Genomic DNA, 224721 nt, shown 5'->3' on the forward strand with positions numbered 1-224721 from the left:
GTAGTCCGGATCGTAGTCTGCAACTCGACTACGTGAAGTCGGAATCGCTAGTAATCGCAGATCAGCATGCTGCGGTGAATACGTTCCCGGGTCTTGTACACACCGCCCGTCACACCATGGGAGTGGGTTTCACCAGAAGTAGGTAGCTTAACCTTCGGGAGGGCGCTTACCACGGTGAGATTCATGACTGGGGTGAAGTCGTAACAAGGTAGCCGTATCGGAAGGTGCGGCTGGATCACCTCCTTTCAAGAGACAGGCCGTGTTGGCCGAGTATCCACAACTTATCGGTTGTTCAGGCAAGAGCCTCGAGTTTGACGAGAGGGTCTGTAGCTCAGCTGGTTAGAGCACCGTCTTGATAAGGCGGGGGTCGTTGGTTCGAACCCAACCAGACCCACCACCGAGACGAGAGGGGGATTAGCTCAGCTGGGAGAGCACCTGCTTTGCAAGCAGGGGGTCGTCGGTTCGATCCCGTCATCCTCCACCACCCGTTGGATGGGCTCGGCTAGGTGGCTCGACGAAGGGTTAAGCCGTGTGCACGGGATGTGTGCAGGGCTTAGGCCTTGGTGCCAGTGTTCTTTAACAAAGTGGAAGAAGTAAAGTGTGCGGCAGCCGGTCGAAAGGCGGGTTGCTGCATGGGTTGGTGTGATTGCATTTTTGCGTTCATCGGCGCTTTGAACCAGCGGCCGGTGGATGCGCACAAGCGTGAGTTCGTCTGTAGCGGTTGAACCCTGGCGACAGGGTCCAGCGTTATAGGATCAAGCGACTAAGTGCATGTGGTGGATGCCTTGGCGATCACAGGCGATGAAGGACGTGCAAGCCTGCGAAAAGCGGGGGGGAGCTGGCAATGGAGCTTTGATCCCCCGATGTCCGAATGGGGAAACCCACTCCTTCGGGAGTATCCCGCGCTGAATACATAGGCGTGTGGAAGCGAACGCGGCGAACTGAAACATCTAAGTAGCCGCAGGAACAGAAATCAACCGAGATTCCCCAAGTAGTGGCGAGCGAACGGGGAAGAGCCTGCACGACTAAACCATCGATTTAGCAGAACGGTCTGGAAAGTCCGACAATACAGGGTGATAGTCCCGTATGCGAAAAATGGGTGGCGGGTCTGAGCGTGCGACAAGTAGGGCGGGACACGTGTAATCCTGTCTGAAGATGGGGGGACCATCCTCCAAGGCTAAATACTCGTGATCGACCGATAGTGAACCAGTACCGTGAGGGAAAGGCGAAAAGAACCCCGGGAGGGGAGTGAAATAGATCCTGAAACCGCATGCATACAAACAGTGGGAGCCTCGCAAGGGGTGACTGCGTACCTTTTGTATAATGGGTCAGCGACTTACGTTCAGTAGCGAGCTTAACCGAATAGGGGAGGCGTAGGGAAACCGAGTCTGATAAGGGCGACATAGTTGCTGGGCGTAGACCCGAAACCGGATGATCTATCCATGGCCAGGATGAAGGTGCCGTAACAGGTACTGGAGGTCCGAACCCACTAATGTTGAAAAATTAGGGGATGAGCTGTGGATAGGGGTGAAAGGCTAAACAAATCCGGAAATAGCTGGTTCTCCCCGAAAACTATTTAGGTAGTGCGTCGTACGGACACTTGCGGGGGTAGAGCACTGTAATCGTTGGGGGGGTCACTGCGATCTACCCCGCGATAGCAAACTCCGAATACCGCAAAGTGATATACGGCAGACAGTCCTGGGGTGCTAACGTCCTGGGACAAGAGGGAAACAACCCAGACCGCCAGCTAAGGTCCCAAATACATGGCTAAGTGGGAAACGAAGTGGGAAGGCATAGACAGCTAGGAGGTTGGCTTAGAAGCAGCCACCCTTTAAAGAAAGCGTAATAGCTCACTAGTCGAGTCGTCCTGCGCGGAAGATGTAACGGGGCTCAAGCCATGAACCGAAGCTGCGGATCTCGCAAGAGATGGTAGGGGAGCGTTCCGTAAGCCTGCGAAGGTGTCTCGAGAGGGATGCTGGAGGTATCGGAAGTGCGAATGCTGACATGAGTAGCGATAAAGGGTGTGAAAAGCACCCTCGCCGAAAGCCCAAGGTTTCCTGCGCAACGTTCATCGACGCAGGGTGAGTCGGCCCCTAAGGCGAGGCAGAAATGCGTAGTCGATGGGAAACAGGTCAATATTCCTGTACCGATTTTAGATGCGATGGGGGGACGGAGAAGGTTAGGTCAGCCGGGTGTTGGACGTCCCGGTTTAAGCGTGTAGGCGTGCCCCGTAGGCAAATCCGCGGGGCTGAGCCAAGGCGTGATGACGAGGTCTCTTTGAGACCGAAGTGATTGATACCATGCTTCCAGGAAAAGCCTCTAAGCTTCAGTCTAAGATCGACCGTACCGCAAACCGACACAGGTGGGCAGGATGAAAATTCTAAGGCGCTTGAGAGAACTCAGGAGAAGGAACTCGGCAAATTGATACCGTAACTTCGGGAGAAGGTATGCCCCAGTAGCTTGTAGGAGTACATCCGAAGGGCGAAGGGGCCGCAGAGAATCGGTGGCTGCGACTGTTTATTAAAAACACAGCACTCTGCAAACACGAAAGTGGACGTATAGGGTGTGACGCCTGCCCGGTGCCGGAAGGTTAAGTGATGGGGTGCAAGCTCTTGATCGAAGCCCCGGTAAACGGCGGCCGTAACTATAACGGTCCTAAGGTAGCGAAATTCCTTGTCGGGTAAGTTCCGACCTGCACGAATGGCGTAACGATGGCCACACTGTCTCCTCCTGAGACTCAGCGAAGTTGAAATGTTTGTGAAGATGCAATCTCCCCGCGGCTAGACGGAAAGACCCCATGAACCTTTACTGTAGCTTTGCATTGGACTTTGACGGGACTTGTGTAGGATAGGTGGGAGGCTTTGAAGCGGTGACGCCAGTCGCCGTGGAGCCAACCTTGAAATACCACCCTGGTGTCGTTGAGGTTCTAACCTGGGCCCGTGAATCCGGGTCGGGGACCGTGCATGGCAGGCAGTTTGACTGGGGCGGTCTCCTCCCAAAAGGTAACGGAGGAGTACGAAGGTCGCCTAGGTACGGTCGGACATCGTACTGATAGTGCAATGGCAAAAGGCGGCTTGACTGCGAGACCAACATGTCGAGCAGGTGCGAAAGCAGGTCATAGTGATCCGGTGGTTCTGTATGGAAGGGCCATCGCTCAACGGATAAAAGGTACTCTGGGGATAACAGGCTGATTCCGCCCAAGAGTTCACATCGACGGCGGAGTTTGGCACCTCGATGTCGGCTCATCACATCCTGGGGCTGTAGCCGGTCCCAAGGGTATGGCTGTTCGCCATTTAAAGTGGTACGTGAGCTGGGTTTAAAACGTCGTGAGACAGTTTGGTCCCTATCTGCCGTGGGCGCTGGAAGTTTGAGAGGACCTGCTCCTAGTACGAGAGGACCGGAGTGGACGTACCCCTGGTGTACCGGTTGTGACGCCAGTCGCATCGCCGGGTAGCTAAGTACGGAAGAGATAACCGCTGAAAGCATCTAAGCGGGAAACTCGCCTCAAGATGAGACTTCCCCGGGGCCTCGAGCCCCCTGAAGGGTCGTTGAAGACCACAACGTTGATAGGTCGGGTGTGGAAGCGCAGTAATGCGTTAAGCTAACCGATACTAATTGCCCGTGAGGCTTGATCCTATAACCCTGGATCGCTCAACAAACTCACACACAACGCATCACACCAACAAACCAACACTTTACTTCCCCCCTTTGTTACCCCTTACAGTCTGACGACCATAGCGTCCCGGAACCACTCCTTCCCATCCCGAACAGGACAGTGAAACAGGATCGCGCCGATGATAGTGCTCTACGTGAGTGCGAAAGTAGGTCATCGTCAGACTACCCCAATCAAAAAAGCCGCTCTCCTAAACCAGGATGAGCGGCTTTTTTACGTCAACGCGCCGCTCGTTCATCTGCGGCGGGAGATCGCGTGAAATCTTTACCCGAGGTGTGCTGAGCGTGGACTTTAGTCCGTTGGCAGCCGGATGGGGTCTTCGTTCGGGGGCGCCGGCAAACTGTCACATGATCGACATGGCTGGAAAGCGGTTGAAGGTTTATAACGTAGATCGGGTGATCGGAATGCGGGGCGGAATGGCGGTTGCGTGAAGAACGCTTGCGGGGGAAGTGATTTACGGGCAGACCACGGCTGCGTGCCCGAGACCCGAGACCCGAGACCCGCGACCAAGGAGGATGGCCATGCGAGTGCAACCCTATCTGTTTTTCGAAGGTCGTTGCGAGGAGGCGCTGGAGTTCTATCGTGAAGTGCTCGGTGCGGAGGTGACCATGCTGGCGCGGTTCGGCGAGAGCCCCGAGCCTGTCCAGGGAATGCCGGCGGGATTCGAGAAGAAGGTGATGCATGCGAACCTGCGTATCGGGGACGCTGAAGTGATGGCTTCCGATGGCCGGTGTTCGGGGCGGTCGGGTTTCCAGGGATTCTCGCTGACGGCATCGGTAGCGAGCGTGCCCGAGGCTGAGCGGGTGTTTGCCGCACTCGCGGATCGCGGGCAGGTGCAGATGCCGCTCGCCAAGACCTTCTGGGCACCCTGTTTTGGCATGGTCGTGGACCGATTCGGGGTGTCGTGGATGGTGATGGCGATGCCGGAGGCGTAGGGCGCGACAACGCCTATCACCTCAGGTGCGAGGCGAGTGTCCGAGCAAGTTCCCGCAGTTGTTCGGCATGTTCGAGGCCAGCGATGAAGCGGCCGGGTATGCCGGAAAGTCCGCATTGGGCGCCGACGAGGGCGCCGGTGAGCATGGCGCGCGCTTGGTTCTGGCCTCCGCCGTTGATGGCGTGCAGAACGGCGGACTCGAAGTCGTCGGAGAAGCGTGCCGCGAGGTAATAGACTGCTGGGAGCACGTGGTACACCGCGCATGGCATGCCGTACACGAGCGATACCTTCCACGCGGGCTCGATGCGGATGTCGGGGTCGGCGGCCGCCCGCGCGATGAATGAGGGCGTGAGCAAGGCATCGGGCGAGGCGAATCGACCGATATGTGAGGGTTCCGCCTCTCCGCGCCGCGGGGCCTGGAGTTCTCCCGTCGTCACTGCGTGGAATGGAAGCTCATCGGATTTGACCTGGTGCATGAGCTTGCCGGAAAGGTGGGCATCGAGTTTCTCCCCCTGCACAAGGAGCGCGAGGACGGCGCCGTATGCGACGGTCAGCGAGATGACCAGCTCGTCGCTCTGGGTCAGGAACGTATTGCGGGCAATCGATTCGGCGAGATGGCGAGGTTCGCGTGCGTAGCGCACGGCGAGGGCCAGCGTGCGCTCGATGGCCTCAGTGGTGTCGGCATGTCCGCCTGTCTGCGACCAGGGCAGGCCCTGCCGAACCCGGCGGCGCCATGCTTCGCGGATCGACTGGCTCGTGTAGCCGCCGGGGCCGTGCATCGGGGTGCCGTCGAGCTGGGGGAAGAGGTCTTCGTCGAGGCGCCGGCAGAAATCCGCTTCGTCGTACGCGCCGCGTTCCGTGAGGGACTGCAAGAGCATCTGCAGGATCAGTCCTGCCTGGGAGAGTTGTCCTGCCGCCATTCCGCCGTGATAGCGGTCCGGCCTCGGGGTGGTGTAGCCGGTGATCCAGTCCCCGTAGTCGCGCCGCAGTTCGTCGAGGTTGTAGTACCAGTGCGGGCCGAGGCCCAGGGCGTCACCGATGAAGGCGCCGAGGATGGCGCCGGCGGCACGATCTCGCAGTGCGGTGTCGGTCATTGTCCATGGCTCCGTTTGAAGGAACTGCAGTTGGACGGAGGTGGAGAGCAAGCGTTCCCGCGACGGGCTTTGTAAGGGGAGATCTTGTCGATCGAATGCCTGATTGGGCGATCTCATCGCGGGGCACGACGGTGCCGTGCACGGCCTGCTTGTGCGGGCTGGTGAGTCAGGCCCCTTCGCCGCGGTAGCTCGCAAGGTGGATGCTGGTTTCCGTTTGCTGGATGCTGCGGATCAGGCGGATGCGTTCGAGCACGTTGGAGAGCTCCGTGAGGTTCTCGGCGCGCAGCTCGGCGAGCAGGTCCCAGCGGCCGTTGGTGTCGTGCAGCGAGGCGACGCCGGGTTCGCCGAGCAGGCTGGCGATCACCGAGCGGGTCTCGTTGCCGGCGACGACGATGCTCATCCATGCGCGGATCTCGTTGGGCTGCGAATCCGGCCTGAGCTTGACCGTGTAGCCGACGATGATTCCGTCGTTCTCGAGCTTGGCGATGCGGTTCGTGACGGTGCCGCGCGACACCTTGAGCTTGTGCGCGAGGTTGGCGACGCTCATGCGTGCGTTGTTGCGCAGGAGGCTGATCAGTTGGTGGTCCAGGTTGTCCATTTTGCCGTTCTGGCAGAGATACTCTTCAGAATGATCAAGTTTTTATCAAAATAGCACAGTTGTTGATATTTTGATTGGCACGAAACGGGTCGATCATGTCCTCATCGAATCGCGCGACCATAGGCGAGGAGCGAGACCATGAAGACCGGCAACCGTATCTCCACCCGCTTCCTGAGCGCCGAGCGCGCCGCCGAGTTGGTCGCGGCAAAGGGCATTGCAGTCTGTCTTGCGGGCATGGCGGAGTACATCCGTGCGGATTTCTTGCGCTGGCACGAGTTTGAGAAGACGGCTCGTGTCGCCAACCATTCGGACGACGGCGTGATCGAGCTGATGCCGATCGCGGACGACTCGCTGTACTCGTTCAAGTACGTGAATGGTCATCCGAAAAACCACCGCTTCGGCCTGAGCACCGTGATGGCCTTCGGCGTGCTCGCCGACGTCGATACCGGCGCGCCGACCCTGGTCAGCGAGCTGACGCTGACGACCGCGCTGCGCACCGCCGCGACGTCGGCGGTCGCGGCCCGCGCGCTGGCACGTCCGGACAGCAGGCGCATGGCGCTGATCGGCAACGGCGCACAGAGCGAATTCCAGGCGCTGGCCTTCCATCACTTGCTGGGCATTACCGAGTTCCATCTGTTCGACGTCGATCCCGCGGCGACCGACAAGCTGATGCGCAACCTCGAACGGATGGGCCTCGCTGCGAGGCGCTTCGCCAGCGCGAAGGAAGCCGTGAAGGGCTGCGATATCGTCACGACCGTGACCGCCGACAAGACCAATGCGACGATCCTGACGCCCGACATGATCGAGCCGGGCATGCACATCAACGCGGTGGGCGGTGACTGCCCGGGCAAGACCGAACTGCACGCCGACGTGCTGCGCATGGGTCGCGTGTTCTGCGAGTTCGAGCCGCAGTCGCGCATCGAAGGGGACATGCAGCAGATGCCGGCCGACTTCGCGGTGACGGAGCTGTGGAACGTGCTCGCGGGCAAGGTGCCGGGCCGTCAGGCTGCTGACGAAGTCACGGTGTTCGACTCGGTCGGTTTTGCGCTGGAGGACTTCTCCGCGCTGCGCTTCATGCGCGATCTGGCGATCGAACTGGGTGTCGAGGAAGAGATCTCGCTGATCCCCGATCTCGCCGATCCGAAGAATCTGTTCGGCAGCGTGCCGGTCGGTGCAGCGCTGCGCACGGCGGTTCGCGAGCTGCAGGTCGCCTGAGCCACGTCGGGCCCGCTGGCAGCGGGGCCGGGCATTCGGGCGTTCGGCGGCATTGTGCTGCGATGCCGCTACTTCGTGCGGTCCGCGGCGGGCTTCGGGGCGCCCCGGTAGGCCGCTGCCTCGGCCAGTAGCCATTCGGTGAAACGTCGCAGGGCCGGGTTCGTGCTCGGTGGGTCGGGATAGACGAGGTGATAGCCCATCTCGGAGCGCAGCGGCCGGTCGAAGGGGATGATCAGCTGGCCCGATTCGAGCTCGCTCAGCGCGAGGAAACGGGGCACCAGCGCGACCCCGAGGCCGGTGCACGCTGCTTCGACGAGCATCGAGAAGAGGTCGAAGCGCGGCCCGCCCATCGCGTCCACGTCCTTGACGCCGGCCGCCAGGAACCAGCGCTGCCACGCCGCATGCCGGTTCGACTGATGCAGTAGCGGCAGGTCGGCGAGATCGCGTGGCACCCGGCAGGGGTGGGCCGCGAGCAATTCGGGGCTGCATACCGGGACCATTTCCTCGCCGAATAGCGGATGCGAAATCGCGCCTGGCCACGCTGGCGAGCCGAAATGAATCGCCGCGTCGAAGGACGTCTCGGTAAATACGAACGGGTCCGAGCGCGTCGTCAGATTCACGGTAATTCCCTGATTGGCGGCATGGAATTGCGCGAGACGCGGAATCAGCCAGCGCGAGCCGAACGTCGGAATGACCGCGAGCTCGAGGACGTTGCGTTCGCCGCGGTGCGACATCAGCGAGATCGTATTGCGTTCGAGGCGGTCCAGGTCTTCGGAGACGCGCTTCGCGTAAATTGCGCCGGCCTCGGTCAGCGAAATGCGTTTCTTGATCCGGTTGAAGAGGGGAACGCCGAGATAATCCTCGAGTGCGGCGATCTGCTTGCACACTGCGCTTTGCGTCAGCGACAGCGAATCGGCCGCGCGCGTGAAGTTCAGGTGGCGGGCCGCAGCCTCGAAGGCAACCAGGGCTTCGATACTGGGAATGCGCCGACGCATGGATACTTCCTCCGATTCATGATCTTCGTAGTTTATTTCGTTTGAGCCGGTTTTTCGCGTGGTTGAAAATCGGCGCTGGCAAATCGGCATTCACGACGATAAGACGCGAAATGGCGCACAGGGGTGACGGAATTTGTTTCGGTGATGCCGGTTTTGTTTCCCTTTCTTTCGAGCCATTTAATCTCAGGAGACGGCAAGATGATTACCCAGCAGCAGGTCGGAGCACGAAAAAGCGAAATCGTCGGCGGGCAATTCGGCAGCGCGCGGAACGAGGGCGCCGAGGTGGTGAACCTGCGCAAGCGTTGTGTCGATCCGCGCAACCAGATGTACGGCTATCAGGTGGAAGTGGAGCGACGTGACATCGTTCCCGTCGCAGTGCTCGGTTACAACTGAGAGTCGCATCGCTGGTGTGCGTCGCGCATAGTGGCGTCGTTTCAATTGCGCCTCTGATGGCTTCTTGCCGATGAATCTAGCCAATACCCTGAATCATCCCCTGCGTCTCGCGCTCGCCAGCGAAATCCACTCCCGGCCGTTCATGGTAATCGATGCGCCCGCGCGCATCTCGCACCTCGCGGTGCACTGGGATGGCCAGCCGGAGCGGCACGACGAGCTGCTTGAATCGTTGTGCAACCGCTTCGGCATTGCTCCGCCCAAATCCGGGGCGCAGCATTTCTTTCACGATGTGGGCCATTTCCGCATCAAGTGGGAGCGCCACAGCGAGTTCTCCACCTTCACGTTTGTCGAACCAGAGCCGCTAGGTGACGCCGACTTCGACCAGCCGGCGATACGCCATGTGCCGGCCGACTGGCTCGAGTCGCTGGACGGCGCGGTGATCGTCGCGTCGCACATCCACACCGAGCGGGGCGAACCGCTCGACATCGCCGACGAGCGGTTGCAGGCGCTGCTCCCGAAATCGCCGCGGGTCGGCAGCCGGGTCCTGTCCGGCGGGGAGATCTGGACCGACTTCCAGGTCGGGCCGGATGGCTTCTCGCGCTTCCTGATCCGCGACACCGGGCTGCGCGAAGCCCAGATGGGCCGGCTCGTGCAGCGCATCTGCGAGATCGAGACCTACCTGATGATGGCTTTGCTCGCGTTGCCGCTCGCGCGCCAGTGCAACGCACGGCTCGATCGCATCGAGGAGGACCTCGGCGGCTTCGGCGCGCAGATGCGTGCGCTCGACATCGACGCCGACGCCGAAGAGCTCCTGCGCGAGATCTCCAACCTCGACGGCCAGACGCGTGCGATGTCGCTCAGTACCGGATACCGCTTCAGTGCGTCGCAGGCTTATTACCACATCGTGCAGGCCCGTATCGGCGAGTTGCGCGAGCGGCGCATCGAAGGGGTGCCGACGATCGGCGAGTTCATGGAGCGTCGCCTCGCGCCGGCGATGGACACCTGCATGTCGGTTGCGGAGCGCCAGGAGGCGCTGGCGAGCAACGTCAGCCGCGCCAACGACATGCTGCGCACGCGCGTCAGCCTCGCGCAGGAGCGGCAGAACCAGAACGTGCTCGAAAGCCTGAGCCGCAATGCGCGCCTGCAGCTGAAATTGCAGCAGGCGGTCGAAGGCTTGTCCGTCGTTGCGCTCTCCTATTACGGTATCGGTCTGGCTTCCTATGCGCTCAAGGCGTTGAATGGCTGGGGGATCGACATTCCGGTTGATCGCGCGGTCGGGCTGGCGCTGCCGCTCGTGGCGGGCGTGGCTTGGTTCGGCCTGCGGCGCATGCACGAGCGCCTGCACCAGGGCGGCAAGCGCCCCGTTCCTGTTCCTTCACCTCTGGGCCGTCTGGCTGTCATCGAGCGCCGCTGAGCGCTCGCGAAAGGCGCTCGGCGATTCTCCCGTCCACTGCCGGAACGCGCGCGCGAAGCTCTTCTCGTTGCGAAAACCGACCGACAGTGCGATCTGCTTGACGGTGCGGTTCGTCCGCCGCAGCAACTCGATCGCCCGCTCGCGCCGCGCCTCGTCCTTCAATTCTTGCAGCGACGCGCCTTCCTCGTCGAGCTGACGATGCAGCGTGCGCGGCGACAGGTGCAGGCGCTCGGCGAGCGTCTCAGCGGTCGCGCCTTCGTCCAGCCGTTCGCGCAGCAGGTGACGTACGCGCTGCACCAGCAGGCGGTCGCGGCGGTATTGCAGTACCGTGAGCGGCAGCGCGCGGCGCAGCATCTGCTGCAGGGCCGCTTCGTCGCGCCGCAGCGACAGGCGCAGGTATTGCGCATCGAAACGGATCTCGGCGCGTTCGGCGTCGAACTGCACCGGCCCCTGGAACAGCAGCGGATAGACGCTCTTGTGCGGTGGGGCGGGAAAGGGGAAACAGGCCGCGAGCAGGGGGATGCGCGAGTCGATCGCCCAGCACGCATAGCCCAACACGTAGCGCAGCAGCGTCACGAGGCAGAACTCGTGCATCTCGCCGAGATAGCGGCGCACTTCGATACGCAGCGTCGCGACCGCGCCGTCGTCGTCGAGGTGCAGCAGGATGTCGTCGGTGAGCAGGCGATGGTGGCGGCACCAGCGCTTGAGCGCGACCCTGAGGTCGGGCGCCGTGATCGACGCGCGGCACAGCATGCCGTAGCTGCCCCACGGCAGACGGCGCGAAAACCACCCCAGCGCCTCGTCGTCCAGTTCCTGCATCGCGACCGCCGACATGATCTCCATCTGCCCGGCGGTGACGCGTGCGGCGGGGTTTTCGAGCGCAGCCGGTGGAATCTGTGCCTCGCGCAAGGCGTTGGCAGGATTGATTCCGTAACGGCGATAGGCCGCGACGATTGCGCGGATGAAAGCGACCGGCGTCGCCGCGGGGCCGCGCGTAGGGTCGCCGACCGAAGGGATCACCGTTGCCATTGGCGCATCATAAGTTGCTTGGCAGGATTTGCAACCATATTGGCGCCCGATGCGTCGCCTGCCGACCTACTCTTACGCGGTCACGACGTTTTGCCGACGCGCGTCTACGCTTTACCGGTACACGTCCCGGAAACCAACGATCAAAGGAACGAGGAGACCGACCATGAACATCCCCAGCCTGAACTTCCACCACGGCGAAACCATCGAGGCACTGCGCGACGCGGTGCGCCAGTTCGCCGAGACCGAAATTGCGTCGCGCGCCGCCGCGATCGACCGCGAGAACGAATTCCCCGCCGACCTGTGGAAGAAGTTCGGCGACATGGGGCTGCTGGGCATGACCGTCGAGGAGGAATACGGCGGCACGCAGATGGGCTACCTCGCGCACATCATCGCGATGGAAGAAATCTCGCGTGCGTCGGCGTCGGTCGGCCTCTCCTACGGCGCGCACTCCAACCTGTGTGTGAACCAGATCCGCCGCAACGGCAACGCCGCCCAGAAGGACAAGTACCTGCCGAAGCTGATCTCGGGCGACCACGTCGGCGCGCTGGCGATGAGCGAGCCGAACGCCGGCTCGGACGTCGTGTCGATGAAGCTGCGCGCCGACAAGAAAGGCGATCGCTACGTGCTCAACGGCTCGAAGATGTGGATCACCAACGGCGGTGACGCGGACACGCTGGTCGTGTACGCGAAGACCGACATCAACGCCGGTCCGAAGGGCATCACCGCCTTCATCGTCGAGAAGGGCATGAAGGGTTTCAGCCACGGCACCCACCTCGACAAGCTCGGCATGCGCGGCTCGAACACCTTCCCGCTGTTCTTCGACGACGTCGAAGTCCCGGAAGAGAACGTGCTGGGCGGCGTCGGCAACGGCGTCAAGGTGCTGATGAGCGGTCTCGACTACGAGCGCACCGTGCTTTGCGGCGGCCCGCTCGGCATCATGGCCGCGTGCATGGACGTCGTCGTGCCCTACCTGCACGAGCGCAAGCAGTTCGGCCAGTCGATCGGCGAATTCCAGCTGATGCAGGGCAAGATCGCCGACATGTACTCGGTGTGGAGCGCGACGCGCGCCTATGTGTATGCCGTCGGCCAGGCCTGCGACCGCGCCGACCACGCGCGCACGCTGCGCAAGGACGCGGCCGGCGCGATCCTGTATTCGGCCGAAAAGGCGACCTGGATGGCGGGCGAGGCTATCCAGACCCTGGGTGGCGTCGGCTACACCAACGAATACGCAACCGGCCGCCTGTGGCGCGACGCGAAACTCTACGAGATCGGCGCCGGCACGAGCGAGATCCGCCGCATGCTGATCGGTCGTGAGCTGTTTGCGGAGACCCTGTGATGAGCGTGATCAAGTCTTCCATCAACACGCGCAGCCCGGACTTCGCGGGCAACGCCGAGGCGATGCGCAAGCTCGTCGGCGACCTGCGCGACAAGGCGGCGGAAGTCGCGCTCGGCGGCGGCGAATCGGCGCGCGCGAAGCACACCGCGCGCGGCAAGCTGCTGCCGCGTGACCGGGTGAACCACCTGCTCGACCCGGGCACACCTTTCCTCGAGATCGGTCAGATGGCGGCCTACGGCATGTACGACGGCGATGCGCCCTCGGCGGGCGTGATCGCCGGCATCGGCCGCGTGAAGGGCGTCGAATGCATGATCGTCGCCAACGACGCGACGGTGAAGGGCGGCAGCTACTTCCCGATGACGGTGAAGAAGCACCTGCGCGCGCAGGAAATCGCGCAGATGAACAACCTGACCTGCGTCTATCTCGTCGACTCAGGCGGCGCGAACCTGCCGACGCAGGACGAAGTCTTCCCCGACCGCGATCACTTCGGCCGCATCTTCTTCAACCAGGCCAACATGAGCGCGCAGGGCATCCCGCAGATTGCGGTCGTGATGGGCTCCTGCACCGCCGGCGGTGCCTACGTGCCGGCGATGAGCGACGAGGCGGTGATCGTCAAGAACCAGGGCACGATCTTCCTCGGCGGTCCTCCGCTGGTGAAGGCCGCGACCGGTGAAGTCGTCAGCGCCGAAGACCTCGGCGGCGGCGACGTGCATACCCGCATCTCGGGCGTCGCGGACCACCTCGCGGAGAACGACGCGCACGCGCTCTACATCGCGCGCAGCATCGTGTCGAACCTCAATCGCCAGAAACCCGTGTCGCTGAAGGTCGGCGCCGGCGAGGAGCCGCTGTACGACCCCGAGGAGATCTACGGCATCATCCCCGCCGACCCGCGCAAACCCTACGACGTACGCGAAGTGATCGCCCGCGTCGTCGACGGCTCGCGTTTCGACGAGTTCAAGTCGCGCTACGGCACGACCCTCGTCACCGGCTTCGCGCAGCTCTATGGCTACCCGGTGGGCATCGTCGCGAACAACGGCATCCTGTTCGGCGAATCGGCGCAGAAGGGCGCGCACTTCGTCGAGCTGTGCGCGCAGCGCGGCATCCCGCTGCTCTTCCTGCAGAACATCACCGGCTTCATGGTCGGGCGCAAGTACGAGAACGGCGGCATCGCCAAGGACGGCGCGAAGATGGTGACGGCCGTCGCGACCGCGCAGGTGCCCAAGCTGACGATGATCATGGGGGGCTCCTTCGGCGCCGGCAACTACGGCATGTGCGGCCGCGCCTACTCGCCGCGTTTCCTGTGGATGTGGCCCAACGCGCGCGTTTCCGTGATGGGCGGCGAGCAGGCGGCGAGCGTGCTGTCGACCGTGCGCCGCGACGGCATCGAAGCCAAGGGCGGCACCTGGAGCAAGGAAGACGAGGAGGCGTTCAAGGCGCCGATCCGCGAACAATACGAAGTGCAGGGCCACCCCTACTACGCGACCGCGCGCCTGTGGGACGACGGCGTGATCGACCCGGCGCAGAGCCGCCGCGTGCTGGGCCTGTCGCTGTCCGCGACGCTCAACGCGCCGATCCCGCAGACGAAGTTCGGCGTGTTCCGGATGTAAGGGGGAGATGACAATGTTCGAAAAGATCCTGATCGCGAACCGCGGGGAAATCGCTTGTAGAGTGATCAAGACCGCGCGCCGCATGGGCATCAAGACCGTCGCCGTCTACTCCGAGGCCGACGCCAACGCCCGCCACGTGCGCCTCGCCGACGAGGCCGTGCTGATCGGCCCGGCCGCGGCGAAGGAAAGCTATCTCGTCATCGACCGTATCATCGCCGCTGCGAAGCGGACCGGCGCGCAGGCGATCCACCCCGGCTACGGCTTCCTGTCCGAGAACGAGGACTTCTGCGACGCCTGCGAGCGCGAAGGTATCGTCTTCATCGGGCCACCGGTGTCAGCGATCCATGCGATGGGCTCGAAGTCCGAAGCGAAGAAGTTGATGGAAGCGGCCCGCGTGCCGCTCACGCCCGGCTATCACGGCGACAACCAGGAGCCGGATTACCTGCACCAGCAGGCCGACCAGATCGGTTACCCGGTGCTGATCAAGGCCGCAGCGGGCGGCGGCGGCAAGGGCATGCGTCTGGTCGAGAAGTCGGACGACTTCATCGCCGCGCTCGCCTCGTGCAAGAGGGAAGCGGCATCGTCCTTCGGCGACGAGCACGTGCTGGTCGAGAAGTACATCACCCGCCCACGCCACATCGAGATCCAGGTCTTCGGCGACACGCACGGAAACTGCGTGTACCTCTTCGAGCGCGACTGTTCGGTGCAGCGCCGCCACCAGAAAGTGCTGGAAGAAGCGCCCGCGCCCGGCATGACGCCCGAGCGCCGCGCGGAGATGGGCAAGGCCGCGGTCGAGGCCGCGAAGGCCGTCGGTTACGTGGGTGCCGGCACCGTCGAGTTCATCGCCAACCAGGACGGCTCCTTCTACTTCATGGAGATGAACACGCGCCTGCAGGTCGAGCACCCGGTCACCGAGATGATCACCGGGCTGGACCTCGTCGAATGGCAATTGCGCGTCGCCTCGGGCGAGCCGCTGCCGCTCGCGCAGGAGCAGCTGCAGATCCGCGGCCATGCGCTCGAAGCGCGGATTTACGCCGAAGACCCCGCGAAGGGCTTCCTGCCCTCGACTGGTAAATTGCTGCACTTGGCACCCCCGGCCGAAGGCCTGCACGTCCGCGTCGACACCGGCGTCGAGGAGGGCGACGAGATCAGCCCCTTCTACGATCCGATGATCGCGAAGCTGATCGTGTGGGACGAGAACCGCGATCAGGCGCTCGCCCGCATGCTGCAGGCGCTGGCGGACTACCGCGTGGTGGGTGTCGCGAACAACATCGAGTTCCTGTCGCGCCTGACGAACTGCCCGGCCTTCGCCGGCGCGGACCTCGACACGGGCCTGATCGAGCGCGAAAAGGCCTATCTGTTCCCCGAAGGCGAGGAGCCAGCGGCCGAGGCCTGGTTCGTCGCGGCCCTCGGCGAGCTGCGTCGCGAAGCCGCATGCGCCGAGGACGAGGCGGAGGGCGGCTCCGATCCGAGCTCGCCGTGGCATGCCCGCGATGGCTGGCGCCTGAACGCCACCGCCAAGCGCGAACTGATCTTCCGCTTCGGCGAGATGCAGAAGAGCGTGCAGGTCGCCTACCGCGGCGGCAACCGCTACACGCTCGGCGTCGATGGCCGCAGCACCGAAGCGCGCGGCCGGCTCGACGACCGTGGCCACATGCGTGTCGAGTTCGACGGTACGCGCATGGACGCGACCCTGATCACCGCGGGCCGCATGCGCCACGTGTTCCTGCACGGCCGCAGCTGGCAGTTCGCCAACGTCGACCCGCTGCACTACACGGGCGAGGGCGGCGGTGCTGAAGGCGGATTGCTTGCGCCGATGCCGGGCAAGGTCATCGCGCTGCTCGCGGAAGCTGGTACCCAGGTCGAGAAGGGCGCGCCGCTGCTGATCCTCGAAGCGATGAAGATGGAGCACACCATCACCGCACCGGCGGCTGGTACGCTCAAGGCGTTCCGCTTCGCCGTCGGCGACCAGGTCGGCGACGGCGTGGAACTCGTCGAGTTCGAACCCGCGAAGGGCTGAACGACCCTTGTTTTCACACCGACCGGCGCCCCGTGCGCCGGTCGGTGTGCGCTTCCTCATGTCCCGCGTTCCCGGCCCGGCCGTGAAACGCACAAGAAGACATCGAATCGAATAAAGTGGAGAGAGACACCATGACGCAGTTGAGCTATGTCCACGGCGCGTCCGAAAAGCGCCTGATCGGCCAGACCATCGGCCGCTTTTTCGACGAGGCCTGCGCCCGCCACGCCGCGCGCGAAGCGCTCGTTGTGCGCCACCAGAACGTGCGCCTCACCTACGCCGCACTCAAGCAGCGCGTCGACGCGCTGGCGTGCAGCCTGATGCGCCTCGGCCTCAAGCGCGGCGAACGTGTCGGCATCTGGTCGCAGAACAACACCGAATGGGCGCTGACCCAGTTCGCGACCGCCAAGGCGGGCCTCGTGCTGGTGAATATCAACCCCGCCTACCGCCGCGCCGAGCTCGAATACGCGCTGAACAAGGTCGGCTGCCGTGCGCTGGTGATGTCGCCCGCGTTCAAGACCAGCAACTACCTCGAGATGCTCGGCGACCTCGCGCCCGAGCTCGCGCAGTCCGAAGCCGGCCAACTGAAATCGGCGAAGCTCCCGACGCTTGAAATCGTCATCCGCATGGGTGCCGACAAGACGCACGGCATGCTGAACTTCGACGACCTGCTGCATGCCCCCGCCGGCGACGAACTCGACGCCCTCGAAACCCTCGGCGACGCGCTGCAGTTCGACGACCCGATCAACATCCAGTTCACCTCCGGCACCACCGGCCAGCCCAAGGGCGCGACGCTGTCGCACCACAACATCCTCAACAACGGCTTCTTCGTCGGCGAAGCGATCCGCCTCGTCGAAGGCGACCGCCTGTGCATCCCGGTGCCGCTCTACCACTGCTTCGGCATGGTGATGGGCAACCTCGGCTGCCTCACGCACGGCGCGACGATGATCTACCCGGCCGAAGCCTTCGAGCCGCTCGCCGTGCTCGAAACCCTCGCCGAGGAACGCTGCACGGCGAGCTACGGCGTGCCGACGATGTTCATCGCGATGCTCGACCACCCGCGCTTTGCCGAATTCGACCTGTCGCGTCTGCGCACCGGCATCATGGCCGGCAGCCCGTGCCCGATCGAAGTGATGAAGCGCGTCATCGACAAGATGAACATGCGCGAAGTCACGATCGCCTACGGCATGACCGAGACCTCGCCGGTCAGCTTCCAGAGCGGCACCGACGACCCGCTCGACCGCCGCGTCTCCACCGTCGGTCGCGTTCAGCCGCACCTCGAAGTGAAGATCGTCGACAGCGAAGGCCGCATCGTCCCGCGCGGCACGCCGGGCGAATTGTGCACGCGTGGCTACTCGGTGATGCTCGGCTACTGGGAAGACGAAGCGAAGACGCGCGAAGCGATCGACGCCGGCGGCTGGATGCACACCGGCGACCTCGCGACGATCGACGACGAGGGCTTCTGCAACATCGTCGGCCGCATCAAGGACATGGTCATCCGCGGCGGCGAAAACCTCTACCCGCGCGAGATCGAGGAATTCCTCTACCGCCATCCGAAGATCCTCGACGTGCAGGTCGTCGGCGTGCCGGACCAGAAGTACGGCGAGGAACTGTGCGCCTGGGTCATCGTGCGCGAAGGCCAGACGCTCAGCGAGGACGAGGTGCGCGAGTTCTGCAAAGGCCAGATCGCGCACTACAAGGTGCCGCGCTACATCCGCTTCGTCGACACCTTCCCGATGACGGTCACGGGCAAGATCCAGAAGTTCCAGATCCGCGAGCAGATGAAGCGCGAACTGGGTCTGGCCGAAGCGAAGACGGCCTGAGCGAAGGGGAGGGGCTCATGATCACGCTGTACCATTGCGTCAGCGCGCGCTCGTTCCGGCCGCTATGGATGCTCGAAGAGCTCGGTCTGCCCTACGAGCTGAAGATGCTGCCGTTTCCGCCGCGGCGCGATGCCGAGTCCTACCTCGAGGTCAATCCGCTCGGCACGATCCCGGCGTTCTTCGACGGTGCGACGCGCATGACCGAGTCGGCGGCGATCTGCCACTACCTCGCCGCCCGGCACTCGCCTCGCGCGCTCAACGTCGAGACCGACGAGCCGGACTTCGGCCCCTACCTCAACTTCCTGCACTTCGGTGAGGCGACGCTGACCTTCCCTCAGACGCTGGTGCTGCGCTACAGCCGCTTCGAGGCCGAGGAACGGCGGCTGCCGCAAGCTGCCGAAGACTACACGCGCTGGTTCCTGTCGCGCCTGCGCACGCTCGAACCGCTGCTCGCGCAGCAGGATTTCCTGTGTGCGGGGCGCTTCACGGCCGCGGACATCTCGGTCGGTTACGCGCTGATGCTTGCCGACGACATCTGGCTCAAGGAGCGCTTCAAGCCGGCGGTGCTCGCCTATTGGCAACGCCTGCAGGCCCGCGAAGGCTATCAACGGGCGCTCGCCGCGCAACAGCGCGCCGCGGTCGAGCAGGGCGTACCGCCTCACTCGGTCGCGCAGGCGACCGGCCCGTTCTGAACGAGGAGACACACAAAAAATGACGAACAAGGAATTCGACGATCGCCCGTTGTGGGCCCCGCGCCCCGAACAGATCGCCGCAACCGGCATCGCCGCCTTCACTGAACGCGTCCGTATCGCCACCGGACTCGAGCTCGCGGACTACGATGCACTGCACGATTGGTCGGTGCGCCATGCGACCGATTTCTGGCGCGAAGTCTGGGACTTCGGTGGCGTGATCGGCGAGCGCGGCGCACGCGATCTCATCGACGGCGATCGCATGCCTGGCGCCGCCTGGTTCCCCGACGCGCGCCTGAACTTCGCCGAGAACCTGCTGCGCGACGGTTCCAACGAACAGGCGCTGGTGTTCCGGGGCGAGGACAAGGTCAAGCGTGCGATGACGCGCAGGGAACTGCGCGCCGAGGTCGCCCGCTTCGCCGCCGCCCTGCGCGCGGCCGGCGTCTGCGAGCACGACCGCGTCGCCGCCTGGATGCCCAACCTCCCCGAGACCCTCGTCGCGATGCTGGCGACGGCCAGCCTTGGCGCGACGTTCACGTCCGCCTCGCCGGACTTCGGCGTGCAGGGCGTGCTCGACCGCTTCGGCCAGACCGAGCCCAAGGTGCTGATCGCCTGCGACGGCTACTGGTACAACGGCAAGGCCATCGACATCCGCGGCAAGCTCGCCGAACTCGCGCCGCAGCTCCCGAGCGTCGAACGCTTCGTCGTCGTCCCCTATCTGGCGGGCGACGCCGCGCCTGATCTCGCGGGCATCCGCGACGCCGTCACGTACCGCGACTTCCTTGCCCCACACGCGGCCGAGACCGTGCCGCGCTACGAGCGCCTGCCGTTCAACCACCCGCTCTACGTGATGTATTCGTCGGGCACCACCGGCGTGCCCAAATGCATCGTGCACGGCGCCGGCGGCACGCTGCTGCAGCACCTCAAGGAACACAAGCTGCACGCCGATGTCCGCGAAGGCGACCGCCTGTTCTACTTCACGACCTGCGGCTGGATGATGTGGAACTGGCTCGTCTCCGGCCTCGCCGCCGGCGCCACGCTGATGCTCTACGACGGCAACCCCTTCGTGAGCGACGGCAAGGTGCTGTGGGACTACGCCGAGAAGGAACGCATCACGCATTTCGGTACGTCAGCGAAGTACATCGAGACGCTCGGCAAGAGCGAGCTCCGGCCGGCGCAGTCCTATGACCTCTCCGCGCTACGCGCCGTGCTCTCCACCGGCAGCCCGCTCGCGCCGCAGGGCTTCGATTTCGTCTACGAGGCGATCAAGGCAGACGTGCAGCTCGCGTCGATCTCGGGCGGCACCGACATCGTCTCCTGCTTCGTCCTCGGCAGTCCGACCTTGCCGGTGTGGCGGGGCGAAATCCAGTGCCGTGGCCTCGGCATGGCGGTCGAGGTGTGGGACGACGAAGGCCGCCCGGTCACCGGCGAGAAGGGCGAGTTGGTCTGCACAAAACCCTTCCCCTGCATGCCGATCGGCTTCTGGAACGATCCCGACGGTGCCAAGTACCACGCGGCCTACTTCGAACGCTTCCCCAATGTGTGGTGCCACGGCGACTTCTGCGAGATCACCGAACACGGTGGCCTGATCATCCATGGAAGGTCGGATGCGACGCTCAACCCCGGCGGCGTGCGCATCGGCACCGCCGAGATCTACCGCCAGGTGGAGAAACTGCCGGAAGTCGTCGAGTCCATCGTGATCGGCCAGGACTGGCCGCCGCAGGACCCCACCGACGTGCGCGTCGTGCTGTTCGTGCGTCTGCGCGAAGGTCTCGTGCTCGACGACGCGCTCGTCGCGCGCATCAAGCAGGCCATCCGCGACAACGCCACGCCGCGCCACGTGCCCGCGAGGATCGTGCAGGTCGGCGACATCCCGCGCACCAAGAGCGGCAAGCTCGTCGAACTCGCGGTGCGCAATGTCGTGCATCACCGGCCGGTGAAGAACATCGAGGCGCTGGCGAACCCCGAGGCGCTGGCGCTGTTCGACAACCGCCCGGAACTCGCCTCGTGACCTCGTCGTGGGGCGGGATCTCATCCCGCCCCACGACGGCATCGCATCACCGCTGGCGCCAGGCCGGCTCGCCCATCACCCAGGTCTCGGCGACGGCACGATCGTCGCCCAGCATCATCAGCACGAACATCCGTTCCGCGAGCGTCCCGCACGCGGCGCTGCGCCGTTCGAGCAGGGGCGTCGCCGTCGGGTCGAGGACGACGAAATCCGCCTCCCGACCGGGCGCAAAGCTGCCGATCCGGTCGTCGAGATACAGGCTGCGCGCCCCGCCCAAGGTCGCTAGATAGAAGGCCCGCTCGGCCGACAACGATTGGCCGTTGAGCTGCAGCACCTTGTAGGCCTCGGCCAGCGTTCGCAGCATCGAAAAGCTCGTCCCCGCCCCCACGTCCGTGCCGATGCCGACACGCACCCCGGCCGCATCGGCCTGCGCAAGGTCGAACAGCCCCGAGCCGAGGAACAGGTTCGACGTCGGGCAGAAGCTCATCGCCGCCCCGGCAGCCGCCATGCGCTGGCGGTCGGTGTCGTCGAGCCACACGCAGTGCGCGAACACGCTGCGCGGACCGAGCTGCCCGTAGCGCTCATATACGTCCAGATAGCTGCGCGCCTCGGGATACAGCTCGCGAATCCACGCGACCTCGGCGCGGTTCTCCGCGAGGTGCGACTGCAGGTAGATCCCGGCGTGATTGGCGAACAACTGCCCCGCGAGTTGCATCTGCTGCGGTGTCGACGTTGCCGCGAAGCGCGGCGTCACGGCGTACAGCAGGCGGCCGCGCCCGTGCCAGCGCTCGATCAGCGCTACCGATTCGGCGTGGCCGCCTTCGCAGGTCTCGCACAGGAAGTCCGGGCAGTTGCGGTCCATCAGCACCTTGCCGGAGATGACGCGCATGCGCCGCCGCAATGCCGCCTCGAACAGCGCCTCGACCGACGCGCGGTGCACGGTCGGATACACCGCGGCCGTGGTCGTCCCGTTCCGCAGCAGCTCGTCGCAGAAGAATTCCGCGACTTCCGTCGCATGGGCGGGATCGGCGAAGCGCCGCTCGACCGGCCAGGTATAGCGGTCGAGCCATTCGAGCAGCTGTCCGCCCGGGCTCGCGATGATGTCCGTCTGCGCGCAATGGATGTGCGTATCGACGAAGCCCGGCAGGATCAGCCGGCCGCGGCGGTCGTCGATGCGTGCGTCGGCGGGCAGCTTCGCGCGCAGCGCCGCGGCGGGGCCGGCCTCTGCGACCAACCCGTCGCGCACGATCAGCAATCCGTCGGGGAAGTGTTCCACCGCATCGGCGCCGCGGTCGGCCGGGTCGCCGAGAAAGTGCAGAAGCTCGCCGCGGATCGCACGCATCGCGTCGCCCTCAGGGAATCGTCACGGTCGGCGGCGCCGCGATGCTCGCGTTGTGGGTGCCGAAGCTGCCGCGGCGCCGGTCCTCGAAATAGTGGCGCAGCGTCAGCGAGATCGTGCGGAACGCGATATCGTCCCAGGGGATGTCCCGCTCCTCGAACAGCGCCACTTCCAGCGACTCCTCGCCGGGGCCGAAATCCAGATCCAGCAGGCGCGCGCGGTACACGATATGCACCTGGTTGATGTGCGGCACGCTGATCAGCGTGAAGAGCGCGCCCACCTCGATGCGTGCGCACGCCTCTTCCAGCGTCTCGCGCGCGGCGGCCTCGGCCGTGCTCTCGGCGTTCTCCATGAAGCCTGCCGGCAGCGTCCAGTACCCGTGGCGCGGTTCGATCGCGCGGCGGCACAGCAGGATGCGGTCGCCCCATTCGGGAATCGCGCCGACGACGATCTTCGGGTTCTGGTAATGGATCGTCCCGCAACTCACGCACACGTGGCGCGGCAGGGTGTCACCGGGCGGTATGCGCAGCGTGACGTTCGCGCCGCAGTCTGAGCAGTATTTCATCATGTTCGCCGACCTGTTCGTAAGGTCAGATTTTATCCCGTAACACCCCGTCGCGATGCGTTCGCGGTTCGTGGCCCGTGACAGCGTGCCGTCCCGCGGGGTACAGTTCGCCCGAACCGAAACGCCGTTTTGGCCGCCGCATCGCGGCCTGTTCCCCAGACTCCCCAGATACTGCGCCGATGTCTCCGCCGCTGGATTCGACCCGCTTCGAGCAGCTTCGCGCCTCGGGCGACCTCCCCTCCCCGAAGGGGGTTGCGCTTGCGGTGATCCGGCTCACGCGCCAGCAGGACGTCACCATTGCCGAACTGGCGCGGGTGATCAGTGCCGACCCGGCATTCGTCGGGCGCGTCATCAAGGCCGCGAACGGTCTGGTCGCATTCGAGCGCCGACCGGTCGCCTCGGTGCACGAGGCGCTCATGGTGCTGGGACTGCCCGCCGTGCGGACCATGGTGCTGGGCTTCTCGCTGCTCTCGCATTACCGGCGCGGGGCCTGTCGTGCTTTCGACTACAACCGGTTCTGGAGTTCCTCGCTCGTGCGTGCGCTGGCGGCCCAGATCCTGGCGGAGCGCACCCGCGCCGCGGCCGCGGACGAGCTCTTCGCCGTGGGGCTGCTCTCCCATGTCGGCGAGCTCGCCCTCGCGACGCTGTACCCCGCCGAATACGACCGCGTGCTCGAATCCGCGCGCCAGCCCGACGCCGCACCGCTGCTCGACCTGGAAGATGCACAGTTCGCGATGAATCACCGCGAGCTGACCATCGCGATGCTCGAAGACTGGAGACTGCCCAAAGTCTTTCTCGATGTGGTCGCCCAGGTCGATGCGCCCGCCGATGCGCCCGTGCCGGAAGGGGCGCGGGCGAGCCGGCTGCTCCAGACGCTCGCTGCGGCGAGCCGCGTTGCCGAGATCTGCGTCGCCGAAGAATCCGCCCGCGCCCCGCTCGCTGCGGTGCTCTTCGCCGAAAGCGCAGCGCTGGGAGTCGAACGCGAATGCCTCGTTGCGGACTGCCAGCGCGTCGCCGGCCTGTGGGGGGAATGGGGCGGCATGTTGCAGCTCGAACAACCCGCTCCGCCGAATTTCGCCGATCTTGCCGGCGCCGGGGCCATCACTGGTGTGGCCGGAAATCCCGGTCCTGCGGTGCAAGCCGGGAGCAAGGGGCGAGTCCCCGCGACGCTGCCGGCGCACACGGAGCCGGACGACCCGGGGCGCGACGAGGCGCCGGCGCACACGCCGCGCGCCCTGATCGTCGACGACGAGCCGCGCACGCGTGGCAGCCTGCGTACCGTGCTCGAGCAGGCGCATTATGAAGTTCATGAAGCCGGCAACGGCCGCGAAGGCATGGAGCGCGCCCTCGAACTGCAGCCGCAGATCATGCTCCTCGACTGGAACATGCCCGAGCTCGGCGGCCCGGACCTCGTGCGCGCGCTCCGCCAGACGCGCATCGGCCAGACGATCTACATGATCCTGCTGACGCACAGCTACGACGACGAGCATCTCGTCGAGGCGTTCGAGGCCGGTGCCGACGACTTCATCGCCAAGCCCTTGCGCCCCCGCGTCCTGGCCGCCCGCTTGCGCGCCGGCCAGCGCGTGGTGCGCCTGCAGCAGGAAGTCGAGCGCGAGCACGACGAGATCCGGCATTTCGCTGCGCAGCTGGCGGTGACCAACCGGCGCCTGCATGAAGCCGCGCTGACCGACGCGCTGACGGGCTTTCCCAACCGCCGCTACGCCATCGACCGCATCCAGCAGGAGTGGTCCGCGGCGCAGCGTTGGGGGCGGCCCGTGTCGTGCATGATCATCGACCTCGACAACTTCAAGCAGATCAACGACACCCGCGGCCACGACGTCGGCGACGAAGTCCTGCGCGCCGCCGCCGATGCGCTGCGCAATGCGTTGCGTGGCCAGGACGTGATCTGCCGCACCGGGGGCGATGAATTCCTCGCGATCTGCCCGGAAACCGACCTCCCGCGCGCGCTCATGTGCGCCGAGCGCCTGCGCAGCGCGCTCGACGCCCTTGCGCTGCAGGTGGACGGTGCGAAGGTGGTGATCAGCGCGAGCATCGGTGTCGCGATGCGCGAGAGCTGGATGCCGGATGTCGACGCGCTCATCAAGCAGGCCGATCTGGGGGCCTATCTAGCCAAGCAGAAAGGCCGCAACTGCGTCGCGACCGTGCAGCAGACCGGCGAGCCCGGCAGTGGGGCGGCGGCCGCGGAGTGAGCCTGCGCCCCTTGGGGCGACTTGCGCGGCGTGACGCGCGATTCCTGTTCTTCCCCTTTGAATACAAGACCTTGGTGATATTGCGGTTATTACGTGTGGCGTAACCGCAACAGGGAATTCATGGTATGCGCTTGCAATTGCTCACAATTCACTTTAACTTTGAGGTGCTTGCCCCTGATAGGGAGCGGAAATGAAACGTCCTGATTTTCAGGCGGAAATCAAGGAACTGAATCTCGCGTACCTGATGCTCGCCCAGCAGATGCTGCGCAGCGATCGGGAGACCGCGATGTTCCGCCTCGGCATCGACATGGACGTGGCAGATCTCATCGAGGGGCTCTCCAGCGCGAAGCTGGTGAAGATGGCCAGCAGCCAGATGCTGCTGTTCCGGTTCGACGATGCCCTGCTTGCCGGTCTGCTGGCGGGCAAGGGACGGGATGAGACGAGTTCCAGCCTGCACGCGGCGATTCTCGCAGCGGGCAAGCCGGTGAAGCGGTTGGCGGGATAGCGCCCACAAAGCGCTGGGCGGCCGCAGGGGCGAACGGGCGGAGGGGATACCGCCCACCCTGCCGCGCCGCGGCGAAGCGCCCCGGGGTCGGGGCGTCAAGGAGAGCAACATGAAGAACAAGAGCATTATCGAGGAAGCCGAAGACATCCAGCGTGCTGCCGAAATGGTGCGCCTCGGCGCGCGCATGCAAATGCTGGAAGCCGAAACCAAGCTCAGCCGCGAGCGCCTGCTCAAGATCTACAAGGAAATCCGCGGCATGTCCCCCCCGAAGGGCATGCTGCCGTTCTCGACCGACTGGTTCATGACCTGGCAGCCGAACGTGCATGCCTCGCTGTTCATGAACTTCTTCAATTTCTTCCAGCAGCACGCCGGTCTCAAGGGGCTGGATGCGATCCTGAAGGCCTACCATCTCTACCTCGACCACATCGAAGCCGAAGTGATCGAGCCGGCGCTGAGCCTGACGCGCGCGTGGACCCTGGTGCGCTTCTTCGACGCCGACCTGCTGCACATGGCCGCCTGCACCACCTGCGGCGGCCACTTCGTCGCGCACGCCTACGATCCGACACACGAGTTCGTGTGCGGCCTGTGCAACATGCCGTCGCGCGCCGGCAAGACCCGGCGTGTCACCGAGGCCGCGCGTGCGACCGGCACGAAACGCGCTGCGACCGCGAAGCGCGGCAAGGCCAAGGCGCTCGCCACCGTCGCCTGATCCGCTTCGCGCGCCGTCGCAAGGCCGCCGCAGATGCCGGCGGCCTTTTCATTTCCGCGTTCAAGTTTCGCTTCCGAGTGACGTTAAAATTGCGGTAAATCCCGCGCGCGGCCATGCCGCCGTGCATCCCGAATCGACGGGGGCTTCCCGGTGTTCCTGATTATTGGTTATCTGATCGTCCTTGCCGCGTCCGTCGGCACATACGCCGTCCACGGCAGCCTGATGGCGCTATGGATGCCGATGGAGTATCTCGCCATCCTCGGGCTGATGATCGGCGGCTTTCTCGGCAGCAACGGATCGAAGGCGCTCAAGGCGGTGCTGGGCGGGATTCCCGGTGTGTTCAAGGGCTCGCCCTACACCAAGGCTCTCTACCTCGATCTCCTCGGACTGCTCTACGAGGTGCTGGCCAAGGTGCGCAAGGAAGGGCTGATGTCGATCGAGAACGACGTCGACAATCCCGACTCCAGCCCGATCTTCGGCAAGTACCCGACCATCATGGCGCACCATCATGCGATGGAGTTCCTCACCGATTACCTGCGCATGATGGTCGGCGGCAACCTCAACGCCTTCGAGATCGAAGGGCTGATGGACAAGGAGATCGACACGCACCACCAGGAAGCCCACATCGCGCCGCACGTCATGGCCAAGCTCGGTGACGCGCTGCCGGCTTTCGGTATCGTCGTCGCGGTGATGGGCGTCGTGAACGTGATGGGCTCGGTCGGCCAGCCGCCGGCGGTGCTCGGCAAGATGATCGGCGGCGCGCTGGTCGGCACCTTCCTCGGTATCCTGTTGTCCTACGGTTTCGTGCAGCCGATCGCGAGCCAGCTCGAGCAGCGCGTCGAGGAAAGCGGCAAGATGTTCGAGTGCATCAAGCTGGTCCTGCTCGCCAGCATGAACGGCTATGCTCCCCAGGTTGCCGTCGAGTTCGGACGCAAGGCGCTGTACTCGGGCGAGCGCCCGACCTTCGCCGAGCTCGAGCAGGACATCAAGAGCCGCAAGGGTTGAGGCCGCGATGAATTGCGCCGCCACACAAGCGCCTGGTGCTGACCGGAAGGGGAGGGCGAGGCGTCCATGAGCGACGACAGCCAGCAGCCGATCGTCGTCAAGCGCATCAACAAGGTCGCCGCCGCAGCACACGGCGGTGCCTGGAAGATCGCCTATGCGGATTTCGTCACCGCGATGATGGCGTTCTTCCTCTTGATGTGGCTGCTGGGCTCCACGGCCCAGGGCGATCTCGAAGGGATCGCCAACTATTTCCAGAATCCGCTCAAGGTGTCGATGCAAGGCGGGTCGGGTTCCGGCGACAGCTCGAGCGTCATCCAGGGCGGCGGCGAGGATCTCACCCGTTCGCTCGGCCAGCGCAAGCGCGGCGAGGTCGAAGGACGCCGCTCGATCAACCTCGACGCGGCGAAGGGGCGGGAAGTGTATCGCGTCGAAGGCAAGGACGAAGGCGTCGAGGCGACGCGCGAGCGTGCGCGCCTCGAGGACCTGAAGGGGCGCATCGAGGCGCTCGTCGAGGCCGATCCCAAGCTGCGGCCCTTCCGCAGCCAGATCCTGCTCGACATCACCTCGGAAGGCCTGCGCATCCAGATCGTGGATGCGCAGAACCGCCCGATGTTCAACATCGCGAGCGACGAACTGCTGCCGCACACGCGCGAGTTGTTGCGCGCGATCGGGCGTGCGCTCAACGACGTCTCCAACCGGCTGAGCCTGTCCGGCCACACCGATGCGGCGCAATATGCCGGTGGCGAACGCGGTTTCTCGAACTGGGAGCTGTCGAGCAACCGCGCCAACGCCTCGCGCCGCGAACTCGTCGCCGGCGGGCTGGAGGCGGGCAAGGTGATCCGTGTCGTGGGACTCGCGGACATGGTGCCGCTGCGCAAGGACGACCTGTTCCATCCGATGAACCGGCGCATCAGCATCATCGTGATGAACAAGAAGACCGAAGAGGCCGTGCGCAACCAGGCGGGTGCGCTGGATATCGGCTCGGGCGCGCCGCTCGACGGCGACGGGCTGCGCGAAAGCATCGAAAACAAGACCCCGGCGCCGGCTGTGCCGGGCGCGGTGCGCCGCCCGCCGCCTGCGCCGGCTCGAAATCCGTCCTGATGCGATGCGCCGGGCAAGGATGCGCCGCGTGGAAACGGCCGTCGAGGTGGCTTGAAGATGCCCTTCGATGATCCCCCTTCGCGCAAGCCCGCGGCGAGCCTCGCGGCGATGGCCGCCGCCGCGGCCGCGTCGGCCCTGTCGATGGCCGGCGGGCGCGAATTCGAGCTCACGCCGGCCGACTTCGAACGCATCCGCAAGCTGATCTACGACCACGCGGGAATCGTCCTGTCGCCGGCCAAGCAGGACATGGTGTACAGCAGGCTCGCCCGGCGCCTGCGCGCGTGCGGCGACCGCAGCTTCGCGCAGTACCTCGGCCGTCTCGAGCGCGATCGCGGCGAATGGGAGGCCTTCGTCAATTCGCTGACGACCAACCTCACCTCGTTCTTCCGCGAGGCGCATCATTTCGACATCCTGTCCGAACGCCTGCGCCGCATCGCCGAACGACGCACGCTACGCATCTGGTGCAATGCCGCTTCCACGGGCGAGGAGCCGTATTCACTGGCGATCACGGTCTGCGAGGCTTTCAATACGCTCACCCCCCCCGTCCAGATCTTCGCCAGCGACATCGACACCAGCGTCCTCGCGCACGCCGAGCGCGGCGTCTATCGGGACGACCGGGTCGCGCGCGTGTCGCCGGACCTGCAGCGGCGCTATTTCGAACGCGGGGCCGGACTGGCACCGGACGAGGTGCGCGTGCGGCCGGAGCTCAAGCGCCTGCTGACCTTCCGGCGCATCAACCTGCTCGACCCGATGTGGCCGGTGCAGGGGCCGCTGGATGCGATCTTCTGTCGCAACGTCATGATCTATTTCGACAAGACGACGCAATACGGCATCCTCCGGCGCTTCGCCCCCCTGCTGCGCAAGGACGGCGCCCTGTTCGCCGGCCACTCGGAGAGCTTCATGCATGCGGGCGACCTGTTCCGCTCGCTGGGGCGGACGGTGTATCAGCGCGTCGATGCAGACAGCCGCTAGACCGTACCCGGCCGGCGGCCGCGTCATCTTCATCGGCGCCTCCACCGGCGGAACCGACGCGATCAAGCAGGTGCTGCTGGGCATGCCGGAGAACGCGCCGCCGATCCTGATCGTCCAGCACATGCCGGAGATGTTCACCGGCGCGTTCGCACGCCGCCTCGACGGACTCTGCGCGCTGCGGGTGAAGGAGGCGGAGCATGGCGAGGCGGTGGTGCCCGGCACGGCCTATATCGCGCCGGGTCATTCGCATCTGCTGATCCGGCGTGCCGCCGCGGGCGGTTACACCTGCGCGCTGTCGCGCGAGGAGCCGGTCAATCGCCACCGCCCCTCGGTGGATGTCCTCTTCGCGTCGGCCGCGGAGCTGGCGGGGCCGGCCGCGGTCGGCGTCCTGCTCACCGGCATGGGCAAGGATGGCGCGCGGGGCTTGCTCGGGATGCGCCAAGCCGGGGCGTGGACCATCGCCCAGGATGCGCGCTCGTGCGTCGTGTACGGGATGCCGCGCGAGGCGGCCGTCATCGGTGCGGCGTGCGAGGTCGTGCCGCTCGATGGTATTGCGCAGCAGGTGCTGCGTCAGGTCGTGTCCGGGGGCGGGCGTGGTTCACCCGGTTCGCCGTCATAGTGCGAAAATCCGGTTCCCGTGCGACGCCGGGCAAATTCTCCTGCGCGGCGCCTCAAGTATTTCAGGGCACTGACGTTATCTTGAGTGAAATCACGGCGCGGGGATGCCGCGTCGGTCATATTGCCGCGAATCGCGGAGAGTGAAATGTCCGAACTGTTCAAGAATATCGAGGCCCGCTCGCGGCTGGCCGGCACGAACAAGCTGGAGATCCTGCTGTTCACGCTCGGCGTCGATCAGCGCACCGGCCGCCGGGAGACCTTCGGCATCAACGTGTTCAAGGTGCGCGAGGTGATGCGCACGCCGGAGATCACCGCGGCGCCGGAAATGCCGTCGTCGGTGCAAGGCATGGTCAGCCTGCGCGGCGTGCTGGTGCCGGTCGTGGATCTCGGCCGCTATGTCGGCGTCGGGGGCGACGCCAGGCGCGACATCATGATCGTGACCGAGTACAACGGCCACACGCAGGGCTTCCTGGTCGAGGCCGTCGATACCATCCTGCGCCTCGACTGGTCGCAGATGCGCGTGCCGCCCGAGATGCTCACGGCCAACATGGGCGGGCTCGTCACCGCGGTCACCGAGCTGAAGGACAACAAGCTTGTGATGATGCTCGACGTCGAGAAGGTGCTGGCGGAGACGACCAGCCAGGATGACCAGTATCTCTTCAAGGGCATCGAGCCGATCGAGGACAGCAAGCACACGGTGTATTTCGCCGACGACTCCTCGGTCGCGCGCCGCCAGATCGAACGCACGCTGGAGGTGCTCGGCGTGCCCTTCGTCGGTGCGGTCAACGGCCGCATGGCGTGGGACGAACTGCAGAAGGCGGCGCGCTTTGCCGAAGCCACCGGGCGCAAGACCAGTGACGTGGTGAGTCTCGTGCTCACCGACGTCGAGATGCCGGAGATGGACGGCTACATGCTGACCAAGTCGATCAAGTCCGACCCGCGTTTCGCGGGCATCCCGGTGATCATGCATTCGTCGCTGTCCGGCATGTCCAACCAGCAGCTCGGCGCCTCGGTCGGCGTCGACGAGTACGTCCCCAAGTTCGAACCTCAGCGTCTCGCCGAGACGCTGCGTCGCCTGCTCCATCGGGTAGAGCAGCAGATCCGCGCGTCCTGAGGAATTCCAGTCATGTCCAGCTACCAGCCCGAAGAGAACGGCTTGCTCAACGTCGTCGATGGCCGCACCAGCCTCGCCGGTTCGAACCGCATGGAGATCCTGCTGTTCTCCCTCGGCACCACGGAGACCTTCGGCATCAACGTGTTCAAGGTCCGCGAGGTGTCGGCCGCCCCGTTCATCACGCGCGCGCCCAACATGCCGGCGGGCGTGGAGGGGCTGATCTCGCTGCGCGGCAATGTCATCCCGGTGCTGTCGCTGGCGAAGATCCTCGGGCTCGCGCAACCGGGCGAGCCGCTCGGCGCGTCGATGATGGTCACCGAATACAGCAAGCGCACGCTGGGATTCCTCGTGTCCGGCGTCGATCGCATCATCCGCGTCGAGTGGGACAAGGTGCGTGCGCCGGACAACGTGGCGAGCTCGGTGCACAACTACATCACCGCGATCACCGAGCTGCCCGACGGCAAGCTCGTTTCCATCGTGGACGTCGAGACGGTGCTCGCGACCACCTTCGGCGACGCGGTGGTCGGCAACATCACGCCGATCCCGGACGGCCAGAACTACGAGGTCTTCTATGTCGACGACTCGGGCGTCGCACGGCGCAAGATCGCCGAGGTGCTCGACAAGCTCGGGGTCAAGCACAAGCACGCCGTCAATGGCCTGGAGGCCTGGACGCGCCTGCAGGGCATGGCCAGCCACGCGCAGCAGACGGGCCGCCTGCTGAGCGACGAACTCGATCTGATCCTCGTCGATGCGGAGATGCCGGAGATGGACGGCTACGTGCTGACGCGCAACATCAAGGCCGATAGCCGCTTCGACGGCATCCCGGTGGTGATGCATTCCTCGCTGTCGTCCGAGGCGAACCGGGCGATGGGAAAGCGGGTCGGCGTAGATGCGTACGTGGCAAAATTCGACGCCGACGCGCTCGCAGACACCCTGCGGCCGCTGCTGACCCGGGGTCACCAAGGCTGACCCGGGCCGCAAGATTACGGAGATACAAGAATGTCCGACCCCAAGATGAAGTTTCTCGTCGTCGACGATTTCTCGACCATGCGCCGCATCGTGCGCAACCTGCTCAAGGAGCTGGGTTTCACGAACGTCGACGAGGCCGAGGATGGCGCCGTCGCTCTGCAGAAGCTCAACAGCGCGCCGTTCGACTTCGTCGTGACGGACTGGAACATGCCCAACATGGATGGGCTGACGCTGCTGCAGACGATCCGCCAGACCCCGCACCTGCGGCACCTGCCGGTGCTGATGGTGACGGCCGAGGCGAAGAAGGAAAACATCATCGCTGCGGCGCAGGCCGGGGCCAGCGGCTACATCGTCAAGCCATTCACCGCGGCGACGATGTCGGAAAAGCTGGAAAAGATCTTCGAGAAAATGGGCAAGAAGGCCACCGCCTGACGGGCGGGACGAGATACGATCAGGGAGTCCGATAATGGCGAAGAAGCTGAAACAGGACGAGCTCGGCGATTCGGACGAGCTTCAGGCCTTGTTCGACAGCATCGCGAACAGTCAGGCGCAGCCGGCGCCTGCCGCGGCGCCCGCCCGCGCGGCTGCGCCGGCGCGCGATTCCGGCGGCGACGATGACGAACTGCAGGCCTTGTTCGATTCCGTCGCGGCCGAGTTCGATGCGGGTTTCGCCGCGGCCGGCGCGGCAGAGACGCCGGTAGCCGGCGCGGAGGGGGGCGCGCAGCCCGAGCGCAGTTGCGACGCGGTGTTCACGCGGATCGGGCAGATGACACGACAAGTCCATGACACGCTGCGCGAGCTCGGTTCCGGCGACGGCCTGCAGGATGCGGTGCAGGCCATCCCGGACGCCCGCCAGCGGCTCACCTACATCGCACAGATGACCGAGCAGGCGGCGAGCCGCGTGCTCAACGCCACCGACATCGCCCAGCCGATCCAGGGGCGGCTCCAGTCGGGCGCCACCGGCCTGCAGGCGCGCTGGGACAAGCTGTTCGCCAACCAGCTCTCCGTCGAGGAGTTCAAGGTCCTGTCGGGCGACACGCGTGCCTTCCTGGGTGAAGTTTCCGAGGGCAGCCGGGCGACGAATGCGCAGCTGATGGAAATCATGATGGCGCAGGACTTTCAGGACCTCACCGGGCAGGTGATCAAGAAGGTCGTCGAGCTCGCGCAGAAACTGGAGACCGAACTGCTGCAGGTGCTGCTGGAGGTGACGCCGGCGGACAAGCGCGGCGAGCGGCACAGCGGCCTGCTGAACGGCCCGGTGGTCAGCGCCGAAGGGCGCGACGACGTGGTCACGACGCAGGAGCAGGTCGACGACCTGCTCGACAGCCTCGGCTTCTGAGCGGCCAGGGTCCGGCCCCCGAGGCCGGGCCGTGCGGATGAGAAGGCAGCGCGGATGCAGGGCATCGCCTGCCGGTAACGACAAAGCGAGAACGTGATGAGTGACTTCGCCGGAATGGAAGATCTCCTTCAGGATTTCCTGATCGAGGCGGGAGACCTGCTCTCCGGGGTCGACAACAAGCTGGTGGATCTGGAGCGCGCGCCCGACGATCGCAGCCTCCTCAATGAAATCTTTCGCGGCTTCCACACGATCAAGGGCGGCGCCGGTTTCCTCAACGCGACCGAGCTGGTCACGCTGTGCCACCTGACCGAGAACCTGTTCGACAACCTGCGCAACGGCGAGATCGCGGTCACGCCGGAGATCATGGATGTGATCCTCGAGGCGACCGGGACGGTGCGCGACATGTTCGCGAGCCTGGAGCAGGGCATGCAGCCGGGGGCGGCCGACGCCAGCCTGATCGTGCGCCTCAGGCAGGCCATTGCCGGTGAGCTGATCGGTGGCAGCGGGGCTGCATCCGAGCCGCCGGCGGTGGCAGCGCCGGCTGGCGCGGCGTCGCGCGGGCAGGCCGGCGGCGCCCCCGATTGGGAACTGCTGCACGGCATCGTGACGGGGGTCGCGCGCGTGATCCCGCCCGTGCGCGAAGCGCCCTCGATGGCCGCCGTCGTGCCCGCCGCCGCGCCGGCGCGGCCGGCCGAGGAGGTCATCCGGAATGCGGTGGGGCGGCGTGCGACCGACAAACCCGGTTCGCAAGTCAGCACCGGACGGCGCGAAGGCGAAAAGCAGCGCGACAACTCGATCCGGGTCGACACGACGCGCCTCGACCAGGTGCTCAACCTGTCGGGCGAGATCGGCCTCACCAAGAACCGCCTGAACGCGCTGCGCAGCGACATCCTGAGCGGACGCAACGACACCGAGACGCTGCACTCGCTGGATCTCGCCGTCAGCCAGCTCGACCTGCTCGTGTCCGACCTGCAGAACGCGGTCATGAAGACGCGCATGCAGCCGATCGGCCGGCTGTTCCAGAAGTATCCGCGCATCGCCCGCGACCTCGCGCGCAACCTGGGCAAGGACGTCGAGCTGGTGCTCGCGGGCGAGGAAACCGAGATCGACAAGACGATGATCGAGGATCTCGCCGATCCGATCATCCACCTGATCCGCAACGCGGTCGATCACGGCGTCGAGGATGCGGCAGAGCGGATCGCCAACGGCAAGCCGGAAAAATCCATCGTGCGCCTCGAGGCGCGCCAGGAAGGCGACCACATCGTGATCCTCGTCGCCGACGACGGACGCGGCATGAATGCCGAGCGCCTGCGCGCGAAGGCGGTCGAGAAGGGGCTCATCACCGACGAAGAGTCCAACGCGATGGACGAGCGCCAGAGCTTCAACCTGGTGTTCCTGCCGGGCTTCTCGATGGCGGCGCAGGTGTCGGACGTGTCGGGCCGCGGCGTCGGCATGGACGTCGTGCGCACCAACATCCAGAAGCTCAACGGCAACATCGAGATCCAGTCGCAGCTCGGCAAGGGCACGACCTTCGTGATCAGCCTGCCGCTGACGCTGGCGATCCTGCCGGTGCTGCTGGTGCGCCTGGGTGATCAGCCGTTCGCGGTGCCGCTGTCGATGGTGCGCGAGATCCTGCCGATCGAGGCGAAGGAGGTGCAGGAGGTCGGCGGGCGCGCGACGATGGTCGTGCGCGGCGAGGTGCTGCCGATCCTGCCGCTGGCGGGGCTGCTGGGCTGGCCGCTGGAGCGCGCGCCGTGCTACGGCGTGCTGATGCAGACCGCGGAGATGTCCTTCATCCTCGGCATCGATACGTTCGCGGGCCGCGAGGACGCGGTGATCAAGTCGCTCGACGACTTCCGTCCGAAGGGCGTGGCCGGAGTGACGACCCTGTCGAACGGCCAGATCGTGCTGATCCTCGACATGAAGGAGCTGCTCGGCAGCGCCGGCGACCAGCGCTGGCTGAGCCGCATGACGATGATGGCGAAGCAGGTCGCGACCGCCTGAGCGCGGGCCGGTCCGGCAAACGAAAAGCCCGGCGGGAGGGGAAGCCTCCGCCGGGCTTTGTCTTGTGTCGCGCGCGCGTCAGGCGGTGAGCTGCAGGAGCTGTGCGAAGGCGTCCTCGAACTGCGCCAGGCCTTCGCGCTGCAGGCGTTCGCCGGCCGCCGTCATGTCGATGCCCAGCGCCGCAAGCGCGTCGAAGGCCGACCGGGCGGCGGCCGCGTTGGCGGCGAGCGTCGCGCCGACCTTGCCGTGGTCGCGCAGTGCCGCGAGGGTCGCGTCGGGCAGGGTATTCACGGTTTCCGCGCCGATCAGCGGCTCGACATAGAGCAGGTCGCTGTAGGCGGTGTTCTTCGTGCCGGTGCTTGCCCACAGCATGTACTGCGGGCGGGCGCCCAGCGCGCGCAGTTCCGCGAACGCTGCGCCGTGGAAGCGCTCCCGGTATTGCTGGTAGGCGAGCTTCGCCATCGCCACGGCGGCCTGGCCGCGCAGCGCCAGCGCGCCGCCGCCGAGTTCTTCGAGTTGCTTGTCGATGAGGGTATCGACGCGCGACAGGAACAGACTCGCGACCGACATCACCGCCCGCACGTTGCCGCCCGCCTGACGAAGCCGCTGCAGGCCGCGCAGGTAGGCGTCGGCCACCGCGTCGACGTGGGCGAGCGAGAACATCAGCGTCACGTTGACGCTCACGCCGCGCCCGATCAGCTGTTCGATCGCTTCGAGCCCTGCCGGCGTCGCGGGCACCTTGATCAGCAGGTTGTCGCGGGCGACGGCCTGCTTCAGCCGGACACCCGCAGCCACCGTGCCTGCGGCGTCGTGCGCGAGGGCGGGCGATACCTCCAGGCTGACGTAGCCCGCATTGCCGCCGCTGCGCTCCCAGGTCGGCCGCAGCAGGTCGCAGGCGCGCTGCACGTCGGGGATGACCAGGCCTTCGTAGCGCGCTTCGGCGTCGAGCGCCTGCTGCTTGAGTGCCGCCAGGTCGCCCTCGTAATAGCGCCCGCCCGCGATGGCCTTGTGGAAGATCGCGGGGTTCGTCGTGACGCCGTCGACGCCGTCCTCGGCGATCATCTTCGCGAGCTGGCCTTCGTTGATGAGGGTGCGGGAGAGGTTGTCGAGCCAGACTTGCTGGCCCCGGGCGCGGACCTGGAGCAGGGGATTCATGAGCTGGAGCCGGTGTCGTGTTTGTACGGATGAAAGTCCATTGTGCAACGAATCGGTGACCGCAGAAAGACGCCGGTCACGCGAGGATGTTGCCGGGCGTGTCGGGCTACGGTGTCGTGGCGGCGGCTTGCGTCCAGTCGAGTGCGGCGAGGACCTGCGCGAAGTCGTCCGCCGGCGGCGCGTTCAGATCCAGGGGCGCGCCGGTATGCGGATGCGCGAGCTGCATGCGGGTACAGGCGAGGAGCAGCCGCGAGACGCCGAAGAGCTGCGTGAACAGCCGGTTGTGCCGCCCCTTGCCGAACGTGGCGTCGCCGATGATGGGATGGGAGAGGTGCTTGAGGTGGCGGCGGATCTGGTGGCGGCGGCCCGTTTCGGGCGCGAGTTCGACGAGCGCGTAACGGCTCGTCGGATAGCGGTCGACCTGGTACGGCAGTTCGGTCGTCGCCAGTCGGCGGAAACGGGTGACGGCGTCCTGCGCGGGGGCCTTCGCGGCAGTGTCGGGGCGGCGCTCGGCGTCGTCGAAACGGCGCGTCACTGGATGGTCGATGACGCCTTCGAGCGGCGGGTGGCCGCGTACGACGGCGAGGTAGGTCTTGCGCACCGCCTGCCGCTCGAAGGCGGCGGAGACCCGCGCCGCAGTTTCGCGGTCGAGCGCGAACAACAGCACCCCCGAGGTGCCCTTGTCGAGGCGATGCACCGGGTGCACGTGGCGGCCGATCTGGTTGCGCAGGATCTGTACCGCGAAGCGTTCCTCGTGCACGTCGAGGACCGAGCGATGCACGAGCAGCCCCGAGGGCTTGTGCACGGCGACGAGGCAGTCGTCGCGGTACAGGATGGGCAGGGTTTCCGGCGCAAGTGCCGCAGGGGCGGCTGCCCCCGCGTCGGCCGTCCGGATCGCGTCGCTCAAATCGCCGTGCCGTTCGCGTCGAAGAGGCTGTCGAACAGGATCGTGCTGAGGTAGCGTTCGCCCGAGTCCGGCAGGATCGCAACGATCGTCTTGCCCGCGTTCTCGGGCCGCTGCGCGAGGCGCGCCGCCACGGCTACGGCCGCCCCGCAGGAGATGCCCGACAGGATGCCTTCCTCGCGCGCGAGCCGGCGGGCGTAGAGGATGGCGTCCTCGTTGGTGACCGTCTCGACCGCGTCGATCAGCGACAGGTCCAGCACCTTGGGGATGAAACCCGCGCCGAGGCCCTGGATCTTGTGCGGCGAAGGCTTCAGCGGTTCGCCTGCGCGCGTCTGCGTGATCACCGGGCTCGCGGCCGGTTCGACGGCGACCGACAGGATCGCCTTGCCCCGGGTGTGCTTGATGTAGCGCGACACGCCGGTGATGGTGCCGCCGGTGCCGACGCCCGACACGAGGATGTCGATCTTGCCGTCGGTGTCGTTCCAGATCTCGGGGCCGGTCGTCGCCTCGTGGATCGCGGGGTTCGCGGGGTTGGTGAATTGCTGCAGCAGCACGTACTTGTCCGGCGCCGACGCGGCGATCTCCTCCGCTTTCGCGATCGCGCCGTTCATGCCCTTCGCGCCTTCGGTGAGGACGAGCTTGGCGCCGTAGGCGACCAGCAGCTTGCGCCGCTCGACGCTCATCGTGTCGGGCATCGTCAACGTGATGGGGATGCCGCGGGCGGCGGCGACGAAGGCCAGCGCGATGCCGGTGTTGCCGCTGGTCGGTTCGACGATCTCCTTGCCGGGGCCCAGCAGGCCGCGCTTCTCGGCGTCCCAGATCATCGCGGCGCCGATGCGGCACTTCACGGAATAGGCGGGGTTGCGGCCTTCGATCTTGCCCAGCACCGTGGCGGCGGCGCCGTCGGTGATGCGGTTGAGTCTCACCAGCGGCGTCTTGCCGATGGATTCTGCATTATCTTTGTACCAGTTCGACATGGAATGGCTCCTTGGTGCGGGAATTGGAGAATAGCAGGCGGCGGGGCCCGGCGCGCTGCCTCATTCTTCGCCGGGGCCGTTGCCGGCCGGGATGATGCAGTTGCGCAGCGCCGCTTCGGTGAGGGTGGGTGAGCACATCTCGATGAAGCGGTAGGCGAAGCCGCGCAGGTAGTGCCCGCGCCGCACCGCGATGCGCGTGGTGTTGGCGGGGAAGAGGTGGCGGCTGTCGAGCTGGCGCAGTTCGCCCTCGCGCCCGGGCTGGAAGGCCATCGACGCGACGATGCCGATGCCCAGCCCGAGTTCGACGTAGGTCTTGATGACGTCCGCGTCCATCGCCGACATCGCGACGTCGGGCGCGAGGCCCGCAGCGGCGAAGGCGCGGTCGATGATGGAGCGCCCGGTGAAGCCTTCGTGGTAGGTGATCAACGGGTATTCGGCGATGGCCTCCAGCGTGAGCGGCTGCACCGCTTCCAGCGGATGGCCGGCCGGCACGATCACCGAGTGGTGCCACGAGTAGTAGGGGAAGGACGCGAGCTCGGCGACGTCCGCGAGCGCTTCGGTGGCGATGCCGAGGTCGGCCTGGCCGTCGAGCAGCATCGACACGATCTCCTCCGGGCTGCCCTGGTGCAGCTTGAGGTGTACTTTCGGATACAGCTTCTTGAACTCGGTCACGACCTTGGGCAGCGCGTAACGCGCCTGCGTGTGCGTGGTCACGACGGTCAGGCGGCCCTCGTCGCGGTTGCTGTACTGCTCGGCCAGGCGCTTGATGTTGCCCGCGTCGAGCAGCATGCGCTCGACCATCACGACGAGTTCGCGGCCCGGGTCGGTGAGGCCCAGCAGGCGCTTGCCCTTGCGCACGAAGAGCTCGACGCCGAGCTCGTCCTCGAGGTCCTTGATGTGCTTGGAGACGCCCGACTGCGACGTGAACAGGGCGTTGGCGACCTCGGTGAGGTTGAAGTTGCGCCGCACCGTCTCGCGGATGATGCGTAGCTGCTGGAAGTTCATGCGCGTGCTCCGATGGCGTCGTTGCGCTGGAAGACTTTGAGGCGCGAGGGTAGCAGACGCACGGTCTGCCCTTCGGCGAGGGCGAGTTCGGCGACGCGCTGGCGCGTCAGTTCGACTTCGAAATGCTGGCCCGTGGCGGCGTTGAGGCCGTCGAGCTCGACGCGCGCGGTGACGCCGAAGGCGAGGATGCGCGTGATGCGCGCGGCGACGCCGGCGTCCGCGTACTCCTCGGGCACCAGGTCGAGCTCGTGCGGGCGCGCGAAGGCGATCACTTCCGCGCCGGCCTCGAACTCCCGCTGCGCATGCGGGAGCAGGTCCTCACCCACCAGCAGGTGGGCGCCGTCGACGCGCCCGTGGAAGAAGTTCACCGCGCCGAGGAAGCCGTACACGAAGGGGGTAGCGGGGTGGCGATACACCTCTTCGGGGGTGCCGACCTGTTCGACCCGGCCGCGATCCATCAGCACGACGCGATCGGCCACCTCCAGCGCCTCCTCCTGGTCGTGCGTGACGAAGATCGACGTGATGTGCAGCTCGTCGTGCAGCTTGCGCAGCCAGCGGCGCAGTTCCTTGCGCACCTTGGCGTCGAGCGCGCCGAAGGGTTCGTCGAGGAGCAGCACGCGCGGCTCGACCGCGAGCGCGCGGGCGAGCGCGATGCGCTGGCGCTGGCCGCCGGAAAGCTGCGCGGGGAAGCGGTCGGCGAGCCAATCGAGCTGCACGAGGGCGAGCAGTTCCTCGACCTTGGCGCGGATCGCCTTTTCCGACGGGCGCTGGCTGCGCGGCTTCATGCGCATGCCGAAGGCGACGTTGTCGAACACGCTCATGTGGCGGAACAGCGCGTAGTGCTGGAATACGAAGCCGACCTGGCGTTCGCGCACGTGGGTGCCCGAGGCGTCCTCGCCGTCGAGCAGCACCTCGCCCGAATCGGCCTGTTCGAGGCCGGCGATGATGCGCAGCAGCGTCGTCTTGCCGCAACCCGAGGGGCCCAGCAGGGCGACGAGTTCGCCGGTGGGGAAGTCGAGCGAGACGTTGTCGAGCGCGACGAAGTTGCCGAAAGCCTTGCGGATGTCCCTGACCTGAATGCTCATGATGCGTTGTCCCGTGGAGCTTCGATTGCGATGTCGTCTTGGCCAACGTGGGCGGCGCGGTGCTCGACCCAGGTCTTGATCGCGAGGGTCGCGAGCGCCAGCAGGGCGAGCAGCGAGGCCACGGCGAAGGCGGCGGCGAACTGGTATTCGTTGTAGAGAATCTCGACGTGCAGCGGCAGCGTGTTGGTCTCGCCGCGAATGTGGCCGGACACGACGGACACGGCACCGAACTCGCCCATCGCGCGGGCGTTGCACAGGATCACGCCATACAGCAGGCCCCACTTGATGTTCGGCAGCGTCACGTGCCAGAAGGTCTGCCAGCCGTTGGCGCCGAGCACGATCGCAGCTTCCTCTTCCTCGCGCCCCTGCGCCTGCATCAGCGGGATCAGTTCGCGGGCGACGAAGGGGAAGGTCACGAACACCGTTGCGAGCACGATGCCGGGGACGGCGAAGATGATCTTGACGTCGTGCTCGGCGAGCCACGGCCCGAACCAGCCCTGGGCGCCGAAGATCAGCACGTAGATCAGGCCCGCGATCACGGGCGATACCGAGAAGGGCAGGTCGATCAGCGTGATGAGGAAGTGCTTGCCGCGGAACTCGAACTTCCCGATCGCCCACGCGGCGGCGACGCCGAACACCAGGTTGAGCGGCACGGAGATGATCGCCGCGATCAGTGTCAGCCGGACCGCGGACAGGGCGTCCTCGTGCGTGAGTGCGGTCAGGTAGGTGTCCCAGCCCTTGCGCAGCGCTTCGACGAAGACGGCCACCAGCGGCAGCAGCAGGAAGATCGCGAAGAAGGTCAGCGAGATGCCGAGGATGGTCCATTTGACGACCCTCGTCTCGCGCGTGGCGGCCTTCGATTCGAATCGGGCGGCGGCATCGACCGGCCCCGCCCAGCTCATGGTGGTTGCGCCGGCCATCAGTGGTTCCTCCCGGTACGTTTGGCCGTCCAGGCCTGCAGGCTGTTGATGAGAAGCAGCAGCGAGAACGAGAGCAGCAGCATCACGACGGCGATCGCGGTGGCGCCGGTGTAGTCGTATTGTTCGAGCTTGGTGATGATCATCAGCGGCGTGATCTCGGAGACCATCGGGATGTTGCCGGCGATGAAGATCACCGAGCCGTATTCGCCGACGGCGCGGGCGAAGGCCAGTGCGAAACCGGTCATCAGCGCCGGCAGGATCACCGGCAGGATCACGTGGCGGAAGGTCTGCCAGCGTTGGGCGCCGAGGCTCGCGGCGGCTTCCTCGATCTCGGTGTCGAGGTCTTCGAGGATCGGCTGCACCGTGCGCACCACGAAGGGCAGGCCGATGAACACCAGTGCGACCAGCACGCCCAAGGGCTTGAACGCCACCTGGATCCCCAGCGGATCGAGGTACTGCCCGATCCAGCCGTTCTTCGCGTAGAGGGCGGTCAGCGCGATGCCGGCGACTGCGGTGGGCAGGGCAAAGGGCAGGTCGACCAGCGCATCGATCAGGCGCTTGCCGGGAAAGCTGTAGCGCACGAGCGACCAGGCCAGCAGCAGACCGAAGACGGAATTGATCGCCGCAGCCGCGAGCGACATGCCGAAGGAGAGCTTGTAGGAGGCGACCACGCGCGGTGCGCTGATCACGTCCCAGAACTCGGCGAGGCTGAGGCTCGCGGTCTTCAGGAATACCGCACCCAGCGGCAGCAGCACGATCAGCGAAAGGTAGGCGATCGTGTAGCCGAGCGTGAGGCGAAAGCCCGGCAGTACGCGGGAGGTTTGCGTTGCTGCCATCACGTTTGCTCCGCACTCATGTTTTGCTCCATATGCATTTCTTGAAAGAAGTCTAAGTGGGCTGGCTTGTGCTCCGTAAATAATAAAAAACGGGCTGGTTATTCGAAATTCTGCTAAGCGGGATAGGAGCGGGATTTCGAGCGGGTGGATTGTTCTGCAGGATTTCTTGGTTTGGTTCGTCTCCGCGGCGTCCTAGAGTTTCTTCAAAGATTCTTTTCAGTGAAGAACCCGCAGGAGCAGCACATGAGCTACCCGACATTGCAGTCACCGGATCGCGCCCGCGATTTTCTCGAGCGTCTGCCGCTGGAACGGTTGGCGGGCAAGCAGTTGCGCCGTCTGCCCGATGGCGGTGTGGTCGGAGACTGGTTCGGATGCGAGCTGTCGAGCGTGTTTCAGCCAGTCGTCGATCCCTTGCAACATCAGGCGATCGGGTACGAGGCCTTCCTGCGCATCCTCGGGGGCGGGCAGCGCGACCTATCGCCCTGGATGTTGTTCTCGGCAAACGCCGACGATGACCGCCTGGTCGCGCTCGATCGGCTTGCGCGCACCGTGCATGCGCTGAATTTCATCGCCTCGAAAGAGGAGGGGCTGCTGTTCCTCAACGTCCATGGTCGCCTGCTGGCCGCCGTGGCGGCCGATCACGGCGCGGCCTTCCGCCGGGTCGTGGATGCGCTGGGATTGCCGCCCGACCGGATCGTGATCGAGGCGCCGGTGGTTGCGAGCCGGCAGGCGGATCTGCTGTCCTTCGTGCTGCGCAACTACCGTCACAACGGTTTTCGGGTCGGGGTGAATGTCGAGTCGGTGGCGCAATGGCGGACGCTGGCGGGCGTCGTGCGGGCCGATTTCATCAAGATCGACTCGTCGGCGTTGTTGGCGGACGAGCAGGGCGGCGCAGCGCTCGATGAGTTGCTGGCGGTCGCCGGGTCGGGGAGGGTGGTCGTGAAGCGCGTCGAGGCGGCTCCGGCCGAGCCGTGGCCTGCGGGCGTGCTGGCGCAGGGGTATGCGTACGGCGCTCCGGCAATCGCCGGGCATCAGGGCAGGCCGGGATGACTGCCGTCATCGTCGGCGGAGATCGCGTCGCGAGCTACCGCGATTGCCTCAGCAATCACGGTTATGCGCCGGTGCGTCACTGGGACGGGCGGCGCGGCAGCGACAGCCACCGGCCGATTCCCGCGGACACGCGTCTGGTGGTGATCATCATCGACCAGGTCAATCACGGGCTCGCGTCGAAGATGCGCCGGCTCGCGAAGGAGCGTGGGGTGCCTGTGATCTATTGTCGGCGCTGCCTGCCGCAGCTGGACGAGGCGGTCAGCGGGCTGGCCGGACGGTGAGAGAGGCCGCCCGCGGCCGCCTCCAGGATCAAAGCACGCGGAAACCGTGGGTGCCGTCGCGCTCGAGCTGAGCGACGAGCCCGAATTCCCAGTCGAGGTAGCCCTGCATCGCTTCGCGCGGATTGTCGGTGCCCTCGTAGGGGCGGCGGTAGCGATCCAGAGGAGGTGAGAGCAGGCGTGTGGGCCCGGTTTCGACCGGCCGGCCGTCGGCAATCCATGCTGCGGTCTCGCCTGCGAGCACCTCGATCCGGGCCTCCCTTAGGGCGGCAAGGTCCGAGGCGGCGAGCCGCGCCAGATTTCCGTCGGTCGAGTGACGATGAAGTGTTGCAGCTCCGGCACGGCGGCCAGCGCGTCGGCAAGGCGCGAGCGCAGCACGAAGGCGGCGCCCGGGATGTGGCCGCGCAGGTACTCGGCGCTGGTTCCGACGTCGAGCACGAGCGCGCCCGAAAACGCGGCGAGCGCGCGCGCGCTTTCGGCCAGGGCGCCGAAGCTCAGGCTGTGGCTGGTTTCGGGCGCGATGCAGTAGACGCCGTCTTGATTCTCCGCCGCGCGGGCTTCGAGCAGGGCGCGGACGTTGGCAAAGTGCGCAGTCCTCATCGCCCGTATCGCTCCCAATAGGCGCCCAGCAGCAATGCCTCGCTCGGCACCCGCTCCGGGATCGGCCGCACGATGCGCGTGATGTTGAGGAAGTGGCGGTAGTTGAGGTTGTCCGAGAAGCCGTTGCCGCCCCAGGTGCCGCAGCCCATCGACAGCGAGAAGGGCAGGCCGTTGTCGAAGGAGCCGCCGACGGCGTAGCAATGGATCTGGTCCTGGATCACGCGCGCGACCGGCAGCTCCCGCCCGAGGCGCAGAGCCTCCGCCGCCGTCGCACCGTGCACGCCGACCGAGTGGCCCTTGCCCTGGTAGTCGTAGAGGCGGCGGACCAGCGCGATCGCAGCATCGAGATCCGGTACGCGATAGACGGTGAGCACCGGCGAGAGCTTTTCTCCGGAGAAGGGGTGTTCCGGCCCGACGCCGTCCTCTTCGACGAGGAGGATGCGCGCATCGCGGAAAATGGGGCGATGCAGGCCAGCGATCTGCGCGATCTTCGTGGCCGACTGTGCGATGACCTGCGGTGCGAGCTTGCCGTCGGGGAACATCGCGGCGGCAAGGGCGGCCTTTTCCTCGGCATCGAGGAGCATGGCACTCTCGGCGGCAAGCGCCGCGAGCACGCCGTCGGCTGCGTCGCCGACGAGGATCAGGCTGTTCTCGGACGAGCAGCTCGTCGCGTTGTCGAAGGTCTTCGATTGTGCGATGCGTGCGCCCGTCGCATATGGATCTGCTCCCGGCAGCACGATTGCCGCGACGTTGCCCACGCCGACGCCCAAGGCTGGGGTGCCGCTTTCGTAGGCGGCGCGCACGTTCGCGCGCGAACCCGTCGCGACCACGAGGTCCGCCTGCCGCATCAGTTCGTGCAGCGTGTCCTTGCCGGACCCGGTGGGCAACTGCTGCACGAGGTCCGCTGGCGCGCCGATTTTTGCAAGTTCGGCATGGACGAATTCCACGAGGCGTGCGCAGGTCGCAGCGCCTTTGGGCGACGGCGCGAGGATGACCGCGATCGGCGCCAAGGTCGGCCGGCCCGACCGCCCCTCGATCGCCTACGTCGGCGAGTTTGCTGGAGAAGTACGCGGCGTTCAGTGCGCAGTCCGAGTGATGCCGACTCTCGGGGAGAACGAGCCGCGCCGGCGGTCAGATCTCCCCGAGATAATCGCGCTTGCCGAGCTCGATGCCGTTGTGGCGCAGGATGTCGTATGCCGTCACGACATGGAAGTAGAAGTTCGGCAGGGCGAAGCTGAGCAGGTATTGCAAGCCCTTGAAGTGCAGTTCTTGCGGGCCGGCCTTGAGCAGGATGTCCCTGTCCTCGGAACCGTCGATCTGGTTCGCTGCGACCGACGCGATGAAGTCGATCGTCCTGGTGATCCGCGCCTGCAGGTCGGCGAAGCTCTGCTCGGTGTCTTCGTGCTTCGGCGGCTCCAGCCCCGCCAGCCGTGCCACCGGGCCCTTGGCGTTGTCGCAGGCGATCTGGACCTGGCGCACCAGCGGGAACATGTCCGGATAGAGCCGTACCGCCAGCAGGACCGCGGGGTCGAACTTGCGCGCGGCCGCCTGCTCCTCCGCCTTGCGCAGGATCGTCGCGAGACTGCCGAGCATGTGGACGAAGCGGGGTGCGCTGGCCTGGTACATCGAAATCGTCATGGCTGTTCTCCTTCGGACTCTTGTGCGTTGTTCGGGAACTGCTCGACTGTCGATCGTCGCGCGTCGCCAAAGTTTCCGCAGGTGCGCAGTGGATATGCCGCCGGGCGACGTCGTCCGCGCGTCCGGACCGACCCGCCGCGATTGCCGGTCCGGACTTCCGCCGATCAACCCGCCTTGTAGAACACCGGCGAGGTCCACGCCCGTTCCTGGATCGTGGCCGGCACCTTGGTGGACAGCGGCAGCTTGTTCTTCACCGCCCAGTAGGTGCTCCAGCGCGGCGTCGGGATTTCGAGGACGCGCGCGTAGTAGGTGGCGGAGGCTTTCGCGTCGAATTCCGGGTCTTCCCACACGGTCGCGAGCTCGGTGGCGCCGATGCTGTTCCGGTAGGTTGCGGTCTTCACGTCGACGGTGTTGCCGACTTCCTTGAGCTTGCCGGTTCCTGCGTCGATCGAACGCTTGCCGCTCCATGCGACGTCGAAGACCTTCTCGCCGGACTTGCCGTCCTTGTGCCAGACCTTGACGATCTGGATGCGGTCGAGGTTCGCGGCGTTCGGGTCCTTGATCGCCTGGACGGCGAAGCGCGGCGTCTTGCCGGCGGTCGATTCGGGCAGGTCGGCTCCCATCGGCACGCCCTTGTCGTAGGCGACGCGCGCCCAGTCCTTCTGCTTCGTCAGGTCCTTCGGCAGATCCCAGCCGGCGAACAGGCGCACGCGCGTGCGGTTGCCGGAGGTGGCGAAGACTTCCTTGCGCTTGAGCGCGTCGAAGATCGCCTCGCGGGTGTTCTTCTCGGCCCAGACGCCGGTGAGGCCGGCCGCGCTGAACACCACCGGCGAGTCGCCGACGAAGGATTCGGTGCCGCCTAGCACCTGCTTCGGGTTGTTGTCGGCGCCGCCGAAGGCGCCGGCGAAGCGGTCTTCCTCGGTGGAGCTGATACCGGAGTGGAAGTCGGTCGCGCCGACGAGGCCGAATTTGTAGGGGTTGGCGCCGGTTTTCGCCGCGATCTCGAGGCCGCGCGCATAGGCCTGGCGGGCGTAGCTGCCGTCGATCTTGCCCTGGCGGGTGGTGGCGAGCAGCTTCTCGTAGTTTTCGTAGCCGGCGAACTCGTCGTTCGGCGACAGGCTGGGGTGCGTCTCGCTGGTGCCCTTGTGCTGCGTGACCTCGGTGAGCGGCTCGTTGCGCACGCGCGATTCGGCGTATTCGCGGCTGATCGGCTTGCCGTCCGAATCCTTGTAGTCGAACATCAGGCCGTTGCTGACGTTGGCGTTGTGGTTGATCGCCAGCGCGTCGATGCCTTCCTTGCGGTTCTTGTCGAGGTAGGCCCACAGGTCTTCCGGGCGTTCGGAATCGACGGACGAGAACGGCCGCTGCGGCGGCTTGCCGCGGAAGATGATGTTGCGGTGGAGGTTCTGGCTGTCGGGCATCGAAGTCCATTCGTAGGCGACGAAGGTCGTGAACTTGCCCGGCTGGTTGTGCTTCTCGGCCGCGTCGACGACGACCTGCCAGTTGCTCCGGATCGTGCTGTCGGAGAGGTGCTCGGAGTCCTTCTTCTTGCCCTTTCCTTCGATGAAGAATTCGTGCAGCAGCTTCCATCCCGGTTCGAGGCTCGGGTCGTTGAGGGCCTTGAAGGCGTCGCTGCCGACATGCGTGCCCTTCGGGTCGGCGAGCTTGCGGAACACGCCGAGGAATTCGGAGTGGTCGGTGACGGCGAGGAAGTCGAGAGGCGCCTTGCGCTTGAACTTCTGGCCGAAATATTCGATTTCCTCGCCCTTCGCGTAGCGGTAGGAGTCGTCGGGGAGCGTGCGCGTCTTCATCGTGAAGGCGTCGAAAGACAGGCTGGTGTGCAGGTGCAGGTCGCCGAAATAGGCGTTGCGGTCGGGCGCTGCTGCCGTGGCGGCCGTGGCGCCGCCGGCCAGCGCGAGGGCGACGGCGAAGGCGAGGGGATGGGCTCGAAGATGGGGCATGACGTCGGGACTCCTTGCGGGTGAAAAGATGGTTCGAGGGGGCGTTCAGTACGCGCCGGCGGGCTGGATGCGCGGATGCTCCTCGGCGTAGCGGTTGGGGCCGTCGGGCAGGATCACTCCGTTGGCACGGACGTAGGCGTCCCATCCGGCGACCAGTTCGGCGAGGCGTGCCGGTTCCGCGGCGGCGAGATCGCGCGTCTCGCCCGGATCGCGCCCGACGTCGTAGAGTTGCCAGCGGCCTTCGCCGACCGGGGGTGCGATCCATACCGATTTCCAGTTGTCCTTGCGCACGTAGCGGTGGCCGAAGAGCTCGTCGGCGAATACGGTGCCGGCGGGATGCACGGTCGGGGCGGTGCCCTTGAGGTAGGGCAGGATCGAGCGGCCGGTGATCGGCAGCACGTCGCGGCCCTTGTAGCGCGTGCCAGGATCGGCGATGCCGGCGAGGTCGAGGAAGGTCGGTGCGAGATCGGAGACGGTCACGATCGCATCGGCGTTGTCGTGCCGCTCGCGCGTCAGGGTCGGGTGGCGGATGATGCCGGGCGAGCGGACGCCGCCTTCGGTGCTGTAGCCCTTCACGAGGCGGAAAGGCGTTGCGCCGACTTCGGCCCAGCGCTGGCCGTAGGCGACGAAGGAGTTCGGTTTGCCGAGGTTCGCGTGGCTCTGGTCGCTGCCTGGCGGCACGAAGGCGGGAACGGTGTGGCCCTCGGCGCCGTTGTCGGATGCGAAGACGACGATGGTGTTGTCGTACTGTCCGATGTCCTTCAGGTGCTGCAACAGGCGTCCGACATTGCGGTCGAGGTTGTCGACCATCGCGGCGTAGATTTCCATGCGGCGCGTCTCGTAGCGCCGCGCCTCGTCGTCGAGGCCCTTCCATGCGGGCAGGTCGGTGGTCGGGGCCAGTGTGGGGCTGATCTGCTGCCCGTCCGTCAGCAGGCCGAGCGATTTCTGGCGGGCGATCCGCCGCGTGCGGATGGCCTCGTATCCGGCGTCGTATTTGCCGCGGTACTTGTCGATCGTGGCCGCGGGCGCTTGCAGCGGCCAGTGCGGCGAGGTGTAGGCGGCGAACGCGAAGAAGGGTTTGCCGTCGTCGCGATGGCGGTCGATGAAGGAGATCAGCTTGTCGGTGTGATAGTCGGTCGAGTAGAAGTCCTCGGGCACCTCGACCTGCGCGTCGTTCTCGCGATAGTCGGCCTTCATCACCTTGGGGTCCTTGAAGTGCGAGCCCGCGCCGCCGAGCAGCACGAAGGATTCCTCGAAGCCGCGCGCCTGCGGGCGGTGCGCCGCGTCGAGGCCGAGGTGCCACTTGCCGGCGATGTAGGTGTGATAGCCGCCGTCGCGCAGCAGCTGTGCGACCGACAGCGCGCGGTCGTTGAGCTGACCTTCGTAGCCGGGCTTGTCGACCTGGCCCGGTGTCTGCATGCCCTCCATGGTGCCGAGGCCGGCGAGGTGGTGGTCCGTGCCCGAGAAGAGCGAGGCACGCGTCGGCGAGCAGGTGGGATTGACCCGCAGATTCGTCAGCCGACGGCCTTCGCCGGCGAGCTGATCGAGGTTCGGCGTGTCGATCTCGCCGCCCCAGGCTCCGAGGTCGGAATAGCCGAGGTCGTAGGCGAGGATCAGCAGGATGTTGGGGCGCGTCGCGGGTTCGCTCGCGGCCCGGGCGCCCGGCGCGAGGGCGGCGAGCGACGCGGCGGTGGCCGCCGCGAGCAGGGTTCGGCGGAAGTGATGACGATGGCGGTGGTCGGGCATGATTCGGATGTCTCCTCAGAAGATGTGCACGGCGCGCTCGATGCACCAGAAGGACGCGAGCGAGCCGATGACCCAGGGGGTGAGGCGTGCGACGGCCTGCTCGATCCACGGCACGATCCGCCGCAGGCCCGCGATGGCGCCGAGCACGGCGAACACGAAGGCGAGCTGGCCGGCTTCGATGCCGACGTTGAAGAGCAGCAGCGCGGCGGGGATCGCGTCGGGCGGCAGGCCCACGTCGGCGAGCGCGCCGGCGAAGCCGAAGCCGTGCAGCAGGCCGAAGCTGAAGGCGACGATCCACGGCGCGCGGCTCGCGAGGCCGGGCCGGCCCTGGCGCAGGTACTGCAGCTCGACGGCGACGTAGACAATGCTGAGCGCGATCACGAACTCGACGACCGCCGGGCGCACTTCGACGAGCTTCAGCGCGGTGGCGGCGAGCGTGATGCTGTGCGCGAGCGTGAAGGCGGTGATCGTGCGCACCAGCGGGCGCGCGCCGCGCACGAGCAGCAGCAGGCCGAAGACGTAGAGCAGGTGGTCGACGCCTTGCCAGATGTGCGTCACGCCGAGCTGGAAGTACTCCGCGGCGGGGAGCGTGGAGCGGCCGGGCTGCAGCACTTCCATGCCGGCGTTGTCGGGCTTGAGTACCCGGCTGACGGTTTCGCCGTTGGCGAAGGTGATGCGCACGAGGACGTCGGTGATCGACCGGTCGAGCCCTTCGATTGCGAGGTGCTGTCCGTGCAGCGGTTCGGCCGGGGTGTCGAGGTGCCACTGCTGGATGACGAAGCTGTCGGTGACGGTCTGCCGCGCCGTGTCCGCAGCGAGCCAGCCCGCCGACAGTTTCGGCGCGAGCGGCAGCGACATCCGTCCGGCGGCGGGCTGCTTCCACAGCGCGTCGATGTTGTGCGCGGCGTCTTCGCGGATCTCGAGGTAGGCCGGGCGCACTTCGTGGGCGGAGGCGGTCGGCGCGGACAGCAAGGCGGCGAAGAGCAGCGCGAAGCGCAGCAGGCGGGCGAGGATGGCCGTGCCCACCGGACTGCCCTCCGGTCGCTGCGCGAGCACCTTCCTGCGGGAGGAAGCGCCGCCTGCGGGCGGCCGGGCGGCGGCGCTCATGACTTCGGCTCCGTGCTCGTGCGCACGACCTGGTAGTTCGCTTTCAGCGTGTCGAAGTTGCGGGCATTCGCCTCGTTGCGCGTCTGCTGCAGCCACGCCGTCCGCGCGCGGTCGCGCACCCGGTCGAAGGCGAGCGGCGTCGCCTCCGTTCTGCGGCTCACGCGCACCAGATGCCAGCCGTAACCGGACTGGAAGGGGCCGCTCCATTCCTGCTGCGCGGCCGCGAAGACGCCGTCGACGATGGGCGTCTGGCCGAAGAGCTGCACCGCGTCCTCGTGGTTGAGCGCCACATAGTCGTCTTGCAGCGGGAAGGCGTCGCCGAGCTTGCGGGCGTGGTCGCCGTCCTTGCCCGCGACCCGGACGAGCGCGGCTTGGGCGCGTTTGTGCGCCGCGTCGCTGCCGCCCTGATCAGGGCTGAAATAGACATGCGTGAAGCTGACCGTCGCCGGCTCGGTGAAATCGGCGATGTGGTCCCGGTAGTAGGCCTGCAGTTGCGTATCGTCGGGTTCGGCGACGACGGAGAGGTCGCGTTGCAGGAAGTCGAGTTTCTGCGTCAGGCGGCGGCGGACGATCTCGTCGTTCTGGTCGAGCCCGAGCTTGAGGGCTTCGCGATACAGCACTTCCTCGCGCACGTGCTCGTCGACGAGGGCGTTGAGCCGCTCGGTCGAGGGCAGCGTGCCGGTCTGCGATTCGTACTGGTTGGCGAGGCGCTGCGTCAGCGCCGGGTCGACGACGATCTGGCGCGCGACGTTGTCGCGATGCTCGGCGAAGCCGTGGGCGGTGACGAAGAGCAGCCCGCCGAGGGCGAGGAATTGCAACAGCGGTTCGCGCAGGATGCGGCGGATCGGGGAGGTCGATGAATCTCGGGTTCGAGTCGAGGCAGGCATGGTGTTCCGGCTCCGTTGGTTTGTGCGGTGCGTCGCTGTGGGGCGAGCATGTGCTGCACTGTTGCAACGGGCGTGCCTGCTACGGTTGTTATTCTTAAATCATTGAAGATGAATAATAAAATCGCGATAAGTGGGAGGTTTTCAGGGCGGGAAGAACGGCTCGTTGCTGCGGGGGCAGCAGTGCGTGTTTGCGGTGCAGCACGTTGTGTCGGAGTGTGGAGGCGTTGGCCGGCGTGCGGCGCTCGGAGGCGCGCGCGTCGAACGTCAGCGGGGCGCGCCGGTGAGTTCCGCGGTGTGGCGGGCGGCGTCGGCAAGGCGGCCCGCGCGGCGCTCGATGGCGATCTGCGTCTGGCGCAGGAAGACGTCGTCGGGGGCACGTTCGCGCGCGGCGGCCAGTTCGGAGAGGGCACGCGGCACGTCGCCCGTCGCTTCGAGCGCGAGTGCGTAGACGCCTGCGTGGCGCGGGTTGGCGGGGTCGCGTTCGGCGGCTTCGCGCAGCAGCGGTAGCGCTTGCGCGCGGCGGCCCTGGCGGACGTAAAGCAGGCCGAGGGCGTGGGCGAGCGCGCCGGAGTCGGGGGCTGCCTTGCGGCCGTCGCGCAATGCGGCTTCGCTGTCCGCGTCACGGCCGAGTTCGTGGTACAGGTCGGCGAGATTGATCCACCCCGGCGCGAAAGCCGGGCCGAGGCGCAGTGCCGTCCGCAGCGCGGCGATGGCCGCATCCGGCCGGCCCTGCACGGCGTGCAGCCGGGCGAGATTGACGTGGGATTCGGGCCGGTCGCTGGCGGCGAGTTCGGCGTCGACGAGTTCCGCGAGGGCTGACGCGAACGCCGGTGCGTGGGCCGCGGGGAATTGCTGCGGCGGGACTGCGGCCAGCACGCGCGCGGCCTCGATGCGCACGGCGCGCAGCGGATCGGCCAGCAGCGGGGCGCCGATGTCGATCTGCGTGGCGGGCGGCAGGGCGGCGAGCGCGCGGGCGGCGCCGGCGCGCACCAGCGGATCGGCGTCGCGGGCGGCGTTTGCCACGGTGGCAGGCGTGTTCGCACCGGGCGGCAGCACGGCCAGCGCCGAGGCGCGCACGAAGCCCGCCTGCCGGGTGTCGGCGGTGACGGCGGCGAGGGCGGGCGCCGCACCCGGTGCATTGCGCCACGCGGCGAGCAGGGCGGGGGCGGCAGGTGTCGTGGTGGTCGCAGCGCCAGTGTTTCCGGCCCAGTCGGCGAGCGCCTGCGCGAGCCGGCCGGCGGGGAGGTCCGCGTGGCACTGGCTGCACGCGACGGGGGTAGCGTCGGCCGACGTACCGGCAGCGCTGCGCGGCACGCGGAAGGCGTGGTCGCGGCGGCGGTCGACGCCCATGTAGGTCTTGGCCGGCATGTGGCAGCTCACGCATTGCGCGGCTTCGCTCGCTTCGGCATGGTGATGGTGGGCCGGTGTATCGAAGGCTTCGGGCCGGTGGCATTGTGCGCACAGCGCATTGCCGGGCAGCTTCAACTTGAGCGTGTGCGGATCGTGGCAGTTCGTGCACGCCACGCCGGCCTGCTGCATGCGGCTCTGCATGAAGGAGCCGTACTCGAACACCTCGCCGTCGATGTGCCCGTCCGCGAGGTAGCTGCCGGGCTCGATCAGCGTCGGGAGGTAGTCGTCGAGGAAAGGGCGGCCGGGCGCCGGATCGCGCACGAGTTCCTGCCGCCGCGCGTGACACGCGAAGCACACGTCGTTCTGGCGGCGCGCTCCGGCCGCATCGCCGCGCGGCGTCGCGATGCGTTGCCCGGCCGTGGTCCAGCTGAATTCGCGGCCGTTCGCGAGCTGCAGCGCGAAGCCGTGGCCCGGATCGGCGGCCCGGCCACTGTCGTCGCGCTGCGTCCACGCGACATGGTCCGCGCCGGGGCCGTGGCAGGCTTCGCAGGCGACGTCGATGTCGGACCAGGTGCTGCGGAAACTGTCGGTCGCGACGTCGTGGTTCTTGCGCAGGCGTGTCGAATGGCAGCTCGCGCACATGAAGTTCCAGTTCTGTTCGCGGCCGCTCCAGTGCAGCGGTTCGCCCGCTTTCGGCGGCGCGTCGGCGTAGAGGTGGAACCAGCGTTGCCCGCCGGCGTCGCGCGGACGGCTGTCCCACGCGACGGGCAGCGCCTGCAGCCGGCCGCCGGGCAGGGCGACGAGGTATTGCTGCAGCGGGTAATGGCCGAAGGTGTAGCGCACGTCGAAGTCCGCCCGCGTGCCGTCCGGCCCTTCGGTGTTCACGACGAAGCGTTCGCCGCGGCGCAGGAAACGCGTCGTGCTGCCCGGCAGCGTCAGCGTCGCGTTGCCGAAGTCGCCGAGGACGCTCGTCGCGTCCGCAGGCAGCATGGATTTCGCATGGTCCGAGCCCTGCCAGCGGCCCGCCTGTTCGCGGTGGCAGCCGAGGCAGGCGGCGGCGCCGACGTAGCCGGCGGACTGCGCCGCGACCGGATCGGCGGCGGGCCCGGCACCGGCCGCACCCGCGCCGGCCGCAACGAGAGCGGCTATCCACGCCAGGCCACGGCACAGCAGACGGGCGTATGCGCTACGGGTAGGCCGCATCATGCGCATCGGCGAATTCGGCCACGCCGCCATCGAGCAGGCCGAAGCGCTTGAGCTGCGCACGCAGGATGTTGCGCGAGATGCCGAGCCGCTTCGCGCTGCGCACCTGGTTGTCGTCGCAATGGTGGAAGGCGCTCGTCACCAGCAGGCGCTCGACGGTTTCATAGACCGGCTCGTGCTCGCTCGCGAGCAGGCGTCCGAGGGCCTCCTGCAGCCCCTGCAGGGGATCGTCGGCGACGCCGGCGTCACGCCCGGCGGCCTTGCGCGCAAATCCCGGCAGGCGCAGGTCGCCGACGTCGAGCACGCCGTCGTGGCACATGATCAGGCCGAAATGGACGACGTTCTCGAGTTCGCGGATGTTGCCCGGCCAGTCGTAGGCGGTCAGCGCCTGCGCCGCCGCGGGCGTGACGCGCGCATCGTCGAGGTGAAGCTTGGCGCGGTAGCGCTCGATGAAGTGATGCGCCAGCGGCAGGATGTCGCCGCGCCGCTCGCGCAGCGGCGGCAGGCGCAACTGCGCGACGTTCAGCCGGTAGTAGAGGTCGAGCCGGAAGTGGCCGGCATTGACGGCCTTTTCGAGTTCGATGTTGGTCGCCGCGACGAGGCGCACGTCGAGCGGGACAGGCTTGCGCGAGCCGATGCGCACGACCTGCCGTTCCTGCAGCACGCGCAGCAGGCGGACCTGCAGGGACAGCGGCAGGTCGCCGATCTCGTCGAGGAACAGCGTGCCGCCGTTGGCCGCCTCGAACCAGCCCGCGCGCGCCTGCTGCGCGCCGGTGAAGGCGCCGCTCTCGTGGCCGAACAGTTCCGCTTCGACCAGGGTTTCGTTGAAGGCGCCACAATTCACGGCGACGAAGGGCCCCTTGCGGCCGCTGTGTTCGTGGATGTGGCGCGCGACGAGTTCCTTGCCGGTGCCCGTCTCGCCGATGATCAGCACGGTGGCCTCGGTGGCGGCGACCCGCTCGATGCGTTCGAGCAGGTGCTGCGAGCGCGGATCGCTGAACACCAGCGCCTTGGCCCGGATCGACAGCGTCAGGTGATCCGGATCGGGAAATGCCAGCAGTCTGCCTGGATTGTGGCTCATTGCTCTACGTCCTGGCGGGCCGCCCGTGCGGGCGGCTTCGTTGTAGTTTGTAGAGCCGATTGTGCGGGGCGCAACCTGTTTGGACCACCAAGAAATCCCGCATTGCTTATGACGATCAATGCAAAGGGGGAAATTCCGGCCGGACCTGGAAAGGGCCCGGCCGGCGGGGGCGTCAGAGTTTCGCGATCGACACCTCCGTCGATTTCACCAGCGCGAGCACCTCGGAGCCGATCTCCAGGCCCAGGTCGCGCACCGAGCGCGTCGTGATGACCGAGGTGACGATGCCGAACGGCGTTACGACGTCGATTTCGGAAACGACGTCGCCGAGGATGATCTCCTTCACTTTGCCCTTGAACTGGTTGCGTACGTTGATAGATTGAATTGGCATGACGGGTTCTCCTTGTGTGTCGGGATGCGGTTTCGGGTGTGTGCTCAGTTCGGCAGGCGGCGCGCGAAGCCGGCGGCGCGGGCGCTCAGGAGGCTGCGACGCTCGGCGCTGCCGACCTTCGCGGTGTCGGGGGGCAGTGCGGAGCCCAACTCGGCGAGCTTGACGACGCGGGCATCGCGCACAGCACCGTCTGTCGATGCGACACCCTCGGGGAAAGCCTGCCAGCGGATCAGGAAGCTGCCGCTGTGCAGTCCGTCGGTGTCGAGCCAGTTGTGCACGCCCGGGTCCCTTGCCGCGATGACATAGGTGTAGCTGCCGTCGGCGTTGGGTTTCGCCTGGGTGTTGTTGAGGCTGCCGCTGCGGGTGATGTAGTTGCGCGAGCGTGCCCACGGGTCGGTGAGCTGGAAGCCGACGTAGCGGGCACTCTGCGGATGGACGGTGATGACGAGCGCTTCGTCCGCGGCGAGGCGGAACTTGCCGCCCGTCGCGAAGCCCCATCCACCGCCGCGTGCGAAGGGCTGCGGCACCTGGTTGATGCCGGCCGCCGAGGTGCCCCATTCGCGGTTGAATTTGAGCCAGAACGGCACCGCCGTCTTGAGCCGCTCGGCAGCGCGCTGCGCGAGCAGCCTGTCGTCGGCGGGTGAGGCCGCCGGACCGCTCACGCGCTTGACTTCCACCGCGTCGGGGGTCTGCACGGTCCAGTCGGAGAAGGTGTTGCGCACGAGCAGCGACTTTGTGTCCGGAGTGCTGCGGATGTGGTTCGGCCGGCCGTTTGCCGGTTCGCTGTCGATCGTGATCGTATAGCTGCCGTCGGGCTGCACTTCGATTTGGCGGTCGATGAGGCCGCCGAGTGGCGCGTCGAGCTTGCTGCGGTTTTCCTCCGTGGCGTCGGTATAGAGCTGGAAGGAGACCTGCACAGGGCCGTCCTTGCTGCGCCGTCCCTTGATTTCGTAACGCCCGGTGGCGTCGATCGGGATCGAGCGGTAGGCGTTGTCGGGATTGTCGATACCGTAGCGGGCGCCGGGAACAGTCTTGCCGAACCAGTTGTGTTGCGGCGTCTCGATCCACAGTACCTTGGGATTTGCGGCGTCGTCATTGACGACCTCGTAGATCGTCGCCAGCACCAGTTCGTCGAGTGCAGGGTCAAGCGTGACCCGGCCGTCGGGTGTGGCGGCGGTCGCCTCGGCAGCGAAGAGTTTTCTCGCGAGCGCCTTCTGCGCGGCGACTTCTGGGCTTGCCAGAACGCGCAGCGCCCGCTCCTCCAACTCCCGCTGCTGTGCGGTGGCGAGCGGATGGCCGGCGGTCGGGGATCGCGCTGCAGGTGCCGGGTTGCTGGCCGCGACCGCGGGGCTGCCCAAGGGGGCCAGCAGGGCGACGGCTACTGCGAGGTGGGTAGGGCGCAGGCGAACGACTTTCATGGAGTGGCTCCTTGGGGATGGGCGGTTGCGGAGGGGCTTACCAGGCGAAGTTGTACGAGGCCGGCAGCGGGGGCGGCGCGGTGACGAGCTCGTCGTCGCGCAGCACCTCGAAGTCGCGCAGCACGTCCTCGCGGATCTTGGTGAAGGCGAAGCTGTTGCGCTCGCGCGGGCGGGGCAGGGGCACGTCGATCACGCGCTTGATGCGGCCGGGGCGCGGCTGCATGACGACGACGCGGTCGCCGAGGAAGACGGCTTCCTCGACGTCGTGCGTGACGAGGATCATCGTGATGCCTTCCTGCTCCCAGATGCGCTGCAGCTCGTGCTGCAGGTTCGTGCGCGTGAGGGCGTCGAGCGCGCCGAAGGGTTCGTCGAGCAGCAGCACCCTGGGCCGGTTCACGAGGCCGCGCGCGATCGCGACGCGCTGCGACATGCCGCCCGAGAGCTGCGACGGCCAGGCCGCGGCGAAGGGCGTGAGGCCGACGAGCTCGATGTGCTCGGCGACGAGGCGGCGCTTTTCGCGCGCAGACAGGCTGCGGTTGTTCTCGAGGCCGAGGGCGACGTTCTGTTCGACCGTCAGCCACGGGAAGAGGCGATGCTCCTGGAAGACGATGCCGCGCGCGAGGCTCGTGCCGCGCACGCGCTCGCCGTCGTGCAGGATGTCTCCGCGGTAGTCGTCGTCGAGGCCGAGGACGAGCCGCAGCAGCGTCGATTTGCCGCAACCGCTGGCGCCGACGATGCTGACGAACTCGCCGGGGCGCACGTCGAGGCTGATGTCCTCGAGCACGTCGAGCGTCGCGCCGTGCGAGTGGTAGCGTTTGCCGACATGGTGAAAGTTGAGCGTTCCGGACTGGGACATGGGCGAGCCTCCTTAGGCGGTGAGCGGGCGCCAGCGCAGCAGGCGGCGTTCGGCGAGCGCGACGATGCGGTTGAGCAGGTAGCCGGTGAGGCCGATCACGAACACGCCGAACAGCACCAGATCCATGCGCGAGGCATTGCGCCCGTCGATGATCGTGTTGCCGACGCCGGCACCGGCGGCGAAGAAATATTCCGCGCCGACCGTGCCGAGCCACGCGAAGAACACGCCCATGTGCAGGCCGGTGAAGATCGACGGCGCCGCGGCGGGCAGGATCACGCGCCACAGCAGGCGCAGCGGTCCGAAGCGGCAGGCGCGGCCGACCTCGAGGTATTCGGCCGGCACGCTGCGCACCCCCTCGTAGGTGTTCACGAGGATCGGGAACACGCAGGTGATGACGATGAAGGCGACCTTGGCCGGCTCTCGCAGGCCGAACCAGAACGACAGCAGCGGGATCAGCGCGAAGGGCGAGATCTGCTTGAGCGCGGACAGGGTCGGCAGCACGGCGCGGTCGGCGATGCGGGAGACGCCGAGCACGATGCCCAGCGCGACGCCGAGCAGGCTGCCGACCGCGAGCCCGGCGAGATTGCGGCCGAGGCTGGCGGCCAGGCCGACCCACAGCTCGCCGTTGCTCACGAGCTGCGCGCCCGCATCGACGACCGCCTGCACCGGCGGCAGGAACTGCGGATTCGCGAGGCCGGCGCGGACGGCCAGCTCCCACACGGCGACGAGCAACAGCGGCAGCGCCAGTCCGCGCCAGGGCAGGATGGCGGAGACACGTTCGGCTTGAGCGGACATCGGAAACCTCCTAGAGCCCCTGCCGGCGCCAGCGCAGCAGGCGGGCTTCGATCAGGGAGAACAGCTTGTCGAGCGCGAGTCCGCCGATCCCGAGGACCAGGATCGCGACCAGCACCACGTCGATCTGCATCAGGTTGCGCGCCTGCACGATCAGCCCGCCGAGGCCTTCCTCGGCACCGATCAGTTCGGCGATCACGAGCGTCAGCCAGGCCTGCGTGAGGCCGTAGCGCAGGCCGACGAAGATCTGCGGCAGCGCGGCCGGCGCGATCACGCGGCGTGCGGTCTGCAGCGGCGTGAAGCGGTACACGCGCGCCAGCTCGAAGAATGGCGGCGGGATGTAGCGCACGCCCTTGAAGGTGTTGAGCGTCACCGGCACCACGGCGGCGATGGCGATCAGCGCGACCGCAAGGCGGTCGCTGATGCCGAACAGCATCAGCCCGACCGGCACCCAGGCGATTACGGGCGTCTGCGCGTAGGCCTCGAAGAGCGGCGCGATGAAGGCCTCGGCGCGCCGCGACACGCCGAGCAGGGCGCCGAGCGCGATCCCGGCGACGGCGGCGATCGCGTAGGCCTGCCCGACGCGCGCGAGGCTCGCAGCGAGGTGCGCCACAAGTTCCCCGCTCGCGGCGAGATCGCGGAAGGCATCGAAGACGACGCCAGGCGCCGGCAGGATCTGTTCGGCAATCCACGCTTCGCGTGCGGCGACATGCCACAGCAGGAGCAGGGCCGCGGGCAGCAGCAGCGGGAGGGTAGCGCCCCACAGTGCGGGCAGCAGCGCACGCAGAGGTTTCAGGAGGTGCGGCGACAGGGGCGGATGCTGCCGCATGGCGGTGCCCGCCGGCCGGGGCAGGGCGGTCTGGATCAGTTCGGTCATGGCGTGAATGTCTCGGTGGGGGCGGACGCGAGCGCCTGGCGGGGGCTGCCCGTCGGCGCACGCGCGGCGCTCAGTTGCTGGCGAGGCCCTTCACCGGCTTGCCGTCATAGGCATAGCGGACCCAGTGCTTCTCGAGCTGCAGCTCCTTCAGCGCGGCATTCAGAAAGGACGGTTCGAGCCACGCGGCGATGTCGATGTCCTTGCGGATGAGCCTGAACCGCAGCGCGTCGGCGATGCCGTCCTTGAAGCGGCCGGTCCAGTAGTCGTCGAGCAGGGGTGTCTGGTGCTCGGCGAGCGTGTCCTTGCCGTATTGCTCCTTGTAGTAGCCGAAGCCGGTACCGTCCTGCCCCCACAGCTTGAACAGCGCCGTGCGGTTGGCCTCGTCCGAGCTGTGCTGCGCGGCCTTCACGAGCACCTTGACGACGCGCTTGGTGATCTCCGGGTATTTGTTGATGAAGTGCTCGGTGGCCACGAAACCGCCCGAGATCAGCAGCTCGGGCGTGTTTGATTCGTAGATGATGCGGGCCACGCCGCGGTCGCGCAGCGGGTAGAAGGAACTCGGCGTCGACACCACCGCGTCGATGTCCTTGGTGGCCAGCGCGTCCGTCGCGTTGGCGCCGAGGACGTTCACCGCGCGCACGTCCTTCTCTTCGAGGCCGACCGTGGCGAGGATGCGCGAGCTCGCGAGCTGGATCGCCGTGCCCTTGGCGATTGCCAGCCGCTTGCCCTTCAGGTCGGCGAGCGTGCGGATCTGCGACTCCGACGGTACCGCGACCGCCACCGGCAGACGCATGCCGCCGCCGGCCAGCACCTTCACCTTCAGGCCGGCGGCCTTGCCGATGATCATCGCGAGGTCGCCCTCGTACGAGAAGTCGAGCAGGTCGTTGGCGAAGGCCTCGTTGATCGCCGGCCCCGCGAACTTGAAGTGGTTCCACTCGATCTTGATGTTGTCCTGTTTGAATTCCTCCTCGAGCAGGCCTTGCAGGTGGGCCGTGGCGAGCGGGTTGCCGCCCAGCACCGGGCGGTTGCCGGTGCCGGTGCCGGGAAAGCCGAGGCGGATGACCTGCGGCTTGCCCTCGTCGGCCGCCGCCGACAGCGGCAGGACGAAGGAGGCGGCGGTCACGACCGCCGCGAACAGGGATGCGATGCGTTTCATGATGGAGGTCTCTCGCGTAGGGGGTCAGAAGCCGAACTGGAACTGGCCGATCAGCTGCCGGTCGGTGTCGCGGTCCGGCTGTTTGCTGTCGACAACGTTGTAGTTGAGCTGGAACTTGGTGGTCTGGGCGAAGAAGACGTTGAAGCCGAGCGTCTTGATGTCCTGACGGAAACCGTGGCGGGCGTCGTTCCTGCCCACGGCCGGGTCGAACTTGTCGTAGCGCAGGAAGAACTGGTAGCTCTTCGGCCACCAGTCGTCGAAACGCCCGGTGGACACCGGCACCGTGCCGAGCGCGCTGTTGGCGTAGAGGAACTGCTGGCCGATGTTGTAGTAGGCGGTGTAGACCTGTCCGCGGCTCTCGACCTCCTCGTCGCTGCGCACGCCGTTGGCGCCGCCGAAAGTCCGGTCGTCCTTGCCCTTCACGTATTCGTAGGTGAAGCCGAAGGGATCGTGGTTGTAGTACAGGTCGAAGCCGTAGCGGTCCTTGCGTCCGGTGCCGGCAAGGGCGCCCGCCGCGCTGCCGCCCGTGACCGTGACGTTCTGGGTGCCCTTGTAGGCGCTCACCCCGAGCGCGAGCTGGCGCAGCCACGAGTTGTATTCCGCCGGCACCGTGAACACCGCGCGGCCGAACCAGTCCTTGTTGTTGTTGTTGTCGGTGGTATTGGCGCCGGTGCCGTTGACCAGGCCGGCGTACCAGGTCAGCGTCGGGCTGCGGTAGCTGTAGCCGTAGTCGTATTCGACTCCGGCCTCGCCGCGCGCGATCAGGCCGATGTCCAGCCCGAGCCCCAGCGCATTGACGAACTGCGCGCTGTTGATGGTGGGCTTCAATTCGTCCGGCGCCGCGGCGTCGAGGCCGAAGGGCAGCAGCTGCTGGCCCAGCGTCGCGGTGAGGCGCGGATTCTCCGGGCTCAGCGTGGGCAGGAAGTTGTACGTGAGGTTGGCGAACTGCACATAGACGTTCGCATTCGCGTTCGCCCCGGTCGCCTGCGATGGGTTGGCCGCGAGGCGCAGCGTGTAGGCGAGGTTGCGGCCGTCCTCGTAGTCGCGGTACAGCAGGCCCGACAGCTGGATCGCCGCCGCGCCGTTGTTGAACGAACTGTGGCGTTTGTTGCTATTGACGGTGTTGGGCGCGAGATTGTTGCCGTTGGCGACCGAATTGGAGCCGAAGCGCGCCTGCGCGATGCCCGACAGGTTGACCGGTCGGTTGGTCAATGCCGTGTTGTATTCGCGGTTGCGGTTGTACAGGTACTTGAAGTTCTCGAGGTCGGAGCGCAGGCCGTTGAGGTCGTCCTTCGTGACTTCCGGCTCAGGCGCTGCGGCGGGTGTCGCCGCAGCCGTAGCCGGTTTGGCGGCGCCCTCGGATTCGAGCTTGTCGAGCTTGCCCTGCAGCGCGCGCACGGCCTCCTGCAGCTGCCGCAGTTGCTGTTGCGTCGCCTCCAGTTCCGGATTGCCGGCGGCGAAGGCGATGCTGCCGCCGCCGCCCAGAACCAGCGCGACCAGCGCGGCGATGGGTGTCAGTCTTGTTTTCAATTCGATGCTCCCTTATGACGCGTTCAGGTGGAATCCCGTTGGCATGACGTGTGTCGGCGCCCTGGTTCATATAACAGCAAGGCTTGTGTCAACGGTTCTGTTAGAAAATCTGGGTCTAAAGGAATCGGTTTGTTTGCGGTGCAGCAAAATCGCTGGTGGAACTGTTCCTGTCGCAACACCGGGGCCGCGCCCGCGCAGGGCGGCCTTGCCGGCCCGTGCGCGGGGTGTCGCGGGTGGAGCGCTTACAGCAGGTCCACCCGCACGGTGTCGAGCGTGCCGCTGAAGCGGTACGGCGTGGCGTAGGCCTGGCTCACCGGCGAGCCGGTCTCTTCGCCGATGTCGAGCGTCTCGGTGTCCGAGCCGCGGAAGCCGCCGAAGCTCGCGAAGTGCGTCTCGCCGGCGGGTTGTCCGTTGATCGTGAGCCGGCCGGTGCCGCCGCCGAGAGGCTTGCGGCCGTCGGCGAGGAACTCGAAGCCGAGCTCGACCTTGCCGTGCGGCAGGGCGATCGACGAGACCAGCCGGTCGGTGCGCTTGCTGACGAAGTTGTTCTCGTAGACGAGCCGGCCGTCCTTCACGTACAGCGAGAAGCCGCCATGCCGCCCGCCCTGGGCGATCAGCACGCCTTCGGCACCCGATTCCGGGATGTCAACCGTGGCGGTGATGCGGTGCGAGCGGTTTCCGAGATCCGGCGCAGATCCTTGGGGAACGCGCGTGACGCCGGCGCGATAAGTGAAGGAGGTCTTGCCGAGCGATGCATAGGGCCGCGATGTGTCGTCGAGCGAGACGATCGGCGACAAGGGATAGACCTGGTTGCGCGTCGCCTCGCGGTCGAACTCGCGCTGCAAGGCCTTGAGCCTGTCCGGGTACTTCGCCGCCAGGTCGTGCGCCTCGCTGAAGTCCTCGGCCACGTGGTACAGCTCCCAGCGCGCATCCTCGGGACGGCCGGGCTTGTTGAACAGCTCCCACGGCACGCCGTAGCGTGCCCCGGCGACCCAGCCGTCCTGGTAGATCGCGCGGTTGCCGCCGAGCTCGAAGTACTGACGCGTGTGGCGCGTCGGGGCGTCGGCGTGCTCGAAGGTGTAGGCGAGGCTCCTGCCTTCGAGCGGCTTCTGTTTCACGCCATCGACGACCTCGGGAAACTTCACGCCCGCCAGCTCGTAGATCGTCGGCGCGATGTCATTGACGTGGCTGAACTGGCTGCGGATCTCGCCCCGCGCCTTGATCTTCGCCGGCCACGAGACGATCAGCGGGTTGCGCGTGCCGCCGAAGTGCGAGGCGACCTGCTTGGTCCACTGGAAAGGTGTCGTGGTCGCCCATGCCCACGCCGAGGCGTAGTGGTTGTCGTGCCGCGGTCCGCCGATCTCGTCGAGCGTGCGCAGTTGTTCGTCGAGCGTGTCCTTCACCTGCGCGAAGAAGCCGGCGAAGTTGGCGATCGAGCCGTCGAGCGAGCCTTCCGCGCTGCCGCCGTTGTCGCCGACGACGTAGAGCACGAGCGTGTTGTCGCTCTTCGGGCCCTTGCGCACCTCGTCGAGCAGGCGCCCGACCTCGTGGTCGGTTTGTTCGAGGAAGGCCGCATACACTTCCATCTGGCGTGCATAGACCTTCTTCTGCTCCGTGGAGAGGCTGTCCCAGGCGGGCAGTTCGGCGGGGCGCGGCGTCAGTTCGGCGTTCTGCGGGATCACGCCGAGGCGCTTCTGCCGGGCGAAGGTTTCCTCGCGCAGCTTGTCCCAGCCCTGGTCGAACTTGCCGCGGTACTTCGCGATCCATTCGGGCGGCACGTGGTGCGGGGCGTGCGTCGCGCCCGGGGCGAAGTACAGGAACCAGGGTTTCTCGGCCGCGACCGCTTCATGCTGGCGCACCCAGTGCACGGCGTCGTCGACGAGGTCGGTGGTCAGGTGGTAGCCCTGGTCGGGCTTGCGGTTCGGTTCGACGGCGACCGTGTTGCGGTAGAGCTGCGGTTCCCACTGGCTCGTTTCGCCGAGCTGGAAGCCGTAGAAGTATTCGAAGCCGAGGCCGGTGGGCCAGCGGTCGAAGGGTCCGACCGCATTGATCTCCCAGTCCGGCGTGTTGTGCCATTTGCCGAAGGCCGCCGTGCTGTAGCCGCCCTTGCGTAGCACCTCGGCCACCGAGACGAACTCGCGTCCCCACGTGGCGTGGTAGCCGGGATTCGGCGAAGCGCCCTCGACCACCGTGCCGAAACCGACCTGGTGGGCGTTGCGGCCGGTGAGCAGCGCGGCGCGGGTCGGCGAGCACAGGGCGGTGGTGTGGAACTGGTTGAACGACAGGCCGCTCGCGGCGAGCTGGTCGAGGTTCGGGGTTGCCGCGGCGCCGCCGAAGGTCGAGGTGGCGCCGAAGCCGACGTCGTCGAGCAGCACCAGCACGATGTTCGGTGCGTCCGGCTGCGCCTTGACCGCTTTCGGCCACCCGGCCGCCGGGGCCGGCTGTGTCGCCGGTGCGGTGGCGGGGCCTTGCGCCTCCTTCGCGTACGCGACCTGCGCCGCGAGGACTGCAAGCGCGCCGCCGATCAGCAGCGTGGTTTTCCTGATTTGCATGTCGTTACTCCCTTGTCGTTGTGGTGTTGGACGAGCAGACGGCTCAGCGCCACTGCTGGAAATCGAATGGCGCCATCCCGGGCGGCATGACCGGCAGCGGCTCTTGCTGCACGGCAGGGGCGTTGGCGGCACGCGCCGCTTCGAGCAGCGCGGCCGTGAGCGCCCCGATCAGTCCGGCGAGGCCGAGCGCGAGCACGACGGCGCGCAGGCGGTGCAGGCACGCCCGCAGCGCCGGAAGGTCGGCGGTTGTGCGCGGCCGTCGCGCCCGGATGGCGGCGGGGCTGTTGCCGCCGTGGTTGGCAGTCTGGAAGTGCATCGAGAGACCTCCGCACGGGATGATGCGTGCTGCGTCGCACAATGCGTGCCACATTAACTTGTGACGTATAAACAGTGGGTTAAGTGTTCATTCCGGCGTGGATGGGTGCCGCGCTGCTGCGTGCGGAACAGCCCGCTGCTGGCGGTGTTGCCGACGCAGCAGCCTGCTCGAGCCGGGGCCTTTTTCAGTGCGCCGGCAGGCCCCGGTCGGCAGGGCGTGTCGGTCGCGGCGCCAGCCACACTGCGCAGGCCGCGACGAAGAACGCAACGGCGACCAGGGACATGACCTCGTTGGTCGCGAGCATCACGCTCTGGGCGTCGAGCAGTCGGTCGAGCGCGAGGCGTGCGCCGTCGCCGTCCAGCCCCGCAGCCTGAAGCTGACGCACGACGCTGCGCTCCGGGTCGACGTAGCCCGCCAGTTCGGCATGATTGGCGCGCCGGAGGTCGTCCCACGCCGTCGTCGCGAGCGAGGTCGCGAACGCGCCGGAGACCGTGCGCAGGAAATTCATCAGACCGGCGGCGGACGCCGTCTCGTGCGTGTCGACGCAGCCGAGCGCGAGACCCGTCAGCGGGATGAAGAAGAAGGGCAGGGCCGCACCCGTCACCATCAGCGGATACGAGATCTGCCAGTAGTCCATGTCGGTGCTGGCGCCGGTGCGCCACAGCGTGACGAGCGCGAGCGCCAGCACGCCGCCGAACACCACCTTGCGCGGATCGACGCGCGCCGACAGCATCGCCGCGACGGGCGCGAAGCACACCGCGACGAGACCGGTCCACGCCGTCGCCGTGCCCGCGTCGCTCGCGCTGTAGCCCATCCAGGTCTGCAGCCACAGCGGCGTCAGCACATTGGCGGCGAACAGTGCCGCAATCGCGAGGCTGTTCGTCACCACGCCCGCCGTGAAGCCGCGATGGCGGAACACGCGCAGGTCGACGGCCGGGTGCTCGGCCGTCAGCTCCCAGATCAGGAAGGCCGCGAAGCCGGTTGCGGCGACCGACGCGAGGGCGATGATCTTCGGCGACGCGAACCAGTCGAGATCCTTGCCCTCGTCGAGCATCAACTGCAGCGCGCCGACCCACACGACCAGCAGCACGAGCCCGATGCGGTCGACCGGATCGCGCGTCACCGGCTGCTCGTAGCGCTTCAGCAGCCGCCACGAGCCCGCGGCGCAGGCGAGCGCGAGCGGCAGGTTGAGGTGGAAGATCCACGGCCACGACCAGTTGTCGCAGATCCAGCCGCCGATGATCGGCCCCAGCACCGGTGCGACCAGCGTCGTCATCGCCCACAGCCCGACCGCGGCGGACGCCTTCGACGGCGGGAAGACGCGCATCAGCAGCGTCTGCGACAGCGGCATCAGCGGGCCGCCGGCGAGCCCCTGCAGGACGCGCGCCGCGACCAGCATCCCGAGCGAACCGGCGAGCCCGCACAGCGCCGAGAACAGCCCGAACAGCGCCATCGCGGTGACGAACACGCGCACCGCGCCGAAACGCGCGGCGAGCCAGCCGGTGAGCGGCACGGTGATGGCCTCGGCGACCGCGTAGGAGGTGATCACCCAGGTCGCCTGGCTGCTCGTCGCGGCCAACCCGCCGGCGATGTTGGGCACCGACACGTTGGCGATCGTCATGTCCAGCACGGCGACGAAGTTCGCCGTTGCGAGCACGATCGCGGCCAGCCACAACATGCCGCCCTCGAGCGGCCGCGTCGCCTGTGCGTCGTCTTGCGTCATGGCGCGGACCCGGCCGCGGCGGTGTCGATGCGCACCGACATCGACAGGCCGACGTTGAGCGGCCGGTCGGCGAGCTCCTGCGGGTCGAGCCGGATGCGCACCGGCAGCCGCTGCACGACCTTGATCCAGTTGCCCGTCGCGTTCTGCGCCGGGATCACCGCGAAGGCCGCCCCGGTGCCGCCGGAAAAGCCCTCGACGAAGCCGTGATAGCTCGCATCGCTGCCATAGCGGTCGGCCTTCACCTCGACCGGCTGGCCGACGCGCACCTTGTCGAGCTGCACCTCCTTGAAGTTCGCGTCGACGTGGATCTCGTCGAGCGGCACGACCGCGAGCAGCGGCGCGCCGGCGTCGACCCGCTGGCCGACCTGCACCTGGCGGCGTGCCACGACGCCACCGACGGGCGCACGGATTACGGTCCGTTCCAGATCGATCCTCGCGCGGTCGCGGCGCGCACGGGCAAGCGCGACCTCCGGGTGGTCGCCGGGCGTGGTGCCGTCGATCAGCACGGCGTTCGCCTGCCGGACACCCTTCGCGGAGTGGTGGTTGGCGCGCGCCGAGTCGACGGCCGAGCGCGCAGCGAGGAGGTTTGCCCGCGCACCGGCGAACGCATTCTGCGCGCGCGTCAGATCGTCGCCCGACACGGCGCCCGAGTCCGCGAGCGCCTCGCGCCGCGCGAGGTCGACCCGCGCGCGCTCGAAATCCGCCTCCGCCGCCGTCACCCGAGCCAGCGCCGCCTGCGTCTCCGCCTCGCGTGCGCGCACCTGTGCGCCCAGCCCGTCGTCGTTGGCGACATAACCGCGCACTTGGCGGATGGCGCGCGCGAGTTCCGCCTCGGCCTCCGCCAGCGCGAGGCGGGCGTCGGTGTCGTCGATGACGGCGAGCACATCGCCCGCCTTGACCGCCTGGGTGTCGATGACGCGCACTTCGCGCACCGTCCCCGCGACCGCCGGCGTCACCTGCGCGATTTCGACCGCAGTGTAGGCATTGTCGGTGGACACGAAGCGCGCACCGTAGAGCGACCACCACGCGCCCGAAGCGAGCGCGATGACGCCGACCGCGCCTGCCAGCGCGAGCAGCAGCGGTTTGCGGCGCGCATGGCGGCGGTCGGGAATGGCTTCGGTGACGGAAGCGGGCAAGGCAGCAGACATGGGGATTCCCTTTTGGTCACGCCGCCGCAGGCGCCGACCGCTGCGGCCAGCGGTGATGGCGGAAGCGCTCGCGCAGCGCGAGCTTGTTGATCTTGCCGGTGGCGGTGTGTGGAATCTCGTCGACCACCACGAGATCGTCGGGTAGCCACCAGTGCGCGATCCTGCCGCTGAAGTAGCGGCGCATCGCGTCGCGCTCCAGCGTCTTCCCCGGCTTCAGCACCACCGCCATCAAGGGGCGCTCGTCCCACCGCGGATGCGGCACCGCCACCGCCGCCGCTTCGGCCACGGCCGGATGCGCGGCGAGGATGTTCTCCAGCTCGATCGAACTGATCCACTCTCCGCCGGACTTGATCACGTCCTTGGCGCGGTCGGTGATCTGCATGAAACCGCCGGCGTCGATGGTTGCGACGTCGCCGGTGCGGAACCAGCCGTCGGCGGTGAAGCCGTCGCCTTCCTCGCGGCCGTAATACTGGCGCAGCGCCCACGGTGCGCGCACCACCAGTTCGCCGAAGGATTCGCCGTCGTGCGGCAGCGGCTGGCCGTCGTCGTCGAGGATCGCCAGTTCCACCCCCGGCAGCGGCCGCCCCTGCGTCAGCCTTTGCGCTTCGCGTCGGTCCGGGGCAAGCGTTGCGTCGTCGGCGTGCGGCACATTCACGGTGCCGATCGGCGACAGCTCGGTCATGCCCCAGGTGCGTAGCACCTCGACGTCGTGATGCGCGAAGGATTCGGCCATGGCCGGCGGACACGCCGACCCGCCGATCGCCAGGCGGCGCAGGCGCCCGAGCCCGCCGCCATGCTGCGCGAGATGCTGCAGCAGGCCGGTCCACACGGTCGGCACGCCGTTCGAGAAGCTCACGCCCTCATCGACGATCAACTGGTGCAGCGACGCGCCGTCGAGCAGCGGGCCCGGCAGCACGAGGCGCGCGCCGGTGAGCGCTGCGATGTAGGGCAGGCCCCAGGCATTGACGTGGTACATCGGCACGACCGGCATCACCGTGTCACGCGCCGAAACGCCGAAACTGTCGGGCAGGGCGCAGGCATAGGCGTGCAGCACCGTCGAGCGATGGCTGTACAGCACGCCCTTCGGGTTGCCGGTCGTGCCCGACGTGTAGCACAGGCTCGACGCCGCGTTCTCGTCGAGCTGCGGCCACGTGTAGTGCTCCGAGTGGCGATGCACCAGATCCTCATAGGCGAGCAGCTCGCGCGGGAAGTTCGCCGGCAGGTGTTCGCGGCCCGTCATCTGCACGAAGTGCGTCACCTGCGGCAGCTTGTGCGCGATGCGCGCGACGAGGTCCGCGAAGGTCGAATCGAAGAACAGCACCTGCGAATCCGCATGCGCCAGGATCCACGCGATCTGCTCGTCGAAGAGGCGCGGGTTTACCGTATGGCAGACGGCGCCGCTGCCCGCGATGGCGTAGTACAGCTCGACATGGCGGTGCGTGTTCCACGCCAGCGTCGCGACGCGGTCGCCGCGGCGAACGCCCAGGTGCGCGAGCGCGTTGGCGAGTTGGCGTGCGCGGCGATGGGTTTCGTGCCAGGTCGTGCGGTGCAGCGGGCCATGCGGGTTTTCGGGAAGACGGCTGACAATCCCGGTATCGCCGTGATTACGATCGGCATGGGCGATCAGGCCGGAAATCAGCAGCGGCAGCTGCATCATCAATCCCTGCATCGGGGAAATCTCCTGTGGGCATCGAATGGGAAATGCGCGCACGCGGGCAGCGAGCCCGCGGCGCAGTGCGGTTTACGGGGAAGCTCGGGCGAACGCCGATCAGCGTTCGATCGAGGCCTTCCTGGGCTGGAAGGGCGCGTTCTCATAGCCGCCATCGCGCACGTAGCGCGCCAGCCGCAGCCACTCCGCGGCCGGCCAGCGGCTGCCGGGCTGGCGCGCCACGGCGACGCCGTCGAGGTCGTAGAACACCACCGTCGGCAGCGCGAACACGCGCTGCGCGTTGGCGAACGCCGCCTGCGTCGTCGCGCCGCCGTCGAAGTCGCGCAGCGCGGCCGGCTCGTCCGCGCGCAGGCTCACCGGCACGAAGTGGGCGCGCAGCTCGCGCTGCAAGGCGGGGTCCCGGAAGGTCGAAGCCTTGGCACGCGCGCATTCGCCGCAGCCTTCCATCTCGTACAGCACCGCGACGCCCTTGCGCCCCGCGCGGCGCGCATCCGCGAGCGCCGTGGCAAGATCGGCGGTCGGCGCGAAGAGCGGCGCATCCGCTGCGGAACGTGCCCCCGCCGCCTGCGCGCCGCCCCAGCCGAACAGCAGCGTCAGCGCGAACAGCAGCAGGCCGGCGAGGGCCCACCGCAGCTGGCGCGAAACGTAGCGTTCCTTTTCTTCCTCGTCGTCAGGGCGTGGCGCTTCGGGCATCACGGTGGTCCCCGGAAAATCGTGCTTGCGCAGAAAGGTGCTCATCGCCGTCCCCTCAGCGCAGCCAGAACAGCGCGCGAGCGCGCACCCGTTCGAGCACGCTCATCGCTGCCCAGGTGACGCCGCCGGTGTACAGGATGCCCGCCACCATGCGCGGGTAGTCGGCGAAGTCCGCGTAGTATTGGACGAAGCGACCCAGCCCCGCGTTCGCGCCGAAGAGCTCCGCGACCGTCAGCAGGATGAAGCCGAAGCCCAGCCCCACGGCCATCCCCGAGAAGATGTGCGGCAGGCTTGCCGGGAAGACCACCTTGCGCAGGTATTCGAGTCGGGAAAAGCCGAGCACGGCGGCGTTGTCGCGATGCCGCCCCTCGACCGCGTGCGCACCCGCGACCGTGTTCTGGAACACCGGCCAGAACGCCCCGACGAACACGACGAAGGTCGCCGACAGGTGGAAGGTGGGCAGCACCGCGATCGCGTACGGGATGTAGACGGTCGGCGGCACCGGCGCCGCGACCTTCGCGAAGGGGAAGAGCGCCCGTCCCAGCCGCGGCGAGGTGCCCGCGACGAGGCCCAGGGTGACGCCGGCGACCACCGCCAGTGCGAAGCCGGGCATGAGGATCAGCAGCGACGACCACGTCCCCGCGAACAGCTCCGGCAGCGACTGCCACAGCGCGTCGAGGACCACCGCGGGAGGCGGCAGCAGCGGATTGCCCTGCCCGGCGATCGCGCCGGCGATGCCTTGCCACGCCGCGATCAGCGCCCCCCACAGCAGCCACGGTTCCCACGCGAAGGCGAGCCGGGCGGACCGCGGGGACGCTGCATCGGCAGCGTCCGGCTGCTGCGCCGACAGCGAAACGGCGTCGAGCGTCGAAGTTTCGGAAATCATGAACAGCACTCCAGATGTCGGTTCAGGCCGCCGCGAGGCGGGCCAGCGTGTCGGCGTCGAGCGCCTCGGCGATCGATTCGCGCAGCGCGTGGAAGCGGTGCTCGGCGAACAGCGCCGCCCGCGAGCGTGGCCGCGCGAAGGGCACCGCGAAGTCCGCGATCACCCGCCCCGGCGAGGCCCCCAGCACCGCGACGCGGTCGGCGAGCAGCAGCGCCTCGTCGACGTCGTGCGTCACGAACACCACCGTCGGCCGCGGCGCGCGCCCCTGCCACTGCTCGACGAGAAGATCCTGCAGGCGCGCGCGGTTGACCGGGTCCAGCGCCCCGAAAGGCTCGTCCATCAGCAGGAAGGGCGATTCCAGCGCCAGCGCGCGGGCGATCGCCGCCCGCTGCTGCATCCCCCCGGACAGCTCGAACGGGTAGCGTTCCGCGACGTCGGGCAGCCCCACCCGTTGGAGGTAGTCGACCGCCCGCGTACGCGCATCGACGCGCGAGATGCCGGGTGCCGCCTTGCGCACGCCCTCGGCGACGTTGTCGACCACGCGCATCCACGGAAACAGTGCATAGTTCTGGAACACCACCGCACGCTCGATGCCCGGCCCACTGACCTGCCGGTTGCCCGCGAGGACTCGCCCACGTCCCGGCTTTTCCAGGCCTGCGATCAGGCGCAGCAGCGTGCTTTTGCCCGAACCGCTGGGGCCGAGCAGGGCGAGGAAGCTGCCTTCCGCCACCGTGAGGTCGATGTCGTCGAGCACCGTCGTCCCGCTATAGCCGAAGCGCAGCCGCTCCACGCGCAAGGCCGCAGTCGTCGCGCCGCTCACAGCCGGTTCCTCGTCGGTTCGCTCTTCAGGCGGGTCTGCCAGAAGGCCTCGCGCGGGTTCTCCTGCGCCAGGCTTTCGAGTGCCTTGCGGTAGGGCGTCAGTTCGAAGATCGGCGCGAGCGGCCGCGCGCCCTCGACCACCTCTGAGCTCACCAGCGTCGTCCAGAACTTCTGCGTTCCCTGCACGTTCGGATCCGAGCTCTGGTCGAGGAAGGGCGAGTAGAAGCCCTGCTCCAGGATGTCGCGGTCGAGCTTCACGTACTTCTGGATCGCGTCGATCGTCTCCTTCTTCTTCTCCGCGGTGAATTTCTCCGCCTTCAGGATCGCCCGCAGGAAGCGCACATGCGTGTCGCCCTGCTTGAGCTTGTCCGAAGTCACGACGATGCGGCAGCACGGATGCCCCGGCTGCAGTTCCGACGAACGTACCACGATCTTCAGCCCCTGCCGCTCGGCGCGGATGTCGTGCGGCCCCCACACCACCCCGGCATCGACCTGGCCGGATTTCACCGCCTCGATCACCGCCGGCGGATTCTTTAGCTCGAAGATCTTCAGATCGTTCTTCCAGTCGATCTTCTCGTCCTTCAGCGCGCCGCGCAGCACCGCGTCGCCGGTCGCCAGCCGCACCGTCGCGACCTTCCTGCCGCGCAGGTCGCTGATGCTGCGGATCGACGCCGCCTTCTCCGGCGTCACCACCAGTGCCGCGTCTAGCCCCATGATCCCGCCGATCACCTTCAGGTCGGCCCCTTTCGCGTAGTGCGCGAGCGGCGCGGTGGTGCCGAAGGCGCCGACGTCGAGCTTGCCCGCGGTGACCGCATTGAGCCCGTCGGCCGAGTTCTGGAACTCGACCAGCTCGACGTCCAGCCCCTCCTGCTTGAACAGGCCGTATTCCTTCGCGACGAAGAACTTGGCGTGGCCGGTGACCGGCAGGTAGCCCACCTTCAGGCTTTCCGCCTGCGCGAGGCCGGTTGCGGCAAAGAGCGACAGCGCGAGGATGCCGGCGCGCGCGATTCGGGATGGATGCATTGGAATTCTCCTCGGGGATGACATGACGTCCGCGGCACACGCCCCGTGTGTTGCCGCCGTCCTATGCTCAAAATCTACGCGGCCGCCGATCGGCGACGAACCAAGAAAAATTCCGATGTATTGCAGCGCAAAGAAATACGATGCTTATCAGCGCATGTGATAAGCGCACACGGCATGGCGCCCGCCGACGGCCGGACCGAAGTCCGTCCGCGGGCGGGCGCGGCTGTTGCCGGTGGAGCGGGGAGGGGGGTGGGAGGATCTAGTCCGGGTCGCCGGGTCGCAGTTCGAGCGAGTTGCGGGTGTGGTGGCGCAGGCGTGCCAGCGCACTGCGTCGCCCCTTGTGCGATTCGCGCCGGCCGGAGATCGACCCCAGCGGCAGGTCCTCGTGCGCCTGCTGCATGCCGGCGAGCAGGTCGTGGCAGAAGGGCCAGGCGCCGAAGCCGGAGTCGACGTTGATGTGGCCCGCAGCGCCGATATTGATGAAGCGCGCACCCCAGCGGTCCGCCCAATAGGCCGCGACCGTCAGCCGCACCCACGGGTCGTTGGTGCTGGCGATCACCGCACAGGGAAAGCCGAGCTGTCCCTGCGGCAGCCAGGGGCCGAGGTCGTCGATCGGCCCCGGCGTCTCTTCCTGCAGTCCGAGCGGGCCGAAGCGTGCCGGATCGGCCGGCGCGACCAGCAGCGCCCCGGCCACCCGTTCGGGCCGGTCGGCCGCCGCGACCACGCTCGCCAGGCAGCCGAAGCTGTGCGCGACCAGCCACACCGAGTGCGGCGACTCGTCGATCTCGCGCCGCACCGCCGCCGCCCAGCGCGCCAGCACCGGCGCCTCCCAGTCGATCCCGCGCACGCGCCGCGCGTCCGGCAGGCGCTGTTCCAGCCACGTCTGCCAGTGCTCCGGCCCGCTGCCGTGGAATCCCGGCACGATCAGCGTCGTGTGTCGCATGCGCGGCTCTCCGTGTGTCGTGAAGCGCGGCTCAGCGCGTGAATATCTGGTCGAACACGCCGCCGTCGTCGAAGTGCGCCTTCTGCGTCTTCGCCCAGCCGCCGAACAGGCCGTCGATCGTGAAGGTCTTCAGCTTCGGAAAGCGCGCCACGTCCTTCGGGTCGGCCAGTTCCGGCTTCACCGGACGGTAGTAGTGCTGTGCCGCGATCTTCTGTCCCACCGGCGAGTACAGGTATTCCACATAGGCCTTCGCGACGTCCGCCGTGCCGCGCTTGGCCGCGACGCCGTCGACCACGGTGACCGGCGGCTCCGCCAGGATCGACACCGACGGCACCACGATCTCGAACTTGTCCGGGCCCAGCTCGTTCACCGACAGGAAGGCCTCGTTCTCCCAGGCCAGCAGCACGTCGCCGATCCCGCGCTGCACGAAGGTGTTGGTCGCACCGCGCGCGCCCGAATCGAGCACCGGCACATGCTTGAACAGCTCGGTCACGAACTCCTTGGCCTTCGCCTCGCTGCCGCCCGGCTGCTGCAGCGCGTAGCCCCACGCCGCAAGGTAATTCCAGCGCGCGCCGCCCGACGTCTTCGGATTCGGCGTGATCACCTCGACGCCCGGCTTCACGAGGTCGCCCCAGTCCTTGATGCCCTTCGGGTTGCCCTTGCGCACCAGGAACACGATCGTCGAGGTGTAGGGCGAGCTGTTGTTCGCGAGGCGTTTCTGCCAGTCGGCCGGAAATTTGCCCGTCTTCGCGGCGATCGCGTCGACATCGTAGGCCAGCGCCAGCGTCACGACGTCCGCCTCCAGGCCGTCGATCACCGCGCGCGCCTGCTTGCCCGAGCCGCCGTGCGACTGCCTGATGGTCACGTCCTGGCCAGTCTTGTCCTTCCAGTACTTCGCGAACTTCGGGTTGAAATCCTGGTAGAGCTCGCGCGTCGGATCGTAGGACACGTTGAGCAGGGTCGTTTCGGCGTAAGCGCCGCCCGCCAGGCCGGCGCTCAGGGAGAGGGCGATCAGGCTGCGGCGCAGGAAACTGGTTTTCATGATGAATCTCTCCGTTGAATGGCATTCGATGGAGAGAATCTACCGGCTCGCGCTTATTGCCTGAACGAAGAAAAAATGGAATGCATATTCAGAAACGACGTGGCCTCCGCCCGCCGAGCGGGGGAGGCCACGCGCACGGCTCATGCCGGGCCGATCGAACAACAGGCCGGGATCAGGCGAAGTTCTTCGCGGCGAAATCCCAGTTCGCGAGGCTGCTCAGGAAGGCCGCGACGAAGTCCGGGCGACGGTTGCGGTAGTCGATGTAGTAGGCGTGTTCCCACACGTCGATACAGAGCAGTGCCTTGTCGCCGGTCGTCAGCGGGGTGCCGGCGGCGCCCATGTTGACGATGTCGACGCTGCCGTCGGCCTTCTTCACCAGCCAGGTCCAGCCGGACCCGAAGTTGCCCACGGCCGAAGTCGTGAAGGCCTTCTTGAAGTCCTCGAACGAACCCCACTTGGCTTTGATCGCATCGGCCAGCGCGCCCGTCGGCTCGCCGCCGCCGCTCGGCTTCATGCCATTCCAGAAGAAGGTGTGGTTCCACACCTGGGCGGAGTTGTTATACACGCCGCCAGCCGGGGCCTTCTTCACGATCGACTCGAGGTCGAGGTTCTCGTACTCGGTGCCCTTGATCAGGTTGTTCAGGTTGGTGACGTAGGCCTGGTGGTGCTTGCCGTAGTGGAACTCCATGGTCTCGGCCGAGATGTGCGGAGCCAGGGCGTCCTTGGCGTAGGGCAGGGGGGGCAGGGTATGTTCCATTTGTTCTCCTTCCTGTTCGGTTTCAGGGTTGTCGGGGGTTAAAGCCTGACTATTCTAGTCGGGCTTTGCGTGCGCTTGCAAACCTGCGGGCGCGAAGCCTGCCGCGGACTGGTCCCGATGCGGGGGCCGCAGCCTCGCTCGTCATGCTTCTGTGCTATTCACGATAGCACGCAACCGGCCGATTGCGAGCTCCACCGAAACTTCGCCGCCGACCGTCGCGTCGCCGGCGGCACGCAGGATGCGGCCGTCCGCGTCGCGTGTGATGCTGTAACCGCGCGCGAGCACCGCCTGCGGCGCGAGGTGCTGCAGATGGGCGGCGATCGTCGCCAGCCGCTCGGCCCGGCGCTGCACGATCTGCTCTCCTGCCTGCGCGAGCCGCCGGCCGGCGCGTACGCAGCGCTCCATCTCGCGTTGCAGATCCGGCCGGCGCGCAACGAGGCGCAGCTGGAGGACCTGCTGTGACGCGCGCAGCCGTTCGAGCCGCCGCGACATCGCTGCATGCAGGCGCGCGCCGAGGCGCTCGCTGCGCTCGCGTGCGAGCCCCAGCCGCTCGCGCGGATGCACCAGCCGCAGCGCCGCGCGATCGAGACGCTGTGCGAGGCCGTGCACGCGCCGGTCCATGCCGGCCGAGAGGCTGCGGCCGAGTTCGCCGAGCCGCGCGCGGGCCACGTGGTAGCCGGCGCTGGCGAGTTCGGCCGCTCCGGTCGGCGTCGCCGCGCGCACGTCCGCGGCGAAATCGGCGATCGTGAAGTCCGTTTCATGACCGACGCCGCTCACGACGGGTACCGGGCAGGCGCGGAGCGCACGCGCCAGCGACTCGTCATTGAAGGCCCACAGGTCCTCGATGCTGCCGCCGCCGCGCACCAGCAGCAGCAGGTCGATGCCGTCCGCGGCGGCGCGGGCACCCGCCGTCCGCACCGCTTCGGCGAGCCGGGCGCCGGCATCCGCGCCCTGCACCGGGGCCGGGTACAGCACGACTTCCAGGTGCGGCGCGCGCCGCTGCACGGTCGCCAGCACATCCCTCCACGCCGCGGCGGCGGGTGAGGTCACGACGCCGATGCGGCGCGGATAATGCGGCAACTCGCGCTTTGCCGCCGGATCAAAGAGCCCCTCCGCGGCCAGCTTCTCCTTGAGGCGCAGGAAGGCCTCGAACAGGTCTCCCTGTCCCGTCTGCCGCAGGGCCTCCACGTTGAGCTGGAAGTCACCCCGCGCCTCGTATAGCGTCACGAGCGCGCGCGCGTCCACGCGCATGCCGTTCTCGGGGCGAAACGGCAGCAACTGGGCGCGATTGCGCCACATCGTGCAGCGAACCTGCGCCTGCGAATCCTTCAGCGTGAAATACAGGTGGCCCGACGGCGCGCGCGTGAGGTTGGAGATTTCGCCGCTCACCCACAGCAGCGGGATGCGCGATTCGAGCGCCTCGCGCGCCATCCGGTTGAGTTCTGAGACGCTGACGGCGCGGCCCGCGCCACGGGGGGGGCCGGAATCGTCGTAGGGGAGGGACATGGAGTTCTGCATGGGGCGGATTGTATCGGAATCCACAAGCAGACCGTTCTGTCAATGGTGTCTGGGTGAAATCCACAATCAGATCAGCTAATTTTTAACCAGTTGTTTTCAAACGATAAATTTGTTGCACAATTTTTCAGCGGAGCAAGGAAACACTTGTCCGGACAGCGATTTGGAGCGTAATTCGCGAAGAATCCACAAACTTATCCACAGGTTTTGTGGATTCTTGCTGCGGTCATGACAACCGCGTGCGCCTTGCCCTGTGCGCAAGTCGAGTTTAGAGTTCTTTTTTTTCGCAATTCCGGAGTTCCCTGCGTGTTCGCGCTCATCCAGTCCGCGGGCTGGCCCGTCTGGCCCCTCCTGCTGGTTTCCATTGTCGCCGTCGCCCTGATCATCGAACGCGGCGTCACCCTGCGCCGCTCCCGCATCGTGCCGGACGGCCTGCTCGACAAGGTGCTCGCCGACCTGCGCCAGAAGGGCGCCTCGAACGAGATGGTCAACCACGTCGCCGCCCATTCCCCGCTCGGCCGCGTCCTCGCCGCGGGACTGCGCAACGTCGGCAGTACGCGCGAGGTCATGAAGGAATCGATCGAAGAAACCGGCCGTGCCGTCGCCCATGAGCTCGAGCGTTTCCTCAACACGCTCGGCACCATCGCCTCGATCGCCCCGCTGATGGGCCTGTTCGGCACCATCGTCGGCATGATCGAGATCTTCGCCGCCCAGGGCGCCGCCACGACCAACCCGCAACAGCTCGCGCAGGGCATCTCCACGGCCCTCTATGCGACTGGCATGGGTCTGATCATCGCGATCCCTTCGATCATCTTCTGGCGTCACTACCGCGCCGCAGTCGACGGCTTCGTCGTCGACATGGAACAGCAGGCGATCAAGCTGGTCGAGGTGGTCCACGGCGAGCGCCGCCACTGAGCCGGAATGCAGCGGATGAATTTTCAGCGCGGACGCAAGCACGAAGCCCCGGACATCAATCTGATCCCACTGATCGATGTCCTGCTGGTGCTCATCATCTTCCTGGTCCTGACGACGACCTATTCCAAGGTCTCGGGGTTGGAGATCAATCTCCCGACCGCGGAAACCTCGTCCGCGGAAGTGACGCCGAACGAGATCGTCGTCGCGGTGAGTGCGGCCGGCGACGTGCTGGTCAATCGCCAGCCGGTCGGCGACAAGGACATCAACGCCATCGCAGCGGCGCTCGGCAAGGCCGCGCCCTCGGGCGGCAAGGAGCCGGTCGTCGTCATCACCGCCGACGCCAAGGCCGCGCACCAGCGCGTCATCGATGTGATGCAGGCGGCGCAGCGCGCGGGCCTGCCGCACATCACCTTCGCCACCCAGTCCGCCCCGTGAGGCGCCGCTCCGCCGCGGCGTCCGGGGTGCCGCAGCCGCGCACCTGAACGATGGCGCGCGGCAGTCCCGCGTGGTGGCGGAGCCGCTCGCTCGCGGCGCGCCTGCTCCTGCCAGTGGCGGCGCTCTTCGGCGCGCTCGTGGCGGTGCGTCGCAAGCGGTACCGCCGTGACCCGGGTCGGGTCGAACGCCTCTCCGTTCCCGTCATCGTCGTCGGCAACATCGCGGTCGGCGGGAGCGGCAAGACGCCGGTCGTCGACTGGCTCGTGCGCCAACTGCGCGTGGCGGGATGGACGCCGGGCGTCGTCAGCCGCGGCTACGGCGGGCAGATCGACGGCGTCGCCCTCGTGCCTGCGGATGGCGATCCCGCGGTCTTCGGCGACGAGCCGGTCCTGCTCGCACGCCTCACGGGCTGCCCGGTCGCGGTCGGCGCCGACCGCCCGGCCGCCGCGCGCGCACTGCTCGCCGCGCATCCCGCGTGCAACGTGCTGGTGTCGGACGACGGCCTGCAGCATTACCGCCTGGCGCGCGATGTCGAACTCGCCGTCGTCGACGAGCGCGCGCTCGGCAACCGCTGGCTCCTGCCGGCCGGGCCGCTGCGCGAAGCGGTTTCGCGCCTGCGCGAGGTGGACGCGGTGATTGCGCACGGGCCGCTGTCGGCCAATGTGAAAGGGGCGCTCGGCGATACGCCGGTGTTTCCGATGCGCCTCGAGGGCGACGCCCTGGTTTCCCTCCACGACGCCCGCGAACGTTGCCTCCTCGACGCGTTCCGAGGGCGTCGCGTGCACGCGATCGCGGGCATCGGCCGCCCCGAGCGCCTCTTCGAGCAGCTGCGCGCGATGGGGCTCGACGTCGTGCCGCATCCCTTCCCCGATCATCACCCCTTCACCGCCGCCGACCTGGCGTTCGCGCCCGGCGAGCCGAAAATCCTGACCAGCAAGGATGCGGTAAAATGCTCCGCTTTCGCGCCCGCCAATACTTGGGAGTTCCCGGTCAGGGCACAGATCCCGGCGGGCGCCGCCGAACATATCCTGGAGAAACTGTCGCATGGACGCCCGACTGCTTGAAATCCTCGTGTGCCCGATCTGCAAGGGCCCCCTCGACTTCGTCAAGGAGAAGCAGGAGCTGGTGTGCAAGGCCGACCGTCTCGGCTTCCCGATCCGCGACGGCATCCCGGTGATGCTCGAGGAAGAGGCGCGCCAGCTGTCCGCAGAAGAAGTCGACGCGCTGCGCCGCTGAGCATGGCGGGCTTCCACGTCGTCATCCCGGCGCGCTACGCATCGACGCGCCTGCCGGGCAAGCCGCTCGCCGACATCGGCGGCCGGCCGATGGTCGTGCGCGTGCTCGAACAGGCGCGCAAGGCGGCGCCGCTGTCCGCGTGGGTCGCGACCGACGACGCGCGCGTCGTCGAGGCTGTGAAGGCGGCTGGCGGCGACGTGCTCATGACGCGCGCCGACCACCCCAGCGGCACCGACCGCCTGGCCGAAGTGGTCGCCGCGCTCGGCTGGGGCGACGACGAGATCGTCGTCAACGTGCAGGGCGACGAGCCGCTGATCGACCCGGCCCTGATCGCCGACGTCGCCCGTGCGCTGGCCGATTCCCCCGACGCCGCGATCGCCACGGCGGCGCATCCGCTGCACGATGCCGCCGAGCTCTTCAATCCGAACGTCGTCAAGGTCGTGTGCGATGCGCGCGATTTGGCGCTGTATTTTTCGCGCGCACCGATTCCCTGGGCGCGCGACGATTTCGCGAAATCCCGCGATTGCGTCCCCGCGGGGTTGCCCGTGCAGCGTCACGTCGGCATCTACGCCTACCGCGTCGAGTTCCTGCGCCGCTACGCGGGCCTTGCCCCATCGTCGCTGGAAACTTGGGAAGCGCTCGAACAGTTGCGCGCGCTGTGGCACGGCTACCGCATCCGGGTGCTTGCGGTCGAACGCGCGCCGGCAGCGGGCGTCGATACCCCCGAGGACCTCGAACGGGTCAGGGCGGTGTTTGACCGCGCGAGTCGAGTCGAGTAAGTTTCAGGGTTCATTTTTTTGGGAACCATGCGGCCCGACGGACGCCGCATGACAGGGAGGAGAGGATTCATGCGTTTGATTCTGTTGGGGCCCCCGGGCGCAGGCAAGGGTACTCAGGCGAACTTCATCAAGGAAAAGTTCGGCATTCCGCAGATTTCCACCGGCGACATGCTGCGTGCCGCGGTCAAGGCCGGCACCCCGCTGGGTATCGAGGCGAAGAAGGTGATGGATGCGGGCGGCCTGGTTTCCGACGACATCATCATCGGCCTGGTGAAGGATCGCCTGCAGCAGGACGACTGCAAGTCCGGCTACATGTTCGACGGCTTCCCGCGCACGATCCCGCAGGCTGACGCGATGAAGGATGCCGGCGTGCCGATCGACTTCGTCCTCGAGATCGACGTCCCTGACAGCGAGATCGTCGAGCGCATGAGCGGTCGCCGCGTGCACGTCGCCTCGGGCCGCACCTACCACGTCAAGTACAACCCGCCCAAGGTCGCTGGCAAGGATGACGTGACCGGCGAGGACCTGATCCAGCGCGACGACGACCGCGAGGAGACGGTGAAGAAGCGCCTCGAGGTCTATCATGCCCAGACCAAGCCGTTGGTCGACTACTACACCAAGTGGGCCGCGTCCGGTGCGGCGACGGCTCCGAAGGTCCGCAAGATCGGCGGACTCGGTGCGGTCGACGCGATCACCGCACGCGCCTTCGAAGCGCTGAAGTAAGCAGCATCTCCGGCACAGGCGCGGCGAGCGGCGGGTTCATCCCGTTCCTCGCCGCGTTTGCTTTTGCATTTCACGGGAGCGTGATGGCCAGGACCAATCTTCTCTACGCCCAGTCGGGTGGTGTCACCGCGGTCATCAACGCCACGGCGGCAGCGGTCATCGGCGCGGCGCGCGAACGTGACGACGCTGTCGGGACGCTGTTCGCGGCGCGCAACGGCATCCTCGGCGTGCTCGGCGAGGACCTGATCGACACCGCCGTGCTCGGCGCCGAGGAGGTCGGCGCGCTCGCGCACATGCCGGGCGGCGCCTTCGGCTCGTGCCGCTTCGACCTCGATCCGCCCGAGCGGAACCCGGCCCAGTACGACCGCCTGTTCGCGGTCTTCGCGGCCCACGGCATCGGCGGTTTCCTCTACAACGGCGGAAACGGCTCGATGGACGCCGTGGCCAAGCTCTCGGCCGCTGCGCGTGCGCGAGGCTATCCGCTGGCGTGCGTGGGCGTGCCGAAGACGGTCGACAACGATCTCGAAGGCACCGACTGCTCGCCCGGCTTCGGCTCCGCCGCCAAGTATGCGGCGGTGGCGATGCTGGAGGCCGGCATCGACGTCGCTTCGATGGCCAGTCGCTCCGGGCGCGTCTTCGTGCTCGAGGTGATGGGGCGCAACGCCGGCTGGATCGCTGCCGCAACGGCGCTCGCGGCGCGGACGGCGGACGAGCCGCCGCACATCATCCTGATGCCCGAAATCCCGTTCGACGAGGAGGTCTTCCTCGCCGCGGTCGACGCCACCGTGAAGCGCCTCGGCTACTGTGCCGTGACCGTCTCGGAGGGGGTCCGGCGTGCCGACGGCACGCTCGTGATGGAGCAGGACCACGACCGCAAGGGGCACGTGCAACTCGGCGGCGCCGGCCAGTGCATCGCGCGGCTGATTCACGCGCGTCTCGGTCACAAGCACCACTGTGCCATTCCCGATTACCTGCAACGTGCCGCGGGGCACCTCGTTTCCGCCGTGGATCACGCCCAGGCGAGCGCCGTGGGGCGCGCCGCCGTCGAGGCGGCCATCGCCGGGCGCGACTGCGTGATGCCGGCAATCCGCCGCCTGTCCGACGATCCCTATCACTGGGATGTCGAATTCGCCGACGCCGCGGCGATCGCCAACCTCGAACGCCGGGTCCCTGTCCATTTCATCCGGGCCGACGGCCTCCACGTCACCGACGCGGCAAGGCGTTACCTGCGGCCCCTGATCGAAGGCGAAATCTATCCCGCGTTTGCCCGTGGCGTGCCGGACTACCGGCGGCTGAACCTGCCCTCGGTTCCGCGCAAGCTCGCGCCGTACGTCCCCTGAAACGGGGCGCTACAGCCATATTCAGGCGGCGCGGCGGGCCGACGCGTATCGTTTCCCACTTCCAGGCCGCGGGCCGGCGGCATGCGGAGGGTGTCATGCACGTATTGCGAACGGCGTTTGCGCTGCTCTTGTCCGGGGGGCTCTGGGGGCTGTCGGCGCCGCAGGCGGTGCTTGCCCAGGTGCCGGCACAACCGGAGGCGGCCTCCGGGTTCAGCCTCAAGCCGGCTGTCACGGCATCGAAAGCGATGGTCGTCACCGTCAACCCGCATGCGACCGCGGCAGCGCTGGAAATCCTGCGCGCGGGCGGCAGCGCCGTCGACGCCGCGATCGCCGCGGCGCTGGTGCTCAACGTCGTCGAGCCGCAGTCCTCCGGCATCGGCGGTGGCGGGTTCCTCGTCCAGCATGACGCGCGACGGGGCAGGACGAGCGCGTGGGACGGGCGCGAGACGGCGCCTGCGGGCGTGGACGAGCGCCTCTTCCTCACGCCGGGCGGCGACAAAATGGCCTTCTACGACGCCGTCGTGGGCGGGCGTTCGGTCGGTGTCCCCGGGCTGTTGCGCATGTTCGCCGACGTCCATGCCCGACATGGCCGGCTGCCGTGGAAACGCCTGTTCGAACCCGCGATCCGCCTCGCCTCCGACGGTTTTCCCGTCTCGTCACGCCTGCACGCGCTGATCGCGAAGGATCGCTTCCTGAGTCGCGACCCGGCCGCGCGGCAGCTCTTCTTCGACGCGGAAGGCCGTCCGCTGGCGGAGGGCGCCACGCTGCGCAATCCTTCGCTCGCCGAGGTGTTGCGTACGGTCGCGGAGCGGGGCGCCGACGCGTTCTACGAAGGCCCGATCGCGCGGGACATCGTCGCCGCGGTCGCTTCCGCCCCGAATCCGGGCGTGCTGTCCCTGCGCGATCTTGCCGGCTACCGTGCCATCGAGCGACCCCCTCTGTGTGGCGCCTACCGCAGCTATCGCGTCTGCGGCATGCCGCCGCCCAGTTCGGGGGGTGCCACCGTGCTGGCGCTGCTCGGCATCCTGGAACGCTTCCGCCTGTCCGAAATCGCACCCGATTCGGCATTTTCCGCCCACCTGTTCAGCGAGGCGGGGCGGCTTGCGTTCGCCGATCGCGATGCGTGGTACGGCGACCCCGCGGCCATGACGGTCGGCCCGGCGCGGCTGCTCGCGCGGGACTACCTCGCCGGCCGCGCGCAGCAGATCCGCTTCGACGACAGCCTCCACCACGCCCTGCCGGGCAACCCCGGCAAGGGCGCGACGCCGCGCGCGGTGAGCGTCGAGCAGCCGGCGACTTCCCACATCTCCATCGTCGACGCAGCGGGCAGCGCCGTGTCGCTCACCGCCTCCATCGAAGATGCGTTCGGCAGCCGGCGGATGGTGCGCGGTTTCCTGCTCAACAACCAGCTCACGGATTTCTCCTTCGCGCCCGCCGACGAGCGCGGTCCCCATCCCAACCGCGTCGGGCCCGGCAAGCGCCCGCGCAGCTCGATGTCGCCGACCCTCGTGTTCGACGCCAACGGGCGGCTCTTCGCAGTCACCGGCTCTCCGGGCGGCAGCCAGATCATCAACTACGTCGCGGAAAACCTCGTCGGCCTGATCGACTGGAAGCTGCCGCCCGACACCTTGCTCGCGCGGCCGCACGTCGGAAGCCGCAACGGCCCCACCGAGGTCGAGGACCGCCCGGACGCATGGGCGCTGGCGGCAGGCCTTGCCGCCTTCGGAGACGAAACCGTGATGCGCGACCTCACCAGCGGGCTCGGCGTGATCGTCAGGCAGGACGGTAAATGGATCGGGGCAGCGGACCCGCGCAGGGAAGGGGTCGCCGCCGGTTATTGAAGTCCGCCGGGCCGCGCGCAGCGCTCAGCCCAAAAGTGCCGGGTTCAGCGTATAGGTCCCGGTCAGCTTCGCCTCGGCCAGCACGTGCCCCGCGATTGCGTTGCGCACCTGGGCGCCGCTGAACTGGCTGTCCAGCCCGCAGCATTCGACGTTCAGCGCATACAGCGTGAACACGTAGCGATGCACCAGTTCGTCATTCCACGGCGGGCAGGGGCCGTCGTAGCCGTGGTAGTTGCCGCGCATCGCGTCGTCGCTCGCAAACCACCCGGTGTAGTCGTTGATCCCCTGATGGGAGCCCAGGGGGCCTGCCGGCCCGGGCTTGCCGCGCGGCGTCACCTCGCTGGAAAAGCTTCCGGCGGCGATTTCCCGCAGGTCTGCCGGCAGGTCGACGACGACCCAGTGGAAGAAATCGACGCGCGGCAGACTCGCCGGCACGACGCGTCCTTCGACATTGACGTCGTCACCCTTGCCCGGCACGTCGGGATCATGGCAGATCAGCGCCAGGGAGCGCGTTCCGGCCGGCACGCCGCTCCACGCCAGGTGCGGATTGCGGTTGCCACCCAGGCGTACATGCCCTTCTGCGGCAGGGACGCAGAACGAGAACTCGCCGGGGATCCGTGCGCCGTCAGCAAAGCTTTGGCTGGAGAGTTTCATGCCAATGGACTCCATTCAGGTCGATAGGGATAGCTCAGTCGGCATTGTAGGCCGATGGCGGACGCCCCGTCCCGTCCGGGTGCTCGCCTCAACTCGCGGCCCGGCGGCGGAAGTCCCGTAGCCGGATCCCGAGAGTGAACAGCGTGAGGAAATAGGCCGCAATGCCTCCCAGCACGACGGCGGACAGCCGCAGCAGGCGCATCGTCGCGGTCTGGCTGAACCACCATGCCTCGTCGCCCGCGCCGAACCACAGAACGACCCCCAGCACCACCAGCGCGACCAGCAGGCGCAGCGCCAACAGGCCCCAGTGCGGCTGCGGGCGATAGACGCCGCGTCGGCGCAGCCCCCGGTACAGCAGCGCCGCATTGAGCAGCGACGCAAGCCCGATCGACAGTGCAAGGCCGGCGTGCCTGAGCGGCACGATGAAGGCGAGGTTCATCAGTTGCGTCGCGACGAGCGTGATCAGCGCGATCTTCACCGGCGTGCGGATGTCCTGCCGCGCATAGAAGCCCGGTGCGAGGATCTTCACGAGGATCAGGCCGCTCAGGCCGACGCTGTAGGCGACCAGTGCGAGGCGCGTCTGCTGGACATCCGCGGCCGTGAATGCGCCGTGCTGGAAGAGCGTCGACAGCAGCGGCACTGCCAGCAGGGCGAGCGCCAGGGCGGCCGGGAGCGTGAGCATCAGGGTCAGGCGCAGGCCCCAGTCGAGCAGTGACGAGAACGCGTCCGGCTGTTCGTCGGCGTGCAGCTTCGACAGGCTCGGCAGCAGGATCGTCCCGAGCGCCGCACCGAGCAGGCCCGAGGGGAACTCCATCAGCCGGTCGGCGTAGTACAGCCATGACACGCTGCCGCTTGCCAGGAAGGACGCAAAGATGGTGTTGATGATCAGCGAGACCTGGCTCACCGAGACGCCCAGCATCGCCGGCAGCATCAGTTTCGCGATGCGGCGCACGCCGGGATCGGACAGCTTGAGCTCGAATCGCGGTAGCAGCCCGATCCGTGCGAGCGGTCGAAGCTGCAGCGCCAGTTGCAGGATGCCGCCGAGGAAGACTGCCCAGGCCAGTGCGAGGACCGGTGGATCGAACCACGGCGCGGCGAACAGCGCCATGCCGATGAAGGAAAGGTTCAGCAGCACCGGTGTGAAGGCCGGGATCGCGAAGCGGCTCCAGGTATTCAGCACGCCGCCGGCGAGCGCCACCAGCGCCATGAACAGGATGTAGGGAAAGGTGATGCGGGTCAGTTGCACCGTCAGCGCGAACTTGTCGGGCTCGGCAGCAAAACCGGGTGCCGAAACCCATATGATCAGCGGCGCGGCGACGATGCCCAGCGCGGTCACCGCGGTCACCGCCAGCGAAAGTAGCGTTGCGACGCGATTGACCAGCCGGTGCGTTTCCTCAGGTCCCTGGCGGTTCTTGTATTCGGCCAGGATCGGCACGAAGGCCTGTGAGAATGCGCCCTCGGCGAACATGCGGCGCAGCAGGTTGGGCAGGCGGAAGGCGACGAAGAACGCATCGGTCGCCATCCCGGCACCGAATGCGCGCGCGATGACGAAATCGCGGACGAAACCGAGGATCCGCGACAGCAGGGTCATGCTGCTGACAGTGGCGAGTGCGCGCAACAGGTTCATCGGGTGGGAGCGTGGCAAAAGACGCGATGATAGCTGCTGGCGGGCGCCAATGCACTTGCGCGGTGTGAGGTAACGCGGTAGACTCGCGCGTTTTCTAGAACCACTTCAACGGAAGAACATACATATGGCCAATTCGGCACAAGCCCGCAAGCGCGCCCGTCAGGCGGTCGTGGCCCGCGCTCACAATGGCAGCCTCCGTTCTCGTCTGCGTACCGCGATCAAGGCTGTGCAAAAGGCCGTCGTCGGTGGCGACAAGGCTGCGGCTCAGGCGGTGTTCCGCACCTCGATGAGCACCATCGACAGCATCGCCGACAAGAAGATCATCCACAAGAACAAGGCCGCTCGCCACAAGAGCCGCCTGTCGGCCGCGATCAAGGCGATGGCTGCCTGATCTCCCGGTTCTCGTGGAAACAAAAACGGCGACTTCGGTCGCCGTTTTTGTTTCCGCTTCGTGCGCGGTGCCCTGCGCTTTCCGGATCAGATTTTCATGTGTTCGTCGTCGATCCTGTCGAGGATGAGATCGTTGTCCTTCGCAAAGTTGATCAGGAATTTGTAGGCGAGCGGTTCGACCTCATACAGCCTGGCATCCACCAGCACCACCTTATGCCCCTTGAGCGAGCATCCCGGGCGTACGTAGGGCGAGTACATCATGCGGTTGTCGGAGCCGAAGGCCGACATGATTCCGCACAGCCGATCGGCCCAGTCGCTCGGGCGGAAGGTTTTCCCTTCGCGCGTGACTCCGACGATGACGAAGCTTTCGATCGATTGGCTCATAAGGCGAGGTTCGGCGGCTGCGGAAAATTCCCGAGGATGGTGCGCCGGCTGGAGCCGGAACTGCTGGCACCACGAAAGACGGGGCGCATTCTAGCAGAAATTCGCCCCCTTTTTCCCGTCATGCGGCGGGCGATTTCGGAATGCGGATGCCGGTTGGTGCCGCCCACGCTGCGCGGCGGCGGCTGCCGCCACCCCTCCTGCGGCCCTGGAACCTATACAATGCCTGCAGTTTTCGCTTAACATCACTCTTCAACCTTTCACGGCGGCATGTGCCGCCGTGCGCGTTTTAGCCATATCCTGAACGGGGTCGCCCATGTCGCATCTCATGAATACCTACGCCAGACTGCCCGCCGCTTTCACGCATGGGGAGGGCGTCTGGCTCTTTGATGAGACCGGCAAGCGCTATCTCGATGCGCTCTCGGGCATTGCGGTGTCCACGCTCGGCCACAACCATCCGCGCCTCGTCCGCACCATTGCGGAGCAGGCTGCGAGCGTGCTCCACACGTCCAATCTCTACCGCATCCCGCGCCAGGAAGAACTGGGCGACCGGATCGCCGCCCTGTCCGGCATGGATGAGGTGTTCTTCTGCAATTCGGGTTGCGAAGCCAACGAGGCGGCGATCAAGCTGGCGCGTTTCTACGGTCACAAGAAGCACGTCGAGCACCCCGAAATCATCGTCATGGAAAACGCCTTCCATGGACGCACCCTGGCCACCCTCTCCGCCACCGGCAACCGCAAGACGCAGGCGGGATTCGAGCCGCTCGTGACCGGTTTCGTGCGCGTGCCGTACAGGGACATCGGCGCGATCCGCGCGGTGGGCGAGCACAACCACAACGTCGTCGCCGTGATGCTGGAAATGGTCCAGGGCGAGGGCGGCATCAACATCGCCGACGACGCCTTCCAGCGCGAGCTGCGCGCGTTGTGCGACGAGCGCGGCTGGCTGCTGATCTGCGACGAGGTGCAATGCGGTATCGGCCGCACCGGGCACTGGTTCGGTTTCCAGCAGTCGGGCATCAAGCCCGACGTGATGACCTTGGCCAAAGGCCTCGGTTCGGGTGTGCCGATCGGTGCCTGCGTGACGTCGGGGCGCGCGGCGGGCCTGTTCGGGCCGGGGAACCACGGCTCCACCTTCGGCGGCAACCCGCTCGCCTGCGCCGCCGGCCTCACGACCCTCGCCGAGATCGAGGAAAAGGGGTTGATGGAGAGCGCAGTCCGCGTCGGTGACGCGATCCGCGCCGGCATGCGCGAAGCCCTCGCCGGCGTGAACGGCGTCGTCGACATCCGTGGCCGCGGCCTGATGATCGGCATCGAACTCGACCGTCCCTGCGGCGACCTCGTGCGCCAGGCGCTCGACGCCGGCCTGCTGATCAACGTCACCGCCGAGCGCGTCATCCGCCTGCTTCCGGCGCTGGTGTTCACCGAGCAGGACGCCCAGACGCTCGTGTCGCAGCTGGCGCCGCTCGTGCGCAAGTTCCTCTCCCAATAAGGAGGAGCCCGGCATGACCAAACCGCGGCACTACCTGCAGTTCAAGGATTTCACGCGCGAGGAGTACGAGTACCTGTTCGGCCGCGTGCGCTGGATCAAGGACAAGTTCAAGCGCTACGAACCGTATCACCCGATGTTCGACCGCACGCTGGTGATGATCTTCGAAAAGGCCAGCACGCGCACCCGACTGTCCTTCGAGGCCGGGATGCAGCAGCTGGGCGGTTCGGCGATCTACCTGAACACGCGCGATTCGCAGCTCGGTCGCGGCGAGCCGGTCGAGGACGCCGCGCAGGTCATCTCGCGCATGAGCGACGTCGTGATGATCCGCACCTTCCAGCAGGACATCATCGAGCGTTTCGCCGCCAATTCGCGCGTGCCGGTGATCAACGGGCTGACCAACGAGTATCACCCCTGTCAGATCCTCGCCGACATCTACACCTTCATCGAGCATCGCGGTTCGATCCAGGGCAAGACGGTCGCGTGGGTCGGCGATGCGAACAACATGTCCTACACCTGGCTGCAGGCGGCCGAGGGGCTCGATTTCACGGTTCGCGTGTCGACACCCCCGGGTTACGCGATCGACCCCGCGAGCGCCGGCCTCGCCGGAAGCGGACACTTCGAACTGTTCGACGATCCGATGGAAGCGTGCCGCGGTGCCGATCTCGTGACCACGGACGTGTGGACCTCGATGGGGTACGAAGCCGAGAACGAGGCGCGCATGAAGGCCTTCGCCGACTGGTGCGTGGATGCCGACATGATGGCGGCCGCCAATCCCGGTGCGCTGTTCATGCACTGCCTGCCCGCGCATCGTGGCGAGGAGGTTACGGCAGAGGTGATCGACGGACCGCAGTCCGTGGTGTGGGACGAGGCCGAGAACCGGCTGCATGCGCAGAAGGCCCTGATGGAATACCTCTTGTTCGGCAAGGTCGAGCAGTAGCCGGCGAGGTCGAAGGATTGCGGTGTCCGGCACGCAAGGCCTGCCGGCCCGCAGTAGCGGAAAAGCGGCCGTGGCAGCACGGCCTTCAGTCAAGCGGTAAGGAAAAGCGGAAATCCACATGAGCGACGTCAAGAAAGTTGTCCTCGCCTATTCGGGCGGACTCGATACCTCAGTCATCCTCAAGTGGCTGCAGGACACCTACAAGTGCGAAGTGGTCACCTTCACGGCCGATCTCGGCCAGGGCGAGGAACTCGAGCCCGCGCGCCAGAAGGCACTGAAGTTCGGCATCAAGCCGGAGAACATCTTCATCGACGACCTGCGCGAAGAGTTCGTGCGCGACTTCGTCTTCCCGATGTTCCGCTGCAACACCGTCTACGAAGGCGAATACCTGCTGGGTACGTCGATCGCCCGTCCGCTGATCGCCAAGCGCCAGATCGAGATCGCGCGCGCCAGCGGCGCCGACGCCGTGTCGCATGGCGCAACCGGCAAGGGCAACGACCAGGTGCGCTTCGAACTCGGCTACTACGCGCTGATGCCCGGCGTGAAGGTCATCGCCCCGTGGCGCGAGTGGGATCTCCTGTCGCGCGAGAAGCTCCTCGCCTACGCCGAAAAGCATGGCATTCCCATCGAGATGAAGCACAAGCAGGGCGGCTCGCCGTACTCGATGGACGCGAACCTGCTGCACATCTCCTTCGAGGGGCGCCACCTCGAGAATCCGGCGGCCGAAGCGGAAGAGTCGATGTGGCGCTGGACCGTGTCGCCGGAAGCCGCGCCGGACGCTGCCGAATATGTCGACCTCGAGTTCGAGAAGGGTGACCTCGTCGCGATCAACGGCAAGCGCATGAAGGCGCACGAACTGCTGGCCGAACTCAACACGCTCGGCGGCAAGCACGGCATCGGCCGTCTGGACCTCGTGGAAAACCGCTACGTCGGCATGAAGTCGCGCGGCTGCTATGAAACCCCGGGGGGGACGATCCTGCTGCGCGGGCACCGCGCCATCGAATCGATCACGCTCGACCGCGAAGTCGCCCACCTCAAGGACGATCTGCTCGCCCGCTACGCCAGCCTGATCTACAACGGCTACTGGTGGAGCCCCGAGCGTCAGGCCATGCAGGCACTGATCGACCACACGCAGCAGACCGTCAACGGCTGGGTGCGCCTCAAGCTGTACAAGGGCAATGTCATCGTCGTCGCACGCGACTCGAAGACCGATTCGCTCTTCGACCCGACGATCGCGACCTTCGAGGACGATCAGGGGGCCTACAACCAGAAGGACGCGCACGGCTTCATCCGCCTCAACGCGCTGCGCATGCGCATCGCCGCGAACGCCAGGAACAAGCGCGGTTAAGGAGCAGCCGGGATGGAGGGTGACCCGATCATTTTCGGGCTGACGGTAGCGGAATTCGAGGATTGGTCGCTCAAGATCCTCGTCACCGCGCTGATCGTGTACATGCTGTTCATCATCGGCAACCTCGCGAAACAGTCCAAGGCCGGCCGTTATGGCACGATCTGGCTGTTCGTCGCCCTCGGACTCGGTTTCGTCGGCTTCGTGGCCAAGAGCTTGATCCAGAAATTCATGGGTATCGAATAAGGGAACACCATTTCATGAGCGTTACCGAGAAGATCGACGGCGTTGCCGTGAACACCAAGGCGAGCGTCTATTTCGACGGCAAGTGCGTCAGCCACGCCATCACTTTTGCCGACGGCACGCGCAAGTCGGTCGGCGTCATCCTGCCCGCCACGCTGACTTTCAATACCGGCGCGCCTGAAATCATGGAAGGCGTTGCCGGCAGCTGCCGTGTGCGCCTGAAGGGTGAGACCGAGTGGAAGACGTGGGGGGCGGGGCAGTCCTTCAAGGTGCCCGGCAACTCCAGCTTCGACATCGAGGTCGCCGGCGAGCCCTACCACTACGTCTGCCACTTCGGCTGATTTGTTGCGCGGGGAGCCGTAGATGCCGTCTTTCGACATCATGTCCGAGGTCGATCAGCCGTCGCTGAAGAACGCCGTCGACGTCGCCAACACCAAGATCGCGGGGCGCCACGACTTCAAGGGCACCAGCGCCAAGCTCGAACTCGGTGAAAAGCTGATCACGCTGTTCGGGGATACCGACTTCCAGCTCGACCAGATGAAAACCATCCTGCTGCCCGAGATGACCAAGAAGAAGGTGGACGTGCGCTGCCTCGATTACGGCGACGTGCAGAAGATCTCGGGCAACAAGGTCAAGCAGGAAGTGAAGGTCCGGGTCGGCGTGGAGCAGGATCTCGCGAAGAAGATCGTCAAGCTGCTCAAGGACAGCAAGATGAAAGTCCAGGCGGCGATCCAGGGTGACGTCGTGCGTGTCTCCGGTGCCAAGCGCGACGTCCTGCAGGATGCGATTGCGCTGGTGAAGAAGGACATCACCGATTTCCCCCTGCAGTTCGGCAACTTCCGCGACTGAAGATCCCCGGAGGAGGCCGCCGATTCCGGGACTTGACGCGACATGAGCAAGCCTGCGATTGCTGCGGCGTCCGCTACCGTTACCATCGACGGCAATCGACTGCGTCTGAGCGGCGACTGGATCGTCGCCAATTACACCATCCTGCGTTCCGGCGTCACGCGTCTGCACGGGCAGGTGGACGACGCGACGGAGGTCGATCTCGAGCGCCTCGGGGCGCTTGATACGGCCGGCGTCAGCCTGCTGCATGAGCTGCTCGGCGGCGAGCGGCTGGCTAGGCTGGCGTCCGATGCGAGCCCGCTTCCGCCTGCACGGCGGGCGCTGCTGAAGGCGGTGTCGGCCATCCTCGATGCATCGGCGGCGCCCGCCGCCGGCAAGCGGGGCTACGCCTTCGGCGACATCACCGAGCATGCCGGCATTGCCATGCTCGCGTTCTACCGGCACGTCATCGACATTGCCGGTTTCATCGGCATCACGCTGGAGACCGCGTTCTTCGTGTTGTTCCGGCCCCGACGCTGGCGCATCACGTCGCTCGCCGCGCACGTCGAAAGCACGGCGGTCGATGCCGTTCCGATCGTCGCCCTGCTCACCTTCCTCGTCGGCGCGGTAGTGGCCTTTCTCGGTGCAACGGTGCTGGCCGAGTTCGGCGCGAGCATCTTCACGGTGGACCTGATCGCCTTTTCCTTCCTGCGCGAATTCGGCCCGCTGCTTACGGCGATCATCGTCGCCGGCCGCACGGCCAGCGCCTTCACGGCCCAGATCGGCTCGATGCGCGCGAACGAGGAGATCGATGCGATCCGCGTGGGCGGACTCAATCCCGTGGAATTGCTCGTGGTCCCGCGCGTTGCAGCGCTGCTGCTGGCGTTGCCGATGTTGAGCTTCGTCGCGATGATCGCCGGCATTGCCGGCGGCATGCTCGTGTGCGCCGCGGCGCTCGACATCTCGCCGACGATGTTCCTGTCGATCCTCGAAAGCCACGTGGGTGTGCGGCACTTCGTCATCGGCATGGTGAAGGCGCCGGTCTTCGCCTACCTGATCGCGGTGATCGGCTGCCTGGAAGGCTTCAAGGTTTCCGGCAGCGCGCAGTCGGTGGGCGAACACACGACCTCCGCCGTCGTCCAGTCGATCTTCATCGTGATCGTCGTGGATGCCGTGGCAGCCATGTTCTGCATGGAGATGGGGTGGTGACGAACATCATCGAAGTCCGCGGTGTGCGCAACCAGTTCGGCCCACAGGTCGTGCATGACGGTCTTGATCTCGATGTGCGCCAGGGCGAAATCCTGAGCGTCGTCGGCGGCTCGGGGACCGGCAAGTCGGTCCTGTTGCGCACGATCGTCGGGCTGAACAAGCCGGCAGCCGGAAGAGTGAGCGTCTTCGGCGAGGATCTGCTCGCCTTGCCCGCGGCGCGGCGCGCCCGGATCGAGCGGCGCTTCGGCGTACTCTTTCAGAAAGGCGCCCTTTTCTCGTCGCTGACCGTGACGGAGAACGTCGCATTGCCGTTGATCGAGCATGCCGGACTGGGCGCCGCCGATGCTGCGCGGTTGGCGGCGCTCAAGATCGCACTCGCAGGCCTGCCCGCCAACGCCGGCGGCAAGTATCCGGCGGATCTGTCGGGTGGCATGGTCAAGCGCGCCGCCCTGGCCCGTGCGCTGGCGCTCGACCCTGATATCCTGTTCCTCGACGAGCCGACGGCGGGGCTCGATCCGATCGGTGCGGCCGCCTTCGACCAGCTGATCCTGACTCTGCGCGATGCGTTGGGGCTGACCGTGTTCCTGGTCACGCATGACCTCGATACGATCCATACGATTACCGACCGGGTCGCCGTGCTCGCGCAGAAGCGGGTCCTCGCCAATGACCGGCTCGAGGTCGTGGCCGGCATCGACGACAGCTGGATCCGCGAATATTTCCACGGCCCGCGCGGGCGCGCCGCGGCGCAAGCTGTTCCACCGTATCCGGGCGCGTCCCGGAGCCTTGGCAAACGGGAGCAATCCTGAATGGAAACACGTGCCCATCACGTCCTGATCGGCTTCTTCACCTTCCTCGTGGTCGGGGCGGTGTTGATGTTCGCGCTGTGGCTCGGCAAGAGCGACGACAAGCAGTTCCGGACCTACGACGTCGTCTTCCAGGAGGCGGTCACGGGTCTGTCCAAGGGCAGCACCGTGGAGTTCAACGGTATCAAGATTGGCGACGTGTCGAGCCTCCGGCTCGATCCGCAGGATCCGCGGCGGGTGTTCGCCCGCGTGCGTGTCGACGCCCAGGCGCCGGTGCGCAGCGACACCCGTGCGCGCCTCGTGCCCGCCGGCATCACCGGCATGTCGATCATCCGCCTGAGCAGCGGCAACGAGGCGGGGAGTGCCCCGCTCGAGGGCAAGGACGGCCAGGTGCCGGTCATTGTCGCGACGCCTTCGCCGCTCAGCAAGATGCTGGCCGACGGCGAGGACGTGATGCTCAACGTCAACCAGATATCGATGCAGGCGCGCGATCTGTTTTCGGCCGAGAATGTCGCCAGCTTCGGCCGGATGCTGCGCAACCTCGAAGAGGCAACCGGCGCGGTCGCGGCCCAGCGCGAAGACATGGGGCGGGCGCTCAAGGAGCTCGCGCGGGCGAGCGCGCAGGCCGACATGGCCTTGGGCGAGGCGGCGAAAGTCGCGAAGGCGACCAGCCGCGTGATCGACGAGCGCGGCGCGCAAACGCTGCAGAGCGCGCAAGGGGCCATGGACGCCTTCGAGCGCGCGATGCAGAAGGTCGATACCCTGATCAGCGAGAACCGCGGGCAGCTGGCGACCGGCGTGCGCGGCACGGCCGAGATCGGCCCGACGCTGGTCGAGCTGCAGGACACCCTCGCGTCCCTGCGCGCGATTAGCCGCCAGCTCGAAAACCGGCCCGCAGACTATCTGCTGGGCAACGAACCCGTCAGGGAGTTCAAGCCATGAGACCTATCCGCGCCGTAGCCGCACGGCAGGCGTGCATTCTTGCCGCGCTGCTGCTCGCATCGGCCTGCTCGATCCTGCCCAAGCCCGATCCGGTCGATACCTACCTGCTGCCGTCCTCGCCTGTCTCCGCCAGGGCTGCGGCCGATGGCGCGAGGCCGCCGGTGTCGCTCCGGGTGCTCCGGCCGTCGAGCGGACAGCATCTCGCCGGGCAGCGCATCGTGGTGGTGCCGCAGGATAATCTCGTGAGCGTCTATAAGGGCGCCAGCTGGAGCGAGCCCGCGCCGGTCCTCTTGCGCGATCGGCTGCTCGACGCACTCCGTGGCGACGGACGGATCGCGGCGTTGAGCAACGACGAGACGCGTGTTCAGGCCGATTTCGAGATCGTCAGCGACTTGCGTGCGTTCCAGAGCGAGTACCGCAACGGGGTGCCGGAGGTGGTCATCCGACTCGATGCGCGCCTCGTCCAGCGTGACGAACGCCGCATCGTCGCCAGCCGGCTGTTCGAAACCCGCGAACCCGCGCCGGGAACGGATGTGCCGCAGGTGGTGACCGCGTTCGGTGCTGCCTCGACCAGGTTGGCGGGCGAGGTGAGCGCATGGGCGGCGGACGAAATCGGACGGGCACGGCGGTCGAACTGAGACTGTCACCCAGGCCAGGGGGGCGCATCGCCAGTCGCTCGGCCGGCCTGGATGGTATGTTGCCGCCGGTCCTGCGGCGGAAGTCCTTCAGGTCGGCAGGCGCAGGATACGAGCGGATACAGATGCGGCGTGCCTCAGGGTGAATAATCGCCCGGTGACGCCATCGAGGCGGATGTGCTGCGGGCGCGAACTCAGCGGCCGGAATCGGAAAATACCAGGATGTGGATGAACATGCGGAGCGTGTTGCTCGCTGCGGCGATGATGGTGATGCTGAACGGGTGTGCGGTGTTTGCCGTGGCCGATGCGGCGGTGACGGTCGTGGCGACGACGGTCAAGGTCGGTGCGAAGGTGGTCGGTGCCGGCGTCGACGCGGTGATCCCCGACGGTGACGAGGAAGGCAAAAAGTAGGGCGGAACATTCCGGCCGGGATGATGGCCGTCCAGCGGCGCCGGGGAGCAAGCTTCGGCGGCCCCGGAACGAAAAAACGGGCCCCGCGGGGCCCGTTCCATTTGTTGCTGGCTGAATCGCGCGATCAGTCCTGCTTTGCGGCGGCCTTGTAGTTGAGCTTTTCCTTGATCCGCGCGGACTTGCCGGAACGCTCGCGCAGGTAGTAGAGCTTGGCACGACGCACGTCACCACGACGCTTGACTTCGATGCTGTCGACCAGCGGGGAGTAGGTCTGGAACGTACGCTCCACGCCTTCGCCCGACGAAATCTTGCGCACGATGAAGTTGGAGTTCAGACCACGGTTGCGCTTGGCGATCACCACACCTTCGTAGGCCTGGAGACGCTCGCGCGAGCCTTCCTTGACCTTCACCTGCACCACGACCGTGTCGCCAGGGGCGAACTCGGGGATGGTCTTGTTCAGGCGGGCGATTTCTTCCTGTTCGAGCTGCTGAATCAGGTTCATTGTGCGACTCCTGTCGATTCAATGGCACTTGGCCTTGCGGCAGAGCAGGACATGCCTGATGCGCGCGGTTTGTATTCGGGCCTCAGGCTTTGCCGTCGGCCCCGGCTTGCTCCTGCCTGATTGCCTCAAGCAGTGACAATTCTTCCTTCGTCATCGTGCGCCCGTCCAGCAAGTCCGGGCGCCGGCGCCAGGTCGTGCCCAGCGCCTGCTTCAGCCGCCAGCGACGGATCGCGGCGTGATTGCCGGAGAGCAGTACCGCCGGTACCGGCTCCCCTTCATATACTTCCGGCCTCGTGTAGTGCGGGCAGTCCAGCAGCCCGTCCACGAACGAGTCCTCGATCGCCGAGACGGCGTCGTTCAGCGCACCGGGCAACTGGCGCACGATCGCATCGAGCAGCACCATCGCCGGCAGTTCGCCGCCCGACAGCACGAAGTCGCCGAGCGAGATTTCCTCGTCGACGCAGCGCTCGATGAGCCGCTGATCGACCCCCTCATAGCGCCCGCACAGCAGGGTGAGCGCGGGCAGCTCCTTCAATTCCAGCACCTTCGCGTGATCCAGCGGCCGGCCTTGCGGCGACAGGTAGATCACGCGTCCTGCGGCGCCCAGCAGCGCCTGTTGCGCCGCCTTCGCGCGGCCGATCGCCTTTTCGAGCGGCTCGGCCATCATCACCATGCCGGGGCCGCCGCCGTAGGGGCGGTCGTCCACGGTGCGGTGCGGATCGTCCACGAAATCCCGCGGGCTGTGGAACGCGATGTCGTAGAGACCGCGATCCAGCGCGCGCCGCGTGATGCCGCTGGCGGTCAGCGCCGCGAACATCTCGGGAAACAGGGTGATCACGTCGAAGCGCCTTGCGGCGGCTGGTGCGCTCACCCTGTCTTCACCAATCCTTCTGCCAGTCGACCCGGATCGTCCGCGTCGGCAGATCCACGTCCAGCACGTAGGCGGCAACGAAGGGAATCAGCCGCTCCTCGTCGCCGTCGCGAACCTGCAATACGTCGTGGGCGCCCGTGGACATCATCGCTTCGACCGTGCCGAGCGCATCGCCCGATTGGTTCACGACCGCGAGACCCACGAGATCGCCCCAGTAATACTCGTTTTCTTCGGTGCCGGGCATCGCCTCGCGCGGCGCGGCGATGTAGCGCCCCTGCAGCGCTTCCGCGCCGTTGCGGTCCGTCACGCCTTCGAACGAGGCGATGAGGCCCGCGCCGTGCTCGCGGAAACCGGCAAGCTTCACCGGCTGCCATGCCTCTTCAGCGGCGTCGGCCGTGTCGGCGAGCCACCACTGAGGCATTTTACGCCAGGAGAGCGGGTCGTCCCCGAAGGGATGCACCTTGACCCAGCCCTTGACGCCAAAAGGGGCGACAATGCGCCCCAGTACCATCATGACTGCGAAGAGTCGGGCGGGATCAGGCGGCGGCTTTCGCAGCCTGCTTGGCCAGGCGCTCGACCGTCGGCGACAGCTGGGCACCGTTCTGCGCCCAGTAGGCCAGACGCTCGGCGTTGATCACGAGGCCCTTCTCGGACTCGGCGGCCATCGGGTTGTAGAAACCAACGCGCTCGATGAAGCGGCCATCGCGGCGGTTGCGCGAATCGGCGGCGACGATGTTGTAGAACGGGCGCTTCTTGGCGCCACCACGGGCAAGGCGAATGACGACCATTTGGGTGTCCTGATAAGTGGATGCGAAAAGCAGGCGATTGTAAGGCAAGCGCCCATTTGCGACAAGTACTGATTCAGATTTGGCGCGAATGGCGACCACGGGGATGCAGCCGCGAGCGCCGCGCAGCGCGACTCTCCGCTCAAGAGGGTGAATCTTGAATAGAATGGGTGCAAGTACCCAAGCGGAAGTTTTCCCGATGCCTGCCCCCGAAACGGTCTCCGAGCAACTGGCCCCCGTGATGGCGTGGCTGGCGAGCGAGCCGGCCGACGATCTGCACGCCGAGTTGAGCGCGCTGCGGGCGCATGTGGGCCGGCTGCCCGAGCCGGTCGCGGGCGGGGCGCCGCTTGCGCAATGCATCGACGAACTGGAAATGCGGGTGCTCGATGTGTGCGGGCGCCTGAAGCCGCGGCTGCTCACTGCGGCGTTGCCGCTGTCGCACGAGCTGCATGCGGTGGCGGGGGAGCTCGTCGAGGCGCTCCTCGAGCTTGCGGGCAAGCTGCGCGAGGTTGCGGAGGCGACGCGCGAGCGCTGGCGCCCGGCTCGCCGCGCAGACCCGTTTGTACTGTCGGCACGCGGGCTGAGTCTGGTGCGCGAGGCATTTGTCGTCGCGGCAATGGGCGGTTCGGTCACCCCGCCCGGTCTGTGGCTGGCGGCATACGGCGCCGTGGAGGCAGGGGGCGGGTTCGATGCGCTGACAGCGGCGCGTCCGGATACGCCGGCGTTCGATGCGCTGCACGGCCTGAAGCGCCTGCTCGCGTTGTCGGTGCTGCAGCCGGAGAGTCTGACGGCGCGGGAGCTGGCCTGGGCGAACGATTTCCTTGAAGGCATCGCGGACGAAGCGACCTTGTCGTGCGAGGCGCTGCAGCCCGCGGCCTCGTCGTTCTGGATCGACCCGTCGGAGGATGTACCGCCGATCGCGACGATTCGTAGCGCGCCGCCAGCGGTTGCCGGCCTCGTGTATTTTTCCGGCTATGGTGCCTCGCGCGCGCTGGTGGGGCAGCTCGACTGGCTCAAGGAGCGTATCGCCGCGGCTGAGGCGGTGGGGCTGGAGCGCGACGGCGAACTGATCGAGCCGGATGCTTCCGGGCTGCCGGTGGGCCTGACGTCGGTGGAGGCGGCTTCATTGCTTCAGCGCATGCGTGACCGCTGGGCCTTGCCGCCGAATCGGGGACAGTCGCGCCGCGCTTACCAGTATCCGGTGCAGGTGTGTGTCGGCCTGCGTGCGATCTGGGAAGTTGCCCGTTCGGATGACGCGTCGGCGCGCATTTCCGAGTGGATGGTGTACAACGAAAGCCCCGGTGGATATGCGTTGATGTCGGTGGAGGGCGCCGTGGGCGGCCTGAGCGCCGGCATGGCGGTGGCGTTGCGGCGGGACGCGGGGCATCCGTGGTCGATCTGCATCGTGCGCTGGATCCGCAGTGGAAGTCCGGGGCGGGTCGAACTCGGCCTGCAGCTGGTGGCGCAGACCTGTACGCCGGTGACGATCGGATTTCGCGGTGGGGAGGAGCGTTCGGTCACGCACGCGCTCGTCCTTCCGCCGCTGCCGGCCTTGCGGCGCAACCAGGCGATGCTGGCGCCGGCGGGTAGCTATGCGTCGCGCCGTTTCGTGCTCGTGCATGAAGGCGAGCACCTGTATGTGGCGCAGGCGCGCGTGTTGAGCCTGGACATGCAGACGGCGAACGTCGAGCTGTTCCAGTACGAGATCGATCCCTACCCGATCTAGGTTTTTCTTTCAGCCAGTGCCGCGATCGAGATGTCCGCGGCGCGCAGGGCGTTCTCGATGCGATCAGCGGTGTCGTGCGACAGCTCGTTGCGGCCGGCCTTGCGCCATTCGCCCGGCGAAAGCGCCAGCCGGCAGACAACGTCGGCGATCCCGATGCTTGCGGCGTCGCGGGTGAGCAGCCAGCTGCCGTCATCGGTGCGTGCGGCCCAGCCGGCTTCACACAGATCGCCGAGCAGGCTTTCGCCCTCGTTGGCGTTGAGGCGGGCCGCCTCGATGAGCGGTTCGAACGCGACGCCGCGACCTTCCATCTGGGCGCGTGCCAGCATCGTGAGCACCGTTGTGGCGGCCCAGGCGCGGTCGCCGGCAAAGGGGGCGAGCACGCGCGTGCGCTCGAAGAAGCCCGGCAGCGATGCCGCCAGGATCGCCCCGATCAGGATCACGACCCATGACAGGTAGAGCCACAGCAGGAAGATCGGTACTGTCGCGAAGGTGCCGTAGATCAGCGTGTAGGTCGGGATGCGGGCGAGGAAGAGGCCGAAGAGCTGCTGCATCAGCAGGAAGGCGAGCGCAGCGGTGGTGCCGCCCGCGAGCGCGTGGGTGGGGCGTACCTTGTGGTTGGGGACGGCGTAGTACAGGAAGGTGAAGACCACGCACAGCAGGCCCGCCGACGCCAGTGCCGAGAAGAAACCGACGATCCACGATCCCCGGCCGGCGAGGGTGACGGAGCCGGCGACGAGCTGGCCGGTTGCGAACGCGCTGGCGCCGAGGGCGACCGGGCCCAGCGTGAGGGTCGACCAGTACACCGTGAGGCGCGTCAGCAGCGGGCGCGGGCGTCGTATGCCCCAGATCTGGTTGAACACGCGGTCTATCGTCATGAGCAGCATCAGCGCGGTGACGACGAGCGCGGCGGTGCCGATCAGCGTGAGCTTCGCGGCCTTCTGCGAGAACTGGAACGCGTAGGTGGCGATGATCTTGCCGGCGCGGTCGGGCAGCAGGTTGGCCAGCAGGAAGGTCTTCAGCGAGGTGCCGAGCTCGGCGAAGGCGGGGAAGTTGCTGAAGAGCGCGATGACGACGGTGACGAGGGGGACGAGGGCGAGCAGCGTCGTGAAAGCGAGGCTGCCTGCAACCTGCGGGCAGCGCGTCGCGACAAAGCGCTGCGCGACGAAGCGCAGGAAGTCGCGGGCGGAGTTCAATGGCATGGCGGGCATGCTGGGAAGGCGGGTCGGGCGGGGCAGGAGGGGCGGCTATAATGCCGCAATTCGATCCAGACCGTTCAGATGAAAGAAATTCTCGTACTTTATTACAGCCACCGCGGCTCGGTGAGGGCGCTCGCGGAGCAGATCGCGCTGGGAATCCATCAGGTGCCGGGCGTGGCCGCGCGGGTGCGCACGGTGCCGAAGGTGTCGACGGTGTGCGAGGCGGTCGAGGGCGACATCCCCGCGTCGGGACCTCCGTACGTGGAGCCGCGCGACCTGGAGGAGTGCATCGGCCTTGCGGTCGGCAGTCCGACGCGTTTCGGCAACATGGCAGCGCCGATGAAATACTTTCTCGACGGGCTCGCCGGGCCATGGGTGAACGGGACGCTGGCGGGCAAGCCCGCGTCGGTGTTCACGTCGACCGCGAGCCAGCACGGGGGGCAGGAATCGACGCTGCTGTCGATGATGCTCCCGCTGCTCCATCACGGCATGCTGATCATGGGGCTGCCCTACACCGAGCCGGCGCTGAACCGCACGCGCAGCGGCGGAACACCCTACGGTGCGAGCCACGTCGCCGGGGCGGACGGCAGCCCGGCCCTGAGCGCGGAGGAGGTCGAACTCGCGATCGCGCAGGGCCGCCGGCTTGCGCAGGTTTCGCTGACGCTCGCGGGAGGCCGGGCATGAGCGTGCGCACGCTGAATCTCGTGGCGACCGTGCTGCTGGTGGCGCTGATCGCGTTGTGCGTGCTGTGGGAAGCGTGGCTCGCGCCGCTGCGCCCGGGCGGTTCGTGGATGATCCTGAAGGCCTTGCCCTTGATGGGCGCCTTCCTCGGTGTCCTGAAGGGGCGGCGTTATACCTACCAGTGGCTGACCATGCTGGTGCTGCTGTATTTGGTGGAGGGCGTTGTGCGCGCGATGGACGCGGGGCTCGCGGGAAGGCTGGCGGTCGCGGAGGCGGTGCTGGCGGCGCTGCTTTTCGCCTGCGCGGTGTGGTATGCGCGGGTTTCCGCGCCGTCGCGTCAGGCTCGCTTGGGGGCCTGACGCGTTTCGGGCGGCGGCCGCGGGCGTGAGTCCGCGGCCGCCGCCCGATCACAGCTGCGGGTTGAGCTTCTCGAACTTGCTGTGCAGCTTGTTGAGCGCGTTGAGATAGGCCTTGGCCGACGCGACGATGATGTCGGTGTCGGCGCCCTGGCCATTCACGACTTTGCCGTCCTGCGACAGGCGCACCGTGACCTCGCCCTGCGCGTCGGTGCCGGTGGTGATCGCGTTCACCGAGTACAGCAGCAGCTCGGTGCCGCTCCGGGCGACTGCCTCGATGGCCTTGAAGGCCGCGTCGACCGGGCCCGACCCCTGGGCGGTGGTGCGCGTCTCCTTGCCGCCGACGGCGATCGTGAGCTCGGCCTGCGGCGTCTCGCCGGTCTCCGAGTGGAAGCGCGACGCGAGCAGGCGGAAGTGCTCGTGTTCGGGCGTGACGACCTCGTCGCTCATCAGCGCGTGGAGGTCCTCGTCGAAGATCTCGTGCTTCTTGTCCGCGAGTTCCTTGAAGCGCGCGAAGGCGTGGTTGAGCTGGTCCTCGGACGCGACGACGATGCCGATCTCCTGCAGGCGGCTGCGGAAGGCATTGCGGCCGGAGTGCTTGCCGAGCACGAGTTTGTTGGTGCCCCAGCCGACGTCCTCGGCACGCATGATCTCGTAGGTTTCGCGGTGCTTGAGCACGCCGTCCTGGTGGATGCCGGATTCGTGCGAGAAGGCATTGGCGCCGACGATGGCCTTGTTCGGCTGCACCGGGAAACCGGTGACGCCCGAGACGAGCTTGGAGGCGGGTACGATCTGCGTCGTGTCGATGCGCGTGTCGCAGGGGAAGACGTCCTGGCGGGTGCGCACGGCCATCACGACTTCTTCGAGCGCGGCGTTGCCGGCACGCTCACCGAGGCCGTTGATTGTGCATTCGACCTGGCGGGCGCCGGCGATGACCGCGGCGAGCGAGTTGGCGACCGCGAGGCCGAGGTCGTTGTGGCAATGCACCGACCAGATCACCTGGTCCGAATTGGGCACGCGCTCGATCAGCGTGCGGATGGTGTTCGCATACTGCGTCGGCACATTGTAGCCGACCGTGTCGGGCACGTTGATGGTCTTCGCGCCCGCCGCGATGACCGCGGTGAAGATGCGCACGAGGAAATCGATCTCCGAGCGGCCGGCGTCCTCGGCCGAGAATTCGATGTCGTCGGTGTATTCCCTGGCCCAGCCGATCGCCTTCACCGCCTGCTCGACGACCTGGTCGGGCGTCATGCGCAGCTTCTTCTCCATGTGGATCGGGCTGGTCGCGATGAAGGTGTGGATGCGGCCGCGTGCGGCCGGGCGGATGGCCTCGCCCGAGCGCCGGATGTCGTTCTCGTTGGCGCGGGCGAGCGCACAGACGGTCGATTCCTTGATCGTCTCGGTAATTGCGCGCACCGATTCGAAGTCGCCGTTCGACGCCGCCGGGAAGCCTGCCTCGATCACGTCGACGCGCATGCGTTCGAGCTGGCGGGCGATGCGCAGCTTCTCTTCCTGCGTCATCGAGGCGCCCGGGCTTTGCTCGCCGTCGCGCAAGGTGGTATCGAAAATGATCAACTGGTCTTTCATCGTCGGCTCCTGCTGGAAAGTTGGAAAACCGGATATGACAAGCAGCCGGCGCTGGGACGCTGGCGGCAGACGGGCAACACGAGGGGGATGGGTATATTTAGCGCGCGGGGCGCAGCAGCGGGCCGAGCAGCAGCAGGCCCGCCGGGAGAAGGCGTAGCGACAGGAGGAAGTGGTCGCTGGCGGAATTCATGCAGCGACTATAAACCGCCGATTTGGCCGAATGCAAGGACGGCGGGGCGTCCGCGCGGATATCCGGGTGATTGCTGCGGGCTATCGCGGACCCCGGGCAAAATAAAGGGCCGTCCGGCAGGCTTGCCAGGGCGGCCTCGCAAGGGCGGGCGCGCTGTCCGCCTGCTAGTCGTCGTGATGCCGGTCCGCCCGCTCGCTGGCGGCCGCGGCCGGTTGCGGCAGCCACGCGCCGGCCGCGCCGCTCTGGTAGGCCCACCAGAAACCGAGGACCGCGACGAGGAGTGCGGCGCCGACGACCCGGTGCGTATGGCGGATGCCGTCGGACGGGGCGCCGAGCTTGCTGCCCGTGATCATCGAGCGTACGAGGTTCTCACGGTGCAGCAGGCTGCTGACGATGACCCCGACGATGTGCGCGAAGACGACGGCGAGCATCGTGCTGGCGGTCACTTCGTGGACCTCCTCCAGCCATTTGCCGCCGATGTCCTGATAGGTCGCGAAGCCGCTCAGGACGACCAGTACGCCCAGTCCCAGCATCGCGAAGATCGCGATCGCGCCGGCAGGGTTGTGGCCCAGATGGTGTTCGGGCTTCCGGGCGATGAGCGATTTCACATAGGACGCGAGTCTGCGCGGCGAGAAGAGGAAGCTCGTGAAACGGGCATAACGCGTGCCGACGAGGCCCCACAGCACGCGGAACACGATGAGGCCGGCGAAGGTGTAGCCCAGCATCACGTGCAGGTCGCGCAGCCGTTCGGAGTCGGACGTGAGCCACGCGCCGGCGAAGCATAGCGCGAGGCTCCAGTGGAACACACGTGTCGGAACGTCCCAGACGCGCACCGTGGCAGCCGCGTCGGTGCTCTGCGACGTGCGGCCGGCGGCGGAAGCGAGGCTCGTGCTCATGATCGCGCTCCGTTCCTGGGGATGCGGATATTGCGTTCGCTGTAGTCACCCTGGCCGGCGTCGCGGTGGCAGGCAGCGCAGTTGGCGGCGCTCTTGACCGCTTCGCTGCGGAAGATGCCTTGCGCGATGCCGTCGTGGCCGTCGCGGTGCTCCTTGCGGAACCAGGAGGTGTCGCTGATGCGCAGCTGTGGGCGGCCGTCGGTGCCGGTGGTGTCCCGGCTGCCGGCGTTGGCAACGAGGAATTTCGTGATGGTGGCAGCCGTCTCGGCGTCGAGGCTGGCGTCCGAGCCGAAGTGCTTATCGAGGCCGGCCATCATCGCGCGCCAGGAATTGGCGCCCAGCAGGGCGGGCGGGAAGGCGATGTGACAGCTGCCGCATTCGCTGCGATAGGCCGGGTGGTCGATGTTCATCTGCCTGTTTTCGTCGTCGGCCATGGCGGTGGCGGCTGCGCTGGTGGTCACGGCGAGCGCGAGGGTGCGCAGGGCGCGGGCGGGAAAGCGTGAGTTCATTTCTTCGTGCTCCTTTGCGGGTCAGCGGGGGGAAGTCATCAGCCAGGCGACGACGTCGGCTTTCTCGCCGGGCGTGCAGGCGCGGCCGAGCACGTCCTTGCAGTTGCGCCCGAACCATTTCTCGACCGAGCGCGTGCTGGCGAGGCGCTCCGGATTGGCTGCGGGTGCCATCGGCTCGATCGCCTTGCCGGTGTTGGCGTGCTTGCCGCGCGCCGCGGGATTCTTGGTATGGCAGGTCGAGCAGCTCCATTCGCCGCCGTGGGGGCTCGTGAAGAATTTCTCGCCGCGCTCGGCCGAGGCGCTGAAGCCCGGCGAGGACTGGCGCGCTTCGGTTTCGTAACGGGTGAGGAAGTCGGCGGGCGTCTCGGCACTGGCGAATCCGCTCGCGATCAGTGCGGCGGCGGTGAGCAGCCTCTGCAGGGGGTGGTTTCTCATGTTTGCTCCTGTCGCTGAAGGTGGAACAATGTCTATGGAATCGATCCGCCGGGGCGTTTGCGCCGGCTTCGGGACGTACTTTGCGCGGCCGAGCCTGAACGAGAGGTGAAGGCGGCATTCAGCCGCCGTTCAGCCCGGCGGCCCTAAAACGGGTTCCGAGATCCGCGCAAGGTGCGCGTGCATTCAGGAGAGGTGTCGATGCGCAGGCTGTTCGCGTCGGGAGCCGTGGTGATCGCTCTCGCGAGTCTTTCGATCTGCCCCGCCGCAGCGGGCGACGACGACCACGATCGCGCCCGCGCGGCGCTCGAACGCGGCGAGGTGTTGCCGCTGCGCACGATTCTCGACAAGGTCGGGCGCGACTATCCGGGCAAGGTCGTGGAAGTCGAACTGGAGCGCGAGCGCGGTCGCTGGATCTACGAGATCCGCCTGTTGCGCGGCGGAGGGGCGCTCGTGCGGCTGGATGTGGATGCGCGCGACGGCACCGTGATCGGCGTGAAGTCGAGCGAGAACCGGAACGGGAGGCCCTGATGCACATCCTGGTCGTGGAGGACGAGCCGACACTGGCGGCGCAGCTGTCGCAGGCGCTGCGTGAAGCCGGCTATGCCGTCGATAACGTCGCCAATGGCCGCGACGCGTATTTCGTCGGCGAGGTCGAATCGCTCGATGCGGTGGTGCTGGATCTCGGTCTGCCGCTGATGGATGGGCTCACCGTGCTGAAGAAGTGGCGCGCTGCCGGACGGGCGATGCCGGTGCTGATCCTCACCGCGCGCGACAACTGGCACGAAAAAGTCGCCGGAATCGATGCGGGGGCCGACGACTACCTCACCAAACCCTTCCACATGGAAGAGCTGCTTGCGCGCGTGCGGGCGCTGATCCGCCGCAGCGCCGGGCTCGCGAGCGCCGAGCTCGCGTGCGGCACGGTGCGGCTCGACACCCGCGGCGGTCGCGTCACGGTCGACGGGCAGGCGGTGACGCTGACGAGCCACGAACTGCGCGTGCTGAGCTACCTGATGCACCGCAAGGGGCAGGTCGTCTCGCGCGCCGAACTCACCGAGCACATCTACGCCCAGGACTTCGAGCGCGATTCGAACACGATCGAAGTCTTCATCGGACGCCTGCGCAAGAAGCTGCCTGTGGGGCTGATCGAAACGGTGCGCGGCCTCGGGTACCGCCTCGCATGTCCGGAATGAGCGCGCGGGGCTCGCTGCGTGCGCGGCTGCTCGCCGGCAGCCTGGTGTGGATCCTGGCCGCGCTGACTGCGACGGGCTTCGTGCTGGTCGACCTGTTTCGCGAACATGTCACGGAGCGATTCGAGGCGGAACTGCGCATCCACCTCGACCAGCTCACCGCCAACGTCGAATTCGGCGCCGACGCCGTCCCGCGGCTGCGCGCGGAACTCAGTGATCCGCGCCTGCGCAAGCCGCTGTCCGGACTCTACTGGCAGATCGATCGCGAGGGGGCCGATGCGGAGCGCGGCGTGCTGCGCTCGCGCTCGCTGTGGGACACCACGCTCGAAGTGCCCCCCGACGGCCCCCGGGACGGCGAAGTGCATGTGCATGTCGTCGCCGGGCCCGATCGCGAACGGCTGGTGATGATGGAGCGCATCGTCCGGCTGGAAGACGGTGCCGCCGTGCCGTTGCGCCTGATCGTCGCGGCCGACGAGCGCGGCATGACGCATCCGGTGCGCGAATTCGTCGGCCTGCTCGTGATCGCGTTGGGCGTGCTGGCGGCGGGCCTGGTCACCGCGGTGATGCTGCAGGTGTCGATCGGTCTCGCCCCGCTGAAGCGCCTGAGTGCGCAGCTCGCGGAAATTCGTGACGGGCGCAGTCGCCGCCTCGAAGGGGTTTTCCCGAACGAGGTGCAGCCGCTGGTCGACGAACTCAATGCCGTGCTCTCGCACGACGCGGAAGTGGTGGCGCGCGCGCGGACGCAGGCCGGCAACCTCGCGCATGCGATCAAGACGCCGCTCGCCGTGCTCGGCAACGCGGCCATGCGTGAGGAGGGCGCGCTCGCGCGCCTCGTGACCGATCAGGTGGCAACCGCTCAACGGCAGGTCGACTACCACCTCGCGCGTGCGCGTGCGGCCGCGGCGACGCAGGTGCCGGGGCTGCGCACGGCGCTGCGGCCGGTCGTCGAGGGGCTCGTGCGCGTGATGCAGCGTGTGCATGTGGAACGCAAGCTGCGGATCACGATCGTAGCGGTGCCCGACGAGGCGGCGTTCCGCGGCGAGGAGCAGGATCTGCAGGAGATGCTCGGCAACCTCATCGACAACGCCTGCAAGTGGGCCCGGCATGCGGTCGGTGTGTCGGCCGTGGTGCGTGACGGCGCAGTCGAGATCGTGATCGACGACGACGGTCCGGGCCTTCCCGCGGATGCGCGCGATGCGATGTTCGCCCGCGGCGCGCGTGCCGACGAGGAGGTACCGGGCGCCGGCCTCGGTCTCGGCATCGTGCGCGACCTCGCCCAGCTCTATGGCGGTCGCATCGAACTCGGGCAGGCGCCGGCCGGCGGGCTGCGCGCCTCGCTGATCCTGCCTGCCGCCTGAAACCCCGCGCCGGGCGTTCAGTTCTCGCCGCTGTTGTCGGGCGTGTCGGCAGGCGGCGTGACCGCCGCCGGGGCGGACGCCAGGCGCCGCTTCCGCAGTTTGCGCATCGCGTAGATCACGTAGCCCGATGCGGCGTAGAGCAGGAATAACCCGAAGAGCACGCCCGGCGGGTAGCTCGACACCAATGCGAAAGCCATCACCAGCGCGATCACGACGATGAAGGGGACGCTCTTCCGCAGGTTGATGTCCTTGCCGCTCCAGAACAGCACGTTGCTGACCATCGACACGCCGGCAAAGATCGTCAGGATGCCGGCGAGCCAGCGCACGTCCTGGCCGACGAGGCCCACATCGGTGACGACCCACACCAGGCCCGCGACGAGCGCCGCCGCGGCGGGACTGGGCAGTCCCTGGAAATAGCGCTTGTCGACGACGTCGATGTTGGTGTTGAAACGGGCGAGGCGGAGTGCGGCGCCAGCGCAGTAGATGAAGGCGGCGATCCAGCCGAACTTGCCGGTGTCCTTGAGCGCCCATTCATACACGACCAGGGCCGGCGCGGCGCCGAAGGACACCATGTCGGACAGCGAGTCATACTCGGCGCCGAAGGCGCTCTGCGTGCGCGTCAGGCGTGCAACCCGGCCGTCGAGGCCGTCGAGCACCATCGCGACAAAGATCGCCACGGCAGCGAATTCGAAGCGCTGGTTCATGGCCTGCACAATCGCGTAAAAACCCGCGAACAGTGCGGCGGTGGTAAATAGGTTGGGAAGGATGTAGATGCCGCGGCGGCGTTTTTCGTTGGAGATCAGTGGCATGGAATATGACGTTCCTGCGCAGGGCCGGTGCGCGTGATGGCCGGTTGCCGATTCTAACGCAGCAAGAGGTGGCCGCGATGACCACCCCTTCCGGTGCCAGAGATCAGGGCAGCTCCGCGAGGATGGTGCTGGAGGCCGAGACCTTGTCGCCGATCGTCACGCGTGCGCGCGTGCCCGGCGGCAGGTACAGATCGACGCGCGAACCGAAGCGGATGAAGCCGTAGCGCTGACCGCGCGCAACCTTTGCACCCGGATCCACGTAGCACAGGATGCGGCGGGCGACCAGGCCGGCGACCTGCACGCAGGTCACGTCCAGGCCGTCCTGCGTGCGCAGGTGCAGCGCGTTGCGCTCGTTCTCCACGGAGGCCTTGTCGAGGGCGGCATTCACGAAGCGCCCGGCGTTGTACCAGCGGCTGACAACTTCGCCATCGACCGGGATGCGGTTCGAATGGACGTTGAACACGTTCATGAACACGCTGATCTTGACGCAGTCGCGGTCGAGATAGGGGTCGCGGACCGGCTCGATCGCGACGATGCGCCCGTCGGCGGGCGACAGCACGTCCTTGGCGCCCTGCGGGATCGGGCGTGCCGGGTCGCGGAAGAACTGCACGACGAATGCGAGCACGATCCAGAAGGGCAGGGCCCAGCCGAAGCCTGCGGAGGTGTTGATCACCAGCGCGACGACCAGCGTCATGGCGATGAAGGGCCAGCCTTCGCGTGCCAGGATGGGGTGAGGATAGTTGTTGTTGGCCATTGCGTACCCGATATGAAAAAGGCCGGGCCCGCGCGCATGGCGGAGCCCGGCCCGGCGTGCCGATGCGTCTCAGTTCTTCGACTGGTCGACCAGTTTGTTCTTCCTGATCCACGGCATCATCTCGCGCAGCTGGCCGCCGACCTGCTCGATCGGGTGGACGGCGTTCAGGCGGCGACGCGCGGTCATCGAAGGATAGTTGGTCTTGCCTTCCTGGATGAACATCTTCGCATACTCGCCGCTCTGGATGCGCTTGAGGGCGGTGCGCATCGCTTCGCGCGACGCGGCGTTGATGACTTCCGGCCCGGTCACGTACTCGCCGTATTCGGCGTTGTTCGAGATCGAGTAGTTCATGTTCGCGATGCCGCCCTCGTACATCAGGTCGACGATCAGCTTCAGCTCGTGCAGGCACTCGAAGTAGGCCATCTCCGGCGCGTAGCCGGCTTCGGTCAGGGTCTCGAAGCCCATCTTCACGAGTTCGACGGCACCGCCGCACAGCACGGCCTGCTCGCCGAAGAGGTCGGTCTCGGTCTCTTCGCGGAAGTTGGTCTCGATCACGCCACCCTTGGTGCCGCCGTTGGCGGCGGCATACGACAGCGCGATGTCCTTGGCCTTGCCCGAACGGTCCTGATGCACGGCGATCAGCGACGGCACGCCGCCGCCCTTCAGATACTCGGAGCGCACGGTGTGGCCGGGGCCCTTCGGCGCGACCATGATCACGTCGAGGTCCTCACGCGGCACGACCTGGTTGTAATGCACATTGAAGCCGTGCGCGAAGGCGAGCGTCGCGCCCTTCTTGATGTTCGGCTCGACGTCGTTGTAATACACCGACGGGATGTTCTCGTCCGGCAGCAGGATCATCACGACATCGGCGCCCTTGACGGCCTTGGCGACTTCCTCGACCTTCAGGCCGGCCGCTTCGGCCTTCTTCCACGACGCGCCGTCCTTGCGCAGGCCGACGGTGACCTTGCACCCCGAATCCTTCAGGTTCTGCGCGTGGGCGTGACCCTGGGAGCCGTAGCCGATGATGGAGATCTTCTTGCCCTTGATGAGGGAAAGATCGGCGTCCTTGTCGTAATAGACTTTCATGCTTTTCCTTATTTGCTTTCGGTGGGGATGTTGTCCGGCGGCCGCCATGATAACGGCGGCGGCGCCGGTCGCAAACGGTTGGGCGCTGCTCCCCCGGGGGGAGCATCCTGCGGGGTCGGGCCTCAGACCTTCAGGATGCGGTCGCCGCGGCCGACGCCGCAGACGCCGGAGCGTACCGATTCCAGGATCAGTGTCGGATCGATGGCGCTGATGAACGCGTCGAGCTTCGACTGGTTGCCGGTCAGCTCGATGACGTAGGACGTGTCGGTGACGTCGATGATGCGCGCGCGGAAGATCTCCGCCATGCGCTTCATCTCCTCGCGGTCCTTGCCGGTTGCGCGGACCTTGGTGAGCATCAGCTCGCGCTCGATGTGCGCGGCCTCAGAGATATCGACGACCTTGACCACTTCGACCAGCTTGTTCAGCTGCTTGGTGATCTGTTCGATGATGTCGTCCGATCCGGTGGTGACGATGGTCATGCGCGACATCGAGGCATCCTCGGTCGGCGCCACGGTCAGCGATTCGATGTTGTAGCCGCGGGCGGAAAACAGGCCCGAAACGCGCGACAGGGCGCCCGATTCGTTCTCGATCAGCAGGGAGATGACGTGTCTCATGGTGTGTCTCTGGTCGATGCTTACAGGTCTTCGGCGGACAGGATCATCTCGGTGAGCCCCTTGCCGCCCTGAACCATGGGGTACACGTTTTCGGTCTGATCGATCTGGAAGTCGAGGAACACCAGGTCGTTCTTGCGTGCGAAGGCTTCGCGCAGCGCGCCCTCGACATCCGCGGGCCGTTCGATGCGCAGGCCGACGTGGCCGTAGGCTTCGGCGAGCTTCGCGAAGTCGGGCAAGGAGTCCATGTAGGACTCGGAGTAGCGCTCGCCGTGGAAGAGCTGCTGCCACTGGCGCACCATGCCGAGATAGCGGTTGTTGAGGTTGCAGATCTTGATCGGCAGGCGGAACTGCTTGCAGGTCGACAATTCCTGGATGTTCATCTGGATCGAGGCTTCGCCGGTCACGCAGGCGACCTGCGCGCCGGGGTTGGCGAGCTGGGCGCCCATTGCGTAGGGCAGGCCGACGCCCATCGTGCCGAGGCCGCCGGAGTTGAGCCAGCGGCGCGGCTTGTCGAAGCGGTAGTACTGCGAGGCCCACATCTGGTGCTGGCCGACGTCGGAGGTCACGATCGCGTCGCCGCCGGTGACTTCCCACAGCTTCTGGATCACGAACTGCGGCTTGATGATCTCGTCCGAGTTCTTGTACTTCATGCACTCGCGGCTGCGCCATTCGTCGACCTGCTTCCACCACGCGCCGAGCGCGTCGGGGTTCGGGCGCGCAGCACCGGCCTCGAGCTGGCGGATCATCTCCTCGAGCACTTCCTTGAGGTCGCCGACGATGGGCACGTCGACGCGCACGCGCTTCGAGATCGACGACGGGTCGATGTCGACGTGGATGATCTTGCGCGGCTCTTCGGCGAAGTGGTCCGGATTGCCGATCACGCGGTCGTCGAAGCGGGCGCCGACGGCGAGCAGCACGTCGCTGTAGTGCATCGCCATGTTGGCTTCGTAGGTGCCGTGCATGCCGGGCATGCCGAGGTACTGGCGGTCGCTGGCGGGATAGCCGCCCAGGCCCATCAGCGTGTTGGTGATCGGGAAGCCCAGCAGGCGCGTGAGCTTGGTGAGCTGCTCGGCCGCGTTGGCCAGCACGACGCCGCCGCCGGTGTAGATCATCGGGCGCTTGGCTTCGAGCAGCAGCTGCACCGCCTTGCGGATCTGGCCCTGGTGCCCCTTGATGACCGGGTTGTAGGAGCGCATCGAGATCTCTTTCGGATACTCGAACTCGCACTTGTGTGCGCTCACATCCTTGGGGATGTCGACCAGCACCGGGCCGGGGCGGCCGGTCTTCGCGAGGTAGAAGGCCTTCTTGATGGTGTTCGCGATGTCGCGCACGTCCTTCACGAGGAAGTTGTGCTTCACGCAGGGGCGGGTGATGCCGACGGTGTCGACTTCCTGGAAGGCGTCCTGGCCGATCGCGGCGGTCGGAACCTGGCCGCTGATGATGACCACCGGGATCGAGTCGGTATAGGCGGTCGCGATGCCGGTGACGGCGTTGGTGGCGCCGGGGCCGGAGGTCACGAGAGCGACGCCGACCTTCTCCGTGCTGCGGGCGTAGCCGTCGGCGGCATGCACCGCGGCCTGTTCGTGGCGCACGAGGACGTGGCGGACCTTGTCCTGGTTGAACAGCGCGTCATAGATGTAGAGTACCGCGCCGCCCGGGTAGCCGAAGACGTAATCGACCTTTTCTTCCTGCAGACACCTGATTACAATTTCCGCTCCAGTCAGCACCATCGCAAACTCGCTATTCTTACGTTCCGAAACGTTGAACGTTACCGGTCGGGCGCAGTTTGGTCAAGGCTGCTGCGGCGTCGCACAAATGGCCTGAATAACCGGTTTTCATAAGGATCCAGAACTGGCTAACCGGGCAGAACTCTCCGCGTTTCTCCAGGGCGTCGAAAAGCGTGCGTTCAAGCAGGCGGCTTACGCGCTGCGCAACGACGACGCGGCGCTGGATGCGGTGCAGGACGCGATGCTCAAGCTCTCCGTCAGCTACGGCGAGCGCCCCGCGAGCGAGTTTCCGATGCTGTTCCAGCGCATCCTGCAGAACGTCATCTACGACGCGCTGCGGCGGCAGAAGGTGCGCAATACCTGGACGACGCTGCTGTCGTCCTTCGTCGGCGACGACGAGCAGGACGGCGACAACGATCCGCTCGACACCCTCGCGGGGGAGCCCGACGACGCGCGGGCCGATACCCCGCACGCGCAATACGAGCGCGCACGCACGCTGGCTGCGATCGAGCGCGAGATAGAGCGCTTGCCCCCCCGTCAACGGGAAGCCTTTCTCATGCGTTATTGGGAAGAGATGGATATTGCCGAGACGGCCGCGGCGATGGGCTGCTCGGAGGGGAGCGTGAAGACACACTGTTCGCGCGCCACGCAAACGCTGGCGGCTGCCTTGAAAGCGAAGGGAATCGAGTTATGAGCGAGGAGGCTTTTGCCCGGAAGGTCGCGGCCCGGCTGACATCGGGCGCGCGCAGCGTTGACGATGACGTCGCGGAGCGCCTGCGGCGTGCGCGGGAGCGCGCGCTCGCCGGGCATCACCCCGAGCGGCGGACCTTCGTCGGTGCGATCGGCAGCGCGTTGCGGCGCGTGTTTCCACCGATGCTGCGTCCGGCCGCGGTCGCGGCGGTCGTTCTGGTTGCCGTGCTGGCAGGCGACTACTGGATGACGTGGCTGCGCGTGAGCGAGATGGAGGAGGTCGATACCGCGCTGCTGATCGACGACCTCCCGATCGACGCGTACCTCGACGCGGATTTCAAGGCATGGCTGCAGCAAGACTCGTGATCCTGACGCTTGCGGCCGTGCTGAGCGGCCCGGTCGCAGCGGTCGCACCGATCGGCGCCCCCTCGTGGTCGGGCCTGACGTCCGCACAGCGCGCGGTGCTTGCGCCCCTGTCGGATGACTGGAATACGATGAACGAAGTGCAGCGCCAGCGGTGGGTGGGGGTTGCCGATCGCTATTCGCGCCTCACGCCGGAGGAGCAGGCGCGCATTCGTGCGCGCATGCGGGACTGGGCGGATCTCAGGCCGGACCAGCGCGAGCGCGCGCGTGACCAGTATCGGGCGCTGCGGAGCATTCCACCCTACCGCCGCGAATCCCTGCAGGAGCAGTGGCAGCGTTATCTCAGCATTCCTCCCGAAGAACGTCAGATCAAATCCGGTCCGCGCATCACGCGTCCGTTACAGCGACCGCCCGTGCGCGGCATGCAGGAATGAAGAAGCACACAGTCAAGCGCAACACCCCCCAATCGTCCCGCAACGTTGAACCTGGAGCCACTGCCGGCACCCAGGTCGTCGAACTCGCCGGCTTGCGCCGGCGCCTGGCGAGCCTGCTGTACGAGGCCCTGCTGCTCCTCGGCGTGCTGGCGCTCACCTTCATGGTTCCGTACCTGCTGCTGGGCGTCTTCTTCGGTTTCGCCCCGGCCGGGTGGGTGGCGTGGCTGCATATTTATGTCGTGCTCGGTGCGTATTTCATGTGGTACTGGCGCCGTCGCGGCCAGACGCTGGCGATGCAGACCTGGAAGCTGCGCGTCGTGACCGCCGACGGGCGTGCGCCGAGCCTCGCGACGGACTGGCTGCGCTACACGCTCGCGTGGCCCTCGCTGCTGTGCTTCGGGTTTGGGTTGGCGTGGGCGCTGGTCGATCGCGACCGCCAGTTCCTGCACGACCGCCTCGCAGGCACGCGCATCGTGTTGCTGCCCTGACGCGGGCACCCGGCCCTGCGGGGGGCGTGGCGTATACTCGCAGTTTGTCCCCTTTGCGGCCGGACTGCCGGAGAATCAATGAAAACAGAACACGCCCCGACCATTCAACGATCCGACTACACGCCGCTGGCGTGGGCCATCGACGAAGTCGAGCTGCACTTCGCACTCGATCCCGAGGCCACCCTCGTGACGAGCCGCCTGCGTTGCGTGCGCCGGTCGTCGGATGCGGCGCCACTGCGCCTGCTGGGTGACGAGCTCGAACTCGTGAGCCTGAGCGTCGACGGTGTCCCGGCGGCGCCGGGCCAGGTCACGCAGGGCGAGGGCTGGATCGACGTTGCGCTCGACGCCGCACGGGCCGAGATCGCGATCGTCACGCGCATCAATCCGCAGGCCAACACGGCGCTCTCGGGCCTCTACGTGTCGCGTGGCGGCTTCTTCACGCAGTGCGAGGCCGAGGGGTTTCGCCGCATCACGTATTTTCCCGACCGGCCCGATGCGATGACGCGCTTCACCGTGACGCTGGAGGCCGATGCCGCGGCGTACCCGGTGCTGCTGTCGAACGGGAACCTGGTCGAGGAGGGCATGCTGGAAGGCGGGCGCCATTTCGCGAAATGGGTCGATCCCTTCCCCAAGCCGTCCTATCTCTTCGCGCTGGTCGCGGCGAAGCTCGTCGCGTTGGAGCGCCGCGTCGAAACGGCCTCGGGGCGCGAGGTGCTGCTGCAGGTGTGGGTCGAGGAGGGCAATCTCGACCGCACGCCGCATGCGATGGATTCGCTGGTGCATGCGATGCGCTGGGACGAGGAGGTGTTCGGGCTGGAACTCGACCTCGAGCGCTTCATGATCGTCGCGGTGAGCGACTTCAACATGGGCGCGATGGAGAACAAGGGCCTCAACATCTTCAACGCCAAGTACGTGCTGGCGAAGCCGGACACCGCGACCGACGTCGATTACGAGAACATCGAGAGCGTCGTCGCGCACGAGTACTTCCACAACTGGACCGGCAACCGCGTGACCTGCCGCGACTGGTTCCAGCTCACGCTCAAGGAAGGCCTGACGGTGTTCCGCGACCAGCAGTTCTCCGCGGACATGCTCGCTCTGGCCGCGGGCGACGCCGGCGCCGCGTCGGCGCGCGCGGTCAAGCGTATCGACGATGTGCGCGTGCTGCGTGCGGCGCAGTTCCCCGAGGACGCGGGGCCGATGGCGCATCCGATCCGGCCGGAGCGCTACCAGGAGATCAACAACTTCTACACCGCGACGGTGTACGAGAAGGGCGCGGAAGTCATCCGCATGCTGCATACCCTGCTGGGGGCGGAGGGTTTCCGCAACGGCATGGACCTCTACTTCAGCTATCACGACGGCCAGGCGGTGACCTGCGACGATTTCGTCGATTGCATGGCCGAAGCCAACGGCTACGATCTCGACCAGTTCATGCTGTGGTACAGCCAGGCGGGTACGCCGCGCGTGAAGGCGACCGGCGCATGGGATGCGCAGACCGGCAGCTACACCCTGACGCTGTCGCAGCACACGCCGCCGACGGCGGGGCAGCCGGACAAGCAGCCGCTGGTGATTCCGGTGGCCGTGGGCCTGATCGGGCCGGACGGGCAGGATCTGGCGCTGAGCCTGGAAGGGGAAAACCACGCCGGCGCGACGACGCGCGTGCTGGTGCTTTCCGAGGCGGAGCAGGTCTTCCGCTTCGTCGGGCTGGCCGCCGAACCGGTGCCTTCGGTGCTGCGCGGCTTCTCGGCGCCGGTGATCCTCGAATTGGACGAGAGCGACGAGCGGCTTGCGTTCCGCATGGCACACGATTCCGACGCGTTCAACCGCTGGGACGCGGCACAGCGCTATGCGGAGCGGGTGATCCTCGCGCTCGCCGCGGATGCCGCTGCCGGGCGCGCGCTCGTCCTGCCGGCGGCTTTCGTGCAGGCTTTCCGTGCGCTCCTCGGCGATGCGGCGCTGGATCCGGCCTTCCGCGCGCAGGCCGCGGCGCTACCGTCCGAGACCTATCTGCTGGAAAGGATGGCGCCCGCCGATCCGGCATCCTTGCGTGCGGCGCAGATGTTCATGATGCGCGAGCTGGGCGAGGTGCTTGCGGCGGAGTGGCTCGCGATCTGCGCCGAGATGGCGGTTCCGGGGGCGTATCGCTACCACCCGGCGGACGCGGGCAGGCGCGCGCTCGCCAATCTCGCCCTGAAATACCTCGCGGCGGCCGGCGTGTCCGAGGGAATGGCGCGGGCGGAGGCGCAGTTCGCGCGCTTCGACAACATGACCGAGGGTTTCGGTGCGCTGGCCGCACTGGTGCAGAGCGCGAGCCCGGCGCGCGAGGCGGCGCTGTCGCGCTTCCACGAGCGTTACCGCGACGACGCGCTGGTGCTCGACAAATGGTTCGCGCTGCAGGCGTCGGCCTGGCGCTGGGACGCCGCGGCGGCGCCGGTGCTCGAACGCGTGCGCGCGCTGCTGGGGGATCCCGCGTTCAGCCTCTCCAACCCGAACAAGGTATATGCGCTGCTGGGGAGCTTCTTCCGCGCCAACCCGGCCGAGTTCCACGCGGCCGACGGCAGCGGGCATGCGTTCTGGGCCGATCAGGTGATCGCGCTGGATGCGCGCAATCCGCAGGTGGCGGCGCGCATGGCCCGCGCGCTGGAGAACTGGCGGCGCTTCACGCCGGCGCTGCGGCAGAGCATCCGCGCGCAGATCGAGCGGGTCGCCGCAACGCCGGGGCTGTCGCCCGACGTCGCGGAAATCGTCGGCAAGGCGCTGGCGGACTGAGCGTCGCGGCGCCGGCGGGACAGACGGGTCGCGGTGTCCGCGGCCCGTCGGGTGTTCAGGTGGTCAGCTCGCCGGAGATGTAGTTCGACAGGTGGTTGATCGTCTTTTCCTGCTGGTCGATGATGGTCTTGACGACGTCGCCGATCGTGACGATGCCGACGATCTGGCCGTGTTCGACGACCGGGAGGTGACGGAAGCGGTTTTCCGTCATGATGTTCATCACCGAGTCGATCGCCAGTGAGGGCGTGATCGTGCACACGTTCGGCGTCATCACGTCGCCCACGGTGGCTTCGCGCGAATTGAGGCCTTTGAGCACGATTTTCCGCGCGTAGTCGCGTTCCGTGAAGATGCCGACGAGGCGGTCGTTCTCGATCACCAGCACGGAGCCGATGTCGTGCCTGGCCATCGTCGTCAGGGCGTCGAGGACGCTGACGCCGGGTGTCACCGAGTGCGTCGTCGAGCCCTTCTGTTCAAGAATCTGTCGCACTGTCACAGTCGTCGCAAGCATCGTGTCCCTCCGTTCGAGTTAGGCATTCACGCGGCTCTCCCGTCGATCGGGAGCATGCTGGCATAGCTTGAAACGAACCGGGCGCGGATGCAAGTGCGCAGTGCCGCGGCGGGGCCGCCGGGGCCCCGCGTGCGTCAGATTTCGATGTTGTCGATGAGGCGGGTACGCCCGAGCTTGGCTGCGGCGAGCACGACGAGCGGATTGTCGGCCTGGACCGGGGGCTGCAGGTCGGCGCGGCGGCGCACGGCGATGTAATCGGGTTTCCAGCCGTGCGCGGCGAGCTCGGCGACGGCTTCCGTCTCGAGCTTGAGGAAATCGTGGTCGCCGCGGCGCACCGCTTCGCAGATGCGCAGGAGCTGGCGATAAAGGCGCGGCGCCTCGGCACGCTCTTCCGGCGAGAGGTAGCCGTTGCGCGAGGACAGCGCGAGGCCGTCGTCGGCGCGCACGGTCTCGCCCGGCATCACTTCGACGGGGATGCCGAGCTGGTGCACCATGTTGCGCAGGACCATCAGCTGTTGGTAGTCCTTCTTGCCGAACAGCGCGAGGTCGGGCTGGACGATGTTGAGCAGCTTCAGCACGACCGTGGCGACGCCGCGGAAATGGCCGGGGCGGAACTCGCCTTCGAGGATGCTGATCTGCGCCGGCGCCGGATCGACGTGGTAGTGCTGCGGTTCCGGGTACATCACGCCCTCGTCGGGAGCGAAGAGGTGGGCGACGCCGGCGGCCTCGAGCTTTTCGCAGTCCGCGGCGAGCGTGCGCGGATAGCTGTTGAAGTCCTCGCGCGGGCCGAACTGCAGGCGATTGACGAAGATGCTGGCGATGACGGCATCGGCCTTCTCGCCGGCCTGGCGCATCAGCGTGATGTGGCCGTCGTGCAGGTTGCCCATCGTCGGGACGAAGGCCACCCGGCCGGCGGTCTTGCGCGCGGCGCGCAGGCTCTCGATTGTCGTATGGATCTGCATGGGCGTTCTCGGGGGACTGCGTTTCAGTAGCAATGTTCGGCAGCGGGGAAGCTGCCATCCTTGACCGCGCGGACGTAGCTGGCGACCGCGTCCTCGATGCTGGCCGCGCCGGGCATGAAATTCCTGACGAAGCGCGCCTTCTTGCCGGGGTAGACGCCGATCATGTCGTGCAGCACCAGGACCTGGCCGTCGCAGGCCGGGCCGGCGCCGATGCCTATCGTCGCCATCGACGTGAGGCTGGCGGTGACTTCGCCGGCCACGGCGGCGGGGACCATCTCCATGACCATGAGGGCGGCGCCGGCCTGCTCCAGCGCGAGCGCGTCCGCCTTGAGCTGCGCGGCACCGGCTTCGGTACGGCCCTGCACCCGGTAGCCGCCGAGCTGGTTCACCGATTGCGGCGTGAGGCCGATGTGGGCGCACACGGGGACGCCGCGCTCGACGAGGAAGCGCACGGTCCCGGCCATGAAGGTGCCGCCTTCGAGCTTGACCATGTGGGCCCCGGCCGCCATGAGGCGCGCGGCGTTGCGCAGGGCCTGCTCGGGGCTTTCCTGATAGCTGCCGAAGGGCATGTCCGCGACGACGAAGAGGCGGGTGTTCGCGCGGGCGACGCATTCGGTGTGGTACACCATCTGGTCGAGCGTCACCGGCAGGGTCGACTTCTGGCCCTGCACGACGTTGCCCAGCGAATCGCCGACCAGCGCGACATCCACGCCGGCGCGCTCGAGCAGCGCGGCGAAGCTCGCGTCATAGCAGGTAAGCATGGCGATCTTGCGCCCTTCGGCGCGCATCTTGCCCAGCTCGGACAGGGTGACCGGTTTTTCGTCCTGAAGGTAGCTCATCGGGGGTTCCTCGGAAGAGGCGCGAGTTTTGACTAAATTCCGTGGCGGCACAAGCCGTTTCGCATGTCGCCCGACCCGAGGTCAGGCCGCGTAGCCGAAGAATTCGCGATAGCTGCGCATGTTGCGCAGGCGCTCCAGGAGCAGCTCGAAGTCGTCGTCATGGTCGACCGGATTGAGGATTTCGGCATCGACGATGAACAGCGGCGCGGCGTCGTACTGGTAGAAGAAGCGTGCGTAGCGTTCGGCGACGCGTTCGAGGTACTGCTCGGTGATGCGCCGCTCGGTGTCGAGACCCCGGCGCCGGACCCTGTCGATGAGGGTTTCGGGCTTGGCCTGCAGGTAGATGATGAGGTCGGGCTTGGGCGGCGAGGCCGGTTTCATCGCGTCGAACACGCGCTGGTACAGCGCGAGCTCGTCCGGCGCGAGGTTCAGCGCGGCGAACAGCGGATCCTTGTCCAGTACGAAGTCGGACACGACGCGCTGCTGCTTTTCCACGGCTTCGGCGACGATCCCGAGCTGGTCGAAGCGCTGGAACAGGAAGTGCAGCTGGGTCGACATCGCCCAGCGCTCGGCGTCCTGGTAGAAGCGCCCGAGGAAGGGGTTCAGTTCGGGCTGCTCGAAGAGGGGGCGGGCGTCGAGGCGTTCGGCCAGCCGCCGTGCGAGCGAGGTCTTGCCCGCGCCGATGGGCCCCTCGACCACGATGTAGCTTGCCTTGTCGAGCATGCAGGACATTCGTTTCTAGTTTCGAAAGATGAAATATACCGCGCCAAGCATACACAAGGCGGCCCAAAGATAGTCAAGCTTGACGGGCTGCTTCATGTACAGCACGGCGAAAGGGACGAAGACCAGCAGGGTGATGACCTCCTGCATGATCTTGAGCTGGGCAAGGTTCAGTTCGGTCGCGCCGATGCGGTTCGCCGGCACCTGCAGCAGGTATTCGAACAGGGCGATGCCCCAGCTCGCGACGGCGGCGACGAACCATGCCTGCGACTGCATGTTCTTCAGGTGGCCATACCACGCGAAGGTCATGAAGACGTTGGACGCGGTGAGCAGCATTGCGGTCTGCATCCACGCGGGCAGGGGCTGCATCCAGGCGGTCATGCGCAGTGTTCGGCGGGTCAGGCGGTTCCGGGCAGGCGCTCGATGCGCTGGTCGCGGATGCCGTCGAGCAGCTCGGCGACGATGCCGCGGCCGGGGATTACGGTGCCGGGGGCGATCTCCGCGAGCGGCACGAGCACGAAGGCGCGCAGGTGCATGCGCGGGTGGGGGATCTCTAGGCCGGGCTGGCTGATCGACGCGTCGCCGTACAGGAGGAGGTCGAGATCGAGTGTGCGTGGGGCAAGTTCGGTTTCGCGCGTGCGGCCGTGCTGCGTTTCGAGCGCGAGCAGGGTGTCGAGGAGCTGTTTTGCATCGAGCGTCGTGTCGACGGCGGCGACGGCGTTGAGGTAGTCGGGATGCCCGGTGACGCCGATCGGGGCGGTCCGGTAGAGGCTGGAACGGGCGACGAGGCGCGTGTCGGCGAGCGCATCGAGCGCCGCGAACGCGCTTTCGAGCGCGGCGGCGGCGTCACCGAGGTTGGCGCCGAGTGCAATGAATGCGCGCACCGCGCCCGGGCCCGGCGGCGGGCGGTGGGTGGTCATGATGCGTCGCTGGTGGCGGCTTCGGCCGCAGCCGGCTTGCGGCGGCGACGGCGGCGCTTGCGCTCGGGGGCCTCGGCGGCGGGGGCTTCGGCGAGCAGGGCATCACGGGCGTCGTGGCCGGCGTGGGCGAAGCGGTCCCACCAGTCGGGCAGCGCGGCATCGATCTCGCCGGACTGCGCGCGCAGGCGCAGGAAGTCCCACGCGGCGCGGTAGCGCGGCTGCTCGATGAGGCGGTAGGGCGCCTTGCCGCTGCACTTTTCGAAGCGCGGCTGCAGCGCCCAGATTTCCTTGATGTCGCCGACGATGCGCTTGGTGATCGCGAGCTTGCCGGCCTGCAGGTCGAGCACTTCGTCCATCGCGACGAAGAGCGCGGGCTGGTTGTGCTCGCCGTTCTTCTTGCGCGCTTCCCAGTTGGCGAGCACTTCGTGCCACAGCAGGGTCGCGAACAGGAAGCCGGGGGAGACGGGCTTGTCGGCGCGCACGCGCTCGTCGGTGTTTTCCAGCGACAGCGTGACGAAGCGTGCTCCCAGCGGCTGCTCGAGGATCACGTCGAGGAGCGGCAGCAGGCCGTGATGCAGGCCTTCCTCGCGCAGCTGCTTGAGGCAGCGCAGGGCGTAGCCCGAGAACAGCAGCTTGAGCATCTCGTCGAAGAGGCGCGCCGCGGGGACGTTCTCGAGGAGTTCCGCCATCTCGCGGATGGGGTTGCGCGCGGCCGGATCGAGCGTGAGGCCGAGCTTCGCGCCGAGGCGCACGCCGCGCAGCATGCGCACCGGGTCTTCGCGGTAGCGCGCGCGCGGGTCGCCGATGATGCGCAGGGTCTTGTGCTTGAGGTCGGCGACGCCGTGGTGGTAGTCGAGAATCTGCTCGGTGGTCGGGTCGTAGTACAGCGCGTTGACGGTGAAGTCGCGGCGCGTGGCGTCCTCGGCCTGCGAGCCGTACACGTTGTCGCGCAGCACGCGGCCGTGTTCGTCGGTTTCGGCGTCCTCGGCGGTCTGGCTGGCGCGGAAGGTCGAGACCTCGATCGTTTCCGGGCCGCTCATGACGTGCACGATCTTGAAGCGGCGGCCGATGATGCGCGAGCGGCGGAACAGCGCACGCACCTCCTCGGGCGTCGCGCTCGTGGCGACGTCGTAGTCCTTGGGCGGATGGCCGACCAGCAGGTCGCGCACGGCGCCGCCGACGACGAAGGCCTTGTGGCCGGATTCCTGCAGCACCGAGCACACCTTGCGGGCGGCGGGCGAGATCTGTTCGCGGCGGATGCCGTGCTGGGTGACGGGGACCAGCGCCGGTTCGGTGTTGATGGGCGACGCAGCGCGGCGGAAGACTTTACGCAGCAGCTTGCGGATCATTGGAAGGAGAGACTGGCAGTCAACATAAGCGGTGAATCATAACCGATGCGACACTGCGGTAGGGATCGCATCTCGGGGTGGGGCCGTTCGTGACGGCGGTCAGCGCAGCGAGATGATCGGCCAGTCGGCCGCCTGCGCGTGGGTGCGCAGTTTGTCGTCGGGGTCGACGGCGACCGGGTCGGTGACGCGCGCCATCAGCGGCAGGTCGTTGTGCGAGTCGCTGTAGAACCACGAGCGCGCGAAGCTGCCCGTGTACAGGCCGAGCGATTCGAGCCAGGCGTCGACGCGTTCGATCTTGCCGGCCTTGAACGCGGGCATACCGCGCGGCTTGCCGGTGAAGGCGCCGTTCTCCTGTGCCGGGATCGTCGCGACGAGGTGCGGGATGCCGAATTCGCGCACGATGGGGCCGGTGACGAAGCTGTTGGTGGCGGTGACGACGGCGACCAGGGCGCCACTGTCGAGGTGCCGGCGCACCAGCGCGCGCGCCTGGTCGGTGATCATCGGCGCGACCGCGGTCGCCATGAACTCGCGGTGCCAGGCGTCGAGCTGTTCGCGCGGATGGCGCGCGAGCGGGGCGAGCTGGAAGTCGAGAAACTCGAAGATGTCGAGCGTGCCGTCCTTGTACTGCTCGTAGAACCGGACGTTCTTCGCTTCCTGCACCTCGCGGTCGAGGACGCCCTTGGCGATGAGGAACTGGGCCCACTCGAAGTCGGAGTCGCCGGCGAGGAGGGTGTTGTCGAGGTCGAAGAGGACGAGATCCACGGTGTTTCCTTGGGGTTGGGGCGGCCGGCTCAGATGTCGAGGCCGGCCTGCATCATTTCGCGCAGCAGCGGCAGCGTGACGGCACGCTTGCGTTCGAGCGAGGCGGTGTCGAGGGCGTCGAGCACCGCGAGCAGGCTGGGCAGGTCGCGGCGGCCGTGGCGCATGAGGAAGTCGATCACGTCGTCTGCCAGCCGCAGGCCGCGGCGCGCGGCGAGCGTCGCGAGGATGGCCGCGCGCGATGCGTCGTCGAGCGGGCGCACCTCGTAGATCAGGCACTGGCCGATGCGGGTGCGCAGGTCTTCGCGCAGGGCGAGCCGGCGCGGCGCTTCGCTGCCCGCGAGGAGCAGCGTCTGGCCGAGGCCGCGCGAGCGGTTGAAGGCGTTGAAGAGCGCGATCTGGGCGTCGTCTTCTAGGCGGTCGACATCGTCGATGGCGAGGAGCAGGCCCGGTGTCTGCGGCAATTCGTCGCCGACTTCGTGCGCGGCGATGCAGGCCGTGGGCCGTCCCGTCGCGGCGGCGAGCGCGCCGCGCAGGAGATGGCTGCGGCCGCTGCCGGCGGGCCCCCAGAGGTAGAGGTGGCCGAGCGGGGGCGCCGACGGATTGGCGATGGTGCGCAGCGCGGCGGCGAGCTCTTCGTTGCCGCCGACGACGAAGTTGTCGAGGGTCGGGGGGGCGTCGGGGCGGATGTCGAGGACGAGCTGTTTCATTGCGGTTCGTCCGCGGACGGGGCGCCGAGATAGACGCGGCTCGCGAGCCAGGCCGTGCGCACTTCGCGCAGCCCGACGAGGATGGCGGCGCTGGCCGGCAGGGCGACGAGGATGCCGACGAAGCCGAAGAGCTGGCCGAAGGCCATCAGCGCGAAGATGACCGCGAGCGGATGCAGGCCGATGCGTTCGCCGACGAGGTAAGGGGTGAGGAGGAAGCTTTCGATGAGCTGGCCGAGGCCGAACACGATGGCGACGCCGATGAGCGGCGACCAGCCTTCGGCCTGCAGCAGGGCGGTGAGGATCGCGAGCAGCAGGCCGCCGCCGAAGCCGACGTAGGGGATGAACACCAGCAGGCCGGTGATGACGCCGACCGGCAGCGCGAACTTGAGGCCGGCGATCCACAGGCCGACGCTGTAGTAGACGGCGAGCAGCAGCATCACCGAGAGCTGGCCGCGCAGGAATTCGGAGAGAACGCGGTCGATGTCGCCGATGATGCGCATCGTGCGTTCCAGCATCGGGCGCGGGATCACGGTCTGCAGGCCGCCGAGGATGTGCGGCCAGTCCTGCAGCAGGTAGAACATCACGACCGGCACGAGGAAGATGCTCGCGGCGACGCCGAGGAGCGCCGTGCCGCCTTGGCGCAGGTGGTTCAGCACGACGGGGATGAGATCCTGGGCGCTGCTCCAGTGTTCGGCGATCCAGCTGCGGATGAAGGCCGCGTCGAGCTGGAACTCGACGTCGAAATGGGTCAGCAGCAACGGGGCGAGGCGCGCATTGAGGAGTTCGACGAGGTCGGGCAGGCGGCGCAGCAGGGCGACCGCTTCGCGGTACACCATCGGCACGAGGATCAGCGAGAGCAGCAGCAGGAGCAGGCCGGCGCCGAGGATCACGACCAGTACCGCGAGGGCGCGCGGGATGCGGCGCGCGGCCATCCCGTTGACCGCCGGATCGCAGATATAGGCGAACACCGCGGCGATCGCGAAGGGGGCGAGGATCGGCGACAGGGCGTAGAAAAGTCCGCCCAGCGCGAGCGCGACGCCGGCCCAGGCGGCGGTTTGCAGACGGTCGGCGCGGGAAGGGTTCATTTCGAGTAAAATCGCGGATTTGGCGCGGGCGCTCGGCGACCCGCGAAACCCGTAAATGTAGCCACTTGGCGTTGCGGCCTCAAGTTCCGCTGCCCGCCGGGTCGGCCGGAACGTGCATCCCGCAAGCCTGAGGAACGATCTTGAGCGCCCCGAAAACTTCGCTTTCCTACCGTGATGCCGGCGTCGATATCGATGCCGGCGACGCCCTCGTCGACCGCATCAAGCCGCTGGCGAAACGCACCATGCGCCCCGAAGTGCTGGGCGGCATCGGCGGCTTCGGCGCGCTGTTCGAACTGTCGAAGAAGTACCGCGAGCCGGTGCTGGTGTCCGGCACCGACGGCGTCGGCACGAAGCTGAAGCTGGCGTTCCAGCTGAACAAGCACGACACGGTGGGCCAGGATCTGGTCGCGATGAGCGTGAACGACATCCTCGTGCAGGGCGCCGAACCGCTGTTTTTCCTCGACTACTTCGCCTGCGGCAAGCTCGATGTGGAGACCGCCGCGGCGGTCGTCGGCGGCATCGCGCGCGGCTGCGAGCTGTCGGGCTGCGCGCTGATCGGCGGCGAGACCGCCGAGATGCCGGGGATGTACCCGGACGGCGAGTACGACCTCGCAGGTTTCGCGGTCGGCGCGGTCGAGAAGTCGGAGATCATCGACGGTTCGACGATCCAGCCGGGCGACGTGGTGCTGGGCCTCGCGTCGAGCGGCGCGCATTCGAACGGCTATTCGCTGATCCGCAAGATCATCGAGCGCGCGAAGCCGGACCTGGATGCCGATTTCCACGGCCGGCCCTTCCGCGACGTCGTGCTCGAGCCGACTCGCCTGTATGTGAAGCCGATGCTGGGCCTGATGCGCGCGATCCCGGGTGTCGTGAAGGGCATGGCGCACATCACCGGCGGCGGCCTGACGGAGAATGTGCCGCGCATCCTCGCCGACAACCTGACCGCGAAGATCGACGCATCGTCGTGGACGCTGCCGCCGCTCTTCCAGTGGCTGAAGCGGGAAGGCAACGTCGATGCGCAGGAGATGTACCGCGTGTTCAACTGCGGCGTCGGCATGGTCGTGATCGTGGCGCCCGGGCAGGCCGATGCGGCGATCGCGAATCTGCGGGCCGCCGGTGAGACGGTGTATCGCCTGGGCTGCATCGAGGCGCGCGCCGAAGGCGTGGCGCAGACGACGGTCGCCTGAGGTTTTCCGCCTTGCCGAGGGGGTGCGGAAAGGCGCTCCCGCTGTCCGTGCAACTCGCTGCCGGACGGGTTGTCTGCAGTAGTCAGGGAGCGCACCACTGCGGGGTGCGCTCGTTTTTTTCTCCGGATCCTTCCTTGAGTGCTCGTCCAAGATGCCCGCCCGCCGTCGCCTGATCGCCGCCGTCAGCCTTGCCGGAACCGCCGCCCTCGCAGGCTATGCGTATCACGCGAACCGCAGTGCCGGGCCGGCCCCGTTGGTGCCCGGTGCGACATCGCCGGCGGCCGCCAGTGCAGCGGCCGTGCAGGGGCCCGCGGACGTCGAGACGGCCGCCGTCGTGGCCGAGGCGATGGCGGACGACGTGACCGCGGTGGGAACGCTGCGTTCGAACGAGTCGGTGGTCCTGCGCCCCGAGGTCGCCGGGCGCATCGCGGCGATCCGCTTCCGCGAAGGCAGCCCGGTCCGGCACGGTGACGTGCTCGTCGACTTCGATGCCGCCGTGCAGCAGGCCGAGGTGCAGCAGGCGCGGGCGAACCTCGCGCTGGCACAGGCCAACTTCGGCCGCACCGAGGACCTCTTCAACCGCAAGTTCCTGAGCCAGAGCGCGCGCGACGAGGCGGCTTCGCGGCTGGAAGTGGCGCGCGCGAACATGGCGCTGGCCGAGGCGCGCCTCGGCAAGATGAGTGTCCGCGCACCCTTCGCGGGGATCGTCGGCATCCGCAACGTGAGCGTCGGCGATTACGTCAAGGAAGGCGCGGAGCTCGTCAATCTGGAGGACATCGCGACGCTCAAGGTCGATTTCCGGCTGCCGGAGATCTACCTCGCGCAGATCCGGCCGGGGCAGAAGCTGGAGCTCGCGTCCGATGCGGTGGAGGGCAGGCGCTTCGCTGCGGTGGTCAGCGCGATCGATCCGCTCGTCGACGAGCAGGGGCGGGCGGTGGTGATGCGCGCGACGCTGCAGAACGACGGGCTGCGCCTGCGCCCGGGGATGTTCGCGCGCGTGCGGCTGATCCTGCAGGAGCGCGCGAACGTCGCGGTGGTGCCCGAGGAGGCGCTGGTGCCGGCGCCGGGCGACGTGCAGTTCGTGTATCGCGTCGTGGATGGCAAGGCGCAGCGCGTCGAGGTGAAGACGGGCGCGCGGCGCGGCACGCGGGTGGAGATCGTCAGGGGCGTGCAGGCGGGCGACCTGGTCGTGACCGCCGGGCAGCTGAAGCTGCGCGACGGGGCGGCGGTGCGGGTCGTGGGCGCCGGTGACGCGCCGGTCGCGCCCGAAGCGGGCACCGCCAAGCCGGCGAGCTGAGGGGGGCGGCCATGGTCCTGTCGGAGATCTGCATCAAGCGCCCGGTGTTCGCGACGGTGCTGTCGCTGCTGGTGCTGCTGATCGGGCTGATGTCGTACTTGCGCCTGACGGTGCGTGAGTACCCGAACATCGACGAGCCGGTCGTGACCGTCGATACGACGTACAAAGGGGCGAGCGCGGAGATCGTCGAGTCGCAGGTGACGAAACCGCTGGAGGATTCGCTCGCCGGCATCGAGGGCGTCGACGTGCTGCAGTCGATCAGCCGCCAGGAGCGCAGCCAGATCACCGTGCGTTTCCGCATCGAGCGCAGCGCCGACAGCGCCGCCGCGGACGTGCGCGACCGTGTGTCGCGCGTGCGCCGGCGCCTGCCCGACGACATCGACGAACCGGTGATCTCGAAAGTGGAGGCCGACGCCAACCCGATCATCTGGATCGCGTTCTCGTCGGATCGCCATTCGCCGCTGGAGCTTTCCGATTTCGCCAGCCGCGTCGTCAAGCCGCGCCTGCAGACATTGTCGGGGGCGGCGGATGCGCGCATGTTCGGCGAGCGCCGCTATTCGATGCGCGTGTGGCTGGACCGCGACCGGCTGGCGGCTTTCCGGCTCACGCCGCAGGACGTCGAGGACGCGATCCGCCGGCAGAACGTGGAGCTGCCCGCGGGGCGCATCGAGAGCCGCGAACGCGAGTTCGCGGTGGTGGCGCAGACCGATCTGGCGACGCCGCGCGAATTCGAGTCCATCGTCGTGCGCCAGCCGCAGGCGCCCGGCGGCTACGCGGTGCGCATCCGCGACGTCGGCCGTGTCGAGGTCGCGGCGCAGGACGAGCGCACGCTGGTGCGCTTCATGGGCAAGCCGGCGGTGTCGATCGGCCTCATCAAGCAGTCGGTGGCGAATCCGCTGGATCTCAAGCGCGGCCTCATGCAGATGCTGCCGGTGCTGCAGGCGGAGCTGCCGCAGGGCATGAAGATGGACATCGCCAACGACACGACGGTGTTCATCGACCGGTCGATCGCGTCGGTGTTCAGCACGATCTGGGAGGCGGTGCTGCTGGTCGCGGTGATCTGCTTCTTCTTCCTGCGCAACTGGCGCGCGATGCTGATCCCGCTGGTGACGATCCCGGTGTCGCTGGTCGGGGCGTTCGCGCTGATGTTCCTGTTGGGCTTCTCGATCAACACGCTGACGCTGCTCGCACTGGTGCTGGCGATCGGCCTCGTCGTCGATGACGCGATCGTCGTGCTGGAGAACATCTACCGCCACGTCGAGGAAGGGATGGCGCCGCTCGCGGCGGCCTTCCGCGGGGCGAAGGAGATCGGCTTCGCGGTGGTCGCGATGACGATCACGCTGGCGGCGGTGTATGCGCCGGTGGCGTTCATGACCGGGCGCACCGGCAAGCTGTTCACGGAGTTCGCGCTGACGCTCGCGGGCGCGGTGATCGTGTCGGGCTTCGTCGCGCTGACGCTGTCGCCGATGATGTGTTCGAAGCTGCTGCGCCACGAGAAGAGGCACGGACGGCTGTACAACGCGATCGAGGGCTTCCTGGCGTGGCTGACGGCGGGCTACCGCCGCGCGTTGGGGGTGGCGCTGAACCTGCGCTGGGTGGTGATGCTGGCGTTCGCGCTGGTGGCGGGGACTTCGGCGCTGCTGTTGAAGACGCTGAAGACCGAGCTCGCGCCGGTCGAAGACCGCGGCCGCGTCGTGGGCATCTTCTCCGGGCCGGAAGGCGCGACGATCGACTTCATGGCGCGCTACGCGGCACAGCTCGAGGGGATCTATTCGAAGGTGCCCGAGGTGGATCGCTACCTCGTGATCTCGGGCAACCCGACCGTGTCGCAGGGCATCTCCTTCGCCGGCTTCACCGACTGGAAGGCGCGCGAACGCAGCGCGACCGCGATCGCCGGCGAGATGCGGCCGAAGCTCGCCGCGATCCCCGGCCTGCAGGTGTTCCCGGTGCTGCCGGCGTCCTTCGGGCAGAGTCCGCGCACGCGGCCGATCAGCTTCGTCGTCACGACGTCCGAGTCCTACGACGAGCTGGCGCGCTACACGGAGCAGATCCTCGACGCGATGCGCCAGCAGCCGGGCTTCGTGTCGCCCGACACGGACCTGAAGCTGACCAAGCCGGAACTCGCGGTCGACGTCGATCGCGACAAGGCGGCCGACCTCGGTATTCCGGTCGATGTGATCGGGCGCACGCTGGAGACGATGCTGGGCGGGCGGCAGGTGACGCGCTACAAGCAGGACGCCGAGCAATACGACGTGATCGTGCAGGTGGATGCGCCGAGCCGCGCGGTCGCGCGCGACATCCGCGAGATCTACGTGCGCGCGAAGAACGGCGGGATGGTGCCGCTGGCGAACCTCGTGAAGGTGCAGGACCGCGTGAGTCCGCGCGAGCTCAATCACTTCGGGCAGCGGCGCTCGGTGACGATCTCGGCGAACCTCGCGCCCGGCTTCGCGATGGGCGAGGCGCTGGCGTGGATGGAAGGCACGGCGGCGCGCATCCTGCCGGCCGGCTATGCGGTCGACTACGACGGCCAGTCGCGCGAGTTCAAGACCAGTTCGGCAAGCCTGGCGCTGACCTTCGTGCTCGCGCTGGCCTTCATCTACCTCGTGCTGGCGGCGCAGTTCGAGAGCTTCCGCGACCCCTTCATCATCATGCTGACGGTGCCGCTGTCGATGACCGGCGCGCTTGCGGCGCTGTACTTCGCAGGTGGCACGCTCAACGTGTATAGCCAGATCGGGCTGGTGACGCTGGTCGGCCTCATCACCAAGCACGGCATCCTGATCGTCGAATTCGCGAACCAGCTGCGCGACCAGGGGGCGGCGCTGCGCGATGCGGTCGTCGAGGCGTCGGTGCTGCGCCTGCGACCCATCCTGATGACCACCGGCGCGATGGTGCTGGGCTCGATCCCGCTCGCGCTCGCGACCGGCGCGGGGGCGGAGAGCCGCCAGCAGATCGGCTGGGTGATCGTCGGCGGGCTGCTGCTGGGGACCTTCTTCACGCTCTTCGTCGTGCCGACGGTCTATACCTTGCTCGCGCGGCGCGAACGCAACCTGCTCGCGGCGGAGCACGGCACGCCGGTGTCGGCCTGAGCGGGCGCGGCGTGTCCGACGCGCAGATACATACGCCATCGCGCCCGCGCAGCGTCCTCGCAGCCTGGCTGATGGCGGGACTGGTGCTGCTCGCCTTCGCGCACGGCGCGCGCACCGGGCTGCCTGCGTGGCCGGCGGGTGTTGCCGCGTGGGGCGCGGGCGTTGCGCTGTGGCCGCGGCTCGACGGCAAGCAGCGGCGCTTTGCGCTGATCCTGTGCGGACTGGGGGCGCTCGCGCTGGCCGCGGCCGTGTGGCGCGGCGCGCGGCCCGCGTGGGGCGGGCTGCTGACGCAGAACACCGCGCTCCTGGGGATGCTCGCGGCGGTGAGTTTCCTGCAGCTCGTCGGCTTCGGCAAGGACGGGGAGCGGCCGCTGCCGCGCGGGCGGCGCGCGCTGTGGCAGACGCTCGCGGGCGTGCATGTGCTCGGGGCGGTGATCAACATGTCGGTGGTCTTCATCCTTGCCGAGCGCATCGCGCAGAACGGGCGGCTGAGTGCGGCGCAGGCGGCGCTGCTGTCCCGCGGATTTCTGCTCGCGGCGCTGTGGTCGCCCTTCTTCGGCGCGATGGCGGTGGCGCTCACCTACGCGCCGGGCGCGCGGCTGGAGGATCTGGAGCTGGCCGGGCTGCCGCTCGCCGTGGTGTTGCTGTGGCTGATCACGCGCACGTTGCCGCTGTCGGCGGGCGAGGCGGAGGGCGGATTCGTCGGCTTCCCGATGCGGGTGTCGTCGCTGTGGCTGCCGCTGGTCCTGACGGCGATGGTGTCGGCGGGACTCGTGTGGCTGCCGGGCTGGTCATCGCTGGCGGTGATCAGCGGGTCGGCGCTCGCGATCAGCGCCGTGGCGGTGCTGGTCGCGAACGGACCGGCGGACGGCGTCGAGCGCATCGCCGCGCACGCGCTGCGCCGGCTGCCGGCGATGTCCGGCGAGCTGATGCTGTTCCTCGCCGCGGGCGTGTTCGCGACTGGGCTGCAGGCGTTGATGCAGGGCGACGTCGGCTGGACGCCCTTCGACCGCTTCGGCCCGGTGCAGGCGGCGCTGGTGCTGGGGGCGATGGTGGCGCTCGCGGCCATCGGCGTGCATACGGTGATCACGATCGTGATCGCCTCGACCTGGCTCGCGCCGCTGTCGCCCGATCCGATGCTGCTGGCGCAGATCTTCCTGATGGCATGGAGCATCGGCCTCGCGCTGAATCCGATGGCGGGCGTACATCTGTCGCTGCAGGGGCGCTTCGGTCTGTCGGCGGTCGGGCTCGCCCGTGGCAATCTTCGCTACTGCCTCGCGAGCTATGTGCTGGCGTCGCTGTGGCTGATTACCGTGGGGGCGTGGCGCGGGCTGCTATGAGGCGGCAAGCAGGCGCCGGGCCGTCGCGGCGACCGCGTCGGTGAGGTCCGCACGCAGGCAGTCGAGTTCGACCAGCTCCGGCCAGGTCTCGCGGAACTGGCGCTGCCAGGTGAGCTGGCGCTTGGCGAGTTGGCGTGTCGCGGCGATGCCCTTGAAGCGCATCGTGTCGTAGTCGTCCACCCCGTCGAGGTATTCCCACGCCTGGCGGTAGCCGACGCAGCGCATCGACGGCATCGTCAGCTCCAGGCGGTAGCGGTCGCGCAGCTTGCGGACCTCGTCGAGGAGGCCGCCGGCGAGCATCGCATCGAAGCGCTGTTCGATGCGCGCATGCAGCACCGCGCGGTCGGACGGTGCGAGCGCGATCGGCAGCAGGCGGAAGGGTGGCGGCGCCATCTCGCGCTTCGCGTAGCTGTCGGCGAGGGGCTGGCCGGTGAGGCGGACGATCTCCAGTGCGCGCTGGATGCGTTGGGAATCGCCCGGTTCGAGCCGCGCGGCGGCCTCCGGGTCGAGGCGCGCAAGCTCCGCGTGCAGCGCCGGCCAGCCGTGCTGTGCCGCTTCGGCGTCGATCTCGGCACGCAGCGCCGCGTCCGCGGCAGGCAGGTCGGACAGCCCCTCGCGCAGCGCCTTGAAGTACAGCATCGTGCCGCCGGCGAGCAGCGGGACGCGGCCGCGCGCGGTGATCTCGTCCATCAGGCGCAGCGCGTCGGTGCGGAACTGCGCGGCCGAGTAGTTCTCCTCCGGCGTGACGATGTCGATCAGGTGATGCGGGCAGGCGGCGAGCTCCTCCGCCGTCGGCTTGGCCGTGCCGATGTCCATGTCGTGATAGACGAGCGCCGAATCGACGCTGACGATCTCGATCGGCAGCTCACGGGCGAGCGCCAGCGCGGAGGCGGTCTTGCCGCTGGCGGTGGGGCCGAGGAGGAGCAGGGCGGGGGGAAGCATCGCGGCGGGCGGACGGGCAGGAAGTCAGGCCGCGATTGTAGCGACGAACGGCCCGGCAGGGTTCGCCGGGATCCGGGCCGTGGTTTCAGTGCGTTCGCACGAGCACGGCGAGCAGCGTTGCGCCCGCGAGCGCAGCGCCCGCGACGAAGGTCCAGGCCGCGCCGAACTGTTCCCACAGCAGCCCGGCCAGCGCGCTGGCGAGCAGCAGGCCGACGCCGCTGACGAGGTTGAAGACGCCGTACGCGGTGCCGCGCAGCGGGGCCGGCGCGGTGTCGGCGATCATCGTCGCGAGCAGCCCCTGGCTCATGCCCATGTGCAGGCCCCACAGCGCGATGCCGGCAGCGAGCCACGGCCAGTCGGCGCCGCGCGCCAGCGCGAGGTCAGCGGCGATCAGCACGACGAGCCCGAGCGCGAGCAGGCGCGCGTGGCTCATGCCGTCGGCCAGCCGCCCGAAGGGGTAGGCGGTCAGCGAGTAGACGACGTTCATGCCGACCAGCACCAGCGGCGTCCACGCGACGGGCAGGCCGGCGTCGAGCGCGCGCAGCACGAGGAAGGCTTCGGAGAAGCGCGCCAGCGCGAACAGCGCGCCGATCCCCACGACCCGCCAGTAGGCGTGCGGCAGCAGGCGCAGGTTCTCGCGCCGGATCGGGTTGAGCACCGGCGTGCCGGCCGGGCGTTCGGGTTCGCGCACGCCGAACAGGAGCAGCGCGACCGACAGGAAGCCGGGGATGATCGCGACCCAGAACACCGCGCGGAAATCGTTCGCCCACAGCAGCATCAGCCCCATCGCGAGCAGCGGGCCGAGGAAGGCGCCGATGGTGTCGAGCGACTGCCGCAGCCCGAAAGCCGCGCCGCGCATCTCGGGCGGGGCGATGTCCGCGACCAGCGCGTCGCGCGGCGCGCCGCGGATGCCCTTGCCGACGCGGTCGATGAGGCGCGCGGCGAGCACCAGGCCGGAACTCGTCGCCAGCGCGAACAGCGGTTTCGACAGCGCGCCGAGCCCGTAGCCGAACACCGCGAGCGGCTTGCGCTTGCCCCAGTAATCCGACAGCGCGCCCGAGAACACCTTGACGATCAGCGCGGTCGCCTCGGCGGCGCCTTCGATGAGGCCGACCGCGAGCGCGCCGGCGCCGAGCGAGGTGACGAGGAAGACCGGCAGCAGGCTGTGGATCAACTCGGACGAGACGTCCATCAGCAGGCTGACGAAGCCGAGCATCCAGATTGCGACCGGCAGATTCGGGCGGGCCGAAGCCCGGGGCAGTACGGACGATGCGTCTTTCATGGTCCTGGCGTGGCGAATCGGTTGCGGCATTGTGGCATGCGGACGTGGACCGAGAAATGACGGGACTGCGAAATGTCGCAGATCAAGGACCCGTGCGCGAACCTTGCCCAGAATCGGCCGCGGTCCAATCCGGACATCCGTTTCAGCTCGTGTTCACCATCGCATGAAGTTCCTCGCCCATCCCCTCTGGCTCGTCGGTTTTCGCCCCTTCTTCAGCCTCGCATGCCTGGCGGGACTGAGCCTGCCGCTCCTCTGGGCGCTCATGTTCAGCGGGGCGCTGCCGGCGCCGGCCGGGCGCTTCACGCCCGTGCAATGGCATGCGCACGAAATGTTCTTTGGCTTCGGCTGGGCGGTGATGGGCGGCTTCCTGCTGACGGCGTCGAAGAACTGGGTGCAGATCCGCGGCTACCACGGCGTGGCGCTGATGTGGCTCGCCGCCGCGTGGGGCTTCGAGCGCATCGGCATGGCGTGGGGTGGAACGTGGCCGGCAGCGCTGTTCTGGCTGTCGAACCTGGTCTTTCTCGGCTCCATCGTCGCGATGCTGTTGTGGACGCTGATCCGCTACCGCAGCCGGGACAGCTTCCGCGACAATTACTTCTTCCTCGTCGCGCTGCCGCTTTTCATCGCCGCGAAGCTGCTGCTCCTCGACGGCGCGCATTTCCACGCCGGCGTCGCGATGGTGATCGGGCTCTTCCGCGTCGCCTTCCTCGTGATGCTCGAGCGCACGCTGACACAGTTCATGAAGGGCGTGTTCCAGGCCGAGATCGTGCGCCACCCGGTGCTCGACAACCCGATCAAGCTGATGGCGCTGTCGCTGGTGTTCGTCGCCTGGATGCCGAAGGCGATGGCGGGGGCACTGCTGGTCGTGCTCGCCTTCCTGCTCGTCGCGCGATTCATGCTGTGGAAGCCGCAGCTCGCGATGCGCCGGATCGAGCTCGCGGTGATGTACCTCGGTTACGCGGCGATCGTCGCCCAGCTGCTGCTCGAATTCGCTGTGCTGCACGCGTCGCCGGGCTGGGTCGGCAGCGTGTCGGTGCACGTGTTCACGTTCGGCGTGATGGGGCTGATCATCCCGGCGATGTTGGTGCGCATCTCCAAGGGGCATACGGGGCGCAAGGTGGTCTTCGACGCCGGCGACAAGCTGCTGCTGTGGATCATGATGGCCGGATTCGTCGTGCGCGTCGTGCTGCCGCAGCTCGCGCCGGGGGCCTACACCGCGTGGGTCCATCTGGCCGCCACGGCGTGGTTCGCGTGCTTCGCGATCCTCGGCTGGCGCTACATCCCCTTCCTGTTCGCGCCGCGCGTCGACGGCAAGGAGCACTGAGGGCGGATCAGTCGGGCCGCAGGTCCGCGCCCGTCGCGGGCAAGCGTCGCAACACGGCCGGCGTGCGCGGCGCAACGACGCGCGCGCGCAACTGGCCGCAGCCGCCGTCGACGTCCTGCCCGGCCGACTGGCGCAGCTTGGTGAGCACGCCGCGCTCGTGCAGGCGGCGCGCGATCGCCTCGGCGTGCCCGCGTTCGGGGCGCGCGAAGCCGAAGCCATCCACGCTGTTCCACGGAATCATGTTCATGATCGCGTACTTGCCGGCGAGCAGGCGCACGATGCCGTCGATCTCCTCGTCGGTATCGTTGATGCCGGCGAGCAGCGTCCACTGGTACTGGATCGGGTAACCGGTCGCACGCGCGTAGTCTTCGCCCCGCTCGACGAGTTCCTCGGGGGCGATGCGCGGCGCGCGCGGCAGCAGCTGCTCACGCAGCTCCGCGCGCGTCGTGTGCAGCGACAGCGCCAGCGCGGGCTTGACGCGCCCCTGCGGCAGGCGCTCGAACACGCGCGCGTCGCCGACCGTCGAGAACACCAGGTTCTTGTGCCCGATGCCGCCCTCGGTGCCGAGGAAGTCGATCGCTTCGAGCACGTTGTCGAGGTTGTGCGCCGGCTCGCCCATGCCCATGAACACGACCTTCTTCACGAAGCGGCGGGCGCGCGCGAGCACGACCTGGGCGACGATCTCGGCGCTGCCGAGCTGGCGGATGAGGCCGTCGCGACCGGTCATGCAGAAGGTGCAGCCGACTGCGCAGCCGACCTGGGACGACACGCACAGGCCGTCGCGCAGCAGCAACACGCTTTCCACCGACTGGCGGTCGGCGAGCTGCACCAGCAGGCGCGCGGAACCGTCCTCGCCGGGATGCTCGGAGAGCACGCGGGCGAGATTGCCGAGCTCCTCGCCGAGCGCCGGCAGCGCGCCGAGGATGCGCGGCGAGAGGAAGCCGTCGGCGCGCTTGCGCCCGCTGTCGAGCGGCCGCGCCTGCGCCCATGCGCGCAGGATCGCCTGTTCGTGGCAGGGCTTGGCGCCAAGGTCTCGCAGGCGCTGGCGGAGGTGTTCGATACGCATCGGGGCGGATGCTAGCACGGCGGCCGCGCCGCGGAGCGCGCCGGAACCTTTACACGTCGCTGTCGTTCGTGCCGCGCTTGCGGCCGCGCCGCAGCAGGCCGCCGAGCAGCCTGCCGACCCGCTCGGGGAAGTGGCTGGACGTCCAGGCGAAGGCGCTGTACTTGATCAGCTTGCCGGCCAGCATCGCCGCGAACACGCCGGCGTAATCCGGGCGCAGCGCGCCGAAGAACATCAGCGCCGGCGTCTGCGGCAGCGGCGACAGGGCGACCAGGAACAGCGCGGCGGTGCCGTAGCGGGCCCCCCAATCGACGACCCGGGTCCAGGACGCATCGGTCGCCAGCTCGGGATAGCGCTCATAGAGCTGGGTCCAGCCGAGATGGTGAAAAACCAGCATCAGCACCGTCGCGCCGATCGCGCTGCCCAGTGCGGACACCCCGCTGATGGCGCGCCAGCGCCCCGCGGCCATCAGGGTCGCCGGCACGACCACCGCCGTGACGGGCCAGGCGGCCGTCACGGTGCCGACGAAGGACAGCGCGGCGCAGGCGAGCACCAGCCGGTTCCCTGCCGCTGCGAAGCGCAGGATACGGTAGAGCAGGGCTTCGATGCGGGCGGCGAGCATGCCTGGGCGTCTTTCCGTAAGTGGCAAGGGCATGGCGGGAAAGGGGTACTTTACCCTTGAGACGGGGCACGGGGGATGGGGCTGGCGTCGGCAGGATCGTCTGCCGCGCCCGTTCCTGGCTTGATTGCGGGGGCAATCCGGGCAGGCGCCAAGGGGCGGCGGCGTCTGCCCGGTTGTCCGTGAGGTGCCCCGCCGGCCGTGACCCGTCGTCCCTGGGGGCGGCGGTCGGCTCTCGTTGCGTCAGCCCAGCTCGATCGGCACGAAGATGCGTGCGTCGCCGCGCTGGATCAGCAGTGCGACGTGCTTGCCCGCATCGGCGAGCTGCTTGCGCAGCTCATCCACGCGACGCACCTGCTTGCCGTTCACCGCGAGGATCACGTCGCCTTCCTCGATCCCGGCGCGGGAGGCCGGCCCGGACGAATCGAGCACCAGCAGCCCGCCGTGCGTTTCGGTGGCTTTCTGCTCGTCGGGGGTCAGCGGGCGCACCGAGACGCCGAGGCGCCCGCTGTCGTCGGGTTGGGCCGCCTCGTCGGCCGCCGCAACCTTGTCGGGCTGCTGTTCGCCCACCGTGACGGTGACTTCCTGTGTCTTGCCCTTGCGCCAGATCTCGAGTTTCACCGGTTTCCCGGGCGCCACGACCGCAACCTTGGGCGGCAGCTCCGCGGACGATGAGATCGCGTCCCCGTTGAACTTCAGCACCACGTCGCCGGCTTCCAGCCCGGCGGCGGCGGCGGGGCTGCCGGCTTCGACATGGCTCACCAGGGCGCCGCGCGCGACGGACAGCCCGAACGAATCGGCAAGCCCCTGGTTGAGATCCTGGATCGCGATGCCGAGCCGTCCGCGCGTGACCTTGCCCTGCGCGAGGAGTTGGTCCTTCACGTGCGCGGCGACGTTGATCGGGATCGCGAACGAGAGGCCCTGGTAGCCGCCCGACTGGCTGTAGATCTGCGAATTGATGCCGACGACCTCGCCTTTCAGGTTGAGCAGCGGCCCGCCGGAGTTGCCCGGGTTGATCGCCACGTCGGTCTGGATGAAGGGAACGTAACCTTCGTCCGGCAGCGAGCGCGACTTGGCCGACACGATGCCGGCGGTGACGCTGTTCTCGAAGCCGAAGGGCGAGCCGATCGCGAGCACCCAGTCGCCGACGCGCAGATCCGCCGGGTCGCCGAGCGGCACGGTGGGGAGGCCCTGCGCGTCGATGCGCAGCACGGCGATATCGGTCTGCTTGTCGATCCCCACCACCTTCGCGGTGAATTCGCGCTTGTCGGTGAGCTTGACCGTGACGTTGTCGGCGTTCGCGACGACGTGTGCGTTGGTGAGCACGATCCCGTCGGAACTCACGATGAAGCCCGAGCCCTGTCCATGCGTGATCTGCTCGCTCGGCTTGCCCTTGCCGCGCGGCGCGAAGCGGCGGAAGAAGTCGGAGAAGGGGTCGTCGGGGTCCAACTGGCCGAACGGGTTGCGTCCGCGCGCGGTGGTCTTCACCGTGCCCTCGACGCTGATGTTGACGACCGCCGGACCATACGACTCGACGATGCTGCCGAAGTCCGGCAACGCCGCGGCGGCAAGCGGCTGTCCCGCGCGCACGGCGGCCGGGGCGGTGACGGTAGCCAGCGGGGTCACCGAGTGGCCGATTTCGTAACCGCCCCACATCGTGGCGGCGATGGTCGCTGCTGCGACACCGGCAAGCTTGAGTGTTTGTGAAGTCATGATTCGATTCCTCCCGTCCCGGATGTTCCGGTATCGGATGCATTCCCGGAGGCGATGGTGGCACTCTACGGGCCGTTGACTTAAATCAAGCTTAAGAAAGCACTGATTTGCCCGAGGCGTCAAGCCGCAGGGCTGAATCCGACGGCGATGCGCAGACCGCCGAGCGGCGAGGCGTTCAGCACGACCGACGCCTCGTGGCGCTGGGCGATGCTGCTGACGATGGCCAGCCCGAGTCCGCTGCCGGATTCGACCTGGCCGGCCGGCCGGTAGAAACGGTCGAGCACACGCTCGCGCTCTTCGGGCGGGATGCCCGGCCCGCTGTCATCGACACGCAGCCAGCACCGTCCTTCGTCCCGGCCGACCGACACATCCACGCGGCCGCCGCGCGGCGTGTAGCGGACGGCATTGTCGATCAGGTTGCCGGCGAGCGTGCGCAGCGCGGCCGGCTCGCCCATCGTCGCGAGGCCGTCGTCGAGCGACTCGGCCCCGAGATCGATGCCCCGTTCGCGCGCCAGTGCGGCGTGGTCGGCGAGCGACTTGCGCGCCAGCTCGGCGAGCTGGACGCGCTCGCGCCGTGCCGCAATGCCTTCTCCCGGCTCCTCGCGCGCGAGTGTCAGCAGTTGCTGCACCAGATGGGTCGCGCGGCCCAGTCCCGTGCGCAGCTCGCCCAGCGCGGCGGCGCGTGTCGTTTCATCGCGGGCGCGTTCGCACAGCTGGAGCTGGATCTGCAGCGCCGCGAGCGGGGTGCGCAGTTCGTGGGCAGCGTCGGCGACGAAGGCGCGCTGCACGCTCATCGCATGCCGCAGCTGCTCGAGCAGTTCGTTCAGTGCGCGCGCCAGCGGCCGCGCCTCGTCCGGGATGCCCGTGAGCGGCAAGGCGTCGAGCGAATCGGCGCGGCGCGTGGCGACCTCCCGCGCGAGCCGCTCCAGCGGGCGCAGGCCGCGGCCGACCAGGTACCAGATCAGCGCCCCCAGCAGCGGGGTCAGGGCAATCAGCGGAATCAGGGTGCGCAGCGCCGCATCGGCGGCAAGGCGGCTGCGCACCGCCATCGGCTGGGCGATCTGGATCACGTGGTCGAGCAGCGGGATCGAATACACGCGCCATTCGCCTTCGGACGTGGTGACTGTCGTGTAGCCCAACTGCGCGCGCGCCGGCAGCGCGGTGTGCGGGTGCGAGAGATACAGGCGAACCCCGGTGTCGTCCCAGATCTGGATCACCATGTCGAGCGACTCGTCCGGCGGCGCGACGTTGGGGCCCGCGAAGCGCCGGTCACGCAGCGACAGCGCGAACTGGCGCAGGTTGTAATCCATCAGCGCATCGATCTCGCCGTGCGCCATGCGATAGGTCGCGGCACCGCCGAGCGCGAACACCAGCACCAGGGCGCCGAGCAGCGACAGCACGAGTGTGCGGCGCAGGGAGTTCATGGCTGTTCCGGCACGTAGTAACCGACGCCGCGCAGGTTGCGGATCCATTCGGCGCCCAGCTTGCGGCGCAGCGAGTGGATATGCACCTCCACGGCATTGCTTTCGACTTCCTCGTCCCAGCCGTAGATCCTTTCCTCGATCTGGGCACGCGACAAGGGGCGGCCCGGATGTTCCAGCAAGGCCGACAGCAGCGCGAATTCGCGCGCGGACAGCCGCACCGGTTCGCCCGCCAGCGTCACGGCACGGTTCGCGGGGTCGACCTGGAGGTCCCCCAGCGTCATCAGGGGGCTGGCCTGGCCGCGTTGGCGGCGCAGCAGCGCCCGCACGCGCGCCGACAGTTCGTCGAGGTCGAAGGGCTTGACGAGGTAGTCGTCGGCGCCCGCATCGAGCCCGCGGATGCGGTCGGCGACCGCGTCCCGCGCCGTCAGCACCAGCACCGGCAGCGCGTGGCCGGCCGTGCGCAGGCGCTGCAGCAGCTCGATGCCGTTGCGGCGCGGCAGGCCGACGTCGAGCAGCACGAGGTCGTAAGGGTTGTCGCTGATCGCGAGTTCGCCGGCGATGCCGTCGCGCACCCAGTCGACGGCATAACCGTCCTGGCGCAGCGCCTGTTGCACGCCGGCACCGATCATCGGATCGTCTTCGATCAGCAGCAGTCTCATGGTGGCGAAGTTCGCGGGAGCGGAATCCGGAATGATGCATATTATGCGAGCCGCGGGCACGCATTGCTGCATTGCGCTACGCTGCGTGACGTCCCGCCGGGGCCCCGCGACGCCCGGCTCCGCCCAACCGAGAGGATATCCCGCCATGCCCTGCGCCCTGGTCCGCCGCGGCCTCCTGCTCCTGGCGCTGCTGCCTGCCGTGCAGGCCGGCGCCACCGAAGCGCCGCCCGCGGTGGTGGCCGACGACGTGCGCGTCGTGCGGACGGCCCGCGGTTTCACCATCGACATGGCGGCCCATGCGCCGGTCGGCGCGGAACTGGCGTGGGAGGTCCTGACCGACTTCGATCACATGGCGAGCTTCGTCCCCAACCTGAAAACGAGCCAGGTGACGGAGCGAAGCAGCGACCTGCTCCGTGTGCGCCAGACGGGCACGGCGCGCTACGGCGTGTTCTGGACGGATTTCGAGTCGGAGCGCGAGATCCGGCTGCGCTTTCCGCGCGAGATCCGGTCGCTGGGGATCCGGGGCAACGTCGGGCACATGGAAAGCCTGATGCGCCTCGAGCCGGAACCGGGCGGGACGCTGCTCCGCTATCACGCGCAGATCCAGCCCGATTTCTGGCTGCCCCCGCTGCTCGGCCCGGCTTTCGTGCAGCATGAAACGGCCGAGCAGTTCTCCGCGATGATCCGCGAAATGGTGCGAAGGCGCTGAGCGCGGGCGCATGAAATCTGATTTTTTTTTAATGTTGCGGGTGAGGGCGGCTTAATCCCGGCGGGCACAGACTCCTCCTCACGACGAAACCGTCGTCAATCAATGCACAGGAGAGTCACCATGCAATCGAAGTACATCAAGGCCCTTATCGCTGCCACCGCTGCCGCTTTCGCCCTGTCCGCCTCGGCTGCTGCCCCGGCTGCTGCCGCCCCGGCCGACGCCGCTCCCGCCGCTGCCGCTGCTGCGGACCAGGCCCCGAGCGCCAAGGCCCCCGCCAAGAAGGCCGCGAAGCACGCCAAGAAGGCTTCCCACAAGAAGGCGGCCGACAAGAAGGCGGCTCCTGCTGCGGCTCCGGCTCCGGCGGCCAACTAAGCGTTTCCAAGATGACCGGGTCGGACCCGTGGGGGTGTCCGACCGGTTGCATCCGGCCGCACTCGCATGGGTCCGCTCCGTTTCCCGATGCGCTTGCGGCTTCGTAAGGCCGCGATCGAGCGCCTGCTGCTGCTGCTGTGCCTGGCGACCCTGCCCGCGATCGGGCTGGTGTGGGCATCCGAGCTTCCGCAGGCAGCGACGCTGGTTGCGGGCGGGGCAAACCCGCCGCGGGCCGTGCGCGTGTTCCGCGTCTACGGCTGGCATTCCCTCGATGCCGGTACCGGGCTTATCTGGCTCGGCGTCGACGAACCCTACGTGATCCGTGTGAGCGCGAACTGCGGCGCCGCCGGCGATGAAGTCCCCTCCGTGCTCGTGCTGCGCGACAACCACCTCGTTCCCGGCCGCGACCGCCTCGTGTTTCCGGCGGGCGAGTGCGTGATCGATAGCCTGTTGCGTGCCGACCGGAATAAACTGCGCGCGAGTGAGATAACCCCGGACGGCAATGTCGTCGTCCGCCTGATCCACGATGCCGGACCGCGCAGGAAGAAATGAAGATACTCCTCGTCGAAGACGATCCCCAGCAAGCAGCCTACATCCGCAAGGGCATCCAGGAAGCGGGACACGTCGTCGACGTGGCGGCAGACGGCCGCGACGGGCTGTTCCTGGCCACCACCGAAAGCTATGACGTGCTGGTCCTCGACCGCATGCTGCCACGCGTCGACGGTCTGACGGTATTGCGCACGCTGCGCGCGTCGAACGTCGCGACGCCGGTCGTGATCCTCAGCGCGCTGGGCGAAGTCGACGACCGCGTTGCGGGGTTGCGCGCCGGCGGCGACGATTACCTCGTCAAGCCCTTCTCCCTGATCGAACTCGTCGCGCGCCTCGAAGCGCTGGCGCGACGCGGTGTGGCGGCCTCGGGGGATGCGGCGCCGCGCACGCGCCTGGCCGTGGCAGACCTCGAGATGGACCTGCTGCGGCGCAGTGTCGCGCGCGCCGGCCGGAAGCTCGATCTCAAGCCGAAGGAGTTCCAGCTGCTCGAGTTCCTGCTGCGGCACTCCGACCAGGTCGTCACGCGCGCGATGCTGCTCGAGGCGGTGTGGAACTACCATTTCGATCCGCAGACCAATGTCATCGACGTGCATATCTCCAACCTGCGTGCGAAGATCGACCTGCCGGGCCTGCCGCCGCTGATCCACACCGTGCGCGGCGCCGGCTACCGGTTGAGCGCGGATGTCGTGTGATGCGCCGCAGCGCGGGCTGCGCGCTTGGTTCGCCAGCCCCTTCCACCGCTTTGCCGTCGCGCTGCCCGCAGCGATCGCGCTGATCGTCGGCGCGCTCTTTTACCCGCTTTTCCTGGAGGCGGAGGGCAACATCAGCGACGAGGTGCGCGCGGCGATCACGCTGGAGATCACCGGTCTCGACGAGCATTTCCACGAGCGCGGCCTCAAGGGGCTGCGCGAAGTCCTGCAGCGCCGGGTCGATGATGCGGCCGACAGCGACGCGGTGTATCTGCTCACCGACCGTGACGGGCGTCCCACGGTCGGCAACCTGAGTGAATGGCCGGCCGGGGTCCCCGTCTCCGACGAGGCATGGTTCAGCGTCCGGGAGGCCGACGGCAGTACGCTGGAAGGCCAGGTGTTCATGCTCTTCGGCGGCGACCGCCTGCTCGTCGGCCGTCATTCCCCGCTCCAATCTTTCCAGCGGCACATGTCGATGCGCCTGTGGGGGTCGGCGGTGCTGATCATCGTCGTTGCCGCGGCGATCGGCTGGTTCTTCATGCAGCACCTGCACCGCCGGCTCGAGACGTTGGCGCGCGAAGCGGCCCGCATCCAGGAAGGCCACCTCGCGCAGCGCCTGAGCCTGAGTGCGCGCGGCGACGAACTCGATGCGCTGGCGCGCCGCTTCAACCGCGCCTTCGACGAAATCGAGCGCCTCGTCGACGCGTCGCGGCACGTGTCCAGCGCGATCGCCCACGACATGCGCAGGCCCCTGATCTCGCTGCGGCGAGCCATCGACGAGGCCCGCGAGGCGGCCGTCGCGGATGCGGTGCTGCGCGAACGGCTGGAAGGGCTGGGCGCGCAGACCGATGCCTTGCTGCGCACCTTCGCGGCGCTGCTGAGCCTGGCACGGATCGAGGCGGGCGCGCTCGGGCCCAAGTGGCAGGCGGTGGACCTCGCCGCGCTGGCCGCCGATGCGATCGAACTGTACGAGCCGCTCGCGGCCGCGGAGGGGCGCGAACTCGTCGGCACGCTGGCGCCCGCGACCGTGCGCGGCGATCCGGATCTCCTGTTCCAGGTGCTGCAAAATCTCATCGAGAACGCGCTGAAGTACGGCGCGGGCAGGATGGAACTGAGCGTGGCGGTGCAGGAGGAGAGCGTCGTCGCGTGCGTGCGCGATCACGGTCCCGGGGCACCCGAGGCGGCGCTGCCGAAGCTGTTCGAGCGCTTCTTCCGCCTCGACGAGAGCCGCAGCGCGCCCGACGGCGCGGGGGTCGGCCTCGCGCTCGTCAAGGGCATTGTCGAGGCGCACGGCGGGCGCGTCGCGGCGCGCGATGCGCAGCCCGGCCTGGCGGTGGAACTGGTGCTGCCGGCGTCGCGCGGCGGCGGGGTTGACGCCGACCTTGTCTGATTCCGCCCGCGGCTGCACGGCTGCGTGTAAGCTGAATGCATGATGAGCGGGCGGGGAGCATCGAGGTATGGCGGGCGGGGATGGCGGGGCGAGTAGCGTTCGTGCCGGTTGCGGGCGTCCCGGCGGTAGTGGCGGAGCGCAGCGGTGAGCGGGGCCGCGGCGGCGCTCAAGGCCCGCGAGCTGGCGAAAATGAAGCGCATCGCGCTGGCGCTACTCGCGACCGTGACGCTGCTGTTCGTGCTGGCGCGGCTGCAGCACGGTGCCGGGCCGTGGGCCTGGGTCGCGGCCTTCGCCGAGGCGGCGATGATCGGCGCGCTCGCCGACTGGTTCGCGGTGGTCGCGCTGTTCCGGCATCCCCTCGGCCTGCCGATCCCGCATACCGCGATCATCCCGGCGAACAAGGACCGCATCGCGGGCAACCTCGCGGCGTTCATCCGCGACAAGTTCCTCGCCACCGATACCATCGTCCGCAAGATGCGCGCCTTCGACCCCGCCGGCCGCATGGCGGTGTGGCTGCAACAGCCGGACAATGCGCGGCTCCTCGCCGACAAGCTCGCGTCGGCGCTGGCGGGCTGGCTGGATTTCATCGACGACGCGCGCGTGCGCCGGTTTCTGGCGGCGGCGATCCGCGGCCGGCTGCGGCAGGTCGACCTTTCCGCGATGTCGGGGAAGATCCTCGACGCGCTGACCGCCGATGCCCGCCATCAGGAGGTGCTGGATGCGGCACTCGCGCGCCTGGCGCGCTGGCTCGACGATCCCGACGTGCAGTCGGCGTTCGCGGGGATGATCGTGGAGGTCGCCGGCAAGGAGTATCCGAAGGTGCTGCGGGCGGTCGGCCTCGTCACCGACACGGACGAATTCTCGCGCCGCATCGCCGCGAGCATCGTGCGCGGCATCAACGGCTGGCTGCACGACATCGGCGACGATCCGCAGCATCCGCGCCGAGAGGCGTTCGACGAGTCGGTGGCGGAGTTCATCGGGCGCCTGAAGACGGATGAAACCCTAACGGTGCGCATCGAGGCGGCCAAGCGCGACCTGCTCGCCCATCCGGCGACGGCCGAATACCTGAACGGCCTGTGGGACGACTTGAAGGCGTGGCTGCGCAGCGACCTGCAGCGGCCGGATTCGCACCTCGCGACCCGGCTCCGCGGCGCGGCGGCGGCGTTCGGCAAGGCGCTCACGGAGAACCGCGCTTTGCGCGATTCGCTCGACGATCACCTCGAATCCGCGGTCACCGCGCTGGCGGACGACTTCCGCGACGGGCTGGCGGACCACATCGCATCGACGGTCAGGGGCTGGAAGGACGCGGATCTCGTGCGCGAACTCGAACTGAGCGTCGGCCGCGACCTGCAGTTCATCCGCCTGAACGGCACGCTCGTGGGCGGGGCGATCGGCCTGCTGCTGCACGCGGCGACCTTGCTGGTGCCCGGCGTGGGATAGGGTGCCGTGGTCATGGGGGCGGTTCCGCGCCCGCTCTTCACTTCTCCGCGAAGCAATACAGCAGCCCGTCGCCGCCGGTGCTCTGCAACGCCGCCTGGCTGCAGCCGCCGTGCGTCGTGTGCGCGGAGTTCCAGGACGTGGCCCAGGGGTGCGTCACCGGGCCGGACCGGTCGTGGTGGCCCAGCATCGCCGCGCCCTCGTCGCCGCCCTTCGTCCAGTTCCCGCAGGTCATGTCGCTGAACGGCGGGCTGGGCGGGAAGGCCGTTCCGTCCGGCCGCGAGCCGGTGAGGATGTCGTGGCGATTGGGCTTGTCGGTGCGGCCGTTGACGATCTGCCCTTTCTCGTCCAGCAGGGTTTCCTTGGTCAGGTTCGCCTGTGGCGAATGCAGGTCTTCCACGTCGCGCGCGATCCGCACGCCCTTGGCATTGAACCAGGGGCCGCTGCCGATACGGTCGCGCGCATGGACCGCATTCGCGTCGGCGAGCGCCGCCGCCTGCGTGCTGAGGTAGGCCCGCCAGGTGCGCTTTCCCGCGCCGACCGCGGCGGCAAGCGATTGGCAGTGCCGGTCGGCGCCTTCCAGCCCGCCAAGGTTCGCCCCGTTGCCCACCCCGACGCTGGTGACGAAGAAGGACATCTCGTCCGCCGCCGCCGGCGGCGAGATCCCGGACAACAACCAGGAGCCCGCCAGAATGCCCACCGTCTTCGCTGCGTTGTGCATGAAGTTCTCCTTCCTTGGGGTTGGTGGACTGGGTTAGATGAAATCGGTCCCCTTCGGTTCGTGCGGCATCGGTATGAGCACGGCCCTCAGCGTCCGGGGCAAAGTGCGATACGCTTCCGTTCTACGTCCGAATTCGAAGAATCCGACCCATGACAGTCTCCAGCAAGTGGAGCAGGCTCCCAGGGCTGCTCCGTGAAGAACTGCGTCAGCTCGTCACGATCAAGCCGAGCGACCGCCCCTGGCAGATGCCTTTCGGCGCTGCGCTGGCTTCCGGCCTGCCGCTGATGGTCGGCGCGTATTTCGACCACATGGACTACGGCCTGATCTCCTCGCTCGGCGGGCTGGTTTTCCTGTATCTCCCAGAGACTCCCCTGCATCACCGCATGGTGGCGCTGATGGCATGCGCGTTCGCAATGACCGCCAGTTATGCGTTGGGCGTGATGAGCCACCTCGTGCCGCCGCTCATGATGCTGGTGCTGACCTTCACCGCGATCCTCGTCACGATGGTGTGCCGCTTCTACCGCGTCGGCCCGCCCGGCAGCCTCTTCTTCATCATGGCGGCATCGATCGGCGCCTATTCGCCCGGCGACGTCCTGGCCGTGCCGCTCAAGGTGGGGCTGATCGCGATGGGCTGCCTGCTGGCGAGCCTGATCGCGTTCTTCTACAGCGTCTATATCCTGCGCCAACGCGACCCCAAGCCGGCGCTGCCGCTGCCCCCGCCGACCTTCGACTTCGTGGTGTTCGATTCGGTCGTGATCGGCCTGTGCGTGGGCGCATCCCTCGCGCTCGCGCAACTGCTGCAGCTCGAGCGCGCTTACTGGGTGCCCGTGAGCTGTCTCGCGGTGATGCAGGGCATGAACCTGCGCGCGGTGTGGAACAAGCAGTTGCACCGCCTGCTCGGCACCGCGATCGGCATGCTCGTGTCGTGGGGGCTGCTGAGCCTGCCGCTGGGCAACTGGTCCATCTCCGTCGTCATGATCGCGCTGACCTTCGTCGTCGAGACCGCCGTAGTGCGCCACTACGGCTTCGCGGCGATCTTCATCACCCCGCTGACGATCCTCCTCGCGGAGGCGGCCACCCTCGGGCATGGCTCGGCCACCGAACTGATCCAGGCACGTTTCCTCGATACCCTGCTCGGCTGCCTTGTGGGCTTCGCGGGCGGCATCTGCCTGCACAGTCCGCGCTTCCGCACCGCCGTCGGCACGCAGATGCGGCGGTTGGTTCCGGCACGCCTCTTCGGCTAGGAGTCTGCGCGGCAGAACTCCAGAGAGTGGGGTTTTAGCAGAAGGATCGGCGAAGCGAGAGGTGCGGGAAGAGACTGCGGCCGTGGTTGAATTGCTTCGCGACGGTGCTGCGCCCGTGCCGGACGGGAACGGGGACAGATTTGCGCCCCTTTTTCCCGTTATGCCGTCCTCAGTGTGCTCATCCTGCGCAGGTTCAGGGCCATACAGACGAGCTTCCACTCCGCTTTGACGCGCTCCAGGCCCCGCAGGCTGAACTGCCGGAATCCCAATACGTTCTTGATCCAGCCGTTGGGCGGTTCGGCGATCCATTTCCGTTTTCGGTAAGCCGTCTTGCCCGCCTCGCTATCGAGCTTGTCGGCCATCTGCGCGGTGTGCGGACTGCGTTCACGGTCGAAACCGAGTCGGCGCTTGCCTTCCCGGCCCAGCGCCACCACCAGTTCGGTCCCGCAGCCGTCGAGCTCCCGGAACGTCTGCTCCGAGCGGTAGCCGGTGTCGGCCAGCGCCTGGCGCGGGCGCTGCGCGAGGGTGTCGCGCACGACCTGCAACATCCCCGGCAGTAGCCCGGCGTCGCTGGCGTTGTTGGTCAGTTCGGCCGCCACGATGATGTGGGCGGTCTCGTCGACCGCCGTCTGGGCGTTGTAGCCCGGATCGAACCCGCCGCCGGCGCGCTTCATGATGCGGCTGTCTGGATCCGTGAAGTTCTCCTGTGCCTTGTCCTCGGGCACCCCGAAGTCGCGCTTGTAGCGCCCACCCTTCGGTTTGCCGTCACCGCCGCGCGGACGGCGGTCGTCATCGTCGCTGCGCCCGCGCGCCTGATCGGCCTCGCGCTGGCGCTGCTCGAGCCGCGCCCGGGCTTCGGCAATCGCCGTCAGCCGCGCCTCGCGCCGCGCGATCTCGGCCGGCACATCCAGCTCGGGCTCGTTCCTCTCGGCGTCGTCGGCGGCCTTGGCCCGATTGAGCAGCGCCTCGATCTGCCGTTTCAATTCGGCCTCCGCCTTCACCATGTGGCCGTAACTCATCGCCTTGTGGCGGCTGGCGTTCGCCTTGACCTTGGTGCCGTCGATGGCCACCGTCCCGAGCTTCACCAGCCCCATCTCGCGAGCCAGTCGCACCACCTGCACGAACAACTCGCTCAGCTCCTTCAAGTGGACAGCGCGAAAGTCGCTGAGCGTGCGGTGGGCCGGGAAGTTGCCTGCCGCCAGCACCCGGAACGCCACATCCTCGTGCAGCTTGCGCGCGATCTTGCGCGAGCTGAACACGCCCGTGGCGTACGCATACAGCAGCACCTTGACCATCATGGCCGGATGAAACGGCTGGTTGCGCGGTCCGCCCCCGGCATACCGGGTGTGGAACGCGCTCAGGTCCAATCCGTCGACCGCGTCGCTAATGAAGTACGCCAGGTGGCCTTCGCGTAGCCACTCCTGCAGCGCCTGGGGCAGCAGCATCTGCTGCTGCGGGCAATAGGGCAGATAGCTCGTCATCTCGACAGTCTACCGGCCCCGACACGCCAGGGAGGGCTTACCTCACCGACGCTTGGCTTCTGCCGCGCAGACTCCTAGGCGATTCTGGTTGGAGGGTGGGAATAAATCCCCGCGGGCTGGGAATAATTCCCAGGGGGCGGGTGTCTACAACATGGCGACACCGCGCAGACCGGATGGTCCCGGTGCCGCTTCGGGAACCCCATCCCGATCAGCGCGACGCGGCCGATGGAGAGGCCGCGTTGATCAATGCAGGTCTCACAATCATGGAGGACCCCCAACATGAGGAAGACTTTGACCGCGCTTGCCTTGGCGCTCGGGTTCGCTTCTGCGGTCCACGCGCAGGATCCGATGCAGTTCCAGGCCCATCTCGTCGGTGGCGACCTTTTCGGCAACGTGATCGCGACGCCGGCGACCGGCGAGGCGAAATTTGAAGTGATCCAGCACGCCACCGGTCAGGCCGTTAAATTCAAGCTGGAGGTGGAAGGCCTCAGGAACCTGTTTATGGCCCACATCCACGTCGCGCCCGTCGGGCCGGTCGCCAACAACCAGCCGGTCGGACCAATCGCGTTCTGGTTCGTGCCGACAGTTCCGGGCGTGCCGGACAGCAATATCGCGGCGGTGCTCGATGACCGCCTGAGCGACGGTTTCGTCATGACCAATGCCCAGATGGTCGGCCCGCTTGCCTTCGATCCGGCCAATCGGATGACTACCGGGATCGCCGGCCTGATCAAGGCGATCCATGAGGGACGGGCAACCATCGTGGTGCATACCAGCGATCTCGACAACACCAACAACAAGACACCGGGCGTCGCGGGTGACTCGCCAGCAGGCGAACTGCGCGGGCTGATCCAGTAATCGGCCGCATCCTTGCGCCGGCAGTTAGCGGCCCGGCCTCGTCCCGGGACGCGGCGGCCGGCGCGCCCCACCGCGCGACGATGCAGGCTTTCCACCTGCTCCGCACTCCCTCCCGCATCGCATTCCCTGGCCGTTGAAAATCATTGCATCCCCGCGCAGGCCGGGGACGCCTCATCACGACCTCGAAATATTCCCGGCGTAGTGTTTGCGCGAGCCAGGCCGATTTCCGTGCCTGATCCGTTCGCCACGAGGAGCTGCTGCCATGCCGAGAATACTTCGCCGTACGCATCTGGTTTCCGCCGTCACCGCCTGTTTCGCTGCACTGAGCCTTCAGCCGGCGCTCGCCGTCGAGCCCGTCGTCAAGGGGCCGGAGTCGGTCGAAGACTGGTACAACGCCGGACAGGACTTCGTCCGCGACAGCGAGCGCGTCGTTGCGAACCATCGCACGGCGAAGAACGTGATCCTGTTCGTCGGCGACGGGCTGGGCATCTCGACCATTACGGCGGCCCGTATCCTCGATGGGCAGATGCACGGCAAGCCCGGCGAGGAAAATCGCCTGTTCTTCGAAACGCTGCCCAATGTGGCGCTCTCGAAAACCTATTCCTGGGACCAGCAGACGTCCGACTCCGCCCCGACGATGACGGCCATGGTGACCGGCTACAAGGCGCGCGAAGGGATGCTGTCGGTCAATCACACGACGGCGCGCGGCGAATGCGATCCCGATGCGATCGCGGCCCGATCGCTGCCGACGATCCTCGAACAGGCCGCCGCCGCAGGCAAGGACACCGGCGTGGTGACCACGGCCCGCGTGACGCACGCGACCCCGGCGGCGACCTACGCCCACACGGCCGTACGCGACTGGGAAGCGGATTCGAACCTGCCGGCCGGCTGCGGCGTGAAGGACATTGCCCGCCAGCTGATCGAAGCCGGGCCCGCGGTCAGGAAAAGCCTCAAGGTGGTGCTGGGCGGCGGACGCGATTACTTCCGGAAAGTCGACCAGGCCGACCCGGAATACCCGACGAAAAAAGGTCTGCGCAAGGATGGCCGCGACCTGACCGAGGAGTGGGTGGGGACGCGCGGCAAGGGCGCCCGGTACGTGTGGAACAAGGCGGGCTTCGATGCCGCCGACCCCGACTCGACGCCGTACCTGCTGGGCCTCTTCGAGCGCTCGCACGTGCAGTATGAGGCCGACCGTGCCAACGACCCGGCCGGTGAGCCGTCCCTGACCGAGATGACCGAGAAGGCCATCCGGATGCTCGACAAGAACCAGAAGGGCTTCTTCCTGCACGTCGAGGCCGGCCGCATCGACCATGCGCACCACGCGGGCAACGCCAAGCGGGCGCTGCTCGACACCATCGAACTCGCAAACGCGGTGAAGAAAGCGTACGAGATGACCGATCCGCACGAGACGCTGATCGTCGTCACCGCTGACCACAGCCACGTCTTCACGATCGCCGGCTATCCGCACCGCGGCAACGACATCCTCGGTCTCACCAGGGAAGTGCCGAACGTGGATGGCAACACCCCGGTGCCGACCAGGGACAAGCTCGGGCTGCCCTACACCACGCTGGGCTACCAGAATGGCCCGGGCTGGCGCGATGCCATCGCGACCGGCCAGAAGCGGCCGAACCTGAACGGCGTCGACACCACCGCGCTGGACTATCTGCAGGAAGCGGCCGTGCCGCTTTCCTCTGAGACCCATGCCGGTGAGGATGTCGCCATCTTTGCCAGCGGCCCGAAAGCCTATCTTGTGCGCGGCGTGATGGAGCAGAACTGGATCTATCACGTGATGAGGGACGCGTTCGGTCTTTGAACCGGACTTGACTCATCGCCGCTGATCAGCCGGAGCGCCTTCGGGCGCTCTGGTCATTGTTGAAGGAACAATCCGTGCAAGCCTCCAAGCTGATAACCCTGACCGCATGCCTGCTCGCGTGCATCCTCGGCAATGGCGCACTGGCGCATGAAGGGCAGGCCGATGAAGCCGCCGCTCCGGTCGTCTCATCCAGTGCCGCACCGGCGCCGCTGGCGGCACGTTTCGACCTGCAGATCGATGGCCAGCGCACCGACTGGTATCTGTGGCGCGACGGCAACGCCATCGAAACGGCGAACGCGGGAAGCGGCCGTGGCGAAATCTGGGAGCGTCAGGGTGAGCAGACGTACGGCTATTCCCGCATCTTTCACCACGAGCGCAAGATCGTCGAGTACGCGCCCGGCGAACTGAAAACGCGCAACGTGGAGCCGGACTGGGAGCAACTCGGCTCGATCATCTCGCCCCGGCAGCTGGCCCTGCTCAAGCGCGTCGAGGGCAAGACCCTGTTCGGTCAAAAGGCCGTCCGCTACCGCGGCCGGTTGAACGGCGAGAAGGTCGATCTGTGGTGGCTCGAGCAGGCACGCCTGCCCGCGCTGCTTCACAGGACGGAGGGCGGCCGGCGTGTCACGCTGCGCCTGAAGGAGCTCGAGGCCGTGTCGCCTGCGACCTGGCCACGTGTCGACGCATCGACCGTCTCAGGCTACGGGCATATCGACGCCGCCGATTTCGGGGACATGGAAACAGATCCCTTCGTTGCCCGCGTGCTCCACGAGGACGGCCATCGGCATGACCATTAGTTAGGGCGATCGGGTGAGGCGGGAACGTTTTTGACAAGTTAGGGTCTTGAATCCTGCATATCGCAACGCTGCCGGCGATCCCTCAGGCGCACTCATTCAGGAGCTCCGATGTCCAAAGTTCTCGTCCTCTACTACTCGACCTACGGTCATATTGAGAGCATGGCTCACGCTGTGGCCGAAGGCGCCCGTTCGACCGGCGCCACTGTCGACCTCAAGCGCGTCCCGGAAACCGTCCCGGAGGAAATCGCCCGGCCGGCTCATTTCAAGCTCGACCAGGCTGCCCCCGTCGCGACCGTTGCCGAACTGGAAAATTACGACGCGATCATCGTCGGATGCCCGACCCGCTTCGGCCGCATGCCCTCGCAGATGGCCAGCTTCCTTGACCAGGCGGGCGGACTGTGGGCGCGCGGCGCACTCAACGGCAAGGTGGGCGGCGCGTTCACATCGACGGCAACCCAGCACGGCGGCCAGGAGGTCACCCTCTTTTCGGTCATCACCAACCTGTTGCACTTCGGCATGGTCGTCGTCGGCTTGCCCTACAGCTACCAGGGCCAGATGACGCTCGACGAGATCGTCGGCGGCAGCCCTTACGGCGCCACGACGATTGCCGGCGGTCAGGGACAGCGCCAGCCCAGCGCGAACGAACTGGATGGCGCCCGGTACCAGGGCAAGTTGGTCGCCCAAACGGCCAACAAACTGTTCGGCTGACGCTTCAACGCATCTTCTCGGCCGGTCGGTTGGCCCCTTGAGGGCGACCGACCTCCGCACATCCCGCACTTCGGACTCGGCCGGCGATACTGTTCCGTATGCCGTTGAAGTCGCGAATCCGATCTGCCTTCAAAAGATTCTGATCTTCCGCGCTCGGCACCGACTTCGTGCCGGTCGCCTAGGTCGTCTGCCACGCGCTGCCCGAGATGGCTGGAATGAGCTCTCCCGTCACCACGACGTCTCGCGCTCGGCGGTCGCCGAAATCTTGTGGATGGAGAGGTCGGCGCCGGCGAATTCTTCCTCGGGATCGAGGCGCAGGCCCAGGGTTGCGCGGATCAGACCATAGACCAGGGTGCCGCCTGCGAGTGCGATCGCGATGCCGCCGAGGGTGCCGACAAGCTGCGCGCCGAAGCTGACGCCGCCGATGCCGCCGAGGGCCTTCGTGCCGAAGATGCCGGCAGCGATGCCGCCCCAGGCACCGCACAGGCCGTGCAGGGGCCACACGCCGAGGACGTCATCGATCTTCCAGCGGTTCTGCGCAATGGTGAAGAGTTGCACGAAGAGCACGCCAGCGATGGCGCCGACGACGAGCGCACCAAGCGGGTGCATCAGGTCGGAGCCGGCGCACACTGCGACGAGGCCGGCGAGGGGGCCGTTGTGCACGAAGCCGGGGTCGTTCCTGCCGGCGGCGAGCGCTGCCAGGGTGCCGCCGATCATGGCCATCAGCGAGTTGAGCGCGACGAGGCCGTTGATCGCGTCGAGACGCTGGGCACTCATGACGTTGAATCCGAACCAGCCCACGGCGAGGATCCACGCGCCCAGCGCGAGGAACGGGATGCTCGATGGCGGGTGTGCCGACATCTGGCCGTTCTTGTGGTAACGGCCGCGCCGGGCGCCGAGCAGCAGCACCGCGGGCAGCGCGATCCAGCCGCCGAAGGCGTGCACGACGACGCTGCCGGCGAAGTCGTGGAACTTGGCGCCGAACGCGCCGTCGAGCCAGTTCTGCAGGCCGAGGTTGCCGTTCCACACGATGCCTTCGAAGAAGGGGTAGAGGATGCCGACGATGAGGAAGGTCGCGACGAGCTGCGGAACGAAGCGCGCGCGCTCGGCGATGCCGCCGGAGATGATCGCGGGAATGGCTGCGGCGAAGGTGAGCAGGAAGAAGAACTTCACCAGTTCGTAGCCCGAGTTGGCGGCGAGTTGTTCGGCGTTGACGAAGAAGCCGTTCCCGTAGGCAAGGGAGTAGCCGATGACGAAATACGCCAGCGTCGACACGGCGAAGTCGCTGAGGATCTTCACGAGCGCGTTGACCTGGTTCTTCTTGCGTACGGTGCCGAGTTCGAGGAAGGCGAAGCCGGCGTGCATGGCGAGCACCATGATGGCGCCGAGCAAGACGAAAAGAACGTCGGTGGATGTTTTGAACTGCTCCATCAATGTGCTCCGGGTGGCGTGATCGGTGCGTTGAAGCAACCCGTGTGCCTGAAAAATAGATACGTAAATTCAACTGCTTGTAAAATCAATGCCGCCGGGTGGTGCGCGGAGCTCCCGGTCATGGTGCATGCCTGGGGATTTGCGCACAGCAATGGTGCGCGGATGGCGGTGTCGCGGTTCGTGGTGGTGCGTCGTCGCGCAACAAAACGGGGCATGAGTGCTGTGCTTGAGTGGTTAACAATTACGGCACGAATTGCCTACAAAAACGTAGAATCGGCCTTTGCGTGGCGCCGGGCGCCAGGATTTGCCAAATGAGTCGAGATCGAAAACTGCTGGGCGCGGCGGGCGTGATGCTGCTTCTGTCCCTGATCTGGGGCTACAACTGGGTGGTGATGAAGAAGGTGATGCGCTATGTCGATCCCTTCGATTTTTCCGCGCTGCGTACCTTCTTCGGTTCGCTCGCGCTGTTTGCGGTGCTCGCGCTGCGCCGCCGATCGCTGCGTCCGGTCGCGCTGGGCGGCACGCTGTGGCTGGGTCTGCTGCAGACGGCGGGGTTCACGGGCCTGGCCCAGTGGGCGCTGGTGAGCGGCGGGGCCGGCAAGACCGCCGTGCTGGTCTACACGATGCCCTTCTGGTTGCTGCCGCTGGCGTACGCCTTCCTCGGCGAGCGGGTGCGCGGCTCGCAATGGGTGGCCGTGGGGCTGGCACTGGTGGGCCTGTTGCTGATCCTCGAGCCCTGGAAGCTGCACGGGGACAAGCAGAGCACGCTGATGGCGTTGCTGGCCGGACTGGTGTGGGCGGCGAGCGCGGTATGGGCGAAGCGTCTGCGTGGCAATGTCGAGATCGACCTGTTGTCGCTCACGGCGTGGCAGATGCTGCTCGGTTCGCTGGCGCTGTGCGTGCTGGCGTGGTGGCTGCCGTCCGAGCCGCCGCAGGTGACGCCCTATTTCGTCGGCGCGCTGGTATATAACGCGTTGTTGGCGACGGGGCTGGCGTGGCTGATGTGGCTCTTCATCCTCGACCGTCTGCCGGCCGGGCTGGCCGGGCTGTCATCGCTGGCGGTGCCGGCGGTGGGCGTGCTGAGCGGCTGGATCGAACTGGGCGAGCGGCCGAGCACGACCGAATCCTGGGGCATGGCATGCATCGCGGTGGCGTTGCTGGCGATCAGCGTGGTTGCGATGCGCGGGCGCAATGGCGCGGCGGCGAAGCGCGCCGCTGCCGAAGCGCGCGGACGGGGATAGCCGGAGAGCGGTACCCCTCGGGGCGCTCAGCCGCCACGCGCGCGTTCGGCCGCTTCGAGAAAGTCCTGCAGGATGGGGCTGCCGTCGAGGAGATCGCCCCCGCCGCCGTGGAATTCCGGGTGCCACTGGCAGCCGAAGAGGTAGCCGTTGCCCTGCCAGCGGATCGCCTCGATGACGTCGTCGCCGCGCGAACGGGCCTCGATGCGCAGGTCGGAGCCGAGGTCGCGCACGGCCTGGTGGTGGATGCTGTTCACGCGGCCGCCCGTGCCCTTGTAGAGCCTGGCGAGGCGACTGCCGTCGACGAAATCGATCGCGTGGTGGTGCTGGTCGTAAAGTTCCGCATCGCGGTGCGGGCCGGCGCCGGGAATGTATTCGGAGATGTCCTGCCACAGCGTGCCGCCGCAGGCGACGTTGATGAGCTGGGCGCCCCGGCACACGCCCAGCACCGGTTTGCCCTGGATCACGAACTCCCACAACAGTTCGATTTCGTACAGGTCGCGGATGCGGTCGCCGGTCCATTCGGGCCGCAAGGGCTCCTGCCGGTAGGTGGTGGGGCTGACGTCCGCGCCGCCCTGCAGCACCAGCCCGTCCAGCGCGCGAACGTAGTCGTGCACGGAAATCTGCGCCCGGCGCAGGCCGAGGTGTTGCGCGATCGTCGGCACCATGAGCACGAGCGCGCCGTGCGACATGATCCAGTGCGCCATCGACTGTTCGAGGTACTGCAGGGATTTGCCTGGAAAGCCGAGCTCCGCCGGCGGCGTGTGCAGCAGGCGGGCCGATAGGCCGATCCGCAGCGGCGCCTTGCTCACATCGCTCCTCCTCCCATCCAGCGCCCGCATTGGTCCATCACGAGTTCGGGCAAGGGCATGCCCGCGCCATGCCGCTCGCGCAGCCAGGCGGTGTCGTTGCGGCGGTCGCGCACCTGGCGCAGCAACTCGCCGAGCGCCTCGTCGCAGCCGAGTTCGATGGCGTGCTGTTCGATGCGCGCGAAACTGGCTTCGACTTCATCCGCGACGGAGCGTTGCTCATGGGTTTCCGGGTTCACGTAGGAGCCGGTGAAGCCAAAGCGGCAGGCCTGGAAGCGGTTGAAGGTGTACACGAGGTAGTCGTCTTCCGAGAGCCGGATGGGGCGCTCGATCATCAGGTAGCGGGCGATGGCCTGGATGTAGGCGGCGATCGCGGCGGCGCGGCTGACGGTGAGCGGCGTGTCCATCACGCGCACCTCGATGGTGCCGTACTCCGGCTTGGGGCGGATGTCCCAGTAGAAATCCTTCATGCTCTCGACGACCCCGGTCTTGCTCATCTTGGCGAAATAGGCCTCGAACTCGGCCCAGCTCTCGACGAAGGGCGCGCGGCCCGATAGCGGGAAGGCGAACACCGAGTTGAGGCGCGCCGACTGGAAGCCGGTGTCCTTGCCCTGCACGTAGGGCGAGGAGGCCGACAGCGCGATCAGGTGTGGGATGTAGCGCGACATGCCGTGGAGCAGGTAGAGCGCGGCGTCGGGGCCGGGACAGCCGATATGCACGTGCTGGCCGAAGACGGTGAATTGCTTGGCGAGGTAGCCGTACAGATCGGAGAGATAGTGGAAACGCGGTTTGTCGAAGATGCGGCGTTCGCTCCAGTCCTGGAAGGCGTGGGTGCCGCCGCCGCAGATGCCGATGTTGAGCCTGCGCGCGGCCGCGGTGAGGGCGGCGCGCAGGGCTTCGAGCTCTTCGGCGACCTGGGCATAGTCGTTGCAGATGCCGGTCGACACTTCGATCATCGAGCAGGTCATCTCGGGCTTGACGTCGCCCGGCACGTCCTTGCGGGCCATCACGCGCAGAAGATCCTCGGCCGAGGCAGCGAGATCGTAGTCGTGCGTGCTGACGAGCTGCAGCTCGAGCTCGACGCCCAGCGACAGGGCGCGCGAGGAGGCAAAGGTTTCCAGGCTCATGAATGTTCTCCGCGGCGGTGTTCGCGGACGCGGATCAGCGCCCGTCGGGTGGCGATCGGGCCCAGCAGCCCGAGGACCACGGCCATTGCGACGACGATCGGCAGCAGGCGGTCGCCGAACTCCGGATACAGCAGGCGAACGTCTTCGGCTTGCAGGAGCGCGAGGATCGACAGGGGCATGAGGCCGACGCCAAGCGCGAGGCTCTTCCGCAGGTCGAGCCCGCTCACCGGGCCGAAGGCCATCGCGCCGCCGAGTTTCGCGAGCGCACGCACGAGGATCGCCAGGAGACCGACGCCGGCGCCGGCGAAGAGTTCGCCCGCGCTGACTGCCGCGCCCGAAAGCATGAAGGTGACGATGACGAGCACGCCGCCGACGGTGCCGACCTGCTGCGGCCACAGGTGCGGGCGCGGGTCGCGCCACTTGATGAACGCGCCCGCGATGATCGGCGCGAGCTGGGTCGGCAGGCGCAGGGCCGAGAGCAGCGCGAGGGCGGCCAGCAGCAGTGCGATCAGGGCCGCAAGCCCCTGTTCCGAGGTGGGGTCGACGATCTTGCGCAGCCCTAGGTAGGCCGCGGCGATGAGCGCGCCGGCGAGCGCGGAGCCGAGCAGCAGGTACAGCGGGTGGAGCAGCGCGAGCTGCCAGCCCGCATGCGTGCCGTGCAGGACGCCGACGAGCAGCTTGAGCAGGATCAGCGACACCGTGACGTTGAGGGCGCACAGCGCGAGCAGGCGATCGGTGGTCGGGCCGGCGGCGCGCAGCTCGTTGGTCACGTGCATGAGGATCACCGGCGACGTGCCGACGGCAATGGCGGCAACGGCCAGGGCGACGCGGGGGCCGGTGCCGACCGCCCACAGCGCGCCGAAGGTCAGCGCGAAGGTCAGCGCCATTTCCCCCGCGCTCGCCGCGACCACCCAGCGGTTCGTGATCAGCCAGCGCAGGTCCAGCCGGAGGCCGAGCTCGAACAGGATCAACGCGATGGTGAAGTCGACGACGAGGCGGTAGCTCGCGAGGTCGTTGGCGTCGAACCAGCCCAGCGCGAGCGGGCCGAGCACGATGCCGGCGAGAACATAGCCGCTCACGCGCGGCAGGCCGATGCGCCGGCCTGCTTCGCCGACGAGGGCCGTCAGCACGAGCGCAAGCGCAACGGGTAACAGGGCGCCAAGCGGCAGCGGCCAGGCGGGCCAGATCAACTGATCCATCAGGGGGAGTCCTCCGATACCGGTGCGGTGTTCTGTCCCCTCCGACAGCGCGGGGGGAGCGATTTATCCGGGTGGGTGGAGACGGACGGAGAAGCTTAATAATATTTTAGAAATATTCATTGCTGCAAATGTAACCGCGCGTATCCAGACGTGTCATGGTAGGCGCGCGCCGCGCCTGGAACGTGTGAACGATTTCTTCACGGGCGCTCAGCGCAGGTTGGACGAGTTGAACAGCACGACCTGGTCGGCGACGAAATTCACCTGCACGTAGCGCGCTTCGTTGCCCCAGGTGCAACTCTTCAGTGCGAGCACGTCGCTGCATTTGTCCGGCGTTCCGAGCAATTGCTTCACTTCGTTATAGGTCATGCCCATCTTTAGCTTGTCGTAATTTTCGACCGTGAGCTTGGTGCAGGCGCCCAGCATGCAGGCAAGGGCGGCGAGGCTGAGGAGGGCTGCGGGTTTCATCGTTAGCGTTGGTCCGGATGATGGAATGGCATGTAATTGAAGCTTAATCCATCGGTCACGAGTTTTTCGTTTCCGACGGTTAGCGTTCGGGTTCATGAAAGACGTCGATTTCGTGACCGAAGAACGCTGCCTGCGACCGAGCCTGCGCATCGCACTGGTGACGGAGACCTGGGCACCCGAGATCAACGGTGTCGCGATGACACTGGGCCGGATGGTCGACGGCCTGATCGCGCGCGGGCACCACGTGCAGCTCGTGCGCCCGCGTCAGGCGCTGTCCGAGCGCGCCGCGGACGGGCCGGGCTTCGAGGAAGTGCTGGCGCACGGGATGAAGATCCCCAAGTACGATGGCTTGCGCTTCGGGCTGCCGGCGCGCACGCGGCTCCACCGCCTGTGGTCGCGCCACCGGCCGGACATCGTGCATGTGGCGACCGAAGGGCCGCTGGGCTGGTCGGCGGTGTCGGCGGCGACGCGCCTGGGCATTCCGGTGACGTCGGATTTCCACACCAACTTCGACAGCTACAGCACGCACTACGGCGTGGGCTGGCTGGAGCGCCCGGTCGCCGCGTGGCTGAAGCGCATGCACAACCGCACGGCGGTGACCTTCGTGCCGACGCGCGCGATGGCGCAGGCGCTGCGGGCGCGCGGCTACCGGTCGGTCGACGTGGTGGCGCGCGGCGTGGATACCGAGCTCTTCAGCCCGGCGCGCCGCAGCGCGGCGCTGCGCAGCGAATGGGGCGTCGCCGCGGACGAGTTGGTGGTGGTGTGGGTCGGGCGCGTGGCGCCGGAGAAGAACCTGCCGCTGGTGCTGGAGGCCTTCGCCGCGATCCGTCGGCAGGATCCGAAGGCACGGCTGGTCATCGTCGGCGACGGGCCGCTGCGCAAATCGCTGCAGGAAACCCACCCGGATGTCGTGTTCGCCGGTGCGCGCCGCGGCGAGGACCTGGCGACGCACTACGCCTCCGGCGACCTGTTCCTGTTCCCCAGCCTGTCGGAGACCTGGGGCAATGTCACGCTGGAGGCGATGGCCTGCGGCCTGTGCGTCGTCGCCTACGACCACGCGGCGGCGTCCGAAGTGATCTCCAGCGGCTGCGACGGCCTCCTCGTGAAGCCGGGCGCGGCGGCGGCCTTCGTCGCCGAATCGGTGCTCGCCGCGTCGGACACCGGCTTGCGCGCGCGGCTCGCCGCGGCGGCGCGCCGGCGCAGCGAATCGATGGATTGGGAGCGCATCCACGACCGCTTCGCGAGCGCGCTGCAGCGCGTCGTGGATGAAGCACAGGCGGCGCTTCCCGACATGTTTTCCTTCAAGGCAACGGTGCGCTGATGCCCCAGGTACGTTCCGTATTCATCTCCGACGTTCATCTCGGCACCCGTGCGTGCCAGGCCGACCGGCTGCTCGATTTCCTGCGCGAACACCCGTCTGACTACCTCTACATGGTGGGCGACATCGTCGACTTCTGGGCGATGAACCGCGGCATCCACTGGAGCGTGGCGCAGAACACCGTGGTGCAGAAGGTGCTGCGGCGCGCGCGCGGGGGATGCAAGGTGTTTTTCATTCCCGGCAATCACGACGAGGCACTGCGCGAGTACTCGGGGATCGCGTTCGGCGACATCCGCGTCGAGGCGGAATGGATGCATGAGGCGGCCGACGGACGCCGCTACTGGCTCGTGCATGGCGACGAATACGACCAGGTCACGCGCCACCACCGCTGGGTCGCGGTGCTGGGCGACGTCGGCTACAACACGCTGGTGCGCATCAACCTGTGGCTGTCGCGCGTGCGCCGGCTGCTGCGGCGGCCGGGTTACTGGTCGCTGGCAGGCTATGCGAAGCAGAAGGTGAAGCGTGCGGTGAATTTCATCTTCGACTTCGAGGCGTCGATCGCCCACGCGACGCATCGCAAGGGGGCGGACGGGGTGATTTGCGGCCATATCCACTGGGCCGCCGACGCGCAGATCGAGGGTGTGCGCTATCTGAACTGCGGCGACTGGGTGGATAGCTGCACCGCGATCGTCGAGCATCTCGACGGACGCATGGAAATGGTGCGCTGGGGTGTGCCACGTGCATACGGCGCGGCGCAGCCGGTGTTCGACCGCGCCGACCTGCCGGGGCTGGCGACGGCCCGCGTGGCCGATCCGGCGGCACCCTCCGGGATCAGCGGGCGCATGCCCTGAGCGGTCGCTTCGGCAGGCATCGCCGGCGGCCCGCCCGGGAACGCCGCCGGCCGGCCGCGTTCAGTCGTTGTCCTTCAGCCACTCCGGCAGCGTGCGGTTGCCGGCGTTCTCCTGAACGTACTGGCGGATCAGCCGACGAACGACCTGTGAGGGCGTCAGATCCTTGCTGGCGCAGATCTCTTCGAAGAGCCGCTTCTTTTCCGGGTCGATCAGCAGGGTCAGGCGGGCAGTCCGATTCTCTTTCATCTCGCGTCACCGGCGACGGTGATTAACATCAAATTAACATTGAAAGCGGCATCGGTATTAATGTAATGTGCAAAGGATGCAAACGCAATGGCACACTCAGGGAGTCCGGCCGGTGGGCGAAAGGGAAGCGGTTCTCGGTTGCTGCATGGCACCGTCCGAAGGTGTGCGGCCCCGCGCGCGGTGCAATGCGCCCGGCTTGCGGCGCGGACGTGCCGCTGTGGGCGACCGTCGGCGCTGACATCGGGGGAGGAGGCGTGCTGGTTCTCGACTGGATCCTGATCGTCGTCGCGGGCTGGCTCGCGCTGGGGTTCGCCGGGATCGCGGCGTTGCGCAACACCGCGTTCGTCGCCCGCGTGCTGTTTCCGACCGGGGCCGTGCTCGCGGCCGCGCTCGCGGGGTTCGCCGCCGCTGCATTGCCCGGCTCGCCGGAGACCGCCGTGCTCGCGCTGGGCCTGCCCGGGCTGCCTTTCCACCTGCGTCTGGACGGGCTGTCGGCCTTTTTCCTGCTCGTGATCGGCGTGACCTCCTTCGGCATTTCGGTTTTCGCCGCGGGCTACTTCCGCCACGGCGAGGGCACGCCGCCCGGGCTGATGTGCCTCGAATACCACATCTTCCTCGCCAGCATGGCGCTCGTCGTGCTCGCTGACGACGCCTACGCCTTCATGGTGATGTGGGAAACGATGGCCTTGTCGTCCTTCTTTCTCGTCACCGCGAACCACCGCGTGCCCGCGATCCGCGAGGCGGGCTTCCTTTATCTGCTGATCGCGCACATCGGCGCGATCGCGATCCTGCTGTGCTTCGGCGTGCTGCAGGCGAACACGGGCGACTACACCTTCGCCAACATGCGCGCGCAATCGCTGCCGCCGCTGTGGGCCTCGGCCGCCTTCCTCCTCGCGACGCTCGGTTTCGGCGCGAAGGCGGGCATCCTGCCGCTGCACGTGTGGCTGCCGGAGGCCCACCCGGCGGCGCCGTCGCCGGTGTCCGCGCTGATGAGTGCCGTGATGCTGAAAACGGCGGTCTACGGCCTGCTGCGCGTGAGCTTCGACCTGCTCGGCGCGCAGCAGTGGTGGTGGGGCGTGCTGCTCATGGCCGTCGGCCTCGCGACGGCGCTGTACGGGGTGGTGTTCAGCGCGGTGCAGACCGACATGAAGCGCCTGCTCGCGTATTCGTCGATCGAGAACATCGGCCTGCTTTTCGTCGGTATCGGCCTCGGCGTGCTGTTCAACGCCTACGGCATGAAGGCGCTGTCGGCGCTGGCGCTCACTGCGGCGCTGTACCACGTGGTCGCCCATGCCCTCTTCAAGAGTCTGCTGTTCCTCGCGACCGGCTCGGTGCTGCACTCGACCGGCGAGCGCAGCCTGGGCAAGCTCGGCGGTCTGATGCGACGCATGCCCTGGGTGGCCTGGCTGTCGCTCGTCGGCGTGCTGGCGAGTTCGGGGCTGCCGCCGTTCTCCGGCTTCGTCTCGGAATGGCTGCTGTTGCAGAGCTTCCTGTTCACGACGGGCCTGCCGGACTCCTTCCTCAACATGCTGGTGCCGGTGCTCGCGGCGGGCATCGCGCTGGTGGCAGCGCTCGCCGGCTACACGATGGTGAAGTTCTACGGCGTGATCTTCCTCGGCCAGCCGCGCGAGCCCAAGCTTGCCCACGCGCATCCGTCTTCGCCGCTCGAGCGCGCGGGCCTCGTCTGGCTCGGGGCGTGCTGCGTGCTGCTGGGACTCTTCCCGGCGCAGCTGATCGACCTGATCGACCGGGTCACACAACTCCTGGTGGGTGGCGGCATTGCCGACACGGTGCGCGCGAACGGCTGGCTGCTGCTGGCGCCGCGATCGCTCGATCGCGCGAGCTACGGCCCGCTGGTATTCCTGCTGGTGGTCAGCTTCGCGGTGCTGCTCGCGGTGGTGCTGGTGCGCAAGCTCTATCACGGCCGCCTGCGCCGTGCGCCGGCGTGGGATTGCGGCTATCCGGCGCAGACGCCGCGCATGCAGGATACGGCGGAGGGCTTTGGCCAGCCGATCCGCCAGATCTTCGAACCCTTCTTCCGCATGCGGCGCGAGCTGCCGTCGCCCTTTGACGCGAAGCCGCGTTACAGCGTCACGATCGAGGACCATTTCTGGCACTGGCTGTATCTGCCGGTCGCCGGCCTCACCGCGCGCATCGCGCGCGGCATCGGGCGGCTGCAGCAGGGGCGCATCGCGATCTACCTGCTGTACAGCTTCGTGACCCTGATGGTCCTGCTGCTGGTGGTGGTGAAATCATGAGTGTCGCGGGCCTGTTCGCGCAGTTGCTCGCCGTGGTGCTCGCGCTCGCGCTGGCGCCCTTGCTGACGGGCTGGGTGAACCAGTGGCGCGCGTGGCTGCAGAACCGGCGCGCGCCGGGCCTGCTGCAACCCTATCGCGTGCTGCACAAGCTGTTCAACAAGGAATCGGTCGTCGCCGAGCACGCGACGCCGCTGTTTCGCGTCGCGCCCTACATCATGTTCGGCTGCATGGCGCTGGCGTGCGGCATCGCGCCGACGCTGTCGACCGACCTGCCGCTCGCGCCCGCGGCCGACGCGATCGCGTTGGTCGGCCTGTTCGCGCTGGCGCGGGTGTTCATCTCGCTTGCGGCAATGGATATCGGCACTTCCTTCGGCACGCTGGGCGCGCGGCGCGAGATGCTGATCGGCTTCCTCGCCGAGCCAGCGCTGCTGATGGTGCTGTTCTCGGCCTCGCTCATCACGCGCTCGACCTCGCTGGCGAATATCGTCGAGACACTCGCACACCAGCCCTTCGCGATCCACCCGAGCCTCGCCGTCGCGGGCGTTGCGTTCACGATGGTGTCGCTGGCGGAAAATGCGCGCGTGCCGGTCGACAACCCCGCCACCCATCTCGAACTGACGATGATCCACGAGGCGCTGATCCTGGAATATTCGGGGCGCCATCTGGCGCTCGTCGAATGGGCAGCGTCGCTGAAGCTGTTCGCGTATTCGTGCATCGGGCTGGCGCTGTTCGTGCCGTGGGGCGTCGCAGAGGCGGGTACGCCGCTGGCAATCCTGTTCGCGATTCCGATGTTGGTCGTGAAGCTGGCGGTCGGCGGTGTGCTGCTCGCGCTGATCGAGACGATCAACGCGAAGATGCGCCTCTTCCGCGTGCCGGAGTTCCTCGCGACGGCCTTCCTGCTCGCGGTGATCGCGTTGCTGGTGCATGTGCTGCTGGGGGCCTGAGGTGACGAACCTGCTGTCCCAGTCGATCAATCTCTTCGCCGTCGTGCTGCTCGTGCTCGCGTTCGCGATGATCGCGCAGCGCCGCATCCTGACGCTGATCCATCTGTTCACGCTGCAGGGCGCGGCGCTGGCGGCGGCGACCCTGATCGTCGGCTACCTCACGGGCCAGCACCACTTGTACTTTTCCGCGGTGCTGACCTTCGTGCTGAAGGTGATCCTGATCCCGATCCTGCTGCACCGGGTGATCCGGCGCCTGAACGTGCGCTGGGACGTCGAGACGCTGTTCAACATTCCGACGACGATGCTGATCGGCATCGTGCTGGTGATCTTCGCCTTCAACCTCGCCGCGCCGATCGCAGGCCTGTCCACCTCGATCGCGCGCGGCACGCTGGGGATCGCGCTCGCCTGCGTGCTGCTGTCCTTCCTGATGATGATCGTGCGCGCGAAGGCGGTGCCGCAGGTGATCGGCTTCCTGTCGATGGAGAACGGCCTGTTCTTCGCGGCCACCGCGGCGACCAGCGGCATGCCGATGATCGTCGAGCTGGGTATCGCATTCGACGTGCTGGTCGGCATCCTGATCCTCGGCGTGTTCATGTTCCAGATCCGCGAGCAGTTCGACAGCCTGGACATCCGCCATCTCGAAAAGCTGAAGGAAGACTGATGGATCCGCTCCTCCTCGTTCTCGCGACTCCGCTGCTGGGCGGCGTGCTGCTCGCGTTGTGGGGCGACCGCGAGCGGGCGGGGGAGCTGAACGCCGCGATGAGCCTGCTGACATTGGCGGCGTCCGTGTGGCTCACGGTGATCGTCGTGCGCGACGGGCCGCTCATGGTGTGGGGCGAGTGGTTCTTCGTCGATCCGCTCAACGTTTTCCTGGTGACGCTGACCGCCTTCGTGGGCTTCACGACTTCGCTGTTTTCGCGGCCCTACATGCGCATCGAGCGCGACCACGGGAAGATGACGCCGGGGCGGATGCGGCTCTTCCACAGCATGTACCAGCTCTTCAACGGCATGATGCTGGTCGCGCTGACGACCAACAACCTCGGCATCCTGTGGGTGGCGATGGAGGCGGCGACGCTGACGACCGTGCTGCTGGTGTCGGTGTATCGCACCGCGGCGAGCCTGGAGGCGGCGTGGAAGTACTTCATCCTGTGCGGCGTGGGCATCGCGCAGGCGCTGTTCGGGACGATCCTGCTCTACCTCGCGGCCGAGCGCGCGATCGGGGGCGGCGAGGGGGCGCTGCTGTGGACCCACCTTGCGCAATCCAAGCACCTGCTCGATCCCGGCATCCTGTCGCTGGCTTTCGTGTTCCTGCTGCTCGGCTATGGCACCAAGGTGGGCCTCGTGCCGGTGCACAACTGGTTGCCCGACGCGCACGCGGAAGGCCCGACGCCGATCTCGGCGGTGCTGTCGGGGCTGTTGCTGAACGTCGCGCTGTATGCCTTGCTGCGCTGCAAGGTGCTGGCGGACGGGGCGCTTGCGAACGGCCTGCCGGGGCGCATGATGATCGGCTTCGGCCTCGTCACCGTGGTCGTCGCGGCTTTCTTCCTGTCGCGCCAGCGCGACGTCAAGCGCATGTTCGCGTATTCGTCGATCGAGCACATGGGGCTGATGACCTTTGCCTTCGGCCTGGGCGGCCCGATCGCGAATTTTGCCGGGCTGCTGCACATGACCGTGCATGCGCTGGTGAAGTCGGCGATCTTCTTCGCCGTCGGCCACGCCGCGCAGAAGGCCGGTTCGCAAGCGATGGAGGACATCCGCGGCCTGCTGAAGGTGAATCCGACGGTTGGCTGGGGGCTCATGCTCGGCTCGCTGGCGATCCTCGGCATGCCGCCCTTCGGGGTGTTCGCGAGCGAGTTCCTGGTCCTGACGACGGCGATGCGTGAGGCGCCGTGGGCCACGCCCTTCCTGCTCGTCGCGCTCGGTGTGGCGTTCGCGGCGATCTTCGGGCGCGTGCAGCCGATGGTGTTCGGCGAGACTTCGCTGCGCCCGCTCGCCCACCCGCCGGCGCTGCTGCCGGTGTTCGCCCATCTCGGGCTCGCGCTGCTGCTGGGGCTTTACGTCCCGCCCTACCTGGACGGCTGGTACCGGCAGGCGGCCCAGATGATAGGAGGCTAGAGTGCAACTACCCCCACGCTCACAGGTTTCGTGGAGGGCCGACTGCGCACAGCCGGCCCGTTCGGCGGGCGCGAAGCAGTGCTTCGCGAATTCCCCTCCTCACCCCCCCGAGGGGGCGCAGGCCTCCCTTGGGGCGGCCCGGCGGGAGGCCTGAGTGGAGTTTTTCGGACTGGATTGCCGCTTCGAACGCTTCGACGCGCCCCTGCCGATCTACGGTGCGCGCGTCCTCGCCGGGCAGTGGAGTGCGCTCGCGCTGGCCGTGGCGGAGGCGAAGGGGCGGCTCGTGAGCTTGTGGGGCAGCGACGAGCGTGCCGCCGGCGACGGTTTCGCGGTGTCGGCGGCGTACGCGACCGCGGACGGGCTGCTGTGGGCGAAGCTCGGGCTGGATGCGGCGAAGCCTGCGTACCCGGACATCTCGCGCTTCTTCCCCGTGGCGAACCGCATGCAGCGCGCCGCGCGCGACCTGGTCGGCATCGAGGCCGAGGACGCGGGGGACGCCCGCGCGTGGCTGCGTCACGGCGCGTGGCCGGCGGACTATTTCCCGCTGCGCATCGGGAACACCGGCCAGGAGCGCTTCGAGGCGCAGGCCGACGCCTACCCCTTCGTCCCCGTCGAGGGCGACGGCGTGCATGAGATCGCGGTCGGGCCGGTGCATGCGGGCACGATCGAACCGGGCCACTTCCGCTTCTCGGTGGTGGGTGAGAAGGTGCTGCGGCTCGAGGAGCGGCTGGGTTACAACCACAAGGGAATCGAGCGCCGTTTCATGGGCATGGCCACGGACGAGGGCGCGCGGCTGGCCGGACGGGTATCGGGCGACAGCACCGTTGCGTATGCGTGGGCCTACGCGATGGCGGTCGAATCGCTGGCCGGCGTGAAGGTGCCCGAACGCGCGGCGTGGCTGCGCGCGCTGATGCTCGAGCGCGAGCGGGTCGCGAACCATCTCGGGGACCTCGGCGCGCTCGGCAACGACGCGGCGTTCGGCTTCGCGCTCGCGCAGTTCTCCCGTCTGCGTGAGGACTGGTTGCGCCTGAACCGCGAGTGCTTCGGCCATCGCCTGATGATGGATGGTGTCCGTCCGGGCGGGGTCGCGCGCGACCTCGACGCGGATGGTTGCGCGCAGCTGCGTCGGCAGGTGACGGTGATCGCAGGCGAGGTCGCCGAGCTGAAGGACATCTACGACGAGCACGCGGGGCTGCAGGACCGTCTCGTCACGACCGGCCGCGCCACGCCGGAACTCGCACAACGCCTGGGCCTGACGGGGCTCGCCGGGCGGGCGAGCGGACAGGCGGCCGACCTGCGGGCGGACTTTCCGTGGCCGCCTTACGACGGCCTCGCCGTGACGGCCTGCACGCAGCGCAACGGCGACGTCGCGGCCCGCGTCGCGGTGCGCTTCGACGAGTGTTTCGCGTCGCTGCGGATGATCGACGCGCTGCTCGCCGGACTGCCGGGCGGATCGGTCCATGAGCCGGTCCTCGCCACGCGGGACGGGGTCGGGGCCGGCTGGGTCGAAGGCTGGCGCGGCGAGGTGTTCGTCGCGCTGGAGACCAACGCGCAGGGGCGCATCGCGCGCTGCCACTGCCACGATCCTTCGTGGCAGAACTGGCCGGTGCTCGAGCACGCGATCATCGGCAACATCGTTCCGGACTTCCCGCTGATCAACAAGTCGTTCAACCTGAGCTATTCGGGGCAGGATCTGTAATGTGGCACATCCTGAAGTACATCGCCCGCCGCGGCCGTGTCACCGAGCCCGCGCCCGAATCGCTGAAGGGCCCGCATCGCCCCGCGCACCCGGTCCATGACGAGATCCTCGCGATCCTCGGTCGCGCGCTGGCGATCCGGCAGGTCGATGCCGGGTCGTGCAACGGCTGCGAGCTGGAGATCAACGCGCTCAGCAACCCCTACTACAACATCGAGGGACTCGGCATCCGCTTCGTCGCCAGCCCGCGCCACGCCGACATGCTGCTCGTGACCGGACCGGTGTCGCGCCACATGGAGCTTGCACTGCGGCGCACCTACGACGCGACGCCGGCGCCCAAGCTGGTCGTCGCGGTGGGGGATTGCGGCTGCACCGGCGGGATCTTCGGCGAGAGTTACGCGAGCTGCGGCGGCGTGTCGAACGTGATCCCGGTGGACGTGATCGTGCCGGGCTGTCCGCCGCCGCCGGCGGAGATCCTGGCCGGGATCCTGGCCGCGGTGCGCGCGCGGCCACCGATCGAGGCTGCGCCAGCGACTTTCGAACCCGGGTTCAACTGACAGCCAGACCGCCGGGGCGGTCGCGTCCCGTCGGGCCGAGCGCGATCCGTTTCGCAAGCCGCGTGGCCGGACGCCGACCGGCCGGTTCATTTCCGGTGCGCCTGCCACCAGGCGTCGAGGCTCCACGCGCCTGCCCCGTGCACGGCCAGCGTCAGCAGGCCGCCCGTGATCGCGAGGTTCTTCATGAACATGATGGACTGAATCTGGTTCGTGAAGTCGGTGTGGAAGAACATCGCGGCGAGGATGCTGAAGACGGCGAGCCCCGCAGCGGCGAGCCGCGTAAGCGCGCCGAAGAGCACCCCGAGGCCGCCGCCGAGCTCGGCGAAGATCACGAGCGGCAGCAGGGCGCCGCTCACGCCCATCGCCGCCATGTACTGCTGCGTGCCGGCATAGCCGGCGCCGAGTTTGCCCCAGCCTGCAGTGATGAAGATCAGCGCGAGAAGAATGCGCGCAACAAGTGCGACAGCGTCTTTCATTCGATTTCTCCTTGTTGGTCGGGCATGTTGCCCTCCTATGGATGTAGTCGAAATATGACGCGTTTGCAGGCCGCCGCGCATCCGGCGGCCTGTAGCGCGGGGCGCTACTTCGGGATTTTGACGACGTGCAGCAGGTTGGTGCTGCCGCTGCGCCCGAAAGGCAATCCCGCGATGATGACGACCGAGTCGCCCGGCCGGGCGAAGCCGTGGGTGACGACCGCGGCGCTGGCGTGCTGCACCATCTCGGCGACGTCATGCACGTCCTCGAACGGCACCGGATGCACGCCCCACACGAGCGCGAGGCGGCGCGCGGTCGCAAGTTGCGGCGTCAGGCCCAGGATCGGCGTGTCCGGGCGTTCGCGGCTCGCGCGCAGGCAGCTGAAGCCGCTGCTCGAATAGGCGACCGTCGCCGCCGGGGCGAGCAGCGCCGCGATGCCGCGCAGCGCGCCGCAGATGGCGTCCGGGGTGTTCGCCTGCGCGGGGGTGTGGCTCGCGGCGAGGCCGGCGCGCCAGTCGGGGTCCTGCTCGACCTGGGTGATGATGCGGTCCATGATCGTGACCGCCTCGACCGGATACTGGCCGGACGCGGATTCGGCGGACAGCATCACCGCGTCGGCGCCGTCGTAGATCGCGGTGGCGACGTCGGAGGCTTCGGCGCGGGTGGGCACCGGCGCGCTGATCATCGATTCGAGCATCTGCGTCGCGACGACGACCGGCTTGCCGGCGGCACGCGCGGCGCGGACGATGCGCTTCTGCAGGATGGGCACGCGCTGCGGCGGCAGTTCCACGCCGAGGTCGCCGCGCGCGACCATGATGCCGTCGGCGAGCGCGACGATCTCGTCGAGGCGCTCGATCGCGGCGGGCTTTTCCAGCTTGGCCATGATCCACGCGCGGTCGCCGACGATCTCGCGCGCCTCGCGGATGTCTTCGGGGCGCTGCACGAAGGAGAGGGCCACCCAGTCGACGCCCAGCGACAGGCCGTAATCGAGGTCGGCGAGGTCTTTGGGCGTGAGCGGCGAGATCGGCAGCACGACGCCGGGCACGTTCACGCCCTTGCGGTCGGACAGCGGGCCGCCGACGAGCACCGTCGTGTCGGCGAAGTCGGGGCCGAAGGCGTCGACGCGCAGGCGCAGCTTGCCGTCGTCGAGCAGCAGCTCGGTGCCGGTTTCCAGCGCGGCGAAGATTTCGGGATGCGGCAGGTTCGCGCGCGTGGCGTCGCCCTCGGCCGGGTCGAGGTCGAGGCGGAAGCGGTTGCCGACGGTGAGCGCGACCTTGCCTTCGGCGAGCTTGCCGATGCGCAGCTTCGGCCCCTGCAGGTCCATCAGCACGCCGATCGGGCGGCCGACCTCGCGCTCGATCTCGCGGATCTGGCGCAGCCGCTCGGCATGGTCGGCGTGGCTGCCGTGGCTGAAGTTCAGGCGGAACACGTCGGCGCCGGCCTCGACGAGCGCGCGGATGCGCTCGGGCGTGGAGCTCGACGGCCCGAGCGTCGCGAGGATGCGCGACTGGCGGTGGCGTCTCATGGGTGTCTCCAAGTTGTTATTGCTGTGCCTACTGGTCCAAGGCAGCGATGCCCGCACGGGCGATCTGCGCGTCGTCGCTGGCCTTGACGCCGGACACGCCGACCGCGCCGATCACGGCGCCGTCGACCACGATCGGTTCGCCGCCTTCGAGCGGCACGACCGGCATCGCCAGCGCGGCGTAGCGGCCGCCGTTGATCATATCCTCCAGGGCCTTGCTGGGCTTGCCCGCCATCACGCTGGTGCGCGCCTTCTCGGGTGCGATCAGCGCGCTCGAGAGCGGGGCGCCGTCCAGGCGCTGCAGCCACAGCGCGTGGCCGCCGGCGTCGCATACGGCGATCGTCACGGCCCAGCCGTTCCTGAGCGCCTCGGCTTCGGCCGCGGCAGCGATGCGCTTGACGTCGTCGAGGGTGAGGGCCTTGATGGTTTTCATTGCGTGATACCTCCTGTGGTTCGAGTGTGCGGCGTCGGCGTTACAGCACGACGATCGCGCGGAAGTCGTTTACGTTGGTCAGCGTCGGGCCGGTGACGAGCGAGTCGCCCAGTGCTTCGAAGAAGCCGTGGCCGTCGTTGTTTGCGAGACTGTCGCGCGGACGGATGCCTCGCGACCAGGCGCGTTCGAGGGTGTCGGGCGTGACGAAGGCGCCGGCGATCTCTTCCTGCCCGTCCACACCATCGGTGTCGCCCGCGACCGCATGCACGCCCGGTTCGCCGTCGAGCGCCACCGCGAGCGAGAGCAGGAACTCGACGTTGCGTCCGCCGCGCCCCTGGCCGCGCACCGTGACGGTCGTCTCGCCGCCCGAGAGCAGCACGCAGGGCGCCGCGACCGGCTGGCGGTGGCGGCGCACCTGCAGCGCGATGCCGGCCATCACTTTGCCGACGTCGCGCGCTTCGCCTTCGATGCTGTCGCCGAGCAGCAGCGGCGTGTAGCCGGCGCAGGCGGCGACCTTCGCGGCGGCTTCGAGCGCCATCTGCGGCGTCGCGACGAGCGTCGTCGTCACGCGGGCGAGGCGCGCATCGCCGGGTTTGACCGATTCGCCCGCGCCGCTCTCCAGCAGCGCGCGCGCCGCGGCCGGGAGCTCGATGCCGTAGCGCGCGACGATCTCCAGCGCGTCGGCGCAGCTCGTCGGGTCGCCGACGGTGGGGCCGGAGGCGATGGCGATGGGGTTGTCGCCGGGTACGTCGGAGATCAGCAGATTGACGACGCGCGCCGGATGGCAGGCCGCGGCGAGCCGGCCGCCCTTGATCGCCGAGAGGTGGCGGCGCACGCAGTTCATCTCGGCGATCGTCGCGCCGGATTTCAGCAGCGCGCGGTTGATCGCCTGCTTGTCCTCGAGCGTGATGCCTTCGGCCGGCAGCGGCATCAGCGCCGAGCCGCCGCCCGAGATCAGGCAGATCACGAGGTCGTCCGCGGTGAGGCCCTGCACGGTTTCGAGCATGCCGCGTGCGGCGGCGAGGCCCGCCACATCGGGCACCGGGTGGGCGGCCTCGACGATGGTGATGCGCTCGCAGGGCACGGCGTAGCCGTAGCGGGTGACGACGAGGCCGGAGAGCGGCCCCGGCCAGTTGCGTTCCAGCGCCTGCGCCATCGCGGCAGAGGCCTTGCCCGCGCCGATGACGACGGTGCGGCCCTTCGGCGGCGCGGGCAGGTGGCGCGGGATGCAGCGTTCGGGCTGGGCGGCTTCCACAGCGGCGGTGAACATCTGCCGCAGCAGGGCGCGGATGTCGTCTTCAGTGGTCATGGCGGGATCCGAATCGGGAGGGGCGAGGTGTTTGACCGCGCGGGGTCTGATGTTCTCCCGCGAGCCTTGCGGGGAACATCCGGTATTACGCGTATTGCCTTGCGGACGTGGAGTTACTGGCCACTTATTGCCCAATCTCGAAGTTCGCCATCTTCTCCAGCGCCTGCACCATCGCGGAGTGGTCGCGGCCGGCCCCGCCGTGCGCAGCGCAGGCGTTGAAGAGCTCCTGCGCGGTCGCGGTGTTGGGCAGCGACACGCCGATCTGGCGCGCGGTCGCCAGCGCGAGGTTGAGGTCCTTCTGGTGCAGCTCGATGCGGAAGCCCGGATCGAAGGTGCGCTTGATCATGCGCTCGCCGTGCACTTCGAGGATGCGCGAGGACGCGAAGCCGCCCATCAGCGCCTCGCGCACGCGCGCCGGATCGGCGCCGTTCTTCGCGGCGAACAACAGCGCCTCGGCCACCGCCTCGATGTTGAGCGCGACGATGATCTGGTTGGCGACCTTGCAGGTCTGGCCGTCGCCGTTCCTGCCGACCAGCGTGATGTTCTTGCCCATCAGCTGGAAGAGCGGCAGCGCCTTCTCGAAGGTCGAGTGCTTGCCGCCGACCATGATCGACAGCGTGCCCGCCTTCGCGCCCACCTGGCCGCCCGAGACCGGCGCGTCGAGGTATTCGCAGCCGAGGTCGTTGATCTTCTGCGCGAATTGCTTGGTCGAGACCGGGCTGATCGAGCTCATGTCGATGACGATCTTGCCCGGCGACAGGCCTTCGGCGACGCCGTTCGCGGCGAAGAGCGCCTCTTCGACGTTCGGCGTGTCGGGCACCATCAGGATGATGAAGTCGGACTTCTGCGCGACTTCGCGGCCGGTTTCGCACACGGTCGCGCCGGCGTCGACGATCTGGCGCGGCGTCTTGCCGTGGGTGTTCACGAACAGCGTGTGGCCGCCGTCGATGAGGTGCTGGGCCATCGGCGCGCCCATGATGCCCAGTCCGATGAATCCGATGTTCGCCATGTCGTGGTCTCCTTTATGTATGGTGTCTCTGTGGGGCAGGGGTGCTCAGCGCGTCAGCGCCTCGATCCAGCCGAGTCCTGCGCGCGTGTCGCCAGCCGGCTTGTATTCGCAGCCGATCCAGCCGTCGTAGCCGCTGCGGTCGATGAAATCGAACAGGAAGCGCCAGTTGATCTCGCCCGTGCCCGGCTCGTTGCGGCCCGGGTTGTCGGCGAGCTGCATGTGCGCGATCTGCGGCAGGTAGCGCTTGATCGTGTTCGCGAGTTCGCCTTCCATGCGTTGTGCGTGATAGATGTCGTACTGGATGAAGAGGTTGTCCGAGCCGACCGCTTCCAGGATCTCCGCCGCCTGCGACGTGCGGTTGAGGTAGAAGCCGGGGATGTCGTACGTATTGATCGGCTCCATCAGCAGGCGGATGCCCGCGTCCTTGAGTTTCGCCGCGGCGAAGCGCAGGTTGTCGATGAAGGTCTCGCGCACGCGGCCCGCCTCGACGCCGGCCGGCACCTTGCCGGCGAGGCAGTTGAGCTGCCTGCAGCCCAGCGCCTGCGCGTATTCGATGCCGCGCCCGACACCGTCCTGGAATTCGCCGACGCGCGCCGGATCGCAGGCGAGGCCGCGGTCGCCCGCGTCCCAGTCGCCCGCCGGCAGGTTGTGCAGCACCTGCGTGAGGCCGTAATGGTCGAGGCGCTCGGCGAGTTCCTCCTTCCTGAACGCGTAGGGGAAGAGGTACTCGACGCCCTTGAAGCCCGCATCGGCGGCCGCCTCGAAGCGGTCGAGGAAGCCGACCTCGTTGAACAGCATCGTCAGGTTGGCATTGAACTTCGGCATGTGTCTTTCTCCCGTTGTCAGTCGAGCAGTGCGACCGCCGTCGGCGCATCGGCGCGGCTTTCGGCCAGCGGCTCGAATTCGTTGATTGCGTTGATCTCGGTGCCCATCGCGATGTTGGTCACGCGTTCCAGAATGATCTCGACCACCACCGGCACGCGGAATTCCTCCATCCAAGCGCGCGCCTGGGCGAAGGCCGGGCGGATGTCCTCCGGCTTCCGCACGCGGATCGCCTTGCAGCCGAGGCCTTCGACGACGCCGATGTGATCGACGCCGTAGCCTTCGGTCTCGGGCGCGTTGATGTTCTCGAACGCGAGCTGCACGCAGTAATCCATGTCGAAGCCGCGCTGCGACTGGCGGATCAGGCCGAGGTAGGCATTATTCACGACGACGTGCAGGTAGGGCAGCTTGAACTGCGCGCCCACCGCGAGCTCCTCGATCATGAACTGGAAGTCGTAGTCGCCCGAGATCGCCACCACCTTGCGCTTCGGGTCGGCGGCGACGACGCCGAGCGCGGCCGGCACGGTCCAGCCCAGCGGCCCCGCCTGGCCGCAGTTGATCCAGTGACGCTCCTTGTACACATGCAGGAACTGCGCGGCGGCGATCTGCGACAGGCCGATCGTCGTGACGTAGCAGGTGTCCTTGCCGAAGGCCTTGTTCATCTCCTCATAGACGCGCTGCGGCTTCATCGGCGTCTCGTCGAAGTGCGTCTTGCGCAGCATCGTGCGCTTGCGGCCCTGGCAGTCCTCGACCCACTGGCGACGGTCGGGCAGGCGCCCGTCGGCCTGCATCTCGCGGGCGACTTCGATCAGGCGGTCGAGCGCCGCGCCGGCGTCGGAGACGATGCCGTAATCCGGCCCGAACACGCGGCCGATCTGCGTCGGCTCGATGTCGATATGCACGAACTTGCGGCCGGCGGTATACACCTCGACGGAGCCGGTGTGGCGGTTCGCCCAGCGGTTGCCGATACCGATCACGAAGTCGGACGCGAGCATGGTCGCGTTGCCGTACGGGTGCGAAGTCTGAAGCCCGACCATGCCGGCCATCAGCGGATGGTCGTCGGGGATCGTGCCCCAGCCCATCAGCGTCGGGATTACCGGCACACCCATGATCTCGGCGAATTGCTGCAGCTTCGCTGCCGCGTCGGCGTTGATCACGCCACCCCCGGCGACGATCAGCGGACGCTCGGCGGCGTTCATCATCGCGATCGCCTTCTCGGCCTGGGCGCGCGTCGCCGCGGGCTTATAGACGGGCAGCGGTTCGTAGGTCTCCTCGTCGAACTCGATCTCGGCCATCTGCACGTCGAAGGGCAGGTCGATCAGCACCGGGCCGGGGCGGCCCGAGCGCATGATGTGGAAAGCCTGCTGGAACACGCGCGGCACCTGCGCCGGTTCGCGCACGGTGACTGCCCATTTCGTCACCGGCTTCGCGATCGACTCGATGTCGACGGCCTGGAAGTCCTCCTTGTAGAGCCGCGCGCGCGGCGCCTGGCCGGTGATGCAGAGGATGGGTATCGAATCCGCCGACGCCGAGTACAGGCCCGTGATCATGTCGGTGCCCGCCGGGCCCGAGGTGCCGATGCACACGCCGATGTTGCCGGCCTTGGTGCGGGTGTAGCCCTCGGCCATGTGCGAGGCGCCCTCGACGTGGCGGGCGAGGTAGTGCCGGAAGCTGCCGTCCTTGCGCAGCGCCGAGTACAGCGGGTTGATCGCCGCGCCGGGGATGCCGAACAAGGTCGTGATGCCTTCCTTGCGCAGCACTGCCGCGGCAGCGTCGACTGCTCTCATGCGGGCCATGGTGTCTCCTCCTGTCTCCTGATCGGCTCGGGGCCGTCGATGGGTGTTGGATGCAGGATAGGGAGGAACGCACGCGGAATGAATTACCGCGGGAATCGTTTCTGTCGATACTTCAAGTATCGACTTCTTCGGCGGGCGCCGAAAATGCAAAACCCCCGGCGGATGGCCGGGGGCATGGGTGACACACTGTCGGATCAGCGCGAGAGTTCGTGGCCGATGACGCCGCCGAGGGCAGCACCGCCGATCGCGCCGGCGGTCGAGTGGGTGGCATGGTGGCCGACGCCGGCGCCGACCGCGGCACCGAGGATGGTGCCGCCGGTGGTCGAGCAGGCCGACAGGCTGAACGCGGCGGCCACGATCACGAGCATCGATTTCAGGCCCTGGTTTTTCATGATGACCTCCTTGCGGAAGATTAACCCGCTGCCGGGGCCGGGCTGGCCGCGCTTATTTCGCCGGTTCGCTGCCCGTTGCGGGCGCGGCCGGTGATGTCGAATCCGAACCGCTTGCCGGCGGCGTCGGGGCAGCGGGCGCCGGCGAGCTCACCGGGGAGGCGGGCGGCGCCGCTGACTTGGACGGCATCGGCGACGCCGCTTCCTTCTTGCCGCAGGCCGCGAGCAGCAGCGGCGTCACCAGGGCCGCGATCAGCAGGGGGCGGACGAGCTGTCGCGATGTCTTCGTCGTACTCATGATGAATCTCCTGTGTTTGGGGCGGGGGTTACTTCACGCGGATGTCGTTCTTCACCGACGTCACGCCTTTCACGCTGCGGGCGAGCTGCACGGCCCGTTCCATTTCCTGCCTGTTGTTCGCGAAGCCCGAGAGCTGCACGGCGCCCTTGAAGGTCACGACCTTGATGTCCAGGGCGTCGACCGCCTTGTCCTGCACGAAGGCCGTCTTGACCCGGGTCGTGATCACGCTGTCGTCGATGTATTCGCCGGTGCTCTCGTGCGTCGGCGTGCCGCTGCAGGCCGCCAGCGCGCACAGCGCTGCGGCGAGCAGGGTGGAGGCGATGATGCGCTGCATGATGTGTCCTCCTTTCATTCCGGCAATCCGCCCGGCCGCGCTGACTGTTGCGACAGCCGTTTCGCCTTTTCGTGCGCGTTCCACTCGATCAGCGAAATCTTTCCGTTGTGGTCGGTGTCGATCGCATCGAAGTTCGACAGGACCTCGGCCGAGCGCTTCGCCTCGTCCTTCGAGATCTGCCCGTCCTTGTCCTGATCGAGCTCCTTGAACATCGGCGGCAGTTCGGTGCGGCCGGCCTGGGGTGTCACGCCCTTGAGCGCCGCCGGGGCGGAATCCGGGGTGACAGGGGGCTTGGCCGGGTCGGCGGCCGCCGCTGCAACGGGCAGGGTACCGGCGGCTGCCAGTGCGAGTACGGTAAGAATGTTTTTCATCGGTCCTCTCCTGCAGGGGTGGGGCTATCGTTTCGTTCGTGGCCCCGGCGGCGAATGCCGCTGCGTGCCTGTGCGAGGTGCGTCGCGAGCAGGGCCCATGGTAGGGATCGCGCAGGGGAGGGTCTGTCGGACGATGCGGAATCGCGTGTAGGACAAATCCTGCAAGAATCGAGACTCGCAAGAGCCCGTCGTGGAGATTCGCCATGAGCCTGATGACGCCGATTCGCGCCTACGCCCGCACTGCCCGCCTCGGACGCCAGGGACTGCTGGCGCTGGGCTGCGTGCTGGTGCTGTCGCTCTTCGCGTCGAGCTTCTGGCAGGCGGGCACCAGCCTCGAGGCGCTCGGCAAGCTGCAACTGCATGCCGAGCGCACGGGGCGCGTCGACAGCCTGATGATCCAGCTCGTCGAAGCCGAGAACGGGGTGCGCGGCTACCTGCTCACGCGCAACCGCGCCTACCTCGAGCCTTACCTCAACAGCCTCGCCACGCTCAACTACACGCTCGACGACATCTACCTCGATCTCGGCAAGGGGCCGGAGAACGAGGAGATCCTGTCCCACATCACCGGGCTCATCACGCTGCGCATGCGCATCCTCTCGGACGAGGTCGAGCGCGGCCAGCTCGCCGACCGCTCCGCGTCCGCGGACGGCCGGCGCTACATGGACGACATTCGCAAGACGCTGGGCGAGATCAAGCGCCGCACGCGCGCGCAGGGCCAGCGATCGTTCGACGAGTCGATCGCCCACGTCGACCGCACGCGCTGGGTCGTCGCGACGCTCGCGGGCGGCGCGCTCGCGCTGCTGGTGATCCTGTTCCTCACCTTGCGCGCGCAGGTGCGGCTGCGCGAACAGATCGCCACGCTGCTCACGCGCGAAAACGCCCGCCTGGAAGGCCAAGTGCGTGCGCGCACGGCCGAACTCTCCGATCTCGCGAGTCACCTCACGAACACGCGCGAAGCCGAAAAGGCGCGGCTCGCGCGCGAACTCCACGACGAGCTCGGGGCACTCCTCACCGCGGTGCGCATGGACGTCGCGTGGATCGCGCGCAAGCTCGAACCGGCCGCGCTCGCGCCGCATCGCGACCGCTTCGACCGCCTGCTGCGCACGCTCGACAGCGGCATCGCGCTCAAGCGCCGCATCATCGACGACCTGCGCCCGCCGCTGCTGAAGGAGCTCGGCATCGTCGCCGCGCTGCGCACGCTGGGCGAGGAATTCGCCAAGAACACCGGCATCGGGGTCGCGCTCGAGCTGCCCGAAGACGACCTCCCGCTGCCCGAGGAAACCTCGCTCGCGCTGTTCCGCATCGTCCAGGAAGCGCTCACCAACGTACGCCGCCATGCGCACGCGCAGCGCGTCGAACTGTCGCTGCAGGTCACGCCCGAATGCGTGCAACTGGTGGTCGCGGACGACGGCGCAGGCTTCGACGCGCACGCCGCGCGCGGGCGACACGGCCTTGCGGGCATGCGTCACCGCGTGCAGATGTTTGCCGGCGAACTCGCCATCGACAGCGCCCCCGGCCGGGGCACGCACATCCGCGCGAGCCTGCCCTGCGCACGGGGCAGGGCGGGCGAGCCGTCTGCCGAGTCCCCTCAGCCCGCCCTGGCGGAAGAACGGCGTATGGATTCCACGTAGTCCAGCAGGGCATCCATCTCCAGCGCCTTGTCGAAGAAGCGGTCCACCCCCAGCGCGCAGCAGCGCTCGCGCAGGTGCGTGTGGGTGTGGTTCGTGAACACCGCCGTCGAGGGCTGCCCGTAGCGCTCGGGTTTCGCCCGCAATGCGTGCAGCACCCCGAGCCCGCTGCCCTCGCGCAGGTTGAGATCCACGATCGCCAGGTCCGGGCGCTGTGCCTCCAGCTCCGCGAGCGCCGCAGCTTCGTCCGCCGCGACGGCGACCACTGCGACGCCCTCCAGCTCCTCCAGCATCCCGCCCAGCAGCTTGCCGAGGAGGGGGGAATCCTCGATCAGCAGGACCTTCAGCGGCGGGAGGGCGTGCGGCGCCATGATCGGGGCGTCCTCACTCGACCAGCAACCCGTGCCGGATCGCGTACGCCGCGAGTTCCGCATTGCTCGCGACCTCCAGCTTTTCCAGCAGGCGCGAGCGATAGGTGCTTACGGTCTTCACGCTCAGCGCAAGCGTATCCGCGATATCCGACACCGACTCGCCGCGCGCGAGACGCAGGAACACCTGCAGCTCGCGCTCCGACAGCGACTCGTGCGCCGGCGCCGTCCCGCCGCCCGCCAGCTCCTCCGCGAGCAGCTCCGCGGTGCGCGTCGACACGTAGCGCCGGCCCTCCGCCACGGTACGGATCGCGCGGATCAGCGCGTCGCGGTCGCAATCCTTGCACAGGTAACCGTCGGCCCCGTTGCGCAGCAACGCCACCGCGTAGCGCTCCTCGGGAAAGCCCGACAGCACCAGCACGCGCACGTCCGCAAAGCGCTGGCGGACCGCGCGCAGCACGTCCACGCCGCTCTGCCCCGGCAGGGCGAGGTCGAGCAGCACGACATCGCAGCCCGTGTTGCGCAGCGCCCCGAGCGCCTCCTCGCCGGAAGTGGCCTCGAACGCGATTTCGAGGTCCAGCTCCTCCGCGAGCATCTCGCGAAAACCCGCGCGGACGATCTGGTGGTCATCGACGATGGCGATTCGCAGCATGCAGGCTCCCGAAATGGCATCCGAACAGTTAGTCCGTCCCCGCGCCGCTTGCGTTCGCGCCGCGGCATTCCCTCAAGCGCCCACCGGCAGCGCCTGCCGGTCCACCACCCGCCGCAGCACGAAGCTCGAATGCACACCCGTCACGCCGGGAATGCGCGTGATGCGGTTCAGCAGCAATTCCTGGTAGGCGTCCATGTCGCGCACGACGACTTTCATCTGGTAGTCCGCCGACTGCCCGGTGATCAGCAGGCATTCGAGCACTTCCGGGATGGCGAGCACGGCTTTCTCGAAGTCCTTGAAGCGCTCCTGCGTGTGGCGGTCCATCGAGATCTGGATCAGCGCCATCAGCGTGAGCCCCAGCGCCTTCGCATCGACCAGCGCACGGTAGCCCGCGATCAGGCCCGATTCCTCCAGCGCGCGCACACGCCGCAGGCAGGGCGAGGGCGACAGGCCGATGCGGTCGGCGAGATCCTGGTTGCTGATGCGCCCGTCCTGCTGCAGCACGCGCAGGATCTCGCGGTCGTAGCGGTCGAGTTGCATGTGATTGCCGGTGTGTTGACGATTATTTCCGTGGATGTCTGCAAATCTAGCAGATGCGCAATAATCTGCCAAAAAAATCGTTGATGCGCTGCAAGAACGCAAGCCTCTGCCAAGTCCTTTTGCGTACCATGCTTCCCATCGACAACCATTCTTCGCACCCCCGGACCCCATCATGTTGACCGACCCGTCCAGCAAGTACCGTCCCTTCCCGCCGGTGAACCTCCCGGACCGCCAGTGGCCCAGCCGCGTCATCGACAAGCACCCGATCTGGATGAGCACGGACCTGCGCGACGGCAACCAGTCGATCTTCGAACCGATGGACGCCGCGAAGAAGATGAAACTCTTCCACACGCTGTGCGACATTGGCTTCAAGGAAATCGAAATCGCCTTCCCGTCGGCGTCGCAGATCGAATTCGACTTCGTGCGCGAACTCATCGAAGGCGGCCACATCCCCGACGACGTCACGATCGAGGTCCTCACCCAGGCGCGCGAGGAGCTCATCCGCCGCACGATGGAGTCGATCCGCGGCGCCAAGCGCGTGATCGTGCACGTCTATAACGCCACGTCGGAAACCTTCCGCGAGACCGTCTTCGGCATGAGCAAGCCGCAGATCATCGACCTCGCCGTGTCGACCGTGAAGCTCATCAAGCAGCTCGCCGCCGAACAGCCCGAGACCGAGATCCGCCTCCAGTACAGCCCCGAGACCTTCACCGCCACCGAGCTCGATTTCGCACTCGAAGTCTGCAACGCCGTCACCGAAGCCTGGGGTGCGACGCCCGACAACAAGGTCATCCTCAACCTGCCCGCGACGGTGGAGGTCGCGACGCCCAACGTCCACGCCGACCAGATCGAGTGGATGCACCGCAACGTCGCCCGCCGCGACAGCGTCCTCATCAGCGTCCACCCGCACAACGACCGCGGCACCGCCGTCGCCGCCGCCGAGCTCGGCCTCATGGCCGGCGCCGACCGCGTCGAAGGCTGCCTCTTCGGCAACGGCGAGCGCACCGGCAACGTCGACATCGTCACGCTCGCGCTCAACCTCTACACGCAAGGCGTCAATCCGGGACTCGACTTCTCGGACATCAACGCCGTCGCCCGAACCGTGGAGCACTGCACCCAGCTCCCCATCTCCCCGCGCCACCCCTACGTCGGGGACCTCGTCTTCACGGCCTTCTCCGGCTCCCACCAGGACGCCATCAAGAAGGGTTTTGCGGCTCACAAGGCCGATCAACCGTGGAACGTGCCCTACCTCCCGATCGACCCGGCGGACGTCGGCCGCAGCTACGACTCGGTGATCCGGGTCAACAGCCAGTCCGGGAAGGGCGGGATCGCCTACCTGCTCGAAACCGAATACGGCATCGTCCTGCCGCGGCGCCTGCAGGTCGAATTCGCCGCCGTCGTGCAGAAGCACGCCGACACGCACAAGGGCGAAGTCACGGCCGCCGACATCTGGCGCCTGTTCTCGGAAACCTACCTCGCCAACGACAAGTCGGTGCGCTACGTCGGGCACCACCTCTTCGAGCACGACGCCGCCCAGGGCATCCGCCTCACGCTCGAAATCGCTGGCCAGCCGCAGACCCTCGTCGCCGAAGGCAACGGCCCGATCGACGCTGCCGTGCGCGCGCTGCACGTAATCGGCATCGACCTTCAGGTGCGCAGCTACGAGGAACGCTCCTTCGGCAGTAGCGCCCAGTGCGGCGACGCCCGTGCCTACGCGCTGATCGAAGTGGCGCGCCCCGGCGCCGCGGGAGACTGCTTCGGCGTCGGCATCGACGAGAACATCGTCACCGCGTCGATCAAGGCGATGGTCAGCGCGCTCAACCGCGCCGGCGGTGCGGCCCTCGCCAGCGAAAAGCCGCACGCGGCCTGACAAGCCTGGTAGCGCGGACGCTCAGGCGTTCGCGCTACAGCCTGTCCGGAGGGCTGACGACACCCCTCCACAGCGATTATTAACACGGCAATCTAATAGATCACCCCGTTCGCCCTGAGCTTGTCGAAGGGCTAGGCTCGGCAGGGCTTCGACAAGCTCAGCCCGAACGGTATTTGGTTGCCGGGTTAATAAGCACATGTGTGCAGAGGGGCAAGCATTGCAGGCAGCATCACGCGCCCTTTCCTCCCTTGCCTTCGCGCACCGTAATCCCGTTACGCTCGAAGCCGACGTCCTTCACGCGCAAGCGAAGAGCCTCCATGAGTCGCATGCCCGTGCCGTACAGGAGCAGCGCGAGATCGCCCTCCACGCCGTCCATTGTCGCGAGCAATCTTGCTACTTCGCCCCGCGACAGCACCGCCGGCACGCGCTCACGCTGTTTCGGCCGGCCAATCTCGATCATCCATGGCAAATTCATCCTAGGCACTTCGCGGTACAAGAATAGGAGCGCGGAAAGCGTCTGAGTGTGTGTCGAAGGCGCCACCGCGCGCTCGCTGATCAGCCAGCGCAGGAAGTCCTCGACCTCGGCGGCGCCCATCTCGCTCGGATGGCGCAAACCCTGATGCCGGACGAAAAGGCGCACCCAATAGACATACGCCTGTTCCGTTCGTATGCTGTAGTGCTTGTACCGGATACGTTCCCGCACCTGATCGAGCAGCCGCGCGGGCCGCGGATAGTCCCCGGAAGGCTTCAAGGCGGGTTTGGTCGTGTTGTGTATACTGTGCATAAATACAGTATAGCCAATAAGGATGTGATTACAATGGCATCATGCAGTGACGTGCGCGCCTACTTATACAGCACGCAACCTACTTATGCAGCAACTTTGCTGTCTACAACACGTTGAACTAAACCGCTTGCGCGGTGGCAGGCAGTCGATGCGTTTAGCATCGCCATCTTGTTCGCTGACCACTGCCTTGCGACAGGATTTTCCAGCAAATTTCGTCACCTGATCGATCCTGAAACCGGGAATGTTCCCGGCATCTTCAGGAGACGATCATGTCTGTCTTGCGCCAACGAATGGATGAGGCGATGGTGCTGCGCGGCTTCTCGGCGCGCACGCGCGAGTGCTACCTGCGCTGCGTGGCGGGGCTGGCGCGCCACTACCATTGCCCACCGGATCGGCTCGACGCGGCCCAGATCCAGGCCTATCTGCTGTACCTGATCGAAGAGCGCAAGCTCGCCTACGCGTCGGTCAATCAGGCCAATTGCGCGATTCGCTTCCTGTTGGCGCGGGTGCTCGGGCGCGAAGCGGGGGACTTCGAGATTCCGATGGCCAAGGTGCCCAAGCGGCTACCCCAGATCCTCACCCGCGAGGAAGTGGTGCGGCTGCTGGCGGCGGCTCGCAACGAACGCGCCCGCGCCGCGCTGACGACGGCCTATGCGGCCGGTTTGCGGGTGTCCGAGCTGTGCGCGCTGGAACTCTCCGATATCGAGTCAGCCTCGGATCGGATGTGCCTGAAGGTGCGGCAGGCCAAGGGCGGCAAGGACCGCTACACGCTGCTCTCGCCGCGGCTGCTCGAAGTCCTGCGCCACTACTGGCGCCTGTACCGTCCGGGGCGCTGGCTGTTTCCGAACGGCGCCGGCGACGGACCGATGGGCGCGGAAACGGCCCAGCGCATGTACTGGGCCGCGCGCGATACGGCTGGGATCGCCCCGGGCGGGGGCATCCATTCGCTGCGCCACGCCTTCGCCACCCATCTGCTCGAAGCCGGCGTCGATCTGCCGACCCTCCAGCGCCTGCTCGGACACGGCCATGTCACCACGACGATGCGCTACCTGCATCTGGCGCGCTCACGCCTGACCGGCACGACTTCGCCGCTCGAGCTGCTCGACCCGCACTGAGCGCCCGATGTGCCCGGCCGGCCTGGCCGAGGTGCTCGACACCTTCGGCCCGGCCTATCTCGCCACCCGGCCGCTGCCGCGCGGCGGCGCGAAGGTCTGGCGGGCGATCGCCGCCTGCCGCACGCCGGCCCTCGGCGGGCATCTCGAAGCCTGCGACTCCTGCGGGCGGCGCCGGCACGTCTATCATTCGTGCCGCAACCGCCACTGTCCGCAATGCCAGACGCGGGCGAAGGAAGCCTGGCTCGCCGCCCGGCGCCGGGAGGTGCTGCCGGTGCCTTACTTCCACCTTGTCTTCACGTTGCCGCACATCCTCAACGGTCTCGTCGCCGCCCGCCCGAGGGCTCTGTACGAGTTGCTCTTTGCCAGCGTGGCCGCCACGCTCACGGAGTTCGCGGCCAGCCCCCGCCATCTGGGAGGCGTGCCGGCGTTCTCGCTCGTGCTGCACACCTGGACCCAGGATCTGCGCCGCCACGTTCATGTTCATGCGCTCGTCGCCGGCGGCGCGTTGAGTTCAGGCGGCGAGTGGATTCGGCCGAAGAAGGGCTTCCTGTTCCCGGTGCGCGCGCTCTCGCGCGTGTTCCGCGGCAACTTCGTCGCCGGCCTCGCACAGCTGGCCGGCAGCGAGCACTGGCCGGCCGGCGCCGACTGGCTGCCCCTCAAGCGGCGCCTGCACGACCATGACTGGGTGGTCTACGCTAAACAGCCGCTCGGCGGGCCCGAAGCGGTCCTCGAATATCTCGGCCGTTATACCCACCGGGTCGCGATCTCCAACGAGCGCATCGTCGGCATCGACGGCGAGCAGGTCGCCTTCCGCGTGCGAGCGGAAGCCGGTGGCGGCAAGAAACGGACACTGCGCCTCCCGGGCGTCGACTTCATCGGCCGCTTCCTGCTCCATGTGCTCCCCGCCGGCTTCAAGCGCATTCGCCACTACGGCCTGCTTTCGCCGGCGCGCAAGCGCCCCGGCCTGGCCGCCGCGCGGGCCGCGCTCGCCGTGCCGGCCCCGTCACCGGCCACCGTCGAAACGGTCGCCGACTTCCTGCGCCGCGTGGCGCGGATCGAGCATCAGCGCTGCCCGTGTTGCGGCCGCGGAAAGATGCGCGTGGTGGCGCTCCTCCCGCCGGCGCATCGGACGCTTCACACGCGAGGGCCGCCATGAACGCGCCGACATGCCCACCAATGACCTGGATTACGGGCACGCCGGCGGGCGCCCGCGGCGGTGCTCGCCCCGATCCCGGCGCGGTACTGCCGTCCGGTCTCACCGTCCCGACGACCGTCCGAAAATGGCCGCTCCCGGACTCCGGATGGCCCGTTTCGCATGCCCGAAAGGGTGCTCGCCGCATGCCAAAGGATTGACGCCGCAGGATCGCCGCTTACAATCCCCATAGCATCCGCCGTAGCGGCGATTCAGTCCAACGAGGTTTATCCGCCGCCATGATCGCATTCACTGACCCCGCGCGCCCTCAGCGGCGGATAAACGCTATTCGTTAGCCACTTACTACTATGAGCGCAGGATTCGTTTACATCATGATTAACCCCGCAATGCGAGGGCTGGTCAAAATTGGGTTGACTGAGCGCACTCCTAAGGAGCGTGCCAAAGATTTGCGTGGCACGGGGGTGCCGGACGATTTCATCGTCATCTACGATGAGCTTGTAACGGACTGCAAGTTCGTTGAAAAGCGGCTGCATGCGCGTTTTGATGATTACCGTTATCAGCCAAATCGAGAGTTCTTTCAAATTCCGATTCGAGAGGCAGTTTGCGGGTTGATGGAGGAGTCTGTTGGTTTTCTGGTTCCTCGTATTGGGGCCAATAGCGGCGTAGAAATTCTTCCCGATCTAAAAAAGAAGTATCCGAGCTACCTTAAGCCGGACTTTCATTCGATCAAGATCACTCACAGTGATGAGATCGTGTACCTCGAATCTGTGCGTTACCGCCATTCAGGTTTAAGAGACGAAATAATCGAACGAACTGACCTCGGTTTTATTACTGACGGAACAGGAGAGATGTTCTTGGCATCGAGAAACCCTGAAGACAATGCCCGTCTATTCGTGCATCAGCTTGACGAGTATTCAATGATTAACTGCACCGATTTATTTACTCACGAGGCGTGTGTAGAAATTGCCCAAAGACACGAACGTGGCTAACCCATCATTCCACCGGACCTGCGCGAAAAGCCGCGCAGGCTGGTGAATTCAATTCGTTAGGCGTCATCATTTACGCCCCCTCATTCATCTGTCAGGAATCTACTATGGCGCTAAAACCGTGCAGGGAATGTAAATCGATGGTCAGCGATGAGGCAAAAATCTGTCCGAATTGCGGAATACAAAAGCCAGTGAAGAGAAGCGCAAAGTGGATATGGATTGCCTTGGGAGTCGTTGTTCTGTTTATTGTTTTCAGCCCAAAGAACGATAGTTCCGTCAAGAACGCAAACCCCACGGGTAGCGCTTCAACTCAAAGAGCCGAACCAACTGTCGAGCGAGCAGCAAAGCAAGTCGAGGCTGCCATGCAAGACCCAAGGAAAGTCCGCCTAATGGAATGCATGGGCGTTAACCCTTGGAAGGAGAAGCCGGCAGGCTGGACACCACCAACAGAGGGTGAGTGCAATCAGCTAAAGCAGGTGCTTGGTGCTGAGGCGGACGCAAGAGAAAAATCGTCCTCGAAAAAATAGCCATCTTCATACACCTCATTCCTTCAATACCGGAAGGAGTTCAGAAATATCGTAGTCCATAAACTTGAAACACTTACCGCCAAGGATTTCGATGAACCAATTCAGAACATTGATTTGCTCCTTGAGCGCGCTAGGCAGTACGCATAACCATGCAGTCGAGCGGACCTGCGCGAAAAGCCGCGCAGGTCGCTCACTTCCACGTTAAGCGTTTCGCCATGGACCGCTACACCGAAATCCGCAGCTTCGTCCTCGTCGCCGAAAAGGGCAGCTTCGCCGCTGCGGCGCTGGTCGAAGGGGTCACGCCGGTCGTGATGGGGCGGCGCCTCGACGGGCTGGAGAAACGCCTCGGCGTGCGCCTGATGCACCGCTCGACGCGCGGCCTCACGCTCACGGAGCTTGGCGAACAGTTCCTGGAACAGTGCCGCCACCTGATTCATGAGTTCGACGAGGCGGAGACCAGCGTCAGCGCCGGCCGCGATACCGTGCGTGGCCACCTCGTCGTTTCGGCGCCGGCTGCGTTCGGCCGCCGCCACGTCGCCGCGCACGCGCCCGCGTTCAAGGCGCGCTACCCGGAGCTCAAGCTTTCGTTCAACCTGACCGACAGCGTCGTCGATCTGGTGCGCGAGGGTTACGACATGGGAATCCGCATCGGCGAGGTCACCGATCCGAACTACGTCGCCGTGCGGCTCTTTCCGAATCGCCGCGTTGTGTGTGGCACGCCAGGGTATTTCGCGCGCTACGGGGAACCGCGCGTTTTGGACGACCTGACCCGCCACAACTGCCTCGCCTTCAACCTGCAAGGCGGGCAACAGCGCGGGTGGAGCTTCGTGCGCGACGGCAAGCTCGTTGCGGTGCGGGTCGATGGTGACCTCGACTGCAATGACGGCGAGCTGCTCTACAGCTGGGTCAAGCAGGGGCTGGGCATCGGCTGGCGATCGACGTGGGAGATCCAGGCCGAACTCAAGCGCGGCGAGCTTGTCACGGTGCTGGACGAGTTCGCCGCCCCTGCGTACGACATCCAGGCCGTCTATCCGCAGCAGCGCTACCTGCCGGCCAAGGTACGGCACTTCATCGAATACCTGAAGGGCATCTACGCCACGCCGGGCTATTGGGAGCGCGGCTATTAACCGGCGCAGTCGAACCGCCCCGCGCGCGACCGATTCTCCCTGCTACTGCTGCGCCCTGAACCGGTAACCCTTGTAGTCGAGCACCACGCCATCCTTCGCCGCGCTGGTGAGCGTGAGGCCCGGTTCGATCTCTTCGCCTTCCTGCACGAGCCGGTCGTTGATCAAGGCCCAGCTCTTTCCGGCATTCGGCGCCGCTGCGACGCCGGAAATGCTGAGGCGCGGCAGGCTGCCACGGATCGCCGGAGGCAGTTCGTGGATGCTCAGGATGCGGCCGGCGGATGTCTTGCGATTGGTCGGCGACGAAGCGTCGGCGGCGTCGTCCGCCGGGCTCGCCGCCCGGATTGGAACCGGGGCTGCGGCGACCGGTACGGCGGGCGGAGAGGCCGGTGATGCCTGTGCCGTCTTGCGCGGGCTGGGTTCGCTGCGACGGGGCTGCGCGGTTTCTGCGGCTTGTGGCGGCGCCTCGGGGGCGGACGCTTCGCGTCGCGTCCGCGCGACGGGAGCGGCGGAAGGGAGCGGCTCGGCTGCCGCAACCGGCGGGGGCGCGGGGGTGAGGGGAGTGAGGGGCGCGGGGGCCGGCTGTGCGACGGGTGCCGCTGGTGTGGCTGCTGTCAGGGACGGCAGGGTCGCCGGCAATTCCGCGGGAGAGGAGGCGGCGGCGACCGGGCCCGGTTCGGCGGGCTTGTCCGGTTTCACTTGCGCTGCGGTTGCCACGGACGGCGGCTTCGGTTGGGTGGCTGCGTCGAGCGGGCGCGGATCGTCCACGGGCGGCTTCGCGGCCGCCATGGGCGCCGGCGGCGTTGGTTCTGCGGCCTGCCACGGACGCCACCAGCCCAGCACCGCCGCTGCGAGCGTGAGCGCGAATCCGGCCGCCACGTAGGGGGGGGCGTCGTGCGGCGACTTGGTCCGGCGCGTCCGACGCCGTTTCGGGAAGGGTGTTCAGGTCCGGCACCTTGCCGCGCTGGCGGGCGTGTTCGGACTTCTGCAGTGCGTCGAGGATGTAGGACATGGCTATTGCGCCTGCTTGGTGAGGACGGGCGCACCGCTGGCGGACAAGGCCGCAAGGCGCACCACGGTCATCGGGCCGACCACTCCGTCTTCGGGCAGCCCGGTGCTGCGCTGGAAGGCACGCATGCGCTCCTCGACGCGGGCCGTGTAGGTGTTGATGGGGGCTTCGGGATCCTTTCGCCCCTCCCAGCGCCCGAGCTGGCGCACGACCCACGCCACGTCGTTGCCGCGCATGCCTGCGCTGACCGCGCGATACCAGCCGGTCGGGGCGCTCCAGAGCAGCGTGTAGTTGCCGTTCCATTGCTGGCGCAAGCGATCGAGCGGCGCGTCCTGCGTGTTGCCCGCAACCGCAATGCGCGCGCGATCCCCCTCCACCGCGATCAGTGCCGCGAGAAAGTTCGGCCCTTCGGGCTGGCGCAGTTCGATGACCGCCGGCGCATTCATCGCCAGCAGCTCGTCCAGGCTCCCCTCGCGCCGCAGGCAGGCGAGATCGCGGCGCGCGGCGAGACGGCAGGCTTCCTCGATCCCCATGACCCGCGCGTCCAGCCCCCACTGCGCGAACAGGCTGCGCACCGCCATCGCCTCGTGCAGCCAGTGTTCCTGCGATTTCGGCCAGACGATCGGTTCGTCGCGCGCCGCCACCTTGGCTGTCGGCGCCTCGATGGAGGGCGCTCCGATTTCCTTGTCGCTCGCGGCTACGTCCTTGAATGTGGGGGCTACCTCAGGCGTGGGCGCCGGGGCTGCCACGGCGGTCTGCCTCGTCGTCCCGGTGACCGGAGGCAGGCTGAAATGCCAGGCCGCGGCTGCGCCGCCCGCGAGCGCCACCCCCAGTGCGGAGGCCAGCGCCAGCCGCCGCGCCGTGGACGGCTTGCGTTCCTCGCCGAGCACCTCGGCGGCCGCCTTGTCCAGCGTGGCGCGAGCGATGCTCGTGCCGCCTTCCACGTAGGTGCCGAGCAGCGCCCGGTCGCAGATCACGTTGATGAGTCGCGGCGTGCCGCCGCTCAGGCGGTACAGGCGGTCGAGCACGCCGTCGGAAAACAGCCGCTGTTGCCCGCCGGAGACCTCGAGGCGGTGCTTCACATAGGCGCCCAGTTCCGGCCGCGTCAGCGGCTCGAGGTGGTAGCGCGCGACGATGCGCTGGGCGAGCTGGCGCATTTCCGGTTGCGCGAGCCGCGCGCGCAGCTCGGGCTGGCCGAGAAGGATGATCTGCAGCAGCTTGCGCTCGTTCGTCTCCAGGTTTGTCAGCAGGCGCAGTTGCTCCAGCACCTCGTTCGACAGGTTCTGCGCCTCGTCGACGATCAGCACCGTCTTGCGTCCGCGTGCGTTCGCGTCCAGCAGATAGCGGTTGATGTGGTCGACCAGCACCTTGATCGAGCGCTCGCCCGTCGCGATCGGAACGTGCAGTTCGTCGCACAGCGTCGCGAGCAGTTCGACCGTGTCGACTTTGGGGTTGAGGATGAACGCGATGTCGCAGCCCGCGGGCACCTGCTCCAGCAGGCAGCGGCAGATCGTCGTCTTGCCGGTGCCGACTTCGCCGGTCAGCAGCACGAAGCCGCCATCGACGCGCAGCCCGTAGAGCAGATGCGCCAGCGCCTCGCGGTGACGGTCGCTCATGAAGAGATAGCGCGGATCCGGCGCGATCGAGAAGGGCGCCGCGGAAAACCCGAAGTACTCGTTGTACATGCGTGCGTCTCGTCGCCGCCGGAGCGGCTGGCGTCGTTGCAGGAAGTCCGGAGTGCAGCGCTAGTGTCACACCAAAGCGGGGATCCGCAAAGGCCGACCGGAACCCGTAGCCGTGATCGTGATCACGGTGCGCTGCCGCATTTCCGTCCCGCCCGTCGCATGCTTCGCCGACGCGGCGCTCCACATGCGTGATGGTCGCGAGGCGGTGGAAACCTGCGACGGTTTCGTCGCGGGACGAATGGTTTCCCCGGCGGTCAAAGGAGTGATCTTCCCTCGCTGCAAGGAGACGGCCATGGACAGGATGCTGTGGGTGCCGTGGGCGGTGTGCGCCGCCCTGGCCGGATGCGCCGGGGCGGGAGGGGAACGGGTGGCGCAGGGGGCGGCACCTGCCGAAATCCTGCGTGTTCCCCTTGCCGCGACGAGGTATGGCACGGGGCGTATCGGCAACGCGACGCTTGTTTCGCTGGACGGCGAGACGACGGTCACGCTGCAGCTGAGCGGCGTACCGGGCTATACGACGCGCCCGATCCATCTCTACACGTACATCCACGAGGGCCGCTGCGATGCCATGAGCGAGCGCCCCGCCTACGACCTGACCGACCACGTGCTCGCGAGTCCGCTCGGGCGACCACGCGCCGTCGCCGCCTTTCGCGGGCCGGTGACCCTCACGAACGTCGCGCCGGTATCGCTGCAGAAACTGCGCGAAACGCCATACGCGATCAACGTCCGCTCGGCTCCGGCGGACGGGAGCCAGAGCCTCTTTTGCGGGAACATTGCCGGCTGAGTCGGCGCTCGGACGAGCAGGAAGGCCATGACGCCAACGCATCATCGGGAGTTGCTGGCAAAATTGCGGCGCATTGCGGCGGGCGATCCGGCCCGTCGCGCGCCACAACGTCGTTCAACTCACCGCGAGTCTTATGACCATTACCCGTATCCATCTTGCCGCAGCGACTGCCATCGCTTATTCGATCGTCGTGCTCGGCGGCACGCTTGTCCGTTTCGCGCTCACGGGTGACGTATTCACCCTGCGCTTCAGCTTTTCGCAACCGGCGACCTGGATCGCCGGCCTGGTCGCGATCCTCGTCGCATGGGGGCTGCTGAAACATTTCCGTTGGGCGTGGTGGCTCGGCATGGGGGCTGCCGCTTTCCAGCTCTACCGCGTCGGCAGCGGGATCTTCGACCACTTCAGTTTCTCGCGCCCGCCCGCTTCTGCGCCGCTGCTGGTCGCCGGGTTGATGCTGACTTTTCTCGTGCTGGCGTTTCCATCCCATGTGCGGACGTCGTGCAGCCGCTGACCGGTGACCGGTCGCGCACGGCATCCGCGCTCGCGGTGCGGGCGCGGAGTCCTGATCCCTGATTCCTCCATGGATGGATTCCATCATGAAGACCGTGTATGCTTTTTGGATCGATCGGCGGCCCGAATCCCTTATCCGTTGAAGAACTGGTCCAGCCGCAGGAATCCGGCCGCGTTGGCGAATGACCGTTGTTTCATGAGGGAAACATGTTCCTACTCGACAAGCTGTTCGGCAGGATCAGGGCAGCGGCGCCCGCCGCGGTCGCCGCAAGCGATTCACCCGAAGCGTCCGACCATGCGTCCGCCGCCCCGGCGCCGCTGGGTGCGGCACCGGGCACACAGATCCGGCACGACCCGGCCCTGATCTCCACACTCAAGCAGGATCACGCAGCCTTGCTGAAAATCCATTCGGCGATCGCGGCTGCCTTGGACGCTGGGCGGTTTGATGCCGTGCGGAGCCGGCTGGACGAGTTCAGATCCGCGCTCATGGATCACCTGCTCAAGGAAAACGTCCGTCTTTACGTCTATCTGGAGCACTTCCTGCGGCAGGACGAGGTCAGTCACCGGCTGATGCGCGAGTTCCGTCACGAAATGGATGACATCGGCCGCGTCGTGGTCGATTTCCTCGGCAAGTACAAGGACCTGGGCCACCGGCCCGAGCTTGCGAGGACTTTCCGGCAGGATTTCACCGCGATCGGCGAAGCGCTGGTGAACCGGATCCGGCGCGAGGAGGAGATCCTCTACCCGATGTACCTTCCGGCGGCCTGAGGCGGCTGCACTGCGCCGGGTCGATGCGGTCCGGCGAAGGTGACCGCGAGGGTAGATGGCGTTTTCCGGGGGGCGTGCAGGCGCCGTCCCGGGCGAGGCGACGCACCGAATACGCTGGCGAACGGGCCGGTGCGGGGCTATGAAGGAGTGGCGGAGCGACACGCTCGTGGTCGGTACCGGGGAGCGGGTGATGGCATTCCCCGGCCAGTCCGCTCGATTCGAATCGCCCACGCGAGGAGTGACAATGAAGCTGATCGGCATGCTCGACTCACCATATGTCCGCCGCGTCGTGGTTTCCCTGCAGCTGCTCGGGCTGCACTTCGAACACCAGTCGCTGTCGGTATTCCGGACTTTCGACCAGTTCCGCGAGATCAATCCCGTGGTCAAGGCGCCGACCTTCATCTGCGACGACGGCGAAGTGCTGATGGATTCGACTCTGATCCTGCAATACGCCGAAGCCCTCGCACGGCCGGGACGCAGCCTGATGCCGGCGTCGGTGCCGGAGCTCCAGCATGCGCTGAGGGTGGTGGGGCTGGCGCTCGCGGCCTGCGAGAAGAGCGTGCAGATCGTGTACGAACGTAACCAGCGTCCGTCCGAAAAGCGGCATGAGCCGTGGGTGGCGCGCTTGACGGGGCAGTTGCAGGCCGCTTTCGATGCCCTGGAGCAGGAAGTGAAGCGGCAGCCGCCCGCGATGACGAGCGCGACGATCGACCAGACGGGCGTGACGACGGCGGTCGCATGGCATTTCACGCAGCAGATGGTCGCGGACGTGGTCCCCGCCGCGAACTATCCGAACCTGGTGGTGCTTTCGGCGAAGGCTGAATCCTTGCCGGAGTTCCTCGCCGCACCGTTCGGAGCCGAGACCTACCGCGAACGTGGCTGACGGGCGGCGGGTCCAAACGCGATCAAAGGAGGACGTCGATGATCTACAAGGGAAGCTGCCACTGCGGCCGGACCGCGTTCGAGGTCGAAGGCGAACTCACGCAGGTTCTGGACTGCAACTGCTCGATCTGCGTGCGCAAGGGCGCATTGCTGTGGTTCGTCCCCCGCGACAGGCTGCGGCTCCTGACGCCGGATGAGAATCTCGCCACGTATACGTTCAACACGCACAAGATCAAGCATCGTTTTTGCCCGACCTGCGGCATCCATCCTTTCGGGGAGGGCACGGACCCGCAGGGCAACCGCATGGCGGCGATCAACGTGCGCTGCCTGGAAGGCGTGAAGCTCGCCTCGTTGCCGGTGAAGCACGTCGACGGACGCTCGCGCTAGGCCGGCAACACGCGACGATCCCGCCGCCTGGCTCCTCCCAGGGGCGGAGCGCATCTGCAAGTTTCCGTGTGCTGCGGCGCGTCCTCGCCACGGCTCAGAGGTCGAGCTGCAGCGCCGCCAGGCGGGCGTAGAGGCCGCCGCGGTGGCGCAGGTCCGCCGGGCTGCCGGTTTCGACGATGCGGCCGCGCTCCATCACGACGATGCGGTCCACCTTCTGCACGGTGGCCAGGCGGTGGGCGATGATCAGCGTGGTGCGGCCCGTCATCGCGGCGCTGAGGCCGCGCTGCACAAGGATTTCCGATTCGGCGTCGAGCGCGCTGGTCGCTTCGTCGAGAAGCAGCACGCGCGCGCCCTTGACGATCGCCCGCGCGATGGCGATGCGCTGGCGCTGTCCTCCCGAGAGCCGCGTCCCGCGTTCGCCGAGGAAGGTCCGGTAGCCATCGGGCATGCGCTCGATGAACTCGTCGGCGGCAGCGGCGCGGGCCGCCGCGATGACTTCGTCGTCGCTCGCGTCGGGGCGGCCGTAGCGGATGTTGTCCAGCGCGCTGGCGGAGAAGATCACCGGATCCTGCGGCACGATGGCAATGGCGCGGCGCAGGTCGTGCAGGCGCAGGTCGCGGATATCCTGGCCGTTGATGCGGATCGCGCCCTGCGACACCTCGTAGTAGCGCAGCAGGAGCTGGAAGAGGGAGGTCTTGCCGGCGCCGGAGGGGCCGACGAGGGCGACGCTTTCGCCGGGCGCGATCGCGAGGTCGACGTCGTCCACGGCGTGCACCTCCGGGCGCGCCGGGTAGGCGAATGAGACGTGCTCGAAGCGGATCGCCGCCTGCGTTGAGGCCTGCGGCGTCCGCGGCAGCGGGGTATCGACGATCGCCGAGCGGGCGTGGAGCAGTTCCAGCAGACGCTCCGCGGCGCCGGCGGCACGCATCACGTCGCCCCATACCTCCGCCAGCGTCCCCACGCCGCCCGCCACGAGTGCTGCGTAGAGGACGAAGGAGGCGAGCTGGCCGCTGGTGAGCGTGCCGGCACGCACCTGCTGCGCGCCCACCCACAGCACGAAGATGATCGTCCCCATCACCGCGGTGATGATGAGCGTCGTGAGCGCCGCGCGCACGCGGGTGCGGCGGATGGCGGTGACGAAGCTGTTCTCGCTGCGGTCGGCGAAGCGCCGCGCCTCGTAGGGCTCCTGCGTGTAGGCCTGGACGGTGGGCATGGCGTTGAGGATCTCGCCGGCCAGCGCCGACGCGTCGGCGATGCGGTCCTGCGATTCGCGCGACAGCTTCCGCACCTTGCGGCCGATGGCGAGGATGGGCAGGGCCAGCAGCGCCATCATGCCCAGGTTGAGGGAAAAGAGCCGCGGGCTGGTGACCGCCAGCATGACCATCCCGCCGATGAACTGGAACAGGCTGCGCAGGCCCATCGAGACCGAACTGCCGACCACGGTCTGGATCAGCGTCGCGTCGCCGGTCAGGCGCGACAGGACCTCCCCGGTCTGCAGGGTCTCGAAGAACGCCGGCGACTGGCCGAGCACGCGGGCGTACACGGCACTGCGCAGATCGGCCGTGACGCGCTCGCCGATCCACGACACCGTGTAATAGCGCGCCGACACCGCCAGCGCCCAGAAAGCCGCGAGGCCGAAGAGCGCCAGGAAATGGCCGTCGAGGCTCAAGCCGCCCAGCAGCCCCGCGCGCGCCGGCGCCCCCGTGCCGAAGCCGGCATCGACCATGTCGCGAAAGGCCAGCGGCACGACGAGGATCGTCGCCGAGCCCACGCACAGCAGCGCGAAAGCGAGGGCGATGCGAGCCCGGTAGGGCCGCAGGAAGGGCCACAGCCCGCGCAGGGCGGACAGGCGGGGCGGCGTGGCGGGCGGGGGCGGGGCGCTGCGGGGCATACGCCATTATGAATCGTCGGTTCGGAAAACCGAACGTCGTGAGCGGTGTTTGTTCGGTTTTCCGAACGGTGGTGCACAACGCCACGAGTGCCACCCCGGATACATCCGGGGCTTGTTGCATTGCGCGATGCAGCAAAAAAGCTGGCACGCCGCCTGCAATGGTTTGTGTCCATCGGGATCTTTTATCCCGTCATACCAAAGGAGACATGATGCTGCTGCGCAAGCCCCTGAACGCCACCCTTGCCGCCCTGATCGCCGCCGGTGCCGTCGCCCTCGCGCCCGCCGCCGCGCAGGCCAACACGCTGCAGAAGATCAAGGAGACCGGCTCGATCACGCTGGGTCACCGCGAGTCCTCGATCCCGTTCTCGTACTACGACCAGAACCAGCAGGTGGTCGGCTATTCGCAGGAGATGATGCTGAAGGTCGTCGACGCGATCAAAACCGAGCTGAAGATGCCCAACCTGAAGGTGAAGCTGATGCCGGTCACGTCGCAGAACCGCATCCCGCTGGTGCAGAACGGCACCGTCGCGATCGAGTGCGGCTCGACGACGAACAACGCCGAGCGCGCCAAGCAGGTCGCCTTCTCGAACACGATCTTCGTCGTCGGCACGCGCCTGATGACCAAGAAGGATTCGGGCGTGACGGATTTCGATCAGCTCGCGGGCAAGAACGTCGTGACGACCGCCGGCACCACCTCGGAGCGCCTGCTGCGCAAGATGAACGAGGACAAGAAGCTCGGCATGAACATCATCAGCGCCAAGGACCACGGCGAGTCCTTCCTGACGCTGGAAACCGGGCGTGCGGTGGCGTTCATGATGGACGACGCGCTGCTCTACGGCGAACTGGCGAAGGCCAAGCGTCCGGCCGACTGGGTCGTCACCGGCACGCCGCAGTCGTATGAAGCGTACGGCTGCATGATGGCCAGGGACGATGCCGAGTTCAAGAAGGTGGTGGATGCGGCGATCGCGAAGACGATGACTTCGGGCGAGGCCGAGGCGATCTACAGCAAGTGGTTCCTCGCGGCGATCCCGCCGAAGAGCATCAACCTGAACTTCCCGATGTCCGACGCGATGAAGAAGCTGATCAAGACGCCGAACGACCGCCCGTTCGAATAAACCGCTGCTACAACGAAAATGCCCCCGCAGGGGGCGCAAGAACACGGAGACAATCATGCAAGTGCGTAACCCCAAGGGCTGGTTCGCCAGCCGTCTGCTGGTGCTGATCGCAGCACTGGCACTGAGCAGCAGCGCGTTCGCCGATGCCAAGAGCAAAGTCGTCATCCTCGCCACCGGCGGCACGATCGCCGGTGCGGGGGCCACCGCTGCCAACAGCGCGACCTACCAGGCCGCGAAGGTGCCGGTCGACAAGCTCATCGCCGGCGTGCCGGAACTCGCCGCCGTCGCCGACGTGCGCGGCGAGCAGGTGTTCCAGATCGCCTCGGAGAGCTTCACGAACGCGGAGCTGATGACGCTGGGCAAGCGCGTTTCCGCACTCGCGAAGCAGGACGACGTGGATGGCATCGTGATCACGCACGGCACTGACACGCTCGAAGAGACGGCCTTCTTCCTGAACCTCGTCGTGCATACGAACAAGCCGATCGTGGTCGTGGGTGCGATGCGTCCGGGCACGGCGCTGTCGGCCGACGGCATGCTCAACCTGTATGACGCGGTCGCGGTCGCGGCGGCGAAGGAGTCGCAGGGGAAGGGCGTGTTGGTGACGATGAACGACGAGATCCAGAGCGGGCGCGACGTCACGAAGGCGATCAACATCCGCACCGAGGCCTTCAAGAGCCCGTGGGGTGCGCTGGGGATGGTCGTTGAAGGCAAGAGCTACTGGTTCCGTGCGCCGGTGAAGCGTCACACGACGAACTCCGAGTTCGACATCGACAAGATCGAGAAGCTCGCCCCCGTCGAGATTGCCTACGGCTACGGCAACATGAGCGACATGGCCTATCGTGCGTTCGGCAAGGACGTGAAGGCGATCATCCACGCCGGTACCGGCAACGGCTCGGTCGCGAAGCACATCGTCCCTGTGTTGCAGGAGCTGCGCGGCAAGGGCGTGCAGGTGATCCGCTCGGCCCGCGTGACCGGCGGCGGTTTCGTTCTGCGCAACGCCGAACAGCCCGACGACAAGTACGACTGGGTCGTCTCGCACGACCTCAATCCGCAGAAGGCGCGCATCCTCGCCGCGGTCGCACTGACCCGCACGCAGGACAGCAAGGAGCTGCAGCGCATCTTCTGGGAATACTGAGCACGGCCTGAAGCGAACGCCCGGGACATTCGTTCCGGGCTTCCGCCCCTGAAGTCTTCCTGTCGCCGGCGCCGCGCGCGCCGGTCGCAGGGGGCGGGTGCGTCCGCCGCAACCGCAGGGGCCTTTTCCTCCGATGTTTCTGGAGTCTTGCATGGAATACCAATGGAACTGGGGCGTGTTTATGCTCCCCAGCGCCGTCAATGACGGTACCTATCTCGACTGGATGGTCGCGGGCCTGAAGACGACGCTGTCGCTGTCGCTGTCGGCGTGGGTGATGGCGCTGCTGCTGGGCGCGGTCATCGGCGTGCTGCGCACGGTGCCGCATCGCGGGCTGGCTTTCGCCGCGACGGCGTACGTGGAGATGTTCCGCAACATCCCGCTGCTGGTGCAGCTCTTCTTCTGGTATTTCGTGCTGCCCGAGCTGCTGCCGGTGGCCGTCGGCGACGCCTTCAAGGCGCTGAATCCGGTCGTGCAGCAGTTCGTTGCGGCGATGGTGTGCCTGGGCTTCTTCACCAGCGCACGCGTTGCCGAGCAGGTGCGCTCGGGCATCAACGCGCTGCCGCGCGGGCAGAAGAACGCCGGCCTCGCGCTGGGGCTCACGCTGTCGCAGACCTACCGCCACGTGATGCTGCCGATGGCCTTCCGCCTGGTCGTGCCGCCGCTGACCTCGGAGTTCCTCAACGTGTTCAAGAACTCGGCGGTGTGCTCGACGATCGGCCTGCTAGAACTCGCCGCGCAGGGGCGCCAGCTGGTCGATTACACCGCGCAGCCCTACGAATCCTTCGTCGCGGTGACGGTCGCCTACCTGATGATCAACGTCGTCGTGATGCTGCTGATGCGCAAGACGGAAGCGCTCGTGCGCGTTCCCGGTTACCTCGGAGGCAAGTGAGATGTTCGGTTCCTACGAATTCGACTGGTCGTCGATCCCGGGCTCGCTGAATTTCCTCGGCCAGGGCCTGATGGTGTCGCTCGAGATCACGGCGTTGGCGATCGTCGCCGGCATCGTGTGGGGCACGCTGCTCGCGGTGGCGCGGCTCTCGTCGATCAAGCCGCTCGCGTGGGCCGCGGCGGGCTACGTGAACCTCTTCCGCGCGATCCCGCTGGTGATGGTGCTGCTGTGGTTCTTCCTGATCGTGCCGAAGTTCCTCGAGAGCTTCCTCGGCCTGCCGCCGGGCTCCGACGTGCGCCTCGCCTCCGCGATGATCGGCTTCGCGCTGTTCGAGTCCGCCTACTACGCCGAGATCATCCGCGCCGGCATCCAGTCCGTGCCGCGGGGCCAGCTCGCCGCCGCCCATGCGTTGGGCATGAGCTACCCGCAGGCGATGCTGCACGTCGTGCTGCCGCAGGCCTTCCGCAACATGGTGCCGCTGCTGCTGACGCAGGCGATCATCCTGTTCCAGGACACCTCGCTCGTCTATGTGTCGGCGCTCGCCGACTTCTTCGGCGCGGCCTACAAGGTCGGCGACCGCGACGGGCGGCTCGTGGAGCTGGTGCTCTTCGCCGGTGCCGTCTACTTCGTGCTGTGCTTCGCCGCCTCGCAGGCCGTGCGCTACTTCCAGCACCGCCTGCAGCGCGCCTGAGCGCCGCCGCGCACCCCACCGAATCGCCACGCATTCAAGGACAACTCATGATCACGATCGACAAGGTCAGCAAGCATTACGGCAGCTTCCAGGTCCTCACCGACTGCAGCACCCACGTCAACAAGGGCGAAGTGGTGGTCGTGTGCGGGCCTTCGGGCTCGGGAAAATCCACCCTCATCAAGTGCGTGAATGGCCTCGAGCCCTTCCAGGGCGGCGAGATCCACGTGAACGGCACCTCGGTCGGTGCGCCGAAGACGAATCTTTCTAAGCTGCGCTCGCACGTCGGCATGGTGTTCCAGCACTTCGAGCTCTTCCCGCACATGACGATCCGCGACAACCTCACGCTCGCGCAGGTCAAGGTGCTGAAGCGCGGCAAGGATGAGGCGGCGGAGAAGGGCATGTACTTCCTCGACCGCGTCGGCCTCAAGGCGCACGCGCACAAGTTCCCCGGCCAGCTCTCGGGAGGCCAGCAGCAGCGCGTCGCGATCGCCCGCGCGCTCGCGATGGACCCGATCTGCATGCTGTTCGACGAGCCGACCTCGGCGCTCGATCCCGAGATGATCAACGAGGTGCTCGATGTCATGACCGAGTTGGCGCAGGAAGGCATGACGATGATGTGCGTGACGCACGAGATGGGCTTCGCCAGGCGCGTCGCGCACCGCGTGATCTTCATGGACCATGGCAAGATCGTCGAGGACGACAGCAAGGAGGCCTTCTTCGCGAACCCGCGCTCGGAGCGCGCGCAGCAATTCCTCGCGAAGATCCTGCAGCATTGAGGTCCGCTGCGGGACGGCGAGAGGACGCGTCGGCCGGACTGAACTAGAATTCCGGGCGGCGACCTCACCGCCAGGTATCCCGACGGCGACGCCGTATTCACGCTCGACCTGCCGGCGGCCGGAGAACAATTGGCATGACTTCATCCCCTTCCTCGCAACCCAACCAGTCTCCAGCGCTGAAGGTCCTCATCGTCGAGGACGACCCGAACGTGCGCCTCGGCTGCGAGCAGGCGATGCAACTCGCCGGCATCCCGGTGCAGGCGGTCGCCTCGGCCGAAGCGGGGCAGCGCCTCGTCGGCCCGGATTTCCCCGGCGTCGTCGTCACCGACATGCGCCTGCCGGGCATGGACGGCATGCAGCTCCTGCGCGCGCTGGTCACCCAGGATGCGGCGCTGCCGGTCATCATGATCACCGGCCACGGCGACGTCACCCTCGCGGTCGAGGCGATGCGCAGCGGCGCCTATGACTTCATTCCCAAGCCTTTTTCGCCCGATCACCTCGTCGAGGTCGTGAGCCGCGCGCTGGAAAAACGCGCGCTGACGATGGAAGTGGAAAGCCTGCGCCGCCGCCTCGACCACCGCGACGCGATCGAAGCGCGCCTGATCGGCCGCTCGCCGCAGATGGAGCGGGTGCGCCGCCTGCTGCTCGAACTCGCGGACACCAGCGTCGACGTGCTCATCGTCGGCGAGACCGGCACCGGCAAGGAGGCGGTCGCGCGCTGCCTGCATGATCTTTCCAGCCGCAGCGCGGCGAACTACGTCGCGCTCAACTGCGGCGGCCTGCCGGACAACCTCATCGACAGCGAACTCTTCGGCCACGAGGCGGGCGCCTTCACCGGCGCGCAGAAGCGCCGCATCGGCAAGATCGAGCACGCCAACGGCGGCACCTTGTTCCTCGACGAGGTCGAATCGATGCCGGTGGCGGTGCAGATCAAGCTGCTGCGCGTGCTGCAGGAGCGCATGGTGGAGCGCCTCGGCTCCAACGCGTTGATCCCGGTCGCGTGCCGCGTCGTCGCCGCGACCAAGGAAGATCTGCGCGAACTCGCCGACCGCCAGAAATTCCGCGCCGATCTCTACTACCGCCTCAACGTTGCGCGCGTCGAACTGCCGCCGCTGCGTGAACGGCGCGAGGATATCCCGCTGCTGCTCGAACACTTCATGCTGTACGCCGCGCAGCAGCACCAGCGCCCCATCCCCGAAGTCGGCCGCGAGCAGATGCAGCAGCTGATGGCGCACGCCTGGCCGGGCAACGTGCGCGAACTGCGCAACGCCGCCGAATGCCTGGTGCTCGGCCTGAGCCGCGATTTCGGTACGACGCCGTCGCCGGAAGCGCGCGGCGCCTCGCTCGCCGAAGCGGTGGATAACTTCGAGCGTTCGCTGATCGCCGCCGAGTTGCGCCGCCAGAACGGCAACCTCGCGCGCAGCAGCGAGGCGCTGCAGGTTGCGAAGACCACGCTGCACGACAAGATCCGGAAGTACGGGCTCGCGGGCTAGAATCGACGGGTTTCCTTACCCCGAGGAGAACCCGATGACCATCCTGCGCGACAAGCTTTACATCGGCGGCCGCTGGGTCGCCCCCGCCGGCGCCGGCCTGATCGACGTGATCGACCCGAGCGACGCCTCGGTCTATGCCCGCATCCCCGAAGGCGCCCCCGCGGATGCGGAAGCCGCCATCGCGGCGGCGCATGCTGCGTTCGACGCGTGGTCGCGCTTGCCCGCGGCCGAGCGCGCGGACCATATCGAGCGCGTCACCTCCGGACTGGAAGCGCGCCGCGACGAACTCGCCGCCGCGATCGCGCACGAAGTCGGCATGCCGCTGAAGATGGCGGGGCGCTTCCAGGTCGCCGGGCCGGTCGGCAGCTGGAAGCACTACGCGAAGCTCGCGCGCGAGTTCCAGTGGGAAGAGCGCGTCGGCAATTCGCTCGTCGTGCGCGAGCCGATCGGCGTCGTCGGTGCGATCACCCCGTGGAACTTCCCGCTCAACCAGATCTCGCTGAAAGTCGCGCCCGCGCTCGCGGCCGGCTGCACGGTCGTGCTGAAGCCCTCCGAGGTCGCGCCGATCAACGCCTTCATCCTCGCCGACGTGATCGCCGAAGTGAGCGCCGAGGCGGGCCTGCCGGCGGGCGTGTTCAACCTCGTGACCGGCTACGGCCCGGTCGTCGGCGAGGTGCTGGCGTCTGATCCGCGCGTCGACATGGTGTCCTTCACCGGCTCGACGCGCGCCGGCCGCCGCGTCGCGGAGCTTGCCGCGGCGACGGTGAAGAAGGTCGCGCTGGAACTCGGCGGCAAGTCGGCGTCGGTGATCCTCGACGACGCCGACCTTGCCGCCGCGGTCAAGGGCACGGTGTCGAACTGCCTGCTCAACTCCGGCCAGACCTGCTCGGCGCACACGCGCATGCTGGTGCCGCGCGCGAAGCTCGCCGAGGCCGCCGACCTTGCCGCCGCCGCGGCGGCAGCGTTCAAGGTTGGGCCGGCGTTCGCCGAAGACAGCAAGCTCGGCCCGCTCGTGTCCGACGTGCAGCGCGAGCGCGTCGTCGGCTACATCCGCCGCGGCATCGCCGAAGGCGCGCAGCTCGTCGCCGGCGGCCCCGACGCCGCGCCGGCGGGCAGGGGCTTCTTCGTCGCGCCGACCGTGCTGGTCGTCGAGAATCGCAGGGCGACCGTCGCGCAGGAGGAGATCTTCGGTCCGGTGCTGGTGATCCTGCCGCACGACGGCGACGAGGACGCGATCGCGCTCGCGAACGATTCGATCTACGGTCTGGGCGGCGGCGTGTGGGCGGGCAGCGACGAGCATGCGCTGGCCGTCGCGCGGCGCATCCGCAGCGGCCAGATCGACATCAACGGCGCACCGTGGAATCCGCGCGCACCTTTCGGCGGCTATCGCCAGTCGGGTCTCGGGCGCGAGAACGGCGTCTACGGCCTGGAGGAATTCCTCGAATACAAGGCGATCCAGCTGCCGCAGAAACCCTGAGCGCCGCGTCGGCGCAAATCCCCTGCGCTCAGTAACCGCCGCGGCCCGGTGTCGGTGCGCGCCGGGCGCGGAAGTCCGGCACCAGTCCGATCGTCGTGGCCGCATCCACCGCACCGCTCGACGGCACCGCGAGCTGCCGTGCGGTCGCCTGCTCGCTGCCTTCGAGCTGCGGATGCCACACTCGCAGCGTGTACTCCCCGCCGGGCAAGCCGGTGAGCGTCGCCTTGCCGTCGGCCCCGGTCTTCGCGAAGTGGGGGCTTTCGGACACGTAGATGTAGCCGACCATCCAGTCGTGGATGTTGCACCCCAGGATGACGACGCCGGGCTTGTCGAACAGCACCGGTGTGGCCGGCGTGCCGCTGTAGAGCGGCAGTTCGAAGGTCTTGGCCGGCGAGAAAGAGTAGACGTGATGCCGGATGTTGTCGTTGTTCGGAAAACTCACGCGCGTCCCGACCTGCACCGGTAGCACGTGCGGGACGAATTCCTTGTTGCGCTGATCTTCCTCGGCAACGCCCGCGTGGCTGCCCGAGGCAGTTCCGGCAGCCGGTGTGGCGACCACGACCGCATCGGCGACGGGTTTGCCATCGCGGTCGCGCACGCTGGCGTGGATCTCCCCCGCCGTGGCAGCAGGCGTGGCGAACGCGAGGGCGAGCAGTGCCGTCAGCGCGCCGCTGGCGACCCCGCGTCGGCATCGCGCGTATAGCTTCAGGGAACATGTCCTCATCACCGGTCAAAACCCGTAGAGATAGGTCGCGCGGAACAGGCTTCCGCTGTAGTCGATGCCGCCGTCTGCGTGGCTGCTGCGGTATTCGTAACCGATGGCGAACGTCGCCTGGCGGCCGATCTCGCGGCTCACGCCGATGCTCGCCACCCCGGTTTGCGCCCGCATCGTGTATGCGAAGGTATCGCTTCCGAATACCGGATCGGCCGCGATCGCACTGGACGCAAGGAAGATCGGCAGGTTGCGCTGTGTCGTCGACACGATCTCGCCGTGATGCCAAGTGTAGCCCACCGACACGAGGTAGCGCGGGGCGCACGCGAAGTCGGCGCCGATGCCCAAGCTGCGGCTGCCCAAGTCGAACACGTTGGCGCGTATGAACGGAACCACGCGCTCGGGCACGTGATCCGATTCGCGCCGCTCGCTGCGGACGAAGGTGCGCAGCACCAGGCGGTCGGACACGCGCTTGCTCGCCTCGGCTTCCGCCGCGTACAGCCATCCGTCGCGCAGCCGGCTGTCGTATTCGAGCCGCGCTGCGGATCCGGTCAGCGCGACCTGCGGCACGTAGGGCCCGAGGCCGAACTTCCGCCGGTAAGTCAGCGCGAGGGCCGCATTGAGGTTGTCCAGCCCATCGTAATGCCGGTACTTGGTGCCGGCGACGCTGGCCTTCACGGACAGGCTGTCGTAGTCCGTGAGCTGGAAGCGCGGCCCCGCTTCTCCGGAGACGGCGAGCGCGAGATCACCCTTGATGTCCCGCGCCAGTTGCGCGCGCGTGAGGTTGTCGTCATAGACCAGTTCGACGCCCAGCTCGTCGAGCGGGTTGGCCGATGCCTGGGTGGCGCACAGGCCGAGTGCGACACAGGCGAACCAGTCTCCGAACCTCATGTGATTTCTCCCTTGCCGCAGTGTTGTGCCGCCCTGTGCGCGAGCCAGCCTTCGAGCTGTTCGGCCGGCAGCGGCTTGCAGATGTGGTAGCCCTGCAGGTAGTCGCAGCCCATGTCGTACAGCAGCTCGCGCACTTCATCGGTCTCGACGCCTTCCGCGACGACGCTCAGCCCCATGTTGTGGGCGAGGTCGATCACCGAGCGCACGATCGTCATGTCGTCGGGGTCGCGCGCCATGTCCATCACGAAGCTCTTGTCGATCTTGAGTTCGGCCACGGGCAGGCGCTTCAACTGTGCGAGCGACGAATAGCCCGTGCCGAAGTCGTCGATCGACAGGCCGAATCCCATCTCGTGCAGCCGCGTCACGGTTTCGAGCGCGCGCGCAGGGTCGTCGACGATCGCGCTTTCCGTGATCTCCAGCAGGAACCAGTGCGGCGAGGCACCGTGGCTCGCGAGCAGTTCGGCAAAGCGCTGCGGCAGTTCGGGCCCGAGCAGGTCGCGGGCGGAAAGGTTGATCGACACCGCGAGCGTCAACCCCGCCGCGTGCCAGCGGGCTCCTTGTTCGAAGGCGCGGCCGATCACCCACTGGGTGATGTCGCGGATACAGCCGGTCTGCTCCGCGAAGGGAATGAACTGGTCGGGCGGCACGAAGCCGCGCACCGGATGCTGCCAGCGCACCAGCGCTTCCACGCCCGTGACCCCGCCGCTCGCGAGGTCGAGGCGGGGCTGGTAATACAGGACGAGTTCGTTGTTCTCGATGGCCTGGCGCAGTTCGCCGGTGAGCGACAGCCGGCCGTGGTTCTCGGTTTCCGTGTCGTAGCCGGCATCGTACAGCGCGTAGCCCATCCGCTTGCGCTTGGCCGCATACATCGCCGCATCAGCCCGGCTCATCAACACGTTCGGATCGTCGCCGTGCTCCGGGAAGGTCGCGATGCCGATGCTCCCGCCAACGTCGAGCTGCCAGCCTTCCACGACCACCGGGGCCGCGAAGGTCAGGAGGATCTTGCGCGCGGCCGCCTCGGCCATCGTCGCACCGGTGGCGGGAAGCAGCACCGCGAACTCATCGCCGCCGAGGCGCGCAGGGGTATCGGACGCCCGCTCCAGGGCCATGCGCAGGCGGTCCGCGACTTCGCACAGCAGGCGATCGCCGACATGGTGGCCGAGCGTGTCGTTGACCTCCTTGAAGCGGTTCAGGTCGATGAGCAGCACGCTCACCGGCTGCGCAAGCCGGCGGGCGATGCCCAGCGCCTGCTGCAGGCGTTCGTTGAACAGCGCGCGGTTGGGCAGGCCGGTCAGCGCATCCTGCAGCGCCATCGACTTGATCTGCTGCTCGCGCGCGGCGATCGCGAGGCGCATGCGGTTGAAACTGGCCGCGAGTTCGCCGAGTTCGTCGGAGCGTGTTTCCGGGGGGCCGTGGTCATAGTCGCCGCGCTCCATGCGGCGCGCGAACTCGGCGAGCGCCGACACCGGCCGCGAGATGCTGCGGGCGATCAGCAGGCTGCCGGCGACCGTCGCACACAGGCTGAAGGCTGCGAGCACGAGCAGGATCACGCGCAGCGCGTCGAAACGGGCGACCGCGTCGCGCAGCGAGCTTTGCAGGATCGCGACGACCGCGCCGTCGTCCTCGCGGCCGAGGACCGAGCTGGCAAGCTGGAAGTCCGCGCCAAGCAGGTTCGCCGCGACGGGCGGCACGGTGGTTCCCGCGGGCGGTCCGAGCGCGCCCAGCAGGGTGCGTGTCGCGGATGTCGGCAGCGTCGTCGCCGCAACGTTCCAGCCGCGGTCGCGCGCCCACGTGGCGAAAGAAACATCGAGCCCGGTGAGCAGGCCGAGGTCGTTCGCCAACTTGTTGTCGACGCTGAACGCCACCATCACCCACGCGACTGGAACCGGCGCCAGCACCGGCACGACGACGAGCTGGAAGGGTGCATGTTCGATCAGCGCGATCGTGGACGCAGCCCCCTTGCGTTCGGCGTCCTCGATCAGGCGCTGATACGGGAACGGCGGGTGCCCGCTGGTGCCGCCTGTCGCCGTTTCGCCCAGCACCTTCCGGTCGAGCCCGATCAGCATCATCTTCGCCGCACCGATGCGGGCGCCGTGGTTGTTCAGTGCGGACACGATCGTCGCGTGGTCGCTGCTCATCAGCGCTTGGCGCAAGCCGAAATCCGAGGCCAGCACGCTCGCGGCGGTCGTCAGCTGCTGGGTGCGATCCTCCATCACCCGAGCGAAGATCCGCCGCCCGACCTCGATTTCCTTGCGCACCGACTCGCGCGCGTTCTGGGATACCGCCCAGTTCAGCGCCACCAGGGTCACCAGCTGGATCGCCACCAGCAGCAGCGTGACGAAGACGATGACCTGGTGCGCGACGAAGCGCGTCATGCTCACGCGATCGGCGAACTGGCTGCGAATGGCCTGCCGTATCGAACACAGCACGGCGCCAACGCGCTGGGCGATGCGTGACGCGGCAGGGCAGGGCAGGTGGGCGGCCATGGCTCAGTCGCACTCCCTGTTCAGGGGCGCCGGCGTGCCTCCGGGGGGAAATCTCGACGACATGTTGCGGGCTCTCGTCATGAGGCGGACGGCGTCGCCGATGAAAGCCGAAGGGTTGAATGCGGGCATCTTTGGCTCCTGCTGTGATCGTGCCGCATCGGCCTCTCCGCGCACAGGGAAGTGTCCACGGTGTAACCAATTCTTGCGGCAAGCCTACAGGGGGTCATTGATTCGTATCAATGTGGTTTGCCGCACATCTGTGCCCCGCGGGGGGCCGTGGCGTACGATATGCCGGGCGTCCCCGAAGCCTAGATCCAGCCCAGCGCGCCGGCCGTTGCACCGACGACGATCATCCAGATCGGCGCAAGCCGCGTCTTCAACGTCGCCGTCATCGTCGCGACGATCAGCGCAAGCGCTCCCAGCCGGTGTTCCGGCGCCGCGACGAAAGGCAGGCTGAGCAGCCAGCCGGTCGCGAACACCAGCCCGATCGACACGGGCGCGAGGCCTGCGGTGAAGGCGCGCACGGCCGGCGCGTCGCGGCGCTGCGCGCCCCAGCGGCTCACGCCCAGCGACAGCAGCGTGGAAGGCAGCAGAATGCCGATCAGTGCAGCGGCCGCTCCGATCACGCCGGCGACCTGGAAGCCCAGCACCGGCACGAACAGCACGTTCGGTCCCGGTGCGGCCTGCGCCAGCGCGATCGCGGTCGTGAAGTCGGCGTCGCCGAGCCAGCCGCGCTCGGCGACGAGGAAGCGGTGCATCTCCGGCGCCGTCGACATCGCGCCGCCGATCGACAGCAGCGACAGCATCAGGAAGTGCAGGAAAAGGTCGGCCAGGTCGGATAACGGCAGGCTGCTCATCGCAGTCCCCCTTCCCGGCGCGCAATACACCAGCGCGCGACGCACCAGCCCGCCGTGCCCAGACCGATCACGACCCACGCCAGCGGCACCCGGAAGACGGTCACTGCTGCCAGGGTCGTCAGCCCGAGCAGTGCGCACAACACCGGTCCGAGTGGATTCCTGCGCAGCGTGCCCAGCATCTTCAGCGCCATCGCGAGGATCAGCCCCGCCGCGACCGCGCCCATGCCGCGCAGTGCCCCGGCGACCGCGGGAAAACTCGCAAGCTGGTTGTAGCCCGCGGCCAGCACGATCACCAGCACCAGCGGCGCGAACAGCATCCCGCTGATTGCCGCGAACGCGCCGCGCCAGCCGAAGAAGCGGTCGCCCAACATCAGCGACAGATTCACGACGTTGGGGCCGGGCAGCAGCTGCGCGACCGAGTACGCATCGACGAACTCCTCGCGTGTCATCCAGCGACGGCGGTCCACCAGTTCGCGCTGCGCAACCGCGAGCACCCCGCCGAAACCCTGTAGCGCAAGGACGGTGAAGGCGATGAACAGATGCCACGGCGATTGCGGGCGGGGATGGTCTGGCGGGGTGGTTGTCACGGTCTGTCCGTTCTTGTTGTCAGTGCAGTCCGGGCATCCGGCGCCTGCGTTCGGACGCCAGAGCTTATTCGCGCGCTCCCCGGACGTAAACCGGGATATTTTTTCCCGCACCGCAGTCAACCCACTTGCCGGAGCCGTGGGGCCGAGGTCGAGTGCCGAGAATGTCCTGATCGCGCGCCCGGCCGGGAACAGGCCAAAGTGGCATGGTCCGCCTGCTGAAGCAGTTCTCCCCATCCGGCCCCGGCGCCTCGATCCTCCCGGCCGCAATGGCCGGCAGCGCCCCGACGGCCGCTTCGCGCCCGAAGGCCCCGACCCGGACGACAAGCCAGCAACTCCCCGCGAAAGCAGAAACCCGTTCGCAGGCGTCTCACTCTAAGCAGAAAGAACACCAGCAACTCGTTTCACGAGCAAGGAGCCTGAAATGCGTACTGTCCTCCTTCTGGCGCTCGCCGCGGTGCTCGCGTCCTGCGCCACCCCCGCCGAACGTGCCGCGCAGGTCGAGCGCGATGTCGAACAGATGATCACGGTCTATGGCCCCGCGTGCGAAAGGCTCGGCTACAAGGCCGAGAACGATCAGTGGCGCGACTGCATCCTGCGGCTCAACGCACAGCAGCGCTACGAGAGCTACGCGAGCTACAGCCGGTTCCCGACGTCCACCACGTGCATCGGGCATCGCGGCTTCTTCCACTGCACCACCTTCTGACACTCCGCTGAGCGAGCCCCCGCGTGCGTGATCGCGTCGAAAAGATCGTGACTCGCCCCTTGCGGGGCAGGGGGTGCCAGCATCGAGGAGCCGGCGCGTGACCTCGCCGATGACTGCCTCCGCGCCGAGCGCCGCCGAGCCCGCCCCGGCTGATCTGTTGCACCACGCGCAGGCGCGATTCCGTACGCTCGACAGCTACCGCGCCACGCTGCGCACGCTCGCCGCAGACGGATTGCGGCAAGTGATCGCCTACGCCTACCGCAAACCGGGCTGGGTACGCCTGGAGTTCATCGAACCCCACCACGGCGCCATCCTGATCTACGACCCCGCGACGCGACGCGCGCACCTTCGTCCCTTCGGCAAAGGCCATTTCCCGACCTTCGATCTCGCCCCCGACAATCCGCTGATCCGCAGCCCCGCCGGCCACCGAATCGATCGCTCCGACGTCGGCACGTTGATCGCGAAACTGGTCGAACTCCGCGCTCAAGGCACCATGACCGATCCCGTCGACGCCACCGTTTCCGAGCGTCCCGCGCGCCACGTCGAAATCACCGGCCCCCCGGGCGCCGATGCGGACGGGGTGCGTCGCTACCCGCGTCTGGTTCGAGCGGGACACCCTGTTCCCGATCAAGGCCCAGAGTTTCGATGCCATGCTCAAGCTCATCGAAACCGTCGACATGAGCGATGCCGAACTCGACCCTGTCTTTCCTGAGCGTTTCTTCACGCTCTGAAGGGAGGAAGCATGCGACCCGCGGCCAGCAATCAATACCACCTCACCACCCTCTGGCGGCTGGGAGCGCCCCTCGAAACCGTCTGGGACGTCATCACGCACCCCGAACACTGGCCGGACTGGTGGGCCGGCGCAGAATCCGTTGTTTCGCTCGATGAAGGTGACGCCGATGGCGTCGGCGCACGCCAGCGCTACACGTGGAAGGGGAGGCTGCCGTACCGCCTGCACTTCACCAGCTGCGTCACGCGCGTCGAACGTCATCGCCTCCTCGAAGCACAGGTCGCGGGCGAGGTCGAAGGCATCGGCCGCTGGTACTTCGCCTGTCAGGACGGCATCACGATCCTGCGCTACGAATGGCTCGTCCGGACCAACCCCCTGTGGATGAAGCTCCTCGCCCCGCTGGCTCGCCCCGTGTTCTGCTGGAACCACGACGCCCTCATGCGCGCGGGCGGCATAGGGCTCGCCCGCCATCTCCGCGCGCCGCTGGATTGTCACGAGCACGAGCCTTCATGAACCTGCGGCAAGAGATCACCGCCACGGTCGCCGCCGCGTTCGTCGCCGGCACGGCCGCCACCTTCGTCCAGATGCTGCTGTGGTGGATCGACGGCACCCCCGTCGTCGGCACGCTCCTGCGCGATGCCCGACTGACCGCCGCGGTCGTCATGGGGCCGCCCGCGCTGAAGCTGGATCAGGGCTGGCACTGGGACGTCCTCGCGTGGGCCACTGCCATCCACTTCACCCTGTCGATCATCTACGCGCTGATCGCCTGGCCCGTCGCCCGCAGCATGGCCGCCCCCGCCGCCATCGGCCTCGGCGCCCTCTACGGCGCAGCGATCTACGTGATCAACCTCCACGGCTTCACCCACGTCTTTCCCTGGTTCGACGTCTCCCGCGGATGGGTGACCATCCTCACCCACCTCGTGTTCGGCGCATCACTGTTTGCGAGCTGTGCCGCCCTCGCGCGTCGGCCGAATCGTCCCCACTGATTCGATTCGGCGAATGCACGCGTTTCGAGAATTACGCGGGCGGGTCGGGTTTTTATCAGAGCGAATGAATTGCGGTTTTATTTCCGGGGGCGCTTGACGGTTTTTCTGAGGTGTATATAATTCGCGCCTCTTCAGCGCTGCGGCGGATTTCGGCGGCGGCGGTGGGGGCAGGAAAGAGGTGGGCAGGGCGGCGGCGGGTTTAAAAAAGTTTGCTGCGATGCTTGACGAAGTTGAGGTAGTTTGTCAAAATCTCTTTCTCGCTGCTTCTGCAGCGGTTCTTTAAAAAATTGGACAACCGATAAGTGTGGGTGCTTGGTTGGCGCGGCTGAGAACTGCTTCGGCGGTTTTAATGTTGCAAAGATTGAGTGCTCAGATGTAAGTCAGTAATGATTTCTTTGAGTGCTTTGTTGGATTGAACTTAAGAGTTTGATCCTGGCTCAGATTGAACGCTGGCGGCATGCTTTACACATGCAAGTCGAACGGCAGCGGGGGCTTCGGCCTGCCGGCGAGTGGCGAACGGGTGAGTAATGCATCGGAACGTGCCCAGTCATGGGGGATAACTACGCGAAAGCGTAGCTAATACCGCATACGCCCTGAGGGGGAAAGCGGGGGATCGCAAGACCTCGCGTGATTGGAGCGGCCGATGTCGGATTAGCTAGTTGGTGGGGTAAAGGCCTACCAAGGCGACGATCCGTAGCGGGTCTGAGAGGATGATCCGCCACACTGGGACTGAGACACGGCCCAGACTCCTACGGGAGGCAGCAGTGGGGAATTTTGGACAATGGGGGCAACCCTGATCCAGCCATGCCGCGTGAGTGAAGAAGGCCTTCGGGTTGTAAAGCTCTTTCAGACGGAAAGAAAACGCTTCCCCTAATACGGGAGGTGGATGACGGTACTGTCAGAAGAAGCACCGGCTAACTACGTGCCAGCAGCCGCGGTAATACGTAGGGTGCGAGCGTTAATCGGAATTACTGGGCGTAAAGCGTGCGCAGGCGGTTGTGTAAGACAGGTGTGAAATCCCCGGGCTTAACCTGGGAACTGCGCTTGTGACTGCACGGCTAGAGTACGGCAGAGGGGGGTGGAATTCCACGTGTAGCAGTGAAATGCGTAGATATGTGGAGGAACACCGATGGCGAAGGCAGCCCCCTGGGCCGATACTGACGCTCATGCACGAAAGCGTGGGGAGCAAACAGGATTAGATACCCTGGTAGTCCACGCCCTAAACGATGTCGACTAGTCGTTCGGAGAGGTAACTCACTGAGTGACGCAGCTAACGCGTGAAGTCGACCGCCTGGGGAGTACGGCCGCAAGGTTAAAACTCAAAGGAATTGACGGGGACCCGCACAAGCGGTGGATGATGTGGATTAATTCGATGCAACGCGAAAAACCTTACCTACCCTTGACATGCCTGGAATCCTGCAGAGATGCGGGAGTGCCTTCGGGAGCCAGGACACAGGTGCTGCATGGCTGTCGTCAGCTCGTGTCGTGAGATGTTGGGTTAAGTCCCGCAACGAGCGCAACCCTTGTCGCTAATTGCCATCATTAAGTTGGGCACTTTAGCGAGACTGCCGGTGACAAACCGGAGGAAGGTGGGGATGACGTCAAGTCCTCATGGCCCTTATGGGTAGGGCTTCACACGTCATACAATGGTCGGTACAGAGGGCTGCCAAAGCGCGAGCTGGAGCCAATCCCTTAAAGCCGATCGTAGTCCGGATCGTAGTCTGCAACTCGACTACGTGAAGTCGGAATCGCTAGTAATCGCAGATCAGCATGCTGCGGTGAATACGTTCCCGGGTCTTGTACACACCGCCCGTCACACCATGGGAGTGGGTTTCACCAGAAGTAGGTAGCTTAACCTTCGGGAGGGCGCTTACCACGGTGAGATTCATGACTGGGGTGAAGTCGTAACAAGGTAGCCGTATCGGAAGGTGCGGCTGGATCACCTCCTTTCAAGAGACAGGCCGTGTTGGCCAAGTATCCACAACTTATCGGTTGTTCAGGCAAGAGCCTCGAGTTTGACGAGAGGGTCTGTAGCTCAGCTGGTTAGAGCACCGTCTTGATAAGGCGGGGGTCGTTGGTTCGAACCCAACCAGACCCACCACCGAGACGAGAGGGGGATTAGCTCAGCTGGGAGAGCACCTGCTTTGCAAGCAGGGGGTCGTCGGTTCGATCCCGTCATCCTCCACCACCCGTTGGGTGGGCTCGGCTAGGTGGCTCGACGAAGGGTTAAGCCGTGTGCACGGGATGTGTGCAGGGCTTAGGCCTTGGTGCCAGTGTTCTTTAACAAAGTGGAAGAAGTAAAGTGTGCGGCAGCCGGTCGAAAGGCGGGTTGCTGCATGGGTTGGTGTGATTGCATTTTTGCGTTCATCGGCGCTTTGAACCAGCGGCCGGTGGATGCGCACAAGCGTGAGTTCGTCTGTAGCGGTTGAACCCTGGCGACAGGGTCCAGCGTTATAGGATCAAGCGACTAAGTGCATGTGGTGGATGCCTTGGCGATCACAGGCGATGAAGGACGTGCAAGCCTGCGAAAAGCGGGGGGGAGCTGGCAATGGAGCTTTGATCCCCCGATGTCCGAATGGGGAAACCCACTCCTTCGGGAGTATCCCGCGCTGAATACATAGGCGTGTGGAAGCGAACGCGGCGAACTGAAACATCTAAGTAGCCGCAGGAACAGAAATCAACCGAGATTCCCCAAGTAGTGGCGAGCGAACGGGGAAGAGCCTGCACGACTAAACCATCGATTTAGCAGAACGGTCTGGAAAGTCCGACAATACAGGGTGATAGTCCCGTATGCGAAAAATGGGTGGCGGGTCTGAGCGTGCGACAAGTAGGGCGGGACACGTGTAATCCTGTCTGAAGATGGGGGGACCATCCTCCAAGGCTAAATACTCGTGATCGACCGATAGTGAACCAGTACCGTGAGGGAAAGGCGAAAAGAACCCCGGGAGGGGAGTGAAATAGATCCTGAAACCGCATGCATACAAACAGTGGGAGCCTCGCAAGGGGTGACTGCGTACCTTTTGTATAATGGGTCAGCGACTTACGTTCAGTAGCGAGCTTAACCGAATAGGGGAGGCGTAGGGAAACCGAGTCTGATAAGGGCGACATAGTTGCTGGGCGTAGACCCGAAACCGGATGATCTATCCATGGCCAGGATGAAGGTGCCGTAACAGGTACTGGAGGTCCGAACCCACTAATGTTGAAAAATTAGGGGATGAGCTGTGGATAGGGGTGAAAGGCTAAACAAATCCGGAAATAGCTGGTTCTCCCCGAAAACTATTTAGGTAGTGCGTCGTACGGACACTTGCGGGGGTAGAGCACTGTAATCGTTGGGGGGGTCACTGCGATCTACCCCGCGATAGCAAACTCCGAATACCGCAAAGTGATATACGGCAGACAGTCCTGGGGTGCTAACGTCCTGGGACAAGAGGGAAACAACCCAGACCGCCAGCTAAGGTCCCAAATACATGGCTAAGTGGGAAACGAAGTGGGAAGGCATAGACAGCTAGGAGGTTGGCTTAGAAGCAGCCACCCTTTAAAGAAAGCGTAATAGCTCACTAGTCGAGTCGTCCTGCGCGGAAGATGTAACGGGGCTCAAGCCATGAACCGAAGCTGCGGATCTCGCAAGAGATGGTAGGGGAGCGTTCCGTAAGCCTGCGAAGGTGTCTCGAGAGGGATGCTGGAGGTATCGGAAGTGCGAATGCTGACATGAGTAGCGATAAAGGGTGTGAAAAGCACCCTCGCCGAAAGCCCAAGGTTTCCTGCGCAACGTTCATCGACGCAGGGTGAGTCGGCCCCTAAGGCGAGGCAGAAATGCGTAGTCGATGGGAAACAGGTCAATATTCCTGTACCGATTTTAGATGCGATGGGGGGACGGAGAAGGTTAGGTCAGCCGGGTGTTGGACGTCCCGGTTTAAGCGTGTAGGCGTGCCCCGTAGGCAAATCCGCGGGGCTGAGCCAAGGCGTGATGACGAGGTCTCTTTGAGACCGAAGTGATTGATACCATGCTTCCAGGAAAAGCCTCTAAGCTTCAGTCTAAGATCGACCGTACCGCAAACCGACACAGGTGGGCAGGATGAAAATTCTAAGGCGCTTGAGAGAACTCAGGAGAAGGAACTCGGCAAATTGATACCGTAACTTCGGGAGAAGGTATGCCCCAGTAGCTTGTAGGAGTACATCCGAAGGGCGAAGGGGCCGCAGAGAATCGGTGGCTGCGACTGTTTATTAAAAACACAGCACTCTGCAAACACGAAAGTGGACGTATAGGGTGTGACGCCTGCCCGGTGCCGGAAGGTTAAGTGATGGGGTGCAAGCTCTTGATCGAAGCCCCGGTAAACGGCGGCCGTAACTATAACGGTCCTAAGGTAGCGAAATTCCTTGTCGGGTAAGTTCCGACCTGCACGAATGGCGTAACGATGGCCACACTGTCTCCTCCTGAGACTCAGCGAAGTTGAAATGTTTGTGAAGATGCAATCTCCCCGCGGCTAGACGGAAAGACCCCATGAACCTTTACTGTAGCTTTGCATTGGACTTTGACGGGACTTGTGTAGGATAGGTGGGAGGCTTTGAAGCGGTGACGCCAGTCGCCGTGGAGCCAACCTTGAAATACCACCCTGGTGTCGTTGAGGTTCTAACCTGGGCCCGTGAATCCGGGTCGGGGACCGTGCATGGCAGGCAGTTTGACTGGGGCGGTCTCCTCCCAAAAGGTAACGGAGGAGTACGAAGGTCGCCTAGGTACGGTCGGACATCGTACTGATAGTGCAATGGCAAAAGGCGGCTTGACTGCGAGACCAACATGTCGAGCAGGTGCGAAAGCAGGTCATAGTGATCCGGTGGTTCTGTATGGAAGGGCCATCGCTCAACGGATAAAAGGTACTCTGGGGATAACAGGCTGATTCCGCCCAAGAGTTCACATCGACGGCGGAGTTTGGCACCTCGATGTCGGCTCATCACATCCTGGGGCTGTAGCCGGTCCCAAGGGTATGGCTGTTCGCCATTTAAAGTGGTACGTGAGCTGGGTTTAAAACGTCGTGAGACAGTTTGGTCCCTATCTGCCGTGGGCGCTGGAAGTTTGAGAGGACCTGCTCCTAGTACGAGAGGACCGGAGTGGACGTACCCCTGGTGTACCGGTTGTGACGCCAGTCGCATCGCCGGGTAGCTAAGTACGGAAGAGATAACCGCTGAAAGCATCTAAGCGGGAAACTCGCCTCAAGATGAGACTTCCCCGGGGCCTCGAGCCCCCTGAAGGGTCGTTGAAGACCACAACGTTGATAGGTCGGGTGTGGAAGCGCAGTAATGCGTTAAGCTAACCGATACTAATTGCCCGTGAGGCTTGATCCTATAACCCTGGATCGCTCAACAAACTCACACACAACGCATCACACCAACAAACCAACACTTTACTTCCCCCCTTTGTTACCCCTTACAGTCTGACGACCATAGCGTCCCGGAACCACTCCTTCCCATCCCGAACAGGACAGTGAAACAGGATCGCGCCGATGATAGTGCTCTACGTGAGTGCGAAAGTAGGTCATCGTCAGACTACCCAATCAAAAAAGCCGCTCTCCTAAACCAGGATGAGCGGCTTTTTTACGTCAACCGTGGACATTCCGTTTCCATGCAGATTTGTTGTATGTTGCTGGCAACAGGCAGCGTGCTGTCTGGGGCGTCCGATCCGTGTGAAGTGTTCGTTTCGCAATTCGCTGCGTGACACCATTCAAGGGAGATAAAACATGCATCGCATCCGATCGCGCAAGGCAGCGGTGTGCGCCGCGCTTTGTGCCGGCATCATGGTTTTTGGCGTCGCCTATGCTGAAAAACCCGATCACGCTGGTGGCGGAGGTTGGCAGCGGGAGAACGGACATGGTGGAAAGGGCGGGCAGCACAAACGCGACCGTGACGAGGGCGGGGATGCGGATCGGGACAGTCGTGATCGCGGTGCGCGCCTGGGGGATGAAGGTTCGCAGCGGGTGGTGAGCCGGTTCGAGCAACGTGATCGGACGGTCATCCGCGAATACTTCACGCGCGAGGGCGGTTCGGGGAGGTGTCCTCCGGGGTTGGCGAAAAAGGGAAACGGGTGCATGCCGCCCGGGCAGGCGAGAAAGTGGGCGGTGGGGCGTGCGTTGCCGCGCGATGTCGCGTATTACGATCTGCCGCCGGCGCTCACGGTCGAACTCGGGGTGCCTCCGGCGGGGCACAAGTTCGTTCGCGTCGCAGGCGATATCCTGATGATTGCGGTCGGCACTGGCATGGTTGTCGATGCCATCCAGGACCTGGGCGGAATGTGACTGCGAAGGTGCTCTGGGCCAGCCGGTGATCGGCAGTCAGGCGTGGGGGCAAGGGTATTGACTGAAGAGATGCTCGTCGGGACAATGGTGAACGATTCGGCCATGACGATGCAATTGCGATCGTCGGAACACGGTGCGAGCTTGCTCAATTCCGTGGCGGGCCCGCCGCTGTAACCGGGGACGAATGTCGCCAGGGTGACGGAACGATTCCGGGCATCCGGCCACTGTCGTGGAGTACCACGATGGGAAGGCGCGACAGGCAGGTTGATCCGGAAGCCAGAAGACGTGCCGTAATCGACTGTTTTGTAGCTGGAACCAATGGCAAGGGTTTCGCTGTCCGCACTTGGCAGTGCGGCAGCGGAGCCCTTTTTGTTTTTGTGTTTGGACAAACAGGAGAATCGGATGCCTTCGACTGATATCAAGCAAGAGTTCGCAAAGAACGCCGCCCCCGCCGCTGCAAGCGGCGCGCTCCCGGTGCACAGGCCCGCGATCATCGCGACGCGCAAGCGTTGCGAGGCGGATGGGGTGGGTTTGTCTCACTACGTTCTGATGGATCGCAGGGAGAAGCGATGAGCGGCTCGGCTTTGATGAGCAACGCCCCCTCTGCGGGGCGTTATGCCAATCTCGGCAATGGCGCGAGCCTGATTCCGTTCGACATCGGACATGACGACTATATGGCCTTGAGCGACCCGGACAGTGCGTTCTGGGCGCTCGTTCGCAAGGACAAGCTCGCGGACACGCTGACCGATAGTGCCTTGATGTTGAACTATCAGGCAAAGGCAAAGGATTTCGCGCGCGAGTTGCATGCGCTGCGTTTCGAGCTGAAGCCCTCGGCCGTTTATGTCAATCCGACGGAGCGGTGCAACCTGAACTGCACGTATTGCTACATTCCGGAGGGAATGCGCCGCGGTGGGCAGCACATGGACGCCGACCGGTTGGTGGACGCGCTGGGGCGGCTACGGTCCTACTTTTCGACGGTGCTTCCCGACGGGCGCAAGCCGCGCGTGATTTTTCACGGTGCCGAGCCGTTGATGAATCGGGCCGCCTTGTTCGCCGCGATCGATGCGTTCAAGGATGATTACGTGTTCGGGGTGCAAACGAACGCGACGCTGCTCGATGACGAGGCGATCGGGTTTCTCGCCGATCGGCAGGTGAGCATCGGCCTGTCGCTCGACGGGCCGCTGGCCGAGACGACCGATGCGACCCGCCTGACCTTCGGCGGCAAGAGTGTGCACGACAAGGTGCTCCGGGCGATGGAGGCGCTGCGGGGGTATTCGGCGTGGAGCGTGATCGCGACGTGCACGGAGAAGAACCTCGATCAACTCGTGCCGCTGGTGGAGCTGTTCCATGCCCGCGAAGTGCCGACCTGCATGCTGAATGCAGTGCGTTGCACCTTGCCGGGAGCGCGTACGGTGCGACCGGATGATGACTCGCTGGCGCGTGCCTTCATCGCAGCGGTGGAACGAACGCATGCGCTGTATCGCGAGACGGGGCGGAAGATGGTGGTCGCGAACTTTGCGAACATTCTGCTGGCGATCCTTGCACCGACCGCACGCCGGCTGATGTGCGATATCTCGCCGTGCGGTGGGGGGCGCGCGTTCTTCGCCCTGGCGCCCGACGGGGGGCTCTTCCCGTGCAGCGAGTTCATCGGCCTGGATGCGTTCCGCGGGGGCAACCTGTTCACCGACCGCATCGAGGATGTGCTGGAGAGCGAGGCATTCCGGAAGGTGACGGGACGGAACGTCGACCGTATCGATCCCTGCAAGGGGTGCGCGATCCGGCATTTCTGCGGCTCGCCGTGCCCGGCCGAGGCGCACGAGATGAACGGCGGGATGGACCGCGTCGGGGCGTTCTGCGGCTTCTACGAGGAGCAGACGCGCTATGCTTTTCGCTTGATCGCCGACGGGAAGGCGAACGACTTCCTTTGGGATGGCTGGGATGCCGAGGTAGAGAGCAGTTTCGACTTCGTGCTGCCCTGAGCCAGTCATCAGCGGCTGTGATTGCGCGCGGGCCCGCCCGGGAGAGTTCCCGGGCGGGCCTTTTAGTTCATGCGCTGCCGAGGTGGCGGCCGCCTCCGCCGGGGCGGGCGTTGCCGGCGGAATCGTAGAGTTGTGGCTGCCTGGATGCGTCGAGAAGGATCGACATCGCGGCCTGGTTATGCTGGAGACGCTCGGTGATGAGCTTGCCGTTGAGGTCGTTGCGGGCCCGCGCGTCGCATGCGAGTGCGTGGATTTCGTCCCAGCGCCTGAGGGTGTCGGGGAGCGGTTGGCAGACTTCGCGGATCGCGGTGTCGGAGTTCGGGCGACGAAGCCGGCCGAGCAGCAGGGCGCGGTCGCTGTGGATGCGCTGCAACTGGTGGAAGCGCTCCGTTTTTTCGCGCGTGAGAACGAGCAGACCGTCGGCGTCGCCGGCGATGAGCAGGGATTCCTCGCGCTCGAGTAGCGCGAGGAATCCGCGCAGCAGCACGGCTTCGCTGTCGATCAGCTGGACGAGTCGCTGAAGTTCGGGCTGCAGGCTCACGGAGCTTATTATTTCTGCGTGTCGAGCATCTGGCGAACGCTTTCGATCAGGCCGTCGGCGATGCGGTTGGCGTCGATCTTGAAGCGCCCTTCGCTGATGGCCTGACGGATTTCATCGACACGGCGGTGGTCGACCTCGGGAGTCGAGGCAATCACCGCTTCGGCCTTGTTGAGGCTGGACGAGAGCGACGACAGTTCGACTTTCTCTTCGGTCGAGGAGCTGCTCGCAAGCGTCGTGCTCGCGGCGGGGCGTTTCTCACGGGCGCCGCTCGCCGGGGCGGCCCCTGGCGATTTGAGTGATCCTTCGATTTTCATGGCGCTACTCCCATTAAGCGGTCTCTGACCGTATCAACGACCGCCCGAGGGAAAACTTTAGGCGTTTTTTTGCCGACGTGCGAGCGCTCAGAAATCGAGCTCCACGGTGCCATCGGTGCGTGCCTTGCCCGAGACGACTTGTCCGTTATTCAAGCGGATCCGGACCGGTTCGCCGGCGGCGGCGGCGTTCAGGGCGCGGCCTTCGCTGGTGACGGTGAATCCGCTGCCGGCGCCGACGATCTTGACATTCTGGCCCTGGCGTACGGTTTGCGGGAGGCGGAGCATGTCGGCGCGCAGGGGGTTGCCGGCGGCGATCGTGTAGCGCGCGTTATGGCCGACGGCCTGGGTCATGTCCGTCAGCGTGTTGGGGGCCTCGCCGGCGAGATCGCCGGTGCGTCGTTCGAGGTCCGCGGGCGAGATGATCTGGCCCGCGCGGATGGGGCGCGCGGTGACGAGGTACTCGCCGACGACGGAAACCTGGGCGGGGACATAGACGGTCCAGTTGACGGGCGATTCGCAACGCACGCCGACGTTGATCCGGCCCCACGCACGCGTGCCGGGCGGGAGAAAGGGCGTGAGCTCGGCGCACGGCGGGAGCTGGTTCTGCGGGTCGAGACCCTCGACCGTGACGCCGATTTTCCCCGGCAGGCCGGACGTCTGCTGGCCGAGAAAGGTCATCACGACCTGCCGAACCGGTTGCAGGGGCTGCTGCGCGCTGGCGTTCCCGCCCGCGAGCGTGAGGCCCAGGGTGAGCGGCAGGAATACGGCGGCATGGCGGAAGGATGGGGACATGAGAAGAGGCGCGGGCATGGCGCGCATTGCACCATGCGGCAGGCCGCTCGGCAACCGGCAAGATTTTCCGTGGCGCTTGCCGGGTGATGCCGGAGGGATGTCGAAAGCGGCTGAATTGGCCGGTTTTTGCCGGTCTTATCGCGGCAAGCGGCTTGTCGGGGCAGGACTAACATCCCTGGCATGGAAGGTGCAATGAGGCGAATGCCGGCTGATGGCCTTTACGGCAGTTGGCGGCGGAACTTGAGGTGATGCCATGAAGACCCAACTCGACAGCGCGCTGCAGTTTCATCAGACGGCCCTGAACCTGCAGGCGCAGCGGCAGCAGATGCTGGCGTCGAACATCGCGAACGCGGATACGCCGAACTACAAGGCGCGCGACGTCGATTTTCGTGCCGCGTTGAAGGGGGCGATGGGCGAGCGCATGGGGCCGCTCGAACTGACGGGCACGTCGTCGCGCCACCTAGGCGTGGCTGCGGAGACTCCGTTCGGGGCCTTCGTCGGGTTTCGCCGGGAGTTCCAGTCGAGTGTGGATGGCAACACGGTGAACATGGACGTGGAGCGTGCTGCCTTCGCCGAGAACGCGGTGCATTACGAGGCGAGCGTGACCTTCATCAACGGCCTGCTGCGCAGCATGCAGACGGCGATCACCGGTCAGTGAGGGGAGGGCAGGCGTCCATGAGCATGTTCAATGTTTTTGCGATTGCGGGTTCGGCGCTGCATGCGCA

At 67.0% G+C, this 224721-nt stretch carries 220 protein-coding genes, 4 tRNA genes, 6 rRNA genes and 1 riboswitch (2 of these 231 cut by a window edge); of the genes, 119 read left to right on the forward strand and 111 right to left on the reverse strand.

The window, feature by feature from the left end:
- From CDA09_RS05590 to CDA09_RS05615, 6 genes are all read left to right on the forward strand, one after another.
- Positions 1-246, forward strand: a 16S ribosomal RNA gene (locus CDA09_RS05590); it begins 1290 nt to the left of the window's first position.
- Between the two features lie 74 nt (positions 247-320).
- Positions 321-397 (forward strand) — tRNA-Ile (locus tag CDA09_RS05595).
- Between the two features lie 11 nt (positions 398-408).
- A tRNA-Ala gene (locus CDA09_RS05600) sits at positions 409-484 on the forward strand.
- A gap of 269 nt (positions 485-753) precedes the next feature.
- A 23S ribosomal RNA gene (locus CDA09_RS05605) occupies positions 754-3636 on the forward strand.
- Positions 3637-3724: 88 nt separating this feature from the next.
- Positions 3725-3838: ribosomal RNA gene (rrf, locus tag CDA09_RS05610) — 5S ribosomal RNA — on the forward strand.
- The 16S, 23S and 5S rRNA genes sit together here with 2 tRNA genes alongside, the layout of an rRNA operon.
- Before the next feature lie 356 nt (positions 3839-4194).
- On the forward strand, positions 4195-4608 hold the full coding sequence (locus CDA09_RS05615) for a VOC family protein (RefSeq protein WP_121427717.1): 414 nt from the start codon (positions 4195-4197) through the stop codon (positions 4606-4608).
- Between the two features lie 16 nt (positions 4609-4624).
- On the opposite strand, the gene CDA09_RS05620 is transcribed toward CDA09_RS05615, so the two are convergent.
- Together CDA09_RS05620 and CDA09_RS05625 are read right to left on the reverse strand one after the other, a co-directional pair.
- A complete protein-coding gene (locus CDA09_RS05620; protein ID WP_121427718.1) occupies positions 4625-5701 on the reverse strand; it encodes an ADP-ribosylglycohydrolase family protein in 1077 nt (358 codons plus the stop codon).
- Between the two features lie 166 nt (positions 5702-5867).
- Positions 5868-6299, reverse strand: a complete 432-nt coding sequence (locus CDA09_RS05625) for an Lrp/AsnC family transcriptional regulator (RefSeq protein ID WP_121427719.1) — start codon at positions 6297-6299, stop codon at positions 5868-5870.
- Positions 6300-6437: 138 nt separating this feature from the next.
- On the opposite strand from CDA09_RS05625, the gene ocd reads away from it, so the two are divergent.
- Complete coding sequence (ocd, locus tag CDA09_RS05630; RefSeq protein ID WP_121427720.1) at positions 6438-7514, forward strand: ornithine cyclodeaminase; 1077 nt, start codon at positions 6438-6440, stop codon at positions 7512-7514.
- A gap of 68 nt (positions 7515-7582) precedes the next feature.
- On the opposite strand, the gene gcvA is transcribed toward ocd, so the two are convergent.
- Positions 7583-8509, reverse strand: coding sequence for a transcriptional regulator GcvA (gcvA, locus tag CDA09_RS05635; protein WP_121427721.1), 927 nt, complete (start codon positions 8507-8509; stop codon positions 7583-7585).
- Between the two features lie 198 nt (positions 8510-8707).
- On the opposite strand from gcvA, the gene CDA09_RS05640 reads away from it, so the two are divergent.
- Both CDA09_RS05640 and CDA09_RS05645 read left to right on the forward strand, forming a co-directional pair.
- Positions 8708-8902: a hypothetical protein gene (locus CDA09_RS05640; protein ID WP_121427722.1), complete on the forward strand. Its 195-nt coding sequence runs from the start codon at positions 8708-8710 to the stop codon at positions 8900-8902.
- 70 nt (positions 8903-8972) lie between these two features.
- Positions 8973-10316: a DUF3422 family protein gene (locus CDA09_RS05645; RefSeq protein WP_121427723.1), complete on the forward strand. Its 1344-nt coding sequence runs from the start codon at positions 8973-8975 to the stop codon at positions 10314-10316.
- Here CDA09_RS05645 and CDA09_RS05650 read toward each other — a convergent pair.
- Entirely contained in the window at positions 10278-11345 is a 1068-nt protein-coding gene (locus CDA09_RS05650) for an AraC family transcriptional regulator (protein WP_121427724.1), read from the reverse strand. The genes CDA09_RS05645 and CDA09_RS05650 overlap by 39 nt on opposite strands.
- Before the next feature lie 163 nt (positions 11346-11508).
- Here CDA09_RS05650 and CDA09_RS05655 point away from each other — a divergent pair, with 163 nt between their 5' ends.
- The 6 genes from CDA09_RS05655 (at position 11509) to CDA09_RS05680 (ending at position 20828) form a co-directional block, all read left to right on the forward strand.
- Entirely contained in the window at positions 11509-12681 is a 1173-nt protein-coding gene (locus CDA09_RS05655) for an isovaleryl-CoA dehydrogenase (protein WP_121427725.1), read from the forward strand.
- Complete coding sequence (locus CDA09_RS05660) at positions 12681-14288, forward strand: carboxyl transferase domain-containing protein (protein ID WP_121427726.1); 1608 nt, start codon at positions 12681-12683, stop codon at positions 14286-14288. Before CDA09_RS05655 ends, CDA09_RS05660 begins: the two co-directional genes overlap by 1 nt.
- A gap of 13 nt (positions 14289-14301) precedes the next feature.
- Complete coding sequence (locus CDA09_RS05665) at positions 14302-16308, forward strand: acetyl/propionyl/methylcrotonyl-CoA carboxylase subunit alpha (protein ID WP_121427727.1); 2007 nt, start codon at positions 14302-14304, stop codon at positions 16306-16308.
- A gap of 131 nt (positions 16309-16439) precedes the next feature.
- Positions 16440-18128, forward strand: coding sequence for an AMP-binding protein (locus CDA09_RS05670; protein WP_121427728.1), 1689 nt, complete (start codon positions 16440-16442; stop codon positions 18126-18128).
- 17 nt (positions 18129-18145) lie between these two features.
- On the forward strand, positions 18146-18820 hold the full coding sequence (locus CDA09_RS05675) for a glutathione S-transferase family protein (protein WP_121427729.1): 675 nt from the start codon (positions 18146-18148) through the stop codon (positions 18818-18820).
- A gap of 19 nt (positions 18821-18839) precedes the next feature.
- The gene (locus CDA09_RS05680; RefSeq protein ID WP_121427730.1) at positions 18840-20828 is read left to right on the forward strand and encodes an acetoacetate--CoA ligase; all 1989 of its coding nucleotides are present in this window, start codon (positions 18840-18842) and stop codon (positions 20826-20828) included.
- A 46-nt stretch (positions 20829-20874) separates the two neighbouring features.
- Here CDA09_RS05680 and guaD read toward each other — a convergent pair whose 3' ends face one another.
- Positions 20875-22167: a guanine deaminase gene (gene guaD / locus CDA09_RS05685; RefSeq protein ID WP_121427731.1), complete on the reverse strand. Its 1293-nt coding sequence runs from the start codon at positions 22165-22167 to the stop codon at positions 20875-20877.
- A gap of 10 nt (positions 22168-22177) precedes the next feature.
- Positions 22178-22729: an NUDIX hydrolase gene (locus CDA09_RS05690; RefSeq protein WP_121430748.1), complete on the reverse strand. Its 552-nt coding sequence runs from the start codon at positions 22727-22729 to the stop codon at positions 22178-22180.
- Between the two features lie 179 nt (positions 22730-22908).
- On the opposite strand from CDA09_RS05690, the gene CDA09_RS05695 reads away from it, so the two are divergent.
- The 12 genes from CDA09_RS05695 (at position 22909) to CDA09_RS05750 (ending at position 35275) form a co-directional block, all read left to right on the forward strand.
- Entirely contained in the window at positions 22909-24939 is a 2031-nt protein-coding gene (locus tag CDA09_RS05695) for a GGDEF domain-containing response regulator (RefSeq protein WP_121427732.1), read from the forward strand.
- A 190-nt stretch (positions 24940-25129) separates the two neighbouring features.
- Complete coding sequence (gene flhD / locus CDA09_RS05700; protein ID WP_121427733.1) at positions 25130-25444, forward strand: flagellar transcriptional regulator FlhD; 315 nt, start codon at positions 25130-25132, stop codon at positions 25442-25444.
- Between the two features lie 109 nt (positions 25445-25553).
- Entirely contained in the window at positions 25554-26153 is a 600-nt protein-coding gene (flhC, locus tag CDA09_RS05705) for a flagellar transcriptional regulator FlhC (protein WP_121427734.1), read from the forward strand.
- 150 nt (positions 26154-26303) lie between these two features.
- Positions 26304-27158, forward strand: a complete 855-nt coding sequence (gene motA / locus CDA09_RS05710) for a flagellar motor stator protein MotA (RefSeq protein ID WP_121427735.1) — start codon at positions 26304-26306, stop codon at positions 27156-27158.
- A gap of 66 nt (positions 27159-27224) precedes the next feature.
- A complete protein-coding gene (gene motB / locus CDA09_RS05715) occupies positions 27225-28259 on the forward strand; it encodes a flagellar motor protein MotB (protein ID WP_121427736.1) in 1035 nt (344 codons plus the stop codon).
- A gap of 57 nt (positions 28260-28316) precedes the next feature.
- A complete protein-coding gene (locus CDA09_RS05720; protein WP_502697087.1) occupies positions 28317-29231 on the forward strand; it encodes a CheR family methyltransferase in 915 nt (304 codons plus the stop codon).
- The gene (locus CDA09_RS05725; RefSeq protein WP_121427737.1) at positions 29215-29850 is read left to right on the forward strand and encodes a CheB methylesterase domain-containing protein; all 636 of its coding nucleotides are present in this window, start codon (positions 29215-29217) and stop codon (positions 29848-29850) included. The genes CDA09_RS05720 and CDA09_RS05725 overlap by 17 nt, the downstream gene beginning before the upstream one ends.
- A gap of 144 nt (positions 29851-29994) precedes the next feature.
- A complete protein-coding gene (locus CDA09_RS05730; RefSeq protein WP_121427738.1) occupies positions 29995-30963 on the forward strand; it encodes a chemotaxis protein in 969 nt (322 codons plus the stop codon).
- A 12-nt stretch (positions 30964-30975) separates the two neighbouring features.
- A complete protein-coding gene (locus tag CDA09_RS05735; protein ID WP_121427739.1) occupies positions 30976-31932 on the forward strand; it encodes a chemotaxis protein in 957 nt (318 codons plus the stop codon).
- A gap of 30 nt (positions 31933-31962) precedes the next feature.
- Complete coding sequence (cheY, locus tag CDA09_RS05740; protein ID WP_018991156.1) at positions 31963-32364, forward strand: chemotaxis response regulator CheY; 402 nt, start codon at positions 31963-31965, stop codon at positions 32362-32364.
- Positions 32365-32398: 34 nt separating this feature from the next.
- Positions 32399-33271 carry a protein phosphatase CheZ gene (cheZ, locus tag CDA09_RS05745; RefSeq protein ID WP_121427740.1) on the forward strand — a complete coding sequence of 291 codons (873 nt, stop codon included), beginning with the start codon at positions 32399-32401 and terminating at the stop codon, positions 33269-33271.
- Positions 33272-33367: 96 nt separating this feature from the next.
- A complete protein-coding gene (locus CDA09_RS05750; RefSeq protein WP_174718413.1) occupies positions 33368-35275 on the forward strand; it encodes a chemotaxis protein CheA in 1908 nt (635 codons plus the stop codon).
- A 78-nt stretch (positions 35276-35353) separates the two neighbouring features.
- Here the strand turns inward: CDA09_RS05750 and tal are convergent, their stop codons facing one another.
- The 7 genes from tal to cysT all read right to left on the reverse strand — a co-directional run bounded on the left by tal (position 35354) and on the right by cysT (position 42157).
- Positions 35354-36430, reverse strand: coding sequence for a transaldolase (tal, locus tag CDA09_RS05755; RefSeq protein WP_121427741.1), 1077 nt, complete (start codon positions 36428-36430; stop codon positions 35354-35356).
- Positions 36431-36536: 106 nt separating this feature from the next.
- Positions 36537-37337, reverse strand: coding sequence for a pseudouridine synthase (locus tag CDA09_RS05760; RefSeq protein WP_121427742.1), 801 nt, complete (start codon positions 37335-37337; stop codon positions 36537-36539).
- Positions 37334-38311 carry a cysteine synthase A gene (gene cysK / locus CDA09_RS05765; protein WP_121427743.1) on the reverse strand — a complete coding sequence of 326 codons (978 nt, stop codon included), beginning with the start codon at positions 38309-38311 and terminating at the stop codon, positions 37334-37336. Before cysK ends, CDA09_RS05760 begins: the two co-directional genes overlap by 4 nt.
- A gap of 60 nt (positions 38312-38371) precedes the next feature.
- Entirely contained in the window at positions 38372-39316 is a 945-nt protein-coding gene (locus CDA09_RS05770) for a CysB family HTH-type transcriptional regulator (RefSeq protein WP_121427744.1), read from the reverse strand.
- The gene (locus CDA09_RS05775; protein WP_121427745.1) at positions 39313-40401 is read right to left on the reverse strand and encodes a sulfate/molybdate ABC transporter ATP-binding protein; all 1089 of its coding nucleotides are present in this window, start codon (positions 40399-40401) and stop codon (positions 39313-39315) included. Before CDA09_RS05775 ends, CDA09_RS05770 begins: the two co-directional genes overlap by 4 nt.
- Positions 40398-41321 (reverse strand): sulfate ABC transporter permease subunit CysW, encoded by a 924-nt coding sequence (cysW, locus tag CDA09_RS05780; protein ID WP_121427746.1) that lies wholly within the window; start codon positions 41319-41321, stop codon positions 40398-40400. The genes CDA09_RS05775 and cysW overlap by 4 nt, the downstream gene beginning before the upstream one ends.
- Positions 41321-42157, reverse strand: a complete 837-nt coding sequence (gene cysT, locus CDA09_RS05785; protein WP_121427747.1) for a sulfate ABC transporter permease subunit CysT — start codon at positions 42155-42157, stop codon at positions 41321-41323. The genes cysW and cysT overlap by 1 nt, the downstream gene beginning before the upstream one ends.
- A gap of 243 nt (positions 42158-42400) precedes the next feature.
- Here cysT and CDA09_RS05790 point away from each other — a divergent pair, with 243 nt between their 5' ends.
- Positions 42401-43207 (forward strand): EAL domain-containing protein, encoded by an 807-nt coding sequence (locus CDA09_RS05790; RefSeq protein ID WP_121427748.1) that lies wholly within the window; start codon positions 42401-42403, stop codon positions 43205-43207.
- The gene (locus CDA09_RS05795) at positions 43204-43488 is read left to right on the forward strand and encodes a DUF2325 domain-containing protein (protein WP_121427749.1); all 285 of its coding nucleotides are present in this window, start codon (positions 43204-43206) and stop codon (positions 43486-43488) included. The genes CDA09_RS05790 and CDA09_RS05795 overlap by 4 nt, the downstream gene beginning before the upstream one ends.
- A 28-nt stretch (positions 43489-43516) precedes the next feature.
- On the opposite strand, the gene CDA09_RS23445 is transcribed toward CDA09_RS05795, so the two are convergent.
- The 30 genes from CDA09_RS23445 to xseA all read right to left on the reverse strand — a co-directional run bounded on the left by CDA09_RS23445 (position 43517) and on the right by xseA (position 77152).
- Entirely contained in the window at positions 43517-43729 is a 213-nt protein-coding gene (locus tag CDA09_RS23445) for a rhodanese-like domain-containing protein (RefSeq protein WP_174718394.1), read from the reverse strand.
- A gap of 17 nt (positions 43730-43746) precedes the next feature.
- Positions 43747-44085, reverse strand: a complete 339-nt coding sequence (locus CDA09_RS23450) for a rhodanese-like domain-containing protein (RefSeq protein WP_174718414.1) — start codon at positions 44083-44085, stop codon at positions 43747-43749.
- Positions 44082-45095 (reverse strand): aldehyde dehydrogenase family protein, encoded by a 1014-nt coding sequence (locus tag CDA09_RS05805; RefSeq protein WP_217351282.1) that lies wholly within the window; start codon positions 45093-45095, stop codon positions 44082-44084. Before CDA09_RS05805 ends, CDA09_RS23450 begins: the two co-directional genes overlap by 4 nt.
- A 121-nt stretch (positions 45096-45216) precedes the next feature.
- The gene (locus CDA09_RS05810) at positions 45217-45723 is read right to left on the reverse strand and encodes a DUF1993 domain-containing protein (protein ID WP_121427750.1); all 507 of its coding nucleotides are present in this window, start codon (positions 45721-45723) and stop codon (positions 45217-45219) included.
- Positions 45724-45887: 164 nt separating this feature from the next.
- Positions 45888-47684 carry a DUF3604 domain-containing protein gene (locus CDA09_RS05815; RefSeq protein ID WP_121427751.1) on the reverse strand — a complete coding sequence of 599 codons (1797 nt, stop codon included), beginning with the start codon at positions 47682-47684 and terminating at the stop codon, positions 45888-45890.
- A gap of 45 nt (positions 47685-47729) precedes the next feature.
- Entirely contained in the window at positions 47730-49430 is a 1701-nt protein-coding gene (locus CDA09_RS05820; protein ID WP_121427752.1) for an arylsulfatase, read from the reverse strand.
- A gap of 15 nt (positions 49431-49445) precedes the next feature.
- The gene (locus tag CDA09_RS05825; protein WP_121427753.1) at positions 49446-50537 is read right to left on the reverse strand and encodes a HupE/UreJ family protein; all 1092 of its coding nucleotides are present in this window, start codon (positions 50535-50537) and stop codon (positions 49446-49448) included.
- A complete protein-coding gene (locus CDA09_RS05830; RefSeq protein ID WP_121427754.1) occupies positions 50534-51424 on the reverse strand; it encodes a peptidylprolyl isomerase in 891 nt (296 codons plus the stop codon). Before CDA09_RS05830 ends, CDA09_RS05825 begins: the two co-directional genes overlap by 4 nt.
- A 264-nt stretch (positions 51425-51688) precedes the next feature.
- The gene (locus CDA09_RS05835; RefSeq protein ID WP_164844371.1) at positions 51689-53980 is read right to left on the reverse strand and encodes a tetratricopeptide repeat protein; all 2292 of its coding nucleotides are present in this window, start codon (positions 53978-53980) and stop codon (positions 51689-51691) included.
- The gene (locus CDA09_RS05840; protein ID WP_121427756.1) at positions 53961-55058 is read right to left on the reverse strand and encodes a sigma-54 interaction domain-containing protein; all 1098 of its coding nucleotides are present in this window, start codon (positions 55056-55058) and stop codon (positions 53961-53963) included. The genes CDA09_RS05835 and CDA09_RS05840 overlap by 20 nt, the downstream gene beginning before the upstream one ends.
- A 172-nt stretch (positions 55059-55230) precedes the next feature.
- A complete protein-coding gene (locus tag CDA09_RS05845; protein ID WP_121427757.1) occupies positions 55231-55446 on the reverse strand; it encodes a TOBE domain-containing protein in 216 nt (71 codons plus the stop codon).
- A gap of 44 nt (positions 55447-55490) precedes the next feature.
- Entirely contained in the window at positions 55491-56864 is a 1374-nt protein-coding gene (locus CDA09_RS05850; protein ID WP_121427758.1) for a DUF1214 domain-containing protein, read from the reverse strand.
- Between the two features lie 37 nt (positions 56865-56901).
- Complete coding sequence (locus tag CDA09_RS05855) at positions 56902-57720, reverse strand: ABC transporter ATP-binding protein (RefSeq protein WP_121427759.1); 819 nt, start codon at positions 57718-57720, stop codon at positions 56902-56904.
- A 12-nt stretch (positions 57721-57732) separates the two neighbouring features.
- Positions 57733-58515 (reverse strand): ABC transporter permease, encoded by a 783-nt coding sequence (locus CDA09_RS05860; protein WP_121427760.1) that lies wholly within the window; start codon positions 58513-58515, stop codon positions 57733-57735.
- Positions 58516-58525: 10 nt separating this feature from the next.
- A complete protein-coding gene (locus CDA09_RS05865; protein WP_121427761.1) occupies positions 58526-59389 on the reverse strand; it encodes an ABC transporter permease in 864 nt (287 codons plus the stop codon).
- A 70-nt stretch (positions 59390-59459) separates the two neighbouring features.
- On the reverse strand, positions 59460-60545 hold the full coding sequence (locus CDA09_RS05870; RefSeq protein WP_121427762.1) for an ABC transporter substrate-binding protein: 1086 nt from the start codon (positions 60543-60545) through the stop codon (positions 59460-59462).
- A 24-nt stretch (positions 60546-60569) separates the two neighbouring features.
- A complete protein-coding gene (locus CDA09_RS05875) occupies positions 60570-62075 on the reverse strand; it encodes a porin family protein (RefSeq protein ID WP_121427763.1) in 1506 nt (501 codons plus the stop codon).
- A gap of 242 nt (positions 62076-62317) precedes the next feature.
- A complete protein-coding gene (locus CDA09_RS05880; protein WP_121427764.1) occupies positions 62318-64627 on the reverse strand; it encodes an arylsulfatase in 2310 nt (769 codons plus the stop codon).
- Between the two features lie 43 nt (positions 64628-64670).
- Positions 64671-64943: a hypothetical protein gene (locus CDA09_RS05885; RefSeq protein ID WP_121427765.1), complete on the reverse strand. Its 273-nt coding sequence runs from the start codon at positions 64941-64943 to the stop codon at positions 64671-64673.
- A gap of 184 nt (positions 64944-65127) precedes the next feature.
- The gene (locus CDA09_RS05890; protein WP_121427766.1) at positions 65128-66666 is read right to left on the reverse strand and encodes a DHA2 family efflux MFS transporter permease subunit; all 1539 of its coding nucleotides are present in this window, start codon (positions 66664-66666) and stop codon (positions 65128-65130) included.
- Positions 66663-67814 carry an HlyD family secretion protein gene (locus CDA09_RS05895; RefSeq protein WP_121427767.1) on the reverse strand — a complete coding sequence of 384 codons (1152 nt, stop codon included), beginning with the start codon at positions 67812-67814 and terminating at the stop codon, positions 66663-66665. Before CDA09_RS05895 ends, CDA09_RS05890 begins: the two co-directional genes overlap by 4 nt.
- Positions 67815-67830: 16 nt before the next feature.
- Positions 67831-69483, reverse strand: coding sequence for a long-chain-fatty-acid--CoA ligase (locus tag CDA09_RS05900; protein ID WP_121427768.1), 1653 nt, complete (start codon positions 69481-69483; stop codon positions 67831-67833).
- 99 nt (positions 69484-69582) lie between these two features.
- Positions 69583-70221, reverse strand: a complete 639-nt coding sequence (locus tag CDA09_RS05905; RefSeq protein ID WP_121427769.1) for a thioredoxin fold domain-containing protein — start codon at positions 70219-70221, stop codon at positions 69583-69585.
- Between the two features lie 10 nt (positions 70222-70231).
- Complete coding sequence (locus CDA09_RS05910; protein ID WP_121427770.1) at positions 70232-71062, reverse strand: ABC transporter permease; 831 nt, start codon at positions 71060-71062, stop codon at positions 70232-70234.
- Positions 71063-71084: 22 nt separating this feature from the next.
- A complete protein-coding gene (locus CDA09_RS05915; protein ID WP_121427771.1) occupies positions 71085-71882 on the reverse strand; it encodes an ABC transporter ATP-binding protein in 798 nt (265 codons plus the stop codon).
- Entirely contained in the window at positions 71879-72904 is a 1026-nt protein-coding gene (locus tag CDA09_RS05920; protein ID WP_121427772.1) for an ABC transporter substrate-binding protein, read from the reverse strand. Before CDA09_RS05920 ends, CDA09_RS05915 begins: the two co-directional genes overlap by 4 nt.
- A gap of 259 nt (positions 72905-73163) precedes the next feature.
- A complete protein-coding gene (locus tag CDA09_RS05925) occupies positions 73164-73847 on the reverse strand; it encodes an RBBP9/YdeN family alpha/beta hydrolase (RefSeq protein ID WP_121427773.1) in 684 nt (227 codons plus the stop codon).
- 31 nt (positions 73848-73878) lie between these two features.
- Complete coding sequence (locus CDA09_RS05930) at positions 73879-74889, reverse strand: sulfate ABC transporter substrate-binding protein (RefSeq protein ID WP_121427774.1); 1011 nt, start codon at positions 74887-74889, stop codon at positions 73879-73881.
- A 172-nt stretch (positions 74890-75061) separates the two neighbouring features.
- Entirely contained in the window at positions 75062-75646 is a 585-nt protein-coding gene (locus CDA09_RS05935; RefSeq protein ID WP_121427775.1) for a superoxide dismutase, read from the reverse strand.
- Positions 75647-75787: 141 nt separating this feature from the next.
- Positions 75788-77152 (reverse strand): exodeoxyribonuclease VII large subunit, encoded by a 1365-nt coding sequence (gene xseA, locus CDA09_RS05940; RefSeq protein ID WP_286164387.1) that lies wholly within the window; start codon positions 77150-77152, stop codon positions 75788-75790.
- A 315-nt stretch (positions 77153-77467) separates the two neighbouring features.
- Here xseA and CDA09_RS05945 point away from each other — a divergent pair, with 315 nt between their 5' ends.
- From CDA09_RS05945 to ggt, 8 genes are all read left to right on the forward strand, one after another.
- Complete coding sequence (locus CDA09_RS05945) at positions 77468-78076, forward strand: MotA/TolQ/ExbB proton channel family protein (RefSeq protein ID WP_121427777.1); 609 nt, start codon at positions 77468-77470, stop codon at positions 78074-78076.
- A 15-nt stretch (positions 78077-78091) separates the two neighbouring features.
- A complete protein-coding gene (locus CDA09_RS05950; RefSeq protein WP_121427778.1) occupies positions 78092-78511 on the forward strand; it encodes an ExbD/TolR family protein in 420 nt (139 codons plus the stop codon).
- A gap of 50 nt (positions 78512-78561) precedes the next feature.
- On the forward strand, positions 78562-79575 hold the full coding sequence (gene lpxK / locus CDA09_RS05955; RefSeq protein ID WP_121427779.1) for a tetraacyldisaccharide 4'-kinase: 1014 nt from the start codon (positions 78562-78564) through the stop codon (positions 79573-79575).
- A complete protein-coding gene (locus tag CDA09_RS05960; RefSeq protein ID WP_121427780.1) occupies positions 79556-79747 on the forward strand; it encodes a Trm112 family protein in 192 nt (63 codons plus the stop codon). The genes lpxK and CDA09_RS05960 overlap by 20 nt, the downstream gene beginning before the upstream one ends.
- Before the next feature lie 2 nt (positions 79748-79749).
- On the forward strand, positions 79750-80526 hold the full coding sequence (gene kdsB, locus CDA09_RS05965; protein ID WP_121427781.1) for a 3-deoxy-manno-octulosonate cytidylyltransferase: 777 nt from the start codon (positions 79750-79752) through the stop codon (positions 80524-80526).
- 69 nt (positions 80527-80595) lie between these two features.
- Positions 80596-81249, forward strand: a complete 654-nt coding sequence (gene adk, locus CDA09_RS05970) for an adenylate kinase (RefSeq protein ID WP_121427782.1) — start codon at positions 80596-80598, stop codon at positions 81247-81249.
- Between the two features lie 83 nt (positions 81250-81332).
- Positions 81333-82589 carry a 6-phosphofructokinase gene (locus CDA09_RS05975; protein WP_121427783.1) on the forward strand — a complete coding sequence of 419 codons (1257 nt, stop codon included), beginning with the start codon at positions 81333-81335 and terminating at the stop codon, positions 82587-82589.
- A gap of 95 nt (positions 82590-82684) precedes the next feature.
- Positions 82685-84430: a gamma-glutamyltransferase gene (gene ggt, locus CDA09_RS05980; RefSeq protein ID WP_121427784.1), complete on the forward strand. Its 1746-nt coding sequence runs from the start codon at positions 82685-82687 to the stop codon at positions 84428-84430.
- Between the two features lie 24 nt (positions 84431-84454).
- On the opposite strand, the gene CDA09_RS05985 is transcribed toward ggt, so the two are convergent.
- Both CDA09_RS05985 and murJ read right to left on the reverse strand, forming a co-directional pair.
- On the reverse strand, positions 84455-85084 hold the full coding sequence (locus CDA09_RS05985; protein ID WP_121427785.1) for a YbhB/YbcL family Raf kinase inhibitor-like protein: 630 nt from the start codon (positions 85082-85084) through the stop codon (positions 84455-84457).
- An 88-nt stretch (positions 85085-85172) separates the two neighbouring features.
- Positions 85173-86711 carry a murein biosynthesis integral membrane protein MurJ gene (murJ, locus tag CDA09_RS05990; protein ID WP_121427786.1) on the reverse strand — a complete coding sequence of 513 codons (1539 nt, stop codon included), beginning with the start codon at positions 86709-86711 and terminating at the stop codon, positions 85173-85175.
- 124 nt (positions 86712-86835) lie between these two features.
- Here murJ and rpsT point away from each other — a divergent pair, with 124 nt between their 5' ends.
- Complete coding sequence (gene rpsT, locus CDA09_RS05995) at positions 86836-87102, forward strand: 30S ribosomal protein S20 (RefSeq protein ID WP_121427787.1); 267 nt, start codon at positions 86836-86838, stop codon at positions 87100-87102.
- A gap of 86 nt (positions 87103-87188) precedes the next feature.
- Here rpsT and CDA09_RS06000 read toward each other — a convergent pair whose 3' ends face one another.
- Positions 87189-87485: a DUF3579 domain-containing protein gene (locus CDA09_RS06000; protein WP_121427788.1), complete on the reverse strand. Its 297-nt coding sequence runs from the start codon at positions 87483-87485 to the stop codon at positions 87189-87191.
- 313 nt (positions 87486-87798) lie between these two features.
- Here CDA09_RS06000 and CDA09_RS06005 point away from each other — a divergent pair, with 313 nt between their 5' ends.
- The 11 genes from CDA09_RS06005 to CDA09_RS06055 all read left to right on the forward strand — a co-directional run bounded on the left by CDA09_RS06005 (position 87799) and on the right by CDA09_RS06055 (position 96321).
- Positions 87799-88971, forward strand: coding sequence for an aspartate aminotransferase family protein (locus CDA09_RS06005; RefSeq protein WP_121427789.1), 1173 nt, complete (start codon positions 87799-87801; stop codon positions 88969-88971).
- 13 nt (positions 88972-88984) lie between these two features.
- Positions 88985-89908 carry an ornithine carbamoyltransferase gene (argF, locus tag CDA09_RS06010; RefSeq protein WP_121427790.1) on the forward strand — a complete coding sequence of 308 codons (924 nt, stop codon included), beginning with the start codon at positions 88985-88987 and terminating at the stop codon, positions 89906-89908.
- 118 nt (positions 89909-90026) lie between these two features.
- Positions 90027-91256, forward strand: coding sequence for an argininosuccinate synthase (locus CDA09_RS06015; RefSeq protein ID WP_121427791.1), 1230 nt, complete (start codon positions 90027-90029; stop codon positions 91254-91256).
- Positions 91257-91268: 12 nt separating this feature from the next.
- Complete coding sequence (locus tag CDA09_RS06020) at positions 91269-91499, forward strand: DUF2788 domain-containing protein (protein ID WP_121427792.1); 231 nt, start codon at positions 91269-91271, stop codon at positions 91497-91499.
- Between the two features lie 14 nt (positions 91500-91513).
- Positions 91514-91837, forward strand: a complete 324-nt coding sequence (ppnP, locus tag CDA09_RS06025) for a pyrimidine/purine nucleoside phosphorylase (RefSeq protein WP_121427793.1) — start codon at positions 91514-91516, stop codon at positions 91835-91837.
- Between the two features lie 22 nt (positions 91838-91859).
- Positions 91860-92345 (forward strand): YajQ family cyclic di-GMP-binding protein, encoded by a 486-nt coding sequence (locus CDA09_RS06030; protein ID WP_121427794.1) that lies wholly within the window; start codon positions 91860-91862, stop codon positions 92343-92345.
- A gap of 42 nt (positions 92346-92387) precedes the next feature.
- Positions 92388-93530: an MlaE family ABC transporter permease gene (locus tag CDA09_RS06035; RefSeq protein ID WP_121427795.1), complete on the forward strand. Its 1143-nt coding sequence runs from the start codon at positions 92388-92390 to the stop codon at positions 93528-93530.
- The gene (locus CDA09_RS06040; RefSeq protein WP_121430751.1) at positions 93527-94336 is read left to right on the forward strand and encodes an ABC transporter ATP-binding protein; all 810 of its coding nucleotides are present in this window, start codon (positions 93527-93529) and stop codon (positions 94334-94336) included. The genes CDA09_RS06035 and CDA09_RS06040 overlap by 4 nt, the downstream gene beginning before the upstream one ends.
- Positions 94337-95275: an MlaD family protein gene (locus tag CDA09_RS06045; protein WP_121427796.1), complete on the forward strand. Its 939-nt coding sequence runs from the start codon at positions 94337-94339 to the stop codon at positions 95273-95275. It abuts the gene before it with no gap.
- Positions 95272-95913, forward strand: a complete 642-nt coding sequence (locus CDA09_RS06050) for an ABC-type transport auxiliary lipoprotein family protein (protein ID WP_121427797.1) — start codon at positions 95272-95274, stop codon at positions 95911-95913. Before CDA09_RS06045 ends, CDA09_RS06050 begins: the two co-directional genes overlap by 4 nt.
- Positions 95914-96144: 231 nt before the next feature.
- On the forward strand, positions 96145-96321 hold the full coding sequence (locus CDA09_RS06055; RefSeq protein ID WP_164844372.1) for an NF038104 family lipoprotein: 177 nt from the start codon (positions 96145-96147) through the stop codon (positions 96319-96321).
- A gap of 124 nt (positions 96322-96445) precedes the next feature.
- Here CDA09_RS06055 and rplS read toward each other — a convergent pair whose 3' ends face one another.
- The 4 genes from rplS to rpsP form a co-directional block, all read right to left on the reverse strand.
- The gene (gene rplS, locus CDA09_RS06060; RefSeq protein ID WP_121427798.1) at positions 96446-96823 is read right to left on the reverse strand and encodes a 50S ribosomal protein L19; all 378 of its coding nucleotides are present in this window, start codon (positions 96821-96823) and stop codon (positions 96446-96448) included.
- An 82-nt stretch (positions 96824-96905) separates the two neighbouring features.
- On the reverse strand, positions 96906-97694 hold the full coding sequence (gene trmD / locus CDA09_RS06065; RefSeq protein ID WP_121427799.1) for a tRNA (guanosine(37)-N1)-methyltransferase TrmD: 789 nt from the start codon (positions 97692-97694) through the stop codon (positions 96906-96908).
- Between the two features lie 7 nt (positions 97695-97701).
- Positions 97702-98208 (reverse strand): ribosome maturation factor RimM, encoded by a 507-nt coding sequence (gene rimM, locus CDA09_RS06070; protein WP_121427800.1) that lies wholly within the window; start codon positions 98206-98208, stop codon positions 97702-97704.
- Between the two features lie 22 nt (positions 98209-98230).
- Entirely contained in the window at positions 98231-98482 is a 252-nt protein-coding gene (rpsP, locus tag CDA09_RS06075; RefSeq protein WP_121427801.1) for a 30S ribosomal protein S16, read from the reverse strand.
- Positions 98483-98678: 196 nt separating this feature from the next.
- Here rpsP and CDA09_RS06080 point away from each other — a divergent pair, with 196 nt between their 5' ends.
- Positions 98679-100205 (forward strand): cyclic-di-GMP receptor FimW-related protein, encoded by a 1527-nt coding sequence (locus CDA09_RS06080; protein WP_121427802.1) that lies wholly within the window; start codon positions 98679-98681, stop codon positions 100203-100205.
- Here the strand turns inward: CDA09_RS06080 and CDA09_RS06085 are convergent.
- A complete protein-coding gene (locus CDA09_RS06085) occupies positions 100202-101404 on the reverse strand; it encodes a YihY family inner membrane protein (RefSeq protein ID WP_164844373.1) in 1203 nt (400 codons plus the stop codon). The genes CDA09_RS06080 and CDA09_RS06085 overlap by 4 nt on opposite strands.
- Before the next feature lie 78 nt (positions 101405-101482).
- On the opposite strand from CDA09_RS06085, the gene wrbA (CDA09_RS06090) reads away from it, so the two are divergent.
- Both wrbA (CDA09_RS06090) and CDA09_RS06095 read left to right on the forward strand, forming a co-directional pair.
- Positions 101483-102085, forward strand: a complete 603-nt coding sequence (gene wrbA, locus CDA09_RS06090) for an NAD(P)H:quinone oxidoreductase (RefSeq protein WP_121427804.1) — start codon at positions 101483-101485, stop codon at positions 102083-102085.
- Entirely contained in the window at positions 102082-102441 is a 360-nt protein-coding gene (locus tag CDA09_RS06095; protein WP_121427805.1) for a DUF2069 domain-containing protein, read from the forward strand. The genes wrbA (CDA09_RS06090) and CDA09_RS06095 overlap by 4 nt, the downstream gene beginning before the upstream one ends.
- A gap of 48 nt (positions 102442-102489) precedes the next feature.
- Here CDA09_RS06095 and CDA09_RS06100 read toward each other — a convergent pair whose 3' ends face one another.
- The 4 genes from CDA09_RS06100 to CDA09_RS06115 all read right to left on the reverse strand — a co-directional run bounded on the left by CDA09_RS06100 (position 102490) and on the right by CDA09_RS06115 (position 106055).
- Entirely contained in the window at positions 102490-104025 is a 1536-nt protein-coding gene (locus CDA09_RS06100; protein WP_121427806.1) for a 2-isopropylmalate synthase, read from the reverse strand.
- Between the two features lie 354 nt (positions 104026-104379).
- A complete protein-coding gene (locus CDA09_RS06105) occupies positions 104380-105111 on the reverse strand; it encodes a cytochrome b/b6 domain-containing protein (protein WP_121427807.1) in 732 nt (243 codons plus the stop codon).
- Positions 105108-105620 carry a diheme cytochrome c gene (locus tag CDA09_RS06110; protein WP_121427808.1) on the reverse strand — a complete coding sequence of 171 codons (513 nt, stop codon included), beginning with the start codon at positions 105618-105620 and terminating at the stop codon, positions 105108-105110. Before CDA09_RS06110 ends, CDA09_RS06105 begins: the two co-directional genes overlap by 4 nt.
- 21 nt (positions 105621-105641) lie before the next feature.
- Positions 105642-106055: a DUF1924 domain-containing protein gene (locus CDA09_RS06115; protein ID WP_121427809.1), complete on the reverse strand. Its 414-nt coding sequence runs from the start codon at positions 106053-106055 to the stop codon at positions 105642-105644.
- Positions 106056-106253: 198 nt separating this feature from the next.
- On the opposite strand from CDA09_RS06115, the gene CDA09_RS06120 reads away from it, so the two are divergent.
- Genes CDA09_RS06120 through CDA09_RS06130 form a run of 3 tightly spaced genes read left to right on the forward strand, consistent with a single transcriptional unit; the run spans position 106254 to position 108600 of the window.
- Complete coding sequence (locus tag CDA09_RS06120; RefSeq protein WP_121427810.1) at positions 106254-106583, forward strand: PepSY domain-containing protein; 330 nt, start codon at positions 106254-106256, stop codon at positions 106581-106583.
- On the forward strand, positions 106583-107245 hold the full coding sequence (locus CDA09_RS06125; RefSeq protein ID WP_121427811.1) for a response regulator transcription factor: 663 nt from the start codon (positions 106583-106585) through the stop codon (positions 107243-107245). Before CDA09_RS06120 ends, CDA09_RS06125 begins: the two co-directional genes overlap by 1 nt.
- On the forward strand, positions 107233-108600 hold the full coding sequence (locus CDA09_RS06130) for an ATP-binding protein (RefSeq protein ID WP_121427812.1): 1368 nt from the start codon (positions 107233-107235) through the stop codon (positions 108598-108600). Before CDA09_RS06125 ends, CDA09_RS06130 begins: the two co-directional genes overlap by 13 nt.
- A 17-nt stretch (positions 108601-108617) precedes the next feature.
- Here CDA09_RS06130 and pssA read toward each other — a convergent pair whose 3' ends face one another.
- The 5 genes from pssA to CDA09_RS06155 all read right to left on the reverse strand — a co-directional run bounded on the left by pssA (position 108618) and on the right by CDA09_RS06155 (position 113593).
- Positions 108618-109409, reverse strand: coding sequence for a CDP-diacylglycerol--serine O-phosphatidyltransferase (gene pssA / locus CDA09_RS06135; protein ID WP_121427813.1), 792 nt, complete (start codon positions 109407-109409; stop codon positions 108618-108620).
- A gap of 103 nt (positions 109410-109512) precedes the next feature.
- Entirely contained in the window at positions 109513-110163 is a 651-nt protein-coding gene (locus CDA09_RS06140; RefSeq protein ID WP_121427814.1) for a phosphatidylserine decarboxylase, read from the reverse strand.
- Positions 110164-110232: 69 nt separating this feature from the next.
- Positions 110233-111249 (reverse strand): ketol-acid reductoisomerase, encoded by a 1017-nt coding sequence (ilvC, locus tag CDA09_RS06145; RefSeq protein ID WP_286164388.1) that lies wholly within the window; start codon positions 111247-111249, stop codon positions 110233-110235.
- A 122-nt stretch (positions 111250-111371) separates the two neighbouring features.
- Entirely contained in the window at positions 111372-111863 is a 492-nt protein-coding gene (gene ilvN, locus CDA09_RS06150; protein ID WP_121427816.1) for an acetolactate synthase small subunit, read from the reverse strand.
- A gap of 20 nt (positions 111864-111883) precedes the next feature.
- Positions 111884-113593, reverse strand: coding sequence for an acetolactate synthase 3 catalytic subunit (locus CDA09_RS06155; protein ID WP_121427817.1), 1710 nt, complete (start codon positions 113591-113593; stop codon positions 111884-111886).
- Between the two features lie 121 nt (positions 113594-113714).
- On the opposite strand from CDA09_RS06155, the gene CDA09_RS06160 reads away from it, so the two are divergent.
- The 5 genes from CDA09_RS06160 to pepN all read left to right on the forward strand — a co-directional run bounded on the left by CDA09_RS06160 (position 113715) and on the right by pepN (position 118331).
- Positions 113715-114284: an RNA polymerase sigma factor gene (locus CDA09_RS06160; protein WP_121427818.1), complete on the forward strand. Its 570-nt coding sequence runs from the start codon at positions 113715-113717 to the stop codon at positions 114282-114284.
- Positions 114281-114646, forward strand: a complete 366-nt coding sequence (locus tag CDA09_RS06165) for a DUF3619 family protein (protein ID WP_121427819.1) — start codon at positions 114281-114283, stop codon at positions 114644-114646. The genes CDA09_RS06160 and CDA09_RS06165 overlap by 4 nt, the downstream gene beginning before the upstream one ends.
- Complete coding sequence (locus CDA09_RS06170) at positions 114625-115077, forward strand: DUF3106 domain-containing protein (protein ID WP_121427820.1); 453 nt, start codon at positions 114625-114627, stop codon at positions 115075-115077. The genes CDA09_RS06165 and CDA09_RS06170 overlap by 22 nt, the downstream gene beginning before the upstream one ends.
- On the forward strand, positions 115074-115565 hold the full coding sequence (locus tag CDA09_RS06175; protein WP_121427821.1) for an RDD family protein: 492 nt from the start codon (positions 115074-115076) through the stop codon (positions 115563-115565). Before CDA09_RS06170 ends, CDA09_RS06175 begins: the two co-directional genes overlap by 4 nt.
- Positions 115566-115643: 78 nt before the next feature.
- On the forward strand, positions 115644-118331 hold the full coding sequence (gene pepN / locus CDA09_RS06180) for an aminopeptidase N (RefSeq protein ID WP_121427822.1): 2688 nt from the start codon (positions 115644-115646) through the stop codon (positions 118329-118331).
- A 55-nt stretch (positions 118332-118386) separates the two neighbouring features.
- Here the strand turns inward: pepN and CDA09_RS06185 are convergent, their stop codons facing one another.
- From CDA09_RS06185 to CDA09_RS06230, 10 genes are all read right to left on the reverse strand, one after another.
- Positions 118387-118839 carry a CBS domain-containing protein gene (locus CDA09_RS06185; RefSeq protein WP_121427823.1) on the reverse strand — a complete coding sequence of 151 codons (453 nt, stop codon included), beginning with the start codon at positions 118837-118839 and terminating at the stop codon, positions 118387-118389.
- A 134-nt stretch (positions 118840-118973) separates the two neighbouring features.
- Entirely contained in the window at positions 118974-119801 is an 828-nt protein-coding gene (panC, locus tag CDA09_RS06190; RefSeq protein WP_121427824.1) for a pantoate--beta-alanine ligase, read from the reverse strand.
- A gap of 23 nt (positions 119802-119824) precedes the next feature.
- Positions 119825-120640 (reverse strand): 3-methyl-2-oxobutanoate hydroxymethyltransferase, encoded by an 816-nt coding sequence (gene panB, locus CDA09_RS06195; protein WP_121427825.1) that lies wholly within the window; start codon positions 120638-120640, stop codon positions 119825-119827.
- A gap of 81 nt (positions 120641-120721) precedes the next feature.
- The gene (locus CDA09_RS06200; protein ID WP_121427826.1) at positions 120722-121363 is read right to left on the reverse strand and encodes a deoxynucleoside kinase; all 642 of its coding nucleotides are present in this window, start codon (positions 121361-121363) and stop codon (positions 120722-120724) included.
- Positions 121364-121378: 15 nt separating this feature from the next.
- Positions 121379-121741, reverse strand: a complete 363-nt coding sequence (locus tag CDA09_RS06205) for a DMT family protein (protein WP_121427827.1) — start codon at positions 121739-121741, stop codon at positions 121379-121381.
- Between the two features lie 17 nt (positions 121742-121758).
- Positions 121759-122280, reverse strand: coding sequence for a 2-amino-4-hydroxy-6-hydroxymethyldihydropteridine diphosphokinase (gene folK / locus CDA09_RS06210; RefSeq protein ID WP_121427828.1), 522 nt, complete (start codon positions 122278-122280; stop codon positions 121759-121761).
- The gene (gene pcnB / locus CDA09_RS06215; protein WP_121427829.1) at positions 122277-123629 is read right to left on the reverse strand and encodes a polynucleotide adenylyltransferase PcnB; all 1353 of its coding nucleotides are present in this window, start codon (positions 123627-123629) and stop codon (positions 122277-122279) included. The genes folK and pcnB overlap by 4 nt, the downstream gene beginning before the upstream one ends.
- Positions 123630-123728: 99 nt before the next feature.
- On the reverse strand, positions 123729-124391 hold the full coding sequence (locus CDA09_RS06220) for a histidinol-phosphatase (RefSeq protein WP_121427830.1): 663 nt from the start codon (positions 124389-124391) through the stop codon (positions 123729-123731).
- A gap of 29 nt (positions 124392-124420) precedes the next feature.
- The gene (gene hda / locus CDA09_RS06225) at positions 124421-125098 is read right to left on the reverse strand and encodes a DnaA regulatory inactivator Hda (protein WP_121427831.1); all 678 of its coding nucleotides are present in this window, start codon (positions 125096-125098) and stop codon (positions 124421-124423) included.
- Complete coding sequence (locus CDA09_RS06230; RefSeq protein ID WP_121427832.1) at positions 125095-126183, reverse strand: AI-2E family transporter; 1089 nt, start codon at positions 126181-126183, stop codon at positions 125095-125097. The genes hda and CDA09_RS06230 overlap by 4 nt, the downstream gene beginning before the upstream one ends.
- Positions 126184-126323: 140 nt before the next feature.
- On the opposite strand from CDA09_RS06230, the gene purM reads away from it, so the two are divergent.
- The 4 genes from purM (at position 126324) to CDA09_RS06250 (ending at position 133093) form a co-directional block, all read left to right on the forward strand.
- Positions 126324-127370 carry a phosphoribosylformylglycinamidine cyclo-ligase gene (gene purM / locus CDA09_RS06235; protein ID WP_121427833.1) on the forward strand — a complete coding sequence of 349 codons (1047 nt, stop codon included), beginning with the start codon at positions 126324-126326 and terminating at the stop codon, positions 127368-127370.
- 151 nt (positions 127371-127521) lie between these two features.
- On the forward strand, positions 127522-128667 hold the full coding sequence (locus CDA09_RS06240) for an efflux RND transporter periplasmic adaptor subunit (protein ID WP_121427834.1): 1146 nt from the start codon (positions 127522-127524) through the stop codon (positions 128665-128667).
- Between the two features lie 11 nt (positions 128668-128678).
- Complete coding sequence (locus CDA09_RS06245; RefSeq protein ID WP_121427835.1) at positions 128679-131753, forward strand: efflux RND transporter permease subunit; 3075 nt, start codon at positions 128679-128681, stop codon at positions 131751-131753.
- A gap of 11 nt (positions 131754-131764) precedes the next feature.
- On the forward strand, positions 131765-133093 hold the full coding sequence (locus CDA09_RS06250; RefSeq protein WP_121427836.1) for a hypothetical protein: 1329 nt from the start codon (positions 131765-131767) through the stop codon (positions 133091-133093).
- Here CDA09_RS06250 and miaA read toward each other — a convergent pair.
- Together miaA and CDA09_RS06260 are read right to left on the reverse strand one after the other, a co-directional pair.
- Complete coding sequence (miaA, locus tag CDA09_RS06255) at positions 133088-134035, reverse strand: tRNA (adenosine(37)-N6)-dimethylallyltransferase MiaA (RefSeq protein ID WP_121427837.1); 948 nt, start codon at positions 134033-134035, stop codon at positions 133088-133090. The two genes, CDA09_RS06250 and miaA, sit on opposite strands and share 6 nt — an antisense overlap.
- An 85-nt stretch (positions 134036-134120) precedes the next feature.
- Complete coding sequence (locus tag CDA09_RS06260; protein ID WP_286164389.1) at positions 134121-135317, reverse strand: MFS transporter; 1197 nt, start codon at positions 135315-135317, stop codon at positions 134121-134123.
- A gap of 163 nt (positions 135318-135480) precedes the next feature.
- Between CDA09_RS06260 and CDA09_RS06265 the strand changes: the two genes are divergently transcribed.
- A complete protein-coding gene (locus CDA09_RS06265; protein WP_121427839.1) occupies positions 135481-136641 on the forward strand; it encodes an NnrS family protein in 1161 nt (386 codons plus the stop codon).
- 7 nt (positions 136642-136648) lie between these two features.
- Here CDA09_RS06265 and CDA09_RS06270 read toward each other — a convergent pair whose 3' ends face one another.
- From CDA09_RS06270 to CDA09_RS06290, 5 genes are all read right to left on the reverse strand, one after another.
- Positions 136649-137707 (reverse strand): RNA methyltransferase, encoded by a 1059-nt coding sequence (locus tag CDA09_RS06270; protein ID WP_121427840.1) that lies wholly within the window; start codon positions 137705-137707, stop codon positions 136649-136651.
- Between the two features lie 49 nt (positions 137708-137756).
- Entirely contained in the window at positions 137757-138326 is a 570-nt protein-coding gene (locus CDA09_RS06275; RefSeq protein WP_121427841.1) for a hypothetical protein, read from the reverse strand.
- 240 nt (positions 138327-138566) lie between these two features.
- Positions 138567-140036, reverse strand: a complete 1470-nt coding sequence (locus CDA09_RS06280) for a DegQ family serine endoprotease (RefSeq protein WP_121427842.1) — start codon at positions 140034-140036, stop codon at positions 138567-138569.
- A gap of 119 nt (positions 140037-140155) precedes the next feature.
- Complete coding sequence (locus CDA09_RS06285; RefSeq protein ID WP_121427843.1) at positions 140156-141460, reverse strand: ATP-binding protein; 1305 nt, start codon at positions 141458-141460, stop codon at positions 140156-140158.
- On the reverse strand, positions 141457-142119 hold the full coding sequence (locus CDA09_RS06290) for a response regulator (RefSeq protein ID WP_121427844.1): 663 nt from the start codon (positions 142117-142119) through the stop codon (positions 141457-141459). Before CDA09_RS06290 ends, CDA09_RS06285 begins: the two co-directional genes overlap by 4 nt.
- 145 nt (positions 142120-142264) lie before the next feature.
- Between CDA09_RS06290 and CDA09_RS06295 the strand changes: the two genes are divergently transcribed.
- The 6 genes from CDA09_RS06295 to CDA09_RS06320 all read left to right on the forward strand — a co-directional run bounded on the left by CDA09_RS06295 (position 142265) and on the right by CDA09_RS06320 (position 147268).
- Complete coding sequence (locus CDA09_RS06295; protein ID WP_121427845.1) at positions 142265-142828, forward strand: SRPBCC family protein; 564 nt, start codon at positions 142265-142267, stop codon at positions 142826-142828.
- A gap of 120 nt (positions 142829-142948) precedes the next feature.
- Positions 142949-143200 carry a hypothetical protein gene (locus CDA09_RS06300; protein ID WP_121427846.1) on the forward strand — a complete coding sequence of 84 codons (252 nt, stop codon included), beginning with the start codon at positions 142949-142951 and terminating at the stop codon, positions 143198-143200.
- A 66-nt stretch (positions 143201-143266) separates the two neighbouring features.
- Positions 143267-143752, forward strand: a complete 486-nt coding sequence (locus CDA09_RS06305) for a DUF6491 family protein (RefSeq protein WP_174718415.1) — start codon at positions 143267-143269, stop codon at positions 143750-143752.
- Positions 143749-144441, forward strand: a complete 693-nt coding sequence (locus tag CDA09_RS06310; protein ID WP_121427847.1) for a winged helix-turn-helix domain-containing protein — start codon at positions 143749-143751, stop codon at positions 144439-144441. The genes CDA09_RS06305 and CDA09_RS06310 overlap by 4 nt, the downstream gene beginning before the upstream one ends.
- On the forward strand, positions 144431-145828 hold the full coding sequence (locus tag CDA09_RS06315) for a HAMP domain-containing sensor histidine kinase (protein ID WP_121427848.1): 1398 nt from the start codon (positions 144431-144433) through the stop codon (positions 145826-145828). Before CDA09_RS06310 ends, CDA09_RS06315 begins: the two co-directional genes overlap by 11 nt.
- Positions 145829-145972: 144 nt before the next feature.
- Positions 145973-147268 carry a DUF445 domain-containing protein gene (locus CDA09_RS06320; protein WP_121427849.1) on the forward strand — a complete coding sequence of 432 codons (1296 nt, stop codon included), beginning with the start codon at positions 145973-145975 and terminating at the stop codon, positions 147266-147268.
- A 37-nt stretch (positions 147269-147305) separates the two neighbouring features.
- Here CDA09_RS06320 and CDA09_RS06325 read toward each other — a convergent pair whose 3' ends face one another.
- Complete coding sequence (locus CDA09_RS06325) at positions 147306-147986, reverse strand: hypothetical protein (RefSeq protein ID WP_121427850.1); 681 nt, start codon at positions 147984-147986, stop codon at positions 147306-147308.
- A 149-nt stretch (positions 147987-148135) separates the two neighbouring features.
- Between CDA09_RS06325 and CDA09_RS06330 the strand changes: the two genes are divergently transcribed.
- Complete coding sequence (locus tag CDA09_RS06330; RefSeq protein WP_121427851.1) at positions 148136-149230, forward strand: FUSC family protein; 1095 nt, start codon at positions 148136-148138, stop codon at positions 149228-149230.
- Positions 149231-149388: 158 nt separating this feature from the next.
- Here CDA09_RS06330 and CDA09_RS06335 read toward each other — a convergent pair whose 3' ends face one another.
- A complete protein-coding gene (locus CDA09_RS06335) occupies positions 149389-150711 on the reverse strand; it encodes an IS1182 family transposase (protein ID WP_121426934.1) in 1323 nt (440 codons plus the stop codon).
- 279 nt (positions 150712-150990) lie between these two features.
- On the opposite strand from CDA09_RS06335, the gene CDA09_RS06340 reads away from it, so the two are divergent.
- From CDA09_RS06340 to wrbA (CDA09_RS06355), 4 genes are all read left to right on the forward strand, one after another.
- Positions 150991-151566, forward strand: a complete 576-nt coding sequence (locus CDA09_RS06340; protein ID WP_164844374.1) for a CHRD domain-containing protein — start codon at positions 150991-150993, stop codon at positions 151564-151566.
- Between the two features lie 262 nt (positions 151567-151828).
- On the forward strand, positions 151829-153379 hold the full coding sequence (locus CDA09_RS06345; protein ID WP_121427853.1) for an alkaline phosphatase family protein: 1551 nt from the start codon (positions 151829-151831) through the stop codon (positions 153377-153379).
- Between the two features lie 74 nt (positions 153380-153453).
- Positions 153454-154173, forward strand: coding sequence for a hypothetical protein (locus CDA09_RS06350; protein ID WP_121427854.1), 720 nt, complete (start codon positions 153454-153456; stop codon positions 154171-154173).
- Between the two features lie 108 nt (positions 154174-154281).
- A complete protein-coding gene (gene wrbA, locus CDA09_RS06355) occupies positions 154282-154881 on the forward strand; it encodes an NAD(P)H:quinone oxidoreductase (RefSeq protein ID WP_121427855.1) in 600 nt (199 codons plus the stop codon).
- 228 nt (positions 154882-155109) lie between these two features.
- Here the strand turns inward: wrbA (CDA09_RS06355) and CDA09_RS06360 are convergent, their stop codons facing one another.
- A complete protein-coding gene (locus CDA09_RS06360; RefSeq protein ID WP_121427856.1) occupies positions 155110-156312 on the reverse strand; it encodes an ammonium transporter in 1203 nt (400 codons plus the stop codon).
- 120 nt (positions 156313-156432) lie between these two features.
- On the opposite strand from CDA09_RS06360, the gene CDA09_RS23110 reads away from it, so the two are divergent.
- Together CDA09_RS23110 and CDA09_RS06365 are read left to right on the forward strand one after the other, a co-directional pair.
- The gene (locus CDA09_RS23110; protein ID WP_128106533.1) at positions 156433-156627 is read left to right on the forward strand and encodes a hypothetical protein; all 195 of its coding nucleotides are present in this window, start codon (positions 156433-156435) and stop codon (positions 156625-156627) included.
- Entirely contained in the window at positions 156624-157553 is a 930-nt protein-coding gene (locus tag CDA09_RS06365) for a DMT family transporter (protein WP_121427857.1), read from the forward strand. Before CDA09_RS23110 ends, CDA09_RS06365 begins: the two co-directional genes overlap by 4 nt.
- Before the next feature lie 26 nt (positions 157554-157579).
- On the opposite strand, the gene CDA09_RS06370 is transcribed toward CDA09_RS06365, so the two are convergent.
- The 4 genes from CDA09_RS06370 to CDA09_RS06385 form a co-directional block, all read right to left on the reverse strand.
- Positions 157580-158362 carry a gamma-glutamyl-gamma-aminobutyrate hydrolase family protein gene (locus CDA09_RS06370; RefSeq protein ID WP_121427858.1) on the reverse strand — a complete coding sequence of 261 codons (783 nt, stop codon included), beginning with the start codon at positions 158360-158362 and terminating at the stop codon, positions 157580-157582.
- The gene (locus tag CDA09_RS06375; RefSeq protein ID WP_121427859.1) at positions 158359-159486 is read right to left on the reverse strand and encodes a YbdK family carboxylate-amine ligase; all 1128 of its coding nucleotides are present in this window, start codon (positions 159484-159486) and stop codon (positions 158359-158361) included. The genes CDA09_RS06370 and CDA09_RS06375 overlap by 4 nt, the downstream gene beginning before the upstream one ends.
- A complete protein-coding gene (locus CDA09_RS06380) occupies positions 159483-160685 on the reverse strand; it encodes a cation:proton antiporter (RefSeq protein WP_121427860.1) in 1203 nt (400 codons plus the stop codon). Before CDA09_RS06380 ends, CDA09_RS06375 begins: the two co-directional genes overlap by 4 nt.
- 207 nt (positions 160686-160892) lie before the next feature.
- Positions 160893-161150, reverse strand: coding sequence for a DUF3862 domain-containing protein (locus CDA09_RS06385; protein ID WP_121427861.1), 258 nt, complete (start codon positions 161148-161150; stop codon positions 160893-160895).
- Between the two features lie 94 nt (positions 161151-161244).
- Here CDA09_RS06385 and CDA09_RS06390 point away from each other — a divergent pair, with 94 nt between their 5' ends.
- Together CDA09_RS06390 and CDA09_RS06395 are read left to right on the forward strand one after the other, a co-directional pair.
- Positions 161245-162471 carry a glycosyltransferase family 4 protein gene (locus CDA09_RS06390; RefSeq protein WP_121427862.1) on the forward strand — a complete coding sequence of 409 codons (1227 nt, stop codon included), beginning with the start codon at positions 161245-161247 and terminating at the stop codon, positions 162469-162471.
- Positions 162471-163319, forward strand: coding sequence for a UDP-2,3-diacylglucosamine diphosphatase (locus CDA09_RS06395; protein ID WP_121427863.1), 849 nt, complete (start codon positions 162471-162473; stop codon positions 163317-163319). The genes CDA09_RS06390 and CDA09_RS06395 overlap by 1 nt, the downstream gene beginning before the upstream one ends.
- A gap of 60 nt (positions 163320-163379) precedes the next feature.
- Here the strand turns inward: CDA09_RS06395 and CDA09_RS06400 are convergent, their stop codons facing one another.
- Positions 163380-163565 (reverse strand): ribbon-helix-helix protein, encoded by a 186-nt coding sequence (locus CDA09_RS06400; RefSeq protein WP_121427864.1) that lies wholly within the window; start codon positions 163563-163565, stop codon positions 163380-163382.
- A 185-nt stretch (positions 163566-163750) separates the two neighbouring features.
- On the opposite strand from CDA09_RS06400, the gene hyfB reads away from it, so the two are divergent.
- The 6 genes from hyfB (at position 163751) to CDA09_RS06430 (ending at position 171135) form a co-directional block, all read left to right on the forward strand.
- The gene (gene hyfB / locus CDA09_RS06405; protein ID WP_286164390.1) at positions 163751-165823 is read left to right on the forward strand and encodes a hydrogenase 4 subunit B; all 2073 of its coding nucleotides are present in this window, start codon (positions 163751-163753) and stop codon (positions 165821-165823) included.
- Positions 165820-166767, forward strand: a complete 948-nt coding sequence (locus CDA09_RS06410) for a respiratory chain complex I subunit 1 family protein (protein ID WP_121427865.1) — start codon at positions 165820-165822, stop codon at positions 166765-166767. Before hyfB ends, CDA09_RS06410 begins: the two co-directional genes overlap by 4 nt.
- A gap of 1 nt (position 166768) precedes the next feature.
- Positions 166769-167428, forward strand: a complete 660-nt coding sequence (locus CDA09_RS06415) for a formate hydrogenlyase (protein WP_174718416.1) — start codon at positions 166769-166771, stop codon at positions 167426-167428.
- Complete coding sequence (locus CDA09_RS06420; protein ID WP_121427867.1) at positions 167428-168882, forward strand: hydrogenase 4 subunit F; 1455 nt, start codon at positions 167428-167430, stop codon at positions 168880-168882. The genes CDA09_RS06415 and CDA09_RS06420 overlap by 1 nt, the downstream gene beginning before the upstream one ends.
- A 154-nt stretch (positions 168883-169036) precedes the next feature.
- The gene (locus CDA09_RS06425) at positions 169037-170581 is read left to right on the forward strand and encodes a hydrogenase large subunit (RefSeq protein WP_121427868.1); all 1545 of its coding nucleotides are present in this window, start codon (positions 169037-169039) and stop codon (positions 170579-170581) included.
- Positions 170581-171135: an NADH-quinone oxidoreductase subunit B family protein gene (locus tag CDA09_RS06430; protein WP_121427869.1), complete on the forward strand. Its 555-nt coding sequence runs from the start codon at positions 170581-170583 to the stop codon at positions 171133-171135. Before CDA09_RS06425 ends, CDA09_RS06430 begins: the two co-directional genes overlap by 1 nt.
- Before the next feature lie 86 nt (positions 171136-171221).
- On the opposite strand, the gene CDA09_RS06435 is transcribed toward CDA09_RS06430, so the two are convergent.
- From CDA09_RS06435 to CDA09_RS06485, 11 genes are all read right to left on the reverse strand, one after another.
- A complete protein-coding gene (locus CDA09_RS06435; protein ID WP_121427870.1) occupies positions 171222-171611 on the reverse strand; it encodes a DoxX family protein in 390 nt (129 codons plus the stop codon).
- Positions 171612-171715: 104 nt separating this feature from the next.
- Positions 171716-173134 carry a pyruvate kinase gene (gene pyk, locus CDA09_RS06440; RefSeq protein WP_121427871.1) on the reverse strand — a complete coding sequence of 473 codons (1419 nt, stop codon included), beginning with the start codon at positions 173132-173134 and terminating at the stop codon, positions 171716-171718.
- A gap of 28 nt (positions 173135-173162) precedes the next feature.
- Positions 173163-173564, reverse strand: a complete 402-nt coding sequence (locus CDA09_RS06445; RefSeq protein WP_121427872.1) for a GlcG/HbpS family heme-binding protein — start codon at positions 173562-173564, stop codon at positions 173163-173165.
- A 40-nt stretch (positions 173565-173604) separates the two neighbouring features.
- Positions 173605-174873 (reverse strand): glycerate kinase type-2 family protein, encoded by a 1269-nt coding sequence (locus tag CDA09_RS06450; protein ID WP_121427873.1) that lies wholly within the window; start codon positions 174871-174873, stop codon positions 173605-173607.
- A 124-nt stretch (positions 174874-174997) separates the two neighbouring features.
- Positions 174998-175882 carry a 2-hydroxy-3-oxopropionate reductase gene (gene glxR, locus CDA09_RS06455; RefSeq protein ID WP_121427874.1) on the reverse strand — a complete coding sequence of 295 codons (885 nt, stop codon included), beginning with the start codon at positions 175880-175882 and terminating at the stop codon, positions 174998-175000.
- 45 nt (positions 175883-175927) lie between these two features.
- Entirely contained in the window at positions 175928-176707 is a 780-nt protein-coding gene (gene hyi, locus CDA09_RS06460) for a hydroxypyruvate isomerase (protein ID WP_121427875.1), read from the reverse strand.
- A 17-nt stretch (positions 176708-176724) separates the two neighbouring features.
- On the reverse strand, positions 176725-178500 hold the full coding sequence (gene gcl, locus CDA09_RS06465; protein ID WP_121427876.1) for a glyoxylate carboligase: 1776 nt from the start codon (positions 178498-178500) through the stop codon (positions 176725-176727).
- A 194-nt stretch (positions 178501-178694) separates the two neighbouring features.
- On the reverse strand, positions 178695-178892 hold the full coding sequence (locus CDA09_RS06470; RefSeq protein WP_121427877.1) for a YMGG-like glycine zipper-containing protein: 198 nt from the start codon (positions 178890-178892) through the stop codon (positions 178695-178697).
- A gap of 52 nt (positions 178893-178944) precedes the next feature.
- The gene (locus CDA09_RS06475) at positions 178945-179187 is read right to left on the reverse strand and encodes a hypothetical protein (protein WP_121427878.1); all 243 of its coding nucleotides are present in this window, start codon (positions 179185-179187) and stop codon (positions 178945-178947) included.
- A 28-nt stretch (positions 179188-179215) separates the two neighbouring features.
- A complete protein-coding gene (locus CDA09_RS06480; RefSeq protein ID WP_121427879.1) occupies positions 179216-179521 on the reverse strand; it encodes a BON domain-containing protein in 306 nt (101 codons plus the stop codon).
- A gap of 14 nt (positions 179522-179535) precedes the next feature.
- A complete protein-coding gene (locus CDA09_RS06485) occupies positions 179536-179892 on the reverse strand; it encodes an EF-hand domain-containing protein (protein ID WP_121430754.1) in 357 nt (118 codons plus the stop codon).
- A gap of 203 nt (positions 179893-180095) precedes the next feature.
- On the opposite strand from CDA09_RS06485, the gene CDA09_RS06490 reads away from it, so the two are divergent.
- Positions 180096-181523 carry a CHASE3 domain-containing protein gene (locus CDA09_RS06490; protein WP_121427880.1) on the forward strand — a complete coding sequence of 476 codons (1428 nt, stop codon included), beginning with the start codon at positions 180096-180098 and terminating at the stop codon, positions 181521-181523.
- On the opposite strand, the gene CDA09_RS06495 is transcribed toward CDA09_RS06490, so the two are convergent.
- The 3 genes from CDA09_RS06495 to CDA09_RS06505 all read right to left on the reverse strand — a co-directional run bounded on the left by CDA09_RS06495 (position 181481) and on the right by CDA09_RS06505 (position 183080).
- The gene (locus tag CDA09_RS06495; RefSeq protein ID WP_353616641.1) at positions 181481-181954 is read right to left on the reverse strand and encodes a response regulator; all 474 of its coding nucleotides are present in this window, start codon (positions 181952-181954) and stop codon (positions 181481-181483) included. The genes CDA09_RS06490 and CDA09_RS06495 overlap by 43 nt on opposite strands.
- Complete coding sequence (locus tag CDA09_RS06500; RefSeq protein WP_121427882.1) at positions 181905-182540, reverse strand: response regulator; 636 nt, start codon at positions 182538-182540, stop codon at positions 181905-181907. The genes CDA09_RS06495 and CDA09_RS06500 overlap by 50 nt, the downstream gene beginning before the upstream one ends.
- Before the next feature lie 72 nt (positions 182541-182612).
- Positions 182613-183080: an Lrp/AsnC family transcriptional regulator gene (locus CDA09_RS06505; RefSeq protein ID WP_121427883.1), complete on the reverse strand. Its 468-nt coding sequence runs from the start codon at positions 183078-183080 to the stop codon at positions 182613-182615.
- Between the two features lie 172 nt (positions 183081-183252).
- Between CDA09_RS06505 and leuA the strand changes: the two genes are divergently transcribed.
- Entirely contained in the window at positions 183253-184950 is a 1698-nt protein-coding gene (gene leuA / locus CDA09_RS06510) for a 2-isopropylmalate synthase (protein WP_174718417.1), read from the forward strand.
- 229 nt (positions 184951-185179) lie between these two features.
- Here the strand turns inward: leuA and CDA09_RS06515 are convergent, their stop codons facing one another.
- On the reverse strand, positions 185180-185701 hold the full coding sequence (locus CDA09_RS06515; protein WP_286164393.1) for a phage integrase N-terminal SAM-like domain-containing protein: 522 nt from the start codon (positions 185699-185701) through the stop codon (positions 185180-185182).
- Positions 185702-186003: 302 nt separating this feature from the next.
- On the opposite strand from CDA09_RS06515, the gene CDA09_RS06520 reads away from it, so the two are divergent.
- The 5 genes from CDA09_RS06520 (at position 186004) to CDA09_RS06535 (ending at position 190642) form a co-directional block, all read left to right on the forward strand.
- Positions 186004-186849 (forward strand): tyrosine-type recombinase/integrase, encoded by an 846-nt coding sequence (locus CDA09_RS06520; protein WP_121427886.1) that lies wholly within the window; start codon positions 186004-186006, stop codon positions 186847-186849.
- 7 nt (positions 186850-186856) lie between these two features.
- Positions 186857-188005, forward strand: a complete 1149-nt coding sequence (locus CDA09_RS06525; RefSeq protein WP_121427887.1) for an IS91 family transposase — start codon at positions 186857-186859, stop codon at positions 188003-188005.
- Between the two features lie 368 nt (positions 188006-188373).
- Positions 188374-188991 carry a GIY-YIG nuclease family protein gene (locus tag CDA09_RS06530; RefSeq protein WP_164844375.1) on the forward strand — a complete coding sequence of 206 codons (618 nt, stop codon included), beginning with the start codon at positions 188374-188376 and terminating at the stop codon, positions 188989-188991.
- 137 nt (positions 188992-189128) lie between these two features.
- Complete coding sequence (locus tag CDA09_RS23115; protein ID WP_128106534.1) at positions 189129-189515, forward strand: hypothetical protein; 387 nt, start codon at positions 189129-189131, stop codon at positions 189513-189515.
- 215 nt (positions 189516-189730) lie between these two features.
- Positions 189731-190642 carry a LysR family transcriptional regulator gene (locus CDA09_RS06535; protein WP_121427889.1) on the forward strand — a complete coding sequence of 304 codons (912 nt, stop codon included), beginning with the start codon at positions 189731-189733 and terminating at the stop codon, positions 190640-190642.
- Between the two features lie 42 nt (positions 190643-190684).
- On the opposite strand, the gene CDA09_RS06540 is transcribed toward CDA09_RS06535, so the two are convergent.
- Positions 190685-191518 carry a general secretion pathway protein GspB gene (locus CDA09_RS06540; RefSeq protein WP_121427890.1) on the reverse strand — a complete coding sequence of 278 codons (834 nt, stop codon included), beginning with the start codon at positions 191516-191518 and terminating at the stop codon, positions 190685-190687.
- A 135-nt stretch (positions 191519-191653) separates the two neighbouring features.
- Positions 191654-193333 (reverse strand): ExeA family protein, encoded by a 1680-nt coding sequence (locus CDA09_RS06545; RefSeq protein ID WP_121427891.1) that lies wholly within the window; start codon positions 193331-193333, stop codon positions 191654-191656.
- 112 nt (positions 193334-193445) lie between these two features.
- Here CDA09_RS06545 and CDA09_RS06550 point away from each other — a divergent pair, with 112 nt between their 5' ends.
- The 5 genes from CDA09_RS06550 to CDA09_RS06570 all read left to right on the forward strand — a co-directional run bounded on the left by CDA09_RS06550 (position 193446) and on the right by CDA09_RS06570 (position 196664).
- Positions 193446-194117 carry a hypothetical protein gene (locus CDA09_RS06550; protein WP_121427892.1) on the forward strand — a complete coding sequence of 224 codons (672 nt, stop codon included), beginning with the start codon at positions 193446-193448 and terminating at the stop codon, positions 194115-194117.
- Between the two features lie 133 nt (positions 194118-194250).
- Positions 194251-194628 (forward strand): hypothetical protein, encoded by a 378-nt coding sequence (locus tag CDA09_RS06555; RefSeq protein WP_286164394.1) that lies wholly within the window; start codon positions 194251-194253, stop codon positions 194626-194628.
- Positions 194629-194834: 206 nt separating this feature from the next.
- Positions 194835-195395, forward strand: coding sequence for a hemerythrin domain-containing protein (locus CDA09_RS06560; protein ID WP_121427893.1), 561 nt, complete (start codon positions 194835-194837; stop codon positions 195393-195395).
- 244 nt (positions 195396-195639) lie between these two features.
- On the forward strand, positions 195640-196278 hold the full coding sequence (locus CDA09_RS06565; protein WP_121427894.1) for a glutathione S-transferase: 639 nt from the start codon (positions 195640-195642) through the stop codon (positions 196276-196278).
- Between the two features lie 38 nt (positions 196279-196316).
- Positions 196317-196664 (forward strand): GFA family protein, encoded by a 348-nt coding sequence (locus CDA09_RS06570; RefSeq protein WP_121427895.1) that lies wholly within the window; start codon positions 196317-196319, stop codon positions 196662-196664.
- Between the two features lie 94 nt (positions 196665-196758).
- Here the strand turns inward: CDA09_RS06570 and CDA09_RS06575 are convergent, their stop codons facing one another.
- Complete coding sequence (locus tag CDA09_RS06575; protein ID WP_121427896.1) at positions 196759-198555, reverse strand: ABC transporter transmembrane domain-containing protein; 1797 nt, start codon at positions 198553-198555, stop codon at positions 196759-196761.
- A 206-nt stretch (positions 198556-198761) separates the two neighbouring features.
- Here CDA09_RS06575 and CDA09_RS06580 point away from each other — a divergent pair, with 206 nt between their 5' ends.
- The 7 genes from CDA09_RS06580 to CDA09_RS06610 all read left to right on the forward strand — a co-directional run bounded on the left by CDA09_RS06580 (position 198762) and on the right by CDA09_RS06610 (position 206131).
- Positions 198762-199670 (forward strand): glutamate/aspartate ABC transporter substrate-binding protein, encoded by a 909-nt coding sequence (locus CDA09_RS06580; RefSeq protein WP_121427897.1) that lies wholly within the window; start codon positions 198762-198764, stop codon positions 199668-199670.
- Between the two features lie 55 nt (positions 199671-199725).
- Positions 199726-200805, forward strand: a complete 1080-nt coding sequence (locus CDA09_RS06585) for a type II asparaginase (RefSeq protein WP_121427898.1) — start codon at positions 199726-199728, stop codon at positions 200803-200805.
- A gap of 151 nt (positions 200806-200956) precedes the next feature.
- On the forward strand, positions 200957-201694 hold the full coding sequence (locus CDA09_RS06590) for an amino acid ABC transporter permease (RefSeq protein ID WP_121427899.1): 738 nt from the start codon (positions 200957-200959) through the stop codon (positions 201692-201694).
- Between the two features lies 1 nt (position 201695).
- Positions 201696-202385, forward strand: a complete 690-nt coding sequence (gene gltK / locus CDA09_RS06595) for a glutamate/aspartate ABC transporter permease GltK (protein WP_121427900.1) — start codon at positions 201696-201698, stop codon at positions 202383-202385.
- Positions 202386-202432: 47 nt separating this feature from the next.
- Positions 202433-203161 carry an amino acid ABC transporter ATP-binding protein gene (locus CDA09_RS06600; protein ID WP_121427901.1) on the forward strand — a complete coding sequence of 243 codons (729 nt, stop codon included), beginning with the start codon at positions 202433-202435 and terminating at the stop codon, positions 203159-203161.
- 134 nt (positions 203162-203295) lie between these two features.
- Entirely contained in the window at positions 203296-204654 is a 1359-nt protein-coding gene (locus tag CDA09_RS06605) for a sigma-54-dependent transcriptional regulator (protein WP_121427902.1), read from the forward strand.
- Positions 204655-204688: 34 nt separating this feature from the next.
- Positions 204689-206131 carry an aldehyde dehydrogenase family protein gene (locus tag CDA09_RS06610; protein WP_121427903.1) on the forward strand — a complete coding sequence of 481 codons (1443 nt, stop codon included), beginning with the start codon at positions 204689-204691 and terminating at the stop codon, positions 206129-206131.
- Positions 206132-206159: 28 nt separating this feature from the next.
- Here CDA09_RS06610 and CDA09_RS06615 read toward each other — a convergent pair whose 3' ends face one another.
- From CDA09_RS06615 to CDA09_RS06635, 5 genes are all read right to left on the reverse strand, one after another.
- Positions 206160-206855: a hypothetical protein gene (locus tag CDA09_RS06615; RefSeq protein WP_121427904.1), complete on the reverse strand. Its 696-nt coding sequence runs from the start codon at positions 206853-206855 to the stop codon at positions 206160-206162.
- A gap of 6 nt (positions 206856-206861) precedes the next feature.
- Complete coding sequence (locus tag CDA09_RS06620; RefSeq protein ID WP_121427905.1) at positions 206862-207734, reverse strand: hypothetical protein; 873 nt, start codon at positions 207732-207734, stop codon at positions 206862-206864.
- Complete coding sequence (locus tag CDA09_RS06625) at positions 207731-210220, reverse strand: bifunctional diguanylate cyclase/phosphodiesterase (RefSeq protein ID WP_286164395.1); 2490 nt, start codon at positions 210218-210220, stop codon at positions 207731-207733. The genes CDA09_RS06620 and CDA09_RS06625 overlap by 4 nt, the downstream gene beginning before the upstream one ends.
- 308 nt (positions 210221-210528) lie before the next feature.
- The gene (locus CDA09_RS06630; protein WP_121427906.1) at positions 210529-211077 is read right to left on the reverse strand and encodes a chromate transporter; all 549 of its coding nucleotides are present in this window, start codon (positions 211075-211077) and stop codon (positions 210529-210531) included.
- Positions 211074-211664, reverse strand: coding sequence for a chromate transporter (locus tag CDA09_RS06635; RefSeq protein ID WP_121427907.1), 591 nt, complete (start codon positions 211662-211664; stop codon positions 211074-211076). Before CDA09_RS06635 ends, CDA09_RS06630 begins: the two co-directional genes overlap by 4 nt.
- A gap of 421 nt (positions 211665-212085) precedes the next feature.
- Between CDA09_RS06635 and CDA09_RS06640 the strand changes: the two genes are divergently transcribed.
- The 12 genes from CDA09_RS06640 to cbpB all read left to right on the forward strand — a co-directional run bounded on the left by CDA09_RS06640 (position 212086) and on the right by cbpB (position 222349).
- Entirely contained in the window at positions 212086-212367 is a 282-nt protein-coding gene (locus CDA09_RS06640) for a hypothetical protein (protein ID WP_121427908.1), read from the forward strand.
- 97 nt (positions 212368-212464) lie between these two features.
- The gene (locus CDA09_RS06645; protein WP_286164396.1) at positions 212465-213079 is read left to right on the forward strand and encodes a hypothetical protein; all 615 of its coding nucleotides are present in this window, start codon (positions 212465-212467) and stop codon (positions 213077-213079) included.
- Between the two features lie 30 nt (positions 213080-213109).
- Complete coding sequence (locus CDA09_RS06650) at positions 213110-213610, forward strand: SRPBCC family protein (protein WP_121427909.1); 501 nt, start codon at positions 213110-213112, stop codon at positions 213608-213610.
- Entirely contained in the window at positions 213607-214083 is a 477-nt protein-coding gene (locus CDA09_RS06655; RefSeq protein ID WP_121427910.1) for a hypothetical protein, read from the forward strand. The genes CDA09_RS06650 and CDA09_RS06655 overlap by 4 nt, the downstream gene beginning before the upstream one ends.
- Positions 214084-214497: 414 nt before the next feature.
- Positions 214498-216033, forward strand: a 16S ribosomal RNA gene (locus CDA09_RS06660).
- Between the two features lie 74 nt (positions 216034-216107).
- A tRNA-Ile gene (locus CDA09_RS06665) sits at positions 216108-216184 on the forward strand.
- Positions 216185-216195: 11 nt separating this feature from the next.
- A tRNA-Ala gene (locus tag CDA09_RS06670) sits at positions 216196-216271 on the forward strand.
- A 269-nt stretch (positions 216272-216540) separates the two neighbouring features.
- A 23S ribosomal RNA gene (locus CDA09_RS06675) occupies positions 216541-219423 on the forward strand.
- Positions 219424-219511: 88 nt separating this feature from the next.
- Positions 219512-219625 (forward strand): 5S ribosomal RNA (gene rrf / locus CDA09_RS06680).
- Between the two features lie 190 nt (positions 219626-219815).
- Positions 219816-220370: a hypothetical protein gene (locus tag CDA09_RS06685; protein ID WP_286164397.1), complete on the forward strand. Its 555-nt coding sequence runs from the start codon at positions 219816-219818 to the stop codon at positions 220368-220370.
- A gap of 89 nt (positions 220371-220459) precedes the next feature.
- Positions 220460-220677: riboswitch (cobalamin riboswitch) on the forward strand.
- A 95-nt stretch (positions 220678-220772) separates the two neighbouring features.
- Positions 220773-220943, forward strand: a complete 171-nt coding sequence (cbpA, locus tag CDA09_RS06690; protein ID WP_121427911.1) for a modified peptide precursor CbpA — start codon at positions 220773-220775, stop codon at positions 220941-220943.
- Positions 220940-222349, forward strand: a complete 1410-nt coding sequence (gene cbpB / locus CDA09_RS06695) for a peptide-modifying radical SAM enzyme CbpB (protein ID WP_174718418.1) — start codon at positions 220940-220942, stop codon at positions 222347-222349. Before cbpA ends, cbpB begins: the two co-directional genes overlap by 4 nt.
- 67 nt (positions 222350-222416) lie before the next feature.
- Here cbpB and CDA09_RS06700 read toward each other — a convergent pair whose 3' ends face one another.
- From CDA09_RS06700 to flgA, 3 genes are all read right to left on the reverse strand, one after another.
- A complete protein-coding gene (locus CDA09_RS06700) occupies positions 222417-222890 on the reverse strand; it encodes a flagella synthesis protein FlgN (RefSeq protein WP_121427912.1) in 474 nt (157 codons plus the stop codon).
- An 8-nt stretch (positions 222891-222898) separates the two neighbouring features.
- Positions 222899-223204: a flagellar biosynthesis anti-sigma factor FlgM gene (gene flgM / locus CDA09_RS06705; protein WP_121427913.1), complete on the reverse strand. Its 306-nt coding sequence runs from the start codon at positions 223202-223204 to the stop codon at positions 222899-222901.
- A gap of 87 nt (positions 223205-223291) precedes the next feature.
- Positions 223292-223996 carry a flagellar basal body P-ring formation chaperone FlgA gene (gene flgA, locus CDA09_RS06710; protein ID WP_286164398.1) on the reverse strand — a complete coding sequence of 235 codons (705 nt, stop codon included), beginning with the start codon at positions 223994-223996 and terminating at the stop codon, positions 223292-223294.
- A 253-nt stretch (positions 223997-224249) separates the two neighbouring features.
- Between flgA and flgB the strand changes: the two genes are divergently transcribed.
- Positions 224250-224654 (forward strand): flagellar basal body rod protein FlgB, encoded by a 405-nt coding sequence (flgB, locus tag CDA09_RS06715; RefSeq protein WP_121427914.1) that lies wholly within the window; start codon positions 224250-224252, stop codon positions 224652-224654.
- A 17-nt stretch (positions 224655-224671) separates the two neighbouring features.
- Positions 224672-224721, forward strand: partial view of a flagellar basal body rod protein FlgC gene (gene flgC, locus CDA09_RS06720; protein WP_121427915.1) — the start only. 355 nt of this gene lie beyond the right edge of the window; 50 of the gene's 405 nt are visible here — the first part of the coding sequence; it begins with the start codon at positions 224672-224674; the stop codon falls past the right edge of the window.

This window comes from Azoarcus sp. DN11 (assembly GCF_003628555.1).
GTDB lineage: Bacteria > Pseudomonadota > Gammaproteobacteria > Burkholderiales > Rhodocyclaceae > Aromatoleum.

Coding starts and splice junctions, on each gene's coding strand:
- CDA09_RS05615 (WP_121427717.1), top strand. CDS start 4,195: ATGCGAGTGCAACCCTATCTGTTTTTCGAAGGTCGTTGCGAGGAGGCG.
- CDA09_RS05620 (WP_121427718.1), bottom strand. CDS start 5,701: ATGACCGACACCGCACTGCGAGATCGTGCCGCCGGCGCCATCCTCGGC.
- CDA09_RS05625 (WP_121427719.1), bottom strand. CDS start 6,299: ATGGACAACCTGGACCACCAACTGATCAGCCTCCTGCGCAACAACGCA.
- ocd (WP_121427720.1), top strand. CDS start 6,438: ATGAAGACCGGCAACCGTATCTCCACCCGCTTCCTGAGCGCCGAGCGC.
- gcvA (WP_121427721.1), bottom strand. CDS start 8,509: ATGCGTCGGCGCATTCCCAGTATCGAAGCCCTGGTTGCCTTCGAGGCT.
- CDA09_RS05640 (WP_121427722.1), top strand. CDS start 8,708: ATGATTACCCAGCAGCAGGTCGGAGCACGAAAAAGCGAAATCGTCGGC.
- CDA09_RS05645 (WP_121427723.1), top strand. CDS start 8,973: ATGAATCTAGCCAATACCCTGAATCATCCCCTGCGTCTCGCGCTCGCC.
- CDA09_RS05650 (WP_121427724.1), bottom strand. CDS start 11,345: ATGGCAACGGTGATCCCTTCGGTCGGCGACCCTACGCGCGGCCCCGCG.
- CDA09_RS05655 (WP_121427725.1), top strand. CDS start 11,509: ATGAACATCCCCAGCCTGAACTTCCACCACGGCGAAACCATCGAGGCA.
- CDA09_RS05660 (WP_121427726.1), top strand. CDS start 12,681: ATGAGCGTGATCAAGTCTTCCATCAACACGCGCAGCCCGGACTTCGCG.
- CDA09_RS05665 (WP_121427727.1), top strand. CDS start 14,302: ATGTTCGAAAAGATCCTGATCGCGAACCGCGGGGAAATCGCTTGTAGA.
- CDA09_RS05670 (WP_121427728.1), top strand. CDS start 16,440: ATGACGCAGTTGAGCTATGTCCACGGCGCGTCCGAAAAGCGCCTGATC.
- CDA09_RS05675 (WP_121427729.1), top strand. CDS start 18,146: ATGATCACGCTGTACCATTGCGTCAGCGCGCGCTCGTTCCGGCCGCTA.
- CDA09_RS05680 (WP_121427730.1), top strand. CDS start 18,840: ATGACGAACAAGGAATTCGACGATCGCCCGTTGTGGGCCCCGCGCCCC.
- guaD (WP_121427731.1), bottom strand. CDS start 22,167: ATGCGTGCGATCCGCGGCGAGCTTCTGCACTTTCTCGGCGACCCGGCC.
- CDA09_RS05690 (WP_121430748.1), bottom strand. CDS start 22,729: ATGAAATACTGCTCAGACTGCGGCGCGAACGTCACGCTGCGCATACCG.
- CDA09_RS05695 (WP_121427732.1), top strand. CDS start 22,909: ATGTCTCCGCCGCTGGATTCGACCCGCTTCGAGCAGCTTCGCGCCTCG.
- flhD (WP_121427733.1), top strand. CDS start 25,130: ATGAAACGTCCTGATTTTCAGGCGGAAATCAAGGAACTGAATCTCGCG.
- flhC (WP_121427734.1), top strand. CDS start 25,554: ATGAAGAACAAGAGCATTATCGAGGAAGCCGAAGACATCCAGCGTGCT.
- motB (WP_121427736.1), top strand. CDS start 27,225: ATGAGCGACGACAGCCAGCAGCCGATCGTCGTCAAGCGCATCAACAAG.
- CDA09_RS05720 (WP_502697087.1), top strand. CDS start 28,317: ATGCCCTTCGATGATCCCCCTTCGCGCAAGCCCGCGGCGAGCCTCGCG.
- CDA09_RS05725 (WP_121427737.1), top strand. CDS start 29,215: ATGCAGACAGCCGCTAGACCGTACCCGGCCGGCGGCCGCGTCATCTTC.
- CDA09_RS05730 (WP_121427738.1), top strand. CDS start 29,995: ATGTCCGAACTGTTCAAGAATATCGAGGCCCGCTCGCGGCTGGCCGGC.
- CDA09_RS05735 (WP_121427739.1), top strand. CDS start 30,976: ATGTCCAGCTACCAGCCCGAAGAGAACGGCTTGCTCAACGTCGTCGAT.
- cheY (WP_018991156.1), top strand. CDS start 31,963: ATGTCCGACCCCAAGATGAAGTTTCTCGTCGTCGACGATTTCTCGACC.
- cheZ (WP_121427740.1), top strand. CDS start 32,399: ATGGCGAAGAAGCTGAAACAGGACGAGCTCGGCGATTCGGACGAGCTT.
- CDA09_RS05750 (WP_174718413.1), top strand. CDS start 33,368: ATGAGTGACTTCGCCGGAATGGAAGATCTCCTTCAGGATTTCCTGATC.
- tal (WP_121427741.1), bottom strand. CDS start 36,430: ATGAATCCCCTGCTCCAGGTCCGCGCCCGGGGCCAGCAAGTCTGGCTC.
- cysK (WP_121427743.1), bottom strand. CDS start 38,311: ATGTCGAACTGGTACAAAGATAATGCAGAATCCATCGGCAAGACGCCG.
- CDA09_RS05770 (WP_121427744.1), bottom strand. CDS start 39,316: ATGAACTTCCAGCAGCTACGCATCATCCGCGAGACGGTGCGGCGCAAC.
- CDA09_RS05775 (WP_121427745.1), bottom strand. CDS start 40,401: ATGAGCATTCAGGTCAGGGACATCCGCAAGGCTTTCGGCAACTTCGTC.
- cysW (WP_121427746.1), bottom strand. CDS start 41,321: ATGGCCGGCGCAACCACCATGAGCTGGGCGGGGCCGGTCGATGCCGCC.
- cysT (WP_121427747.1), bottom strand. CDS start 42,157: ATGGCAGCAACGCAAACCTCCCGCGTACTGCCGGGCTTTCGCCTCACG.
- CDA09_RS05790 (WP_121427748.1), top strand. CDS start 42,401: ATGAGCTACCCGACATTGCAGTCACCGGATCGCGCCCGCGATTTTCTC.
- CDA09_RS05795 (WP_121427749.1), top strand. CDS start 43,204: ATGACTGCCGTCATCGTCGGCGGAGATCGCGTCGCGAGCTACCGCGAT.
- CDA09_RS23450 (WP_174718414.1), bottom strand. CDS start 44,085: ATGAGGACTGCGCACTTTGCCAACGTCCGCGCCCTGCTCGAAGCCCGC.
- CDA09_RS05810 (WP_121427750.1), bottom strand. CDS start 45,723: ATGACGATTTCGATGTACCAGGCCAGCGCACCCCGCTTCGTCCACATG.
- CDA09_RS05815 (WP_121427751.1), bottom strand. CDS start 47,684: ATGCCCCATCTTCGAGCCCATCCCCTCGCCTTCGCCGTCGCCCTCGCG.
- CDA09_RS05820 (WP_121427752.1), bottom strand. CDS start 49,430: ATGCCCGACCACCGCCATCGTCATCACTTCCGCCGAACCCTGCTCGCG.
- CDA09_RS05825 (WP_121427753.1), bottom strand. CDS start 50,537: ATGAGCGCCGCCGCCCGGCCGCCCGCAGGCGGCGCTTCCTCCCGCAGG.
- CDA09_RS05830 (WP_121427754.1), bottom strand. CDS start 51,424: ATGCCTGCCTCGACTCGAACCCGAGATTCATCGACCTCCCCGATCCGC.
- CDA09_RS05835 (WP_164844371.1), bottom strand. CDS start 53,980: ATGATGCGGCCTACCCGTAGCGCATACGCCCGTCTGCTGTGCCGTGGC.
- CDA09_RS05840 (WP_121427756.1), bottom strand. CDS start 55,058: ATGAGCCACAATCCAGGCAGACTGCTGGCATTTCCCGATCCGGATCAC.
- CDA09_RS05845 (WP_121427757.1), bottom strand. CDS start 55,446: ATGCCAATTCAATCTATCAACGTACGCAACCAGTTCAAGGGCAAAGTG.
- CDA09_RS05850 (WP_121427758.1), bottom strand. CDS start 56,864: ATGAAAGTCGTTCGCCTGCGCCCTACCCACCTCGCAGTAGCCGTCGCC.
- CDA09_RS05855 (WP_121427759.1), bottom strand. CDS start 57,720: ATGTCCCAGTCCGGAACGCTCAACTTTCACCATGTCGGCAAACGCTAC.
- CDA09_RS05860 (WP_121427760.1), bottom strand. CDS start 58,515: ATGTCCGCTCAAGCCGAACGTGTCTCCGCCATCCTGCCCTGGCGCGGA.
- CDA09_RS05865 (WP_121427761.1), bottom strand. CDS start 59,389: ATGACCGAACTGATCCAGACCGCCCTGCCCCGGCCGGCGGGCACCGCC.
- CDA09_RS05870 (WP_121427762.1), bottom strand. CDS start 60,545: ATGAAACGCATCGCATCCCTGTTCGCGGCGGTCGTGACCGCCGCCTCC.
- CDA09_RS05880 (WP_121427764.1), bottom strand. CDS start 64,627: ATGCAAATCAGGAAAACCACGCTGCTGATCGGCGGCGCGCTTGCAGTC.
- CDA09_RS05885 (WP_121427765.1), bottom strand. CDS start 64,943: ATGCACTTCCAGACTGCCAACCACGGCGGCAACAGCCCCGCCGCCATC.
- CDA09_RS05890 (WP_121427766.1), bottom strand. CDS start 66,666: ATGACGCAAGACGACGCACAGGCGACGCGGCCGCTCGAGGGCGGCATG.
- CDA09_RS05895 (WP_121427767.1), bottom strand. CDS start 67,814: ATGTCTGCTGCCTTGCCCGCTTCCGTCACCGAAGCCATTCCCGACCGC.
- CDA09_RS05900 (WP_121427768.1), bottom strand. CDS start 69,483: ATGCAGGGATTGATGATGCAGCTGCCGCTGCTGATTTCCGGCCTGATC.
- CDA09_RS05905 (WP_121427769.1), bottom strand. CDS start 70,221: ATGAGCACCTTTCTGCGCAAGCACGATTTTCCGGGGACCACCGTGATG.
- CDA09_RS05910 (WP_121427770.1), bottom strand. CDS start 71,062: ATGATTTCCGAAACTTCGACGCTCGACGCCGTTTCGCTGTCGGCGCAG.
- CDA09_RS05920 (WP_121427772.1), bottom strand. CDS start 72,904: ATGCATCCATCCCGAATCGCGCGCGCCGGCATCCTCGCGCTGTCGCTC.
- CDA09_RS05925 (WP_121427773.1), bottom strand. CDS start 73,847: ATGCGACACACGACGCTGATCGTGCCGGGATTCCACGGCAGCGGGCCG.
- CDA09_RS05930 (WP_121427774.1), bottom strand. CDS start 74,889: ATGAAAACCAGTTTCCTGCGCCGCAGCCTGATCGCCCTCTCCCTGAGC.
- CDA09_RS05935 (WP_121427775.1), bottom strand. CDS start 75,646: ATGGAACATACCCTGCCCCCCCTGCCCTACGCCAAGGACGCCCTGGCT.
- xseA (WP_286164387.1), bottom strand. CDS start 77,152: ATGTCCCTCCCCTACGACGATTCCGGCCCCCCCCGTGGCGCGGGCCGC.
- CDA09_RS05950 (WP_121427778.1), top strand. CDS start 78,092: ATGAATTTTCAGCGCGGACGCAAGCACGAAGCCCCGGACATCAATCTG.
- lpxK (WP_121427779.1), top strand. CDS start 78,562: ATGGCGCGCGGCAGTCCCGCGTGGTGGCGGAGCCGCTCGCTCGCGGCG.
- CDA09_RS05960 (WP_121427780.1), top strand. CDS start 79,556: ATGGACGCCCGACTGCTTGAAATCCTCGTGTGCCCGATCTGCAAGGGC.
- kdsB (WP_121427781.1), top strand. CDS start 79,750: ATGGCGGGCTTCCACGTCGTCATCCCGGCGCGCTACGCATCGACGCGC.
- adk (WP_121427782.1), top strand. CDS start 80,596: ATGCGTTTGATTCTGTTGGGGCCCCCGGGCGCAGGCAAGGGTACTCAG.
- CDA09_RS05975 (WP_121427783.1), top strand. CDS start 81,333: ATGGCCAGGACCAATCTTCTCTACGCCCAGTCGGGTGGTGTCACCGCG.
- ggt (WP_121427784.1), top strand. CDS start 82,685: ATGCACGTATTGCGAACGGCGTTTGCGCTGCTCTTGTCCGGGGGGCTC.
- CDA09_RS05985 (WP_121427785.1), bottom strand. CDS start 85,084: ATGAAACTCTCCAGCCAAAGCTTTGCTGACGGCGCACGGATCCCCGGC.
- murJ (WP_121427786.1), bottom strand. CDS start 86,711: ATGAACCTGTTGCGCGCACTCGCCACTGTCAGCAGCATGACCCTGCTG.
- rpsT (WP_121427787.1), top strand. CDS start 86,836: ATGGCCAATTCGGCACAAGCCCGCAAGCGCGCCCGTCAGGCGGTCGTG.
- CDA09_RS06000 (WP_121427788.1), bottom strand. CDS start 87,485: ATGAGCCAATCGATCGAAAGCTTCGTCATCGTCGGAGTCACGCGCGAA.
- CDA09_RS06005 (WP_121427789.1), top strand. CDS start 87,799: ATGTCGCATCTCATGAATACCTACGCCAGACTGCCCGCCGCTTTCACG.
- argF (WP_121427790.1), top strand. CDS start 88,985: ATGACCAAACCGCGGCACTACCTGCAGTTCAAGGATTTCACGCGCGAG.
- CDA09_RS06015 (WP_121427791.1), top strand. CDS start 90,027: ATGAGCGACGTCAAGAAAGTTGTCCTCGCCTATTCGGGCGGACTCGAT.
- CDA09_RS06020 (WP_121427792.1), top strand. CDS start 91,269: ATGGAGGGTGACCCGATCATTTTCGGGCTGACGGTAGCGGAATTCGAG.
- ppnP (WP_121427793.1), top strand. CDS start 91,514: ATGAGCGTTACCGAGAAGATCGACGGCGTTGCCGTGAACACCAAGGCG.
- CDA09_RS06030 (WP_121427794.1), top strand. CDS start 91,860: ATGCCGTCTTTCGACATCATGTCCGAGGTCGATCAGCCGTCGCTGAAG.
- CDA09_RS06035 (WP_121427795.1), top strand. CDS start 92,388: ATGAGCAAGCCTGCGATTGCTGCGGCGTCCGCTACCGTTACCATCGAC.
- CDA09_RS06045 (WP_121427796.1), top strand. CDS start 94,337: ATGGAAACACGTGCCCATCACGTCCTGATCGGCTTCTTCACCTTCCTC.
- CDA09_RS06050 (WP_121427797.1), top strand. CDS start 95,272: ATGAGACCTATCCGCGCCGTAGCCGCACGGCAGGCGTGCATTCTTGCC.
- CDA09_RS06055 (WP_164844372.1), top strand. CDS start 96,145: ATGCGGAGCGTGTTGCTCGCTGCGGCGATGATGGTGATGCTGAACGGG.
- rplS (WP_121427798.1), bottom strand. CDS start 96,823: ATGAACCTGATTCAGCAGCTCGAACAGGAAGAAATCGCCCGCCTGAAC.
- rimM (WP_121427800.1), bottom strand. CDS start 98,208: ATGATGGTACTGGGGCGCATTGTCGCCCCTTTTGGCGTCAAGGGCTGG.
- rpsP (WP_121427801.1), bottom strand. CDS start 98,482: ATGGTCGTCATTCGCCTTGCCCGTGGTGGCGCCAAGAAGCGCCCGTTC.
- CDA09_RS06080 (WP_121427802.1), top strand. CDS start 98,679: ATGCCTGCCCCCGAAACGGTCTCCGAGCAACTGGCCCCCGTGATGGCG.
- CDA09_RS06085 (WP_164844373.1), bottom strand. CDS start 101,404: ATGCCATTGAACTCCGCCCGCGACTTCCTGCGCTTCGTCGCGCAGCGC.
- wrbA (WP_121427804.1), top strand. CDS start 101,483: ATGAAAGAAATTCTCGTACTTTATTACAGCCACCGCGGCTCGGTGAGG.
- CDA09_RS06095 (WP_121427805.1), top strand. CDS start 102,082: ATGAGCGTGCGCACGCTGAATCTCGTGGCGACCGTGCTGCTGGTGGCG.
- CDA09_RS06100 (WP_121427806.1), bottom strand. CDS start 104,025: ATGAAAGACCAGTTGATCATTTTCGATACCACCTTGCGCGACGGCGAG.
- CDA09_RS06105 (WP_121427807.1), bottom strand. CDS start 105,111: ATGAGCACGAGCCTCGCTTCCGCCGCCGGCCGCACGTCGCAGAGCACC.
- CDA09_RS06110 (WP_121427808.1), bottom strand. CDS start 105,620: ATGAACTCACGCTTTCCCGCCCGCGCCCTGCGCACCCTCGCGCTCGCC.
- CDA09_RS06115 (WP_121427809.1), bottom strand. CDS start 106,055: ATGAGAAACCACCCCCTGCAGAGGCTGCTCACCGCCGCCGCACTGATC.
- CDA09_RS06120 (WP_121427810.1), top strand. CDS start 106,254: ATGCGCAGGCTGTTCGCGTCGGGAGCCGTGGTGATCGCTCTCGCGAGT.
- CDA09_RS06125 (WP_121427811.1), top strand. CDS start 106,583: ATGCACATCCTGGTCGTGGAGGACGAGCCGACACTGGCGGCGCAGCTG.
- CDA09_RS06130 (WP_121427812.1), top strand. CDS start 107,233: ATGTCCGGAATGAGCGCGCGGGGCTCGCTGCGTGCGCGGCTGCTCGCC.
- pssA (WP_121427813.1), bottom strand. CDS start 109,409: ATGCCACTGATCTCCAACGAAAAACGCCGCCGCGGCATCTACATCCTT.
- CDA09_RS06140 (WP_121427814.1), bottom strand. CDS start 110,163: ATGGCCAACAACAACTATCCTCACCCCATCCTGGCACGCGAAGGCTGG.
- ilvC (WP_286164388.1), bottom strand. CDS start 111,249: ATGAAAGTCTATTACGACAAGGACGCCGATCTTTCCCTCATCAAGGGC.
- ilvN (WP_121427816.1), bottom strand. CDS start 111,863: ATGAGACACGTCATCTCCCTGCTGATCGAGAACGAATCGGGCGCCCTG.
- CDA09_RS06155 (WP_121427817.1), bottom strand. CDS start 113,593: ATGGTGCTGACTGGAGCGGAAATTGTAATCAGGTGTCTGCAGGAAGAA.
- CDA09_RS06165 (WP_121427819.1), top strand. CDS start 114,281: ATGAGCGAGGAGGCTTTTGCCCGGAAGGTCGCGGCCCGGCTGACATCG.
- CDA09_RS06170 (WP_121427820.1), top strand. CDS start 114,625: ATGGCTGCAGCAAGACTCGTGATCCTGACGCTTGCGGCCGTGCTGAGC.
- CDA09_RS06175 (WP_121427821.1), top strand. CDS start 115,074: ATGAAGAAGCACACAGTCAAGCGCAACACCCCCCAATCGTCCCGCAAC.
- pepN (WP_121427822.1), top strand. CDS start 115,644: ATGAAAACAGAACACGCCCCGACCATTCAACGATCCGACTACACGCCG.
- CDA09_RS06185 (WP_121427823.1), bottom strand. CDS start 118,839: ATGCTTGCGACGACTGTGACAGTGCGACAGATTCTTGAACAGAAGGGC.
- panC (WP_121427824.1), bottom strand. CDS start 119,801: ATGCAGATCCATACGACAATCGAGAGCCTGCGCGCCGCGCGCAAGACC.
- panB (WP_121427825.1), bottom strand. CDS start 120,640: ATGAGCTACCTTCAGGACGAAAAACCGGTCACCCTGTCCGAGCTGGGC.
- CDA09_RS06200 (WP_121427826.1), bottom strand. CDS start 121,363: ATGCTCGACAAGGCAAGCTACATCGTGGTCGAGGGGCCCATCGGCGCG.
- CDA09_RS06205 (WP_121427827.1), bottom strand. CDS start 121,741: ATGACCGCCTGGATGCAGCCCCTGCCCGCGTGGATGCAGACCGCAATG.
- folK (WP_121427828.1), bottom strand. CDS start 122,280: ATGACCACCCACCGCCCGCCGCCGGGCCCGGGCGCGGTGCGCGCATTC.
- pcnB (WP_121427829.1), bottom strand. CDS start 123,629: ATGATCCGCAAGCTGCTGCGTAAAGTCTTCCGCCGCGCTGCGTCGCCC.
- hda (WP_121427831.1), bottom strand. CDS start 125,098: ATGAAACAGCTCGTCCTCGACATCCGCCCCGACGCCCCCCCGACCCTC.
- CDA09_RS06230 (WP_121427832.1), bottom strand. CDS start 126,183: ATGAACCCTTCCCGCGCCGACCGTCTGCAAACCGCCGCCTGGGCCGGC.
- CDA09_RS06240 (WP_121427834.1), top strand. CDS start 127,522: ATGCCCGCCCGCCGTCGCCTGATCGCCGCCGTCAGCCTTGCCGGAACC.
- CDA09_RS06245 (WP_121427835.1), top strand. CDS start 128,679: ATGGTCCTGTCGGAGATCTGCATCAAGCGCCCGGTGTTCGCGACGGTG.
- miaA (WP_121427837.1), bottom strand. CDS start 134,035: ATGCTTCCCCCCGCCCTGCTCCTCCTCGGCCCCACCGCCAGCGGCAAG.
- CDA09_RS06260 (WP_286164389.1), bottom strand. CDS start 135,317: ATGAAAGACGCATCGTCCGTACTGCCCCGGGCTTCGGCCCGCCCGAAT.
- CDA09_RS06265 (WP_121427839.1), top strand. CDS start 135,481: ATGAAGTTCCTCGCCCATCCCCTCTGGCTCGTCGGTTTTCGCCCCTTC.
- CDA09_RS06270 (WP_121427840.1), bottom strand. CDS start 137,707: ATGCGTATCGAACACCTCCGCCAGCGCCTGCGAGACCTTGGCGCCAAG.
- CDA09_RS06275 (WP_121427841.1), bottom strand. CDS start 138,326: ATGCTCGCCGCCCGCATCGAAGCCCTGCTCTACCGTATCCTGCGCTTC.
- CDA09_RS06280 (WP_121427842.1), bottom strand. CDS start 140,036: ATGACTTCACAAACACTCAAGCTTGCCGGTGTCGCAGCAGCGACCATC.
- CDA09_RS06285 (WP_121427843.1), bottom strand. CDS start 141,460: ATGAACTCCCTGCGCCGCACACTCGTGCTGTCGCTGCTCGGCGCCCTG.
- CDA09_RS06290 (WP_121427844.1), bottom strand. CDS start 142,119: ATGAGACTGCTGCTGATCGAAGACGATCCGATGATCGGTGCCGGCGTG.
- CDA09_RS06295 (WP_121427845.1), top strand. CDS start 142,265: ATGCCCTGCGCCCTGGTCCGCCGCGGCCTCCTGCTCCTGGCGCTGCTG.
- CDA09_RS06300 (WP_121427846.1), top strand. CDS start 142,949: ATGCAATCGAAGTACATCAAGGCCCTTATCGCTGCCACCGCTGCCGCT.
- CDA09_RS06305 (WP_174718415.1), top strand. CDS start 143,267: ATGGGTCCGCTCCGTTTCCCGATGCGCTTGCGGCTTCGTAAGGCCGCG.
- CDA09_RS06310 (WP_121427847.1), top strand. CDS start 143,749: ATGAAGATACTCCTCGTCGAAGACGATCCCCAGCAAGCAGCCTACATC.
- CDA09_RS06315 (WP_121427848.1), top strand. CDS start 144,431: ATGTCGTGTGATGCGCCGCAGCGCGGGCTGCGCGCTTGGTTCGCCAGC.
- CDA09_RS06325 (WP_121427850.1), bottom strand. CDS start 147,986: ATGCACAACGCAGCGAAGACGGTGGGCATTCTGGCGGGCTCCTGGTTG.
- CDA09_RS06330 (WP_121427851.1), top strand. CDS start 148,136: ATGACAGTCTCCAGCAAGTGGAGCAGGCTCCCAGGGCTGCTCCGTGAA.
- CDA09_RS06335 (WP_121426934.1), bottom strand. CDS start 150,711: ATGACGAGCTATCTGCCCTATTGCCCGCAGCAGCAGATGCTGCTGCCC.
- CDA09_RS06340 (WP_164844374.1), top strand. CDS start 150,991: ATGAGGAAGACTTTGACCGCGCTTGCCTTGGCGCTCGGGTTCGCTTCT.
- CDA09_RS06345 (WP_121427853.1), top strand. CDS start 151,829: ATGCCGAGAATACTTCGCCGTACGCATCTGGTTTCCGCCGTCACCGCC.
- wrbA (WP_121427855.1), top strand. CDS start 154,282: ATGTCCAAAGTTCTCGTCCTCTACTACTCGACCTACGGTCATATTGAG.
- CDA09_RS06360 (WP_121427856.1), bottom strand. CDS start 156,312: ATGGAGCAGTTCAAAACATCCACCGACGTTCTTTTCGTCTTGCTCGGC.
- CDA09_RS23110 (WP_128106533.1), top strand. CDS start 156,433: ATGGTGCATGCCTGGGGATTTGCGCACAGCAATGGTGCGCGGATGGCG.
- CDA09_RS06365 (WP_121427857.1), top strand. CDS start 156,624: ATGAGTCGAGATCGAAAACTGCTGGGCGCGGCGGGCGTGATGCTGCTT.
- CDA09_RS06375 (WP_121427859.1), bottom strand. CDS start 159,486: ATGAGCCTGGAAACCTTTGCCTCCTCGCGCGCCCTGTCGCTGGGCGTC.
- CDA09_RS06380 (WP_121427860.1), bottom strand. CDS start 160,685: ATGGATCAGTTGATCTGGCCCGCCTGGCCGCTGCCGCTTGGCGCCCTG.
- CDA09_RS06385 (WP_121427861.1), bottom strand. CDS start 161,150: ATGAAACCCGCAGCCCTCCTCAGCCTCGCCGCCCTTGCCTGCATGCTG.
- CDA09_RS06390 (WP_121427862.1), top strand. CDS start 161,245: ATGAAAGACGTCGATTTCGTGACCGAAGAACGCTGCCTGCGACCGAGC.
- CDA09_RS06395 (WP_121427863.1), top strand. CDS start 162,471: ATGCCCCAGGTACGTTCCGTATTCATCTCCGACGTTCATCTCGGCACC.
- CDA09_RS06400 (WP_121427864.1), bottom strand. CDS start 163,565: ATGAAAGAGAATCGGACTGCCCGCCTGACCCTGCTGATCGACCCGGAA.
- hyfB (WP_286164390.1), top strand. CDS start 163,751: ATGCGCCCGGCTTGCGGCGCGGACGTGCCGCTGTGGGCGACCGTCGGC.
- CDA09_RS06410 (WP_121427865.1), top strand. CDS start 165,820: ATGAGTGTCGCGGGCCTGTTCGCGCAGTTGCTCGCCGTGGTGCTCGCG.
- CDA09_RS06420 (WP_121427867.1), top strand. CDS start 167,428: ATGGATCCGCTCCTCCTCGTTCTCGCGACTCCGCTGCTGGGCGGCGTG.
- CDA09_RS06430 (WP_121427869.1), top strand. CDS start 170,581: ATGTGGCACATCCTGAAGTACATCGCCCGCCGCGGCCGTGTCACCGAG.
- CDA09_RS06435 (WP_121427870.1), bottom strand. CDS start 171,611: ATGAAAGACGCTGTCGCACTTGTTGCGCGCATTCTTCTCGCGCTGATC.
- pyk (WP_121427871.1), bottom strand. CDS start 173,134: ATGAGACGCCACCGCCAGTCGCGCATCCTCGCGACGCTCGGGCCGTCG.
- CDA09_RS06445 (WP_121427872.1), bottom strand. CDS start 173,564: ATGAAAACCATCAAGGCCCTCACCCTCGACGACGTCAAGCGCATCGCT.
- CDA09_RS06450 (WP_121427873.1), bottom strand. CDS start 174,873: ATGACCACTGAAGACGACATCCGCGCCCTGCTGCGGCAGATGTTCACC.
- glxR (WP_121427874.1), bottom strand. CDS start 175,882: ATGGCGAACATCGGATTCATCGGACTGGGCATCATGGGCGCGCCGATG.
- hyi (WP_121427875.1), bottom strand. CDS start 176,707: ATGCCGAAGTTCAATGCCAACCTGACGATGCTGTTCAACGAGGTCGGC.
- gcl (WP_121427876.1), bottom strand. CDS start 178,500: ATGGCCCGCATGAGAGCAGTCGACGCTGCCGCGGCAGTGCTGCGCAAG.
- CDA09_RS06470 (WP_121427877.1), bottom strand. CDS start 178,892: ATGAAAAACCAGGGCCTGAAATCGATGCTCGTGATCGTGGCCGCCGCG.
- CDA09_RS06475 (WP_121427878.1), bottom strand. CDS start 179,187: ATGAGTACGACGAAGACATCGCGACAGCTCGTCCGCCCCCTGCTGATC.
- CDA09_RS06480 (WP_121427879.1), bottom strand. CDS start 179,521: ATGCAGCGCATCATCGCCTCCACCCTGCTCGCCGCAGCGCTGTGCGCG.
- CDA09_RS06485 (WP_121430754.1), bottom strand. CDS start 179,892: ATGAAAAACATTCTTACCGTACTCGCACTGGCAGCCGCCGGTACCCTG.
- CDA09_RS06490 (WP_121427880.1), top strand. CDS start 180,096: ATGAGCCTGATGACGCCGATTCGCGCCTACGCCCGCACTGCCCGCCTC.
- CDA09_RS06495 (WP_353616641.1), bottom strand. CDS start 181,954: ATGCGGAACTCGCGGCGTACGCGATCCGGCACGGGTTGCTGGTCGAGT.
- CDA09_RS06500 (WP_121427882.1), bottom strand. CDS start 182,540: ATGCTGCGAATCGCCATCGTCGATGACCACCAGATCGTCCGCGCGGGT.
- CDA09_RS06505 (WP_121427883.1), bottom strand. CDS start 183,080: ATGCAACTCGACCGCTACGACCGCGAGATCCTGCGCGTGCTGCAGCAG.
- leuA (WP_174718417.1), top strand. CDS start 183,253: ATGTTGACCGACCCGTCCAGCAAGTACCGTCCCTTCCCGCCGGTGAAC.
- CDA09_RS06520 (WP_121427886.1), top strand. CDS start 186,004: ATGTCTGTCTTGCGCCAACGAATGGATGAGGCGATGGTGCTGCGCGGC.
- CDA09_RS06525 (WP_121427887.1), top strand. CDS start 186,857: ATGTGCCCGGCCGGCCTGGCCGAGGTGCTCGACACCTTCGGCCCGGCC.
- CDA09_RS06530 (WP_164844375.1), top strand. CDS start 188,374: ATGATTAACCCCGCAATGCGAGGGCTGGTCAAAATTGGGTTGACTGAG.
- CDA09_RS23115 (WP_128106534.1), top strand. CDS start 189,129: ATGGTCAGCGATGAGGCAAAAATCTGTCCGAATTGCGGAATACAAAAG.
- CDA09_RS06535 (WP_121427889.1), top strand. CDS start 189,731: ATGGACCGCTACACCGAAATCCGCAGCTTCGTCCTCGTCGCCGAAAAG.
- CDA09_RS06545 (WP_121427891.1), bottom strand. CDS start 193,333: ATGTACAACGAGTACTTCGGGTTTTCCGCGGCGCCCTTCTCGATCGCG.
- CDA09_RS06555 (WP_286164394.1), top strand. CDS start 194,251: ATGACCATTACCCGTATCCATCTTGCCGCAGCGACTGCCATCGCTTAT.
- CDA09_RS06560 (WP_121427893.1), top strand. CDS start 194,835: ATGTTCCTACTCGACAAGCTGTTCGGCAGGATCAGGGCAGCGGCGCCC.
- CDA09_RS06565 (WP_121427894.1), top strand. CDS start 195,640: ATGAAGCTGATCGGCATGCTCGACTCACCATATGTCCGCCGCGTCGTG.
- CDA09_RS06570 (WP_121427895.1), top strand. CDS start 196,317: ATGATCTACAAGGGAAGCTGCCACTGCGGCCGGACCGCGTTCGAGGTC.
- CDA09_RS06575 (WP_121427896.1), bottom strand. CDS start 198,555: ATGCCCCGCAGCGCCCCGCCCCCGCCCGCCACGCCGCCCCGCCTGTCC.
- CDA09_RS06580 (WP_121427897.1), top strand. CDS start 198,762: ATGATGCTGCTGCGCAAGCCCCTGAACGCCACCCTTGCCGCCCTGATC.
- CDA09_RS06585 (WP_121427898.1), top strand. CDS start 199,726: ATGCAAGTGCGTAACCCCAAGGGCTGGTTCGCCAGCCGTCTGCTGGTG.
- CDA09_RS06590 (WP_121427899.1), top strand. CDS start 200,957: ATGGAATACCAATGGAACTGGGGCGTGTTTATGCTCCCCAGCGCCGTC.
- gltK (WP_121427900.1), top strand. CDS start 201,696: ATGTTCGGTTCCTACGAATTCGACTGGTCGTCGATCCCGGGCTCGCTG.
- CDA09_RS06600 (WP_121427901.1), top strand. CDS start 202,433: ATGATCACGATCGACAAGGTCAGCAAGCATTACGGCAGCTTCCAGGTC.
- CDA09_RS06605 (WP_121427902.1), top strand. CDS start 203,296: ATGACTTCATCCCCTTCCTCGCAACCCAACCAGTCTCCAGCGCTGAAG.
- CDA09_RS06610 (WP_121427903.1), top strand. CDS start 204,689: ATGACCATCCTGCGCGACAAGCTTTACATCGGCGGCCGCTGGGTCGCC.
- CDA09_RS06615 (WP_121427904.1), bottom strand. CDS start 206,855: ATGAGGACATGTTCCCTGAAGCTATACGCGCGATGCCGACGCGGGGTC.
- CDA09_RS06620 (WP_121427905.1), bottom strand. CDS start 207,734: ATGAGGTTCGGAGACTGGTTCGCCTGTGTCGCACTCGGCCTGTGCGCC.
- CDA09_RS06625 (WP_286164395.1), bottom strand. CDS start 210,220: ATGGCCGCCCACCTGCCCTGCCCTGCCGCGTCACGCATCGCCCAGCGC.
- CDA09_RS06630 (WP_121427906.1), bottom strand. CDS start 211,077: ATGAGCAGCCTGCCGTTATCCGACCTGGCCGACCTTTTCCTGCACTTC.
- CDA09_RS06640 (WP_121427908.1), top strand. CDS start 212,086: ATGCGTACTGTCCTCCTTCTGGCGCTCGCCGCGGTGCTCGCGTCCTGC.
- CDA09_RS06650 (WP_121427909.1), top strand. CDS start 213,110: ATGCGACCCGCGGCCAGCAATCAATACCACCTCACCACCCTCTGGCGG.
- CDA09_RS06655 (WP_121427910.1), top strand. CDS start 213,607: ATGAACCTGCGGCAAGAGATCACCGCCACGGTCGCCGCCGCGTTCGTC.
- CDA09_RS06685 (WP_286164397.1), top strand. CDS start 219,816: ATGCATCGCATCCGATCGCGCAAGGCAGCGGTGTGCGCCGCGCTTTGT.
- cbpA (WP_121427911.1), top strand. CDS start 220,773: ATGCCTTCGACTGATATCAAGCAAGAGTTCGCAAAGAACGCCGCCCCC.
- cbpB (WP_174718418.1), top strand. CDS start 220,940: ATGAGCGGCTCGGCTTTGATGAGCAACGCCCCCTCTGCGGGGCGTTAT.
- flgM (WP_121427913.1), bottom strand. CDS start 223,204: ATGAAAATCGAAGGATCACTCAAATCGCCAGGGGCCGCCCCGGCGAGC.
- flgA (WP_286164398.1), bottom strand. CDS start 223,996: ATGTCCCCATCCTTCCGCCATGCCGCCGTATTCCTGCCGCTCACCCTG.
- flgB (WP_121427914.1), top strand. CDS start 224,250: ATGAAGACCCAACTCGACAGCGCGCTGCAGTTTCATCAGACGGCCCTG.